Origin of the sequence: Bacillus sp. HY001 (assembly GCF_007558965.1) — a bacterium.
GTDB lineage: Bacteria > Bacillota > Bacilli > Bacillales > Bacillaceae_G > Bacillus_A > Bacillus_A mobilis.
The window spans coordinates 1-207,268 of record NZ_VLTE01000028.1; the positions used below are offsets into that span (position 1 = coordinate 1).

The 207,268-nt window shown below is 33.3% G+C and carries 197 protein-coding genes, 5 pseudogenes, 1 riboswitch and 2 other annotated features; of the genes and pseudogenes, 43 read left to right on the top strand and 159 right to left on the bottom strand.

The genetic code is table 11. The features are described 5' to 3' along the window. Nucleotides 1-183: 183 nt before the first annotated feature. Entirely contained in the window at nt 184-1,260 is a 1,077-nt protein-coding gene (locus FOT98_RS13740) for a helix-turn-helix domain-containing protein (protein ID WP_063262222.1), read from the bottom strand. A 193-nt stretch (nt 1,261-1,453) separates the two neighbouring features. On the opposite strand from FOT98_RS13740, the gene FOT98_RS13745 reads away from it, so the two are divergent. Continuing rightward, a complete protein-coding gene (locus FOT98_RS13745; protein ID WP_063262223.1) occupies nt 1,454-2,401 on the top strand; it encodes a phosphotransferase enzyme family protein in 948 nt (315 codons plus the stop codon). Between the two features lie 84 nt (nt 2,402-2,485). Here the strand turns inward: FOT98_RS13745 and FOT98_RS13750 are convergent, their stop codons facing one another. From FOT98_RS13750 to FOT98_RS13770, 5 genes are all read right to left on the bottom strand, one after another. Then, nucleotides 2,486-3,235 carry an aminoglycoside phosphotransferase family protein gene (locus FOT98_RS13750; protein WP_063262224.1) on the bottom strand — a complete coding sequence of 250 codons (750 nt, stop codon included), beginning with the start codon at nt 3,233-3,235 and terminating at the stop codon, nt 2,486-2,488. A gap of 116 nt (nt 3,236-3,351) precedes the next feature. Next, nucleotides 3,352-4,146, bottom strand: a complete 795-nt coding sequence (locus FOT98_RS13755) for a VOC family protein (protein WP_063262225.1) — start codon at nt 4,144-4,146, stop codon at nt 3,352-3,354. A 194-nt stretch (nt 4,147-4,340) separates the two neighbouring features. Further along, entirely contained in the window at nt 4,341-5,093 is a 753-nt protein-coding gene (locus FOT98_RS13760; RefSeq protein WP_063262226.1) for a class I SAM-dependent methyltransferase, read from the bottom strand. Between the two features lie 69 nt (nt 5,094-5,162). Beyond that, nucleotides 5,163-6,026 (bottom strand): serine/threonine protein kinase, encoded by an 864-nt coding sequence (locus tag FOT98_RS13765; protein ID WP_063262227.1) that lies wholly within the window; start codon nt 6,024-6,026, stop codon nt 5,163-5,165. Between the two features lie 237 nt (nt 6,027-6,263). After that, entirely contained in the window at nt 6,264-6,602 is a 339-nt protein-coding gene (locus FOT98_RS13770; protein ID WP_063262228.1) for a winged helix-turn-helix transcriptional regulator, read from the bottom strand. Between the two features lie 185 nt (nt 6,603-6,787). On the opposite strand from FOT98_RS13770, the gene FOT98_RS13775 reads away from it, so the two are divergent. Then, a complete protein-coding gene (locus FOT98_RS13775; RefSeq protein ID WP_063262229.1) occupies nt 6,788-7,504 on the top strand; it encodes an SDR family oxidoreductase in 717 nt (238 codons plus the stop codon). Between the two features lie 42 nt (nt 7,505-7,546). On the opposite strand, the gene FOT98_RS13780 is transcribed toward FOT98_RS13775, so the two are convergent. Further along, nucleotides 7,547-8,122 (bottom strand): hypothetical protein, encoded by a 576-nt coding sequence (locus FOT98_RS13780; RefSeq protein WP_063262230.1) that lies wholly within the window; start codon nt 8,120-8,122, stop codon nt 7,547-7,549. Between the two features lie 49 nt (nt 8,123-8,171). Further along, nucleotides 8,172-8,726: a D-glycero-alpha-D-manno-heptose-1,7-bisphosphate 7-phosphatase gene (locus FOT98_RS13785; protein WP_064774871.1), complete on the bottom strand. Its 555-nt coding sequence runs from the start codon at nt 8,724-8,726 to the stop codon at nt 8,172-8,174. A 134-nt stretch (nt 8,727-8,860) separates the two neighbouring features. On the opposite strand from FOT98_RS13785, the gene FOT98_RS13790 reads away from it, so the two are divergent. After that, on the top strand, nt 8,861-10,087 hold the full coding sequence (locus tag FOT98_RS13790) for an MFS transporter (RefSeq protein WP_063262231.1): 1,227 nt from the start codon (nt 8,861-8,863) through the stop codon (nt 10,085-10,087). A 17-nt stretch (nt 10,088-10,104) separates the two neighbouring features. Next, nucleotides 10,105-10,761: a hypothetical protein gene (locus FOT98_RS13795; protein ID WP_235608007.1), complete on the top strand. Its 657-nt coding sequence runs from the start codon at nt 10,105-10,107 to the stop codon at nt 10,759-10,761. A gap of 127 nt (nt 10,762-10,888) precedes the next feature. Here the strand turns inward: FOT98_RS13795 and FOT98_RS13800 are convergent, their stop codons facing one another. The 19 genes and pseudogenes from FOT98_RS13800 to yqeK all read right to left on the bottom strand — a co-directional run bounded on the left by FOT98_RS13800 (nt 10,889) and on the right by yqeK (nt 30,475). Then, nucleotides 10,889-11,521 carry a type 1 glutamine amidotransferase family protein gene (locus tag FOT98_RS13800; protein WP_063262233.1) on the bottom strand — a complete coding sequence of 211 codons (633 nt, stop codon included), beginning with the start codon at nt 11,519-11,521 and terminating at the stop codon, nt 10,889-10,891. Nucleotides 11,522-11,595: 74 nt separating this feature from the next. Beyond that, complete coding sequence (locus FOT98_RS13805; protein ID WP_061680376.1) at nt 11,596-12,558, bottom strand: helix-turn-helix transcriptional regulator; 963 nt, start codon at nt 12,556-12,558, stop codon at nt 11,596-11,598. Between the two features lie 63 nt (nt 12,559-12,621). Next, nucleotides 12,622-12,873: pseudogene (locus FOT98_RS13810) on the bottom strand (helix-turn-helix domain-containing protein); the annotation flags it as partial. A gap of 459 nt (nt 12,874-13,332) precedes the next feature. After that, nucleotides 13,333-14,264: pseudogene (locus FOT98_RS13815) on the bottom strand (acetyl-CoA carboxylase carboxyltransferase subunit alpha). A gap of 32 nt (nt 14,265-14,296) precedes the next feature. Beyond that, nucleotides 14,297-14,743: a MarR family winged helix-turn-helix transcriptional regulator gene (locus FOT98_RS13820; protein ID WP_063262234.1), complete on the bottom strand. Its 447-nt coding sequence runs from the start codon at nt 14,741-14,743 to the stop codon at nt 14,297-14,299. A gap of 369 nt (nt 14,744-15,112) precedes the next feature. Beyond that, the gene (locus tag FOT98_RS13825; protein WP_063262235.1) at nt 15,113-15,922 is read right to left on the bottom strand and encodes a MerR family transcriptional regulator; all 810 of its coding nucleotides are present in this window, start codon (nt 15,920-15,922) and stop codon (nt 15,113-15,115) included. Nucleotides 15,923-16,013: 91 nt separating this feature from the next. Further along, complete coding sequence (locus tag FOT98_RS13830; protein WP_061680379.1) at nt 16,014-17,489, bottom strand: serine hydrolase domain-containing protein; 1,476 nt, start codon at nt 17,487-17,489, stop codon at nt 16,014-16,016. Further along, nucleotides 17,489-18,001 carry a hypothetical protein gene (locus tag FOT98_RS13835; RefSeq protein ID WP_144291074.1) on the bottom strand — a complete coding sequence of 171 codons (513 nt, stop codon included), beginning with the start codon at nt 17,999-18,001 and terminating at the stop codon, nt 17,489-17,491. The genes FOT98_RS13830 and FOT98_RS13835 overlap by 1 nt, the downstream gene beginning before the upstream one ends. Continuing rightward, nucleotides 17,998-18,339 carry a PadR family transcriptional regulator gene (locus FOT98_RS13840; RefSeq protein ID WP_061680380.1) on the bottom strand — a complete coding sequence of 114 codons (342 nt, stop codon included), beginning with the start codon at nt 18,337-18,339 and terminating at the stop codon, nt 17,998-18,000. The genes FOT98_RS13835 and FOT98_RS13840 overlap by 4 nt, the downstream gene beginning before the upstream one ends. Before the next feature lie 394 nt (nt 18,340-18,733). Beyond that, nucleotides 18,734-21,904 (bottom strand): ATP-binding cassette domain-containing protein, encoded by a 3,171-nt coding sequence (locus FOT98_RS13845; RefSeq protein ID WP_063260999.1) that lies wholly within the window; start codon nt 21,902-21,904, stop codon nt 18,734-18,736. Between the two features lie 79 nt (nt 21,905-21,983). Further along, complete coding sequence (locus tag FOT98_RS13850) at nt 21,984-22,463, bottom strand: SRPBCC family protein (RefSeq protein WP_063261000.1); 480 nt, start codon at nt 22,461-22,463, stop codon at nt 21,984-21,986. Nucleotides 22,464-22,727: 264 nt separating this feature from the next. Continuing rightward, nucleotides 22,728-23,283, bottom strand: a pseudogene (locus FOT98_RS13855) (class I SAM-dependent methyltransferase). Between the two features lie 199 nt (nt 23,284-23,482). Further along, on the bottom strand, nt 23,483-26,149 hold the full coding sequence (locus tag FOT98_RS13860; RefSeq protein WP_063261001.1) for a M4 family metallopeptidase: 2,667 nt from the start codon (nt 26,147-26,149) through the stop codon (nt 23,483-23,485). 207 nt (nt 26,150-26,356) lie between these two features. After that, on the bottom strand, nt 26,357-26,731 hold the full coding sequence (locus FOT98_RS13865; protein ID WP_061680389.1) for a hypothetical protein: 375 nt from the start codon (nt 26,729-26,731) through the stop codon (nt 26,357-26,359). Between the two features lie 108 nt (nt 26,732-26,839). After that, nucleotides 26,840-27,688 carry a GNAT family N-acetyltransferase gene (locus FOT98_RS13870; RefSeq protein WP_063261002.1) on the bottom strand — a complete coding sequence of 283 codons (849 nt, stop codon included), beginning with the start codon at nt 27,686-27,688 and terminating at the stop codon, nt 26,840-26,842. Nucleotides 27,689-27,790: 102 nt separating this feature from the next. After that, on the bottom strand, nt 27,791-28,429 hold the full coding sequence (locus tag FOT98_RS13875) for an SDR family oxidoreductase (protein ID WP_063261003.1): 639 nt from the start codon (nt 28,427-28,429) through the stop codon (nt 27,791-27,793). Between the two features lie 12 nt (nt 28,430-28,441). Beyond that, nucleotides 28,442-29,179, bottom strand: a complete 738-nt coding sequence (locus tag FOT98_RS13880; RefSeq protein WP_081110443.1) for a phosphorylase family protein — start codon at nt 29,177-29,179, stop codon at nt 28,442-28,444. After that, nucleotides 29,179-29,853: a DUF3885 domain-containing protein gene (locus tag FOT98_RS13885; protein WP_063261140.1), complete on the bottom strand. Its 675-nt coding sequence runs from the start codon at nt 29,851-29,853 to the stop codon at nt 29,179-29,181. The genes FOT98_RS13880 and FOT98_RS13885 overlap by 1 nt, the downstream gene beginning before the upstream one ends. 13 nt (nt 29,854-29,866) lie before the next feature. Then, nucleotides 29,867-30,475 carry a bis(5'-nucleosyl)-tetraphosphatase (symmetrical) YqeK gene (yqeK, locus tag FOT98_RS13890; RefSeq protein WP_063261004.1) on the bottom strand — a complete coding sequence of 203 codons (609 nt, stop codon included), beginning with the start codon at nt 30,473-30,475 and terminating at the stop codon, nt 29,867-29,869. A 193-nt stretch (nt 30,476-30,668) separates the two neighbouring features. On the opposite strand from yqeK, the gene FOT98_RS13895 reads away from it, so the two are divergent. From FOT98_RS13895 to FOT98_RS13905, 3 genes are all read left to right on the top strand, one after another. After that, nucleotides 30,669-31,364 (top strand): response regulator transcription factor, encoded by a 696-nt coding sequence (locus FOT98_RS13895; RefSeq protein ID WP_063261005.1) that lies wholly within the window; start codon nt 30,669-30,671, stop codon nt 31,362-31,364. Further along, nucleotides 31,354-32,511: a sensor histidine kinase gene (locus FOT98_RS13900; protein WP_061680395.1), complete on the top strand. Its 1,158-nt coding sequence runs from the start codon at nt 31,354-31,356 to the stop codon at nt 32,509-32,511. The genes FOT98_RS13895 and FOT98_RS13900 overlap by 11 nt, the downstream gene beginning before the upstream one ends. 181 nt (nt 32,512-32,692) lie before the next feature. Further along, nucleotides 32,693-33,709 carry a D-alanyl-D-alanine carboxypeptidase family protein gene (locus FOT98_RS13905; protein WP_063261006.1) on the top strand — a complete coding sequence of 339 codons (1,017 nt, stop codon included), beginning with the start codon at nt 32,693-32,695 and terminating at the stop codon, nt 33,707-33,709. A 58-nt stretch (nt 33,710-33,767) separates the two neighbouring features. Here the strand turns inward: FOT98_RS13905 and FOT98_RS13910 are convergent, their stop codons facing one another. The 21 genes and pseudogenes from FOT98_RS13910 to FOT98_RS14010 form a co-directional block, all read right to left on the bottom strand. Beyond that, complete coding sequence (locus tag FOT98_RS13910) at nt 33,768-34,226, bottom strand: DinB family protein (RefSeq protein WP_063261007.1); 459 nt, start codon at nt 34,224-34,226, stop codon at nt 33,768-33,770. Nucleotides 34,227-34,239: 13 nt separating this feature from the next. Continuing rightward, nucleotides 34,240-34,353: pseudogene (locus FOT98_RS32925) on the bottom strand (alpha/beta hydrolase); the annotation flags it as partial. A 12-nt stretch (nt 34,354-34,365) separates the two neighbouring features. Beyond that, complete coding sequence (locus FOT98_RS13920) at nt 34,366-34,926, bottom strand: nucleoside/nucleotide kinase family protein (RefSeq protein ID WP_063261008.1); 561 nt, start codon at nt 34,924-34,926, stop codon at nt 34,366-34,368. A gap of 51 nt (nt 34,927-34,977) precedes the next feature. Continuing rightward, the gene (locus FOT98_RS13925) at nt 34,978-35,517 is read right to left on the bottom strand and encodes a GNAT family N-acetyltransferase (protein WP_063261009.1); all 540 of its coding nucleotides are present in this window, start codon (nt 35,515-35,517) and stop codon (nt 34,978-34,980) included. 114 nt (nt 35,518-35,631) lie between these two features. Then, nucleotides 35,632-35,943, bottom strand: a complete 312-nt coding sequence (gene exsK, locus FOT98_RS13930; protein WP_063261010.1) for an exosporium protein ExsK — start codon at nt 35,941-35,943, stop codon at nt 35,632-35,634. Nucleotides 35,944-36,210: 267 nt separating this feature from the next. Continuing rightward, entirely contained in the window at nt 36,211-38,151 is a 1,941-nt protein-coding gene (locus tag FOT98_RS13935) for an AMP-binding protein (RefSeq protein WP_063261011.1), read from the bottom strand. Between the two features lie 49 nt (nt 38,152-38,200). Then, nucleotides 38,201-39,742 (bottom strand): acyl-CoA carboxylase subunit beta, encoded by a 1,542-nt coding sequence (locus FOT98_RS13940; RefSeq protein ID WP_063261012.1) that lies wholly within the window; start codon nt 39,740-39,742, stop codon nt 38,201-38,203. A gap of 2 nt (nt 39,743-39,744) precedes the next feature. Continuing rightward, on the bottom strand, nt 39,745-40,533 hold the full coding sequence (locus tag FOT98_RS13945; RefSeq protein WP_061680407.1) for an enoyl-CoA hydratase: 789 nt from the start codon (nt 40,531-40,533) through the stop codon (nt 39,745-39,747). A gap of 4 nt (nt 40,534-40,537) precedes the next feature. After that, nucleotides 40,538-41,449 (bottom strand): hydroxymethylglutaryl-CoA lyase, encoded by a 912-nt coding sequence (gene mvaB / locus FOT98_RS13950; RefSeq protein ID WP_063261013.1) that lies wholly within the window; start codon nt 41,447-41,449, stop codon nt 40,538-40,540. A gap of 21 nt (nt 41,450-41,470) precedes the next feature. Beyond that, entirely contained in the window at nt 41,471-41,686 is a 216-nt protein-coding gene (locus tag FOT98_RS13955; RefSeq protein WP_001987345.1) for an acetyl-CoA carboxylase biotin carboxyl carrier protein subunit, read from the bottom strand. 26 nt (nt 41,687-41,712) lie between these two features. Further along, entirely contained in the window at nt 41,713-43,050 is a 1,338-nt protein-coding gene (locus tag FOT98_RS13960; protein WP_061680409.1) for an acetyl-CoA carboxylase biotin carboxylase subunit, read from the bottom strand. A 15-nt stretch (nt 43,051-43,065) separates the two neighbouring features. Continuing rightward, entirely contained in the window at nt 43,066-44,211 is a 1,146-nt protein-coding gene (locus tag FOT98_RS13965) for an acyl-CoA dehydrogenase (protein WP_061680410.1), read from the bottom strand. Between the two features lie 215 nt (nt 44,212-44,426). Next, complete coding sequence (locus FOT98_RS13970; RefSeq protein WP_063261014.1) at nt 44,427-45,395, bottom strand: YbgA family protein; 969 nt, start codon at nt 45,393-45,395, stop codon at nt 44,427-44,429. A 4-nt stretch (nt 45,396-45,399) separates the two neighbouring features. Continuing rightward, a complete protein-coding gene (locus FOT98_RS13975) occupies nt 45,400-46,053 on the bottom strand; it encodes a TetR/AcrR family transcriptional regulator (protein WP_063261015.1) in 654 nt (217 codons plus the stop codon). Nucleotides 46,054-46,077: 24 nt separating this feature from the next. Further along, nucleotides 46,078-47,097 (bottom strand): ABC transporter permease, encoded by a 1,020-nt coding sequence (locus FOT98_RS13980; RefSeq protein WP_063261016.1) that lies wholly within the window; start codon nt 47,095-47,097, stop codon nt 46,078-46,080. After that, nucleotides 47,094-47,819 (bottom strand): ABC transporter ATP-binding protein, encoded by a 726-nt coding sequence (locus tag FOT98_RS13985; RefSeq protein WP_063261017.1) that lies wholly within the window; start codon nt 47,817-47,819, stop codon nt 47,094-47,096. The genes FOT98_RS13980 and FOT98_RS13985 overlap by 4 nt, the downstream gene beginning before the upstream one ends. Before the next feature lie 179 nt (nt 47,820-47,998). Beyond that, nucleotides 47,999-48,250, bottom strand: a complete 252-nt coding sequence (locus FOT98_RS13990; RefSeq protein WP_000548621.1) for a hypothetical protein — start codon at nt 48,248-48,250, stop codon at nt 47,999-48,001. A 208-nt stretch (nt 48,251-48,458) separates the two neighbouring features. Next, a complete protein-coding gene (locus FOT98_RS13995) occupies nt 48,459-49,301 on the bottom strand; it encodes a metallophosphoesterase (protein WP_063261018.1) in 843 nt (280 codons plus the stop codon). 507 nt (nt 49,302-49,808) lie between these two features. Continuing rightward, nucleotides 49,809-50,681, bottom strand: a complete 873-nt coding sequence (locus FOT98_RS14000) for a YitT family protein (protein ID WP_063261019.1) — start codon at nt 50,679-50,681, stop codon at nt 49,809-49,811. A 982-nt stretch (nt 50,682-51,663) separates the two neighbouring features. After that, nucleotides 51,664-52,614: a class A beta-lactamase Bla1 gene (bla, locus tag FOT98_RS14005; RefSeq protein WP_390842304.1), complete on the bottom strand. Its 951-nt coding sequence runs from the start codon at nt 52,612-52,614 to the stop codon at nt 51,664-51,666. Nucleotides 52,615-52,814: 200 nt separating this feature from the next. Continuing rightward, on the bottom strand, nt 52,815-54,947 hold the full coding sequence (locus tag FOT98_RS14010; protein ID WP_063261020.1) for a peptidoglycan D,D-transpeptidase FtsI family protein: 2,133 nt from the start codon (nt 54,945-54,947) through the stop codon (nt 52,815-52,817). Nucleotides 54,948-55,296: 349 nt separating this feature from the next. On the opposite strand from FOT98_RS14010, the gene FOT98_RS14015 reads away from it, so the two are divergent. After that, nucleotides 55,297-57,018 (top strand): peptidoglycan D,D-transpeptidase FtsI family protein, encoded by a 1,722-nt coding sequence (locus tag FOT98_RS14015; RefSeq protein WP_063261021.1) that lies wholly within the window; start codon nt 55,297-55,299, stop codon nt 57,016-57,018. Nucleotides 57,019-57,064: 46 nt separating this feature from the next. On the opposite strand, the gene FOT98_RS14020 is transcribed toward FOT98_RS14015, so the two are convergent. From FOT98_RS14020 to FOT98_RS14045, 6 genes are all read right to left on the bottom strand, one after another. Next, nucleotides 57,065-57,892, bottom strand: coding sequence for a hypothetical protein (locus FOT98_RS14020; protein ID WP_063261022.1), 828 nt, complete (start codon nt 57,890-57,892; stop codon nt 57,065-57,067). Beyond that, nucleotides 57,882-58,415 carry an RNA polymerase sigma factor gene (locus FOT98_RS14025; protein ID WP_061680421.1) on the bottom strand — a complete coding sequence of 178 codons (534 nt, stop codon included), beginning with the start codon at nt 58,413-58,415 and terminating at the stop codon, nt 57,882-57,884. Before FOT98_RS14025 ends, FOT98_RS14020 begins: the two co-directional genes overlap by 11 nt. A gap of 593 nt (nt 58,416-59,008) precedes the next feature. Further along, a complete protein-coding gene (locus tag FOT98_RS14030; RefSeq protein ID WP_063261023.1) occupies nt 59,009-60,976 on the bottom strand; it encodes a penicillin-binding transpeptidase domain-containing protein in 1,968 nt (655 codons plus the stop codon). A gap of 421 nt (nt 60,977-61,397) precedes the next feature. Beyond that, nucleotides 61,398-61,991 (bottom strand): SGNH/GDSL hydrolase family protein, encoded by a 594-nt coding sequence (locus FOT98_RS14035; RefSeq protein WP_063261024.1) that lies wholly within the window; start codon nt 61,989-61,991, stop codon nt 61,398-61,400. Nucleotides 61,992-62,342: 351 nt separating this feature from the next. Next, entirely contained in the window at nt 62,343-63,656 is a 1,314-nt protein-coding gene (locus tag FOT98_RS14040) for a D-alanyl-D-alanine carboxypeptidase family protein (RefSeq protein WP_063261025.1), read from the bottom strand. Between the two features lie 473 nt (nt 63,657-64,129). Then, entirely contained in the window at nt 64,130-64,789 is a 660-nt protein-coding gene (locus FOT98_RS14045) for a CatB-related O-acetyltransferase (protein WP_063261026.1), read from the bottom strand. A gap of 454 nt (nt 64,790-65,243) precedes the next feature. On the opposite strand from FOT98_RS14045, the gene FOT98_RS14050 reads away from it, so the two are divergent. Then, nucleotides 65,244-65,714 carry a DUF5065 family protein gene (locus tag FOT98_RS14050; RefSeq protein ID WP_063261027.1) on the top strand — a complete coding sequence of 157 codons (471 nt, stop codon included), beginning with the start codon at nt 65,244-65,246 and terminating at the stop codon, nt 65,712-65,714. Nucleotides 65,715-66,278: 564 nt separating this feature from the next. Here FOT98_RS14050 and pepD read toward each other — a convergent pair. The 6 genes from pepD to FOT98_RS14075 form a co-directional block, all read right to left on the bottom strand. After that, nucleotides 66,279-67,748 carry a beta-Ala-His dipeptidase gene (gene pepD / locus FOT98_RS14055; protein ID WP_063261028.1) on the bottom strand — a complete coding sequence of 490 codons (1,470 nt, stop codon included), beginning with the start codon at nt 67,746-67,748 and terminating at the stop codon, nt 66,279-66,281. 139 nt (nt 67,749-67,887) lie between these two features. Further along, complete coding sequence (spoIISB, locus tag FOT98_RS32375) at nt 67,888-68,064, bottom strand: stage II sporulation protein SB (protein WP_063261029.1); 177 nt, start codon at nt 68,062-68,064, stop codon at nt 67,888-67,890. Between the two features lie 75 nt (nt 68,065-68,139). Beyond that, entirely contained in the window at nt 68,140-68,265 is a 126-nt protein-coding gene (locus tag FOT98_RS14060) for a hypothetical protein (protein ID WP_000588712.1), read from the bottom strand. Between the two features lie 112 nt (nt 68,266-68,377). Then, nucleotides 68,378-69,115 (bottom strand): type II toxin-antitoxin system SpoIISA family toxin, encoded by a 738-nt coding sequence (locus tag FOT98_RS14065; protein WP_144291081.1) that lies wholly within the window; start codon nt 69,113-69,115, stop codon nt 68,378-68,380. Nucleotides 69,116-69,303: 188 nt separating this feature from the next. Then, nucleotides 69,304-70,041, bottom strand: a complete 738-nt coding sequence (gpmA, locus tag FOT98_RS14070) for a 2,3-diphosphoglycerate-dependent phosphoglycerate mutase (protein ID WP_061680167.1) — start codon at nt 70,039-70,041, stop codon at nt 69,304-69,306. 167 nt (nt 70,042-70,208) lie between these two features. Continuing rightward, nucleotides 70,209-70,691: a MarR family winged helix-turn-helix transcriptional regulator gene (locus FOT98_RS14075; protein ID WP_063261031.1), complete on the bottom strand. Its 483-nt coding sequence runs from the start codon at nt 70,689-70,691 to the stop codon at nt 70,209-70,211. A 103-nt stretch (nt 70,692-70,794) separates the two neighbouring features. Between FOT98_RS14075 and FOT98_RS14080 the strand changes: the two genes are divergently transcribed. Continuing rightward, on the top strand, nt 70,795-72,480 hold the full coding sequence (locus FOT98_RS14080; protein WP_080467602.1) for an alpha-keto acid decarboxylase family protein: 1,686 nt from the start codon (nt 70,795-70,797) through the stop codon (nt 72,478-72,480). A 176-nt stretch (nt 72,481-72,656) separates the two neighbouring features. On the opposite strand, the gene FOT98_RS14085 is transcribed toward FOT98_RS14080, so the two are convergent. From FOT98_RS14085 to FOT98_RS14125, 9 genes are all read right to left on the bottom strand, one after another. Next, entirely contained in the window at nt 72,657-73,439 is a 783-nt protein-coding gene (locus tag FOT98_RS14085; protein WP_063261033.1) for a class I SAM-dependent methyltransferase, read from the bottom strand. Between the two features lie 299 nt (nt 73,440-73,738). Next, on the bottom strand, nt 73,739-74,146 hold the full coding sequence (locus tag FOT98_RS14090) for a VOC family protein (protein ID WP_063261034.1): 408 nt from the start codon (nt 74,144-74,146) through the stop codon (nt 73,739-73,741). Between the two features lie 119 nt (nt 74,147-74,265). Beyond that, nucleotides 74,266-74,976: a class I SAM-dependent methyltransferase gene (locus FOT98_RS14095; protein ID WP_063261035.1), complete on the bottom strand. Its 711-nt coding sequence runs from the start codon at nt 74,974-74,976 to the stop codon at nt 74,266-74,268. Nucleotides 74,977-75,074: 98 nt separating this feature from the next. Beyond that, a complete protein-coding gene (locus FOT98_RS14100) occupies nt 75,075-75,836 on the bottom strand; it encodes an ABC transporter ATP-binding protein (protein WP_063261036.1) in 762 nt (253 codons plus the stop codon). Between the two features lie 10 nt (nt 75,837-75,846). Further along, a complete protein-coding gene (locus FOT98_RS14105) occupies nt 75,847-78,186 on the bottom strand; it encodes an ABC transporter permease (protein WP_063261037.1) in 2,340 nt (779 codons plus the stop codon). 6 nt (nt 78,187-78,192) lie between these two features. After that, complete coding sequence (locus FOT98_RS14110; protein WP_080467603.1) at nt 78,193-79,443, bottom strand: MFS transporter; 1,251 nt, start codon at nt 79,441-79,443, stop codon at nt 78,193-78,195. Between the two features lie 58 nt (nt 79,444-79,501). After that, nucleotides 79,502-80,137, bottom strand: a complete 636-nt coding sequence (locus FOT98_RS14115) for a TetR/AcrR family transcriptional regulator (protein ID WP_063261038.1) — start codon at nt 80,135-80,137, stop codon at nt 79,502-79,504. A gap of 252 nt (nt 80,138-80,389) precedes the next feature. Continuing rightward, nucleotides 80,390-81,730 (bottom strand): DEAD/DEAH box helicase, encoded by a 1,341-nt coding sequence (locus tag FOT98_RS14120; RefSeq protein WP_063261039.1) that lies wholly within the window; start codon nt 81,728-81,730, stop codon nt 80,390-80,392. 73 nt (nt 81,731-81,803) lie between these two features. Further along, nucleotides 81,804-82,073 (bottom strand): hypothetical protein, encoded by a 270-nt coding sequence (locus FOT98_RS14125; protein ID WP_063261040.1) that lies wholly within the window; start codon nt 82,071-82,073, stop codon nt 81,804-81,806. A gap of 29 nt (nt 82,074-82,102) precedes the next feature. Between FOT98_RS14125 and FOT98_RS14130 the strand changes: the two genes are divergently transcribed. After that, nucleotides 82,103-82,894, top strand: coding sequence for a hypothetical protein (locus FOT98_RS14130; protein ID WP_063261041.1), 792 nt, complete (start codon nt 82,103-82,105; stop codon nt 82,892-82,894). Between the two features lie 109 nt (nt 82,895-83,003). Here the strand turns inward: FOT98_RS14130 and FOT98_RS32380 are convergent, their stop codons facing one another. The 3 genes from FOT98_RS32380 to FOT98_RS14140 form a co-directional block, all read right to left on the bottom strand. After that, a complete protein-coding gene (locus FOT98_RS32380) occupies nt 83,004-83,177 on the bottom strand; it encodes a hypothetical protein (RefSeq protein ID WP_161940838.1) in 174 nt (57 codons plus the stop codon). Between the two features lie 130 nt (nt 83,178-83,307). After that, nucleotides 83,308-83,994: an MBL fold metallo-hydrolase gene (locus FOT98_RS14135; protein ID WP_063261042.1), complete on the bottom strand. Its 687-nt coding sequence runs from the start codon at nt 83,992-83,994 to the stop codon at nt 83,308-83,310. A 172-nt stretch (nt 83,995-84,166) separates the two neighbouring features. Then, a complete protein-coding gene (locus tag FOT98_RS14140) occupies nt 84,167-84,427 on the bottom strand; it encodes a hypothetical protein (RefSeq protein WP_063261043.1) in 261 nt (86 codons plus the stop codon). A 122-nt stretch (nt 84,428-84,549) separates the two neighbouring features. Between FOT98_RS14140 and FOT98_RS33420 the strand changes: the two genes are divergently transcribed. Both FOT98_RS33420 and FOT98_RS14145 read left to right on the top strand, forming a co-directional pair. Beyond that, nucleotides 84,550-84,717 carry a hypothetical protein gene (locus FOT98_RS33420; protein WP_186292115.1) on the top strand — a complete coding sequence of 56 codons (168 nt, stop codon included), beginning with the start codon at nt 84,550-84,552 and terminating at the stop codon, nt 84,715-84,717. A gap of 305 nt (nt 84,718-85,022) precedes the next feature. Then, nucleotides 85,023-85,352, top strand: coding sequence for a YkvA family protein (locus FOT98_RS14145; protein WP_063261044.1), 330 nt, complete (start codon nt 85,023-85,025; stop codon nt 85,350-85,352). Nucleotides 85,353-85,573: 221 nt separating this feature from the next. Here the strand turns inward: FOT98_RS14145 and FOT98_RS14150 are convergent, their stop codons facing one another. The 10 genes from FOT98_RS14150 to FOT98_RS14195 form a co-directional block, all read right to left on the bottom strand. Further along, nucleotides 85,574-86,809 (bottom strand): MFS transporter, encoded by a 1,236-nt coding sequence (locus FOT98_RS14150; protein WP_063261045.1) that lies wholly within the window; start codon nt 86,807-86,809, stop codon nt 85,574-85,576. 156 nt (nt 86,810-86,965) lie between these two features. Continuing rightward, nucleotides 86,966-87,436: a MarR family transcriptional regulator gene (locus tag FOT98_RS14155; protein WP_063261046.1), complete on the bottom strand. Its 471-nt coding sequence runs from the start codon at nt 87,434-87,436 to the stop codon at nt 86,966-86,968. Nucleotides 87,437-87,677: 241 nt separating this feature from the next. Further along, entirely contained in the window at nt 87,678-88,679 is a 1,002-nt protein-coding gene (gene tdcB / locus FOT98_RS14160; RefSeq protein WP_063261047.1) for a bifunctional threonine ammonia-lyase/L-serine ammonia-lyase TdcB, read from the bottom strand. A 106-nt stretch (nt 88,680-88,785) separates the two neighbouring features. Further along, nucleotides 88,786-90,369, bottom strand: coding sequence for an aminotransferase class V-fold PLP-dependent enzyme (locus tag FOT98_RS14165; protein ID WP_063261048.1), 1,584 nt, complete (start codon nt 90,367-90,369; stop codon nt 88,786-88,788). A 69-nt stretch (nt 90,370-90,438) separates the two neighbouring features. After that, the gene (plsY, locus tag FOT98_RS14170) at nt 90,439-90,987 is read right to left on the bottom strand and encodes a glycerol-3-phosphate 1-O-acyltransferase PlsY (RefSeq protein ID WP_063261049.1); all 549 of its coding nucleotides are present in this window, start codon (nt 90,985-90,987) and stop codon (nt 90,439-90,441) included. Nucleotides 90,988-91,119: 132 nt separating this feature from the next. After that, the gene (locus FOT98_RS14175; protein ID WP_063261050.1) at nt 91,120-92,019 is read right to left on the bottom strand and encodes a BadF/BadG/BcrA/BcrD ATPase family protein; all 900 of its coding nucleotides are present in this window, start codon (nt 92,017-92,019) and stop codon (nt 91,120-91,122) included. 18 nt (nt 92,020-92,037) lie between these two features. Further along, complete coding sequence (gene anmK / locus FOT98_RS14180) at nt 92,038-93,189, bottom strand: anhydro-N-acetylmuramic acid kinase AnmK (RefSeq protein ID WP_063261143.1); 1,152 nt, start codon at nt 93,187-93,189, stop codon at nt 92,038-92,040. Between the two features lie 21 nt (nt 93,190-93,210). After that, a complete protein-coding gene (locus FOT98_RS14185) occupies nt 93,211-93,477 on the bottom strand; it encodes a hypothetical protein (protein ID WP_063261051.1) in 267 nt (88 codons plus the stop codon). An 80-nt stretch (nt 93,478-93,557) separates the two neighbouring features. Beyond that, entirely contained in the window at nt 93,558-94,841 is a 1,284-nt protein-coding gene (locus FOT98_RS14190; RefSeq protein WP_063261052.1) for a PTS sugar transporter subunit IIC, read from the bottom strand. Between the two features lie 11 nt (nt 94,842-94,852). After that, complete coding sequence (locus tag FOT98_RS14195) at nt 94,853-95,158, bottom strand: PTS sugar transporter subunit IIB (protein ID WP_063261053.1); 306 nt, start codon at nt 95,156-95,158, stop codon at nt 94,853-94,855. Between the two features lie 225 nt (nt 95,159-95,383). On the opposite strand from FOT98_RS14195, the gene FOT98_RS14200 reads away from it, so the two are divergent. Next, complete coding sequence (locus FOT98_RS14200) at nt 95,384-96,943, top strand: glycoside hydrolase family 10-like protein (protein ID WP_063261054.1); 1,560 nt, start codon at nt 95,384-95,386, stop codon at nt 96,941-96,943. A gap of 55 nt (nt 96,944-96,998) precedes the next feature. Here the strand turns inward: FOT98_RS14200 and FOT98_RS14205 are convergent, their stop codons facing one another. The 3 genes from FOT98_RS14205 to FOT98_RS14215 all read right to left on the bottom strand — a co-directional run bounded on the left by FOT98_RS14205 (nt 96,999) and on the right by FOT98_RS14215 (nt 99,866). Next, nucleotides 96,999-97,832 carry a DUF3974 domain-containing protein gene (locus tag FOT98_RS14205; protein ID WP_063261055.1) on the bottom strand — a complete coding sequence of 278 codons (834 nt, stop codon included), beginning with the start codon at nt 97,830-97,832 and terminating at the stop codon, nt 96,999-97,001. Between the two features lie 24 nt (nt 97,833-97,856). Beyond that, a complete protein-coding gene (locus FOT98_RS14210) occupies nt 97,857-98,969 on the bottom strand; it encodes a toxic anion resistance protein (protein ID WP_000137398.1) in 1,113 nt (370 codons plus the stop codon). A gap of 303 nt (nt 98,970-99,272) precedes the next feature. Beyond that, a complete protein-coding gene (locus FOT98_RS14215; RefSeq protein WP_063261056.1) occupies nt 99,273-99,866 on the bottom strand; it encodes an O-methyltransferase in 594 nt (197 codons plus the stop codon). Between the two features lie 303 nt (nt 99,867-100,169). Between FOT98_RS14215 and FOT98_RS32390 the strand changes: the two genes are divergently transcribed. Continuing rightward, complete coding sequence (locus FOT98_RS32390; protein ID WP_001100983.1) at nt 100,170-100,328, top strand: hypothetical protein; 159 nt, start codon at nt 100,170-100,172, stop codon at nt 100,326-100,328. A gap of 35 nt (nt 100,329-100,363) precedes the next feature. Here the strand turns inward: FOT98_RS32390 and FOT98_RS14220 are convergent, their stop codons facing one another. From FOT98_RS14220 to FOT98_RS14230, 3 genes are all read right to left on the bottom strand, one after another. Further along, complete coding sequence (locus FOT98_RS14220) at nt 100,364-101,233, bottom strand: sigma-70 family RNA polymerase sigma factor (RefSeq protein ID WP_063261057.1); 870 nt, start codon at nt 101,231-101,233, stop codon at nt 100,364-100,366. Continuing rightward, nucleotides 101,211-102,521, bottom strand: coding sequence for a phytoene desaturase family protein (locus FOT98_RS14225; protein ID WP_063261058.1), 1,311 nt, complete (start codon nt 102,519-102,521; stop codon nt 101,211-101,213). The genes FOT98_RS14220 and FOT98_RS14225 overlap by 23 nt, the downstream gene beginning before the upstream one ends. Nucleotides 102,522-102,604: 83 nt before the next feature. Then, a complete protein-coding gene (locus FOT98_RS14230) occupies nt 102,605-104,137 on the bottom strand; it encodes an SMI1/KNR4 family protein (RefSeq protein WP_063261059.1) in 1,533 nt (510 codons plus the stop codon). 221 nt (nt 104,138-104,358) lie between these two features. On the opposite strand from FOT98_RS14230, the gene FOT98_RS14235 reads away from it, so the two are divergent. Then, nucleotides 104,359-104,991 carry a cupin domain-containing protein gene (locus FOT98_RS14235; RefSeq protein ID WP_063261060.1) on the top strand — a complete coding sequence of 211 codons (633 nt, stop codon included), beginning with the start codon at nt 104,359-104,361 and terminating at the stop codon, nt 104,989-104,991. A 641-nt stretch (nt 104,992-105,632) separates the two neighbouring features. Here the strand turns inward: FOT98_RS14235 and FOT98_RS14240 are convergent. Further along, nucleotides 105,633-106,991 carry an exosporium glycoprotein BclB-related protein gene (locus FOT98_RS14240; protein WP_186292114.1) on the bottom strand — a complete coding sequence of 453 codons (1,359 nt, stop codon included), beginning with the start codon at nt 106,989-106,991 and terminating at the stop codon, nt 105,633-105,635. A 453-nt stretch (nt 106,992-107,444) separates the two neighbouring features. On the opposite strand from FOT98_RS14240, the gene FOT98_RS14245 reads away from it, so the two are divergent. Further along, nucleotides 107,445-107,735 (top strand): DUF4183 domain-containing protein, encoded by a 291-nt coding sequence (locus tag FOT98_RS14245; RefSeq protein ID WP_063261062.1) that lies wholly within the window; start codon nt 107,445-107,447, stop codon nt 107,733-107,735. Nucleotides 107,736-107,796: 61 nt separating this feature from the next. Here FOT98_RS14245 and FOT98_RS33555 read toward each other — a convergent pair whose 3' ends face one another. Together FOT98_RS33555 and FOT98_RS14255 are read right to left on the bottom strand one after the other, a co-directional pair. Continuing rightward, a complete protein-coding gene (locus FOT98_RS33555) occupies nt 107,797-108,618 on the bottom strand; it encodes a DUF4183 domain-containing protein (RefSeq protein ID WP_144291075.1) in 822 nt (273 codons plus the stop codon). Between the two features lie 737 nt (nt 108,619-109,355). Then, nucleotides 109,356-109,970 carry a helix-turn-helix domain-containing protein gene (locus FOT98_RS14255; protein ID WP_140384359.1) on the bottom strand — a complete coding sequence of 205 codons (615 nt, stop codon included), beginning with the start codon at nt 109,968-109,970 and terminating at the stop codon, nt 109,356-109,358. 57 nt (nt 109,971-110,027) lie between these two features. Here FOT98_RS14255 and FOT98_RS14260 point away from each other — a divergent pair, with 57 nt between their 5' ends. Next, the gene (locus tag FOT98_RS14260) at nt 110,028-110,612 is read left to right on the top strand and encodes a LysE family transporter (RefSeq protein WP_063261064.1); all 585 of its coding nucleotides are present in this window, start codon (nt 110,028-110,030) and stop codon (nt 110,610-110,612) included. Nucleotides 110,613-110,844: 232 nt separating this feature from the next. Here FOT98_RS14260 and FOT98_RS14265 read toward each other — a convergent pair whose 3' ends face one another. Further along, nucleotides 110,845-111,582, bottom strand: a complete 738-nt coding sequence (locus FOT98_RS14265; RefSeq protein WP_063261065.1) for an N-acetylmuramoyl-L-alanine amidase — start codon at nt 111,580-111,582, stop codon at nt 110,845-110,847. A gap of 276 nt (nt 111,583-111,858) precedes the next feature. On the opposite strand from FOT98_RS14265, the gene FOT98_RS14270 reads away from it, so the two are divergent. Next, nucleotides 111,859-112,119, top strand: coding sequence for a hypothetical protein (locus FOT98_RS14270; protein WP_063261066.1), 261 nt, complete (start codon nt 111,859-111,861; stop codon nt 112,117-112,119). 107 nt (nt 112,120-112,226) lie between these two features. Here FOT98_RS14270 and FOT98_RS14275 read toward each other — a convergent pair whose 3' ends face one another. The 4 genes from FOT98_RS14275 to FOT98_RS14290 all read right to left on the bottom strand — a co-directional run bounded on the left by FOT98_RS14275 (nt 112,227) and on the right by FOT98_RS14290 (nt 117,945). Then, the gene (locus tag FOT98_RS14275) at nt 112,227-114,023 is read right to left on the bottom strand and encodes an ABC transporter ATP-binding protein (protein WP_063261067.1); all 1,797 of its coding nucleotides are present in this window, start codon (nt 114,021-114,023) and stop codon (nt 112,227-112,229) included. Then, on the bottom strand, nt 114,016-115,770 hold the full coding sequence (locus tag FOT98_RS14280) for an ABC transporter ATP-binding protein (protein ID WP_063261068.1): 1,755 nt from the start codon (nt 115,768-115,770) through the stop codon (nt 114,016-114,018). The genes FOT98_RS14275 and FOT98_RS14280 overlap by 8 nt, the downstream gene beginning before the upstream one ends. 347 nt (nt 115,771-116,117) lie before the next feature. Next, nucleotides 116,118-117,002, bottom strand: a complete 885-nt coding sequence (locus FOT98_RS14285) for a GNAT family N-acetyltransferase (protein WP_063261069.1) — start codon at nt 117,000-117,002, stop codon at nt 116,118-116,120. Nucleotides 117,003-117,258: 256 nt separating this feature from the next. Beyond that, nucleotides 117,259-117,945 carry an MOSC domain-containing protein gene (locus FOT98_RS14290; RefSeq protein WP_063261070.1) on the bottom strand — a complete coding sequence of 229 codons (687 nt, stop codon included), beginning with the start codon at nt 117,943-117,945 and terminating at the stop codon, nt 117,259-117,261. 157 nt (nt 117,946-118,102) lie between these two features. On the opposite strand from FOT98_RS14290, the gene FOT98_RS14295 reads away from it, so the two are divergent. Beyond that, nucleotides 118,103-119,005 (top strand): LysR family transcriptional regulator, encoded by a 903-nt coding sequence (locus FOT98_RS14295; RefSeq protein WP_063261071.1) that lies wholly within the window; start codon nt 118,103-118,105, stop codon nt 119,003-119,005. 102 nt (nt 119,006-119,107) lie between these two features. Here the strand turns inward: FOT98_RS14295 and FOT98_RS14300 are convergent, their stop codons facing one another. Together FOT98_RS14300 and FOT98_RS14305 are read right to left on the bottom strand one after the other, a co-directional pair. After that, complete coding sequence (locus tag FOT98_RS14300) at nt 119,108-119,371, bottom strand: hypothetical protein (protein WP_063261072.1); 264 nt, start codon at nt 119,369-119,371, stop codon at nt 119,108-119,110. Between the two features lie 48 nt (nt 119,372-119,419). Next, on the bottom strand, nt 119,420-120,544 hold the full coding sequence (locus tag FOT98_RS14305) for a C45 family autoproteolytic acyltransferase/hydrolase (protein WP_063261073.1): 1,125 nt from the start codon (nt 120,542-120,544) through the stop codon (nt 119,420-119,422). A 256-nt stretch (nt 120,545-120,800) separates the two neighbouring features. Here FOT98_RS14305 and FOT98_RS14310 point away from each other — a divergent pair, with 256 nt between their 5' ends. Beyond that, nucleotides 120,801-121,232, top strand: coding sequence for a hypothetical protein (locus FOT98_RS14310; protein ID WP_063261074.1), 432 nt, complete (start codon nt 120,801-120,803; stop codon nt 121,230-121,232). A 63-nt stretch (nt 121,233-121,295) separates the two neighbouring features. On the opposite strand, the gene FOT98_RS14315 is transcribed toward FOT98_RS14310, so the two are convergent. Next, the gene (locus tag FOT98_RS14315) at nt 121,296-122,339 is read right to left on the bottom strand and encodes an aspartate-semialdehyde dehydrogenase (RefSeq protein ID WP_063261075.1); all 1,044 of its coding nucleotides are present in this window, start codon (nt 122,337-122,339) and stop codon (nt 121,296-121,298) included. 105 nt (nt 122,340-122,444) lie between these two features. On the opposite strand from FOT98_RS14315, the gene FOT98_RS14320 reads away from it, so the two are divergent. Then, the gene (locus FOT98_RS14320) at nt 122,445-123,335 is read left to right on the top strand and encodes a LysR family transcriptional regulator (protein WP_144291076.1); all 891 of its coding nucleotides are present in this window, start codon (nt 122,445-122,447) and stop codon (nt 123,333-123,335) included. Nucleotides 123,336-123,394: 59 nt separating this feature from the next. Here the strand turns inward: FOT98_RS14320 and FOT98_RS14325 are convergent, their stop codons facing one another. Together FOT98_RS14325 and FOT98_RS14330 are read right to left on the bottom strand one after the other, a co-directional pair. Further along, entirely contained in the window at nt 123,395-124,000 is a 606-nt protein-coding gene (locus tag FOT98_RS14325; protein WP_063261077.1) for a PRK06770 family protein, read from the bottom strand. A gap of 101 nt (nt 124,001-124,101) precedes the next feature. Beyond that, nucleotides 124,102-124,875 (bottom strand): Cof-type HAD-IIB family hydrolase, encoded by a 774-nt coding sequence (locus tag FOT98_RS14330; protein ID WP_063261078.1) that lies wholly within the window; start codon nt 124,873-124,875, stop codon nt 124,102-124,104. A 303-nt stretch (nt 124,876-125,178) separates the two neighbouring features. Between FOT98_RS14330 and FOT98_RS14335 the strand changes: the two genes are divergently transcribed. Then, the gene (locus FOT98_RS14335; RefSeq protein ID WP_063261079.1) at nt 125,179-125,940 is read left to right on the top strand and encodes an arginase family protein; all 762 of its coding nucleotides are present in this window, start codon (nt 125,179-125,181) and stop codon (nt 125,938-125,940) included. Nucleotides 125,941-125,975: 35 nt separating this feature from the next. Here FOT98_RS14335 and FOT98_RS14340 read toward each other — a convergent pair whose 3' ends face one another. Then, complete coding sequence (locus FOT98_RS14340) at nt 125,976-126,617, bottom strand: DEAD/DEAH box helicase family protein (protein ID WP_063261145.1); 642 nt, start codon at nt 126,615-126,617, stop codon at nt 125,976-125,978. Nucleotides 126,618-126,634: 17 nt separating this feature from the next. Further along, nucleotides 126,635-127,522, bottom strand: a complete 888-nt coding sequence (locus FOT98_RS14345) for a CPBP family intramembrane glutamic endopeptidase (protein ID WP_142332070.1) — start codon at nt 127,520-127,522, stop codon at nt 126,635-126,637. Between the two features lie 383 nt (nt 127,523-127,905). On the opposite strand from FOT98_RS14345, the gene cspD reads away from it, so the two are divergent. Both cspD and FOT98_RS14355 read left to right on the top strand, forming a co-directional pair. Beyond that, nucleotides 127,906-128,109 carry a cold-shock protein CspD gene (gene cspD / locus FOT98_RS14350; RefSeq protein WP_000176365.1) on the top strand — a complete coding sequence of 68 codons (204 nt, stop codon included), beginning with the start codon at nt 127,906-127,908 and terminating at the stop codon, nt 128,107-128,109. An 86-nt stretch (nt 128,110-128,195) separates the two neighbouring features. Next, nucleotides 128,196-128,381 carry a cold-shock protein gene (locus tag FOT98_RS14355; protein ID WP_061679056.1) on the top strand — a complete coding sequence of 62 codons (186 nt, stop codon included), beginning with the start codon at nt 128,196-128,198 and terminating at the stop codon, nt 128,379-128,381. Between the two features lie 38 nt (nt 128,382-128,419). Here the strand turns inward: FOT98_RS14355 and FOT98_RS14360 are convergent, their stop codons facing one another. Then, complete coding sequence (locus FOT98_RS14360) at nt 128,420-128,971, bottom strand: GNAT family N-acetyltransferase (RefSeq protein ID WP_063261080.1); 552 nt, start codon at nt 128,969-128,971, stop codon at nt 128,420-128,422. Between the two features lie 375 nt (nt 128,972-129,346). Here FOT98_RS14360 and FOT98_RS14365 point away from each other — a divergent pair, with 375 nt between their 5' ends. Beyond that, nucleotides 129,347-129,895, top strand: coding sequence for a hypothetical protein (locus FOT98_RS14365; protein ID WP_063261081.1), 549 nt, complete (start codon nt 129,347-129,349; stop codon nt 129,893-129,895). Between the two features lie 52 nt (nt 129,896-129,947). On the opposite strand, the gene FOT98_RS14370 is transcribed toward FOT98_RS14365, so the two are convergent. From FOT98_RS14370 to FOT98_RS14390, 5 genes are all read right to left on the bottom strand, one after another. Next, nucleotides 129,948-131,348, bottom strand: coding sequence for a protoporphyrinogen oxidase (locus FOT98_RS14370; RefSeq protein ID WP_063261082.1), 1,401 nt, complete (start codon nt 131,346-131,348; stop codon nt 129,948-129,950). 60 nt (nt 131,349-131,408) lie between these two features. Beyond that, nucleotides 131,409-132,137, bottom strand: coding sequence for an alpha/beta fold hydrolase (locus FOT98_RS14375; protein ID WP_063261083.1), 729 nt, complete (start codon nt 132,135-132,137; stop codon nt 131,409-131,411). A gap of 115 nt (nt 132,138-132,252) precedes the next feature. Continuing rightward, nucleotides 132,253-132,402 (bottom strand): aspartyl-phosphate phosphatase Spo0E family protein, encoded by a 150-nt coding sequence (locus FOT98_RS14380; protein WP_000424361.1) that lies wholly within the window; start codon nt 132,400-132,402, stop codon nt 132,253-132,255. Nucleotides 132,403-132,569: 167 nt separating this feature from the next. Beyond that, nucleotides 132,570-133,517, bottom strand: coding sequence for a hypothetical protein (locus tag FOT98_RS14385; protein WP_063261084.1), 948 nt, complete (start codon nt 133,515-133,517; stop codon nt 132,570-132,572). A 34-nt stretch (nt 133,518-133,551) separates the two neighbouring features. Then, complete coding sequence (locus tag FOT98_RS14390; RefSeq protein WP_063261085.1) at nt 133,552-134,112, bottom strand: helix-turn-helix domain-containing protein; 561 nt, start codon at nt 134,110-134,112, stop codon at nt 133,552-133,554. 171 nt (nt 134,113-134,283) lie between these two features. Here FOT98_RS14390 and FOT98_RS14395 point away from each other — a divergent pair, with 171 nt between their 5' ends. Continuing rightward, the gene (locus tag FOT98_RS14395; protein WP_063261086.1) at nt 134,284-135,171 is read left to right on the top strand and encodes a DMT family transporter; all 888 of its coding nucleotides are present in this window, start codon (nt 134,284-134,286) and stop codon (nt 135,169-135,171) included. A 35-nt stretch (nt 135,172-135,206) separates the two neighbouring features. Here FOT98_RS14395 and FOT98_RS14400 read toward each other — a convergent pair whose 3' ends face one another. The 4 genes from FOT98_RS14400 to catA all read right to left on the bottom strand — a co-directional run bounded on the left by FOT98_RS14400 (nt 135,207) and on the right by catA (nt 138,267). Then, nucleotides 135,207-135,719: a GNAT family N-acetyltransferase gene (locus FOT98_RS14400; protein WP_063261087.1), complete on the bottom strand. Its 513-nt coding sequence runs from the start codon at nt 135,717-135,719 to the stop codon at nt 135,207-135,209. Between the two features lie 152 nt (nt 135,720-135,871). Beyond that, nucleotides 135,872-136,798: a GNAT family N-acetyltransferase gene (locus FOT98_RS14405; protein WP_063261088.1), complete on the bottom strand. Its 927-nt coding sequence runs from the start codon at nt 136,796-136,798 to the stop codon at nt 135,872-135,874. Between the two features lie 51 nt (nt 136,799-136,849). Then, nucleotides 136,850-137,377 carry a GNAT family N-acetyltransferase gene (locus tag FOT98_RS14410; protein WP_063261089.1) on the bottom strand — a complete coding sequence of 176 codons (528 nt, stop codon included), beginning with the start codon at nt 137,375-137,377 and terminating at the stop codon, nt 136,850-136,852. A 239-nt stretch (nt 137,378-137,616) separates the two neighbouring features. Continuing rightward, nucleotides 137,617-138,267, bottom strand: coding sequence for a type A chloramphenicol O-acetyltransferase (gene catA, locus FOT98_RS14415; protein WP_063261090.1), 651 nt, complete (start codon nt 138,265-138,267; stop codon nt 137,617-137,619). A gap of 199 nt (nt 138,268-138,466) precedes the next feature. Here catA and FOT98_RS14420 point away from each other — a divergent pair, with 199 nt between their 5' ends. Then, nucleotides 138,467-138,649 (top strand): DUF4021 domain-containing protein, encoded by a 183-nt coding sequence (locus FOT98_RS14420; RefSeq protein ID WP_063261091.1) that lies wholly within the window; start codon nt 138,467-138,469, stop codon nt 138,647-138,649. A 47-nt stretch (nt 138,650-138,696) separates the two neighbouring features. Here FOT98_RS14420 and FOT98_RS14425 read toward each other — a convergent pair whose 3' ends face one another. Continuing rightward, nucleotides 138,697-140,928, bottom strand: coding sequence for an MMPL family transporter (locus FOT98_RS14425; protein ID WP_063261092.1), 2,232 nt, complete (start codon nt 140,926-140,928; stop codon nt 138,697-138,699). A 121-nt stretch (nt 140,929-141,049) separates the two neighbouring features. Between FOT98_RS14425 and FOT98_RS14430 the strand changes: the two genes are divergently transcribed. Continuing rightward, nucleotides 141,050-141,667 carry a TetR/AcrR family transcriptional regulator gene (locus FOT98_RS14430; protein ID WP_063261093.1) on the top strand — a complete coding sequence of 206 codons (618 nt, stop codon included), beginning with the start codon at nt 141,050-141,052 and terminating at the stop codon, nt 141,665-141,667. Between the two features lie 100 nt (nt 141,668-141,767). Here FOT98_RS14430 and FOT98_RS14435 read toward each other — a convergent pair whose 3' ends face one another. Then, complete coding sequence (locus tag FOT98_RS14435) at nt 141,768-142,175, bottom strand: GNAT family N-acetyltransferase (protein WP_063261094.1); 408 nt, start codon at nt 142,173-142,175, stop codon at nt 141,768-141,770. A gap of 527 nt (nt 142,176-142,702) precedes the next feature. Between FOT98_RS14435 and FOT98_RS14440 the strand changes: the two genes are divergently transcribed. Beyond that, complete coding sequence (locus FOT98_RS14440) at nt 142,703-143,143, top strand: MarR family winged helix-turn-helix transcriptional regulator (protein WP_063261095.1); 441 nt, start codon at nt 142,703-142,705, stop codon at nt 143,141-143,143. A 37-nt stretch (nt 143,144-143,180) separates the two neighbouring features. Continuing rightward, the gene (locus tag FOT98_RS14445; protein WP_063261096.1) at nt 143,181-144,005 is read left to right on the top strand and encodes a class I SAM-dependent methyltransferase; all 825 of its coding nucleotides are present in this window, start codon (nt 143,181-143,183) and stop codon (nt 144,003-144,005) included. A gap of 111 nt (nt 144,006-144,116) precedes the next feature. Here FOT98_RS14445 and FOT98_RS14450 read toward each other — a convergent pair whose 3' ends face one another. The 4 genes from FOT98_RS14450 to FOT98_RS14465 all read right to left on the bottom strand — a co-directional run bounded on the left by FOT98_RS14450 (nt 144,117) and on the right by FOT98_RS14465 (nt 146,404). Then, the gene (locus FOT98_RS14450; protein ID WP_063261097.1) at nt 144,117-144,587 is read right to left on the bottom strand and encodes a DMT family transporter; all 471 of its coding nucleotides are present in this window, start codon (nt 144,585-144,587) and stop codon (nt 144,117-144,119) included. A 16-nt stretch (nt 144,588-144,603) separates the two neighbouring features. Then, a complete protein-coding gene (locus FOT98_RS14455; RefSeq protein WP_063261098.1) occupies nt 144,604-145,299 on the bottom strand; it encodes a Crp/Fnr family transcriptional regulator in 696 nt (231 codons plus the stop codon). Nucleotides 145,300-145,318: 19 nt separating this feature from the next. Next, on the bottom strand, nt 145,319-145,744 hold the full coding sequence (locus FOT98_RS14460; RefSeq protein WP_063261099.1) for a DMT family transporter: 426 nt from the start codon (nt 145,742-145,744) through the stop codon (nt 145,319-145,321). 174 nt (nt 145,745-145,918) lie between these two features. Continuing rightward, the gene (locus tag FOT98_RS14465) at nt 145,919-146,404 is read right to left on the bottom strand and encodes a DUF2798 domain-containing protein (RefSeq protein WP_061679075.1); all 486 of its coding nucleotides are present in this window, start codon (nt 146,402-146,404) and stop codon (nt 145,919-145,921) included. A 216-nt stretch (nt 146,405-146,620) separates the two neighbouring features. On the opposite strand from FOT98_RS14465, the gene FOT98_RS14470 reads away from it, so the two are divergent. Continuing rightward, on the top strand, nt 146,621-147,223 hold the full coding sequence (locus FOT98_RS14470; protein ID WP_063261100.1) for a DUF2441 domain-containing protein: 603 nt from the start codon (nt 146,621-146,623) through the stop codon (nt 147,221-147,223). Between the two features lie 32 nt (nt 147,224-147,255). Further along, entirely contained in the window at nt 147,256-148,197 is a 942-nt protein-coding gene (locus FOT98_RS14475) for a nucleoside hydrolase (RefSeq protein WP_063261101.1), read from the top strand. 163 nt (nt 148,198-148,360) lie between these two features. On the opposite strand, the gene FOT98_RS14480 is transcribed toward FOT98_RS14475, so the two are convergent. The 4 genes from FOT98_RS14480 to FOT98_RS14495 all read right to left on the bottom strand — a co-directional run bounded on the left by FOT98_RS14480 (nt 148,361) and on the right by FOT98_RS14495 (nt 151,690). Continuing rightward, nucleotides 148,361-149,227 carry an MBL fold metallo-hydrolase gene (locus FOT98_RS14480; protein ID WP_063261102.1) on the bottom strand — a complete coding sequence of 289 codons (867 nt, stop codon included), beginning with the start codon at nt 149,225-149,227 and terminating at the stop codon, nt 148,361-148,363. A 119-nt stretch (nt 149,228-149,346) separates the two neighbouring features. After that, nucleotides 149,347-150,162, bottom strand: a complete 816-nt coding sequence (locus FOT98_RS14485; protein WP_063261103.1) for an Imm26 family immunity protein — start codon at nt 150,160-150,162, stop codon at nt 149,347-149,349. 61 nt (nt 150,163-150,223) lie between these two features. Next, a complete protein-coding gene (locus tag FOT98_RS14490) occupies nt 150,224-150,853 on the bottom strand; it encodes an immunity protein Imm33 domain-containing protein (protein ID WP_063261104.1) in 630 nt (209 codons plus the stop codon). A 48-nt stretch (nt 150,854-150,901) separates the two neighbouring features. After that, a complete protein-coding gene (locus tag FOT98_RS14495; protein ID WP_063261105.1) occupies nt 150,902-151,690 on the bottom strand; it encodes a class I SAM-dependent methyltransferase in 789 nt (262 codons plus the stop codon). A 135-nt stretch (nt 151,691-151,825) separates the two neighbouring features. Between FOT98_RS14495 and FOT98_RS14500 the strand changes: the two genes are divergently transcribed. Both FOT98_RS14500 and FOT98_RS14505 read left to right on the top strand, forming a co-directional pair. Further along, nucleotides 151,826-152,563, top strand: coding sequence for a ZIP family metal transporter (locus FOT98_RS14500; RefSeq protein ID WP_000440595.1), 738 nt, complete (start codon nt 151,826-151,828; stop codon nt 152,561-152,563). Nucleotides 152,564-152,645: 82 nt separating this feature from the next. Beyond that, on the top strand, nt 152,646-154,346 hold the full coding sequence (locus FOT98_RS14505) for a pyruvate oxidase (protein ID WP_063261106.1): 1,701 nt from the start codon (nt 152,646-152,648) through the stop codon (nt 154,344-154,346). Between the two features lie 43 nt (nt 154,347-154,389). On the opposite strand, the gene FOT98_RS14510 is transcribed toward FOT98_RS14505, so the two are convergent. From FOT98_RS14510 to FOT98_RS14555, 10 genes are all read right to left on the bottom strand, one after another. After that, complete coding sequence (locus FOT98_RS14510; RefSeq protein WP_063261107.1) at nt 154,390-155,394, bottom strand: ABC transporter permease subunit; 1,005 nt, start codon at nt 155,392-155,394, stop codon at nt 154,390-154,392. A gap of 1 nt (nt 155,395) precedes the next feature. Continuing rightward, complete coding sequence (locus FOT98_RS14515) at nt 155,396-156,262, bottom strand: ABC transporter permease subunit (RefSeq protein ID WP_063261108.1); 867 nt, start codon at nt 156,260-156,262, stop codon at nt 155,396-155,398. A gap of 54 nt (nt 156,263-156,316) precedes the next feature. Continuing rightward, a complete protein-coding gene (locus tag FOT98_RS14520) occupies nt 156,317-157,588 on the bottom strand; it encodes an MFS transporter (RefSeq protein WP_260851015.1) in 1,272 nt (423 codons plus the stop codon). Nucleotides 157,589-157,810: 222 nt separating this feature from the next. Next, a complete protein-coding gene (locus tag FOT98_RS14525; RefSeq protein WP_063261110.1) occupies nt 157,811-158,842 on the bottom strand; it encodes an alpha/beta hydrolase in 1,032 nt (343 codons plus the stop codon). 273 nt (nt 158,843-159,115) lie between these two features. Continuing rightward, the gene (locus FOT98_RS14530; protein WP_063261111.1) at nt 159,116-160,999 is read right to left on the bottom strand and encodes an FtsX-like permease family protein; all 1,884 of its coding nucleotides are present in this window, start codon (nt 160,997-160,999) and stop codon (nt 159,116-159,118) included. 14 nt (nt 161,000-161,013) lie between these two features. Next, nucleotides 161,014-161,781, bottom strand: coding sequence for an ABC transporter ATP-binding protein (locus FOT98_RS14535; protein WP_063261112.1), 768 nt, complete (start codon nt 161,779-161,781; stop codon nt 161,014-161,016). A gap of 252 nt (nt 161,782-162,033) precedes the next feature. After that, nucleotides 162,034-163,953 (bottom strand): threonine--tRNA ligase, encoded by a 1,920-nt coding sequence (gene thrS, locus FOT98_RS14540; protein WP_063261113.1) that lies wholly within the window; start codon nt 163,951-163,953, stop codon nt 162,034-162,036. Nucleotides 163,954-163,997: 44 nt separating this feature from the next. Further along, nucleotides 163,998-164,220: a binding site (T-box leader), on the bottom strand. A 37-nt stretch (nt 164,221-164,257) separates the two neighbouring features. Further along, nucleotides 164,258-164,481, bottom strand: a binding site (T-box leader). 125 nt (nt 164,482-164,606) lie between these two features. Further along, nucleotides 164,607-165,314, bottom strand: coding sequence for a pseudouridine synthase (locus FOT98_RS14545; protein WP_001222159.1), 708 nt, complete (start codon nt 165,312-165,314; stop codon nt 164,607-164,609). A gap of 186 nt (nt 165,315-165,500) precedes the next feature. After that, nucleotides 165,501-166,121 (bottom strand): YdbC family protein, encoded by a 621-nt coding sequence (locus FOT98_RS14550; RefSeq protein ID WP_063261114.1) that lies wholly within the window; start codon nt 166,119-166,121, stop codon nt 165,501-165,503. A gap of 194 nt (nt 166,122-166,315) precedes the next feature. Further along, nucleotides 166,316-166,690 carry a hypothetical protein gene (locus FOT98_RS14555; RefSeq protein WP_140384365.1) on the bottom strand — a complete coding sequence of 125 codons (375 nt, stop codon included), beginning with the start codon at nt 166,688-166,690 and terminating at the stop codon, nt 166,316-166,318. A gap of 127 nt (nt 166,691-166,817) precedes the next feature. On the opposite strand from FOT98_RS14555, the gene FOT98_RS14560 reads away from it, so the two are divergent. Both FOT98_RS14560 and FOT98_RS14565 read left to right on the top strand, forming a co-directional pair. Beyond that, a complete protein-coding gene (locus tag FOT98_RS14560) occupies nt 166,818-167,393 on the top strand; it encodes a hypothetical protein (RefSeq protein ID WP_063261116.1) in 576 nt (191 codons plus the stop codon). A gap of 208 nt (nt 167,394-167,601) precedes the next feature. Then, nucleotides 167,602-167,721: riboswitch (glycine riboswitch) on the top strand. A gap of 107 nt (nt 167,722-167,828) precedes the next feature. Then, a complete protein-coding gene (locus FOT98_RS14565) occupies nt 167,829-169,196 on the top strand; it encodes an alanine/glycine:cation symporter family protein (RefSeq protein ID WP_063261117.1) in 1,368 nt (455 codons plus the stop codon). Nucleotides 169,197-169,244: 48 nt separating this feature from the next. Here the strand turns inward: FOT98_RS14565 and FOT98_RS14570 are convergent, their stop codons facing one another. Both FOT98_RS14570 and FOT98_RS14575 read right to left on the bottom strand, forming a co-directional pair. Next, entirely contained in the window at nt 169,245-169,769 is a 525-nt protein-coding gene (locus tag FOT98_RS14570) for a DinB family protein (protein WP_063261118.1), read from the bottom strand. 14 nt (nt 169,770-169,783) lie between these two features. Next, complete coding sequence (locus FOT98_RS14575; protein ID WP_063261119.1) at nt 169,784-170,551, bottom strand: DUF3891 family protein; 768 nt, start codon at nt 170,549-170,551, stop codon at nt 169,784-169,786. Between the two features lie 204 nt (nt 170,552-170,755). On the opposite strand from FOT98_RS14575, the gene FOT98_RS14580 reads away from it, so the two are divergent. Continuing rightward, entirely contained in the window at nt 170,756-171,028 is a 273-nt protein-coding gene (locus FOT98_RS14580; protein WP_001043960.1) for an HU family DNA-binding protein, read from the top strand. A 42-nt stretch (nt 171,029-171,070) separates the two neighbouring features. On the opposite strand, the gene FOT98_RS14585 is transcribed toward FOT98_RS14580, so the two are convergent. The 10 genes from FOT98_RS14585 to FOT98_RS14630 all read right to left on the bottom strand — a co-directional run bounded on the left by FOT98_RS14585 (nt 171,071) and on the right by FOT98_RS14630 (nt 187,712). Next, entirely contained in the window at nt 171,071-171,610 is a 540-nt protein-coding gene (locus FOT98_RS14585) for a hypothetical protein (protein WP_063261120.1), read from the bottom strand. 35 nt (nt 171,611-171,645) lie between these two features. Then, nucleotides 171,646-172,395 carry a 4'-phosphopantetheinyl transferase Sfp gene (gene sfp / locus FOT98_RS14590; protein WP_063261121.1) on the bottom strand — a complete coding sequence of 250 codons (750 nt, stop codon included), beginning with the start codon at nt 172,393-172,395 and terminating at the stop codon, nt 171,646-171,648. 64 nt (nt 172,396-172,459) lie between these two features. Then, complete coding sequence (locus FOT98_RS14595) at nt 172,460-173,902, bottom strand: MDR family MFS transporter (RefSeq protein WP_063261122.1); 1,443 nt, start codon at nt 173,900-173,902, stop codon at nt 172,460-172,462. After that, nucleotides 173,902-174,126 carry an MbtH family protein gene (locus FOT98_RS14600; protein ID WP_063261123.1) on the bottom strand — a complete coding sequence of 75 codons (225 nt, stop codon included), beginning with the start codon at nt 174,124-174,126 and terminating at the stop codon, nt 173,902-173,904. Before FOT98_RS14600 ends, FOT98_RS14595 begins: the two co-directional genes overlap by 1 nt. Beyond that, a complete protein-coding gene (locus FOT98_RS14605; protein WP_144291078.1) occupies nt 174,123-181,280 on the bottom strand; it encodes an amino acid adenylation domain-containing protein in 7,158 nt (2,385 codons plus the stop codon). The genes FOT98_RS14600 and FOT98_RS14605 overlap by 4 nt, the downstream gene beginning before the upstream one ends. A 31-nt stretch (nt 181,281-181,311) precedes the next feature. Then, entirely contained in the window at nt 181,312-182,205 is an 894-nt protein-coding gene (locus FOT98_RS14610; RefSeq protein ID WP_063261125.1) for an isochorismatase family protein, read from the bottom strand. 30 nt (nt 182,206-182,235) lie between these two features. After that, the gene (locus FOT98_RS14615; RefSeq protein WP_063261126.1) at nt 182,236-183,852 is read right to left on the bottom strand and encodes a (2,3-dihydroxybenzoyl)adenylate synthase; all 1,617 of its coding nucleotides are present in this window, start codon (nt 183,850-183,852) and stop codon (nt 182,236-182,238) included. 12 nt (nt 183,853-183,864) lie between these two features. Further along, nucleotides 183,865-185,064 (bottom strand): isochorismate synthase DhbC, encoded by a 1,200-nt coding sequence (gene dhbC, locus FOT98_RS14620; protein WP_063261127.1) that lies wholly within the window; start codon nt 185,062-185,064, stop codon nt 183,865-183,867. 25 nt (nt 185,065-185,089) lie between these two features. Then, nucleotides 185,090-185,875 (bottom strand): 2,3-dihydro-2,3-dihydroxybenzoate dehydrogenase, encoded by a 786-nt coding sequence (dhbA, locus tag FOT98_RS14625; RefSeq protein ID WP_063261128.1) that lies wholly within the window; start codon nt 185,873-185,875, stop codon nt 185,090-185,092. Nucleotides 185,876-186,509: 634 nt separating this feature from the next. Beyond that, nucleotides 186,510-187,712 (bottom strand): L-lactate MFS transporter, encoded by a 1,203-nt coding sequence (locus tag FOT98_RS14630; protein WP_063261129.1) that lies wholly within the window; start codon nt 187,710-187,712, stop codon nt 186,510-186,512. Between the two features lie 480 nt (nt 187,713-188,192). Between FOT98_RS14630 and FOT98_RS14640 the strand changes: the two genes are divergently transcribed. Continuing rightward, nucleotides 188,193-188,378, top strand: coding sequence for a YkvS family protein (locus FOT98_RS14640; RefSeq protein WP_061679135.1), 186 nt, complete (start codon nt 188,193-188,195; stop codon nt 188,376-188,378). A 58-nt stretch (nt 188,379-188,436) separates the two neighbouring features. Here FOT98_RS14640 and FOT98_RS14645 read toward each other — a convergent pair whose 3' ends face one another. Beyond that, a complete protein-coding gene (locus FOT98_RS14645; protein ID WP_000214798.1) occupies nt 188,437-188,736 on the bottom strand; it encodes an ArsR/SmtB family transcription factor in 300 nt (99 codons plus the stop codon). Between the two features lie 330 nt (nt 188,737-189,066). Here FOT98_RS14645 and FOT98_RS32395 point away from each other — a divergent pair, with 330 nt between their 5' ends. After that, nucleotides 189,067-189,240: a hypothetical protein gene (locus FOT98_RS32395; protein WP_001142748.1), complete on the top strand. Its 174-nt coding sequence runs from the start codon at nt 189,067-189,069 to the stop codon at nt 189,238-189,240. Between the two features lie 117 nt (nt 189,241-189,357). On the opposite strand, the gene FOT98_RS14650 is transcribed toward FOT98_RS32395, so the two are convergent. From FOT98_RS14650 to FOT98_RS14665, 4 genes are all read right to left on the bottom strand, one after another. Then, on the bottom strand, nt 189,358-192,447 hold the full coding sequence (locus FOT98_RS14650; RefSeq protein WP_063261130.1) for an SbcC/MukB-like Walker B domain-containing protein: 3,090 nt from the start codon (nt 192,445-192,447) through the stop codon (nt 189,358-189,360). Beyond that, nucleotides 192,444-193,601, bottom strand: coding sequence for an exonuclease SbcCD subunit D (locus FOT98_RS14655; RefSeq protein WP_063261131.1), 1,158 nt, complete (start codon nt 193,599-193,601; stop codon nt 192,444-192,446). The genes FOT98_RS14650 and FOT98_RS14655 overlap by 4 nt, the downstream gene beginning before the upstream one ends. 15 nt (nt 193,602-193,616) lie before the next feature. Beyond that, nucleotides 193,617-193,856, bottom strand: a complete 240-nt coding sequence (locus FOT98_RS14660; RefSeq protein ID WP_000667347.1) for a DUF2584 family protein — start codon at nt 193,854-193,856, stop codon at nt 193,617-193,619. Nucleotides 193,857-194,040: 184 nt separating this feature from the next. Then, nucleotides 194,041-194,298, bottom strand: coding sequence for a hypothetical protein (locus FOT98_RS14665; protein WP_001119406.1), 258 nt, complete (start codon nt 194,296-194,298; stop codon nt 194,041-194,043). Between the two features lie 316 nt (nt 194,299-194,614). On the opposite strand from FOT98_RS14665, the gene FOT98_RS14670 reads away from it, so the two are divergent. Both FOT98_RS14670 and FOT98_RS14675 read left to right on the top strand, forming a co-directional pair. Continuing rightward, nucleotides 194,615-195,670, top strand: a complete 1,056-nt coding sequence (locus FOT98_RS14670) for an enoyl-CoA hydratase/isomerase family protein (RefSeq protein WP_063261132.1) — start codon at nt 194,615-194,617, stop codon at nt 195,668-195,670. A 172-nt stretch (nt 195,671-195,842) separates the two neighbouring features. Beyond that, nucleotides 195,843-196,475 carry a LysE family translocator gene (locus tag FOT98_RS14675; RefSeq protein WP_061679130.1) on the top strand — a complete coding sequence of 211 codons (633 nt, stop codon included), beginning with the start codon at nt 195,843-195,845 and terminating at the stop codon, nt 196,473-196,475. A gap of 70 nt (nt 196,476-196,545) precedes the next feature. On the opposite strand, the gene FOT98_RS14680 is transcribed toward FOT98_RS14675, so the two are convergent. The 8 genes and pseudogenes from FOT98_RS14680 to FOT98_RS14710 form a co-directional block, all read right to left on the bottom strand. Continuing rightward, nucleotides 196,546-198,006, bottom strand: a complete 1,461-nt coding sequence (locus tag FOT98_RS14680) for a CoA-acylating methylmalonate-semialdehyde dehydrogenase (protein WP_000633351.1) — start codon at nt 198,004-198,006, stop codon at nt 196,546-196,548. A gap of 36 nt (nt 198,007-198,042) precedes the next feature. Continuing rightward, the gene (locus FOT98_RS14685; protein ID WP_063261133.1) at nt 198,043-198,933 is read right to left on the bottom strand and encodes an NAD(P)-dependent oxidoreductase; all 891 of its coding nucleotides are present in this window, start codon (nt 198,931-198,933) and stop codon (nt 198,043-198,045) included. 16 nt (nt 198,934-198,949) lie between these two features. Then, the gene (locus FOT98_RS14690) at nt 198,950-200,659 is read right to left on the bottom strand and encodes an acyl-CoA dehydrogenase family protein (RefSeq protein ID WP_063261134.1); all 1,710 of its coding nucleotides are present in this window, start codon (nt 200,657-200,659) and stop codon (nt 198,950-198,952) included. A 154-nt stretch (nt 200,660-200,813) separates the two neighbouring features. Beyond that, the gene (gene prpB, locus FOT98_RS14695) at nt 200,814-201,722 is read right to left on the bottom strand and encodes a methylisocitrate lyase (protein ID WP_063261135.1); all 909 of its coding nucleotides are present in this window, start codon (nt 201,720-201,722) and stop codon (nt 200,814-200,816) included. A gap of 18 nt (nt 201,723-201,740) precedes the next feature. Then, complete coding sequence (gene prpD / locus FOT98_RS14700; protein WP_063261136.1) at nt 201,741-203,177, bottom strand: 2-methylcitrate dehydratase; 1,437 nt, start codon at nt 203,175-203,177, stop codon at nt 201,741-201,743. A gap of 98 nt (nt 203,178-203,275) precedes the next feature. Beyond that, on the bottom strand, nt 203,276-204,397 hold the full coding sequence (gene mmgD / locus FOT98_RS14705) for a citrate synthase (RefSeq protein WP_063261137.1): 1,122 nt from the start codon (nt 204,395-204,397) through the stop codon (nt 203,276-203,278). 414 nt (nt 204,398-204,811) lie between these two features. Then, nucleotides 204,812-205,037, bottom strand: a pseudogene (locus tag FOT98_RS32930) (HesB/YadR/YfhF family protein). A gap of 15 nt (nt 205,038-205,052) precedes the next feature. Further along, nucleotides 205,053-206,198 (bottom strand): MFS transporter, encoded by a 1,146-nt coding sequence (locus FOT98_RS14710; protein WP_063261138.1) that lies wholly within the window; start codon nt 206,196-206,198, stop codon nt 205,053-205,055. Between the two features lie 237 nt (nt 206,199-206,435). On the opposite strand from FOT98_RS14710, the gene FOT98_RS14715 reads away from it, so the two are divergent. Further along, nucleotides 206,436-206,717: a hypothetical protein gene (locus FOT98_RS14715; protein ID WP_063261139.1), complete on the top strand. Its 282-nt coding sequence runs from the start codon at nt 206,436-206,438 to the stop codon at nt 206,715-206,717. A 200-nt stretch (nt 206,718-206,917) separates the two neighbouring features. On the opposite strand, the gene FOT98_RS14720 is transcribed toward FOT98_RS14715, so the two are convergent. Further along, the coding region (locus tag FOT98_RS14720) for an RNA-guided endonuclease TnpB family protein (protein WP_144291079.1) at nt 206,918-207,268 on the bottom strand (351 nt) is incomplete at its 5' end.

Genomic DNA, 207,268 nt, shown 5'->3' on the forward strand with positions numbered 1-207,268 from the left:
ATAAGGAAGAACTGCTCTTTTTCGAAAGGGTGGTGCAAGTGGGAAAACGATAGTTCGTTGCCAGTACCAACCAAAAACATACTTGGGGTGTTACCATATGGTAGCATGAATGCTAGAGCGTCAAACTGTCTAGCGATAGACGAAAAGACCTAGTGTTCTAACTCAAGCCCCCACTGAAATGTTTTATCTCAGTGGGGGTAGTTGACTTATCAATTCTATGTACTGAGAATCACCGTATCCGATTGTTGGAAAAAGTTGAAACAACTTTATTAATAATTCATGATTTGATAAGCCTTGATTTTTAGAGATGAATTTCATTACGATATTATCTTCTTTTAGCATTTCTAAATATAAGTCTATAGCCTGATACATTACAGGTGGTACCTTACGGGAAGTCTTTTTATGGTTTACTAATACTTCATTGTATATAGATGAATAATTCCCCAATTCAAGTTCAATTTGATCTATTTTAAATTCATCCTCTCTGAAACTATTTAAGTATACCTTCCCTTTATAAGAAGACTGTTCAAGGTAAGAAAGCATGGTAAGTAGATTCATTTGGCAAAACATATCTTCCCCGAACCATAAAACAATACATTTATACGTTTTCGTAAATAGATTTTCTAACGGATCTATAACCTTTTTTGTATAACTTTCTATTGAACTGTTATGACCTTCTGCTTTTGTTTTAATAAACTCTTCATTAAAAACTTGTGTAGTAGCCAGGTTCACACACATTGCCTCATTAAATGGTGCATATTCAGAATCACCCATTAGCTTTTCACTTTTAAATTCTTCATACATCATTTGACCATTTAATATGTTTAGTACATCTTTATCAAACAGCTCTCTTTTCGCATTTCGTAACTGCTCAACCTCTAATTTTCTAGAAACGTTCATTTTAAACTCCCCTTCTATTTTTAGTTTAATAAATGACTGAATAGGCATTTTGTTAAGCTGGAATTCCCTTGGATTCATTCCAAAAACATTCTTAAAAGCTCTACTATAAGCCTCTTGAGAAGAATAATCGTAATCCAATGCAATATCTATTATCTTTCTATCATTCGTCAAATCCCCCGTAGATAAATACAATCTTCTCAAAAGAATATAGCGCCTAATACTATTGCCTGTTACTTGGTGAAATCTAAAAGAACAGTAATACGGAGAATAACCCATATAACGAGATAATTCATTTAATGAAAATTCTTCTTTTAAATTGCTCTCAATCCAATCAATCATCTTCTGTATATGTTCATTCATTTACTTCCCCCCTTATTAAGGCATTATAAAAGATGTTCATTACTTTCTTTTGATATTTCTTGTGTTTTATAACATGAGCCATTCATTACGTCATGCTTCATTTTAAAGGAAATCAAAAATAAAGCACGAATGTTGTAAATTAAGAATCATTAATTCTATGGTCAAAAAATTTCAGTTTAGAAAGGACGTTACAATGAACGATCGCGAAAAAGAAATACTTCTATTAATAAATGAACAATATTCGTTAAATTTTATTAACATGAAACCCATAACGAATGAAATGTATCAATGTCTTACAAAACAAGGTAATTACTTCATTAGAATTACAAACTATAAAACATATGAAGAACAGTTAGAAGAAGTTACATATACGAACTTTTTATATGAAAATGGTTTAGCAGTTCCTCCAATAATAACTTCTCTTAATGGGAATTTAGTAGAAAGGTTAACATTAGACAAGGAAATTTTTTCCGTATTATATAAAGCTGCGCCTGGTATACATTTACCAAGGTGCGAATGGAATTCTAATATATTTAAAAAGCTTGGTAAACAAATTGGAAAATTACATCGTATTTCTAAAAGCTTTGAAAAGACTAAACCGGTTAAACATATAAAAGATTGGTATGAAAATGAAGAATATAATTTTCTTAAGTATATTCCTAAAGTTGAAACTACTATAAGAGAAATTGCCTCTGACGTTTTAACTTCTATAAAGGGGCTTGAAAAATCCACTTCAAATTACGGCTTAATTCACGGTGATTTATGGCTAGAAAACATTTTAGTTGAAAACAATTCAAACTTAACAATGATTGATTTTCAAGACTGTGAAAAACATTTTTATATATTTGATTTAGCAGTTCCTATTTATAGTGCGATAGAATATTCATTTGTCGGAAATGGAAATATCGCAGACTATGAGCGTTCTATTACAAAAGCAATATTTGACGGATATCAAGAGGAAAATGAACTACCTAAAGAGATGATAGACAAGTTGCCTATGTTTATTAAATTAAAGGAGATTTTTGAATATAGCTTAATGCATATGTATTGGGACAAAGAAGAATTAACTGAGGAACAAGTACGGATAATGAACCTTTATAGGCTGAAGATCGAAACTAAATATACCTATATTAATGTTTAAAAATGCTGTTGTTTAACTACAAGGAAAATTTAGTTAAACAACAGCATTTACTAATTAGCTACTAGACAACCTTTGTTTCATTACTTATAAATACTGATTCAATAATCTGTTTAAATACAATTCATTTTGCGGAGATACCCTCTCAGCAAATCTAGCTGCAATAATAATAGGAGCCCATTGAAAAATTTCATCTCTTGTTAGATCGGTATTCCTGCAATATATTTGCAAATACATTTCCGCTAATTCTATATAAGACTGTGCATACACTAAATATGTCCGAAACACATCTGCACGAATGTCACCTGAACTAGCATCAACCCAATCTATAATATTCACACTCTTATTACTCAAAATTAGATTAAACGGATGAAAATCCCCATGACATAATCTTGGTTCAAATTTGATTGAATGTAGCTTATTCAATATATTTCCCTTTTGTTTTTCATCCAATTTATAAACAGATTTAATTTGTCGCTCTAATCTTTCTCTCATTGATTCTATTTCATCTGTGTTCATACGAATAGAATGAATCTTCTTTTGTTCATTCACACAAATATTTATGTAATGCTCTGCCTCATTTAGATTATTTAGCAGGAGATCACCAATACTATTTCCTTTTATGTATTCCATAATAATTGCCTGCCTATTTTGTATCTTTGTCACTTCAAATACGTTTGGAACTGGTAGCCCGCATGAATAAGCATATTTTTGTTTTTTTGCTTCATTTATAGACTCTGTATCTGGAAGATATTCTTTAAATAATTTTACAACCTTACTATCATAGAGATAGATTTCCGCTGTATTCCCTTTAGCTATCGGATTTCCTAAATTCAATTCATTTCTCTCCTTACTGTAAATTAAGCTGACACTTTATACTCCTATATAAATTCAGTGTAATTATGCGGAAACCCTTCTCTAAGAAAATATAAAAAACTTACCACTTTCTATCCTTAAATAGAAAGTGGTAAGTTTAATTTACTAGGAATATTGGAAGGAAAATGTGGTATATGCACAATTGAAAATGCATATCCTTGCTCAATAAATGATACTTCATTATGTTTACATTGAAATGGTACACAATTTCTCTTAAAGTTAATTTGGATTTGCTGTAAAAATGCAAGATCTGGTGTTCCGAAAGAAACATGCACTTTCGGTGGTAAAGCTTTCATCGCAATCGGAATCCAAGGTCGTTGCCACCATGTTGCAACAATATATGCTGTGCCCCCTATAACAAAGTTGAAAATATCCCCATCTTCCATCGTTTTCATATTTAGATTTGATTTCAACCATTCGCGAAATACGGGTACACTTTTAACAGGAAGACCAATTTCCCTTACGTATAAAATATTTAAAGGGGAATGTGGAACTAATACATCTTCTTTAATATAACTATGTGCGATAATTTCGAGTAGATTTCCATCCCCATCTTTAAAGTATACATTGAATAGACCATTCTCTTCACCAATTACATTTCCATTTTGCCATTTCACAATGAGTAATCCAGAATCTTTTAGCCATCTTGCTGTTTCATGGAATTTTGAATATGGAATCTCAAAAGCGAAATGTGCAGGTGCGATTGGTTCGTATACTTCTTGAAAACTAATGGTTGTATAAGGTGTTACTTCAAATTGAATAAATGATGCCGTTTCTTTTTTTATTGGAAAAGATAATATGTCCTTATATACTTGCTTTACCCCTTCTATCGAAACCGTTTGTAATTTTATATCTGATATATGTGTAATCACGTTACATTCCCCCTTGTTTCATATTATCTATTCGTATTGTATTACACTTATAAATAGATAAAATCAAACAGAAGGGTGGATTTTTCATATAAAAGCTACAACTTTAGTATGAATATTTAAATTTATCCTGCATTGTTTCCATACAAAAAAGCTGCCTTTCCTCAAACGAAAAGCAGCTTCTACAATAAAACACATTATGATTTTACAGCAATAATCATAAACCTTTTTGAATTCGTACGGATCCCTTTCTCAGAACTATTTGCATCAATGAACTTTTGTAAAATAGTAAAATCCTCATCCTCTTCTCCAAACCTAGAAATAATAGGCGTATGTTTTAATAAGAAAATGAGATCTTCAGCCGTACTGTAATAATCAGTAACATCATATTCACGTACTTGCACGAGTTCAAATCCTGCATTTATAAGTTCAGCCATACACTTTTCTTTTAAAGTTCCATCTCTTTCGCCTAAGCATTGTCCTCTTCCAAATGCTTCTTTTAGGTTCAATTTATCATGTTCGCTAACTTGTTGCGTTAAAAACAAAGCACCTTTTTTCATTACTTTTGCTAATTCGGATGCTATAAATGGCGCGTGACAACTAGAAGCAATATCAAAATGCGCATGTGGAAACGTTAAAGCTTCAGAATCCATTTGAAGAAACTCAACATTCTGTACATCTGATTTCTTTAAGTTAGAATGTGCTGTTTCAATCATGCCATTAGAATTATCTATTCCGATTAACAATTTAGCTGAAGATGATATATTAAGTACATTTTCTCCTCCACCTGTACCAACATCAAGTAAAATATGTGATGGCTTGCATCTTTCTTTTACCTCACTATAAAAATCCCATGTATCTCCTACAGTTTCACATTTTACTTTACTAAAATCCCATCCATTTATTCTTCCTACTTTATCATAAAAGTTTTTGTACTCTAATTCGTTCATTTTATGCTTTCCCCTTTGTTGATGCTTATATATTCCATAGCTTCTTAATGAAAATGAGCCATCAATTATTTATTCTATATACGCAAGCCAAGCTTCATAAAACGCTTGAACAGTACGGTACCTTTTACTTTTTTCTTTATGTAGCGCTTTTTTACATATATTATATAATTCTTGTGTACTTTCCCATTTTTCATAGCTTTTATCATTTTTCCCGCCGATAAAGGAAAAAGCAATTCCGGCTAACACATACACATTCGTTTCGCTTGTAATTTGTGCATGCAGTTCATATTCCTCCGGTGCTTTAAAGCGAGCTGTTCCCCAAAAACCCTCCCCAATTTCATTGAATACAGGTGTTTTTTGAAAGAAATCAATATCACAAATCGTCAGTTTTGATTGTTCAAAATTATATAAAATACTACCGTCATAAAAATCAACCATGACATAGCCTAGTGACTCCACATATGCTGCAAACTCAAAAATTTGTGTCAATATGTTAAGTCTCTTCGACACACATAATTTTCTTAACTTCACAAAAGGCGAATTTGGTGAATGGTGCTTTTCAAACGGTGTAAAGTTCCAATGATTGTGCATGCATTCCCCATCAATCCAATGAAACCTTAAACAAAATCCATTTTTCATTTGAATCGAATTAATATATGGAACTAGTAAAGGATGTTGAATTTGTTCATATACTTCCTTTGCTTTCATTAATCGTTGAATTGCATCCTCTACATTACCTTTATACTCTAAATTACGTGCACCAGCATACTTCAAAAAATAGCGTTGTCCATTCTCAATAATACCAAAGCTAATATTTCCTGAATCTTGCTGATCAAAAACAGTAAATACTTCTACACCCTTTAACCAATCAAAACTATGTTCCTCAGCTAATGTTATTGGGTATTGATTTTTTCCTATTGTAATATTTATCATGCGCTGCTCCTAGCTTTGAGCGAACGTAGTTTATAGAGGCATGATACGCATACTCAAATGATTTTTACCTCATACTTTACTTTCGTCTGTTTCTTCATAAAACATCACTCCTTTCAAATAAAGGTCCTTAATTTCATTCAATCACTACCGAAATATTCTTACTTTCTATTATATATTATAAAATACAAATTATAAGGAAAATATATTTCATGTGCACAGATAGTTTACATAATAATTTTATAGTTTATTTTTATTTATATAATCTAAATGTCTTCTTCCCCAACCACACATACTATCTAACACTGTACTTACTGTTTTTCCATGCTCTGATAAACTATATTCCACTTTAGGTGGTATTTCTTGATAAATCTCGCGTTCTATTAGTTGATCTTGCTCTAATTCCCGCAATTGCTTTGCTAACGTCCCTTGAGATATATCTGGTATTAATCGCTTTATTTCACCAAACCGTTTTGTTCCGTCTGTTAATAATATAAACAAAATGAGTGGTTTCCATTTCCCACCGATTATTTGTAATGTTGCTATTACTCCTTTTAACTTCGGTTCTTGTAAATCCATTTTTCACACCTCTCCTCTGACATCACAAATCTTTTTTCACATTGCATATCCGCATGAATAGTGATTAGTACGAAATATGCGACTATGTACATAAAAAGTGCGTACTTTTCACTTGCTATCTTTTAGCGAATAATAAAGGCATAACAACTTTATTTTAACGTTTTTATTAAAGGAGTGGCTTAAATATGTCTATTACTACATTAAAAGGTAGCCGAATCATTATCATTGGTGGGAGTTCTGGTATTGGGTTTGCAACAGCACAACAAGCAATTGAACAAGGCGCACATGTTATTATTGCAGGAAAATCCAAAGAAAAATTAATGATTGCTCAAGAAGTAATTAATAACAATCATCTTCAGACTTATGTATTGGATAACCAAGATAAAAACCAATTACAAGATTTTTTCAAAAGAGTTGGCAATTTTGATCATTTATTTACACCAGGTGCCTCCTACTCACTTGGACCAATAACCGCTACAGATAATATTGCTGAAAGCAGCTTTATCGGAAAGTTTTGGCCACAATATTACGCCGTGAAATATGCAATTCCTTTTCTTTCAAACTCTGGATCTATCGTATTAATGTCCGGTGCATTTAGTCAAAGGCCACTTAAAGGAGCACCTGCTTACGGAGCATGTAATGGTGCTATTGAAAGTTTAGGGAAAGCTTTAGCTGTTGAGCTAGCTCCAATTAGAGTTAATGTTGTTTCTCCCGGAACAATACAAAGAGAGAATGAACAAAATGAAAATAGACTAGCTGCTTATGAAACTTATAAATCTCTATCTCTTGTAAAACGCCCTGGGCACAATGATGAAATTGCGCATACTGTACTATATTTAATGCAAAATAGTTTTTCTACAGGTAATGTACTGTTTCCTGATGGAGGATACACTTACCATTAAATTATGTAAAACAAAAGCCACTTATAAAGGTGGCTTTTGTTGCTAATTTAGAATCTGCTGAAGCCATATAGGATCCTCTTTTAAAAGTTCCGCTAAAAACATAAGTTGCGGAAACGGTTGTAAGATTAAATCTTTATTTATTTTTTCTTTCAATATAGCCATTCCACCTTGTTTAATATAATCGTTTAGTGTTATTTCCTTACTACAAATTAGCTTAATATCACTTACTGAAAGCAATAATAACCCGTTTGTTTCAGAGGATGGAGTTGGTTCATATTCTGAATGTGCCATATACATAATAGATAAAGTTTCATCTGGGCTATCAATAATTAATATTGGATTGATTTCATTTTCTACTCTTATTTTCTTTGATTGTGCATTCCAATTCTCTTTATAATATGTACTTGGTGAACTGTATATTGCAATATCGATAGCAGCTTCTTCTTTCACTTTTCTTTTAGCAGTTTCTACTGCCGTTTCAACGGCTTCTTTATGTCCCCCCAGCCTTATTACACCTAATGTATCCCCTTTACTCGTTGGACCAACTTGAAAAACAAATAAATTTTTATACACTACATATGCACCAGCTGTTCGCACATTCTTATCTATTTGTATCAACATTTTCCCTCCTAACGACCTTTGAACAAAATAGTTTACTATAATTTTATTATGTATTTAAATTATCTTCAATCCAACACGCAGCATCAAGTAGGTTTTGCGCTATATAATCAGGTACTGTTTCTTTCCACGAATTTCTATACTTTATTAATGAGCTTTCCCCCCATCCTGTTCCCACTAAAATCTTTTTCATATTAGCCCTTTCAGCTGCAATCATATCTGTACTCCCTGTATCTCCAATAAGAAAACATTCTTTTAAGAATAGACCATGTTCTTCCGCTGCTTTCAAAAGTAAACCTATATTCGTTTTTTGGCAGTCGCAACTATTATTCATTTTATGTGGACAATAGTACATTCCATCTATATATACATCTTCATCTGTTAAAATTTGTTGCATCTTTTGAAATCCTTTAAGCAGTTCTTTTTCGGTGAAATATCCCCTTCCAATTCTAGTTTGATTTGTATATAAAAACACTTTTAATCCTAAGTTATTTAACTTTTGAATTGCTTTAGGTGCAAAATCAAATATTGTAAATTCATTCGGGTGAATACCTCTACCTGTCCCTCCAATTGTCCCACCTCTATCTAAAAATACTGCCTTCATTTTTATTTCCTCCTTTAGATTTTAAAATGCCCCTAAAAAGTAGGATTCATCTAAAAATTACAGAATTCTATACATAACAAATATTGGACGGATGATTTTAAAATTCCTCTATAATAAAGGTGGTTCAAACAGTTATGAAATTTATACTAGAACGCAAGGTTACCGTAAAGACAACTTTTTCGAAAGAATACAAGATATTTATTTTTGGTTTACTCATTTCACGAATCGGGGATTCACTGTATACTTTTGCGCTTCCTTGGATTGCCTATCAATTAACCGGTTCAGCTGTAATTATGAGTTCTTTATTTGCTATAAATGTATTGCCAATTGTTTTATTTGGCCCTTTAGTTGGTGCAATAATTGATAGATACGATCGAAAAAAGTTACTTTGGATAGCGGATATCACCAATATTATTTTAGTAAGTCTTGTTCCCATTCTACATACATTACATCTATTAGAAATCTGGCATTTATACATAATTACTTTTATCTTAGCAGTTATGTCTATGCTTTTTGATGTAACAACTGTTACAGTCATTCCACACATCGCAGGAGCATCATTAACGAAGGCTAATTCTTTCTATCAAATGATTAATCAATTGGCTAGTTTGTTTGGTCCAATGATAGCTGGGATTTTCATATCTTTTATTGGAGGCTTTCAAGTGCTTTGGATTAATGTTCTTTCATTTATTGCAACATTAGTTGCTGTGATGTTATTACCATCAATTAAAACTGTAAACAGCCAAAATAATGATAAAAATACACTTCAAAATATTCTATCGGATTTGTTTAATGGGTTTAAATGGCTCAAAAATGATCGCTTAAATATAGCTTTATCTTTTCAAGCTATGATTGGAAACTTTGGAGCAAGTGCGGTTTTAGGTGTATTCATGTATTATTTACTATCCACATTGCAACTTACCCCGGAACAAAGTGGCTTTAATTATTCATTAATTGGCATCGGTGGGATTTTAGGAAGCTTGATTGCAGTTCCTTTAGAAAAGAGATTGCAGCGCGGCCTCCTAATTCCTTTACTCCTATTCGCTGGAGCAATTGGCTTAACTTTCGCACTTTGGAGTACATATTGGTTTGCTCCTGGCATTGCTTTCGGTATTGCAATGACTTGCAATATTGCATGGAATATAATTGTAGCCACAGTTCGCCAGGAAACTGTTCCATCAAATATGCAAGGAAGGGTTTTAGGATTTTCACGTGTACTTACACGATTAGCCATGCCACTCGGGGCATTAGTAGGAGGTATTATTTCAGCCTATAATCCAGTACTTGTATTTGCTTTAGCTGCTTTCACGAAGCTACTTGAAGTTATTATTGCGTTATATAGTCCGATACGAAAACTATGATGGAAGGAAAGATAATTATGTATGATTGGTTAATTGAAATCGAAGAGCAAAAATATCCAGCACCTACTATAAATGAAGATTTTTATATAGAAAAGGCACCACCTGTATCTTCAAAGACTTCTCTCAGTCCAATTTGCCAACTTTTCAGTGGCATGGATTTCATACTTGAAGAGGACGTTTATACGTCCTTTCCCATTACAAATGACATTACTTTAAATATAGTTAAAAATGAATTAATCCCTCATTATAAAGATGTGAAACAAGTTTATATTAATAATGAATTACATGAAATTTTCATGATAGGTTTAAAGGAAGAATCAAAACAAACTTTAAAAGCACTTCTAACTAACGGTATATATCCTGTAGTGCCTGATTTATACCGAAGTTGTTCTTTTAATAGAATTGTCGGTAGAAGAACATTAAAATATTATTCTGTACTATTCGATTGTATTGATCCGATATTCTTAAAAGAAACTCAAGAAATAGCATATTTCCTCAAACATTCATTCTTTCAAAAAGAGGGTTGTATTTCTTTAGTACCAACAGGTTGGTTTTTAAAAGAGTCATTAAAGGATTCCATTACACTCCGCTCATTTTGTACATTTGCAAATGAAATTGTGCTAGTAGTTGACGAATCGAATCAAGAAGTAATTTCTCTTGATATTTACGGATAAATTGATAAATGGCTAGCGTCAGGAAAATGCGGATTTACAACGATAAGGAAAGTCTAAATTAAAAAGCTCATTATCTCTACAAATCGAAATAGAGAAAATGAGCTTTTCAGTTACTTCATTTATTTACTTATTTATTTATTGAATTCATTAACTGGAAGAAGTATTCAGGTTTATGAGTCTTATTTAGGTTATACCATGCATGTATTGTATCTGGTGTAAATACATCTATTTTTTTCAGTACCTCCACTGCGAATTCCAGAGGAGCTATTCCTGATGCAGTAACTAAATTCGCATCAGATACCGCAGATTCCAACTCATAGAACTTTTCTCCTTTATAGTTAGGACATACCATTTTAGTATATTCTAAGTTATTACTTGTATGCTTTCTAGTATTTAAGTATCCCATATTCGCGAGGCCCTCAGTTGCACCACAAATTGCAGCAACAATAGTACCAAGCTTTAAAGCTTGGCCAATTCTTTCCAAGATAGGTTGATGAATTTCTTCACTCCAAGTAGTCCCTCCTGGTAAAATTAAAAGATCTTTACTCTCAAGAGTACATTCATCAAGGGAAATATCTGGTTTTATGCTCAGTCCTCCCATAGTAGTAATCATTTCTTTATTAGCTCCTACTGTAATTACTTTTAAAGGTGCTAAATCTTTTTTGAAATATCTTCCTGAGTTTAATTCCGCAATTAAATATCCATATTCCCAGTCCGACATTGTATTAAATACATATAGAAATGCTTTTTTTGTTTGCATCCAATAACACTCCAATCACAATTTATATAGCTATTATAATATAACTTCCCTGACAGTTAACGTCAGGGAAGTTATCATACTTGATGAAATTTTATTAATTCCGAAAGAACTTCAATAAGTCTTTTCTTAAGACTTATTGGCTCAATAACTTTAATAGATTTATTGTACGGTAAAAGTAAATAAGGTACATATGTATGTAATATATCTTTTTCAAGAAGAAAAACTGCTTGATTTGAAGTCCGTTCTTGTAAATAATGTCCTAAAAACCAATGTTGGCAAATATCAGCCAATACACTTTTATCCCCATTAATAACCAAAGAAATAGTCCCTTCCTTATCTTCTATAGTTGGAAGAAGACCATTTATAAAAAAGTCACGTGCTGAAAAATTTTCTGGTCGTTTAAACTTATTTTCTGTTAGCATTAGACTTTCAATTCGATCTACTCTAAAACTACGGATATCATTCCTAAGATGACAAAATCCAATCACATACCACTTATTATTCCAATAGATAATTTTGTACGGATCGACCAATCTATAATTTAATTGCTTTTCGCCACTTTTATGGTAAAGAATTTTTACTGAGTAGCCGTCAGCTACGGCCTGCTCCAACTCCTTCAAAAAAGGTTCCATAGGGAGTGAACTTAATCGACTTATTACTTCAAGACTAGCTAAATGTTGGTTTATCTTTGTTTCCTGCTCTTGATTTGAGTATTTACTTAGTTTTGAAATGGCCCGATTTAGTGCTTCACCTCCATAATATCCGGCTTCTTCTGCAAAAACAGCAGCGTGAAATAGTGCAGTTTGCTCTTCAAAATCAAAAAAAAGAGGCGCCTCAATAAAATTGTTCAATAAAGTGTATCCACCGTTATGTCCTGGTTCTGAAATGATAGGTACGCCACTTGTTGAAATTGTATCTATATAACGATACACAGTCCTTATATTCATCTCTAACTTTTCTGAAATTTGTTTTGCAGTAATTTTTTCACCTGAACGAAGCATCCATAGAATCGCTAACATATTGTCAATTTTAGGCATATAATTCCACCTCAATATCAAATTTATTTTCTATTATGTATTTCCGATTTTCGGTATAATTCATCAACTGTTCCTTTCCCATAGCTTTCTATATATTGAAGCCCTAGACACATTTGTAATTTCACAAATTTGATTCACAGTCATATCTCCCTCTTTATAAAGCTTTACTGCATAATTCATTCTTGCATGATTTTTATAGTACTTCTTTAACCGACCTTTAAACTTTCCTTTTTTCTTAGCCAGTTCAATTCCTTCACGCTACCGCATACGGATAAGATCACGTTCTGATTGGTTTACACCCGCCATAACCATAATATTGCACCATATGTCACCTTTTTGCTGGGAACATATTAATTTGCTAGGAGAATACCATTTTAATTCGGAGAAAGTGATCTAATTAGATTCTTTAAGACCACTGAAACTTTCTTAACGTTGTTAAAAACGGGAGAATCGTCAGAAAAAAAGGCTTAGCATCATTGTAAATCCGTATTTCCCTGACGATACCCCATTGCCATCAACCTAAGCTTTTGAGATACCCCCCACAACGAAATTTCCATATTTTTACAGATATTCATGAGAATTCAGCTCATTTTTTCGTTTTGGGGAACAATCAATTTCTTGAGTTGATGGGTATGTGATAATGCTTCCATTTGAACAAATTTTCCTTTTCCATACCGATCACACATCTTTTGTAGAGTAATAGTATCAGCATATCCCAGTTTAAGAGGTTACTTACAAAATATTTGAAATTTTTTTGCGAGAATCTAAATATTTTCATTTATAATTCTCTATTTGTCTATACTTTTCATACCGCTGTTGTATAAGCTCTTCCGAGGATAATAGTATCAATTTTTTTAGAGATGATTCGATTACAGATTCAATCATTTTTGCCTGTGATTTTATATCATTTTGTGCTCCACCTTTAATTTCAGGAATGATTTCATCAATAATTCCTAAATGTTTTAAATCTTTTGCTGAAATTTTCATATGTTCAGCAGCTTCTGGAGCATACTTAGCGTCCTTCCATAGGATAGATGCTGCTCCTTCTGGCGAAATTACCGAGTACCATGAATACTCTAACATATGGATATGGTTACCGACACTAATGCCAAGAGCTCCACCACTTGATGCCTCTCCAATTACAATACAAACAATTGGCACTTTAAGTGTAGTCATTTCAAATAGATTTCGAGCTATCGCTTCAGAAATTCCACGTTCTTCAGACCCTACCCCTGGATAGGCGCCTATTGTATCAATAAATGTAATAATAGGGCGATTAAATTTATCAGCTTGTTTCATAAGTCTTAGCGCTTTTCTATAACCTTCTGGATGTGCCATTCCAAAATTTCTTTCTATACTTTCCTTTGTATTTCTACCTCTTTGATGACCAATAACCGTAACGGGCATTCCTTTAAATTTTGCAATACCACCTATCATTGCTTTATCATCACCATATAATCGATCACCATGAAGTTCGAGAAAGTTTGTAAACAATAAAGGTATATAGTCCAATGTCGTAGATCGGTTACGTAGCCTTGCAATTTGAACTCGTTGAAAAGGTGTAATATTAGAATAAATCTTATCTTGCATTTTATTTAAACGTTTTTCTAATTCATGAATTTCTGACGATAAATCTACATTATTTTCTTTAATTCATCAAATTTCTCTTTTAATTCAATAATAGGACGTTCAAAATGCAAACTCATTTTATCCTCCAAATGTTATGACTTACCTCACTCTAATCAAAAGACTTAGAAATAGAATCAATAAATAATTCAAAACCATCCACAACTATTTTTTGTTCTGATTCTGATAAATTATTGAGAATACTTTGATAAAATGTAATGGATTGCTCTCTTAAGCAATTAACAGTTATGTGACCTTTTTCTGTGAGGTGCAGAAAAAGTTCTCTTCTATTTTTTTCATTTACTTCACGATAAATAAGACCCTTTTTTACTAACTTATCTACCAATCTACTTACAGTTGAAGTCTCTAATCTAAGTTTATTGGATAGTTGCCAAACAGTTAATTTTTCTACCTCTAGTTCCTCTAACGCCATCATTTGAGAAGTTGGTAAAGGTTTTTCAAATGGTCCTTTGGGCAAATTTTGAGATTCAAAAACCCCAGTTATTATAATCATTTTCTTAATAACTGTTCTTAGTTTTAAGGCATCTTCTCTTTTCAAATAGGTCACCCTCCTACAACTAATGTATCATACATCAATTGTATTATACATGAATATGTTTTTTTCACAAGCTTAACGTAAGCCAATATTACAACATGGACGAGATATTTCTCCTTGTTAAAATGGGATAAGTGGATTGTTTTCTACAAATGGCAGAACATCAATTATGTATCAGGGGACTTTATGGGGTACCGCTCATCGCAATCAAGCTAAGAAAATAAAACTACCTAAAAAACGAAAATTTTGTGATAACTTGTAACAAAAAACTCATAATTTTTTTGGGGAAGTTCTAAATTCTTAAGTTGATGGGCATGTGACAATACCCCATAAAGAAAAAAGGCATTAATTATATGCCTTTTTTCTTTATCATCATTTAACTGGATAACAAACTTCTGTAACCCACTTATTAGGATCCGATTCCATCGCTGGGCTTACATGGTAAATATTAAACATCGGGCCTACTAATGCGTAACCTTCTGTCTCAATCCATTTTGCTGCAGCCTCATTTACAGCTGTCATCTGTTCATAACTTCCATTAACCGTTATGGAAGCTACATTAGTGGATTCAATTTTTTTAAATGTAACGTCTTTTGTATTTTCATGCCTACCTAAAATACTTAGCTGTATTTCTACATCTACATCATTTTCTTTATATTCACGATCATGGAAAACCGCAATACTATAACTCGGATGGGCAATACTAATACTTTTCATTTGAATTTCTTGCATTAATGTACCCCATAAATCCCCTTCGCGATTATATGATGGAATAATCTTTCTAACACTAGCTACTTCTCTTTCTGGAATTTCTTTTATTGAAACATGATAGGCCATCTCAACAACATCCTCTCTCATCGTTTTCATTGAGGCTTCGAGAAGACGTAATTGTTTTTGGAGGTCATCCATATCATCCTTTATTTGAGCACTACGATTTTCAAATTGTGATTTTATTACTTCCATATTATCGCTTGCTACTATTTCTTTAATAGTAGCAATATTAAACCCCATATCTTTTAACATTTGAATTTGATTTACTTTCTTTAATTGGGCCGCTGAATAGTATCGATATCTACTTTGTTCATCGATTTTTACTGGCTGTAGCAATTCTACTTTATCGTAGTGTCTCAACATACGAATACTAATGGAAGATAGTTTTGAAAAGTCACCTATTTTAAACATATTTTCCTCCCATAAATTACATCTACTTCGAAGCTCAACTTCACCTTAAACAATGACATCGTGTGAGAGTCAACTGTTTATAACACTTGAATTATATTTCTTTAATTATTTCCCCTTTTACTCTCTTCCGTCTTAAGGCTATAAAGATTGATATTAATCCGTTCACAACTAATAAAGTTACTATAATATTTGTAAGAAAGGCTACATCTGCCGCAAATATTTTAATTGTTTTCCATGGTGAGCTTGTACTATAAGTAAGAAGCGGGATGAAAATAATAGATAATAGTAGAAATAAATTTCCTACAAATAACCAAGTTAGTTTTTCAACATTTTTCTTATGCCTATACTTCTTAACAAACATAATTGGCGAAATGAAAAGCACGAGTATAACTATCGACATAACAATTTGTGTAAATGGTATGTTTCTAGGTGGATCAATTGGTTCTTTTCCATTCAAAATGCTAATAATCCCATTTTTCAACACTGATAACGCTGGCTCTTCTAATACATGATTTTTATTTGTTAAAATAACACCACCCCAGCCACTTTTATTTAAAATAAATATTTCTGCACGAGCATCGGGCGTGGATCCTGAATGCCAAATCATCGTTTCGCTTTCATTTATATTTGTTGTTCTTAATCCAAAACCATAACTTTTTTCTGAATTTATTTTATAAAGTGGTGAAAGATAAAGATCCATGTTTTCTTGCTTTAAAAATTGAGCATCCTCAGGCCGATTCAAAAACATAATATATTGAATCATATCTTCTAAATTTGCAGTAATATAGCCATACGGTGCCCCAGAATTATCATAGGACACTACACTTTTTCTTGGTATGCCAAACCAAGACTGATAACCTGTTAAATAACCCTTTTCATATGCAGTTTCTTTACTTGCTGCTGCACCATTCATATTTAACGGCTGAAAAACATGCTTTTCCATATATGATGAATACGTTTCATTTGTGACCTCTTCAATAAGAGCACCTAAAACAATATAATTCGCATTACTATATTGATATTTTTCTCCTGGTGAGGCATTTAATTTTACATTTAAAAGTTTCTTTACATTTTCTTTTAAAGCTGAAGAACTTTTGGATTGTATATCTGATAATGCCAAACCTTCGTATGTGTTTATTCCGCTTGTATGAGTTAGTAGGTTTCGAATTGTTATAGTGGAGGTTAATTGATTGTCTTTTAATTTAAACCAAGGAAGGTGTTGTTGAACTGAATCCTCTAATTTTATTTTTTTATCTTCAATTAATTTCAATATAGCTAAAGCTGTTAAAGATTTACTTATTGAGCCAATTGCGAATGGTGTTTTACTAGTTACCTTTTTTTCAGATTCTCCAGTAATTCCTATCGTTTTTGTGAAAAATACATCTTTTTTATGTACAATTGCAACAGAAGCTCCTGGAATATTCTGCTCTTTTATAAATTTTTCAATATACTTATCCAATGCAATTTTAATATTTTGCTGAGCGTAAACTTTTGGATCTGTAATACATAACATTAATACATTACAAAGAATATAAATTAGAGATATTTTATAGATTGCATTCTTCATTATGCTTTAGAGAGCTTTCTTTTTTTATAACTTACTAAACTAATGAATACTACTATAGAGAGCATAAAACTAATCATTATTAATAATGAATTCCACCATTGATTTTCTGAAATACGATATAGAAGATTATACTGAAATGTATTTTTACTATTAGTTGGATTTAATGATCTAGTTAAAAATATTGTAAATGTAGTTTGCGAGATGAGGTAAGTAATAACTGCGATGAATATGCCGCGTAAGAAAGATTTGTTTAATTTACCCTTTTCATTTTTAAGTTGTTTCATTTTAACTTGTAAATCAATTTCATTTATTTCTAAATAATCTTGAACAAATAATTGAGGTGTACCTAAATCATCTATACTATCTTCACCATGATCACGACATTCTTGAATATGTTCTAATATTTGTCGCTTAACATTTTCCATTTCTTCTAAACTAATATCGTATTGCTGTAATTCCTTAAGTACGTCTGTTAAAAATTGCTTTTCTTTACCTATTAATCTATTCCTCATTTCAGAAGGTCTCCTTTCGAGCCGTTTTTTAATAATGTTTGAATATCCGATTGCAATTCTAACCACTCATTAATTTTTTTCTCAAGACGTATTTTCCCGTTTTCATTAATTTCATAATAAATCCTAACTTTACCACTGTCTGTTACTTCTTGATAAGTATTAACCCACTCTTGATTTTTCAACTTAGTTAGAATAGGGTAAATACTTCCTACTCCTTTCAATTTTAAATTGTTTACTTCAAGTTCTTTCATAATCTCATAACCATAACTTTTCTTTTTCGACAAAATAGATAATACACACATTTCTAAATGACCTTTAATTAAACTTGTTCTATCCATAGGATAAATTTAACAGAAATATATACTTCATTCAAGTATATATTTCTGTTAAATTTAAAAAATCAGATAACAAAACAAAAAGATTACTAAACAAATATTATCACTCACGAACTTTTTTACCCCTATTTATCTCTTTTATAATATAATAATTACATAATATATCAATCATTTCACAATTTTATTTGTTTATCTCTCCTTCCCTTATACTTCTTTCCTTAGTGGAAAATATTGTATGCGGGACATAAAAAAACTAAAAGATCCAATTTCTTAATTGTGACATTAAGAAATTGGATCTTTTCATTACCTTGTAATAATTAAACTGCGTTATTATTAACATTATAAAGAATATACGTTTTATATAAGTTATGTTAATAACACCTTAACTAATAAAATTTTATTGATTACTCTCAAGACATTCATAAACCGCCATCATTTCTCGTTTATCCAATTCGCGAATGCGATTAAAAATTGGTATTTGCGAAACAGCTTCTGTTAATAAGCTCTCATCCACAACATCACTAACTTTTCCAGTTAACCATGTTTGTACATCCACGCCCTCAACAACTTCTTTTAACCCTTCGTCATTAATACCAGTTGCATTACATGTTACACATGGGATTGTTAATTTAAAGACACCATCATGTAAATTATCTTCAGTTATAACTTTCTTTCCTTTACAAAATGGACATGGGTTACTTTTTCTAATTTTATTGATTTGGGTAACTAACTTTTTGTATCCAAACGCTTCGTATACATACGTAAGCTTTTTATATTTACCATTTGTGAAATACTTATCTATAATGTTTTCTCTCGTTTCATAAACATTAGGGAAATCACATACAGTTACTTGATTATTAACACTAATGGATTCAATATTTCCTTTTATTTCATCCCAGAATGGTAAAACATTTTGTAACACCATTTCATAGTTTGAAAAGCTTGCCTGTTCTAATTCAAACATTTTCAGTGCAACTTGTGCTTTTCTTGGCAATAAAGAAACATCTTCTGTCAATCTCATATCGCCACCAACTATAGACTTTAATTTATGAAGTGCAGGTAAATCACCGACTATTTTCAACACTTCATCAACTGGTTGATTGATCATTTCACGAATATCAAAGTTACCAAATTTAAGGGGTTTATGATGCTTTAAAACCGTCCCCTCACAAATTGGACATGTCATCATTTCTTTAGAAGACTTAATTTCTTCTTTAATAGCTGCTTTAGAAATAACAATATATCCACCAATAATCGTATTAAATCCTACCCATGTTCTGCGTGTCTTTCCTTTTTTATCATAAAATGATTTTTCAAAATATCCGTACCAAAACGTGTGCTTTTCTTCTTCTGACATATCATTATAGCTCTTTGATAAATCGTGACCAAGCTCATTTTTTATTTCTTCAAATAGAAATTCTATTTTTTCATATTGATAAAATTTTAAGACTTTCATGATTTCCGGATCAAATAAACCGTCCCAAAATGGAACATTTTTATCTTGAATTGTAATCTCTTTATCGAAAACTTCAATTTGAAGACGTCCAGAACAAGATGGACAATGATTGTCCTGTGAATAGAAATCAAAACTTCTCGTATCTTTATTAGTTGGATGAGCAGCTACAATATGATTAATTAATCCACCAATTTCATATAAGAAACTATATTGACTATATAAATGTCTTTCAAGATCAATAGCAACAACAGGTGCAATTGTATCAGATTCATATTCACCATAAATTAAACGGGCCATTGATGATAAACTTTTTAAAATACCACCCTTATAAATGTTTTCGGCATTTTTAAAATAGTTAATATGATTTTCTTCTAAATAGTGAACGCCTTCTTTATGCTTAAGCGCTGAAGAAATATGTATTTGCTCAGCTTTATTCACACTGCTTTTTTGGCGATAATAATCTTCATGACTTACTACATCAAGATGCTTTATAGATTCAGGCTGTCTTTTCCCGAAATCTACAATATAATCAGAGCTTTCTAACATGTAACTATTATGTTCAATCATAATGATAGAGACTGATTCATCTTGCAATATAGCTCTAACACTATCTATAAATTGATTTAAAATATTTTGTGATAAACCTTTTGAAGGCTCATCAAAAATAAATAATGTATGTGGATTTCTAGTGTTCGCAAATAACTCCGAAACTAAATGAACACATTGAAATTCACCCGTTGATAATGTTTGTGTTTTTCGTTCTAACGTTAAATAACCAAGTCCTAATTTAATAAGTAGACTCAAGCGTTTATATGCAATATCTTCATTTGGAAGTTCATCTATAATATCCTCAATCGAACGCTCAAAAATATCATCAATTTCTTCGCTATACTTTGTTAGTTTCTTTTTAATATCTAGGAAAGTGGCTACAGTTGATCGACTTGTAATGGATTGATTTCGATCTTGTCCGACCATAACTAGTTTATCTTTTGGATATCGTTTCAAGAAATCTGTAGCTAAACATTCGTTAACAAGTGTAGATTTTCCGCATCCAGATTCTCCTGTAACCGTCACAAGCCTATTTTTAGGAATTTGAAACTCCGTCATTTGGATATTACGGCAATATAATTCTTGGAATGTATAATATTCTGTTGGTACTTCTTTATTTAGATCCGACAGTATTGGTTTTAGTCTTGGTGATTCTTTCACAATTTGTCCACCATATTTTCCGCTACCAGGCCCAAAGAACAATTGCTCATCTGTTGTATCCAGTACTGTATCTGAATGATCAATAAGCCAAATTTGATTTTTACACCCTAACTGCTTAATCTCTTCTAATATTTGTAATAATGTTTCATGATCAAGTCCAACTGAAATCTCATCAATAATAATGACAGCATTTTCACTTACTGCCATGAATTCAGCCAAATAAAGTCGTGTTAACTCTCCACCTGACAATGTACCCATAATTCGATTTAATGTTAAATAACCAATGTTCATATTAATTATATTTTGCAGTATATGTTGTTTTGCTTCACTAATATTTAACACTTCTGCTAACGAAAGAATAGATTCAACACTTAAATCATTAATATTTGAAATTGTATGTGGTTTAGCAAATAAATCTATCGTATGTTGTTCGATTTCTTCACTATAACGTTTTCCCTTACATTTTTTACACTCAATATTTTTAGTAGTGCCTCGGCCTTTACAACCAGTACACCAACCTAACTGATTATTAAACGAAAAAACCTCAGGGGAAAGATGAAATACTTCAGAAAGTTTTTCGCGAACTTCAGTAAACACACCAGTATGAGTACCTATCGTTGAACGTGGGTTAGAAGAAATCGATGATTTTCCTAGAAAAAGTACTAAAGGCATATCCTCCATCTTAATAGCACTAAAATTTGTTTCCATAATATTAGGAAATAAATATTGATATTCAGCCTTTGGCAATAAAGAAACTAATCGTTTTTTTGATTCTTCGCCAATCGTTTGACAAAAAGTTGTTTTACCTGATCCTGATAAACCAGCGATTCCAAACGACTTATTAAATGGGATAGCTGTATCTAATTTATTTATGTTATTAGCAATTAATTGATTTACTTTCATATTAACCTCTATTCTTATTTTTCATAAAAGACATTTTTATAATATAATAATTACATAATAAATATACTATATTACGTAATTACCCTCTTACTTCAAGAAACTTACCTTTATATATTTCAAACCACTGTTGCCATTCATCTTTAGAAAATTCTTTTTCTTCTCCTTCTAGAACGGAAGAAAAAAGATCTAAACAAATATGCCAACCTGCTATATCTTTCGGTGTATGATCTGTTAAATCATGAATGTATTCTTTAAGAAGTAAAAGAGTACCATTTTCCTCTTTATGTATTTCAAATCGGACACGATCTTTATCCCAAGTAAATTCAAGCACTGCGTTTACTTGACACTCTAAAATATCAATATTTATAAATGAACCGTCCATCAAGTCAAACTTTATTATTCCACCTGTTTTAAGGCTTTCAATTTGTAAATTAGACATCCATTTTTTAAGCTTACTGTTTTCTGTTAAAACAGACCAAACCTCCTCTATTGTATATAGAAATTCGCGTTCAAATTTTACAATATACCCATCAGTTACTTTTTCAATTTCAGCTATCATATTGATTACCCCCTGCACAGAATGTATGTTCTTACTTTATTTTACACGAATATAAATATAAAATAAATATTTATGTCACCGAAGTATTAATTTAAAGTTAATGGCGCTGAAAAACTTAAGTATTTTCTAAATCGAGTTCTATTTTATTAGGAATTAAATATCATATATGCCCATTTCCTTATTAAAAATAAACTTACGTATAAAAAAAGCCGCATTTGCGACTTCTGAAATGATAGAATTTACTCTTGTTTTTTGTTGAATGACTTACCGCTTAATCGCATCGACAATTAGCGATGGAAAACCAAGTTTATCGCCTTTATTTCTAGAATCATACTTTTTAGAACGGAAAATAACACCATCGTTTGCATCCCATTCGTTGTAATAAAACTGACCATTTTCATCACAATATTCAAGTAAAACTACCTCAAATCCAGCAGTTTCAAACATTTTCGTTAATGTTTTATAATTATGAACGATTTTATGACTTGCTGCTGGATGATCTTTCGGACCCGCCTATTTGAACTATATTTTGGTACGCTTCATCTTGGAAAAACGCATCAGGAACACCGCATCGAATGTGCCCTGCTGACTTTAAAAATTCATAACAAATTTCTGCTGCCCTTACACCTTCTTCAAATGTAAGGTGTTCCCATACATGTTCAGCTAAAATAGCTGAAATAGAATTGTATTCAAACCTTTCTTCCCACATAGCTTTATCTAGTAAATTAAGTTCATCTTTTTGCGTTTGTATCCAACCTGGATTATTATTAAACATTCCAGCTCCAACTACTACTTTAATTTCATCTTGTTTTATTGCCACTACTTTCACCTCGTAAACATATTAATTATTAATATATTCTATGTTTACTATTATTCTACCTTCTACTATACATTAAGAAAGAATCGTGATTGTTTTAACAAAAATGAGTTCTGGACAATTTCAAACTCAATCCCTAAAAATCCCCTAATACAATCATTTAACTAACTTAATGGAAACAGTTCATAATATATAATTATTTTTATAACTTTCTAAATTTACGAACGAAAGTAAGTACTGTACCTGCAATAACCATCCAAATGCCCATTGTTGTACTGTTAGTTGCACTGGCACCCGTGTTTGGAAGTTCTTTATATGTAGATTCTTTTTTATCGGAATTACTGTTGTTCGGGATACTATTGTTATTAGTAAGGCCATTAGCTTTGCTAATGTCTTTATCTTTCACCAATACTTTTTGCATTGTATGAACCTCATTACCTACGGAATCTTTGACACTATATATGATTTCAAAAGTACCAATTTTAGAGGTATCTACAGTTCCTTCATACGTTACGTTAGAAGTAACGTCACCATCCTCTTTATCAGTAGCTAATACTCCTACCATTGGATCAAATTTATCTCCCTCAGTAATTGTAGTTGTAGCAGGTACTTTAAGTATTGGTATTTCATTTTTAACTTCATCTCTAACTTTGACCGTTACAGTTTGTTTCGCAGTTACTTCATGACCTTTAGAATCTTTCACTATGTACGTTAATACGTAAGTACCAGCTTTAGAGGTATTTACTTCACCATTAACTTTTACTTTAGAAGTAAGATCGCCGTCTTCTTTATCAATAGCTAATACTTTTGCCATAGGATCGAATGAATCTCCTACATGAATTGTCGTTGCAGTAGGCACTGTTAATGTGGGGTTTAAATCTAATTTTTCTCCATTTCCCTCTACAATTACCGTCTGTGTAGCCGTTGTATTCCCGCCTTGAGAGTCAACGACCGAGTAGTCCACAATGTATGTACCTGGTTTAGAAGTATCTACATCGCCTTTATATTTTACTTTATTTGTTAAATCACCATCTTCTTTATCAACAGCTTTTACATTACTCATCGGGTCAAATGTATCACCAACACGCAGTGTAATTGTAAGAGGTACAGTTAATTCAGGGAGTTGGTTTTCTGCAGTTTTTTCGTTTTCTTTCACTGTTCCTTTAATTTTTGCTGCATCAAAAGCTTTTTGGACCGCTTCAACCTCAATTGAGTTCGCACCATATTTGTTTGTTGCAACTTTCAGACACGCTATTCTTAATTCAGAGAAATTAGAAGTCATGTTCAATTCATCTGTATTTGCATAATAGAAAATATCAAACATTTTATCTTCACCAATACCATTTACAGTTACACCATCCTGAGTTCCACCTTGTGCAATTAAATACGCGACTTTATTAATAATACTTGAGTTGAAATGGACGCCCTCATTATCTTCTCCGTTTAAATCACTGTATTTGCTATAATCATCTGGATACGGTAATCCATTAATAAATTTGACTGCAGATGGATTCTTCATATTACGAAGAACTGATCCAGTTTGCTCTCCTATTGTCCAATTAAATTCCCCATTATTTATGTATTTCTCAATAGCCGTTCCCATAATATCAGATAACGCCTCATTAATTGCCCCAGATTCTCCGGAAAATTCAAGATTAGATTCGCTAGATGTAACCGCATGTGTAAATTCATGGCCCGCTATGTCAAATGCTTTCACCATTGGATCACCATATATTAGCATACTAACATTGCTAATATTAGCACTAAATGCATTCTCCCAATTTTTAGGATCATCTGTTTCTCCAGAATCCCATGCATGTACAACTGATACTACTTTTTTCCCCTTATTATCAAAACTATTACGTTTATATTTATCTTTATAAAAATCATATACCTTTGTTGCTAAGAAATGAGCACTTACCGCCTTTGGATCATTAAATATGGTTGAAGTGCTAGTTGCTAATATACCAGGATAATATCTGTTTTCAAAAGTAATATCTCTATAATTTACATCATATGTCTCAATTCCTTGCCCTCTTGTGTAATCAGCAAGTGCATATTCCCCATTACTTTGTTCAGAAATACCAAATGTGCGAATTATACCTAAATCATCTTTACCTGTTCCGGTTAATGATTTGACATCACTTTTTTTACTCTCCTCAATAGATTTAACATGCTCTTCACTTATTTTTAAATCTGACTCTTGCACCATATTTTTCAACATATCTCCATAATTAGCATTCACTAAATAAGTTCCAGATACATAGTTTGGTGTTGCAGCCGTAAATGTAACTTGATATGCATTGCTAGCCTGTCCATTATTTTCATTTACAAAAATAACTTCCTTGACTTCTGGCTCAGAAATAAATGTAATATCGTTCCCGTACTTCGTATAAATAAATTGTTTTGCATCTTCTTTTGATAAATTAGTTGAATTCTTTAAATCTTCTTGTGTTAAATTTTGTGCACTTTCTCCTGAAACACTTTTAATAATACCCTTTTTATCTACATGAGCAGTCAATTGGTATCCATACACTTCTTTTCCTTCATATATTTGTTGCATACGAACAAGTGTAGTCCCATCATAAGCCCCACGTTTTTGAACAACCTTGTAATCTACCTCTTTTTCTCCACTAACTTGTTTTGGAGACAAAGCATGTTCCGTCTTTTCCTTAAGTGCATCTTTCACTACATTCTCAGGCGTCTTTTGTGATGGTTGTGTAAGTTCACCTGTACGAAACGAATCCTCTTGAATTTCAACTTGCATTTGATCCTTTCCCTCTGCATAACTTACTCCATACGGTATTACAGTTGTTAAGGCTAATCCTGTTGTTAATGCAACTATAGCTATTTCTTTTTTATTTTTCATGTTATTTTCCTCGTATAATTCCCTAAAATATGAAACTGCTTAAATGTATTCCTATCAAAAATAGAAGAATAAAAAGTACGACACATTACGCAAAACTGTATTATAAAAAGATGACTTCTGTAGCAAACAAAAGTCATCCGTTCAATATGTAATATCCCTAATATATTTTTAATGCATAATTTCTATATAAAAAGAAAAAAGCATTCATTAACGAGCGTTTTGCATTACTTTTATTAGGTCATTTATATTTTCAACTTTCTGCTGAAACTGATCAAATCTGCTATGTAGCAATGAAGGATTCTTATCTTCAGTTGAAATAACTTTTTTTAATTCCTCTTCTAATTTATCATATGTATCAAAGAAATTATCAAATTCTACACTTACAAGTTCTTCATTTTCACGATAAAATCTTTTTGATTCTATATAAGTCATATATGATTTATTTAAAAATCCTAATGAAATTAAATATTTAGAAGTGTTTTCTTGATAAATAGCAATATCACATGCTGTTTTAATATCAGAATAAGTTTTTTGAACGAAACAATGTAATTCAAAAATCTTAAACTTTAATCCATTATTCATTTCATCCCCTCCCATCCTATCTATTCTACATAAAAAAAGAATATTATACAAAGTAAAATATCAATATAGTACAAAAATAAAAAGCGTAAGAATAACTCCTTCCGCTTTTTATATCAAAACATACATTTCATATTGTGCTAAAGAATTCTTTTCAAATCCAGTTTTCTTTAAAAATCCTTCTAGTAAATTGTTGTTTGGAAACCCAATTGATAAACTTGTTACATTCAACTCATCTCTTGCTATTTGTAATAATTTTGATCCAATATTACGATTTCTATAGTCTTTGTCTACGAAAAGAAAACTGATTTTACCTTGTTCATTCACACATATAGCACCCTTTAAATCATTATCAACATATGCGCCGTAAAATGTATTATTTGTTTTTTCGATATAATCCATATCATTTTGCCAATTTATATGGAAGTGTAACCATTTCTGAACTTCAAGTTTAAAAGATGGAAAATCTAATTGTTTCACTTCAATTCCCTTGCAATCTTTATTTATTATTTCAGTCATATCTTTTAAATTATAATAAGATAGATCGTACACTTTTTCATAGCCTAATTTCGTATAAAAATGAATCGCTCGGTCATTGCCTACAATAACTTCAAGAAAAAGTTGCTTACACTCATTTTGAAGCGCCTCTTCTTTATGCAGTTCAAATAACTTTTGACTCACACCAATACCGCGATAATTAGGATGAACCGCTAATGTTCCACAGCGCATTGTTTTTATGTTTTCATAATCCTTTATCCCGCCAAGTATTACACCAACAGATTTATTATCGTCTAAAGCAAGAAAGGAATGTTTTAGTGAATTCCCTTCTGGTCCAAAAAATCTATTTATAAAATCTTCATTTGAAACTTCCATTTTAATAATGTAATCTGAAAATCCATCTTTAAAAGCTTCATACACTAAATCTATACTTACTTCACTGCATCTTTTGTATTGGATCATATAAAATTATCCCCCACTTACTCGTGTTAAATTTAACATTCAAATACATAAAATGTACTAGTTCCACTCTACCCATCATTCTTTAATTTTCAGTTCTACCATTTAATTTGAAATAAACGGGCATTTTCCTACATATCTCTCACTATTAATTTGTTTTATAACAAACGGTGCAATATCACTATTTTGAATTTTGATTCCTGGCATATCTACTAAACTCTCTTTTATATTTCCAATACCATTCCCTTCCATAACAAATGGTAATCTAACAATTGTCCAATCTACATCACTACCTTGAATAATTTGCAATTCTTTATATTTATCTTGCATCATCTTTGATAAAAATACTTTAAACAAGGTAGCTCCTATTTTATTTATAATTCCCTTTTGATCTCCTATAACATCTAAAGAACCTCCAGAAATCAGTATATATCTTTTTATTTCAAATTCTTTCATTGCTTCTAAAATATGCTTCGTTACTGTACTAAAAATATAAGATTCATTTTTTGGTTGACCAACCGCATTTATTACAACTCGACAACCTTTAAGTAATTTCCGTATTGAAGAAAAATCACGTGCACATCCATTAATAATCTCTAAATTTTCATTTGTTATTTTGATATTATTAGAATTTCTTGTTAATATTTTTACTTGATATCCCTTTTCTAACGCTTCGTTTACAAGGAATTTCCCGGCTTTTCCATTTGCGCCTAGAATAGCTATTCTATTTGTACTTTCCGATATTAACCCCTCTAACTATCTATTATTTACTACGTTAATCTCATACACTCGTAAAAAAGCAATTAAATGCTCGCAGGCTCGTTCACATGCTAACATTTTAAAGATTTTTTGTTCCTCTTTCGTTTTATCATTTGCTTGATCTGAAGCAGCTTTTAAACATAGAAAAGGCTTGTTATTGATTTGGCATACATAAGCGAATGCTGCTACCTCTTGATCAACCGCTAATGCTCCATATACAGTATGGAGTAAATATCTCATTTCTGAACTACGGATACGTTGATCTCCAGATAAAAATGTACCGAAATGAATCGGTTCATATGATCGCATCTTTTTTATTCTTCTTACAATTGACTTTGTTGTTTCAATAGGTGCTGTTCTACCATTATATAAATTAAAAACATCTTCCCCCGAACCAGCAGCAGTAACATCGTGTTGTATTGCATTAAGGGCTACTACAATATGACCATTTTTCACCTTATTTGATAAACTTCCGCATATCCCTGTCATAAACAACTCATCTGGCTGAAACTCACTAATTAATAATTGTACACAACTTGCACAACTTACTTTGCCAACTCCAGTTATAACGGAGATAACTTCCAAATTATTTATATAATGAAAATGAAATTCCCAAGCTGCTCTTTTTTCAATGCGCTCACTTGGATAAAATTGATGCAAATACGTAAGTTCTGGTTCCCATGCGGATACGATTGCAATACGTTTCATTACACGCTTCACTTCCCCTATTGTTATCATGTAAATAATTTATCTATACTTTCTCGTTCATAATCTGGAATCCACTCTTTATATTTCTCATATAAATTTCGTATTGTTTCTTTATTCTTCGCAATTACTTCACATCCTCTATCATCGTAAATAAACATGATAATATCTTTCGATACATTTACAAGAAATACATCTGGATAAAAAATTTCTTTTTTGCATCCAAAACGAGGATAAAGACCCGGAAAATCTTCATGATTTGCAGCTTGAATAAGTGGTTGGTATTTAATATCTTCCGCAAGGCATTTTAACGAAAATTGATATGTACAATATAAATCAGCTTCTTCATCTTCAAATAGAAAGGCTAACGTTTCTTGGTTTATTTGGAACTTTAAATCCCTCTTTTTAATAAATTTATTGTATACATTTATTTTCTGCGAATTTTTCATATCTTCCTTTTTAAATCGATACACATTTATTACTAAAAACACTTCATCTTCTTTTGAAAATACATCTTCAAACAAGTATTTATTATATGTATACAGTTGAGTGAAGTATTCCATATTTAAATCGTCAGTTCTTTCGACATTTGGACATTTCCCTTTCCAAAAATGAAAATGCAAATGATTTTCCCACTGAAAGTATATATGTGGTACTAATGTAACTCCAGGAAATATTTGATTCATATACTCTTTTAATTGCATCCCCATATCCTTTCTACTCTACAATTTCTTTTAACTGCCAATATGCTTCTTCTAGCCACGGGTGTACAACTTTCAACGTTTCTTTTCTATCCCACAAATATGAAATATATACGAAAGCAGCATGTTCTAAAGATTTTTCTAATCCTTTTTTTACTTCTACTAAATAAGGTGGTGTCCCATTATGATCCCATTCTATTTTATCCGCAACAAATAACACTAAATCCATCTTCGTTGCATGTTTACGTAGTGTAGTATGACAATTAATTGCATTTAAAATTTCTTCATCTTCCACTCTAAATATCTCTTTTGCAATTATTCTCGACAGTTTTTGATGAATAATCATCGGGAATTCTCGTTCTTCTTGTAATATCTCTATTCTAAATTGTTCAGCAACTGCAATCCGCTCTTCATTCGGAAAGATTGCACTAATATCATGTAAATATGCTGCAATCGCTGCCTTTTCTCCGTTTTCATGATACTTAATCGCAATTTTTCGAGCTTCATTTGCCACCCGAATTGAATGTTTATATGTAAGTTCTTTATTGTATTTTAATAGAAAAGCTTTTATATCATTTTCAATTTTTCCAGTTGGAGTAAATGAATAAATCTCTTTATATACCATAGCAAGTCCCCCCCTTATTCTTCACTTTCAGTATAATACATTATTTAAATATCTTTCTTCTTTGTATTCGTTATGAATGTTTTAATCCCTTTTTATACGTTACATGAAATTTTATGTGGAATCATTGCTACAAAATACATAAATGTTTGATATTATAGTAATGTTAATGATTTGTTAGGAAAGGAACTACATAATGAATAAAAATATAGTAATTATTGATGATGATAAAGAAATTGTTGAATTACTTGCTGTTTATTTGCGAAATGAAGGCTATAACATTTATAAAGCATATGATGGCGATGAGGCATTACAAATGATTTCTACATATGAAGTTGACCTTATGGTTCTGGATATAATGATGCCAAAACGAAACGGATTAGAAGTTTGCCAAGAAGTGCGTGAAAATAATACTGTACCTATTCTTATGCTTAGTGCAAAAGCAGAAGATATGGATAAAATATTAGGTCTTATGACAGGTGCAGATGATTATATGATTAAACCATTTAATCCATTAGAATTAGTAGCTAGAGTGAAAGCTTTATTACGAAGATCGTCTTTCCAAAATGCCACTTCCCCCAAGAATGAAGATGGTATTATTCGTATTCGTTCTGCTGAAATACACAAACATAATCATACTGTTAAAGTAAATGGAGAATATATTAAACTTACATCTATTGAATTTGATATTTTATATTTACTTGCGAGTAATACCGGAAGAGTATTTAGTTCCGAAGAAATTTTTGAACGCGTTTGGAATGAAGATGGTTATGGCTCAAATAAAACTGTAATGGTCCACATTAGTAATTTACGAGATAAACTTGAAACAGGAATGAATGGAGAGAAGTTTATCCATACTGTTTGGGGAGTAGGCTATAAAATTGAGAAATGAAGCATTTGATATATTAAAAGATATCCCAAAATGGAAGTTGATTTTTTGGTTTATGTTAGCTATTACACTTACTCCTATTACTGAATTAATTATATATCGCCTTGTTACAAGTGTAATTGAAAGTTCACTCACGTTAAGCGAGCTCGGAAAAGAATTCATTAGAATTTTTGGATATGAAAAATATAAAGGAATAAAGGAATCTCTATGGATGATGATTGTATCTTATTTGTTTTTATTTTCTATTTTCTCATCCTACCTATACATTTTTTATCGTCATGAAAGAAAGATTTACTATGAAACTTGTATTAAAAAAATGATAGAAGAAATTCGTTATATTGCAGATGGAAACTTCAATCATAAAGTGTCTATCGTAAATCATAATTATCTGGAAGAGTTAGCAACCGGAGTAAATCAGATTGTTGAACAATTAAAAGTCTCAATTGATGAAGAGAGACAGGCTGAACAAGCAAAAAGTGAACTTATTACAAATGTATCGCATGATTTACGTACTCCTCTTACCTCTATAGTTGGATACGTAAATTTAATCCATCATGATAATTATAGAGATGAAGTGGAATTACGCCATTATATACAAGTCATTTACGATAAAGTAACCCGTCTTAATGCATTAATGAATGACTTGTTTGAATATACACGTGTTCAAAATAAAGAGTTAAGTTTATATTCTGTTCCCATTGATATTGTAGAGCTACTTGGACAATTAACTGTTCAATTCCGCATACAAGTTCAAGAAGCTAATATAGAATGTCGCCCTTCTTTCCCATCTCAAAAACTCATGGTATTAGCTGATGGAGACAAATTAGTGCGTGTGTTTGAAAATCTTATTATAAACGCTATCGCTTATGGAAATGACGGTGGATATATCGACCTTGCTGCCTATGAAAGCAATAATATGATTACTATAGACATAACAAATTACGGCCAACCTATTCCTAGTACAGATTTACCTCATATTTTTGAACGTTTTTATCGCGTTGAAAAATCTCGCTCTACAAACACCGGTGGATCTGGGCTCGGATTAGCAATTGCAAAAAGTATTGTCGAATTGCACAAAGGATCAATTGAAGTATATAGTGATGATAAAAAAACAACTTTCACTGTAAAACTACAACCACATAAATGTTAATACAGCTTAATTTTAGGTCCAATTTCTTACCATATAAGAAATTGGACCTTTTATTTCCCATTAAAATCCAAAATTTAATAATCCTTTATAATTCTTTAGAAATTCTTTACCTTTTCTTTCTTCCTAATTAAGCATTCCTTTTTACAATAGTATTATTGATGTCATAGTAGGAGGATCGCTTATGCAATTCCTGAAAAAGTTCACAATTTTATTATTATCTTTTGTTATTACAGCGCTTATTGTTTTATATTTTTATCTTTATGTAAATGGTCCAATTATTCAAGCTAAATCAGCTATTTTAATAGATGCTAATTCAGGTGAAGTTATTTATAAAAAAAATGAGGAAATTCCTATACAATCAGCTACTTTATCTAAATTAATGACTGAATATATCGCAATGGAACAACTGAATGAAGGCAAAATACAGTTAGATGAGTTAGTAAAAATAAGTAACGAAGTTTTCCGAGCAGAAACGAGCCCTATACAAGTAACTTCTAAAGATCAAACGACAGTTCGTGATTTACTGCATGCATTGTTTTTGACAGGGAATAATCGTTCTGCACTTGCCCTTGCAGAACACATTGCTGGAAATGAAGATAACTTTACACTTCTAATGAATGAAAAAGCAACACAACTAAAGTTATCACAACAATCCCCATTTCTAAATGCTACTGGAATGAATAACGATACGAATAAACAATCAACTACAACAGCAATAGACGTTGTTAAACTAGCAACACAATTAGTAAAAGATTTTCCCGATGTATTGAATATTACGAAGCTAACCTCTTACCAATTTACCTTCAAGGATTCCAAAGTTTTCAACACAAATAAAATGATTTATTCCCTTAATAAAAACATTAAACTCCAAGGTGTTGACGGCTTACAAACTAGTTTTCTAACAAATGGTAATTATAGTTTTGTCAGTACAGCAAAACGAGGAGATACTAGACTTATTTCAGTAATTTTAGAGGCTGATGATGAAAACAGTACTTTTATTGAAACAAAAAAGTTACTACAGTACGGTTTTGATCCTTCCTCATACTCTGCGTTCCAAGCTTTTAAAGACGCTGTTACATCTTGGACAGTTTTGCTTCAGTTTCAAAATTTAATCATACAAACATTATTGATTTTCTTCATTATTACATTTTTAATGTTTTTACATATACGCCAGAAAAAATCCGAGGATTTCAACTAGGAAATCTTCTTATATATATAAAACGGCTTACACTATAAGTGTAAGCCGTTTTATACATCTATAGTCCTCTTCCGATTAAACTCGCTGAAACAGGCTGAAGATTTAACTCTCTCGCCCATATAGATAGCTGACCAATGTGATGAATTTCGTGTACAATTACATGTCTTAAAACTTCACCATATGTATATGTTTTATCTGTCCACGAAGCTTTTAATATCTTACATTCTAGGCTAGATGACCACAACTGCAAAAAAACTTCTAATTCTTGTTTATATAAATCAGATAACGCTTTCACTTTTTGGATGGATTGATAATCTTTAAATTTCGGTTCATTATCTTCTTTTCCTTGAAGTGCGCTAATCCAGCTGTATTCAACATCGACAATATGGAATAATGTTTCTAAAATACTCCCAACACCCCCGATACGCTTGCGGAGTAATTCTTCCTCTGAAAGTTGTTCACACCACTTAAACCAGTCGTCCCTTACTTGCCAATTGTATTGAAATAAAGTGTACATATTTATCTCTCCTCTACCCAATAATCCACTTAATAGCATCTTTCACATAATATGGCTCATATTTTTGAATATAGTGACCACTTTGTTCTGCAATTACAAATTTATTATTGCTTGATAGTCGTAATATTCCTCTATGCATTTAATCATTGACAATCACTTCTCTCAGGCCAAGTTCCTCTATAGCCTGATTCATTATTTCACTTACAGATAAAGATCCATCCAATACAATATCCGAATTCGACTTAACAGCATGAATTGCCTCTAAATAAGCTTTTCTCGCAAATGTCATGTAATGATTCAAATCATTATGTATTTCATCTATTGTACCTTCTTTAAAATCTCGCAAGATTCTTCTAGCCATCGCAATATCTAAAGGTGTGTCGATAAATATTGTTACATCAATGAATTGTCGCATTTCACTATTTAAGTATGCAAAAGGATAATCTACAATAATATAATCTACATTCCCCTCTCGTATAAGATGCTGAATATCATGAATTAATGGTGTAAGTACCCATTCATCATAATTTGCTCCATCATCAATCCATTTACAAATATCACTAGGACAGTTTTTAAAGTGATAGCTATCAAAATAAAGTGCTTTTGAATTTGTTAGCTTTTGAGTTAATTTTTCTGTAACAGTAGTTTTACCTCCTCCTGAAACAGCTCCAATTGTAATGATTTTCGTTTTATTATTCATAATTCCCCACCATACCCCATTTAATTAACATAATATAATTACAGATACCTATTATTTTTTATCGCTCCATTCATATTCTAACATACTCATTTCCCATAAATTCCAGTATGTTTCTCCTACTTTTTTTGACTCTCTTAATAAACCTTCTTTTACAAATCCTATTTTTTCATAACATGAGATAGCCGACGTATTAAAATCATAAACACCGAGAGTTACTCTATGTAGTTTTAATTCTTCAAATGCAATTTGTAGTGCTGCTTTCATCATATGTTTCCCTATAGAACGTCCTCTCATTTTCGTATCACCAACTAGCACTTTTCCAATCCTTGCAGATTTATTTATATTGTCTATTTGCCCAATTGAAATATGACCAACTACTTTCTTAGAATCTTCATCTATTACTTTAAATGCAAGGGTATTTGAGCTTTCTATATAATTTTCTAATTGTTGTTCATTTAGGGGATATGCAAATGCATTTCCCGACCATTGTATTAAAAACTCTTCGGAGTCAATCCAATCTATTAATTGCTTAAAATCAAATTTTTTAAAGGTTTCTAGTTTAATCACTTTTATACTCCTTTCGTACATCATACTTTATAGCCCCAAACTTATTTCTATACAAAAAATCTATTCTCCTTTATATGAAATTAAAATAAAGCCATTCTTAAGAATGGCTTTACAAAAAAGCGAAATTATTCTTTTTTCCTATGTCAATAACGGTACAATCGCTTCAATTTTACAAACAGATATTATTGTAACTACTCCAGCACTATTAGTAAGCCTTACAACATCACAAGTTACTGAAGATACAGTTCCAGCATACTCATTACTTCCTGTATTAATACGCACTGCTCTGTTTACTAACTTTTTAAGTTCATCTTTAATTCCTTGTACACAGCAACAATCGCATGCTTTATTTTGTTCTTCTTGTTCTTTTTTACATTCTTCAAAAGCATCCCAGCAATCATCCTGTTTACACGTACACTTCTTTTTAGAATTACTATAACGATACCCCATAATCTCACCCCCTAATCATTTCTATTAATATAGTATGTCTACTAGCTTTAAAGTGTACGAGGCAAAAACATAGAAAGGAAAAAACAATCACATGTACTAAATTAATCTATATACATAAAAAACAAGTGCATTACTGTATGAACTTCCATTGTATATACTTGGAATTCGTACATTGATAAATATCTTTTTCTATTCAGTGTAATGTAAAAAAAATAAAAATGACCTCTAACAATTAGAGGTCATTTCACATTATAAATACTTTAAATCCTATAATTTACTAGACTGTAACCCCTGAATAAACGGAACTACTTCAGGATTTACAAGTGATGATAAATCACCTAATTCTTTTCCTAAGTAAGCAGCTTTAATGACGCGGCGCATTACTTTTGAATTACGTGTTTTCGGTAAATCTTCTACAACGTGAATATCTTTTGGACATAATGCTTTTCCAATATGAGAGTTTACTAAACTCATTAATTCTTTCTTTAACTCTCCTGTGAATGTTACATTGTCCCTTAGTACTACAAAACAATGACAAACTTCACCTTTTACATCATCAGGTACACCAATTGCGGCAGCTTCTATGACATCATTATGCTTCACAAGAATAGATTCATATTCAGCAGGTCCAATACGTTTCCCAGCAATGTTTAACGTATCATCTGAGCGTCCTGTAATAATATATTGCTCACCATCATAAATCACCCAGTCACCATGAACCCATTTATTTTCAAAACGTGACCAATATGTGTTCACATAACGCTCATCGTCTTTCCAGAAACTTTTCGTCATACCAACCCAAGGCTTCTCTAAACATAATTCTCCAACTTCATCACGAATTGGATTACCTTGATCATCGAGCACAACCGCTGCCATTCCTGGTAAAGATGCATTAAAACTAATCGGTGCAATTGGTTTAATAAGGACGTTTCCGAAAATCCCACCAGAAATTTCAGTTCCGCCTGAATAGTTACAAATTGGTACATTACTTTTTCCAACTGTTTCAAATAGCCACATCCAAGGATCTGGATTCCAAGGTTCACCTGTTGATGCGAATACTTCTAAACTCTTGAGTGAATGTTTATTCACATATTCATCACCTTTTGCCATTAACGCACGAATTAATGTTGGTGATATACCCAGATGTGTAATTTCATATTTATCAACTGTCTCCCATAACCGATTTGCTTCCGGGAAATCTGGAACACCTTCGTACATAACCATCGTTGCCCCATTTATAAGAGAACCGAATAGTAAAAATGGTCCCATCATCCAGCCCATATCAGTTACCCATAATACACGGTCACCTTGCTTGATGTTCATTCCAAATCCTGCATCAAATGCAGCTTTCAAAGGAAAACCAGCATGTGTATGTACTGTTCCTTTCGGTTTTCCAGTTGTTCCAGAAGTATATATAAGCATTAATGGGTCATCACTGTTCATTTCTTCTGCATGTACAAATGGCTTTTCTTTTTCTAACGTACTCCATGAAAAATCATAATTATGCGGCGTAAAGTCATTTCCTGCATGACGCACGATAACGACTTTTTCAACAGTTGGACAATGTTCACAAGCTTTATCTACTTCGTCTTTTAATGAAACAACTTTACCTCGGCGTGAAAAACCATCTGCAGTAATGATCATTTTTGACCCTGCAGCTTGCACACGTGTCATGACTGCATCAGACGCAAAGCCTGAGAATATTGGTGAAATAATTGCACCGATTTTCATAACAGCTAGCATCGCAACAACTGTTTCTGGAATCATCGGCATATAAATTGTTACACGGTCGCCTTTTTCAATACCAGCATGTTTCAAACCGTTTGCAACGCGGCTTACCCAGTTGTCAAGTTCTTCATATGTAAATGATTTTGAGGTTCCATTTTCTCCCTCGTACTGAAGTGCTGGTTGTTTTCTTGTTTCATCATCTGCAAGCCAGCGGGATAAAACTGATTCTACAACGTTACATGTTCCGCCATTATACCACTGTGCAAACGGCGTACCATTCTCTAGGTCTAGCACGTCTGTATAAGGTTTCATCCATTGATAGCCTACCGCTTTCTCAGCTTTTCCCCAAAACCAAGCTGTTTCTTCGATTGACTTATTATAAAACGTTTCGTAATCTTCATATCCCAATGATTTCATCCAACCATATAAACGCGTTTTTTCTTTATACTCTTCTGTTGGAAACCAAACTGCTTGTTTCAATGTTTTCCCCTCCTTGACTTTTTGAGCAAGAAAGCCCTAAATAGGGCTTTTAAACTGGATAAACAGGATGTTTACGATCCGTAAATACTTGATATTTACTCATATACATTTCGAATCGTCCTTTTAACTCTTCTCTTAAATTGTTTGGATGAACAATACCATCAATGACCATCTCTGATGCCAAATGGTAAATATCAATATCTTTCTTATACTCTTCGCGTTTTTCAGCAATGAAGCTATCACGCTCTTCTTCTGGTAAAGCTGCAATCTTATTTGCATATACAGCATTGACCGCAGCTTCTGGGCCCATTACCGCAATAGAAGCTGTCGGTAAAGCAAGGCAGCAATCTGGTTCGAAGGCTGGACCTGCCATTGCATACAAACCAGCACCATATGCTTTACGAACAACGATAGAAATTTTCGGTACAGTTGCTTCACTCATTGCAGAAATCATTTTTGCACCGTGGCGAATAATGCCAGCACGCTCTACTTTTGTACCAATCATAAATCCAGGTACATCTGCAAGGAATAATAATGGAATATGATATGCATCGCATAAATTAATAAACTTCGCTGCTTTATCAGCTGAATCGTGGAATAATACGCCGCCTTTCATACGCGGTTGATTTGCAATAATACCAACTGGCTTACCATCAATACGCGCTAAGCCTGTAATTAGTTCTTGAGCAAATAATTTTTTTACTTCATAGAAAGAACCTTCATCAATAATTCTGTTAATGAGATCTTTCATATTGAAAGGAGCATTTTGATTTTCTGGAATGATTTGTTCTAATGTTTTTTCGAATTGTTTCGGTTCTTGAGGTGTAACCAATGGAGTCTTCTCTAAGTAGTTGTTTGGAAAATATGAAATGTATTGTCTTGCTTGTGTAATCGCATCTTCTTCGGTCTTACATAAAACATCTCCGCATCCTGATACTGAGCAATGCATACGAGCTCCGCCCATCTCTTCTAAAGTTACTTTCTCACCGATAACCATCTCAGCCATACGAGGAGATCCTAAATACATAGATGCATTTCCTTCTACCATCATTACAACGTCACAAAAGGCCGGAATATATGCGCCGCCAGCTGCCGAAGGTCCAAATAACAAACACACTTGCGGAACTTTACCTGATAATTTCACTTGATTGTAGAAGATTCTTCCTGCACCACGGCGCCCTGGGAACATTTCTACTTGATCAGTGATACGCGCTCCAGCAGAGTCAACTAAATAAAATAACGGAACACGTAATTTTTCTGCCGTTTCTTGAATACGTAAAATCTTTTCAACTGTACGTGCGCCCCATGATCCGGCCTTTACTGTTGAATCATTTGCCATTACGCATGCAGTACGACCATGTATTTTACCTGTTGCCGTAATAACACCATCAGCAGGTAATCCCGTTTGCTCACAATTTGCAAATAATGCATCTTCTACATATTCACCATTATCAAATAAAAGAGCTAAACGATCTCGAACGAATAGTTTTCCTTTTTCTTTATTTTGTTCATGATATTTTGGTGCGCCGCCTTGTTTAATCGTTTCAACTCGTCCTTCAAATGTATTCAATTCTTGTTTTTGATCTAACATATTTACTCCCCCTTATACATTGGTGTGCGTTTTTCCTTGAATGCCTGTAATCCTTCTATTCTATCTTTCGTATGGATTACACCCTCATACGCTTGTTTTTCCATTTGTAATCCGGTATGTAAATCAACTTGAATACCGTTTGAAATCGCTTCTTTTGCTAATCGAACAGCAATTGGACCATTACTAGCAATTCTTTCTGCCATTTCAATCGCTTTCTCTTCAAGTAAATGAGCTGGTACAACGAATTCTACTAGACCATATTCTTCCGCTTCTTGTGCCGAAATGCGTCTGCCTGTATAAATTAATTCTTTCGCTCTACCAACACCAATTAACCTTGGCAAACGCTGCGTACCACCTGCTCCAGGTATAATTGCAAGTGTAGTTTCAGTGAGACCAAGACTTGCAGTGTCTGAAGCAATTCTAAAATCACAAGCTAAACTTAATTCTGTACCACCACCAAGTGCGATCCCATTTATAGCAGCAATAACTGGCTGTGGTAATTGTTCAACCATTTCCATAGTAGAACGAATCATACTAACAGCATGACGAACTTGTTCTTCATTCATGCCGGCACGTTCTTTTAAATCAGCTCCAGCACAAAATGCTTTTTCACCAGCACCTGTTAGAATAACTACACGAGTATTTGACTCTTCATTTATTTGAGTTAATATGTTTTGTAACTCTTCTAATAACGCTAAAGATAATGAGTTTGCTTGTCTTTCACGATATAATGAAATCTTTACAACGTGTGGTGTTACATAATCAACTGAAATGTTTTGTAATTGTAGCATCTTCTCACCTACTTATCGTTTTATGTTGAAGCGCTCTATACACATGACTCGGTAATTGGATATTTAATTTACTTTGAATAAATTGACTTGCTCTCAATAACTTCTCTTCATCAATATTCGTTTGGACACCTAACTTATGGAGCATATGTACTAAGTCATCGGTTGCAACATTGCCTGATGCTCCTGGTGCATATGGACATCCCCCAAGACCACCACAAGAACTATCAAATGTTGTAATACCATATTCTAATGACTTAACTACATTTGCCAGAGCCATTCCATACGTATTATGGAAGTGCATTGCAAACTGAGAAGCATCATATTTCTTTAATAAATGTTCTAATACGCGCTCTACTTGTAACGGATTCGCTACACCGATCGTGTCACCAAGAGAGACTTCATAAATGCCATATGAGAATAGTTGATTACATAATTCGTCAACTGCTATGGCGCTTATGTCCCCTTCATAAGGGCAACCAAATACAGTAGAAACATAGCCTCTTACCTTTTTTCCTTCGAACATTGCCTGCTTTGTTATATCTTCAATGACAACTAATGCTTCTTTAATTGATTTATTAATATTACTTTTATTATGAGATTCACTTGCTGATAAAAAAACATTCACCTCATCTACATTTTGCAAAAAAGCTCGTTCCAAACCATTTTGATTTGGAACAAGCGCTGCATATGTAACATTTGGATCCCTTTTCAGCTCAGAAAACACATCATTTGCATCTGCTAATGCAGGAACCCATTTAGGGTGAACGAATGAGGAAACTTCAACGTACGATAATCCCGCCTCTGTAAGTAGTTGAATCCATTTTACTTTATCTTTTGTGCCAACAATCTTTTTTTCATTTTGTAAGCCATCACGTGGCCCGACTTCTTTAATGACAGCAAAATTAGGTAGTTTCAATTCGCTTCCCCCTATATCTCCCTATTCAATTTCTAGTAATACATCTCCTTCATTTACAAAGTCGCCTTCTTGCACATTAATTTTCATAACTGTGCCAGCTTCTTCTGAAATGATTGGAATTTCCATTTTCATAGATTCCAAAATGACGACATCCTGCTCTTCCTCTACTGTATCTCCTACTCCTACAACAATCTTCCATACATTTCCTGCCATCGATGCATATACTTTCGTCATCATTTTTTCCCCCTTAATATTGTTAAACCTTATTTTTTAACAAGTTGTTTCGTTACAAAACCCGTAGTATAAATACCACTTTTGAACACATCATCTTCCAGTACTTGAATTAGCATTGGTGTGTTCGTTTTAATACCTTCTACTTTTAATTCTTCTAAAGCATCATGTAATTTCGAAATTGCTTCTTCACGAGTTTCACCATGAGCAATGACTTTCGCAATCATTGGATCATAGAAAGGTGTAATCGTTACTTGATTCTCTAAAAAGTGATCAATACGAACATTTGTTGGCAGCGTTAAATTTGTAATTTTCCCAGGTGATGGGAAGAATGTTTTCGGATCTTCTGCATAAATACGTGCCTCGATGGCATGACCACTACGTTTTACATCATCTTGTGTAAACGATAACTTCTCACCACATGCAATTAGAAGTTGTTGTTCTACAAGATCTAAACCAGTAATTTCTTCTGTAACTGGATGCTCTACTTGTAATCTCGTATTCATCTCTAAGAAATAGAAATTTTTCTGATCATCAACTAGAAACTCAACTGTACCAGCATTTGTATATCCAAGAGCTTTGGCAGCTTGTACAGCGACTTCACCCATCGCTTTTCGTGTACCTTCATCTAAAAATGGTGAAGGTGCTTCTTCAATCACTTTCTGATTTCGGCGTTGTACTGAACATTCACGCTCCCATAAATACACTGTGTTACCATGTGTATCTGCTAAAAGCTGAATTTCAATATGGTGTGCATCTGCAATATAACGCTCTAAATACATTTCTCCGTTACCGAAGAAGTTTTGCGCTCTTGTTTTGTTACTTTCAAATGCTTTGGTGAGCGTTTGCTCAGTTTCCATCAACTGCATTCCAATGCCTCCGCCGCCTGCGGATGCCTTCAGCATTAATGGATAACCAATTTGTTTTGCAATTTCAATTGCTTCTTCAGCAGTTTCAATATTTGTAGTAATACCTGGAACTACTGGGACATCTGCAGCTTGCATTGCAATACGAGATTCGATTTTACTTCCCATCTTCGTAATGATTTCTTCTGATGGACCGATAAATACAATCCCTTCTTCTCTACAGCGAACCGGAAAAGACGGATTCTCTGATAATAATCCATATCCCGGATGGATTGCTTCAGCATTTGTCTTCTTAGCTATTTCAATAATTTTTTCAAGGTTTAAATAGCTTTCTTGGACACGCGGTCCACCTACTAAGTAAGCTTCATTTGCCATTTTCACATGAAGGGCATTTTCATCTGCCTCAGAATAAATAGCAACAGTGCGAATGCCAAGTTTTTGACAAGTTTTCATAATACGAACTGCGATTTCCCCGCGATTAGCAATTAATATTTTTTGAAACATAGTGATTCCTCCCTTTTATCTACATCCTAAATGTCTAGCAATTACGAGACGTTGAATTTCAGAAGTTCCTTCACCAATTTCTAATAGTTTCGCATCACGAATATGTCGTTCTACTTCATATTCACGCATATAGCCATATCCACCATGAATTTGTACTGCATGATTTGCAATACGGCTTGCCGCTTCAGATGCGAAAAGTTTTGCCATAGCCGCTTCTTTACCGAAAGGTTTATCGTTATCTTTTAACCAAGCTGCTTTATGTACTAAATTACGCGCTAGCTCTACTTCAGTCGCCATATCAGCTAATTTAAATTGAATCGCTTGGAAATTAGAGATTGATTTTCCGAATTGTTGACGTTCTTTCGCATATTGCAGTGCACGTTCAAATGCAGATTGTGCAATACCTACTGCTAATGCTGCGATTGAAATACGTCCTCCATCAAGTGTATATAAGAATTGTTTAAATCCTTTATTTACATCACCAAGAATATTTTCTTTCGGTACACGTACACCATCAAGTACGATTTCACATGTATTAGAAGCACGAACACCCATTTTATCGTAAGGACTTGTGATCGTTAATCCTTCACTTGTAGTCGGTACAATAAATGCCGAAATGCGTTTTCTACCATTGTCTTCAACGCCGTTGACAGCGGTTACAATAATTGTATTTGCATACTCTGCATTTGTAATCCAACACTTTTCACCACTAATTACATATTCATCACCATCTAATACAGCTTTCGTTTGTGTACCACCTGCATCAGATCCAGCGTTCGGCTCAGTTAATCCGAAAGCACCTAACGTTTTACCTGATGCCATTGGAATTAAATATTTCTGTTTTTGTTCTTCTGTACCGAAATAATAAATTGGTGAAGCACCTAATGAAATTGTTGCAGCGTAACTTAATCCTGTGCCACCACAAGCACGACCAATTTCTTCAACTGCTAACGCGTACGATACAGTATCGCCACCTGAACCTCCATACTCTTCAGGGAATGGGATGCCTAATAATCCTAGTTCGCCCATTTTTTGAAATGTTTCATATGGAAATTCCGCAGTTTTGTCATAATACACAGCTTTCGGTGCGATTTCCTTTTCAGCAAAGTCACGTACCATTTCTTTAATCATTTGTTTTTCGCGAGTTAGAGTAAATTCCATTCCGCTACACACCCCTTATCGAATATTGAGTTTCGACAGCGTGCGAGTTTCTACTACAATCGTTACTACTTAAAGACAAGAATATTAGTTAGATAATTGTTATAATTCTGTCATAACTTAATTTTAAAACAGATTCTGTACTAATGCACAAAAAAATTCCTACATTGTTCTACAACAACATAGGAGTTTTCTTGTCGAATTATGTAATTTATTGTTTAATAATCTCTACCTTTTCCCGAATCTGAAATCTCTACTAAAGCATCAGGGTATGGTTCGAAATATGTCTGTCTTAATAAATACTTTTCATCAAATCGAAGGGCCCATGATTTTAAAATTGCCAGTAGACTACTAAGCGGGATTTTCTTTTCTTTATATTTTTGTATCAAATCTAAAAAATGATCTTTTTCTTGTTTTTTTAATTTTGTTTTAAAATATCCGAAAATATGCTCACATACATTTACATTCGATGTATAGCGGGGTGTTCGCATAAATAATTCATATAGAGTCTTCTCATATTTATCAAATACAATTTCAATCTTTTCATTTTTTTGATTTGCAATAATGCGCCCTAATTCCTTTTGTTTTACCTGATTATATGCCATAAATAAATATTTATTGTCCGACTGAAACGATACAAGGTCTTTCATATTTTTATTATATTTAATCATTTTGTAATATGCGATTGTAAATAACCTTGTAAAGAAATGTTCTCTAATAATAAAATTCGACAATCTACCTTCTTCTTCAATTGGAAGATGTGGAAATTTTTTTATTACTGCTCCGCCAAATAAGCCCGATCCTTTTCCTTTTGCTGGCGCTTTTTCAAAACCAGAATAAATTTTCACATCACGCGTACCACAACTTGGCGAACGATTCTTTAATATAAAGCCATCTACATCAGATATCGTTTGTAAAAAGACATTTGAAAATCGCTCCATTTCTCCAGTTACATCTGCCCGCGTCGACGGTTGTACTAGTCTATTCACACCATTTTCTTCTATCATTCGTATCGTTTCACGAGGAGTGCCCAATCCGATCTCGACTTCTGGACAAACAGGTATAAATGTAACAAATGGCTGCAAATTTCGTATTGTTACATCTGGAATCATCTCGCCATTATAACGACATGCATCAAATTCTAAACATTTACTTACAACAATTTTCGGCTTAGCAAATTGGCGCATCACATTACCTCCGTGGGGTTAATCCGTACAATATAAATTGAATCGTGTTTTCAATTTCCAATTCATCATCCCATTTTTCTTCAGGCAATAATAAAAAACGTGTTAATAGTAATCCTAATACAGCTGATAAAGTTAGACGTAATACAGAAGATGGAGGCATTTCAATAATTTCCCCTTCTTCTTGAAACTTTACAATCAACTTTTTAAAATGTGAAAGTAACTCTGTTTCTACTAAATGTTGTATTTCATTTTTCAGTTCCGGTTGAAATGGCACTTCTTGAATTAATATTTTTATCATTGGAAAGTGCTTTTTTGCAAATTCAAAACGATTATGAATAACAACTCTTAGTAGCCCTTCATACGATTCATATTCCGATTTAAATATTTCCTTTGCGAAAGCTTGTACGAAAAATGGTGCAGCAAACTTTGTTAATGTCGGCATGACGACCGCTAACAATAAATCCTTTTTCGTTTTATAGTAGCGGAAGATTGTTCCTTCCGCTACACCAGCACGCTTTGCAATTTCACTTGTTGAAGTTGCAGCATATCCTTTCTCACCAAACATATCAACAGCCGCCTCTAATATACGCATTTGACGTTCATTTCGTTTATCCGTATTTGTTGCGGCTATTAATTCTTCTAGCCAATCCTTCTTCATTTATTATGCTCCTTTGTATCATCATTATATTTTTCGATGTTTCTTTAATGCAAATACATTTCCTATTGCAAATAACAAAGAAAAAAGTAGTAATACAGTAAGATCTAATGCAATTTCTGTAAACCCTTGATTTCGAATCATCACTTGTCTCATTGCGTCAGCGCCATATGTGAGCGGAAATAATTTTCCCAACATTTGGAGCCACTTATTCATAGATTCAATTGGAAACAAACCAGAAAAGAAAATTTGTGGCACAATAACAAGCGGTATAAACTGGATCATTTGAAATTCATTATTTGCGTATGCCGATAAAAACGTCCCTAAAGTTAATGCAGTTAAAGAAAGCATACATGTAATAAGTAGCGTTAGCCATATAGAGCCAGCTACATATAAGTCTAAAATATAAACTGAAAAACTTACGATTATAATGGATTGTATAAATGCAAAGATTCCAAAACCGATAATATATCCTACAACTATTTCCCATCTTCGTACCGGAGTTGATAATAACCTTTCTAGAGTACCACTTAAACGTTCTCTTACGAAAGACACTCCAGATAAAATGAACACAAAGAAAAATGTAAAGAAACCGATTAATACAGGACCAAGCCCATCAAACATTGTAAAATCTTTAGAACCATGTAAATAATTTACTTCAGGTTTCATAATCGATACATCGTTCTTCTCTGTACTCTTTTGTAAAACTTGAAGTACAGCACGATTTTTTGATGAATCACTACCTTCTAATACAACATGCATTTTTCCACTTTCTAAATGAATTACTGCATCTATCTTTTGTTTTTCCAACTCAGACAATGCCTTTTCTTTACTATATTCATAAATTGTCGCTTCCTGATTTTCCATCACTTTTACTACCTGAGCTGGCATATCAACAACTGCAATATGCGGAACATAGTCTTTTTGTGTAAACACTAGCGACAATAACCAAAGTAATAACATAGGTGCTCCAAACATCATCGCTAACGAACGCTTATCTCGAAAAAATTGGCGAATAATACGAATGATTACACCAGTAACTCTCATGATAGGGCCACCTCTTCCAGCAAAAAGACATCTTCAATCCGTCCTGATGATACCCGCTTTTTCAATTCTTCAGGCGTTCCAGTCGCAACTAGCTTTCCTTCTCTAATCAACCCTAGGCGCTCACAAAACTCAGCTTCATCCATAATGTGCGTTGTTACAATAATGGTAGTACCTTTCTTTTTAAGATCATAAAATTTTTCCCAGATCGTTTTTCTAAGCAGCGGATCTATCCCGACTGTCGGTTCATCTAAAATTAATATTTCAGGTTCATGAAGGAGTGCTATCGCTAATGATAAACGCTTCTTCATCCCACCTGAAAAATGCTGTACTTGTTTTTTCATATGTTGTGATAATTGAACAAGGTCAAAAACCTCTTGTATTCTTTCTTTTTTATGCTTTCCCTTTAATCCATACATTGTTGCAATAAAATCTGCATTTTCATATGCTGATAGTTCTTCGTATAACGCATCAGCCTGAGCCATATAACCAATTTTTTTCATTTCATTTAAATTAGGCATGTTCGTATTGTAAACAAACACTTCACCTTCTGTTGCTTCATTAATACCTGCAATCAATTTAATAAGAGTCGTTTTCCCTGAACCAGAAGGTCCAACTAAACCAAATATCTCTGCTTTTTCAACTTGCAACGAAAGATTGTGTAACACTTCTTTTTTCCCAAAACTTTTTGACACAGTTCGCAAAATAATGGAAGGTTGCTGCACGTTTTATTCCCCCTTTTCTAAAAATGAGTGAGTACTCACTTTTATTTTACTCTTGCGTAATTATATGTCAAACTTCATTGATTAGTATGTATTTTCAATCTTAAACAATGAAACAGAGTCGACATTAGAATATCATTTCTTAAAGTCGACTCTGTTTCATTTACATTATATATTTTACTTTACGTTTTTAAATTCATATACTTTCTAATTCTAGCAACATCTAAAGAATATTCGATAACTAACTGCTGTAACGGTAAAATAACTGTGTCAGGATATAAATGTGCATATTGTAATGTTTCTGCATATTTTTCTAACCTTTTTTCTAAATACTTTATAATTTGATCAGGATGACTAACTAATAAACATTTACAATAATAGTGTATTTGTTCCTCAATCGCCGTATATTCTTCAATCTCATATTCTTTATGCATGTGTACACCCCTTTAAGTTTTTTACGTGAATTACTTATCACAATTTTCACTCGACAAATTTTAAGTTTTTTGATTATTTACACTATAACAAACTCTCCGGGTCAAATTTTGTTACTTTATGTAACGTAGAAAATTTTTAACAAAATTGTAATGTAAACTTGTATAAGTTACATTTGGCTTATTTTTTCCGTACAAAAAATCGTACAGTTCAATTTAACTGTACGACTACAAGTTCTGGCCTATTGAAAATTCTTTGCGGAATGACACTATTGCCTAAACCTCTACTTACTACCATAGACGTATTTTGTTTTTCATATAAACCAGCTGTATATGTAGGGAAAATCCCTTGATTCGGAGCAACTAATCCTCCGATAAATGGCAATCTAACTTGTCCTCCATGAGCATGCCCCGATAACACTAAATCTATTTGTTCATCAGCATACTCTGTCAAAAATTCAGGCCTATGTGATAGTAATACATTAAATGTATCCGGCTGCATTTCAAATTTCACTTTTGAAATTTCATCTTTGACAACACTTCCTTCATCACGGTTTCCAATTACAAATTCCGGATCATCAATACCAAGTAAATTTATTTTTTGTTCCTCTTTTTGAATGGTTATATGTTCATTTCTTAAAACAGTAACATGGTGTTTCTTCAACTCTTTCTCCAAATCATTATATTTTCCTGACCATTTTTCATGGTTTCCTGTGACAAAATACATTGGATACTCCTTTACAAGTTCTCGTATTAATTCCATACTTACTTCTGCATCATATGATTTAATGTCAATTAGATCACCTGTAATAACAATAATATCCGGATTTTCACCTTTTACTTTTTGAATTAAAGTTTCTTGATTGTCGCCAAATTTTTTATTATGTAAATCTGAAATTTGTAGAATTTTAAAACCCTTAAAAGTAGAAGGAATTTTAGTAGATTTTATATTAACTTTAGTAATACTTATTATATTGTTCTGTACATATAAAAAAATACTCATACCAATTAAAGTAACAATAAATAATATGATTCTTTTAATCTTTTTGTTCATATTTCCTCCTAAAATCTTAATTAGTACTACAATTGTCACTAAACAATCCACTAGATTTTTTTAAAAGGGGTAACAATTTAGTTTTGGTAGTTACGGACAAGTTTCTAATTAATGAACTGAAGAACTTATATACTTCTGATGAAGTATACATGCCAGGTTCCATTTTAATCGTAACTTTATGATATAACATCAAAGCCGAAATTCCTATGTAAAGGAATTTCGGCTTTTTGAGTTCAAACAAATATATTAGTTTTAGTACTACTTACCTTGATTAATTAGAAACACATTAACATATTTGTTCATAAATTTATCGTTAAATGATCAAATATCACATGATATTCATTAAAATCCCATAATAATACTCAAGTATTCAGCAATCAAAAAACTACATTTATATCTTGCAGTTGTACCACTTAATACATACCAAATTTCTTTCTATATGTCGTGGTTGGTTTCGTCTCTTTCCATAATCAACTTTGTATAAAATATTTATCTTGGTGATTACTCCTAATGAATATCTTGCTTTTTAAAGTTTCCGCCTTTTACTTCCGCAACATCATATACAGTAACAAAGGCATTTTCATCAATTTCATGAATAAGTTCCTTCATTTTATTTTCTTCTAAACGACTGATAACACAGCTAACTTCTTTATAAGCATCTTTCGAAGAGCCTCCATAAATTTCACTATAGATTGCACTTCTTCCGAGACGTTCCCATATTGCGTCTATCATTAATTTAGGTTCTTTTGTAACAATTTTAAACGTTTTAGATCCACTTAACCCCACTTCAATGATATGAATGACTTTAGAAGCAATAAAGTAAGCTATCGCAGATAAAATTCCACCTTGAAGACCAAATACTGTTGACACAAAAATAAATACGAACATATTTAAAAACAAGATTAGATCACTTGTTCCAAACGGTAATCTTCTAGACAACAATACCGCTAGCATATCAATTCCATCTAACGCTCCGCCATTACGAAGAGCCAATCCCATACCAAATCCGATAATAACACCACCAACAACAGTAACTAACAATGTATCTCCTTCAATAATTGTAGGCACATTATGCATGACCACAGTACCTATTGCAAGTGATACAATACCAATAACTGAATACATTGCAAATCCTCTACCAATTTGTTTATAACCTAACCAAACAAATGGTATATTAATTAATCCAATTAAAATACCTAATGGTAACCCAAATAGCTGAGAGCTAACAATACTAATACCTGTTACACCACCATCTGAGACGTTATTAGGAATTAGTACAGCCTCTAATCCATACGCCGTTATTAATGCTCCAATAATAATCAAAATCGCTTGCGAAATTTTTTTAAATGTATTAACATTTTTCTTTTTTGTACTTTCCATCACAATTCCTCACTTCACACATTTTTCTCGTCATTTCATTATTACATCAGCTTCTTTATACTTAGTGTCGCACCTACTATGTAATTTCTCTCATGCTATAACTTCCTATACTTAATTAAAGTGTACGAATACGCTAAACAGTATGTGTATAAATTGTTATAACTAAAATCTAATCATAAGTTATCCTATTAATTTCTTCTTTACAAACCACAAACATAACAAATACTATAAAAATAATTGGTTAAATTCATATTTTCTGCCACCCAGTATAAAGATTTACACTTCTTTTTAAATCTACTGCTAATGTAAAGATATTTATCGAAATATCAATTTTCAATCGTTCCCCCTAACACGTAACCATTAAATTTCAAAATCTACTACAAAAATATTTCCTCCTAATCCGTTATCCTCTTTCCCATTTAAACACTATGAAATTATTGTTAATAGACCGCACACAGAAACTAATAGATATTTCACCTCGAACTGTTTATAGGATCCAAGTCATTATTAGTAGTCAATTCCTTTCAAACCCATAGTTAATGGAATCAATTCCATTAACGTGATGAGTATAGATTTACAATTTTAAAAATAGCACTAATTGACCGATATACTCATTCGGTCAATTATAATATACCTAAAACTAAGAAAATATTCCATTCGTTAATATTATTTCTTTCTATGTAATTCATAATCATAATGTACGATTATTTAAGTTTTTTGTGAAACTAAGTAAGCTATATAAAGCCTATCCTCCAAGGTTTTCATCATGTGAAAACTATTTTAAATTACATATCTATATAGAAGTATTTCTCTTAAATACTCCCCCTCATTTACTATATCGTAATAAATAGTCCATGAAATAATAATTTTCCACTTATATATGTACTATTTAAAAATACAAAAAGCGACTCTTTCACATTAAAAAGAATCGCTTTCCACATTCTTATTTTCAATTACATTACTTAAAAAAATTGAGAACCTATCACCTTAGAGCATTAATAACAACTTCAGCTGCCTCTGCAATGAGTTGATTATCATAGGTAGCCTCTTTCTCATCTTTACTGGATAAAATTGCGATAATAATTGGTGCTCTATTCGGCGGCCAAACGATAGCGATATCATTTCGTGTCCCATAACTTCCAGCTCCTGATTTATCTCCAACTATCCAGTCCTTTGGTACTCCCGCACGAATAAGTTTATCTCCTGTAGCATTTCCTCTCATCCAATCTGTCAGAATGTTACGCTTTTGATCTGGAAGCGCATTTCCGACTGTAAAATCCTTAAGGTTCGTAGCAATTGCTTTCGCCGTACTAGTGTCACGTTTGTCTCCTGGAATAGCCTCGTTTAATTCTGTTTCAAGGCGATCAGACTTAGTAACCCGATCCTCAATCTGTCTAAGCGCTTTTTCATATCCTTTCGGTCCGCCTATTTTATGAAATAAAATGTTCCCTGCAGTATTATCACTGTAACGAACAGCAGCCTCAGCAATTTCTCCTAGTGTCATTCCAGTATCTACATGTTTCTCAGTAACAGGTGAATAATCCACTAAGTCTTCTTTCGTATAAGTAACAACTTCATTTAATTTTTCAGTAGAGTTTTTCTGTAGTAATACCCCTGCTGCTAACGCCTTGTAGGTTGATGCAAAAGCAAACCTTTCGTTAGATCGATAAGAGATTGTTTGATTTGTACCAGTATCTATTGCATACACACCTAATCGAGCATCGAATTTTTTCTCAAGTTGAGAAAAGTCTTTATACGTCGCATGATTATTATGTTTAACTGGTTCTGTCTTTTCTTTCGCTTCAACTTGTGATGCCCCTCCTGTAAAAGCTTGTAGACTTGAAATACTTAAACCTAATATACCAACGCATATTCCTATCTTTAGCATCCTCTTGTTTTTCAAAATCATCATTCCTTTCAAGTTCTTAACCATTTTTTACTTACACATACTAGACAATCACCGAAACAATTTTGTTCCATAAACTTTTAAACATTTTTAACTAGTATGAGAGTCATTAACAAAATAAGAGATAGCAACAATGCTCGTCGCTATCTCTTATTTCAAATCTTATCTTTATTTATAAAGACCTTTATATAAACAGAATCTCTTTCGCTTAGAGAAGTGTACAAGTTTTACTGAATTTGATTCAGATTATCTGTATTAGTAGCTTCACCATGCATACGTTGCTTTTTCAAATCAAAATATACATCTAAAACTTCCTTTCCAATTATAGAATTAATTCCACTTTTATCGTTATGAAGCCATGGAACTACTACAGAAAAGGCTACTTCTGGATTATCATATGGAGCATACCCAACTAACGTTAAGTTGTAACATTCCATACGTTCCCCCTTCGCATTTCTACCAATTGGATCATCTCCACCATATACAGTTTGAGCGGTCCCCGTCTTTCCTGCTGGCTTGTATGGAGCATTTTTGAAATACTTCACACCAGTTCCATCACCTTCTTGGAATACCCATCTAAAGCCTTCTTTTATTCGATCAATATGTTCTGTCTTCATATCAATTCGATTTAATACGACAGGTTCTATAGAACGAATAACTTTGCCAACCTCTTCTTTTATTGATTGCTCTCGTATTTCTTGTACAATTTGAGGTTGCATTCTATAACCGCCATTAGCAATCGTTGAAATATATTGTGCTAATTGCAACGGCGTATACGTATCATACTGACCGATAGAAAAATCTAGTAAAAACCCAGGCTGACTATCTACTTTTCTAGTTTGGCCAATTATTTCATTCGGTAAATCTATTCCTGTTGGCACGCCTAATCCAAATTGTTTAAAATAATAGCGCATCGTATTAAATGCTTCTTGTTTTATATCCAATGAACCATTTGGTACGTAATTAACGCCCGCAATTTTTAAAGCTGTCTGGAACATGTATACATTCGAAGATACTTGTAGCGCCCGTAAATCATTAATATTACCAAATCCGGATACATTCCACGATTTCTTAGCTTGTGTACCTTTAAATTTCATCGGTGCATCATAAAATTGATCTCCTGGTTGTATTGCCCCAGTCTCATATCCAGTTAATAAAGTTGCACCTTTTACAGCTGACCCTAGTTCATACGACGTCGTCATATTACCTAATGCCAAATCCTCGATTTCCATTTTCCCTTCTTTTTCTACTATCCTTTTGCCTGCCATAGATAAAATCTGTCCGTTATTCGGATTCGTCATAACAACAAAAGCTCGGTCCAATAGTGGCTCTGAACTCTTAAAAGCTCTCAAATTTTTCTCTAAACTTTCTTCCACTTTCTTTTGTAATTCCATATCAATCGTTAATGTTAAACTATTACCACTTTTTCCTTTAGAAATTATTTCTGTGTTTATAATATTTCCTGATTTATCTGCAATGTTTTTCACTTCTGCTTTTGTGCCGTGTAGCACATCTTCATATCGTTGTTCAATATAACTTTTCCCTACACGATCATTACGGTTATATCCGCGTACTAAATAAGAATCTAAATTTTCTTTTGGCAGACCTTCTTCGCTACTCGTAATATTACCTAACACGGAACGAAATAAATTACCATTTACATAATTGCGCTCCCAATCAACCGTTGCATCTACCCCAGGAAACTCCGCAAGATTTTCACTGATTCGTGCATACTCTTGATCTGTTACATCTTTTTTTATAATTTGTGGTGTCAGTTGATAACCTGCGCTCATTTTACTTTTAATAGCTAACACCTTTAAATCTTGTGCTGTTAATTCTGCCAATTCTACTTCTGTAACGCGACTTCGTCTTAAGTCTTCAATTTTTTTATCTAACTCTTTTCCCTCTACTCCCTTTTCTTTAAACTTTTCTATATCTTTTTTCGTAATCATTGTCTCCGCACGTTTCGTATTCAACTGCATCCAAAAATCTTTTTTATCGATATCTTTTAATTTATTTATTTCTTGTTCAGGCATTTCAAGTACTTTTGCCAAGTCTTTTGCTGTTTTTAAAATATCTTCACTAGTAATTCCCTTTACCCTTGTATACGTAATCGTACGAAGGGATTTATTATTAACAACTGTTTTCCCTTCTCGATCTAGTATTTGTCCACGTGGAACTGGAATGCTAGTTGTTGCATTTTGACTGTTTTCCACTTGGTTCTTATAAGCCTCTCCTTCTACGATTTGTACTTTTCCTAGCTGCATAATAATAGCTGAAAATAATAAAAATATGCAAAGGAACATTATATTTAATCGTATAGATATATACGTCTTGTTCTTTCCTTTTTGTTTTTCCATAAATCCTCCATTTAATTCCTTATATGTTATATACCGTTGACCGATTATAAATATCGTTTCGACTTTTTTGCTAAATCCTTGTTAGCACCCATCCCTTTTCGTTTAGCTACGTAATTCATAACTCTCCTTTCCTGTTTTCTCTCTATTTTTTGTCGCTAGCATTAGAAATGCTAAACTATATACTGACCCATATAAAACTTACAAATAGATTTGCTAAAAACTTTTCATACTGATTATTCCTTTCTTCATGCTGTCATACTTAATAGACAACCTAAATAATAAAGTTGTTCCACATTTACAAAAAAAATAATTAACTATAAGATGAAATAAGCTAAAAAGGGAGGGTTTTATGTTACATACAAAAATAAAAAGATGGAGATTTATAGCGATTCTTTCTATTGTAGGTTTGATATTAATAATTTTGTTAAAAAGCCATTTCTTTTCAATTACTATCGAAACTTCTTCGGCCGAAAGAGGACAAATACTTGATCAAAATGGTGTAATACTAGCTACAAATAAGAAAGTTAAGTCTCTATATTGCACTTTTAATGATGAGAAGCTATCGAAACAAGATACAGCAAACACATTAGCTTTTTCCAATCAATTTTCAAGCGAGTTTCAACATGACATTTCTACAGAGGACATAAAATCTCAATTACAACAATCTTGTAAAAAGCAAACTATGAATGATATACCTTTATACTCTGATATAACTGAGAATGAACTTGCATTCATAAACAAAAACAAACCCAATAATGTAATAATAAAAGATGAAGTGATTCGATATTATCCTAAACGTGAAATTGGTTCACAGGTAATTGGGTATGTAAAAAATGACCTTAATGTACCCGTTGGAAAAAGCGGGATTGAGCTGCAATATGAAAATGATTTAAAAGGAAAACCCGGAAAAACTCTTATTTTTAAAATGAATAATAAAAAGTTCTTATGGAACATGCAAAAAGTACAAAAAGGAAAAGATATCCGGCTAGCTTTAGACTCTAAGTTGCAGCAAAAAACAGAGGAAGCATTAAGATCTCAAATCAAGAAAATAACTGATGTTAATACTGGTTATGTTGTGGTAACCGATGTGAAAACTGGCGCAATTTTAACTATGGCCAATTCAGCAGTGTTTGATCCAAATACATTATATGAACAAGTATCATCTAAAAAAGAAAACATCAAATCACTTTCGCAAAATAAAGCAATTCAAAAATTAAAGTATGGTGAATCTTATGTAAATATGGCCTCAACTATAAAGCCACTTACTATTTTAATTGGATTAAACGAAAAGCTTTTTCAACCTGAAGATACTTATTTAGATAAAGGTACTTTTCAATATGATAATCAAAATAACATTACGAATGCACCTGGAACGCCAACAGGTGAGATTACACCGAGGCAGGCCATCATTAATTCATCTAACACATTTATGACAGCAAAAGTAGCGCTACCCTTATTCAACCAAAATAATGGGAATATAGAAAAAGTTGCACATATATGGACAGAGTATTTAAAGCAATTCGGCCTTCGTTCTAAAACTGGGATTGATTTACCTTTTGAAGAAGACGGACAATATGAATTTCATCCAACAAACAAGTTTGAAAATGGTATCTCCGCCTTATTAAATGCCTCTTGGGGAGGAAATGAAGTACACACTCCTCTTCAACTTGCTCAATATGCAGCAACTTTAGCAAGTAAAGGTGATAAATATAAACCTCAAATCGTAAGTGCTATTATTGATCAAAATGGTAAGGAAACCAAAAAGTTTAAACCAATTTTAGAAAGTTCAAATCGTTACCCGGTGAAATTTTGGAGTGTCGTGCAAGGTGGGATGAGCCAAAATATAGAGGAAATTAAAAACTTACCCTTTCATGTCGCAGGTAAAACAGGCATAACAGGTGCTCCGAATGAGCAAGAAAGAATGATAAACCATTCTCTTTTCATTGCATATGCTCCTACCGAAGATCCACAAATTGCCGTTTCTGTCGTTATTCCTGGTAGTAATTCAGAAAAAAATATTGCTGCTCTCGTTACCTCAGAAATTTTAGAGTACTGGAATACTCTTCAATAAGAGAATAAAAACATAGAGGAAGGTTCATTAAAGTGAACCTTCCTCTTTACCATATAGAATCTATATTCGTTATTTTCCATTTACCTTCATGATCCTTTGCGAACATGAAAGAATATTTAATATCAGTTAAAACATACTCTTTTTGTACATATCCAGTATTACCGCTAATTGTCGATACTTTTATATATCCATTATTCTGCACTTTTTCTGGAATCCAAGCTTTTACCATTTCATTAGATACTTCGTATAAAACTTGTGATTCTCGCTTTGGTTCAGCTAAAATTTTCGTTTTATTTCCAGTAACAGTTGCATATATATAATGCGCTTGCTTTGGTTCGTTACTTTCTGTCAATCCACTTGGTACATTGTATGCTTGCTTTGTATCATTTGTAAATTCTCCCCCCATGGTAAGAGCAACTTGCAACTCATGAAAAATATCTTCATCAAATTTCAATTCATCCTTCTTATAACTCTTCCCTTTAAATAGAACTTCATCATTTAACGCTCTATACAAGTCATTTTCATTTTTTGAATTTGTACTTTGATATAATTCATTCATAAATTGTTTTAATGTTGGATCTTGAGCAGATTCATCTTTAGTTTTAGGCTTAATTTGTGTACTACTTTGGACCGGTGATTTATTATCATCAAGCCATGGTTGTTGAACGATAACAAATAACATTGTACAAACAAAAACAACTATAATAGGCAGAGCTTTTTTACGAAACGGTCTTTTATGTTTTACAAGATCCGCTTCATTATTTTCATATATAGACTGCTTTATTTTAAAAATAAACTCTTCTTCATCGTTACGATTCTCCATTGGGCCTTTTTTTAATTGTTTATACCAGTCAGGATTTTGTTTATTGTTCATCACTACTACCCTCCCCTATTAATTTTGAAACCTTACTTCTTGCTCGGCTTAATCTAGATTTTACAGTTCCAATGGATACTCCTAGTGTTTCAGCCATTTCTTCATAAGATAATTCATATTTTGCGTCTAAAATTATTATTTCACGGTGTTTTTTAGGTAGTTTTAATACAACCTCCCACACTTCATTCATTTCCTCTTGCTTAAAAAATTCACGTTCTGCCGATGGAGATTGCTTATCGTCACTAAAAAATCCTATTAAAGATATCCTTTTAAAATAAGAAGATTTCAAATAGTTTATTGCCGTATTTCTTGTAATTTTTAATATCCACGTTTTAATAGATGACTCCTTTCGAAATGAATTCCAGTTTTTAAATACCTTTATAAATACATCTTGCGTGATATCATCTGATAAGTGTGGATCTTTCGTAATAATAAATGAATAATTCCATACATCTTGCCAATAATCGTTTATAACATAGTCAAGCTCATCATGATTACATTTTTCAATAAACTTCTGTTCCATTTCCACACCTCGAACTTATTTGAATAAACATAAAACTACCCTCTCTTTTATTATGGTTTCAATATATAGACAAGATACAAGTTGTATTTGTTCCATTGTTTATCTTTTTTTGATAAAAAAATTCTCTTAAAAAGATATAGGTGTGCCATTACTTTCATAAAATAATCAGCTATATTTTCTCTTATATGACAGGCTCCTAAAAACAAGTAACGCATACAATGTTAAAAATACACTCATAAAAATCTGATTATTATTTTTGAATTTCACGCAACACTCTACTTGTACTATATTTTTTTAGAGCATACTTATTTGTATGCTCTATTTATGTTTTACTAAATAACTGGTTTTTTAGTTTAAAACTTGTCCATTTCAATTTGTTCACCTCTTCTATTTACTGTCAGCAATCTCACCCTTTCAAAAATGAAAATAAAGATGGGAATGGGGTATCAACTTTCTACACCCACAACAAAAAAGCATTCTCGATTAAGAAGAATGCTTTTTCGAAGCTTACTTATACTTTGTTTTGCATGATTTATACCTTTGTGTTAGGCAAACAATGAATACAGTAAAAGATTTTACTTTATAATTGATTATTATTTTTGGAAAATATGTTTTATTTTTTCAGCTGGTACGTTACTCCCCCCTCTTCCTTTTACATCTTCGATCATCATGGTAACGATCATGTCAGGCGCATTTGCATCAAAAGCTGCAAACCATCCAAGTTCTTTTCCGTCTGCTTCTTTCGACTCCTTCAGTTCTGCTGTACCGGTTTTACCAGCAAGAGTTATACCATCAACCTTAGCAATTCTCCCCGCGCCATCAGGGTCATTAATGACTTTTATTAATGCGCTCTTTAATATCTCTTGATTCTTTTTAGAAACCACATTTTCTTTCCAATTCCCCGCTACTTTTGCTTCTTTTAAAAGATGAGGCGACGGAATATTCCCTTCATTCACAATCGGTGCATACGTTAATGCTAAATGAAGTGGTGTCATTAATACTTGTCCTTGTCCATATCCCGTGTCTGCTAGTTGAATATCATTTTTTATCCCATCTCTTGCAATGATTGAAATAGGAAATTCATATTCGATTGGTAATTTTTCATGAAATCCGTATTTCTTAAATTCATTTACATACTGATCTTTTCCCATTTTCAAAGCTTGTTGAGCAAAATAAATATTATCAGAGTACTTCATTGCCTTATCAAAATCAATTGGACTAGCTTCCTTCACACGTGTTACATAATAATTTCCCCAAGATGAATCTTTTGCCCACTTTAATCCTTGAATTTTAAATTCTTCCTTAGGGTTTATAGTGTTTGTTTCCAAACCAATTGCACCAGTAATCGTTTTAAATACGGAACCTGGTACAAATGCTTGTGTGAAACGATTCATCATTGGTAGTTTCGAGTCGTTATTCCATGCTTCTCGTTGGGCTTTTGACGCGCCTCTAACTAATGTATTTGGATTATAAGCAGGGCTACTTACAAGTGCAATAGTTTCACCCGTTTTAGGATTGACCGCTGCACTAGATCCTGCCTCATTTTTCATCTCATTAAAGATTTTTTCTTGAATTGCAGCATCAATTGTTAACGTAACGTTTTCCCCTTCTTTTGCTTCTTTTTTCGCTACATTTTTAATCTCTTTTCCATTCTCATCTTCTATAAATACGCGTCCACCTTTTTCACCACGCAATTTATTCTCTAATACTTTCTCTAAACCTGCCTTACCTACTAAATCATCTGCTTGATACCCTTTTTTTTGAAGCGATTTTAACTCCTCTGCATTCACCTTTCCTATATAACCAGTTAAGTGTGCGGCCGCTTCTCCTAATGGATACGTCCGAATATTTACTGGGCGAGATGATACTCCTTCTAATTCAATATAATCATTCTGTCTAGTTCCTTCTTTTAAAATACCAATTGGTACAAAGGAGTCTGGTTTTATCCATTTCGCTGTAAGCTTCTGATCGACCTCTTCTATAGACATATCAAGTAATTGTGCTACTATTTCTTTTGTTTGCACTGCCGTTTCGCCTAGTTTCTCTGGAATAATTCCAACCTCAGTCGCTTTACCATTCGTTGCAAGAGCTTTCCCATTTCGATCATATATTTCTCCACGTTTTCCTTGTTCTATTTGCATACGTACTTTGTAATCTTTTTTCATAGCTGGAAAAATGAAGTCTGGTGTCCAATCTATTTTCCAAGATTCTTTTTCTTTCACAAGTTTTGCTTCATGGATAAATGAAGCTTTTCCTCCATCCGTATCCATCTTAACTTCAAAAAGAAAAACTTCTTTATCTTTAGCATTTTCTGCTTTCGTATTAACTTTTAAATTCTTAACGCCAATACCTTCATAAATTTTTTGATATTTCTCTGTGAATTCCTTTTTAGAAATTGCTTTTTGGGCATGTTTTGATAAATGATCATACATATTTGCAAATTTTCTATCATTCCATAAATTCACATATTCTTCAAATGCTTGTTTTGGCGATTCGTTTTTATTACATCCTACCAATATAACTGCAAAACAAAAGAAAAGCAGCATCCATAATTTTTTCAATTCAATCTTCTCCCTTAGTTAAAAATGTTTATTCCTTTCTTGATCTATTAAATAAAAAATGTTGTAACGCTTAATAGACAGTGTAAGTAATGAAATTGTTCCACATTTACAAAAAAAATTGATTTATGATCAAGTTACATTCGAAGGAGAAGATTTTAAGATTCTTACAAACAAAAGTAGCGGATCTATTTAACACTATTATTTAAAATATCTTTTTGTTTAGGTTCCCCGCTCTTATCCTTTTTGTAGATATTTAATACAAAAAAGGACCCTTATTCTAAGGGTCCTTCAACAAAAAATAACAAAGTGTATACAATATAAAAGAATTAATTAAAGTTTAATTTATAGACGCTGTATATCCTTCTATTTCGGATCAAAACCCCTGTGCTGTATGCGACTGGGGATTCATTCACTCTAAATCTTATTTAGAAGAGTCATGTACAGGTAAACTACTATGAATTAATTCAGCAACTTTTACATATCCTTTTGAGTTTGGATGAATTAAATCCGTAGACCAAAGCGAATTATCATTAACTAATGGATGATTCCAACAGTCAACATGATGAAGCTTATACTCTCTACTCAGTGAAAGTATAACTTCGTTAACCTCTAATAATTGTTCTTTTAACATTTGTTTTTTTTCAGAAGAAAATGGAAGCCGAACTGTAAAATCTGGAAGGTTTGCTATAATAATATCAGCATCTGTTTTACTTAATGTATCTATCATAAATTCCATATCGTTCTTATATTCTTGATGATTCCAACGTCCTTTTAAAACATCGTTTGCACCTGCAATTAGACTAACTAAATCTGGATTAAACGTTAATGCCTTTTCCAATTGCTGTGAGCGAATTTCTTTAGTTACTAACCCACGCTTTGCAAAATTAGCATATTCCATATCGTTTACACAAAGTTGAACAAAATGATCTACCCAGCTTTTTAATGCTATTCCCTCAACTTCATCCCCTATGCCCTCGGTAAAACTATCACCAATCGCTACAAATCGCTTCCACATATGTAATCCCCCTTTTTGTTATTCCTATCTACACTATATAATAGTTCACAGCGTATATCTATTTTCATTGCAATTTAATTGAATAATAAATCTTCTTTTATCCTATGTAAATTAAACTATCCTTGTACCTGAGTGCTATGAATCAAAAAATCAAAATAAACACCATCCTTTTTGTATATTTCTACAAAAAGAATAGCGCCTTTTGATTATATGGATACAAATTTATTTTAGCTTGATAGCAATTCAAATAGTTCCGAAGGACCAAATTTGAAAGTTAATGCCCGCTTCAATTCCAAGCCATCCACATAAAAATCTATAATAGTTTGAAACCTTTTGTTTCAAACTATAAAATTAGCTTTTTACTATATCAACCGCACTATCCCACATACCACTAAAAAAAGATCCGATGTTACGCATAAAACGTGTAAACCAATTTGCTTGTTCTATATCAGATTTTGTTACAAGGTCTACTTGTAATGATTTACCTAATAAGAACCCAGGATCTTTACTATCTTTAGGCGAGATAATCATTTTACTAATTGTTACACCTTTTTTAATAGGTGCTTCTTGTACTTCATTCAATACTTTAAATTCTTTTTTATATACATCTTTGTTGCTCTTTGGTATTGGAAGTGAAACAGCTTGCTTCGTTTGAACGACTACATCTTTGTCTTTTGCATTTGCTACTCGCACTGTTTCATGCCCGTTTACTACTGAATCTTTTCCATAAACTTTCTTCATTTCAAAATTCGCAAATCCATAATCATATAATTTCTTCGTTTCATCAAAACGTGCTGCATGGGAGTTTGCTTTTATCACTACAGAGATTAAACGCATGCCGTTTCTTTCTACTGTACCAGTGAAACAATCACCAGCTTCTGGGGTAGTTCCTGTTTTTAACCCATCTACACCTTCGTATTGCTTACTTAAACCTTTTAACATCCAGTTAAAGTTCGTCATATCAATTGGATATTTGCCACCTTGTTGGAATGTTTTTTTAGGGATTTTTGCTGTATCTAATATTTTCGGAAAATCTTGAATAAGACGTTGTGCTAAAATCGCACAATCTCTTGCGGACATTTTATTTTTCCCATCCGGAGTTGTCCCTTCTGGATGATGTCCTTTTAAATCATAGTTTGTTAAACCTGTTGAGTTTACCAATTTATAATTTTTCATTCCAAACTCTTCTGACTTATCATTCATCATTTTTACGAAATTAACTTCTTTTCCAGCAATCTCTTCAGCTAAAGCAATTGTTGCACCGTTCGCAGAGTAAATTGCCATTGCCTCATATAACTCTTTTACTGTATAAGAGCCACCATTTTCTAATGGAACGTTTGATAATGAGCGATCTTGCGAAATCTTATATGCATATTCAGAGATTTTAACTTTTTGATCCCATTTAAGTTTTCCTTTCTCCACCGCTTCATGAACTAAATATTCACTCATCATTTTTGTCATACTAGCAATTGCTAATGATTCATCTGCGTTTTTTTCATATAAAATTTTCCCGGAATTTGCTTCTACTAAAATTGCCGATCCTGCTTCTACGTCTATAGCAGAAACTGTTTCCGCTGTTGCTCTTCCAGATGTAACAACTATGCTACAAAATAGTGTAAGCACTGTTACTATTGCAATAAATCTCTTGCACAACATATCTTTCACTTCTGTTACCTCCAATATCTTTGTACTCAAAAAAACGTTATTACTGCATAATCCCTATAAAAAATAGACAGTTTTATCAAATTACATATAAGACGTTAGTATCGCTGTCATATAAACCCTCTTATCCCACACTATTAGGACACTGATACTTTGTATCCCCACACACGCCCCTATTTTTAATACCTTTTTATTTTTTTAAATGATTCATACTTTTATATTTTTTAGGATTACAATTAACAGACAACCTAAATAATACATTTGTTCCACATTTACAAAAATAAAACCAGTGTATCCCGATTAAATATCGAGACACACTGGTAGCCAAACATTCGTTTATTAGCTATCAAGGATTTTAATTATTTAATTCAGCTATTTGCTATACTCATACCTAAGATGAATTTTCCTTAGTCTAGACTATTAATTTTTTATAATAAAAAACTACATCCTATATAGAATGTAGTTTTTTCACAGACTTATCTATTTTTTACTTCCTTTTTATAAAAATCATATAATAGTCTAATAGATGAGCTAGATAATATAGGCATTGCCTTCTCAACTAATTCTCTATCCCAATCAAACCAACGCATCTCCATTAGCATATTCATTTCTGAATCAGTGAACCGCTTCTTTATTTCCTTAGCAGGATTTCCACCAACTATTGTATACGGCGGAACATCTCTACTTACGACAGATCCTGCTGCAACGATTGCACCTTCACCGATTGTAACGCCAGGCATTATTATAGCATTCATTCCAATCCACGCATCACTTTTAATGACTGTATCACCCTTCGGTTCATATGAATGTTCAATTTGCTCAGCGAATGGATAGACTGTAATCCATTCTGAGTGATGATTATGATTACCACCCATTAAAATGACTACTCCACTGGCAATACAAACATAATTCCCAATAATGAGTTTATCAAGATGCCATCCCATCTGTTCAATTGGGTTGAAAAGCGCTCGGGACTTAGCATCCCCCCACAAATACCTTACACAGCCATCTTCAAAATTTTGATGACCATAGTAACCTGAATAATAGGAGTACTCTCCTACCTCAATGAGTGGATTTGTTACTATATCTTTTAAATACTTCGTTTCTGACCAATGATTATATAATGGATGTTTCATTACTTTATTCCTCGCTTCTAAGTATTGTAGATCTTTGTAATTCACTTAGAAACTTAATACAACTGCTACATTTTTTAGCTTTCTCAAACGACGAATCATTATATTCAAGCCTTTCTTTTATAATAAAAAAATCATAACGTGATAAATTACATAAGTCAAATTGTAAAATTATGTTCTGAAACTTAAAGTATGAATTGAAATTTCAACATTAAAACAATCGAGTTTTCAAATAACAAATCCCAATTATATATAATCCAGATTTCTTAGCTATACAGCTAACTTTTTTCTTATATTAGCCTTAACTCCCTCGATATCGTTTTATTATTTATTGATTTGTCTGATAAATCAATAAATGTTAATATGATTATAGAATATATTATCATCCATTAGATTTCACAGCTAGTTTTTCACAAAAGCGATTTCTGAGTCTTTAAGTAAATAGGAGGTTTAGAACATGAAACTTTTAAAGCAATCAACAATTATTGGTGCATTAACTGTTGGAGGATTTTTATTTTCGAATACAATTGGTACACTCCCACCCGTGTCTGCTGAATCACAACTTACACAAAAAGAATCACTATTTTTAGATAATTGGCGTTGGCAAAACTATTTTTTATTACATCATAATGCAGATTTTTTAGAAGAGTTAGCAGTTGGTGACTTAAAGCATGGAGATACATTCGATGTTACTATATATACTGGTGGTAAAGATACTGGTATTGTAAAAATATATCAATTGAGCGGAAATGAAAATGATGACATAAACTTGCATAGATATAAAACCATTTATGACTCAGGTTTAAAACATGATTATGGTAGATTTGTAACCCCTATTACTAAGGCTTATAATCCTGGAACATATGTAGCTGTTATGAAGCTTGGAGAAAATTATTATTATGGGGGCAGCTTTAAAATCTCAAAATAATATATATTTATCTCACCAGCAAACAAAATCAAAAAAACTTCTCTATCTTATATAAGATAGAGAAGTTTTTTTGATTTTTCTCCCTTTTTAAGATTTAAAAAATCCTTACTTTCTTTATAAATTATAATTTTTATTCAATAATTGTTTCCACCTCTTTTAGTACCACAATTCAATATGCAATATTGCATATTTTATATGTTCACTCTTTAAAAATGCGATAATTTATTTATAAAAATATTTAAAAATAATATTGAAAGGAGAATATTACATGTCTTTCTATTCTTGGTCTCCTCTTATTTTCTTAATAGTTGTTGCAATTATCATTTCTATTCAAAAGGCTAAGAAACAATAATTTATTATTTGGAGGTGTAATAATGTCATTTGCAGCATGGGGTGCAATTTTTATGACTTTAATCGGAGCAATTTCTGGAGCAGCCTTTGGTACAATCTCCTCTAGAAATAAAAGTGAAAATTAAATACTAACGTAAAAATGAATTTCTAATACAACGCTATACAAAAAAGTAGCCTATAAAATTTTATAGGCTACTCTTCATTTTATGAATATTATTTAGCTAATTCTTTCGTACCCTTCATTACATCAACGAAGAATCCCCAGTTATTCACAACAGAAGAAATACTAATATGCTCATCTGGAGTGTGAACATTAAATATATCTGGACCGAATGATATTGCATCTAATTCAGGCATTTTTTGAACGAATGCACTACATTCAATACCTGCATGCACTGCAAAGATTTCAATCTCTTTATTGTATTTTTCTTGATGCACTTTTTCAAACAAATTACGAATTTGTGAATTCGGATTGTATGGCCATTCTGGATACTCTGACTCTATTTCAAATGTTGCACCAAGTAACTCGGCAATACATTTAATTTCATCTGCAACATGTTGTTTTAAACTACTCACAGAACTTCTCACTTCGTTACGTAATTTAATTTCATCTTGGAACGTTTCAATAACACCTAAATTTGTTGAACTTTCTACTAGACCTTTAATATCCAAGCTCATACTTTGAATACCGTTTGGAATTAAGAATAATGATGAAATAAGTTGCTTTTGTGTCTCTTTAGCAAATACTTTTTCTACTTTCTCATCCAATTTTGTAAGTGTAACGTGAACATCTGGATCAACAGCACGCATTTCTTCTTGTAATACTCTTGTCCAAGATACTAGTTTTTCTTCTACTTTCTCTACATCTTCTGTACTTAATATAATTGTAGCTACACTTTCACGCGGAATTGCGTTCGTTTTTAATCCGCCGTGAACTTCACTAATCTCAAATTGAACATTTGCTGATAAATCTCGTAATACTCGTCCTAATACTTTGTTCGCGTTACCACGTTGTTTATCAATTTCCATACCAGAATGTCCGCCTTTTAAGCCACCAACATATAGACGGTATGCATCTGTATTCGCAGGCGCTTCATCCCAAATTACTGGAATTGTTTCAACAGCTTTCGCACCACCTGCGCTACTTACAAGTAATTTATGATCTTCCTCAGAATCAATATTAATAAAAATCTTACCATCAAAGTGATTTGCATCAACAGCGAAAGCCCCGCCCATTGTTGTTTCTTCTTCAGTAGTAATAACTACTTCAAGTGCTGGATGCGGAATGTCGTTTGAATCTAATAAAGCCATCGCATACGCAACTGCAATACCATTATCAGCACCTAAAGTCGTTTGATTTGCATATAACATGTCCCCAATGATTCGTAATTCAATTGGATCTTTTTCAAAATCATGTACAGTTGCTTGATTTTTTTCACATACCATATCCATATGACCTTGAATAATAATAGCTGGTAGATTTTCATAACCAGTAGTTGCTTCTTTTTTAATAATGACATTTAACGCTTCATCTTGAATCACTTTTAAGTTACGCTCTTTTGCAAAACCAACTAAATAATCACTAATTTCCTTTTCATTACCCGATCCTCTAGGAATCTTTGAAATTTCTGCAAAATGATAAAATACAGGGTGCTTTGTTAATTGTTCTAAAGTAGAATACATTTTTAAGCTCCTCTCAAAATGACAAAATAATATGTAAGTCTTTTATCATTATACCATGATTCATTAGTTTCCTTTTCTATTTCATACTTTAAAATCCACTCGTGAAATATTTAATCATATAAAAAAGAAAGAAAATGCACTATACATTTTCTTTCTTTTTTTTTGCCCTCATATATTTTGAAGTACTATTATTCATTAAGTTCTCTAAACGATTTATATTTTCCGTTAATGCACCTTTCACAAGAGAGAAATCTGTATTTGGTTCTTCTTTTTTTTCTTTAAAAAATGAAGACTTTTGTACATTTATTTCAGCCATTTCTTCTCCCCCTATTCAAAAAGATACAATCTTCTATTTATATTATATCGCAAATGTAGACAGCGTGTACACGTATCATTTTCTTTTTAATTCTTCTTCTAATTCTTCTACTTGCTGTAATGTATCTCCTTTTATTAACGAGAAATCTGTTGTATCTTCATTATCTTCTTTAAAAAAATCATTGTCATAATCTTTTATCACTACAATCACCTCTACGTGCTAGTGTAGGAATGATTGTCCGATTTTATACAAGTTTGTCTAAATTTGCTTTACCTTTATGTATAAGTGAAAAGGACAGAAAAAAATCCTGTCCTTATTTACTAAAATAACTATGATGTATTGTTAAATTATATACATTTTCAAAATCTCGATCTTGCAGATTATTTTTCTTCCCATCAATAACGATGAAAACATCACTTACAATTTTTGCTGGTATAATTCCTACATTTTCTACTTGTAACGCTTTTTGCTCATTCAATTGCTCAATGTGTTCTAACGGAACGATAATACTAAATTGAGAGCGGATACCGCGAAAGTTTGTATTTAATTCCTTTGCCGCTTCAAATACAACAATTTTCGCCCCAATCTTTTCTCCATATGAATCTAAAAATGCGTTTAAGCTTTTTGTATATTCTTCTTCCGTATGCCATTCCATCGTACCAAACATTGCTGGATTGACATTTTGAATAATTGTTGTGTATATTTCTCCTCTTGCTTTAGAAGCAATTAATGACCGTTTTATCGATTGAACAGTTTTGCCGATATCGCTAAATTTCGCTCCCCATATTTCTGAAATATTAGGTGTTAAAATAAATGCGATATCAACGAAAATAACCATTGCAGTGAACATTAAAAGGTTTTTCCAGAGGGTTAAATCAATTCCTTTTATCATGAAATACACGGTGACTGATATTATAAACAACCCATACCAAGTCTTTCTAATACGTTGCTTTTTCTCCTCATACAATTCTTCGTTTCTCCAGTAAAAGAAAACAAGAACGAGAAAAACAATTGCTAAAATAAATAAGCCGATTCGAATGTTAGAGATCACCAATGACATCACCCTCCATTCAAAAACTACTCACGATATCATTACATGCACAAGCAGCTCTCTTTATGACAAAAGACGTGGACAAGCTTCTAAATTTAGCAATATCGCATATACATTAGAAGGTACCACGTCTTTTATCATGAATCTACATTGTATATGTAGACAAGCATGCGTTTCAAATTTTCATGTTAAAAAGAAATATGTTTCGGAATTTCCCCTTCAGGTACTTCTCCATCCATACTTAAGTAATAATGACGAATTGGACGTAAATCTTCGTCTAATTCATACACAAGCGGAATGCTCGTTGGAATATTTAATGAAACAACACCATCACTTGAAAGGTTATCTAAGAATTTCACTAGCGAACGAATCGTATTACCGTGCGATGAAATAATTACCTTCTCTCCATTTTTTAATGACGGCGCAATTTCTGAATGCCAATAATCAAGTACTCTTTTCTCCGTATCCACTAAACATTCTGTTAATGGAAACTCACCTTTTTTAAGTGCTTTATATCTTGGATCATTCATTTCATATCTAGGATCATCCTCAGTAAGAGCAGGTGGTCTTACATCAATACTTCTTCTCCAAATATGAACTTGCTCCTCACCATATTTTTTCGCAGTTTCATCTTTATTCAATCCTTGTAGTGCTCCGTAATGTCTTTCGTTTAATTTCCACGATTTATGTATAGGCACCCAAGTAAGATCCATCTCATGTAGAACTATCCACAGCGTCCGAATTGCTCGTTTTAATACCGATGTATAAGCAACGTCAAAAGTATATCCATTTTTCTTTAATATTGCTCCTGCTTCTCTCGCTTCACTTAACCCATTTTCTGATAAATCTACATCTGTCCATCCTGTAAATCGATTTTCAAGATTCCATAAACTTTGTCCGTGACGAATAAGTACAAGTTTTATCATAATAATTCCCCTCTCGGAAATGTGAATTTTATTGTTCCATTGCGTACACGTATAAAGTATCTAGTAATGTATCTTTTTATCCATTCACTCTATGATCAAACCATAGTTGCCAAATGTATGGATAAAATTTGTTCTTTTTCAAACTATAAAAACAGATATATTTCTTATTATTTTTGATCGATTACAACTTCTCGTTTTGATATCCAAGCATCAAAACCTGATCGACTATTTGCCATTTCATTCATAACTTGATGCCAATTTTCTTCACACGATTCACCAAATTTTGAAAAAATAGCACTCATTTGTTCTCTTTGAACATCGCTCAGTTTTTTCTCTAAATCTACACCTATTTCTGTTAAAGATAACTGTTTCACACGGCGATCATGTATAGCTTCATTACTCTCAATTAAACCCTTTTCCACAAGTTGTCGTAATGGTCCGTGAAGAGCTTGTTTACTTATTTCTAGCATTGATAATAACTCATTTACACTTATCCCTGGAAATCGTGCGATAAAAAATAAAATTCGGTGATGTACTCGTTGTATGCCATACTCTTTTATAATTTCATCTGGCTTTTCAGTAAATGTTTTATATGCAAAGTAAAATAATGCTAATGCTTCATTCATCTGTTCTTCTTTATGTTGTGTCATCTACTTTCCCCCTGTATGTAAATTATACCACAATCCGGTAATCAATATTTTAATGAACGCATTGGAACTTACTCTATTGAAATATTCATTGCAAAATTAGGAGATGATTCACTTGAAAACGCAATATACTGTAAGTACATATTTATTAGATCGACTAAGCGAATTAGGAATTGAACATATTTTTGGTGTCCCTGGTGATTATAATTTGGCTTTTTTAGATGATGTACTAGCACATGAAAAGCTAAAGTGGATTGGTAATTGTAATGAATTGAATGCGGCATATGCCGCAGATGGATACGCCCGTATAAAAGGAATCGCCGCCCTTATTACCACTTTCGGTGTTGGAGAATTAAGCGCACTTAACGGCGTTGCTGGGTCATACGCAGAAAACTTACCAGTTATAAAAATAACTGGTACGCCAACAACTAAATTAATGGAAAATGGAGCACTCGTTCATCATACGTTAGGTGATGGAAAGTTCGATCATTTTTCCAATATGTATCGAGAAATCACGGTGGCACAAGCAAAATTAACACCTGAGCATGCTGTTGAAGAAATTGACCGTGTGTTACGTGCATGTTGGATTGAGAAACGCCCTGTTCATATTCAATTACCGATTGATGTGTATAATAAACCAATCAATAAACCTACGGAACCAATTTTACATAAACCAGTTGTAAGTAATAAAGATGCGCTAGATAAAATGCTTCTACATGCAACTTCAAAAATAAGCAGTGCCAAAAAACCTGTTATTTTAGCTGATTTTGAAGTGGCTCGTTTTCATGCGGAAGAATATTTGCATCAATTCGTAGAAAAAACTGGATTTCCTATCGCAACGTTAAGTATGGGGAAAGGAGTCTTCCCTGAAAAACACCCTCAATTTATAGGCGTTTATACTGGTGATGTTAGTTCTCCATACTTACGAAAAAGAATTGATGAATCTGACTGTATTATTAGTATTGGCGTGAAATTAACTGATACTATTACTGGCGGCTTTACACAAGGCTTTACGAAAGAGCAAGTAATAGAAATCCATCCCTATACTGTAAAAATTATAGATAAAACATATGGACCAGTTGTAATGAAAGATGTTTTAGAACAATTAACTGATTTAATCGAACATCGCATAGAGGAAACACTTGAAATTAAGTCCTTTATTTCCGAATCACTATCGATTACTGAAGAGTTTAATCCAAAAGCACAAATGGTTACACAAAAACGTTTTTGGCAACAAATATACCATTTCTTACAAGAAAACGATGTTTTAATTGCAGAGCAAGGAACCCCTTTCTTCGGTAGTGCCACTATCCCTTTACCAAATAACACTACATATGTAACTCAACCATTATGGGGATCAATTGGTTATACATTACCTGCTCTACTCGGTACACAGCTCGCTGATTTATCGCGGCGTAACATTTTAATTATTGGTGATGGTTCTTTCCAAGTAACTGTTCAAGAGTTATCGACTATACTTCGTCAAAATTTAAAACCGATTATATTTTTAATTAATAACAATGGATACACCGTTGAACGTGCAATTCACGGCCAAAAGGAACCGTATAATGACATACAAATGTGGGATTACACAAAACTCGCAAACGTATTCGGATCAGAAGAAAAAAGTCTACCTTGTAAAGTGGAAAATGAAATAGAGTTAGCAGAAGTCTTAACGAATATAACTTTAAATAAGAATCAACTTATCTTTATTGAAGTTATAATGAGTCAAGGAGATCAGCCTGAATTGTTAGCTAAACTCGGTGAAAGATTCGGCAAGCAAAATTCTTAAAAAGAAAAGAGTAACCATAAATAATAACAAGTTCAACTAAAAGATATCAAACTTGTTTATATACTCAAAATACACAAGAAAAAGGATGGCAAGTGCCATCCTTTTTGACATACATTAAACTTCCCCTATTTTTAAGGCCATTCTTCAATTAACCCCAGTTTAACTGGAAAAAGTTTTTAATCCATCTTTATCTTTATAGCTTTTGTAGCGATAAAAGTTTTAATATGATTATCTAATATTCTAGTTCCACCAAAATCATCCTCATAAAAACCAGTTATAACTAAACCAGCTTCAATTTGACCTTGAATTTGGTCTTCAAGAGTATGTGCATATTCTATTGTTTGATTAGAATTTACATAATCTTGAACTTCATCCTCTGGTAAATAATCTAGTGTTGATGATGGTATTGAATGTTTAACATCAAGTATACCTTGTTGCTCTTGATTGTCATCAAAAATCCATAGTAATGGATTTGTAAATCCTGAAATAAGAATACCTCTATCCTTTAGTACCCTTGATACCTCATTCCATACTAGATGAACATCTTTTACAAACAAATTAGAAACAGGATTTACGACAATATCAAAATATTCATCTTCAAAATCACTAAGGTCTGACATATCTCCTTGCACTGTATTTAAAGTTAAACCATCCCGTTCCGCTACCTTTTTATCTTGTTCCAACTGCTTTTTTGATATATCCGTAACTGTTACATCTGCTCCAGCAGCAGCTAGTACTGGTGCTTGTTGCCCTCCACCTGATGCTAAGCACAGTATTTTTAATCCCTCTAATGACTTTGGAAACCAATCTCTAGGAACAGATTTTTCTGTGGTAACTGTGATTTCCCATTCACCTAATTTGCTTTTTTCAATAACCTCGCTACTCACTGGTTGCGTATATCTAGAACCTTCTTCAACTTTTTTATCCCATGCATTACTGTTTTGTTGAGTTGTATCCATTATAACTTTTCCCCCTAGCTATCTTGTTACATTTTAAGTGTAAGATCATTTACTATTTGTGCTTCCCTTTTTCTATTAACCTAACCAATAATTTATATATACTTTTCTATATTTATATTAACAGATAAAAAGTAGTAAGAAAAATAAAATATTCTAAATAGAAAAAATATAAATCCATTTAAATTAATCCATTACAAATAAAAAGGCATTCCAAACCTGTTGACGGTTGGAACACCTTTTTATTTGTAATTTAAATTTTCAACCTCTGAACTACACCCATTAAACAAATAAATTACAATTTATTCCGCAAGCGTTAACTGCCAAGACACACCATACTTATCATTTAACCAACCAAATTTTTTACTAAATGGATAAGAACCTAAAGGCATAAGAATAGCTCCATCCTGCGCTAGTTTATGAAAGACCGTTTCAACTTCTTCTTCTGTCTCACAAGTTACATAAAGAGACATAGCTGGAGTGAACGTAAAATTATGATTTACATAACTATCAATACACATAAACTCTTGGCCATTTAGCGTAAAAGTTGCATGAATTACTGTTCCCTCTTTACCAGGTCCATTTTCATCGTAGCGAGAGATATTTACAATTTCTGATTGATCGAATAGCGACGTGTAAAAATTCATCGCTTCCTCAGCTTTACCCTCGAACATTAAAAATGTAGTGATTTTTTGATTTGTATTATTCATATAGAGACCGCCCCTTGTTATGTATTTATACAAAACATACATCGGCCAACACAACCGAACGTATATTCTTATGAATATATTGTCTATAAAAACGATACGTTTGTCAATTATCTACTTTCTTATTCCTTCTTAAATAACGCTGTCCAAAGAAATGATTCTCCAAACATAGCATTTGGTTGTTTGATTTGCCTCATCTTTCGAATTTCAATTACTTCAAATTCTTTAAATACCTCTCTAAGTTTTTCTTCTGAATATGCAAGACCACCTTGTAAACTCCACCCTCTATATACGTCCCAATCTGTTATTTCTGATCCATTTCGCTCATCTAAATCGCCTGCTGCAAAACATGTTAATCCAAAATACCCACCCGGTTTCAATGAGTTTTTAATTAAATTCACATAACTTATTCTTCTATGTGGTGGAATATGATGTAAACAGCCCGAATCGTACACAAAATCAAAATCATTTTGAACCTCTAAATTAAAAATCGAATCGCAAATAAAATCAATTTCTACTCCTTTTGCTAATGTTCTCTCTTTCGCCCAATTAATGCCTTCTATAGATAAATCCACTGCTGTTACTTCAAATCCTTCATTCGCCAAATAAATTGCATTTCTTCCTGGACCACATCCAAGCTCCAACACTCTCCCTTTGGAAACCCATCCTGTTTTTATATATGAAACTAGATTTTCATCTGGAACATTTTCAAAAAACGGAACATCCTTTTCTCTATTCTCATAAAATTCATTCCAAAATGGTTCTGCTGGTCTTAATAATGAATCAAGCATTTTAATAATATCTTCTTGCGTGTGCAACGTTTCATTTTTCATTTGTACCCCTCCAAATTTCAATAATCAGAAAATTATTATATATCTTTTAAAGCTTTCATACAAAGAAAAACTCCTACATTCAATAGGAGTTTTTTTCTTTAAAATCCAAGTATAGCTAACCATTTTAACAACTTCTCTTCTCGTACTTTTAAATCATCGTTCCTAAGCTTACCTAACTGTATTTCACTAACAATTTCTCCGTCCGCCATAAAAAGAACTCTTTCTGTTTTCGCTGCTACTTTTACATCATGAGTCACTAACATAATGGTCGTTCCATCACGGTTAATGTTTAATAATATTTGCATTACCTCTTCTGTTGATTTTAAATTTAGAGCACCAGTTGGCTCATCAGCAAAAATAACATTTGGTTTATTGATAAGCGCTCTACAAATAGAAACTCTTTGTAATTGCCCTCCAGATGCTTCGGTTATATAATGAGACGCTATATCCCTTATCCCCATTTTCCTCATTAGCTCCAGAGCACATTGATTTACTGTTTCCTTACTCTCACATTTCGCTACATATGCTGACAAGATAATATTATCAAATAGATTCAAATTTCTAAGAAGGTTGCTCTGTTGAAAAATAAATCCTATTTCAGTAAGGCGCAATTTGGCTAGCTCTTCTTCTTTCATACATGATATTTCTTTACTATCAATTTTCACACTTCCTGATGACATTTTATCCATTCCACTAATATTATATAGTAACGTTGATTTCCCAGAACCAGAAGGGCCCATGACCGATACAAATTCTCCTTCATAAATCCCTAAATCTATATTTTTTAGCACATGATAATTTGCATTTCCATCTAATGAATATGTTTTGTTTAATTGCTTTACTTCTAAAATTTTCTTCACGTTACACCCCCTACTCCCCGTTTCGTTTTAAATCGTCTGTTTGTTTCATAGTAAAACTACTGAAAAGTGTTGTTGCAGTAACAGATATAAATAAAATAGCTGGACATATTACATAAGAAACGATAGGATTTACAACAAACTTTATATGAGCTGCTCCCATAAATGAGCCTAACCAACTTACTAACATTTCCCCAAACGTAGCAGCTAGTAATGTCCCTGTTACAATGCCTATTAATACAATGACAATAGAACGGCTTATATACTGTATTCGAATATCTTTGTAAGAAAAGCCGATATTTTTCATAATTAATATTTGCGAAGAATCTTTAGCTAATAACATTTTAAAAAACATCGCAGTAATTAAAACTGATATCAATATGGCAACTAAAATTGCCACTTGAGTCACGAATCTTAATTGTTTAATTGTCTCTCCTAAAGTTTGCGTTAAATAATCATCTGTATCTGTTATTTTTGCAGAACTAAAATTATGTTTATACTCCTTCACTTTTTCTTGTAAATTCATAGTAGGCTTTATATCTACATTTACTACATACCATAATATATTTTCGCTATTATAAGAGAAGCTCGCTTTAGCTGTTTTCCCGCCATTTGTTACATCTTGATATATCCCACTAATAGTTTGTACTCTTTCTTTTCCTTCTACAAATAGAACGATTTCATCCCCCACATTCTTTTTTAATTCATTTGCGTTCATATAAGAAAGAGCAATTTCATCTTCATTTTTTGGTGCCATACCTTGAATATAGTCTAATGGGAATTTAGAGAAGTCTCCTACTTCTACATGTAAGTTTTCATATGTCCCATCAGTATTCACCACTTTAAATGTACTCGTTACAAATGCTGCATACTTTTCAACTTCTTCATCGTTTCGTATATATGAAATTACTTCCTGAAATCGTTTCTCTATATTTTCAGATTGCTGTAAATCTATTCGAATATCACTTTTTCCTGTTCCCATATAATTTACAAACTTCGGTGACTGAATCGTATACAAAAAGTTAACAGGTACAACTATCATAAATACGGCTATGATTAAAACGATACTTAATACGCGATATAACTTAAATCGTTTTACTACATCTTGTATACCAATAAATATATTTACGTTTGTAATTTTAGTTTGAGAGAGAGAAAAAGTCCTTTTTCCCTTACTCTTTCCTAGATTATCTCTTGATCGTAAAGCATCTATTGCTGTAATTCTCCTGAAATTCCGCAAAATGATACGACAAAACAGGATAATAGTTAGAAATAACACACTTGTGACTATTAATGGTACAACAAAATGTAAAATACTTGTACTTGCTATTCCCATATAAAGTGATATATTAGCGGTGAAAATTTTTGTAACAAATAACGAAAGAATATATCCACATATACATCCGCTAGCAGCAATAACAACATATTTTGTTACATATAGCTTTTGAATCTCTTTACTTGTAATGCCGATAGCCTTCATTACACCTATTTCCCGATAATCTTCTTCCATAGAAGTCATAATCGTAAATCTAATACATAAACTTGCGATTAACATTAATAATGCACTTATTATAATAAGCACTGCAGCTATTATTCCATCTGTTAATGAATTGAGAGTTTTAAAGAGTGAATACGTAATAGAGGGACCTTTTTGAGGTAAGTTCGATGATTGGTATAGCGTTTCAAATTCATTTATTTTATTTACATCTGTTAGCTGGAATTCAATAAGATATTCGCTTTCTCCAAAATTCCCTTTTATTCTTTCGAAGTCTTCATCACTTATTACAAATCGTTTTGAACTCACGATTGATGGGTTCATTTGAACATCACGAACAAATGACGAAATAGTCAATGCTAGTTCATTATTATTTTTAACAACCCATATTTTATCTCCAATACGCAATTTATATTTTTGCATATAATAAATTGGTACACCTATTTCCCCTTTCCTTACATTGATCACTTCATTATTTAAATCTAATAAAAAGTCAAAATTACTATTTTGTTTAACGAAACTAATGTCCATTACACTATTATGTTCCGCTTCATTTTTCTTCTTTATAAAAATATTAGACCCAGCTATTCGAATCATTTCAGCCGTTTGCTGTTCTTTTACAAAAGGAGTTTTCGCTACAAATGAATCGATTGACTTTTGATTTATTTCTCCGGCATGCATTTGTACGAAGTGCGGTGCGTTTGATACTTTAAACAATTGATCAATCGAGTTCAATAAATTTATAACGTTACTTGAAGCACTAGCCATTAATAGACTTGATAACAAGATAAACATAAATAAAATGGTAATTATCATTTTATTTTGAGAGAAATCTCTTTTTAACATTCGCCTAATCATATGAAGCTAGTTCCCTTCATTCCATAATATTTTCTTCGTCACGATCGCCATTATTATCATTATGAAACTAATAGCTAAAATAGGTAAATAAATTTTCATATTGAATTCTTCAAACATAAAACCATAAATAACTTGCCCAATTGGCGCCATACATTGAGATACCGCTGTTATAATTGCCATTACTTTTCCTAGATTTTCATTTGGTGTTTTCTTTTGGACTACAGTAATTACATAGATGGATACAATTGTCATGATCATTGCAATTAGAATAGAAGAAAGTATAAAGAGGATAAATGGTGGATAGTATCCTAAATTAAGAATAAATGGCGTAACTGATAGTGACATTGGTACTACTAATAAAGCTATTAAAAGCATCCAGTAATGCAATGTTTTCATCTGTATCTTTTTCGCAATAAAACCTATTGATAATGCACCTAAAATAGTAGCAAAATCGATCAATCCCATTCCAATTCCGTATATCATGTCGCTACTTTTCATTGTTACTCGTATAATAATTGGAGCACCAACTACAAATAGCGGTGTCAGTATTAAATTTAGTAATGCAGCTAAAAGCATAGATTTCAAAATAAATGGTTGTTTTAAAACGTATATAAAGCCATCTTTCATATCCTTTACAATTGTCGGTATGATATGGCTTTCTTGTGCTCTTTTTATAAAAGGTATTGTAATAAACATTTCTAAAATCGCAGATAAAAAGAAAGCAAGACAGCTTATTATTACGAGCATTTTCAAACCAATTATGCCGTACAATATTCCTCCTAATACAGGAGCAACTATGTTAGATAATGCTTGCACGCCATTTACGATACCGTTCGCTTGTTCTAACTTTTTCTCTGGAACTAATTGCGGAATACTCGCCATTACAACTGGTGAGTACATTGCACTAATGACAGCTAGTAAAAACATAATTGTCCCAATCAGTGTAATAGATAACGATCCAGTAAATAATAAAACTAAAAAGCTTAATACAATCGCAGTGTTTATAAAATCAAAAATGACCATTAAATTACGGCGATTGAAACGATCAGCTATCGCTCCGCCAAGAGGGGCTAACAAAAACGGAATACTCGTAACCGCGTATAATCCTGCGAATATATCAGCACGCCCTGTTATATCTAGCACATATAACGACAGAGCAAAACGTAAAAGTGTTGATCCTAAAATAGTAATAATTTGCCCACTCACCATTAAGTGAAAATCTTTCATAGAAGATCTTATACTTGCTGGCATCCTCATCACACCCTTCTTTTAATTTAGACCGACTGTCGGTCTGTAATAATTAAACAGAAAATGATTATTTCTGTTTAATTAAAACCTCAACCATATAATCAAAGGATCCTTCTTTCGCCCCAACAGATACTTCCATCATTTTAATATAAGCTTTCACTCTCCTCATCATTTCTTCTGGTTTCCACTTGAATAACCCCTCATCAAATATAACTTGTGCTGAAGAGAGTAATAATTCAATCGTTTCTTGTGGGTATGGTGTAGAAAATACGCCTTCATCGATTCCTTGTTCTAAAATCTCTGCTAAAACAGGAGATAAATGAATAATGGATTGCACTATGCTTTTTTGATGCATTTCCGCATTATTTGGCTGATGAAATTGTTCAATCATTTTATCTTTCACATCTCCTGATTTTGGCGATTGCTCCATCAAGACTCGAAATAACTTTTCTAAAACGGGGATATTTGGGTTAGAGACGATTACTTTCGCTTTCGCAACATCTTCTTTAATGATCCTCATAATGATCTCATCCATTACTTCTTCTTTCGACTTAAAATAGTGATAAAACGTCCCCTTTGCTATCCCTATCTCTTTTAAAATGTCATTTACTGTTGTTTTCGTATAACCTTTCGTAATAAATAAACGTTCAGCAGTTTCTAAAATTTCCTTTCTACGCTCCTCATACTCCTTTACTATTCGCATTCACGTTCTCCTTCCCACCAGACCGACTGTCGGTCTATTTAAATTATATGTTTAGTTCGTAAAAAGTTTCCTATTATCGTACATATACAACACCCTACTTTCTATTTCCTTTATAAATTTTCTATTTTTTAATACGGTAAATGAAATTTTAAGAATTGCACCTTTTCATCACCTTTGTACTTATATCGACATCGTTGTATAAAAACAAAAAAGAGCCGCAACGATTTGCGACTCTTTTTGAATAATAACGATTTAACGGCCACGTCTTTGCTGACCTTGTTTTGTACTACCTTTTTTATTACTTGGCTTGTTAAATGATCGGTTGTTATCATTTCTCGAACTATTTCTTGAGCCACCTTTTGAACCACTTCTCGAACCTTCGCGGCTATCTCTTTGACGATATTGATCTGATTTCTTTGGAGCCGGCTTTGGTACCGGTTTTCCATTTTCATCTACACGTCTTATCTTCGGTTGTTCGATTATTTCTCTTTGCAATGGTGCACCGAGCGTTTTTTCAATTTCTTCTAAATGTTTTTCATCTTTCGCTGCAACGAACGTAATTGCTATACCTGATCCACCTGCACGTCCTGTTCGGCCAATGCGGTGAATATAACTTTCTACATCTTCAGGAATATCAAAGTTAAATACATGCGTTACACCATCTACATCAAGTCCACGAGCTGCTACATCAGTCGCAATTAAGTACTGAATTTTAGCTTCGCGGAAACTCTTCATGACTCTTTCACGTTTCGCTTGAGGTATATCACCATGAAGTTCAGCACAATTATAACCTAGCCCTTTTAAATTATCATAAAGCTTACTTGCTCTAACCTTTGTACGACAGAAAATAACTGCTAAAAATGGCTGATCACGATCCATAACAAAACGAAGTGCATCTGGCTTTGCACGATCTGTCGTCTCAATGACACGCTGCTCAATTGTATTTACCGTTACTTCTTCACTTTCTACTTGAATCATTTGTGGTTCATCCATATAACGCTTCGCCAATTTTTTAATATCTTTTGGCATCGTTGCAGAGAATAACATCGTTTGTTTACTACCAGGTGTCTCATCTAAAATATCTTCAATATCGTATAAGAAACCGAAATAAAGCATTTGATCCGCTTCATCTAATACAATCGTTGAAAGATTACTTAAATCAATTGTTTCACGACGTATATGATCTAATAATCGTCCTGGTGTCGCAACAACAATATGTGTATTGCCTTTTAATTTTCTCAATTGTTGCGCTACATCTTGCCCGCCATAAATCGCTAGTACATTGATATCTTCTCTTTGAACAAGCATTTTTTTAATTTCAGTTGTAATTTGCAGTGCTAGTTCCCTTGTTGGTGCAACAATTAAAGCCTGAACATCACTAGACGCTGGATCGATTTTTTCTAAAATCGGTAACACGAATGCTAACGTTTTACCCGTTCCTGTTTTCGCCTGCCCAATAATATCTTTACCTGACATAATAACAGGAATTGCCTGCTCTTGAATTGGTGTTGCTTCTGTAATTCCATTTTCACGTAATGTATGATTAAAAGTTTCACTAATTCCTAATTCTAAAAAGTTTTTCAAATAGACCACTTCTTTTCCTTATTTTTCACATTAGCTTTCATTGTACCATTTGTTTCGCCAAATATGAAAAATAAAAAAATTCTTATCTTCTTTTTTTATATTCATCGTGCACTAGTTGGACAAATTCTATTTGTTTTTTCTCGGAATTTATTAATGCTTCCATATTAGTCGTAGACAAAATTAACTTTTTAATTTTTCTATTACTCCAAATTAAACTTGTATACTTTGTATCTTCGTGTAGCCTTCGAAACCACTCGAATTCACTTAACTTTGCAATATGATGTTTTAATTTCATATCATTTCGAGGATAGAATGTAATTATAGCCATTATTACATCAAGCAGTAAACTCATCTTCTCCCCTCCTATACATATATATTTCAATGTTAAGGAAACATAGTTACAGGGTGATAAAATTGACCAATACATTCATAAAGATTTTTTGCGTATTTTTCTTACTATATTTTCAATCCACCACAATTATAATGGCGAAATCTCAAACAGATGTAATAAGTGAATTCAAACATGCTTTACTCAAAAATGATGAAAAATTAATGAGGTCATATGTAACAGATGGAGTTGAACTACCTACTTTCCAAACAAATAAACAAATTCATGAAATTAAAATAGTACCGTCTCCAAAAGAAGATACTACAATTCTTATTTCTTATTTCAAAGACACTGATGATAGATTTACTCTTGGTTACATTTTAGAAATAGTAACAAAAAATAATAAAATATCTCGAATTAATCAAATTTATGATGGAACGAATCCTCTTATGAAAGAAGCTACTATTGTAAAAAAATATGAAATAAAGTGTAAGGAACATATACTTACTCCTACAAAATTCCCGTTCGAGATTCACGAATTTCAAGGGTATATCTATAACAATTACTTAAACCTCCAATACTACAATGACGATATTAATGGGATTTTTAAAATCACTGTTTCTCCAGTTCAAAACAAATTAGGCTTCTATGTACTTAGGGGAGCTAAGTTCTTCACCTTAAAAAATAATATAAAAGCATTATATAATCCTCATTTTGATTCAGCATATGAGCTTATCTTTCAGCAGAATGGTTTTCAATATATAATTGCAATTGGCAACAAACGCTATATAAAAGGAACATATAACGTAAAGGATTTAATTCAAATTGCAGAATCTATGAATTAAAAAAACCGATCTTTTCGATATGGGAAAGATCGGTTTTTTAATATTTTATATAATCAATTTTCCTCCTAAAAATGTGCTAACACAAGTGAGGATATTTTTAATAGTATTCTTAATCAGCATTTTTATCTTTCTTATCACTATTATCATTTTTATATGTATACGATAATAGAATAATAACAATTAACCAAAAGACTGAGTTTTGTATCCATTCCGATATTACAGGAATTTGGAACGTTATAAATCCAAGTATAAGACTAAATACAATAATCACCAATTTATGCATATAATTCCCCTTTTTATCTAATTGTATTTTAAAAGTGATAGGAGAACAATAGACACAAATTCAATACTATTTTTTAATCATCTGTTTTATTTTTGAAATTACTTTATTATTCGTAAACAAATACTAATTTTTAGACAGTAAGTTTTCCTCCATGATAACAATAATATCTTGCTACTTTAAGGTTTTTAATTCTCTTTAAAGATTCTTCCGCTTTTTCTATATCTAAACAAAAATTCGGATTAGCTATTACTAATTCACAATTTTCTTGAACGACCGCATCCCCTGTGATTACACAGTTTGAATTCGGAAAATATAATGAAATATGCCCTGAAGTATGTCCTGGCGTCGCTATTATTTGACATTCATTATTCAAAATCATTTGACCATCACATACTTTTTCATCGACAGAAATATGTCTTATATTTTTTAATTGCTGTATAAACCACTCACCAAATTCTTTCTCTTCAATCGGCATACGTTGTAACATGACTTCAGCTTGAGCTAATCTCTCTGATTTTATATCACCATTAATGTATTGGGATTCAATTTCACTAGCAATAATATTAACGTGAGGATATTTCACTTTGAAATCATATAAAGATCCTATATGATCGTCATCATAATGAGTAATAATTATATTTTTTAAGTTTTTCATCTCATACCCCTGTTTTAAAATTGCCTCTTCAATTAAAGGTGAAAAATTGATATAACCTGTGTCTACTAAAGTTAATTCTTTGTTTACTATAATTAAGCTCGGATAAATACATTGTTTTGCCCCATTAAATTCAAATTCAATTGGTAGTTCTATTATCTTCATTTTTCTTCCCCCATACCTATTATTATATGTTTAATAATAACTAAATCATCCACATACATTTTACTATACATGTCACCAAATAATTTGCATCCAAATGTCCATTTTGTTCAATTTCACGTTTAATGTATAATTTTCATATAACAAAGAAAAAACATCCGTTATGGATGCTTCCTTATCTTACCTGCTCAACTACATAAATCAACTTTGGCCTATCCGAAACCTGATATGTATAGTCTTCATTTTTATGCATAAATGTTTCTATCCTATTTATCACTTTAAACATTCTGTCTGAATTCGCACTGAACCGAGATACTGAGTCACATAAAACTATTGACCCTTTCTTGTAAAAATTTATAATTTCATAAATATCTCGTTCTAAACAAACTTCTCCTACTTGCAAATCCTCTTTCGCTTCATAGTTATAGATTCCCATTCTCATTCCCCCAAAAAATTGTATTTTTCCTTACAACATCCCCTTGTTACATAAATAATAACACGATAAAATTCTAAAACTCAAACTCGTCGGATTTATCTGAGAAAATAAAAAAGCCATCAATGAAGCGACAACTTTCAAAAAGATGGGAGAAAAGTGAGGAAAAAATGGTTCAAAACAAAGTAGCACCTAAACTGCTAAATGAAGTGGACAAACGTGCAATTAATACCAGAATCACATTAGAAGCTTATGAATCATCAGCGAGTACAGGGGCTATTCAAGAATTATAAAAGTTCTAATTAATAGATGTACCCTTAGATTATTTAGAAGTAGTTCAACATTGTACGAATGCAGAGATTAATGTAAAAAATGAACTTTAATACGTATTACCACCAAACATTATCTACGTAGTACCTTTTCTTGGAACGAACACATACACTGTAAGTCGTTACAAAACCAACATTCTATTATTTTGAACAGGTAATTCATTATTTTTATGGAAATATACAATAAGAAAACCAATACAATTGATTATTTCCTCACTTCTTTGTCTATCCTTTTAAAAAATCTATGTTTTTGTAAAAGGAGTGTTTATATGGAGAAACAGACACTTTGGAAAAAATTCAAAAAAAGCTCAGCGAACCTCGGGAAATCAAGCGTTTATGAAAGTATTATTTTATACTACACAATGAGAAAGAAAGAGTTACCTACTAAAGCGAAATTCATAATATTAGCCGCTTTATCCTATTACGTGCTAACAATCGACTTCATTCCAGATATAGCTGCTATTATTGGGATTGGCTTATTAGATGATGTTTTAGCAATCGCTATAGCACATAAATTTGTAATGCGCCATGCAGACGCTGAAATTCGAGAGAAGAGTAGAATGAAAATGGAGTCATTATTTACTTCAGCTCAGGCGTGATTTAAAATAGTTAGTCATTTACCCTACCTTTTCTAGTTTCAACTACAACCAATCTTTAATTAAGGTAAACTCTATGCACCCCACTAAATATTATCCTGCATGAATTGCGCTTTTACAGGATAAATCGTGTCAGAAACTACAGAAATTCTCTTAACTCTTTAGCCTTAGCAAATTAGGGTGCCAGCACTTATTCTTAAGTTCCGACACCCTATCCTTCGTTTTTATGCAGTTACATGCGTCCCCCTATACAAAACTGCTATTGCCACTACTATAAGAATCATCCCCATAAAAGCAGGTGCAGCATGACCAAGTGATACATATATATGTCCTCCAATCATTGGACCAATCATTCTTGCCAAAGCTTGAATAGATTGGCTACCGCCTTGAATCCTTCCTTGTTCACTAGAATCGACAGACTTTGAAAGCATCCCATTGAATGAAGGCCCGAAAATTGAGTCACCAAAACCAAACAGTAACATCCCAACGATTAGAAGAGGATATAAGGAAAATAAAGCAGATGCTGCAATAAAACCGTAGCCAATAATTTCCGAAACCATCCCAAGTATTGCTATTTGTTTATCACTAAGCTTGATCAAAAGCTTTGGCATTATAAAAGCTTGTGAAATGATATCTTGAAAGCCCATAATTGAAAACATAATTCCAATTAGTGCAGGTTTCCAACTAAAAGTATCCATCGTAAATTGTGTAAAAATTGCTTGTAAAGATCCGTTAGGTATCCAAAGTAAAAACGCTGAGACAAGTAACCATTTTAAGTTTTTCATTGAAAGTATGTTTGCCAGCTGTGCAAAAGGATTTAACCTTACAAAAGTAATTTCTTTTAACCTATTATTTTTGTCAAGACTCTCAGGCATATATTTCATCCCATATAGAACATTTAATAAAGTTATAAGCGCTCCAAAATACAAAGGTACAGAATGACCAAACTTTGCAAGTAATCCCCCAAGAGTTGGTCCGATAATGGTTCCTGCACCTACCACTGCACTCACCCACCCAAAATACTTCGTTCTCTGTTCTGAGGGAATGATATCTGCAAAATATGCAAAAATTGTACTGATACTCCCGCCTGTTACACCTTCTATTACGCGTCCAGCAAATAGTACCCATAAAGCCCCTCCTATCCCAAAAACTAAGTACCCAATTGCAGAACCGAAAAGGCATATTAAAAGTAATGGACGACGGCCATATTTATCGCTCAAAGCTCCGAGTGCAGGAGCAGCGAAAAACACGCAGACCGCATAAACAGAGGTCAGTAGCGTAACAACTAGAGCCTGTTCTTCCGGACTACTTATATAAGGATGCACTAAGAATGGCACTACTGGCATGATGATACTGAAACCTATACCACAAAGAAATACAGAAATAAGGCCAAATATTAAAGCATGTTTATCTATGTTTTTTTCAGTTTCATTTTCATTTTGTGATCTAAATATAGACATTTAATTTCTCCTCTCAAAATATTTTGTTGCTATGTCAACAAAATAATAACTCCACTTTGTTGATTAGTCAACAAAAATTAAATAATAAAAAGGTAGCCTGTTCACGGGAAGGCTACCTTTTTATTATTTAAATATATCTGACATTAACAGGGAAATTTACGACTTAATATGTATACCCTGTTTCTTTATTTCTGCATCCAAATGCTTACTATACTTTTCCACGAAGTTAATAATACTGTCGAATTCTGCCTCGGTTACTTGCTCAAATACAGCTTTATCCCGCTGTTGAAACTCATTGTGCAACTCCTCGTGAATTATATATATTTCTTTCCCTTGTTCAGTAAGCCTAAAATAGATTTCTTTTTTATTCTCTGATTTCTGGTAACTTTCGATAAGGCCTTTGTTTATGAGCTTCTTAGTCATTCTACTTATTGCACCGCGAGTCACATAAAAAGCCTCTGCAAGTTGTGTCACGTTAGAATCGGCATTGTTTTCAATGTATTCAATACAATGTACTTCAGAAGACTTAAAACCTTTAAGACCTTCTTCCATTTTATCCTTATTAAGCCAAACCATCTTATTATATAATTCCCTGAAACCGTTCATGACCTGTTCTTCCTTGTTCATGGTCTATCCTCCTAACAGCTCATTCATACTTTAAAACCATTATATTAAATTTCTGTTTCTGTTTCGACAATATTGATATAATTATTTGAGCTATCTATGAAAGTAGACGATAAAATATAATAATTCACTATACGGAAAATAAAACATGTGTATTATAACATGCCCTACACGGTAGATAAAAAATAAGAGCTAAGATTAGTTGTCTTAGCTCTTATTCCATAAAATTTATGTTTTTCAAATACTATTTCACTTCATTTGCTACAAAAAATTGCTCACAAACACTGGAAATGCGCTGCAAGTCTACGTTTCCACCAGATATAACCGCGACTACCTTTTTCCCTTTAATATATGGATCCACTTTCCCTGCAAGTAGAGCAGCAGTAGCTAATGCGCCAGCCCCTTCTACAACAGCTTTACCGCGTTGTAATAAGTCTTTCATCGCTACTTCTAATTCACCTTCTGATACTGTTACAATATCATCTACTAATTCTTTTACTATTTCAAAAGTTAAATCGCCTGGTATTTTAACTGCGCAACCATCTGCTATAGTAGGTGCCTCATAATGTTCTACAATCGTACCTTTGTCATAAGATGCCTTCATCCCATGAACATTATCTGCTTGGACACCAATAATATTAATGGATGGATTAAAAGATTTTAATGCTACAGCAATTCCAGAAATAATTCCACCACCGCCAATTGGTACAATGACAGTATCAACATCCCACATATCATCAAGAATGTCCAAACCAATTGTACCTTGACCAGCCATTACCTCTACATCATCATATGGATGTAAGTATGTTTCGCCTGTTTCCCTAATAATCTCCTCACATTTCGCCTTCGCATCATCAAAAGTTTCACCATATAAAATCACTTCTGATCCATATCCTCTAGTTGCTTCAACTTTCGCCTGAGGGGCAGAAATCGGCATCACAATTTTACTCTTAATACCAAGTAAATGAGCAGATAAAGCGACTCCTTGCGCATGATTACCAGCGGAACAAGCGATTACGCCTCTCTCTTTTTCCTGATCTGTCAGCTGTGACATTTTATTAAATGCACCACGGAATTTAAAAGAACCTGTTAATTGCATATTTTCTAATTTCAAGTGAATTTCTCCGCCTGTTTTACTAGTCAAATAAAATGATTTTACTAGTGGCGTTTTACGAGCATTTCTGTCTAAAATGTTTTGAGCTTTTTTAATGTCTGCTATATGTAATGGTAGCTTTTCAGTTATCATACTAACACCTCTTCTAATGATTTATAATCTACTGTTTGTCTCATTCCTAAGTTTTCGTAAGTAATAACCCCATTATACGCAACCAACTACGTTAAAAAACCATTTCTCATATATGTACGTTATTCTTTAAAGTACACATATGCAAACAATTCAACATCCACTTCATATCACGTTCTTTATAATGATTCAGGCATGCAATTTGGATCCAGTTATTCATTTGTAAATACGCTGATTCATAATGGACGATATATCCTTGTAACGCCAACGCATCGCCTACATCTTTAGAAGACTGATCTTCTTTTAATTGAATGGTAAGTATGATTGGCGCAGCATGTTCTTTAGGTGAAACAAGTTTTAAACCCATAGTAGTTATAGTTTGTTCAATATATGCATACGTCTCTTTTATTTTTTCAAATGCCTTTTCATCATCAAATCTTTTTAAGGCTTCTTGCAATGCATACATTAAATTCCATGAATGAGAATATGGAATACTGTCATTTTCTTCGTACATGCCAATGTCCATATAGGCCGGTAATGCCTCATTTACTTTCACATTGTGATTATAAAAAACGAAAGATAATCCAGTAAACGATTTAATTGCCTTTCCACTAACACCACTTGCAAAATATACATCATTCAAATCTATCGGTATTGCTCCAATTGAGCTAATGCAATCTACACATAGTTTCACTTTATACTTTTTACATAAAACGTTTAGTTCGTCTAAATCATTTAACATTCCAGTTGATGTTTCATGGTGAACAAACCAAAGCCATTCATAATTGCCAGTTTCCATTATTTTTTCTAATTCGGTATAAATAAACGGTTCTCCCATTTCTTTTTTATACGTATCAAAATGTAATTGCGCGCGTGCTGCATGTCCAACTAATCTATTACCAAATTCCCCATTTGTTAATACTAGTCCTTTCCCTTTTAAAGAACGTAACTGTATAGCAATCGCATCATTTGCTAACGTCCCTGTTCCTAACAATATTTGCACACGTTTTGCTTTTGTCATTTGCAGTAAACGTTTTTTCACATTTTCCATTGTCACTTGAAATGACTTAGAACGATGCGAAATAGGCCTAGTAGAAAATGCCTTTCGAACATTTTCTTCAATATCTACTGGACCTGGTAAAAATGTATATTCCTTCGTCATTATCCCTCCAACACTCGACTCTTCAAACATAGCAGGTGTAACATACATTGGCTGAAAGGCTGCTTCTTCTGAACCAACTAACGTATGGAAAGACTTGAATCCCATTTGCTCATATAAAGGTAGTTCACGTGTTGTCGCAGAAATGAGTGCCAATTCATATCCATTTAGAAGCAAATAACGATGTAAAAAGCGAATTAAACCTAATAATGCTCTTCCATTTCGGTATTCACGTTCTACTGAAAGTAAACGAATTTCATATACATGTTCTCCATGTTCTTGCAAATACAAATCTAGATTTGTAATTTTATAGTCTAATGAGAATGGTCGTTTTCCTCGCAATGCAACCATACCTACTAACTTATCGTCATCTAAACAAATTAAATATGTATTTTCATCATGAAAACGATCAATACGAACACGCTCTTTCGTTTCTTCGTGTTGCGGAATTTCTTCTACAAATGTTTTATAATTCAATTTATGTATACGTTCAAATTCCCAATCTTGATCGGCAACTTTATATATTAACCCCATGCCTTCTCTCCTTTATGTATTTAATAAAAATTATAAGTGGAGATTTACTCCACTTATTAAATGTTCGTTTCATTCTCGATTTACATATAAAATAAGTACAATGATAAGAGCACTTAAAATAGTCGTAACAATTGAGTAAGAATATAAAATCATGCAAACTGGTAAACAAGCGATTGTAATTAACCCTGGCTTAGTAAATCCTTTAAAGATTAAATAAAATATAATAAAAACAGCAACAAGGGTAAGCGCTATCAAATAATCAAATGCGATTAACCCTCCAATAAATGTTGATATGCCTTTTCCGCCCTTGCCTTTAAATACAATTGGATAAATATGTCCAAGTAAAACAGCCATTAAAGCTAACATTACAAATGTAGAATCTCCAAAAAGGTATTTTGCAATAGAAACTACGATTGCCCCTTTAATTGCATCACCTAAAAATGTAGCGATGAAATATCCTTTTCCATATACGCGCCCCATATTTCTTGCACCAGGATTACCGCTTCCTTCATCCCGTATATCGACGTTATGTCTCCATTTCGTTACTATATAAGCGGTCAATATGTTTCCAAATAAATAAGAAACCACCAAATACAAAAATTGCATACTATTAATCATATAATCATTCACTTTCTACATGGGAATACATATACAATATTCAAGAACTATGTATATTGTACTTTTTTATCCACATCCCTTTATATATTTTAACATCATATATTTACAAATCATACAAAAATTCTCATGCAGCTATTTTTTGAAATATATATTCTTCATTAAATAATAGCATCCTTTCACTGCTGGTTCTGATTGTGATACAAACGTAACATCTCCTATACTTTTCTCGCAGCATTTCTTAAATTCAGCATATATTTCAGGAACGAAACGCAGTATGCTGCCACTTACTGCAATTGAAGCGGATAAATTAAACTGCATCTTATTGTAAATATTCACCGTAATTCTTGTTAATTCCTTAGCCGCTTGTAGAATAATTTTATGTGCATCATCATTCCCTTTTCTCGCTTCCTTAATAATTAGCGGTGCAATTGCTGCAACTTTATCTTTTGAAAAACTATATACTATTTGTTTTATATGAGACGATGTTAATAGTTGAAACTCGTCTTGAATCCTTAAGCTTAATGGACAAAGTGTAACTCCTTGATCAAATTGATTTGCCATTCTCTTTAAACCTTGTAACGCAATCCAATATCCGCTTCCTTCATCTCCTAAAATATATCCCCATCCACCACTATACTTGTACACTTCTCCTTTCTTTCCAATACAAATTGCACCTGTACCGCCAATCGTTAAAATTCCATCCTTCCCTTTTAAAGCAGCTGCATGTGCAATCATTGCATCATTTAAAACTTCAATTTTTGTTCCGTACTTCTTTTTTAAACGTACTGTTAATTCATCCGTATTTATTCCACTTACCCCCGCTAATCCTAAACAAATACAAACGCAATGCCCATTTAATAACCCTTTCTGGCATTGATCAATCACTTCTGTAATATGCACAAAAGCTCCTTCAAAATCTATTAATATATTCCCAAAACCACTTGTAGCTCTTACAAGTTCATTTCCGTCTTTATCAAATGCAATTGCTTCTGTCTTCGTTCCCCCGCCGTCTATTCCAATCATGTACTTCATATGTTCGCCTCATTTTCATCATCTTATTGGAGGGAATGTTATATTCCCTAAAACTACAGATTGCGTTGCACCTGTTGCGCTCGGCACATTACTCGGATTACGATGATATGTTTCATTTGCTAAAATAGCAAATGCGATTGCTTCTTTCGCTTCTGAAGAATAGCCTATATCCTCCTGAAGGAATAATGTACATTTTTCTTCTTTCAATCCATGCCGTATCATTTCTACAAGTGTATCATTATAACTTCCGCCACCACCTAGAATTACCTCATCAATTTCATAATACGGCAAAATAAACTCCTTATAATGATAAACGATTGAACTTGCAGTAAACATCGTGACAGTCGTCAATATATTTTCTTTACTATGCTTTTCAAACCGCTTCAACAATTCACTTACAAATTCTTCTCCAAACTGTTCTCTACCAGTTGATTTCGGTGGATTCATTTTCAAAAATGGATGACTCATACAATATGTCAAAATTTCTTCCACAACTACTCCTTGTTTTGCAATTTTACCATTTTGATCATATGGCAACTGAAATAACCTTTGACATACTTCATCCATTACCATATTACCTGGGCCTGTATCAAATGCTATTACGCTCTTATCACTTAGTTGACTTGGTATTACGGTAACATTACTGATCCCACCAATATTTTGTAGTAGTCTATTTTTAGTTCGGTGACGATACAAAATAATCTCTGAATATGGTACAAGTGGTGCACCTTGTCCCCCTGCTGCCATATCCATCGTTCGAAAATTAGAAATAACTGTCGTTTTCGTTTCATATGCAATTACTGCTGGTTCTCCAATTTGTAATGTGGAAGGAATCATAGTACCATCTTGCTTTGGCTGATGATAAATCGTTTGTCCGTGAGAACCAATTACATCTAATTGTCCCAAAGGAAATTTGGCCTCTTTACAAACTTCCTTTACAGCACCTGCGAAGCATAAACCGAGTTTGAAATTTAAACTGCATATAAGTTGTACATTTGAATTTTCTATTGATAATGCCTGCTGGATCTCATTTTTCATATCATTACAAAATGGCACAGTAGTAAAATGTATAGGTTTGACCTTAGACTCTACACCACTCCCTTCTATACGAACGAGTGCTACGTCTATTCCATCTAACGATGTACCGGACATTACCCCTGCAATATACATAACATGCATAACCTCCCCTTACTAAAAAACAATCATGTAAGTTACAAACGTACAACCAATTAAAAATATTATAAATCTAAAAAACAACTGAGGCTTTGATGCAAATGATCCATCAATAAAAGAAACAACTACTGTAAGCAAAATACTTGCCGCAATGCTTGTAACGAGCCATATACTATGCATTTGAGATAAATTTAGCATTCTTAATAAAGGTACAAATAGTAAATTCGCACATATCACTCCAAATAGTAATAAAAATACACCTTTATAACTAAATTTTATATTCATTCCATTTCACCCTCTCCCTGGACTACATGTGAAAGAAGTGATAGGCAAAATACCTATCACTCATAAAGACAGTTTAAAAATCACGGATTAACAGATTCTCCGTTTCCACTCTTTTCAATTTCAACCATATTTTTGTCGTACATTTTAAAGAATGGTAGATAAATAAGGAATGATATTGCTATATTTATTAAAACTAATACAACTGCACGCCAATCTCCTCCTGTAGCTAAATATGCACCAATTGGAGCTGGTAGTGTCCACGGCGGCATAATATGTGTTGGTGTTACAAATCCCATTGCAGTTGCAGAATATGCTATAGTAGCTGTTACTAGTGGTGTAATAACGAAAGGAATAATTAAGATTGGATTTAGGACAATTGGTAAACCAAAAATGACTGGTTCATTAATGTTAAAAATTCCAGGCACAATACAACTTCTCGATAATGCTTTCGAATATTTTGATCTACCAAAAACAATCATAGCTAATACAAGTCCTAGCGTTGCGCCCGAACCACCAATCCAAATAAACCATTGATAAAACGGCTCTGGTGCAATGAATGGAAAATGACTCGCGCCACTTGCTACAGCTTCACCGTTCTTCCCTAAATATACATCCCAAAGTGGTCTCGCCACAGTACCTACAACGGATACACCGTGTATCCCGAAAGACCAGAAAAATGTAATTAAAAATACTGGTATAATAACGCCAAAGTAACTATCACCAGCTTTAACTAATGGTGCTGCTAATTTATCCACAACGTAATGTACATCTACTTTAAAAACGACAGTAATAATGCTCATAATAATAATAACGAAAGCCGCAGGTATAAGTGCTTCAAACGAACGCGCTACTGACGGTGGTACTTGTTCTGGCATTTTGATCGTTACGTTTTTCTTCTTACAAAATCTTAAAATCTCAACTGATAAAATAGAAACAATCATCGTCACGAATAATCCATGACCTCCGAGATTTGTCATCGGAAGCATAAACCCTTTTTTATCAATTAATTCAGGCGTTAACGTTAATAGCAAGGAACATACTGCAAGCTGTGCCCCTGATAAAGCATCTAGCTTATAACTTTTCGCTAAATTATATCCTATTCCAAATGCTATATATAACGACATAATAAACATCGTTAAACGATATGGTATTAATATACTTGTTTGATTTTTTAATGCCCAAACGGATATGAAACTATCTTTCGGTAATGGTGGAAATGCTACGATTAAAAAGAAACTTCCTACTATAATAAATGGTAACGCTGAAATAACTCCATCACGGATTGCTTGTAAATGCCTCTGTTCAGAAAGCCTTGCCATCGGTCCAGATAAGTTTTTATCAAGAAACGTGACAAACTTATTCATAACGCTTCCCCCTAACTAATTAATTCATTTACAGTTTTTAATAAAGTCGGTCCGCCAAGCGGTGTATATGCTTGCGGCGGAATGATACCACACGGAATAGATTCCTCTTCTGCAAATTTTTTAACTGAATCGAATCGATGTCTTACTTGAGGTGCAACCATTACAACATCCCAGCCATTCTTCACTTCTTCTTCTACCTCATTTGTTCCAATCGCATGCACTTCCATGTTTACCCCTTTTTTCTCCGCTTCTTTTTTTAAAGCGTTTACAACAATCGCGCTGGACATCCCTCCAGAACAAACGAATAAGACCTTCATTTATTAATCCTCCTATACTTATATTTATCCCCTTCGAATGAAAGGAAGTTTCACTTTACTAACAAGCATATGAAGAAGTGAAAGAATTTAGTTATGATGAAAGTAAATTTCAGTAAAAATATTTTTCCTATTAAATTAATGTTTCAATATGTATTTTTCTCAATTGTAAGAACAACCTCACCTCGGATATCATATTAGTTAACCATATAATAAGGAGGCGTATAAATGATCATTAAACGTTTATTAATGATATGTTGTATCGTCATCTTTTTTATTCCTTTCTCTTTCCTTTCTCCTCACTCTACTTATGCTGAAGTAAATACTACGTATAAAAAACATGAATTACGTGCTGTATGGATTGCATCTGTTCTTAATATTGATTGGCCCTCAAAAACTGGCTTACCCATCGAAAAGCAGAAACAAGAGTTTATTAGATTATTAGATGATGTAAAAAACACTGGTATGAATACAGTTGTTGTACAAATAAAACCAACCGCTGATGCTTTTTACCCTTCCCATTACGGTCCTTGGTCTGAATACATTACAGGTACACAAGGCAAAGACCCTGGATACGACCCGCTCGCATTTATGATTGAAGAAGCACATAAAAAAAATATAGAATTCCACGCATGGATTAATCCATACCGAATAACAATGAATCACACTGATATAAATCGATTATCAGATAATCACCCTGCAAGACAACATCCGGATTGGGTTGTACCTTATGGCGGAAAATTATATTACAACCCTGGTATTCCAGAGGTGAAAAAATTTATAATAGACGGTGCTTTAGAAATCGTACAAAATTACGATATTGATGCTTTGCATATGGATGATTATTTTTATCCATATAAAGTAGCAGGTGAAGAATTCCCCGATCAAAAAACGTACGAAACATATAATAACGGTAGATTTACAAATATAGAAGATTGGCGACGTGACAATGTAAATGAACTTGTCAAAGATTTAAATACTGCTATAAAACAAGAAAAATCATATGTAAAGTTTGGTATAAGTCCGTTTGGCGTATGGCGAAATATAGCCGACGACCCAACTGGCTCTAACACTACCGCAGGTCAAAGAAACTATGATGACCTTTACGCTGATACACGTGAGTGGATACAAAAAGGATACATTGATTACATTACACCGCAAATATACTGGAATATTGGTTTCACACCAGCTGCATATGACATATTAGTAGATTGGTGGGTAAAAGAAACAAATAATAAACCGATTCACCTATACATCGGTCAGGCGGCTTATAAAATTAATAACAACTCTGTCCCCGCTTGGTCTGATCCAGAAGAATATCCAAGACAAATTGCATTAAACCGGTTATATCCTGAAATAAAAGGAAGTATGCATTTTAGCTTAAAAGATATTAATAACAATCCACTAGGGGTTAAGGATAGACTCGCAAAAGACATATATAAACATCCTGCACTAATTCCGCCTATGCCTTGGCTTGATCATGATCCACCAAAACAACCTACTTTAAAAGGGGCCATTCCAAGAGATGAAGGTATTGCTGTAGGTATCATTGATGATAGAGAGAATGACTCTGCTTATTACGCCATTTACCGTGTGAATGGCAAAAATGAAGTGGATATACAAAATCCAAAACATTTACTTACTACTGTAAGAAAAGCAAAACTTGGAGAAATTTATGTAGATAAAACAGCTATTTCTGGAGAAACGTACACGTATGTAGTAACTGCCGTTGATCGATTGCATAATGAAAGTATTGCATCTAGTCATACTACCGTTACAGCAAAATAACATCTAATAAAAAAGCGCCTTAAAAGCTAAGAACTATAGCTTTAAGGCGCTTTTATTATTTATTCTTAAACTTCTCAGTCGCTGCTCTCATCTTCACATTCAAATCGTGATCAATCGAATCACGAATATCTCGCTCGACTACTTCCATTTCTTTTTTGAAATTTTGCAAGTAGATTTTTAGTTCTTCTTCTTTTTCTGGTCGTTGTGAAGGTGGTAATTGTACGACTAGCGATAGCATAGCTGTTAAATCTTTCATTAAAAATGTTTCAAGTTTATGTTGTTGTTCAAACATACGCTGCTCCTGATAATACGGCAAGGCATTTAATACTGAAATTGTAATATCATCAACCGTTCGTTGTAATGAAGGATTTATTGAGCGTTTATACGCTTGAATTGTATTTAATGCATCTGGATAACGATCATAAAAATACAATTTATAAAACGATAAGTCTGTCGGTTTTACTGTTTGCTGCGTTTCTTGTCTTAAAAAATCTTTTACTTTCATCGCCGCTACATCAATATCTTCATTTGTGAGTTTTTTCGTTGTTTTTGCCATTACATGTACTTTTTTCTGTTTTTCTTTCGGTAACATTGAGAATACTTGCTCTCTCGTACGTTGACCCGATGCACAGAAAAGTGTGTTTAATGTATACTGTTCTTTCTTCCCTTCCGTACGAATCCAGCGATAAAAGAGCGGATGTTGTGTAAATTCTTGTAGAAACGGTAATGATTTATTCGATAACTTATCTAAAGAATCATGTGCTCTTTTATATGGTTTCGTCCATGAAAAATACAGTTTACGTCCGAAATATACAACTAAAACAACGACAGTAAATGCGATTAAAAGCAATGTGCCTAATAGTACTAATACGGTTTGAATGAAACTCATTTTTTCACCTCCTCTAAAAGTCTGTTATTTCCTTGGACGCTGAATGAGTTTTTGTTTCATTTCATCATTAAATGTATCTAGTTCAATAACAAACTTCTTACTTGACTCGATAATACGTTCTGATGATTTCTCAGAAGCTTCAATAGCAGCAAACACATTTTGGAATGATTCGCGTAATTTATCCATGCTAATTGCAGGATTTTCAAGAAGTTTTGTTGTTTCTTCTGTATTTTGTTTTAATGCTTGTGAGTTACTTAATACCATAGATTCAATTGCTTCATTTGTCGCATTCACTGCATCAATTGTTTTACGCTGATTTGTTAATGCTAGCTGAATAGCAGCTGAAACTGTTACGACGTTTTGCGTCATTGTAATGGCATTACGAATTGCCTCTGTTAACTTTTCATTATTTTTCTTAATAATGTCTACAGATGCGATAGATTGTAATAAAACACTTTTCGCTTGCTGCATATTACGTGTACGCACTAGAATCTTTTCTAATGCATCGTTAATTAATGGAATATCTCTTTGACGTTCTGGATTTTGTTTCTCAGCTTCCAGCATGCCAGCAAGTTTTCTCCCTAAGTATACTTGCTTATCAAGTGCGTGAATTTTATCGTGCGATTGCTCTTTAAGCATTTCAAGACCTACTGTATCTTCTTGTAAGTTGTCACGACCAATTAGAAGGGATCTTATAATCTCCTCAATTTGCTTATCTATAGATTGATATTTATGCACGTATGTTTCAAGTGGATTTTTCTTGAATACTTTAAACATAATTTTCTTCATACCACTTGCTTTTAATGAATTTGGATCAAGTTCTGATACCACTTTTCGTAATTCTAACAATGTATTTGGAATTTCTTCGTTCTTTCCATTCATCATCGCTGTTACAGGACGTTTTAATGCTGACAACGTTTGTCCTGCTGCTTGTTGTTCTTTATCTCCTAAATCTCCTAGCTGAGACAATACTTTTGATAAATCTGTATTTTGCTCGCTATTTAACTTTTGTACATAAAGATCAGCTTCTTTATTCAGTTCCTCTAATTCTGCATCTTTTATAACTGTATCAACCACTACTTCTACATTATTATCTTTCACAATCGATACAGGTTCTTTTTTCTCGAGTTCAGTCAACAAAATCGCTCCTTTATTTATATGTGCGAATTTATATGCACTATATTTCATCTCATTCATCGAATTTCACTTGTTTGAAACCGATTTTTCAAGAAATACCTGCATATGCAGTCATTCCCTGTTTCTTACTATAAGTATACCTGTTCTCAACATTATTTTCCTCAGACTTAAGACCTAGAGAACAACATGCTGAAGGCGGATTCTTCATATATTACGTATTTAAATTATGTTCTTCTTATCCTACTGTACGCAATCTTTTGACATACACCCTTTTTCAATGTGATAATTAAATTGCGCTCACTCCTATTTCTTCTTGCGCGCTACGAATGCTCCATTTTGAAATGCCAATAACACTGTTTCAAACATTTCATCTTCTTCAATCATGTTTATAAACTCGGCTAACTCACTCGCATGAGAAGTAGCATTATCAACAACAAGAAAACCCTTTGGTTGTAAAATGCGTTTTATATGCTCAAGCCACCACATGTATTGCGTACGCTCTGAATCTAGGAAAATAAAATCAAATGAATGATTTAGCTGTGAATCTAAAAATGCCCCTGCTTCTTGATTATGAACATCAATCCTTTGCAAAAGGTTTACCTTTTCAAAATTGACAAGTGCCTCTCCAACTCGTTCCGAAGAAAGCTCTACAGTCGTTACACTTCCATTTGTTTCTTCTACCGCGTTAGCTAACCACAATGTAGAATAGCCATTAGAAGTTCCAATTTCTAAAATGTTTTTTGCACTACATCCTTTTACTAAAATTGATAAAAATTGCCCCATTTCACGAGAAATATTTCGTAATTTTTCTTCCCGTGTTTTTTTATTTCGATCATGCTCTTCTCCATATTGTTCAAGTTGAAATAATAATGAATCTAACGTATCCATTTTTTTCATCGCCTTTCCAAAGCAATATGATGAAAAAGCTCTTGCTGCCCGTCTACTTTCATTATATGCGAAACGAAAATCTTTTTCTCGTTATACGATAAAGATTTAAATTTTTTTATAGCATATTGTTTCGTTTTTTGGTAAAGTTAATTTCTACGTGCAATTATTCCATTCATACTATTTTTAATTCAATTGCAGTTGTTAAATCATATAAACCCCAATTAAATGAATCGGTATTTCAAATTCAATTAAGCGCCCTTTCCGGACGCATTTTCTTTTGTTTATATATTTCTAGAAGAAAGGATGCTTACAATGAACGTGATTAGCTTAGATGCTGCTCGAAAACGAAAACAGCATAAAAAATTAATGATTACTATACCGATTATTTCACGTATTTATGAAGAAGATGGGGAAATTAAATTTGAGGTAGCCGGCGAAAAAGATGTACCTCTTGAAATGTTAGAGAAATAAAAAAAAGACGCACTTCTAAAGAAATGCGTCTTTTTTTATACTGTTACATTTAAGTGCATAAGTTTTTCAGGATTAACCATCATATAAATGTTTGAAATTTTTTCATTCTCAAATGAAAATGAAAGCACATAAGTCACTTTATTATTTACTTTAACAATAACGCCTGGGGCACCATTTACCATCTTATAATCAACATTGTACTCTTCCGGGAACTTCTTCCCAATTCCAAAGAATAAACGTATAATTCTATCCGCAGAATAGATTGGATGGATTGCAGTTGTAGCTTTACCACCACCATCAGCTCTTAATATCACATCTGTTTTTAATACTTCTAACATGCCTTGCGCATCCCCGCACTGCAATGATGATACAAATTTCTCCACATAAATAGCCATCTTCTTCGTACTTAATGTTGACTGCTTCGGCTTATCCAAAATACTTTTTCGTGCACGTTGAAAGATTTTTCGGCAGTTCACACTACTCTTATCAACAATTGAAGCGATTTCTTCGTAATCATAACTAAAAACCTCTCTTAATATGAAAACAACCCTCTCTACCTCAGTCAATTGTTGTAAAAGTAATAAATATGCTGTAGAAATTGATTCTTTCATTACAAATGACTCTGATGGATCATCAATCTCTTCCACAAATGGCTCTGGCAACCACATTCCGACATATACATTACGTTTATGTGCTGCCGAACGTAATTTATCAATTGAGCGGTTTGTTACCATTTTACATAAATAGGCTCTCATATTTTCTATAGATTGAATATCCTCCATATTATTAAGCGATATAAATACGTCATGGACGATATCTTCGGCATCCATAACACTCCCAAGGATTCGGTATGCTAACGAAAATAATAATGATTGATACGTTTCATATAATTGCTCCGCTTCCATGATGAACTGCCTCACTTTCAGATTGCTTTAAAATGTGTAACGCTGCACGTTTTCCGCTTGCTACCGCAGCATCAGCTAATATTTCATCATGCCCAGCCCAATCTCCTGCAACATAAACACCTGGCATTTCAGGAATATTAGGCCCAGGTTTTTCAACACGGTCAATATGAGGAAAATCATGTACTACCGTAATCTTCGGTAAATATTGCTGTGCAACAACTTCTCTTTTCCAATTCGGATGTAACAATTCCATTGTATTTTCTAACTGTTCTTTATCTTCTTGAATATGATTCAGCTCTAGCACAGGATTGTGATACTTAATTAGACTCACTGCAATTGATCCATCTTCACTTAATTTAGCTGCTCTCGATTGATTTGTGAAAAATATAGGTTGATCTAATCCCAATGCAAAATGATGCAAAGGATTCGGTAATTGTTTTAAACCGATATCTAACGCTGCCGCGGTCACTTGTATAGATTGTTCACTCCATTTTTGCAAACTTGTTCCTACTGCATCTTTTATGATTTTACAAGCCTCTTTCGGCGGAGTTGTTACAATGACTGCACCTGCTTCAAATACTTCATCGTCAAAACATTGTATTCTTTGTTTCCCTTCACAATGCTCTATTTTCAACACATGCTTTTTAGCCAAAAATTGCACACCACTAGTACTTGCAATATCCCTTAAATTTGTTATTATCGTCTCCCAACCACCATCTACATAAAGTACTCCTTCTTTTATAGAAAGCTGTATTTGCTTTAATACTGAAGATGCTAATTGTATTGCAGGAGCATACGTATATGTTGTCGTTCGGCATAATGCATAAAATATATTTCGAACCATTGGATCATTAATTTCATTTTCTGCCCATGTAGTTAGGCTCATTTTCGGAACTTTTCCTACATCTAATTTTCCTAAATGAATCATAAGACGAGAGAACTGTACTTTTGCAGACCATGAAAGTAACGGTGTTGATAAAATTGAGCGAAAATCTGTTGGGATGGTAAAAATATCGCCTTTCCATATTCCATGTGCTTTTGTAGATGGGATTCCACCTGCAATATTTACACCTAGCTCATTAAAAGTTATAAACGCTTCTCCACCTCTATATAAAGCATGTGCACCCAGATTCATACAAATGCCCTTTTTATTTATAGTCATCCCTCGACCACCGAAGTGACTGGACTTTTCTAATACAATAACTTTCCTTCCAGCTTTCGCTAAATATATAGATGCTGTTAATCCAGCAAGCCCACCACCAACAATTACTACATCTAAATTTTTCATAACAAAATCCCTCCTTATCCGTTCTACATACAAGACGAACGATTAACGAGGGATGTGACATTAAGTGATACATAATTTATTTTCTAATCCATTACATGCTGATGCCAAATTTCTCTTTCTTCTTCACTCATTCCTCCAATTATTTTTGAAAAATCTATTTTTCTATCAAATGAGTTTTTTAACATATAAAATTGTTCAAACGAACCTGTAAATATTTTTAATGAATGAGAACAACAAATCGTTTCAAGGTTATCAATTGTTGTGCCATCTAATTCTAATTCTATTAGTCCTTTCATTTTACCTAATGCGGCTCCATCCTTTACTTTTGTATCTGTCAACTTTATATTTTGAATTGACGAATTGTGTTTTAAGCAATTTAAATTAGCAATGATGCTATTTTCAAATTCAATTGTTATTAGTTTTTTTAACTTCTGCAAAACAAGCAAATCCAATTCACTAACATTCTCTAAACTTAAAATATATAAATGCTTTAAATTATCTACTTTCGAAATCGCATAGAGCTGCTCACAATTTGAAATATGTACAGAAAGCGATTCTAATTTTTGAAACTGCGGTAGCAACGAAAAATCTTGAATACTAGTATGTGAAATATCTAATTTTTTTAATGATGACATTTCTACAAGTGCTGATAAATTATTTATCTTCGTATTCTTTATATTCATTTCTTGTAAGTGTTGTAGATGTATGATTGGTATTAAATCTTGGACCGGATTATTAACTAAATATAACTTCTTTAAAGCATTCATTCGTTCTAATCCTGTTAAATCATGAATTTTATTTCCAGATAAAATTAGTTCTCTCACTTCTGTACACATCTGTAATGGACTAATATCTACTAACCCTTTTCCACTTAGATATAATCTCTTCTCCCTAATAAACCTTTCTGCTCGTTCAGATTCACCCACTATATTTCTCCAATTCTCATCTAAACTATCATACCAATCATGAATGTTATTTTCAGATTGAAATATGAAATGAGGATGTAAAACAGGTAATTCAATATTAAATAAAGCGTCTAAAAAATGTATATTATCGTTAGCGCCATAACTCCAATATAAATAGTCTTCTTCTTCGTGAATGGTGAAATTTTTATTTTTTAACGTTTGTAAAATAAATAGTAACAAGTCTGAAATTCTATTCGCAATTACATATTTTACTTCTTCATCTCGTCCAAAATTAATAACTTGTCCCACTTTCCCCTTTTGATCGGGGTCAACATCTATTCCTATATTGTTACCTCCATAATCTTTACTAATAGGTATCCAATTGTGATTCACATATCTTTCCTTAATACATTCTGTTGGTATTGAAAATGCATCAAAATTTAAAAAATCATCCTCCCCAATTCTTTTCCATATTCTCCACTCATCCAAAACTTGATCTAATGAGAGAAATGGCAAACCAAAAAACAACCCTGGTCCTGATTTATCCTCTCCGTTATGCGCAAGATAAAGATTACGTAATTCATCTGGAAACGCAATTCCCATTTCATTTTCAACATCTTGAATTTCTTCTATTGTTGCAGGTGCATTCAAAAACGGTTGAAAGTAATTTTTCAATTCAACTCCCAACTCTTTTAAAATAGTATGATTCATTTTCTGCACTCTCCTTATAATACAAATTAAAAAAGCGCTATCTTTTACATTAATTGTAATTAACAACACCTTTTTTCGCAATGAAACTATTGTAATTATATTGCACACAAACAATTTTATCACTTTACAAACCAAGAGCAGCAACGCTTTCACATTTCTGTAACTAGACTCATATCCTAAATTCAAATTGCATGAAAATATAAGAAAGGTGGTTAATACAAATGACTTCTAGTATCGACTACACTTCGCCCTCAACTAATTTCACCTATGATGTAAGTAAAAGTAATTTTTTTAAAAAAGATGCCCAAAATTATATAAACGTACTTGGTGTGAAACAATTAAATACGTTAGAAAATACTTCTTTATTAGATATTTATTTAAGTACAGGAAATGTTATAGAGCCGCATATTCATCAAAATGCAGCTGAACTTGTTTATTGTATTTCAGGATCTGCAGTTGTTTCTTTACTGAATCCTTTTACAAATCAAATATTAAACTTACCGATAAAACCAGGGCAAGTTGCCAACATTCCAAAAGCGTGGTGGCATTATGAAATTGCTACAGCAGATGGTACTCATTTATTAGCTATTTTCGATGCCCCAACACCAGAAGTTATTTTTGGTTCTGATATTTTAAGATTAACTCCCGCTAATATAATGGCTCATACTTACTGTCTCGATGAACAACAATGGAAACAAGCGGTAGCCCCTATTCAATCCACTACAGTAATTGGTCCTCCAGCAAACTGCAATCAAAACCGCGGAATGATAAACCCACCAACTCAGCCTCCTAGCCCACAACAAAATTTATATTACCAAGATTCATATTATTTCCCTCTCTACTGGGGATATTAATCTGTATCATGAAAAGAAAATCATTTATCTCCTCGGAAAATACGTAGGAGATTTTTTATTGTATACTCTCCATTCCTATTTTTATCGTAACAATTAATAGAGTACATACATATAATATTTATATATTTAATTGGAGGTGATAGTACTATGAGTAATTATAACTATCGAAAAAACTACTCTCATAATAAAAATAGTAGTTCATCAACATCCTCTCAGTCTTCGAACTCTCAATCTTCCAATTCCCAATCGCAAAGAGATTTAGCTGAGCAAGGATATGTAAAGAAAAAAGGATGTAACTGCAATAAAAACAAATAGTTTATTATTAATTTGAATAATAATATTTCAACACTCTCAATAAATAATTTCCTTCCCTTGTATACCGTTTATGTAATGGATGAATTCTATTTTTAATAGAATTCATCTTTTTTATTTATAGGTAATTTTTCAAACCATATAACTTATTTCATAAACAATAAAGTGTAAATCATACATTTTGATGTTCCTTTTACCCCAACTTAACAAAGAAGAATTCCTAAATTGATTTATCAACTATCTTCCCATAAAATATAGCCCACCCTAATAAAATTAGGGTGGGCTATATACAAATGCCAATTCAAACTTCAAACAGGCGTTGTAACAAATTAGACGATATTAATACCTGCACTTACAAATCCAGCTACTGCAGCTACTGGACTTGCTGCTGTTAACGAAACATACAGTAGTATTTTATCTCCCGCAGCTACCGGAATAGCTTCCGGTATAATACCTGATGCAGTGTCAAAAATAGCGATTGTAGCAAATGCTGGTGTTAATAATAGAGGCGCCCCTTGAACTGTAAACGTATTACTTGCTGCTGGTGCAATTAATATTTGCATCTGAACTTGAACAGGTGCTAATGGAGCTAATGCAGCTGTTGCACTAAAGAAACCAGCTAGTGACGTAATAGTTCCTGCACGTGGTGCTACAAATGCATAATCACCTACCGCTAACGATAATGTGATATCAGTTCCACCTGTTAATGCTGCGCCAGGTTGACTAAATCCAAATCCAAGAAGAGTTCCTGTATTAGCTATTAATGCGTTAACTAACGCTGCTGGTGTTGTACCTGAAGCGAATGGAATAATAGCTCCGCCACCAGCTGCACCAGTTGCTCCTGTTAAACCTGTTGCCCCTGTCAGGCCTGTTGCCCCTGTTGGTCCTGTGTCTCCTGTTGGACCTGTTGGGCCTGTTGCTCCTGTTGGACCTGTGTCCCCTGTCGGACCTGTTGCTCCTGCTAGACCTGTGTCTCCTGTCGGACCTGTTGGGCCTGTTGCTCCTGTTGGACCTGTGCCCCCTGTCGGACCTGTTGCTCCTGCTAGACCTGTGTCTCCTGTCGGACCTGTTGGGCCTGCTGCTCCTGTATCTCCTGTTGGACCCGTTGCTCCTGTCGCTCCTGTTGCTCCTGTTGCTCCTGTTGGACCTGTTGCTCCGCCACCACCAGTTCCAGCTGGACCTGTCGCTCCTGTCGCTCCTGTTGCTCCTGTTGCTCCCGTTGGGCCTGTTGCTCCACCTCCTGGAGTAACACCAATTAATTGAGTTAATAAATTTAATAGAAGTTGTAAACTTGCCGGATCAATTTTTAAAGAAAAGAAGAATGGTGCAAGAGCACTGTAAAATTGTTGCAATAATGAAAGTAATTGACTTAAATTCGGATTAGGAGATTGTAATAAATTGATTATACTTTGAATTAATTGTTTTAAGAAATTCCCTTCTGGAGAAGGTGCTAATTCATTTAGTAAATTCAATAGTTGCGTAAACAAATTGAGTAAAGCTAATCTGTTTGCATCACTTGGATTTGCAAAAAACGCTGCAATAGCCGAAATTAAAGAGTTTAATAAAGTGATTAATCTACCTAATTGCTCACTAGTAATGGGAACTGTTTGTGGATTATTACAACAATCTGGAGTGAAAACAATCGGATTATTGCAGTTGTTATGACCAAAACAATTATTATGTGACATTTATTTCCTCCTTACTTATTTTATATTTGAGTGTTTTCCTATTATAAGATCTATAAAATTGTGTATAGGTTTCATTCACTTAAAATAGGAAACATGAATAATAATTAAACTGAAAAAACGTTATTTAATTATGTTCATGACTCACATATTAATTATATGTTTTTAATAATTGACTGCTTAGATTAAACACCTAAACTTACGAGTTTATTTTATTTTTCCACGTTTATCTCTTAGGTCCAAAAGCACATTTTAATTTGAGTATAAAAACTAAGCATTAGCATACAACCAACAAGTACCAACACTAGCTTTTCAGATATGTAACAATAATAACTTTCCTAAAATTATGTTCTCTCAATAATCATGTAGCCGTCTCTATTATTGAAAACTCTCATACAATATATCGGACAAGTTATTCTATACTTCGTTCCCAAAAATTGAGGAGGTGAGAGTTAATTGCCAATCATCCAACCATTTATGGCATCTAGAAGATTTACATCTACACTAAGTGCCGGAACAGGTACAGGTGCAGCTTTTGCGATTGCTGCAACAGCTTGTTTAAATGATGCAGGTACTACCGCAACCACTTTTCCGACTTTTACGTATTACAACTTATATATAAATGGCATTCTTCAACCTAGTGTGAACTCCAGTGTTACTACTGGACCTACTGGTGCTATTACAATTCCTGGCGGAGATGCATTAGACGGCGGAATTCCAATTACAATCGAATTTATCGTCACTTAGTGTTATCTACTTTAAAGTAAAACAAAAAGACAGATTCTTTTTATTTAAGAATCTGTCTTTTTTAATTAATAATGATAAATTGCAAAATAATTGATGAACCTTGTGATGGTGGTTGATCATCCAATAAAGTTAACTGACCAGTACTAACCTGATAAAATGGTTGTGGTTGAAGTATTCCATTAATAAACAAATTAATATAGGAAACCTCATCAGGAGATAATATGTGAGTTGTACCATATTGAGCTATCCCATCCGAATCTGTATATATAAATTTTACTCCATCTGCAAAAGTGTAAAATAATAAATTAGTTGTTGTTATGGGACCAATAACTCCAGTTGGACCTGTTAGGCCTGTTGCTCCGGTAGTTCCTGTTAAACCCGTCGGTCCCGTTAATCCCGTTGCTCCTGTTAATCCGGGAGATCCTGTTAATCCCGTCGGTCCTGTTAATCCGGGAGATCCTGTTAATCCCGTTGCTCCTGTTAATCCCGTCGGTCCTGTTAATCCGGGAGATCCCGTTAAACCCGTCGGCCCTGTTAATCCCGTTGCTCCTGTTAATCCCGTCGGTCCTATTAATCCCGTCGGTCCTGTTAATCCGGGAGATCCCGTTAAACCCGTCGGCCCTGTTAATCCCGTTGCTCCTGTTAATCCCGTCGGTCCTGTTAATCCCGTTGCTCCTGTTAATCCCGTCGGTCCTGTTAATCCGGGAGATCCCGTTAAACCCGTCGGCCCTGTTAATCCCGTTGCTCCTGTTAATCCCGTCGGTCCTGTTAAACCGGTAGAGCCCGTTGGAATATAAATTGGTGGAAGAACCGGAAAGGTAGGTCCAATATTTTCAGGTCCTATCATACCTTTATTCAAGGATAATTTATCATTGTGGTTCACTTGAATACCTCATTCCACATGTTTTTTTATTCATTCAAATCATTAAAATCTATTATTAAAGAATAAATTAATAACTATCCTCTTTTTTCAAATGACTAGCCTATTAAACATGTTACCATTGTTATAACTACTACTAAAAACTCTCACTTCCCAGCTTTATTTTTTATTCCACAATATCCACTTCAAATTAATTAAATAAGTCCACTTCACTGGATCTCCCTCTAACAATTATACAAAACGATTAAAAAATGATTCATACTTTTTATAAGTCACTTTCTTACATACTTAAGTAATAAAGCGAAAGTTTTATCACTAGGAGTTTTATCCGCCCCCACTAATAATTAGTTAAACCAATCGGTCGTTTATGTGAAGCCCGCCCCCACCTAAGATCTTTGCTCCAGCTGAAATTTAAGGTGGGCGTTTTACTACCAGTTAATACCGGATAATAAATACATTACACTATATTCATAGTAGAAATTATCTATACTAAATTTTCCGTATATACATCATCAATTTACACTTCTCCCTGCGGATGTTACATTGAATAAGAAGACGTTTTCTCAAATGCGTACCATCTCAAAGCGTACTTGAGAAACATACTCAAATCCTATACGCGAGAGCAATACTATGTTGACACTCAAACGAGTGTCTTTTTTTATGAATTAATAAAATAAAACCATCTCTTATAGATGGTTTATCAACACACATTGCTTGATATCCTTGATGTAATTGCAAGTTTATGTAGCTGGATAATAAATGGTCATATTTAACCGAGTTAGCGCACGTCCAGAATTATGATAAGAGTGCTGTCTATCTGCCTTAAAGCGAATTGAATCTCCGCTATTTAATTTATATTGACAATCATTTATCTCCATCGTCAATTTCCCTTCAAACACCGTTATAAACTCTTCTGTACCTTCTTTATGACCTTCTGAAATTAATTTTCCTTCTGTTTCAATTTCAACAGTATAGATTTCAAAGTTCCTATCACCTTGAAAAGGAAAAGAAGGATACACTTTATACCTCCCATTGTCTTCTGATAATACTTGAACATCATTTCGTAACACAATTGTTGTATCCGGTTGCGGATTATTGATTAAAGAAGTAAAAGACACTTTCAAACCATTAGCGATTTTCCATATCGTTGTTAATGTCGGGCTTGACTCTCCTCTTTCAATTTGTCCAATCATCGTTTTACTCACACCTGTTAATTGAGAGACTTTTTCTAAACTCATTTTCTCTTTTTCACGTATTGTTTTTAAATTTTTTGCTAAAATAAGTTGAATTTCTTCCATAGGAAACACCCCTACACTATATACAATATAACGACCGTTATGTATAATAAAAAGCACACGTTATATTGTTCTTTTCGGTCATTATAACACACAAAATAAATAGGGGGTTTTGAAATGCCTATATTTTCTTTTTTATTATTTGTTTTTATAAGTAGCTTCACACCCGGACCTAACAATTTTTTAGCTATGACATATGCCAATCAACATGGTTTGAAAAGGAGTATGCAATTTTGCTTTGGGGTAGCTTTCGGATTTTTCATCCTCACTTCCTTATGTAGCTTCTTTAATATTGTACTAATTAATATCCTACCTATAATCGAATTCCCTTTAAAAATTTTAGGTGTAATATATATGCTATATTTAGCCTTTAAAATACTCACTAGTAAAACTAGTACAGATCCAGATGAAAAACATAATAAAAACTTATTTACAGTCGGGATTTTTCTTCAATTTGTTAATCCTAAAGGAATACTATTTGGGCTGACTGTAGTGTCAACTTTTATTCTCCCTTACTATAATTCATATTCAAGTTTTCTACTTTTCTCATTATTTCTAGGTATAGTTGGGTTAATGAGTACATTTAGTTGGAGCTTATTTGGTTCCATGTTCCAAAAACTTTTATTAAAACATACGAAATCATTTAACATCATTATGGCCGTTTTATTAGTTTTCAGTGCTATTTCAATTGTAGTCAATTAAATTCGAATTCTAAATTTCGTTCCTTTTTAAAAGTATGTTTTTAAAATTTTGCTAAGATGTCCAATTAATCTCCCACTTATATGCATTACTTATCAATTTTCAAGGCGGAAGTCACCTATACCTAATTATATTTATACGAAATAATATTATAAAAAGAGGATTACTCATAATAAGTAATCCTCTTTTCACGGCCTATTTTTTAAAAATATGCTGTTCTATTAAACTAATACCTTTACTTAACTTCGTACCACCAACCTTTACGATCAAGGTAATCCGTCATTCCTTTAAGTTGAGCGTCTGAAGTTGGTTCAGAAATAAAATATGTTAGACCATCCGATTGTAAGATAAAGTTAGCTGTCATTTTTAAGGACGTTAGCGCCCCCATAACATCAGGTGTTTCATACGGTGAAAAAGCTCCTGATTGAATGATATTTTGTTTAGCTGGTGGAGTTGTCCCACCAGATTGCCCAGTTAATGCATATACAATTGAATTAGCAATCTTATCTGGATCCCATTTTGCCATATCTGCTTCATTATCGATAAATCCAAGTTCAATTAGGATTGCAGGTGCTTTCGTATTCGATAACACATAAAGGTCTTTTCGTTCCTTCGCACCACGATTTGACCAACCAATATCTTTTGAAAGTTGTGCCGCTATCTTAGCTGATAAAGCTTGTTGGTCATAGTACAAAACTTCAACACCATTAGCTTTCGTATCATATGAGTTTAAGTGAAATGAAACTACTAAATCTACATCATGTGAGTTTGTTTTTGATACAATGTTATTTAAATTTTGTGCTTGTGTTGTCCCTACTTCATCGGTATCATCATAAACTGTATGTCCCAATGCTCTTAATTTAGCAACAACTGCATCCTTCACTTGGCGATCCATAATGTGTTCTTTCCGATTCCCATAATTCGCACCCTGTACAATACTATTGTGACCTCCATGTAAACTATATCTAGCCATTGTTCCACATCCCTTTTTTATTACTATATTCAAAGCTCGTCTTATTGTCCGGTCAAATATCCAGTACATCTCCAGCAAACAATAATTAGGGCACTAATCTAGTTTTTAAAATCTAAATTATTTATTTTCTAAAACAAAGGACTCATAAATAAAAATCATAACTCATATTTTTAAGTTGCGGTTTTTACGCATTTAAACTATTAATTTCAAAATCTTTTTATTATAATACAGAAAAATACGTTATAATATAAGCTACTGTTCTTTAGGAGGGGTTTAATGGCTGATAAATATAAATTTTTGATTCTCTTTGTTACAGCATTTTTTTCTTTCTTTTCCTTAATAAAAGATTTCCGTAACATTTCAAAAAGTTTCTTTTGGGGGAGCTTTGCAATCCTAACAAGCTTTATATTATTATTAACTCACGCTTTAGAGTTAACTCCAATACTTCTCTATTCAGCTCAGATGGCTCTTGAGATTATTACAATACCACGTAAATTACTTCTTCCATCTGGCACTGAAGTTGCTATTTTTTGCTAACAATTCATGTATCTTCAAAAATCCAACTCTATATTTCTAATTACCTTTATAAATATAAAAATGCGGTCTCTCCTTCCTGGAGAAACCGCACCATATTAACGTTTTTATTAGATTTTAAACTGACTCGTATACAGATCAAAGTAAAACCCTTTATCTTCCATAAGAGATTCGTGATTCCCTCTTTCAAAAATACTTCCATCTTTTATAACAAGGATTTGATCTGCTTTTTCAATCGTTTTCAGTCGATGAGCGATTACAAAACTTGTTCGACCTTTCATTAAATTATTTAGTCCTTCTTGAATTTGTAATTCTGTTCTCGTATCAATATTAGATGTTGCTTCATCAAGGATTAGTATATCTGCATCTGCTAAAATTGCTCGTGCAATCGCAAGAAGTTGTTTTTGCCCTTGACTTAAATTCGATCCTTCTGAAGCAATTTTTGTTTCATATTGATTCGGTAAATGCCTTATAAAAGAATGTGCAGATGCTGCCTTAGCTGCACTGATTACCTCTTCATCACTTGCATCTAGTCGACCATAACGGATATTATCCATAATCGTCCCAGCAAATAAATACGTATCTTGTAAAACTACTCCTATTTTACTTCGCAATGAATTCATATCATAATCTTTTATACTTTTTCCATCGATATGAATTTCCCCTTGCTGTATATCGTAAAAACGAGTTAACAAATTAATAATTGTTGTTTTGCCCGATCCAGTGGGACCAACTAAAGCAATTGTCTCCCCTGGCTGCGCCTTAAGACTCACTTCTTTTAAAATCGTTTTATTTCCCTCATAACCAAATGAAACATTCTCAAGTGCAACATGCCCTTGTAAATTTTGTACAACGAACGCATCTTTTTTATTTTGAATTTCCGGTACTTCATCCATAATTTCAAAGACACGCTCTCCACCAGCAACTGCCGCTTGAATCGTGTTCATTAAAGTTGCGAATTGACTGAGTGGTCTTGAGAATTGACGGGAATAATTAATAAAAGCCGCAATGACACCTACTGTTGTCATTCCATTTAAAACCATAATTGATCCAGTCCCAATTACAAGTCCCATACCTAAGTTATTAATAAAGTTCATACTCGGAAAAATAAAAGCTGAAAATGTATCCGCCTTCGTAGCTGAAATTCTTAGCTGTTCATTAATTTTATTGAAATTTTGTACGGTTTCCTTTTCTTTCCCGTATAACGTTGTAACATCCGCTCCGGTTATAGCTTCCTCAATAAAACCATTTAATTCTCCTAAATCTTTTTGGCGCTTTGCAAAGTTTTTACCACTATAAGCAACTAGTTTTTTTGTAACGAAAAACATAATAGGTACTGTAATTAAAGTAACAATCGCTAATATCCAATCTAATGCGAACATCGCAATCGTTACACCTATAAAGGTTAATGCTGATGAAATAATTTGTACAACACTTTGTGTCAACGCTTGATTCAAATTATCTATATCATTTGTCACACGACTCATTAAATCCCCTTGCGAACGTACATCAAAGAACCGTAAAGAAAGCGTTTGGATTTTCTCAAAAATATCTTGTCGTATTTTTTGTATCGTTTTTAATGCAACATTAACCATGACAAATGTTTGTAACCAAGTTAACAATACTGTTACACCGTAAATCGCGATAAGTAACAAACACATTCTTGCCGTACCGCTTAAATCTTTCGGTACAATATATTGATCTATAATTACTCCCATTAAATACGGACCTAACAGCCCAAGTAACGTCGTAACAAATACTAAAAATATAACGAACGTAAGAGCAGCCTTTTGGTACCCCATATAGTTCCATACTCTCATTACAGTTCCTTTCGTATTTTTAGCTTTACCCACCTTAGACGCGTTACGCCCACCTTTATTAGCAAATTGTCCTTGAAAATTACGCATGTTCTTTCCCACCTTTTTTATGTAAATTACCACCTTGGGAAAGATAAATTTCTTGATATACCTCACATTGTTCTAACAGTTCTTTATGTGTACCATCACCAACTAATTCACCGTTATCTAAAACGAGAATTTTATCAGCATCTATTATAGATGAGATTTTAGAGGCGATTAATAATGTTGTTGTTCCTTTATATTCTGTTCTTAATGCCGATTGAATGTTAGATTCTGATTTCGCATCAACTGCTGATGTAGAATCATCTAATATAAGAATGGATGGCTTTCTCACAAGTGCTCTTGCAATGGATACACGTTGTTTTTGTCCACCTGATAAATTCGTCGCACCTTGTGTTAAATGATGTTGATATGAATCTTCCAGCTTGTTAATAAATTCAGTCGCACAAGCTGATGAAGCTGCTACTTCCAGTTCGTCATTCGTTGCATCTTCTTTACCATAACGTAAGTTCTCTTCTATGCTACCTGAAAACAACAGTGCCTTTTGAGGTACAAACCCGATTGAAGCACGAAGTTTTTGTAAATCGTATGCTCTAACATTGATTCCATCAATGCATATTTCTCCTTGATCAACATCGTATAAACGCGGTAACAGTTTTGCTAAAGTAGATTTACCACTTCCTGTAGAACCGATAATCCCTACTTTTTCACCTTTACATATGTTAAATGAAATATCTTTTAAAACATATTCATTATTTTTTGTGTAACTATAACTAACATTTTTAAAGGCAATTTGTCCCTCGATTTGCTTAGGTGCAACCGCATTTGTTTCGGTCGTAATATCAACCTCAGTATTTAAAACCTGCTGTACACGATCCGCAGATGGAAATGCTCGCGCAATTTGCATAAATACCATACTTATAGACATAAGTGACATTAAAATAATATTCAAATAGTTTATAAACGCTAAAATAGCTCCTACTTGAAGCGTTCCATCAAATACTTTTTCTCCACCAATCCATAATGTTGCGACAATCCCGCCGCTTACCACTAACATAATGATTGGCATCATTATAGAAATAAGCTGCACTGCTCGAATATTTATCTTCGTTAAATTTGTATTCACTTTTCCAAACTGAGTGATTTCATATTTTTGTCTTACATACGCTTTAATAACACGTACTCCAGATAAATTTTCTTGTAGCTTTGTATTCACTTTATCTAATGCTTCTTGCACTTTTTTGAACGTTCCGCTCGCTTTACTTGCAATAAAAATAATCGCAAGTAATAAAATTGGAACAACTACGAGTAATATAGGAAATAACTCGCGTGCTGTTACAAAAACAATTATTATACTTCCGATAAATAACAAAGGACCACGAACAAGAACACGTAATGTCATCGTCATCGCCGCTTGAATAGAAGTAATATCATTTGTCACAATCGTTAATAACTTTCCAGTACCAAACGAATCACGATTTTCACTAGAAAATGTTTCTATTTTCGCAAACACATCTTTTCGTATGTCAGTAGCGAAATTAACAGCTGCTTTTGTAGAATACATCATACACCCAAGTCCTCCAACTAAACCGAGTGCTGCAGCTCCTATCATAAGAAGCCCCATTTTTATTACATAATTCAAATCCCGATTTGCTATCCCAACGTCAATAATATGTTGCATAATAGTCGGTTGTATTAAGTCCATCGCAACCTCAAGTACCATAAATAGCGGTCCAATTATAGCGAAGAACATGTATGGTTTTAAATACTGTAATAACTTACGAAATGATTTCATACATAATCTCCTTTTTCCATGAAATTACCACTGAATAATTCATATCCCTCCCTATTTAAGCGATGTAGTTTGTAATTTCTTTCTTATTCCTATTATATTATGTAAATTAATATTTAACATTATTAAATGATACGCATGAATGACTTCTCGGTCAATAAATGTGCTTTATATTACGCAATTAGAAAAACCGTATTCTTAAATTGAAAGAATACGGTTTTTCTCTATATGAGTTAAACTGCAAAATTTATTCTCAAATTCATTTTTCACAGGTGGACTTCACATATAAATACCTATTTAAATAGTATTTATACTTATATACTCCCCATCAAAAATATCTATATAAACAATTAGAACTCTGTTAATACTGGGAATTTATAACCTTTAAAATCTAACTCTTTATTACTTCGAACCATTAAATACTTACTAGACTGTAATTCTGTAAACTGTACATCCTCAATCCCTAATTGATCTGGAGAGAAGTAAAATTCGATTTCTGTAAATCTTTCAGAGATTTCCCCGCAAATTTCATCTAAAACTGGAAGTACAGGCGCAAACACTCCATATAATTTCAACTTTTCATTATCTATTTCATACACAATTAGAGCATCTAGCTTCTCTGAATAATACAGTTTCTCATTCCATTTCGCATCATACATATTTAAATAAAATGAAGACTGGAAGCTAGGTGTTGAAAATTTATTTGAAAGCCTTTGGCTACTATCGATCGTTTCTTGTATTAACAGTCTATTCTCTTCATTATAATAATTTAATTTTCTAAGTAGAAAATCGTTATCTTTATTTTTATCGTATGGTACAGTCATTAAATATTCTTGCACAACGTTAAATCCAAATGGTGCATATAATTCAGGGTTTTCAGTAAACAAAACTACACAATCACATTTTTTATCGATTTCTACTATCATCTTGTCTAGTAAATGTGTCATTAGTCCTTGTCTACGAAAATTAGGGTGCGTCATCACCGATTGAATCCCCATCGCATTTATTCTTTCACCATTGATTAGCAATGGTAACGAAAATGCACCGACATTTGCAATCACCTTATCATCTTGTAAAAATGATAAAGCCTTAAATGTATTATCCCAATATCCTTTCTCCGAAAAATCATTTAATGTTTGAGTTGTAATCCCAAACACTTCTTCAAATAAAGGAAATAACTGCTCCCGTTTTGGTTCTTCCATTAGAAGATCTACAATTTTTTCGACATTCCCCATGTTGTACCTCCATACGTCAATTCCATTAAATTATGTGTAGTTATATGACCTACTCATAGTAGGTCTTACACAACAATATACTAACATAAAAAACAAAAAAAATGTCTAATTTATTTTATGTTTTGACTATTCCAAAATAAGTCGAATAAAACAATATTAAGATTTCTGGATATTAATAAGTTTATTATATAAAAATAGTGCTTTCTAAGTCGTTTTTACTAATAGAAATGCACCATTTATAAAAAATATTTTTTCATTATTTTTTTCCTTCTAGTCTCTCCTGCGTGTTAATTTCTTCTCCCCTCATTCGCTTTTCAAATGTTTGTCTCCAACTTGTAGAAAGTGCATGAACATCTAAAATCCTTTTTAATCCTTCTATATTTTGTTTTTCCTTATGCATGATACGATTAGCAAATGCCACTGTTACACCTTTCGGATCAGACTTCAGTAACTTTAACGTATCAAAAGGTGATACCCGTCCTTCTTTTAATACGCGAAAATAAAATCCTGTATATCCTGTTTCTTGAAAGTACAGTGGTAACTTTGGAATATTGTATTTCTTAGCTAATTTAAAACAAGGTTGCCTTGGCTGTGTTACTTGTACAATTGCTTCTCCAATTTGAAATGTATCACCAATACAAACATCCTCTTCACGCATATCACTAATTGTTATATTTTCTCCGAATGCTCCATATACAAGATCTTGACTCAACTCTTTTTCCCAATATCCATAATGTTCTCCCGAATATACGCACACCGCTTTATCTACTCCGCCATGATGAACTAAGTCCGCCTGGCCATCCCCATTAAATTTTGCAAAGGATAAAAACACCGATTCCTTTACTTGTTTCTTATTTATACCTGTATGAATTACCTTTCCACCGTAAGTAACCTCTCTTGGTAACCCTATATTTAAAGATAATAATTGATATTCATTAGCCATTCTATTTCCTCCTTTAAAGGTGTTACATGAATTTGCTCACTCAATTTATATTCGCACTATCTCTGTTATATAAAGATGATTATAAAACCCGAAAAATTATTGTTCAATCCTATTATTTATATAATAATGATAGGTATAGCCTATCATTAAACTTGAGGTGATCCCAATCGAATTACGACAACTTGAATACTTTTTAGCTGTTTCAAAAGAATTACATTTCACAAAAGCAGCTGAGAAATTAAATATTTCACAGCCTTCTCTAAGTCAGCAAATACGTGCATTAGAACATGAAATAGGAATGCCGCTTTTTGATCGCATTGGTAAAAAAATATCTTTAACTGACGCAGGAAGGATTTTATTATTACATAGTAAAACCATTTTTCATGAAGTTGAACAAGCTCGTTCTGCTATACAAGATTTAAATGGATTACAGCAAGGTTCCTTAACAATAGGGTCTTTGTTAACCGTCATAAATTACTTACTACCACCAGCTATTTTTAATTTCAATCATTTATATCCAAATATAGAGCTTTCTGTATTAGGGCTTCGTACAGGCGATATTCGCGAAAAATTATTACAAAACGAACTAGATATTGGCATTACATTTCTCCCGGTGCAAGATAAAGAGATTATTTCTATCCCTCTATACAAAAGCGAACTTACATTAGTCGTACCAACCGGTCATCAATTAGCTGAATGTAATCATGTATCTATTGCTGAATTACAGAACTATCCTTTAATTCTTTTACCTAAAAATTTCTTTTTAACCGAACTAATTACATCTCATTGTCAAAAATTTAACTTTATACCAAAACCAATTTTAGAAATTAGTACGATGGAATCTTTAATCCAAATGGTTTCAAAAGGAATGGGAATTACCGTATTACCAAAACCGTATATAGACTTTTTACAAAATAAAAACATTCAAGCTATTAAAATAGAAAATCCTACTCCAACAATAGAAATAGGGCTTATTTATAGAAAAGATAAATATATGTGTGCTGCAACTCGAGAGTTTATTGAACAACTAAAAAGTACAGTACATTCTTTACAAAGCTAAACGAACAAAAGAGATTATCCTATAAAACCGTTTCACAACGACCTAATAGAATAATCTCTTTTCACCATATTATAAAACATAACATGTAAATTCATATAAACTTCAATGTACCTTTTTAGATATTGGAATATATTTCGTAAAATATGCCCCCACTAGCAATAAAACAATTGAAATTAACCAAATAAAAATCCCGCCAAAGTTAAACCAATATGCAAACAAATTCAAGATTGCTAGTGTAAAGAAACAAATTGAAGTTAACGCACTTTTCAATCCTTTTACCCCTGCTTTTTTTCTTTTTTCATAAGTAATATACATTGAAACGGCAATAAATAAGATAAGAACAATCGGTAACATAACTTTTAGCAATGGCAATCCCTCCCGTATATACACCTTTCTATTACCATTTTATCTCATTTATTCTTTTGGAATCAATTTATTATGCTCTTCTCTCCAAAAATCAGCATATGTTTTATTTTCAAATTTCACATTCACCTTAGAAAAAGGTAGACTATCTCCAACTTTCAATGAGTACCAGTCGTTTAAAATTGGAGATCCGAAGCAAATATTCATTGTACGATTATGCAAATCAAATAAGACAGAATGCAAAGTTCCAAACCATTCTTCATAATTATGTACTGTCAGCCCAGTAGGATACTCTTTTTCTACTAAATCTTTTAAAGATTCCATACTCACTTGTTCATTTTGGTTTAAATGATCATACAATGTGTGATATCTGTTTGTAGATTGTTCTAATCTTCTATTATTCAATTTTTGAATAGGCACACTAATCGCATGGTTTGTTGATACGATAAAATCATGACTTTCCTCCTCAATTGTGGTTATTGATTTATATCCGTCAAATATTTCAATACGCGCTGCGTCTAGAGGATCCGCTACAATTAGATTGACATTACTTGCAATTGGCATTTCATCTATTAGTAATTTCGCCTCCTGCACACTTTTACATTTCTCCAATAATACTCGAATTACCGCAAAACATTGTAAACCATTTAACACCGGCTTTCGTAAGCCTTCAATATTCCCTACTGGTTGACCACATGCTGAAAATGTAACAGCTAGCCCATGCTCATTAACACCTTCTGTTCGACCAAAATAAAAAGTAGAAAATCCACTATGAGCATATGTGCCTTCAACATGCGTTGAGCAAAAACGCATATCATCTATTTTTGGCGACAAATCATAGTTTCTTAATACATATGTGTGCTTTGAATCTGTCTTTTTAGGTAATACGACACAATGACTACATCCTGCTTTTAATAATGTTTGATAATAATACATCATATGTTTAGAAGGAATTTTCAACACTTCACAAAAACCTTCAATTTCTTCATTAATTCCAGGACAATATTGATTTAATATATTTCTAGATTCTGTCCAATAGTTATCTGATACTAAATGTTCTTGTTCTATAAATTGCGGAATAAGATACGGATAGTTTTTCACAAACTCTCCTTGTTGCTTTCCGATATCATAATGACTTCCTTTTAATGATGAAAAATACCCCTTTACTTCATACATCACATTTCCCCCTCTCATTGATTATATCCATATCATACCAAATGGATTTTAATCATTCTTGATGTTTTTTACTGTCCGCCTTAATGTCATCCTGTTTTAAAATCTCTACTAATAATTATTTGATAGAAAACTAAACCGCTGTTAATATTACCGTAATACCAAATGAGCGAAATTCTATATTGAATCCGCTTATAAACAATCAACTAATTTTTGAAATTAAGAAACTTATTTATCAGAATAACAGGAGAACATACCGATGAGCATTTGCAAACCAATTGATGAATTAACGATTGAGGACTTGAAACAAAACCCAATATGGGAATGGGCAATAGATGAAGAAGAAAACGAAGAGTATGATGAAACATGGGTAAAACCTGCATTAACCACTAATTTTACAGAAGAGTTAAATGGTTCAATAGTACTTGGCGAATTACTCTTACATAACGGCGAAAAATTCCCTATGATGTGTGAAATTGATATTGAAAATGATGAGGTATTAATTAGGTCTGTAGTTTACTATGCCGAAAAAGAAGACGAGTATCTTGCTATAGAAGATGTAGTAAAAAAACTTGAACTACCTTTAACAATTCATATCAATCTTACTATTAATGGGGATCATAAAACTTTAATATTTTCCGCGAATAAAGTAGACATTTATAAAAACGCCATAAAAACTAATTTATATTAAATCCTCACAAAAGTAAGAACTAGGAATCTATAGTTTCCTAGTTCTTACTTTTGTAATTCTATGCTAAATAATCCCTTCCTCCACCAACGTTTCTGCAATTTGAACCGAATTCCAAGCGGCACCTTTTAATAAATTATCGGCAACGATCCAAAGATGGAAACCATTTGGTGTATCAGGGTCTTTTCTAATTCTCCCGACAAATGTATCTATTTTTCCTTCTGCATATAATGGCATTGGATACAACTGTTCACTAGGGTTATCTTGTAATATAACACCTAATGCATCCCGCAACACTGCTCTTATTTCTGTAACAGTTGCTTCTTTTTCAAGTTCAATATAAACCGATTCTGAATGCCCTGAAACAACTGGAACACGCACACAAGTAGCTGCCATTTTTAAATTGGGATCTTCTAAAATTTTCTTCGTTTCTTGAATCATTTTTACTTCTTCAAATGTGAAATCATTATCTGTGAATATATCTACTTGTGGCAGTACATTAAATGCAATTGGATAATGTATGTTATCTTTTTTCACGGGCAGTATAGTACTTTCCACTTCTTCACCTGCAAGCATTGACTTAGCCTGTTCTGTCAATTCATGAATCGCGTGAACTCCTGAGCCTGATACAGCTTGATATGTTGAAACAATAATTCGCTCTATACCAAATGATTTTCGTATTGGCTGAAGAGCTGTCACCATCTGTAATGCTGAACAATTCGGAACTGCAATGATACCGTTATGTTCCTTTAAAGTGTGCGCATTTACTTCTGGAACAACGAGCGGTACATCGTGAGCCATTCGGTATTCACTCGTGTTGTCAATTACGATTGCACCACTAGACACTGCATGATTAACAAATCGTTTGGAGACTTCTCCTCCAGCGCTAAAAAAGGCAATATCTACCCCTTCAAAACTAGTTGTTTTTGCCTCTTGTATCATTATCTCTCGTCCTTGAAACTGCACTACCTTACCAGCGGATCGTTTTGACGAAAGCAATGTAACTTCAACTATATTAAATTTAGTTTCTTTCTCTAACAGTTCAATAATTTTCTGTCCAACTGCACCTGTAGCCCCCACAACAGCTACATGATAGCCCTTTTCAATCATCTTTTCTCCTCCAATACCACTTAAATAAATATTTCTACAATTTCATTTTATAAAGAATTTAACCATTTGGAAAATTGAAATACGTGATATAATCATTCACAAATCATGATAATAAAAGAGGGATCGCTTATGGAAATGAGACATGTTAAAACATTTTGTGCCATCGTTAAGTATGGTAGTTTTTCTAAAGCTGCTCAAGCGTTAAGGTATGCGCAATCTACTGTAACAGCACACATGAAAGCATTAGAGAACGATTTACATCTCCCTCTTTTTGATCGATTAGGGAAAAAAGTTCTTCTTACAAAAGCAGGCCATCAATTTCACCCTTATGCTCTAGAATTACTTGCTATTTATGAAAAAGCACAAGAAATCCCTCAAAATAGTGATAATTTAGAGGGAACATTAAGTATTACTTCTAACGAATCATTAGCAGTGTACCGATTACCACAATTATTACGTACTTACAAACAGGAAAATCCGAAAGTAAATATCGTACTGGAAACAAATACAAACGAACATGCAATGAATAAGCTACGTGAAGGAGAAACAGATGTTATTTTCATAATTGGAGAAAGTATGGAACATAATGATTTTATTACGCGTACTTTTTGTAATGAATCATTTGGATGGATTTTACCTCCCCAATACTCTACGCACTCTAATCCATTTTGCTTATTAAAGGATACCCAGTTTATTTTTACAGAACAAAACTGTGGCTATAGACCAATGGTAGATCGTTTTTTACATCAAAGCGGGAATATTCCAGCTAAAACATTTGAAACCTCCAACGTTGAAGTCATTAAACAATCTGTGATGTGTGAGTTAGGAATTTCAATTCTTCCTTACATCGTTGTACAAGAAAGTTGTGAAAAAGAGCAACTCTGTTTTCAGCCCATCGAAACGCCAGCAGTTATTCAAAGCCACGTAATCTATCATAAATCTAGATGGATTTCACCCGTTTTACAATCGTTTCTTTCCTTACTAGAGAAAGACTAAAAGGTGCACACAAAAAAGAGTAACTGCCTAATAAGCACTTACTCTCTTCCAATGTTATCTTATTTATTAGTCTGTCCCCCGCCTGCAATTAATTTACTGCCTGAATATGTACCTTTTTGCATAAACAATTGATTGATTAATTCTTTTTGTTCCGCTTCTGACAGTACTCCTTTCCCTTCGCCTAAATTCCCGCTTTGTAATTTCCAAATCTTATTGTGATCCGCGTCCATCTTTTCATATTTCCCTTGTTTCCATCTCTCTAAAATGTCTGCATATGTATTTCCTTGTACTAGATCATTACTCTTTACAATATCAAGTAAACTTTCAATACGTTCTTGTGTGATAAAAATATAACCCCACTTTTGATCAGCTTTCGTTTTTTGATGTGCCATTTCATGCAAAGCTGTCTGTATGTTCTCATCTGTCCACTTGAAATTTTTATTAAAGCCGCTATTTGGCAATGAATGATTGCCATTTTCTAAAAGCTTTGCATCTTCAGCTTTTACATTACTATCAGCTAGTACCTCTGCCGCTGGAGCAGCTGGTGATGCCTTTTTCGCAGCTGGTTTACTATTATTCAGATAATACAGCATGCCATATGTTACACCTACTCCGATTACCGCCATACCAGCTATTATACCTATTATTTTAAATAATGTTTTCATCTTGCTTGTTTCCTCCCACATATCTATCCCATTCATAATATCTATTTATCAACAACAGATTCAGCATCTCTTTTTTCGCTTCTTACTACATTTTTTTCTTACTAGTTAACATAAACATAACTTTTACTTTCTAGAAATGTAGCAACTCCATCCTCATCGTTACTTTTAGCAATAAATTTAGCGACTGCCTTTAATTCCTCAACAGCGTTGCTCATCGCTACACCAACCCCACACTTCTCTATCATTTCCATATCATTGTAGTCATCTCCAAAGGCAATAACTTCAGATACGTCTCTATTTAAGTGTTGTAGAACATATTGAATACTATTCCATTTTGAAACTTCTGCATGCATAATTTGACACAATGTCCCGTCATCTGTAATGACTGCCTTGCATTCATCAGGCAATTCGTTAATAAATTTCTGGTTTATTGAGCCTTTCGTACAAATAATTGCTTTAGAAGCTTTTTCAAAATCTAAATCTCTTACATCCATAATTTCACATGGTATATTACCGAAATAATCAGTAACATCAAAATTTGAATACAACTTATCACCTATTTCAAGACAAATCTCATGAAGATTATACTTGTTTGCTATTTCTATGATTTCTAAAATGTTATTTTTAGAAATCTTCATTTCATATAAAATATCATTCCCTTTAAGAACTAGAGCCCCGTTATAACAAATGATAATCTCACTCTTTAACGCGTCGGGAATATACTGTTTTATAGCTCTTGGCGGCCTTGCCGTAGCAAAAATCAATTCGTCTCCATTATTTTTACATTCTCTTAAAATATTAATAGATTTCTCTGAAATTGTTTTATCACTTTTTAATAAAGTCCCATCAAGATCTGAAATTATAATTTTTTTCATATTTACATTTATTCTCCTTTCACAAATAATAACTCGAAATATTGATTATTTGTTGAATCAACTGAGTTTTGGTAGGTAGTTAATCTTTATCTACTTTTTTTAAGTCTCATTTTCATTTATTACATAGTATCTATTTCCTAAACCACATATGTATTTCCTCATATTATATTTCTTTTCTTTATAAATTGAAAGATTATTCTGTAAAAATAACCCATCTATTTCAAATGCAAATCCACCTCTAAGCATTTCGTTTTAAATCAATAAAAAAATATGCTAGCCTACATATAATGGAGATGAATAAATATGAGTTTATTATATAGCGGTTTAACTTTTTTGAACTTTGATGATACCTATTCATTACAAAATAAACTTCATTCTTATTCACATGAAGATATTGATTTTAGTCATTTAGAGCACTCAAATCTGTATTGCGAGACTCCCTCTTTAATGCGAATAAAACGAGAGTTATATTGTAGAAAGCAAAAAGGAATCACTTTTATCGGTTCTGGAAATTATCATTATGTATCTTATTTACTACTAAAAGAAATAGATGAGCCATTTACCCTTATTTTATTTGATCATCACACTGACATGAACTTAAAAGAAGAAAATGAACATACTCCTATTTCTTGCGGGTCATGGGTATCATTCGCTCTTCAAAATAACCCGAAATTAAAGAAAGTAATTATTATTGGACCTTCTTCTTTAACAATACATTCTAATGATTATTCATGCGTAGAGGTGTTCCCGATAGATACGTCAAATGAAGTATCTACTCATACAATACTTTCGCATATTCATACAAACACCATATATATAAGCATTGATAAAGATGTTTTAGATTCAAAAGTAACTATTACAAATTGGGATCAAGGACATATGAAACTCTCTTCACTTTTAAAATATATTCATGCTCTAATTAGAGATAAAAATGTCTATGGTATTGATATTTGCGGTGAACTACCTGTTTATCCTTCTCAGCTCTTTCTAGCTACATATACAAATGCCATTAAGAAAAATGAAGAAGCAAACTTACAAATTTTAAAATCAATTTATAATACATAAAAAACAACGAGCACCTTATAAGGCACTCGTTGTTTTTATGCACGTTGTTCTTTTAACCACTTCGTAATCGTATCTAACCTCGAAATATCAAAACGGCTCTCTTCAGACACATTTAAATTGTTTAAACTTTTCACAATTGCTAATTCATTCGATTTTACACTTTTCGCATCAATCATTTTGCAATACCCGTCTGTAACAGCATTTAAATTTTCATAATAACGTTGAAACGATTTTGATATTTGTAAATGTTTTTCAAAGTTTCTTCTTCTTTTTGTCTCGTCAGATTCTTTCCGTTTTCTAAGTTCTTCATCATTCGTATATAAATAAAAATATTGATCAGGAAAACCAATTTCCCTATGTATCAGCTTTTCTTTATAAAAGTTTTCTATTAAAGATAACGGCTGATTAAATACATCAAAATGGAAACACCAATTATAACTAAGTGGCTGATAAATATCACCATCAAGTATTACTAATTCATACTGCTCTGACTTCTGCACTGCTATTTCCCAGCGCTCTACTTGTTTTTCAAAATACCAGGTTGTATGCTCATTTTTTGGTCTTTCAAATAAAAAATTCACTTCAGGTATAATATAAGCACCATAATTTTTTTCTAACTCACGACAAGTGCTGCTCTTACCAACTGCACTTGCTCCCTCAAACGCTATAATCCCCATTGTTTCTCCCACTTTCATTAACTTAAATCTCTTTGCTTCGCTTTTTTCCCCCATAACTGTCTCCATAATACAATTGAAGCTATAGAAAGCATGATTGTTGTTATGATACTCCCCTCAATTCCGAACGACCCTCCATGAAGGAATTCCGATCCGTTTGTTACAGGTTTAAAGAGTGGCGTAGAATACATCGTCATTCCACTTACTGCAAAGCCATAAATATTAAACTGTGCCCAATTCCACAACGAATGCCACGCGCATATCCCCCAAAGACTACTGTCCTTCAAAACATAAAAAGCTGCAAATACACCAACTAATATTATATTCGAAATTGAAAGAATTGTAATACCTGGATTTAGTAAATGAAGAAAGCCAAATAAAAAAGAAGTTACAACAACTCCGATCCATATACGGCTTCTAACAGAAAGGACTGGAAATAACCAACCTCGAACAACTATTTCTTCTGTTGCACCTTGTATTAAAAAAGCAACTAAAGACCCCACAATTCCAAATATGGCGGTTGGTGTAATTTGTTGCATTTGTAGTTGTACATTTCCTGTTAATAAAAGTAGCATGACTGGTATTGAAATGAAAACAAAACCTATTAATGCACCTCTCAAATATTTTCTCATCCACTCGTTTCTCCAAAAGCCAATGGATGAAATTGATCTTTTTTCTACGAATCTAATCCATAAAAAAACAAAAAATATAGCACCTCCAAACGTCAATACCATCTCAATATCGCTATAAATTGCCTTCATTAAAAGTGTTTCTGCTTTCGGTAAAAACAACATAAATAACATGAACAATTCACCTAAAGTTAAAAATACAATTGCAAGTATAACAGCGAATATTGGATGAACTTTTTTTCTTCCCTCTTTGGCTGCTTCAATTATTTTAAATTGCAATATTCTCGCCTCCTTAACAAATACATCAACACTATTCTTAATACTATATATCGTTTTCCTAACACAAATTTCCAATAAAAATATTCAATGTTTAGCATAAACCCAAATTTGGAATAATATATAAATAAAAGAGATGACTTTGTGCGTTTTACTATTATCACCAAGATTATTCACTGGTATTACCAGCACTTGCTATTTCCCACCATTTGTTGTAAGATAGTAATTAAGGTCAATTTAACACTATATTTTCTTTGCATATTATCAAGTATCAATCTGGAACATTTTGTACTCCTTATGGGTTTTTGATAATATGTGAACTTTTATTTTTCATTCAAATAAGGCCGATCATATTGTAATCTTTTTAAATTTTAGGAGGCATTACCATGACATTAACAGGTAAAGTAAAATGGTTTAACAGCGAAAAAGGTTTCGGTTTCATCGAAGTTGCAGACGGTAACGACGTATTCGTTCACTTCTCAGCTATCACTGGCGACGGTTTCAAATCTCTTGACGAAGGTCAAGAAGTTAGCTTCGAAGTTGAAGACGGTAACCGTGGACCTCAAGCTAAAAACGTTGTAAAGCTATAATTCAAACAATAAAAAGGTTGTTACCAGCTCGGTTAACAACCTTTTTAATATATAACTAAAATTTTTTACATAAAAGGAGTGGTTATATGTATCGCAATCGAAAGAACGATGTAGCAGAGGTACCACCAGAACAAACGCCTGTTTGGGAATGTGAAGCAGATGATTGTTTAGGATGGATGAGAAAGAACTTTTCATTTGAAGAAGAGCCTAAATGCCCTTTATGTAAAAGTAGCATGAAAAGCGGAGAACGTTTATTACCTAAATTAGGTTAATTTTTACTTAACCCCTCTTTTATAAGAGGGGTTTTTTATTATAAATTTATATTCTCTACATCCGTTCGGACTATAGAATACAATAGTGCATCATGTTGCTTATTTCCTTGATGAATGTATCCACGTAATAACCCTTCCTTATGAAAGCCTATTTTAGATAACATTTTACAAGAAGTAACATTTTCAGGATATGTAATAGCTCCAATTCTAAATAAGCCTAAATCTTGAAATCCATAATGAATAATTTCTCGAGCCGCTTCTGACGCATAACCATTCCCCCAATAACGAGGATGTAAGTCATAGCCAATTTCGGATCGTTTACTCCATAGCTGTAAATTATTTAATCCTATTGTACCTACTAAAGTATTTGTTTCTTTTAATACAATCCCCCATCGTATTGCCTTTTTCTCGAAGTAATTTTTTGAAAAAGATTCAATCATACGTGAAGCTTGTCCAAACTCTGTAAAAGAATTCATACCGTAATAACATGTTACTTCATCCAATGAAAAAATTTCATATATTTTTTGACAATAAGATTGTTCTATTTCAACTAAACGTAAACGTTCTGTTTCTAATATAGGAAATGCCACAGGATCACTCCTTTCTTTCTACACATTCATTATAGCAGAAAAAGTATTTATAATTAGGAAAGTCCTCAATGTCCCATTAATCAAATATTTCTAGAGAAACTTATCCTCTTAATTCAATACGAACTAAGAGTAACCCTTCTTACTTTTGCTTAAATAGAAAAAATAAAGAGATGATCAAAGCGCTATGATCATGTCTTTATTCTCTAGTTTTAAAATTAATTGTATCATTTTCATTTCCATCACTTCACTCAAAATAATATGTCTAATAATTTCGATTACATATTCACTTTTCCCTTCTAAAACAACACCCTCCTCCATACATTTATGGTAAAATATAGTTAACGTCATATTATATTGTGGAGGTGTAAATGTTCTATGTATATATTCATCGGCTTATCCCTCTTACTCATACTACTCATTTTTTTATTCGCAAAAAAGTTCGCTCCAAACTCATTTATGATGACTAGTTTTAAAGGCAATAGCTTTAAAACTTTTTCAATCGGCATTTTAATCGCAGCCACTCTTTCTCTTTCATATGGAATCTATCACGCAGCAACATATCAACCTAAACATTTAGATATCACACTACAAAATCAAAACTTTACTGTTTTCGGTAATGTTGGAGAGGTTGGATATTTCTCAGAAGAATTACTAAAAAAAGATACAGAAGTTGAACTATATTTCGCCTCTTGGAAACCAATGCAATTAAATAACCCAGAAATAATAGTAAATTATCCTTCCGGTAAACAGGAAACATGGAAACCGAACATAACATTTATTCCGGCCAATAAATTAAAAGAACAACATAATATAAAAGAACTCTATCAACTCTCATCATATTCATTTAAAGAATCCGGGAACATAACCTTAACAATTACTGAGAATAATACAACAAATAAAAAGGTCCCAATTCAAGTAAAATAAATAAAATGTCCCTCCAACATAACGGAGGGACATTTTATTTATATATGTATTATTAATTTGACGGTTCATGCAATGTTGCCATTATTTCATTTGCAGTTTTCTTTCCATTTCCAATACACGCACCAATTCCGACACCGTAATATGAAGCACCAGCTAAGTATACATTAGGATAAAGATCCGTCATTTTTTCTTGTAATGTTTCAACCGCTTGATTATGTTCTAAATGATATTTCGGCATTAAATCTTTCCAATTTGTAACTTCAACTACTTCTGGTTCACCTTTAATTCCGAGACTCTTTTCAATATCATATAAAGCGACTCTTACTAATTCTTCTTCACTATAGTTTTGAATCGTTTCATATACTGGATTGGTACTCTTATAAAACATTCTTACTAATAGCTTTTGTTTTCCAGATGTATGTTTCCACTTCCGGCTTGTCCATGTACAAGCATCACAATGTAAATCACTATTTTCCGTTACGATAAATCCTGTGCCGTCCGCCGGTAATTGTTCATCTAGTATGTCAAACCCTAAGTAAATACTTATAAGAGATGAGTTTTTAAATGTATGAAACTGCTCGTTTAACTCATTAGACTGTAATAAAGTTTCTGCAATATTATGCGGAGCTGCTACAACAACATAATCAGCTTGGATGGATTCGTGATTCGCAAAGGCGATTTCATAGCAATCACCTTGTTTCCTTACAGCTGTCGTTACAGCACCTTTCTTAACAACAGTCTCAGTCAGCACTTCTTCTAAACGATCAATAATCGTAGATAGTCCACCTTTAAATGATACGAACTTTTTGTTTCCGGCTGATTGAAACTGTTTTTTATTCTCTTCAAAACCTTTAATAATACTTCCATATTTATTTTTATAATCCAGTAAATACGGTAATGTCGATGCCATAGTAAGTTCATTCAATTTACCGGAATATACACCTGAAAGCACTGGGGCAATTTGTCTTTCCACTAATTCTTTCCCTAAAAAGCTTTCTAAAAATACAGCAAGTGAAGTATCTTTTGTAAACTCTTTATTTTTTGTTATGAAATCTTTTAAAGCAACAATTTTCCCTTTCGTTGATACTAGCGTACTGCTGAACAATGACTCGACACTCATCGGTATCCCAAATATAGTGTCAGAAGGAATTGGATGTAAAGTATTATCAGAATATATGTAAGAAATACCAGTTTCGTTATATACCATTTGTTCTTCTAAATTTAAATCTTTTACAAGTGGCATAACATGTTCATTACGAGCAACGATAGAATCTGCTCCTGATTCCATAATAAAATCTTTTTCTTCTACACTATGGATTTTACCGCCCAAATACTTTTCTTTTTCTACAAGGATTAAATTTAAATCAACATTATAATCCTTTTTTAATTTTTCTAAATAAAACATAGTAGAAAGTCCCGTTATACCTCCACCGATAACAACAACTGTTTTCATATGTGCTGCGCTCCTAACCGATACAATTAATAATTCCTTTATTATTATACCCAAAAGTCCTTATATTCGACTAGCAGCTTGTGCATTCTGTAAGAAATTAGACAATATATTTGAATAGATTTCCGGTTGATCATTATGCACTAAATGACCAGCAAACGGAATTACAGCAATATGTATATTGTGGTTTAATTGTTTGAACGTTGTAGCAGCTGCAACTTCATCTTCTGAATCTCCCCCAGCTATACACAGTGTAGGTACTTGAAGATTAGCTACTTCACCAGTTTCATCAAATGGATACCAATCTTTAACTTGCCACGACTCCAGCAATGCTTTCCAATCACTTTTTTCATGAATTTGATTCATATAATTTACAACTTCTTCATTTTCCATCAATTGCTGATGACACTTCGCTTCATACTCCTGAGACTCCTCCCATTTTTCTCTCTTAGCCGGAAAGATACCTGAAAAACTTAATGTCCTTACTCTATCTGGATAGTTTTTTGCAAATAATAAAGCGACTAATCCTCCTAAGGAAACACCAGCTATATGACATCTATCAATTTGTAAATGCACTAACGTATCATGTACATCCTTTACAGAACGTAAGAAATAATTCTCCAATGTCCCCCCTGACTTTCCATGCCCTCTTAAATCAGGACGAATGACTTGATAATTTTTTTCTTGAAAAAATGCTACCTGCTCTTCGAATTCTACTAAACCTGTCATACCTCCAGAATGTAAAAGCACAATTGGTTCTCCTTCACCTGAAATGTTCGTATGTAATATCATTCATGTCTCCCCCTTTCAAATTGAATATTCTATTAATTAACAGTATATAGAATTTATATCTGAATTTCCAAATAAAAAAGAACTAAAACATTTTCAAATCATGTCATAGTTCTTTTTATTTTAAAAACATAAAGTAATTAATTAATTTGTCTATTTCTTGACTTAATGCCAATACTTTTTCATGTTGAATACCGTAATCCGATACTAAATATAAAAGCTCTTCTTTCTTTATTTCAATGACTTTTTCCAATTTCACTAATTCCATGTCGTTTTACTTCTCTCTCCAATACTAAAATGTATGTATTTTAGTATAGCCTATTTACATAATTAGTAAAAGTAAAATACGCATGTAAAATCTTACAAATTCCAAAATAATATATTTTCAACAAAGAAATTTTAAATTTAGCCCTTTATACAGATTATTAGATTCCATTATGTATTAATAATAAATCGGAATTTCTCTAATGTTATATCTTTATATTTTGGAGCTCTCTTAATATGATCAAAATAACTATATGAGAATTTAAAGATATGCCCGAAATCCCAATCAAATGCACCATAGTCTTTTAGCCAAAATTGATTTTCTGTTGGCAATATATGAGCACGTTTAGATTCGACTAAAGGTAAACAATCTATTGGTGAGTGTAAAGTTATTTCACTATTTGACGTTAAGTTTTGACTAGCACGTAACACATATACTAGTTTTAACAGCGGACGTACCCCTCGTTGGAACATATCTCTATGACCTAAGTCGTACATAATATTAATTGCATGAGAAAAAGTAAGTAAATGACCTATTAAATCATGGTGTGCTTCCGCTCTATAAATAATATTAAATTGCGAAAGCTCTTTTAAAATAAACGTAGATAATTGCTCCGGATTTCTTAATTCACTTTCTATCTCTTCTTTTATACTTAATTGTTTTACTTCCTTTGTTGTAAATCCAATCCACGATCTACCAGGAATTGTTTTTCGAAACGAAAATATAAGGTTAGTAATCCCTTCAATCTCTTGATTATCGCCCCATTTTTGTAACTCTTTTATAGCTAATAGACTTAATGCTGCATAAATGACATTATGCCCCACCCAATGAAGTTCATCTATTGTTTGTTCCAATGATTTTATAATCATTCTTTCAGCACTTTGAAAATCAATTTCTTCTTTACTATCAATAATTTCACATATATTATGCTTGTTCAGCATCCTCTTTGTTTGGGAATACATATTACGAGTTATTTCTTTTTCCATATTATTATCTTTTATGAAAAAATAACTAGCAATTGCAGCTGCTCCGAAATGCGCATGCCAAATATCATTTGTTTGTCTTTTACATTGAGCAATAATTGAAAGGCCACCTTTTAAAACAGTTTTATTTTCCATCTTTTTATCCCCCGTAATAAAAATCACTTTATAATCATCCTAAAGATGGCGTCAATACAAATAAAATATGATTGGATTCATCACTTTTATTCAAAAAACGATGTTTCACATTTGGCGGAATACGTACAACATCGCCTTCTTCTAAAAAATATTCTTTTCCTTCTAACTCCACATACACTTCTCCTTTCATGACAACAGCAATCTCTTCCTTATCTTCATGTGAATAATGACTTTCCGTTGTTTTTGCTTGTTTATTTAAATCCATCATTAACATTTCAATACGAGCTTTCATAAAATCCGGTGTTAATACATCATATACAATGTGATCATTGTTTTCCCGATATACTTTTTTCCGATCTTTTTTCTTAGAAATAAGTGAATCTGTATCGATTTCATTAATAAAAAGTGTAAATAATGGTACATTTAATGCTTTCGCAATTAATTCCAATACACTTAAAGAAGGATTCGCATGTCCTCTTTCAATTTGACTAATTAGTGACGTACTAATCCCTGCATAATCAGCAAATTCACGAATTGTCATATTATTTTTCTTACGATAACTTAATACAGTTTGTCCGAGTCTATCATGGATCATAGTAAAAACTTCCTTTCGTCCATCATATTGCATCTTTCGCTGTCTTTGTGCTGACATAGTAAACAAAAGCAAATAATCCTTTCCTATCGTCTTAGGGACTTATATACTTACTTTTGTACATTATATCGTATTAAGTTTATTATAATAAACATTGTATCGGAGGAACAAACTTTGAAATCACCTATTCTTTCATATTGCATCTTATTTTTCGGCGTATTCGCCCTATCAACTTCAGCAATTTTTGTAAAATTAGCAGACGCTCCTGCGGCTATCGTTGCTTTTTATCGATTATTCTTTGCTGCACTGATTCTATTATCGTTATTACTATTTAATAAAAATAATCGAAACGAGATAAAAACAGTAACAAAAAGACAATGGGGATTCGGATTCATATCCGGGCTATTTTTAGCTGCACATTATGTACTATGGTTTGAATCATTACAATATACTTCTGTAGCAAGTTCTACAGTTATCGTAACGTTACAACCTTTATTTTCAATGGTTGGTGGTTACTTTCTATTTAAAGAGAGATTTACGAAAGGAGCGGTTACTGGTTGCCTCATCGCTATTTCAGGAAGTATCGTCATCGGATGGCAAGACTTCCAAATTAGCGGAGAAGCATTATACGGAGATATTTTAGCATTTATTGCGGCCGGAATTATTACCGCTTATTTTTTCATTAGCCAACATGTTCGTAAAGATTTATCACTTATACCGTATTCAGTAATTAGTTATGGAAGTAGCGCCTGTTTTCTTGGTATATTTGCTTACATGCAGCAAAAATCTTTCATCCATTACTCTACGCAAACTTGGGTATGCTTTATTGGCTTAGCTTTCATTGCAACGATTTTAGGTCAAACGATATTCAATTGGTTACTAAAATGGATGAGCGCTACTGTTATTTCTATGAGTATTTTAGGAGAAACGATTGGGACTTGTATACTAGCGTACTTTATATTAAATGAGACTATTTCTTTACAACAAGGACTAGGCATTGCAATTATTTTTATTGGTTTAGCATTATTTTTAATGCAACCAAAACTGCCGAATCGCAACTAACAAAAAAGCATGACAGTATAATGTCATGCTTTTCACTATTCGTTATGTACGATTAAACCATCAGGTCTAAAACGACTCATCATTATTTCATTAATAAATTTTCCGTGAGCCTTCAAATTCCCTATCTTTACTCCCTCTTCTACAAATCCGAATTTTTCATATAGTGACTTCGCTTTAAGATTCGTTTCTAAAACACCAAGCTCTACTCGCTCTAGCATTAACCAATTATCAGCTAAATCAAGCATTTTTGTAAGAAGTGCTTTTCCAATACCCTTATTATGATATTCACTATCTACCCCTATAAATAAATCACCCGAATGAGATCTACGTCCCGGACTTTGGGTTAACCCAACAAATCCAACAACTTCTCCATCATACTCTGCAACAAATTCAAATTGATTTGGCGCTAAATTTCGAATTCTATTTTCCATTGCATCTACACGCATGCTTGGTAAGAAAACCATATAAGGTAAAACATCATCTTGTATACATATACGATGAATAGCTCTAGCATCTTGTATTTCTACCGCTCTTACTTTGATCTCCATATTTTCTCCCCTCCATATTCATAACAATACATCTTCATTCTAGTTCCTCGCATGAAACCCCTTCTCTTCTTTATTTCTTTATGTTATTTTTACACAACTATTTCAGCATAATATTCAATTTACGAACAGCTTATCTATATTTTTTATACAGGTTAACTTTTTACTTTATTATATAACTCAAGCAGCTTTTCAATTGGAATACCATTTATTTTCATACCGGTTATATCACAATTTTCTATTTCAATATTTTTTAGATTACTATTACTTATCATACTACTTTCTAAATCACATTTATCGAATAAAATTGGTTTTTTATCATCTCCAAGACTTGTATTTTTGAATTGCACTCCACCTAATGTCACCAAATTAAATTTACCACCAGAAAGATTTAAATCTGCAAATAAAGAGCTTTTAAAATTTATATTTCTAAACTTAGATTGACTTACATTACAATTACTCATATTCATATGCATTATATTACTCCCAACAAATGAACTGTTTTTTGCATTCACTTGATAATACTCTGTATTTGCTAGATTACAGTTTTCGTATTGGCTATTTTTCATATCTTTATTCTTCATTAGGTTCCCTTCAACCGACTCTACAGTTATTCTTTTTACATAACAATACTCATCTTCAGATTTAAAAATTATTTCATAGCCCATTTTTTTATAAAAATGATGATTATTACGTTGTCTACTAGATGTTTCGAGATCCCAAATCCTTATACTTGGATATTCCTCTTCTATTAATTTAATAACTTTTGATCCAATTCCTTTCCCTTGATAAACAGGCTCTACAAAAATACGATCAATTCGGCCATATGACTTACCTGAGATCGTAACTATAATTCCCCCGATTATTTGTCCACCCATTATCACTTTGTAACAATCCAATTCTTCAATCGAATATTTCATCATTTCAACTGAAGAATAACCTGGTGGTTGGATGTTATAGTCAATTACATCACCTTGACCGCATAGCCATCGTTTTGCTTCTTCATCAAATGTTCTTACCATTATTTCTGTTAACTTTACAGTATCTAAAATTGTCGCTTTTTCTATACAAATTATCGCCATTTTATTTTCCCCTTCATTACTAAAAACCAATAACTTTTGTGAACGAAATAGTTATCCATTTACTTTTATTTTTAAATTTTTGCCCATTATTACATATGGAACATCATTTTTACTTGGATGAAATGGCTCTAATACATCCACCCAACCTAATCTTTCATATAACGAACGTGCCTTTTGATTGTTTATTTGTGTTGTTAAAATGCCCGTTCTATTTGAAATCCCTTCTAATAATTCATTATGTAATCTTGTTCCAAGTCCTTCATTTCGATATTTCGGGTCCACTGCTAACTCTACAAATTCAAAACAGTCTTGCAGCCAATGATTTACTTGCTCCAGATGTAACGCTTCTCTCATTAATTGATTATAGTACTGTCCTTCTAGTGAGCGATAACCATAAGTAAAACCAACGACTTCTTTTTCCTCATTAATTGCTACTATACCTTTAAAATTTGGATATTCTATATGTCTTTTAATTCGCTCAATCATTTCATTGAAATTAGTTTTCTCAAATGCTTTACAATATAACTGTCCCATATTATTGATTAAAACTTCATCCTTTTCAATAAGTAAAAATTTCATTCTACTTCCCCCTTCTATTAAAACCGATAAATTATGCAACATATATAGTTATTTAAAAATAGAGAAATTTTAAAATAATAATCTCTTTTCTATTAAACCACTAATATACCTATATTTTCCACCTGAAAATAGTATAAATGTAAAAAAGAAGAGCACCTGTAAATATACAGATGCTCTTCTTTTTTATTTTCTACTTTATCTATTAAATAACAAAACCTATTCTCATTAAAGAATAAAAATTACTTAAGCCACTCGTTACAACTATTACTTAACTTCTGTAAATCCTCTATAAATCGACTCGCATGATATCCATCACAAACCGAATGATGAACTTGCAATGAAACTGGTAGCATAACCTTATTCTCTTCATTAAAATATTTCCCACAAGTTATAATCGGTAATAGAAAATCACCATCATTATTAATATTTAGATTAAATCCAGTAAAACTAGCCCAAGGTATGCTAGAAATCGGAAAAACATTTGGCGGCATATTCTCTTTCGTGAAGAGACCATGCAAATTAGTATAGCATCTCATATCTTCTTCGTAATTTTTATAGAAAATGTGGAAATCACTAGAATAATCCGTCCATATACTTGAAAAAGACTTATCATCTTTATGGAAGATTGTATAACTTGGTATCATTTCCTCCCAATAGCCTAAAACTCCTTCATCGTTCAAACATGTTCGAAATTCTTTATGATTATTTATTACTCTAGAAATTAAATAAATAAAAACGGGATAAAATTTTATTCCCTTTTGATGTAATTCCTTTAATAACCTCGTAATATCAACATTCACAGTCACACTAAACGTACATTTCAACTTTAAATAATGTTCAAAATACTGCTCTCTATTCCAATTTTCTCTGTCAATTATATGAAACCTCATTTTAATAGCCTCCTAAAATTTCATTTTATTTTAGAAGGCTAACTTTCTTGTTCTCACCACAATTTTTCACTCCTTTCAATTTAAATTTATCCTCAAGTTTTTATTTAATTATATAACATCTGCAAAAATCCGTTCACATATTTCTAGAAATACATCCACATACTATAAATAAATCAAATGAAATTCGGAGGATGCCTACATGAATAACAAAAATGTAAATAAAAAAGAAACTGTTACCGAAAACGCTACACCTATTCAAAATGATAATACTGCAAATCTTAATATCGAAGAACAAGCAATGAACGGCTTATATGGAATGCCAGAAACTACTATTGAAGATGCTGATCACACTGAAACTGAAGATTTAAATTCAAAAAATTAATGGACTACATAGAAGAAAGCCAAGGAACATATCCTTGGCTTTCTTAACTATGCATCCACCTTTTGTACTTCTTCACTCTTTCTTGAAAGCTTTCCTGGCCAAAAAGCAAAGCGTCCTAGAACAACTGTAATTGCTGGTACAAGTAACGGTCTTACGATAAACGTATCTAGTAATACTCCAATTGCAGTTACAATACCAAATTGAACTAGAACTTGAATTGGCAGTGTACCTAATACTGCAAAAGTTCCTGCTAAAATTAAACCTGCGGATGTAATGACACTACCTGTTTGTATAACGCCATTTTTTACTGCATCCAGGTGATTTTGTGTCTTTCTGTTTTTCCATATTTCTGAAACCATAAAAATATTATAATCTTCACCTAAAGCAACTAAAAATACGAATGCATACAACGGTATCGCACCTTGAATAGCCGGCGCTCCCATACCGAAGTGAAGTAATATCCATCCTGCGCCTAATGCTGAGAAGAACGATAAAACAACAGTTACAATTAAATAAATCATCGCGACAATTGATCGTAAGTAAACAAGTAATAATAAAGCTATAATACTAATCATTACTGGAATGATAACTGCTTCATCACGTTCTGTAATTTGCTTTGTATCGTATAATGACGCCGTTTCTCCGCCAATCCACAATTGATCTTCAGCATTACTAATCTCTGCATTTTTTAATACTTTTTCTACACTGTTTTTCAATTTAGGGATTTGATCTAACGCTTCAATTGAGTATGGATTTTCAGCTAAAGAAACCTCATACATTTGTATTTGCTTATTTTCTTTACCCTCTTTTGGGTCTTTCACAGTTTTTACGAAAGAATATTTCTCTAGTTCTTCTTTAATAGGAAGCTCTTTTCCCTTCGAATCAACAACAACTTTTACTGGCGCTAGTTCACCCGCTGAGAAATGATCACTAATTAACGTAAATCCTTCGCGGGAAGGCATATCTTTAGGAAACGATTCTAGTAAGTCATATGTGTATTGAATACGTGGTACAAATGAAGCCAATCCACCTAATACAAATACAGTGAGCATAATTATTGTCCACGGTCTTCGTACTACAACATCTCCAAGTTTTTTACTAAAGGCACCTTTTGATTTTTTAACTTTTACTACTTTCTTTTTCTTTCTTGCCAATTCCTCATTCATCGAAGTTGTTCTCGGTATAAATGGGAAGAATGCAGCTCTACCGAAAATTAATAATAACGCTGGTAAAATTGTTAAAGCAGCAATTCCCATTATGAATACAGCAACACTAAATGGTACTGCAAATCGATGAAAGGCACCATAATGAGCAAGTAATAATGTTCCTAATCCAAGTACAACAGTTAACGCACTCATTATAATTGCTCCGCCAGAAGCTTTCATTGCGAGTTGCAGCGCCTTATATTTATTTTCTTCTTCTAACAAATACTCTCGATATCTCGAAATTAAAAATAGACAATAATCCGTTCCAGCACCAAACAATAATACTGTCATAATTGATATCGCTTGGGCATCTACTTTAATCCATCCGTGATCAGCTAAAAAACCAAGTGTAGGACTAATAATACCGTATGCAAAGCCAACAACAAGTAAAGGTAAAATTGCTAAAATTGGTGAACGGTACAGTAAAATTAATAGGACTAATACGAGTAATACAGTAGCAATTAATAATTTCACATCTGCTTGACTAAATAAACTAACTGCATCCGTTTGAATACCTACAGGTCCAGATAGTCTAACATGTAAACCAGAGTCACTTATTTTTCGTTTAAATGGATCTTCATCGACCTTACTATTCACTATGTTTCTTAAATCATCAAGATTTCCTTTTAATGTATCTGTTCCAGCCGACTTATTAAAGAATACTGGTGTAACAAATGATGTACCATCTTTTGATGCACTTTTTGATAATACTTGTTCCGGAATTGTATCAAATGGCGGTAATGTTGATTGTTCTTTTAAAGGACTAGCTTTTAACACTTTATAAACATCTTGTATGAGTTTATAATCCTGTGACTGTAATCCACCATCTCTATACCATACTACTAACAAAGGGTTTCCTGCATTATTCGGGAACTCTTTTTTCATAAGTGCTTCCGCTTGCTGCGACATAGCTGTTTCAGGTAAATTTTTCGGATTCGGTTCTTTCGTACTGTTTACTTGTGGTAACGTAAATGAAAGTACTAACGTAATAAGAATCCATACCGATAAAGTTATCCATTGTGTATTCTTCCCTGCTACAAGCCTCCCTAACATATGTAACGGGTGCTTTTTCATAAAAACCCACCTTCCTTTTTTCCTCCAATATTAATTATATATACTGGTCGGTTAATTAATCAAGAATGATTAAAAATTATGTTATAATTATTTCAACAATACATGTCAGGAGCGAATGGATTTGGAACAAAAACAACGTCCTCTCGGAAGGCCTCGTCAAAATAAAAATACAAAATCTAAAAAAGAAATGATTTTAGAAGTTGCAACTCGGTTATTTCTTACTCAAAATTATCAAGTTGTTTCTATGGATGAAGTTGCAAAAGTTTGTGGTGTGACGAAAGCAACCGTCTACTACTACTATTCAACAAAAGCTGCTTTATTTACCGCTACTATGCTTCAAATGATGATACGTATACGAGAGAATATGCACCAAATACTCTCTACAAATAAAAACTTGGAAGACAGATTATTGGACTTCGCTAAAGTCTACTTACACGCAACGATGGATATTGATATGAAGAATTTTATGAAAGATGCAAAACTATCATTATCTGAAGAGCAATTGAAAGAATTAAAAGACGCTGAAGATAGCATGTATGAAGTATTGGAAAAAGCACTTGATAATGCAATGAAAATTGGAGAAATCCCGAAAGGAAACGCTACATTTGCTGCTCATGCTTTCGTATCTTTATTATCAATTGGGGATTTTAAAGATGAAAATCACAATCCTATTCTTGCAAATATAGATGAATTAGCACAAGAAATTGTTTCTTTTTATCGAAACGGATTAGGTCATTAATATTAAACTAATTTACTTTAATAAAAGAGCATGTTTGAATTTTTTCAAACATGCTCTTTTATTAAAAAATATATAAATAAACCAAAAAGAAGAAGCCACACTATCTTATTATATGTTTTGTCATTCCAACAGAAAATGCGTCAAATCCTATAGATTCATAATAAGATTGCAATTTTTCCACACACATAAGTTGGGGAATAACCTTGTTTTGTTCACAGTGCCGGACTAATCGCTTTACTATTTCTTTTCCGATACCTATGGACTGATACTCTGGCAATACACAAACACCACAAATAACACCCGTAATTACACCATCTGATATAATACGCCCCATCCCTACTAATTTCTTATCATCAAAAGCATACATTGCATACCAACTTTGTTTACACATTTGTTCTAACTCGTTAACCGTTAATTGAAGCGAATTCCATCCTAAAGATTCATATAACGCTAATAATCCATTGAAATCTGTCGGGTGTTTCATTGTGTAATTTATACTATTATTCATGTGAATACTCCTTATTTTCTCGTTTGTACTGCATAAAATTAGCCTTAATATGAAATTAACTTAAACAAACTTCCATAAGAACAATATAATTCCTTCTTATCATAAAATAAAAAGAAGTTAACTTCACCTCAGTTAACTTCTTTTATATAAATCTATCATTATATTATTAACCAAAAATCATACAACTACAAACGATCAGGACAAACAAAACTAATAAACTGTTTGAGAAATAACCCATAGAATACTACCCCTTTATTTCATTATGTAAAAGATTTTAACATAAAATTATTTACAACATAATAACTGAAAAAGACATTGCATGCATTACTTATTTGTATTTAGTAATATTTCCTTTCCGGTCATACTCTCCTCTCCTAAAAGCATCGCTTCTGCTCTTCTATTTCAATTCGTATAGTTGAAAAACAAACTTTTAGTAAACTTTAATTTACTAAAAATAATTAAATCATTTGATTTATCATTAAAATAGTAATAAAATAATTACTAAATGCATAAAGGAAGCGAAAATGATGACCCAAAACGAATTATTAAACGAATACATGAATTTGTTATTAAATATGTCAGGTACTTTCAAATTATTATCGGAAAAATCATCTGAATTTACACATATAGAGCAACACGTAGTGGAATATATCGCACAACAAAAGGTGCCTGTAAATTTAAAAATGATTGCTAGTTATTTAAACATCCCTAAACAACAATTAAGCGTAACAGTTCGTAATTTAGAACTAAACGGATATATTATAAAAAAACAAGATACGGTAGACAAAAGAGCTGTACTCATTTCTCTGACAGAAAAAGCTGAAAAGGTACATTATGAGAGATGGAAACAAATATATAATAATTTCACTCATAATCTTGAGAAACTAAGCGAAGAAGAGCAACGTGATTTAACTTACGGATTGTATAAAACAAATAAACTGCTCTCAAAAATGCTAAATAACGATTAAAAATACAAATAATTTTTCATTACACGGAGGATGTTTCATGGTTAAAGAAATAGATATACATTCAGTACAAGGTACGATGCTTATTCCTCTTTGGGGACGGGCGTATGGCAGTGAGAGCAATAAAGATATTTTAGATGATCCAGAGGCTATTCGTATTATTAAAGAATGTGATTTTGACTTCTCAACAATAGCAAATACATTTGGTGAATACGGATGTATCACATACATTACTCGCGCACGAAAAATTGATGATACGATAAAAAAATTCATTATAAAACATCCAAATGCTACTATTGTAAATATCGGTTCTGGACTAGACACTACTTTTTCTAGAATTGATAATGGTACGATACATTGGTATAATCTTGATTTGCCCGATGCTATTTCATTTCGAAAAACATTAATTGAAGATACACCAAGAAACATGAGCGTCGCTAAATCATTTTTTGATACTTCTTGGTTTGACGATATAAAATATAATCCAAACGACGGTATTCTTTTTATATCAGCTGGCGTGTTTTATTACTTTAAAGAAGAGGATTTGAAGAAAATCATAGTCGCTATGTCAAAACGTTTCCCTGGAGGCGAATTATACTTTGACGCTGAATCAAAATTCGCACTGAATCTTTCAAATGCTACAGTCAAAAAATCAGGTAATAATGGCGCCCTAATGTATTTTTATATAAATAATCCAAAGACACTAGAAAAATGGTCTTCAAACATAAAAGTATTAAGCTGCTCTCCTTTCTTTAAAAATATACCTACAAATAAAGATTGGGATGGTAGTACGCGCATTATGATGCGAATTGTAAACTTAATAAAGATGTTGAAGTTTGTTCATGTGCGGTTCAATAGAAAATAAGTAAAGGAGACCTTAAGTTTTCAAGGTCTTCTTCACTTATTTTTCAACCGCTTTAGTTACTGACTTATAATTGTATTGTATAGATGTAAACTCTTCACAAAAATATATTCATTACTTCTTACCCTCCTTTATAAGAATAGCTTTTTTACTCGAAAATAGATTTTTAAAAATTCCTATCCCCATAATTAATAGACCTATCCCAACTAATTTATTTATTTGCAATGGAATGCTCTCCATTCCAAATAATCCGAATGTATCAATACATAACGCAACAACTAATTGAGTAATAAGGCTAATTAACACCGTATACGCTGGACCTAAACTCTTTATTGCACCCATGATACAAATAATTAACCCGATGCCAAACAATCCACTTACATAAAACAAATAATTTGTAGTATACACTTTAATGCTAATACTGTTTTCTGTAATGATATAAAATAGAATAGAACTTATGAGACCTATTCCAAGAACACATGCTGTTGTTAACCACTGCCCTACATTTTCATTTACCTTTGCATTAAAAACAGATTGTAAGCTAATGAATACGCCAGCTATTATAGCTAAACTAAATCCAATCATATTCCCTCTCCCCTATTCATTGCTCATATATATTATTTTTAGCAACTTCCTTCATTCTAAAAAAATCTTTAATTACAATAATTCCATTTTTCTTTTCAATTAATTTTTCTTTATAAAATTTTTGTAACACCCGAATTACGTGCCGATAACTTACTCCTATAAAATCCGCAATACTTGATACAGAAGTCGCATCCAAATCCTCTTTATACATATTCCCGTTACTGTCAGTGGAAATAGAAAGTAAATAACTAGCGACACGTACTTCTACTGGATAAAGTAAATTAAGAGCTGTAAAACGAGTCGATATTTTTAATGTGTTCGCAATGTTTGCAAGTAAGAAGTTCATAAATATAGGATCATGTAATAACTTGTTTCTAATAATCGTATGAGAAATGGAGATTGCTATAACCTCTGAACAAGTTTCAACAGCATTATGCGCTTTGCTATTTTGTATGAATTCAATATCACCAACAACCGCCAATGGATTGATAAAACGAAGGATCAGTTTCTTTCCCTCTGATGTAATCGTATAAACTTTTACTTTACCTTTAACAACAAAAAATAAATGATCCATTTCGTCATCTATATTGCAAAGAAGCTCGCCTTTTTCAAAATAATTCACTTGAAAATAAGCTGTATCTATTTCTGAAAAAATTTCAAGCATTTTATTAATTTCTAAATAATGTGTAATTAAATCTGATTTATTCTCCACTTTCATTTCCTCCTTTCATTTACATATTAAATACAACGATACCTATAATCATTACTATTGTTCCCACAATATGATATCTCTCCATCTGTATCTTTTTCATTTGAAATAATCCTTTCATCTCAATAAAAGTTGCTGTTAACAATTGAGCAACCATAAGTGTCCCAGCTGTTAATGTAACTCCCATTGAATGTATCGCTATTGTTTCTGCACAAATAATTAACCCGCCAAGTGCACCAGCTACTAAATATATTTTTTTCACATCCTTTAATTCCGCTATTTTCTCTTCTTTCTTTAACAAAAATATTGTTGTTGCAATAAGGAATCCAATAAAATGCGTAATAATACTCGTCGACCATATACCAATATGTGAACTAAGTTTCGCATTAAATGTGCCTTGAAGTGTAATAAATACGCCAGCTAAAACAGCAAATACAATACCTTTCAAAAAATCATCTCCTAACCTTCTATTTCTGACTTAATTAAACGCTATAATCCTATAAAGGCAAAAGGACAAATGTCACATCCATATGAAAATAATTGCGGATGAACATAAAAAAACACACCTCAAAATATTTGATGTGTGTTTTTTTATTAATATATATAATTTAAATAATTTTAACTACGCTACATTAACAGGTTTATTCTTCATAACAAACTTTCCAAATAAGAAACGCACAAGCGGCCCCATAATTATTAATTGTAATGGATACGCCATAATGAAATTTTTAATAAAAATTGAAAAATACATTGAAATAAACGAGTCTCCTTGTAGACCACCATGTAAATACATCATAGCCATTCCGTAAAAAGACATAAAGAAAACCATTCCAATTACCATAGCTGTCGCCATCGCAATAATAATATTTACTTTATTCGATTTATCAAACGGTAACGCAAATACAAGTTTTTTCGCACAAGGCCCAACGATACATATTTCAATTAATAGTGCAATAATGAATCCGATTAGTAGTTCTAATGCGATCTCCTTAATATGAATTGGTCCTCCTATTCCGTTCAGTATTAAATTATAAAACGTCATTACAATAACCATCCCAAGGCACATCATCATACCAAACTGGAGGTTTTCCTTTCTTGTAGTTGGCAATTTCTATCATCCTTTCTGTTTAAGTCTTTGTCATTATATCGATTGTGGAAACCTCTTCGTAAGTGAACATTTTGTGAACAAATTTAAAGCGTTATCATATTTTCTTTACTTACTGCTCAAATTCTTACTTTTATTTATGAAGGTTTTATATATCTCAATGTTGAATTATTAAATTTAACTTTGTAATACCTGATAGTTACTACTAGGAGGATAACCATGAATAAACAAGAGTTTTACGCATATCACATCGTAACAAGGAAAAAAATGAAGATGGGACAAATCATTCATTTCGAAAAAAATCAAACGAATACCCTCTTTCATTTCTTTTTTGAAAGAGAACATTTAAATTCTAACGGTCAAGATACTATGCAAATTTTAAAAGAACATTATACAAATGAAGGATTACTTATAAAGAATGAAAACGCTAAAGTAGTTATGAATTATATGGATCAAACAATTAGAGCGGTTAGAGAAACGATTGTAGAAATGGTAAGACTACAAGAATTCCCTGAATACCCTTCCCGATTATCTTGTTTATATGCTGCAAAGAGCTATGAAGATACTTTAAAATGGAAAGCATTATTTGATTCTTACAATCGAGAAGTTTTACAGATCGTTAAACTACGAGTAATTGGACATTGTTTTGAAGGTGACGGAAATCTTTTACCGAAAGAAGATGGTATTCCTTTTTCTCAAAAAATTGAACAAGCTAGAGGGTATTGGAGAGGAAACGTTAGTAATGAACTTCCTGAGTTACTGATCAATGGAAAAATTGAAGTGGTGGAAATTATTGATGATTTTTCTGCAATTCATATCTAATTCCAAACTAAACGTATAGGATGGAGATTATAATGGGGAAAAAAGTGTACTTCAATCATGATGGTGGTGTAGATGATTTAATTTCACTATTTTTATTACTCCAGATGGATAATGTCAAGCTTACAGGTGTTTCAGTTATCCCTGCAGATTGCTATTTAGAACCAGCAATGTCTGCAAGTCGCAAAATTATTGATCGCTTCGGCAAAGGAAATATTGAAGTAGCTGCATCAAATTCCCGTGCGAAAAATCCATTTCCAAAAGACTGGCGGATGCATGCATTTTATGTAGATGCTTTACCAATTTTAAATGAGTCTGGAAAAGTTGTAACACCTATAGCGGCAAAACCTGCACATCACCACTTAATTGAAACCCTACTACAAACTGAAGAGAAAACAACTTTATTATTTACAGGTCCGCTTACCGATTTAGCGCGTGCACTATATGAAGCACCTATAATCGAAGAAAAAATTGAGCGCCTTGTTTGGATGGGAGGAACATTTCGTACTGCCGGCAATGTACATGAACCAGAACATGATGGAACAGCTGAATGGAATTCGTTTTGGGACCCTGAAGCAGTAGCTCGTGTTTGGGGATCAAAAATTAAAATTAACTTAGTGACACTAGAAAGTACAAACCAAGTTCCGTTAACTATAGACATACGTGAACGTTGGGCAAAAGAGAGAAAATATATTGGTATTGATTTCCTTGGTCAATGTTATGCAATGGTTCCTCCCCTCGTTCATTTCTCAACTAACTCTACTTACTATTTGTGGGATGTATTAACTGCTGCCCTTGTCGGGAAATCTGACCTTGCAAAATCACAAACAATTAATAGTATTGTTCATACATATGGACCTAGCCAGGGGCGTACAGTGGAAACTGTTGATGGACGACCAGTAAATGTAGTATTCGATGTACACCACAATGCATTTTTTAGCTATATAACTGAATTAGCGAAGAAAGCTTCTACTTAAACCACTATCTATGCGAAAAATAAATAGAGTGACATCACTTCATACTTTGAACCCCATATTTAGAAATTGGTTGAAACCAGCTATTTAACCATTGAAAAGAGTATTGAATCAACTTTCAATACTCTTTTTATGCAGTTTAATTATATTTGATTTATATAGTGTCTTACTGATTATTCATTTCATAACCATTTACAAAAAACGTTATTGTTTCTAATTCATCTTCATTTAATTCTCTATCTATGTCTAGTTTATACGCTGCCTTTATTCTCTCTTCATCGCCTTTATGAATTTCTGTATAAGTTCCCACTGTTTTTAACAAATGCATTTCTTGTAAAAACTCAGCCCGACTTATAGCTGTCCCATGAGAAAGAATATAGGTTTCAGCATCAAATAGCTCCAACTCTTCGATTAATTTAAACGTTCGTTTCGTCGTATAGTTCCATTTTGAAGAAAAGATATCTGCATATATACAGTCTCCTAAAAATAATATCTTTTCTTCTTTCACGTAAATAACAACTGAATCATGCGCATGATCTCCGCCGACATGTTTTAACACGCATGTCACTTCACCAAGATCTAATTCAATTTGATCCTGAAATGTTAAGGCCGGAGGAATAATTTTAATATTTCTCGATTTTTCTTCAAACTCTTTTTTGATGCAATCCGCACAAAATGCAATTTCAGTACCCTCTTTTACGCGTGCGTCCAACGCTTCATCTGTCCATTCATAAGATACTAGTGACTGCATTTCTTTTTTCGTTTCAGTATGCGAAATAGACAGTGCATCTTGTAGTACAGACAATCCAAAAATATGATCCCAGTGCCAATGCGTTAATGCTACGAAGTCAGGGCTTGATACATTCTGTTCTTCTAGCATTTCTAAAAATAATTGTGCATGCTCTTCTGAATTCCCTGCATCAATCATTAAAGTTTTTTCTTGGCCAACGACCATTCCTAATATAGGTCTATCTGTTTCAGAAACAGGTGTCATATACCAAAATGAGTTTCCTATTTTTTTAATTTGCTGCATAATTAGCTCCTCCATTTATCGATAATCAGTTTAAACAAATATATGTATGCCACTCGATAGGTTGCTAGTGTTATTGCGAAAAACGGGATAATAATCAAAGGACAGAATAGATTATCGTTTTAGTTCCAATTTTTTTCGTTTCTATAATGTTCTCTTTCTATTCGTGATAATACTTTGGCAATGTTAGGTCGTTTGAATGGAGATAATAAAATTTCATCAAAATAATCTTCTTTATAATACACATTCCAAGGCATAAGTCCGTAATACGCATTTGCTAACTCAAGAAGTGTACCATCACTATAACTCATCGAGCCAGCAACACCAAGTCCGCTATGTTGCCAAGGGATTTCGTCTATATTAATCTTAATATCTATATTCCCTACTACCTTCCAATCACCCTTATCTAATGAACTTGAAAGCAATGTTAATACAGAGATAAAAGGATGATTTGAAATCTTTGCTACAGTTGGGATAGTCTCCGTATTCAAATTAAACAATCCACAAACTGGACTACCATATGACTTCCGTAATACCTGCCCAAATGCATATGTATCATCTCTAAGATTCAATAAAAATATGTCTCCCACGTTCCACTTTTGCTTTTTAGGACGTTTGTGAGAAAGAAGTTTATGTTCAGCTTCTGTAATTTCTACTTCTGAAATCGTTTCATTTATTAATCCATTAATAATTACAGCAATCTTTAGTATAGTAAATGCATTAGTTGTACGAATTACTACCTCACTAGAATCTTGACTAAAATCAATACGCTTGTATAAATCTTTTTCTATTTCATTCCTAAGTATTTTACGAAACTGTTTTAATGCATCATAGTTTTTTTCAACTTTTAATATCCCTGCCAAGTCCTCCGTAATAAAAAAGTATGAGGTTGTAGCATCTGGAAGAAAAATATTTATTTTACCTAATGAGACAATCATGTATAATTCACCCGCTCAAAAATAATAATTACTGATTTTCTTTAATACGTAGTACCTTCTCCTATCCATTTAAATATGCATCCCAATCATAGTCTTCAATTTTATAGAATCTACCTTCATCATTTCTTTCATATGCACATAAAGGTGGTTCCTCAAGAAAGTTTAAAATAGAATTATCTATATTCAAAATAACTCCAATTGAAATAATTTGAAAATTTTTAGGATCATTTACATAGTCATCACTTTCATAGCCACTTAAAATTGACCAACCTGGATCGTCCTCTGCTGTTGAATTATCTCTAAGCATAAAGTTAAATTCTCTTTTTTCAAGTACATCATCACTAACAATTACCTTCGTATCAAAATAGAAATCCCAATCACTTGAAGCTGGATCATCATATTCTGTATCACATATATTTTCGGTTCCAAATGAAATTGTATCACCTATTTTTAAATCTAAACAATACGGATCATTATCCAGTTCCCCTACAAACTTTTTCTCATTTCTTTCAGTGATTTCAACCCACATTCTTTCACCGTGAAACCCATCTTCTTCCTCATTTTTAGATACAAAAATTAGCTTTACCAAATCTCCCACCTTTAATTTCTCCAACACTTCTGGGCTAGGAAGATAGAATGTATAAGGCGCTTCTTTATTTATTTCATAAACATTATCTAAGTACCAAGTCATCTTTTTCTCTCCTCAAATGCTTTTCACACTCATATTATAAAAATAACACTATTTTTTCTTCCGGCAAACTACTACCATAGAATAGCAGTCTTCCCCTAACTCATTTCCTTCCCAATCATTATGTATATGTAATAATTCAAATCCATTCGCTGCTAATAATCTGTCTAACTCCTGCGGATATGTATAGCGAAGATCAATCGTTGTTTTCAGTTCTTCTACTTTCACATCATCCTCATAAAACCTTCTTGTTGTTATGTAGTGCTGTATTTGCTGAATTGAATCATATGTCATTTCAGTATATAAATCACATTTCCTTCCCTTTTCATCACTAATAGTTGTCCAATATTCTTCTGTAGAAGGTTGTATTAATTCTTCTTTTGAAGGAAAACGTGTATCGAATATAAATATACCATTATCAGCTAACACATGATGAATAGATATTAATAACTTATTTTGATCAGTATTCGTAAGAAAATGCTGAAATCCGTGGCCAACCATAAATGCTAACGGAATCGTTTCTTCAATCTTTAATTGTAAGCAATCTTGTTGTAGCCATTTTACTTTTTTACACTCCGTAGATTTTCTCTTCGCTTCAGCAAGCATACCTTCATGTATATCTACACCAATCATTTTATATCCGTTTTCTATAAATGGAATTGTAACCCTTCCTGTTCCGCAGGCAATATCTAGAATCCATTCATTTTGTATACTTAGTTTTTGTGCCCATGATAGTAAGAACGGAAAATCTGACAAACTTTTATTTTCTATATCATATCGTTTTGGATTTTCATATTCAGATAGACTCCATTTTGTATGCAAACGTATTCCCCATTTCATATTTCCACTTAAATCTAATATATAAATTATAAAGAATTATTAGTTTTTTCTCTATAATCCAACACAATTACTTGGACTAATCTAACTTTCCTTTTCGTAAGCTAAAAATAAGTGGAAGAATCGGAGTGTGATACGATGGAACGATTATGGATTCCTATGATAGTTACATTTTTTTCATTCGGTGGATTACTATTAGGCGGTGCTGTCGGCATTGCTACGCGCCAGCTAATTGAAGAAAAAATGCATCGTTTATATGCATTATGTGGCGGAATTTTGCTTGGGCTTTTATCCCTTGAAATTATTCCTGAAACATTTGCAAGCTATGAAATAATCGGCCCTATACTCGGTATAGCTATCGGTATTTTAGTTATGAGCCTATTAGATAACTATTGTCATCATCCAATGATACATAAAAAAGATCAACAAGCATGGCAAACTTTCCTTTTTCTTTCTTTTGCTATATTTATTCATAATTTGCCGAGTGGCTTTGCATTAGGCACAGCATTTATAAATCATAATGACTCTGCAATTCCTTTCTTACTTGCGATTGTTATTCACCATATTCCTGAAGGCTTAGCATTAATCATCCCCTTCCTATTTACAAAGCATAAATATATTTCATTTTTATTAACAACTTTATTACTTTCTCTTATCCTCGGTACAGGTACTGTTTTTGGCATTTTGATGGAAGGAAAGGCTCTACACTTACAAGGGCTCATTATGGGGAGCGCTATCGGTTCACTTGGCTATGTCACAATTCATGAAATGCTTTGGAAAGCAAAGAAACAACTCTCTTTCCTTTCATTTCTTACGTGGGCTACTAGTGGATTTTTACTTATAACAGTATTTACACTATTTACTGGTCATCATTAAAGATAATAATATTATCATTTGTATATTTTTCCTTTTTCTCCAAAACATAATAGTAACTACCTATTATAAGGAGGAAAAAATTATGTTTGAGAAAACAGCCGGTGAAGCACTAGTTGACCTATTAATTGACTGGGGAGTAGAACACATATACGGAATGCCTGGAGATTCTATCAATTCTATAATTGAAGCTTTAAGAAAAAAACAAGATAAAATCAAATTTATTCAAGTGCGCCATGAAGAAGCTGGTGCACTAGCAGCAGCTTCCTATGCTAAGTTAACAGGAAAACTCGGCGTTTGTATGGCAATCGCAGGACCTGGTGCTATTCATTTATTAAATGGTTTGTATGATGCAAAACTTGATAAAGCCCCTGTTCTAGCAATTTCAGGTCAAGTAGAGACAGATTTACTCGGGACAGATTTTTTCCAAGAAGTAAACTTAGAAAGATTGTTCGATGATGTCGCAGTTTATAACCAGCGCATTATGTCAGCAGAACAACTACCTGCTGTCGTGAATCAAGCGATTCGAATGGCTTATACGAAAAAAGGTGTATCTGTTCTTACAATTCCAGATGATGTTCCGAAATTCGAAGTAAAAAGTGGTGCTCGTGTTACAAATACTTCTTTTACATTACCTGAGTTATTTCCGCAAGAAGAGGATTTACACGCTGCAAAACTCGCGATAAATGAAGCGAAAAAGCCAGTTATTTTAGCTGGAAAAGGTGCGAAACATGCGAGAGAATCTTTACTTACTTTCGCAGAACACATTGGTGCTCCAATTGTACTTACATTACCAGCTAAAGGGATTATCCCTGATGAACATCCACTTTGCATCGGTGGATTAGGATTAATTGGAACGAAACCTTCTTATGATGCAATGAAACATGCAGATACTTTAATTATGGTTGGTACTTCTTATCCGTTCACTGGTTTCTTACCCGAAAAAGCAAAAACAATCCATATCGATACTGATCCTGCCCAAATCGGAAAACGTTACGTAACAGATATCGGCTTAGCTGGTGATGCTGATAAAACATTAAAATGGTTAATTGAAAATGTAGAAAAACACGAGGACCATTCCTTCTTAGAGCATCATCAAGAAATGATGAAAAAGTGGGAGGAAAAATTACACGATCAAGAAGACGATACTTCTACTCCAATTAAGCCACAACGTGTTATGCATGCACTGCAACAAGTAGCTCATGATGATGCAATATTATCAGTCGATGTCGGAAATGTAACCGTTTGGACAGCAAGGCACTTCCGTATGACAAATCAGCAATTTATTATTTCTAGCTGGCTCGCAACACTTGGCTGCGGTTTACCTGGTGCCCTTGCTGGAAAAATTGCTTTCCCGGATAAACAAGTATTTGCTATTTGTGGTGATGGTGGTTTCGGAATGACAATGAACGATTTCGTAACAGCTGTTAAATATAAACTGCCAATCGTTGTCGTCGTTTTAAATAATAATAAAATCGCCATGATTAAATTCGAACAAGAAGTGATGGGAAATATCGAATTTGGTACAGACTTAACAAACCCTGATTTTGCAAAATATGCAGAGGCGTGCGGAGGTATTGGATACCGTGTTGAGAATGTAGATGAACTACTTCCTGCTTTCGAAAATGCGGTAAAACAAAATAGACCGTGTATTATTGATGTTGTTGTTGATGCAAATGAAGCACCAATGCCAGCAAAAATCACCTTTGGTCAGGCCGCTGGTTATACGAAGCATATGATAAAAGAATTATTTGAAGAAGGTAAGATTGATTTACCACCACTATAAACAAAAAAGATAGCTGAAAACGATTTGTCTTCAGCTATCTCTTTTATTTTTGTATCTCTCTATAAAAAGAAAAATCATTTACATTAGTTTGTACTCGTTTTTCTTCCTTTACTTCTTTATCCTTTCTCTTAGGTATTTTTACATTTCCTAATTTAATCGCATCTTGCATACTATTACTAATTAGATTGCCTGACAAGATCGTCATACTATAGAAAGCAATTGGTATAAGTACTATCCATGTATGTGTAGTTAAATGGCGGAAGTTTTGACCAATTAGGCCCGTCCATTCCTTTGTTACACTATCTGGATCCATTCCACTGAAGGTTATTGTTCCACCAAAAAATAACTGCAACAAACCAAGGTGTAAAAGTAGTAATAAAGTACTTACAAATTGTTGGGCTACTAATAAAAGAAATGATGGTAACATATGCGGCCATATATGACGCTTCAACCTATGCCACTTACTTCCGCCGAGCACAGTAGCTGCCAACATAAATTCTTCTTTCTTAATACGCTTGACTTCTTGCGCTACATACAACATAACCGTTGGTACCGCAAGACATACAAGAACTATAATTTGAAATGCCACACGCAAATGTAACGGCACAACTTCCGCTCCACTATCAAACGTTAAAACTTCATTTAACATAAAATAAGAAATCATAACCATCGGTACAATACTAAAAGGATCAAAAAAGGATGAAATAACTGGAAAAGAACGTTTACCATACATACCAAGAAGTAAACCAATTCCCCCTCCAACTATAACTCGTAAAATCGCTATAATTATACTCGCTCCAACTGTCCATTTTGCACCTTCTATTATTAATTGAACAAGGTCACGACCTTTCACATCACTTCCAAACCAAAATTTACTTGATGGTGAAAATGGAGCTGCCTCTAGTTCCCCTTTTTCGTTATACATCATCGTAAGTTCACGAATATTCCCATCAAAAAACACCGTATATCCGATACTAACAATCATTAGTACACTCAAAAAAGTAATACCTATCCAAAATCTCACATCTTTTTTTACAACTTGCCACATGTTACACACGCTCCTTTATAACATTTTGTAAAAGCGTATGTAATATACGAAATAGTATAAAAAGCGGTACGTATAATATTACTAGACTCACTGCAAATATTTCTAATTTTGAATTTTCTTTTACAAAAACAAACATACCATATGTATTAAATATCCATTCAATAATATATAAATTGGAAAGCATAAATAAAATATTTGTTTTCGCATAATAAATTGTCGTCAATAAAACATTTCTTGAAATATGATGTGTCAAAATATGCCGTAAGCTTAACCCTTTACTCTTGGCAAACAAACTATATTCTATCTCTAATTCTTCTTTAAATCGTAATAACAATAGTTTAATAAACAATAATGTTGTTGGTATTGTAAGACATATAATCGGTAACAAACGTATTCTTTCTTCCCCTAATCCAGCCAGTTTGACCGGCATAAACCCTGTTTTTTGAAAAAGAATTACGACAAGAAGTTGTGATAATAATATAAGTAATATATCCGGTATACTCTCCAGCGTAAGAAAAACCCCGTTCCACAATTTTTGTTTCATATGAGAACGCTGCAATACCCAAACGACAAGTATATACGCTATAAGCAAAGATAGTAAAAACGCTGATAAAAATACAATCATCGTTTCAAAATAATGAATCCATATTTGCGGAAACAATTTTCTTGAGTCTCGAAATCCATATGTAATTTCACCCGGTTGAAGTATCTTCCCTCCAAGAAAGACAATCGTGTTCCAAAAACCGATTAAATCAATTTGCAATCCCTTAAATAAACGCGGTAGCGCGCCTAGACAGATTATACATAAAATGGCAGCTACTAATTGTAAACAAGTAACCCCACACCATTTAACAATTCGCATCAACATAACGATTTCCCCTTACCGTTAGATAGAATATTCAGAAATCAAAAACCACATATATTACATCCCTTCAGCTATACTTTGCACCCGTTTCTTCCCACTAGGTAAAATGGTTTGATATAAACACGTAACAAAAAATAATAAACCAAATAAAATAATAAACAACGTATCTGCACGAATCCATTTCGGGAACAACATCGCTATCGCACCGAGAGATAACAGCTGGAATCCTGTCGTTAATGGACTAAGTAAACTTTGAACACGTCCCATGAATGATTCTTCTACAATTTCATACATCCAGCCCATAATTGCAACATTAATAAACGGTAAAAAGAAAGTCGCAAAAGCGATACATACATAAAAAGACCATACGTGGTTTACAAAGTAACACATACCAAAAAAGACCCCTGATCCTGCCATACCAAAGACAATAATAGGCTTGGGTGCATATTTCTTCCCTACACTTGTTGCTACTATACTTCCAATTAGTAATGAAATCCCTCCAACTACACCGCCCACCATCGCTAAACTTTCATACGTTGCTGGTGCTAATTTATATTTTAATATGTAAGTTGTGGATACGCTTAAAATACCATTTAATAGTCCAAATACGATAAATCCTAAAAGTAATTTTTTTAAAGTGTCATTTTGATATATATACTTGATCCCTTCTTGAAATTCTGTTATTAACATTTTCAAATTAACTTCTTTCCATTTTGTTCTACCGTTTGGCAAACGCACTTTTTCTGGAATGGAGATCGTTTGAATCAAAATACCACTCATAATAAAAGTGAGCGTATTTACTAAAATACTACCGTATATTCCAAAAGTCCAGTACACCATCGTTGCAATTCCTACACCAAACAAGGCATACAAACTATTCACCATTTGATTCATGCCCGCTGCTGCACCGTATTGGTCTGATTCAACTACTCCCTGTATCATCGACTGTTCTGATGGAGAGAAAAATTGTATACATGCATTTTCCAAAAATAAAAATATAAAGACGAGTATAATCATCCCGTAATAAAGCGAAATTAGAATTCCGATATTACAGAGCGAACAACATATGTTACTTACCGTGCATATACGCTGTCTATCAAAACGATCCACTACTGTCCCTACTAATAGAAAAAAGATTAATGCAGGTAATGCCATCATAATTTGTGTCATCGTTGCGTAAACTGGTTGTTTTCCGTATTGATCTAGCAAATAAAACATTAAAGAAACTCCAGCAATCATAGAACCGAGTCGCTCTAAAATATTTGCTAGAAAAAAACGTGTATACACTTTGTTACGAAATAACTGTAGCATTTCTTTCATACTTAATATCCTTTCTCTCGACAAAATTTTATTAATCTAGTCATTTATTGGAAGTTATATTATATTTTTCGACTATTATCCAATCTTTTCCTTCTATATAGAGAACATTATAAAAAGACTCTTTTATAAAAGAGTCCTTTTATTTCACTTCGCTTCACGTAATGATATGTAGCTAAAACCTTTTACGTCTCGCTAACTATTTTAATTTTCTAAAGTTCGGATACACTTTATTTATTTTACGAATGTATCGCACATCCACTTGTAAAATTTTTCTTTCTCTTCAAATTGTGGATAATGAGCTGATTTCTCAAAAGTAATAAATTCTTTTTGATCTGCTTCAATCGTATCAAAATATGTTTTTGCTGCATGAAATGAAGTGTTATAGTCGTATTTCCCCATAAGGAAATACAGCGGTAATTTCATTTTAGTCACCTTAGTAGGCAATGGATTCTTTAAATCCTTTTCTAATAAGACCGTTTGAGAATATGATAATCCGACGTTATAACGAATTACGTCTAACAAGTTATATTCATTACTGAGTAACATTCCAATGTTATCACCATCTGGATTTTCAATGCCTCTTGATGTTCCACCATATTTCGCAACATAATTTCTCGGAGTGTATGTATCACCATTTTTAATTTTTTCAGTCAACCCATTTAAATAGGAAACCTCATCTGTATTTCCAGCATTTTGTGCCTGTTCAATCACATAGTTTAAACTATCCATTTCACTTTCTACTGTATCACTCATCTGCCCTATGCCAACATATGCTTCATATTTTTCAGGAGCTTTATTGGCAGCTTGCATTCCAATATATGTACCGTAAGAATGACTAACCAATATTACTTTTTCTTTACCAAGACGTTTTAAAACATAATCTGTCATAGCTAATACATCTTCTACAAGAAGATCTGATGTAAGATTCGAATAGTCTTCAAAGAAATGATACGACTTCCCGCTCGCTCTTTGATCGTAATTAACAACTGTGAATTTCTCTTCCAATAAGTCTTGGTATTTTTGAGCATATGGTATTTCTGAAGTACCTGGTCCACCATGTACAAAAATAATAACTGGATTGTTCCTATCTTTGCCGCGTATCATAATTTCATGACCACTTTCATTTATCTCTACTTGCTCTAATGTACTTATACTATTCTTCCCTTTTATTTGTGAGGTCCATGTAGGAAATATTAGTGCTACGATTAATAATAGTATAGAAATGCCTCCAATAAGTTTTATTAATTTTATTATCTTCTTCATACGTAGTTTCCTTTCTTTTAAATTTATAAAAACATCAATTTAATTCTGTAAAACTCCCTCAAAATAATATGAATATATAACAATTTCTCTCTCCAATTTCATCTTGCTCTTTTGCATACACTTAATATCCCATACACTTCTTAACTTTCCACTATATAAACTCTTAATATTTCCTTAATTTTCAATATATTTTTTTGTAGCAAGACTCGATCACAATGTATTACAAATATAGAAAAGAGCCCTTGTTTTCTAAACAAGGACTCTTTTCTAAAACTATTTCGCTACTTCTTCTTTCGGCATAACCATACCTTTATAAAGTTGGACAGTTATCCAGTAATAGATGAAATAAATGACTAAGAAAATCCCGATTGGCACCCATACTTTTACAAACGGGTCAACTAATATAAAGCTAAATAAGTTAAGCCCTACTAACACGTGGGAAATTCCAATAATCGCTGGGAAGATAAATAAATATGAAATTTCTTTATAAATACTTTTCGTTAACATACTACGTCTCACACCGATTTTTCGTAACATTTCATAACGGCGTACATCACGAGAAGCACCTGTTAATATTTTGAACATAAGCGAACTTGCCATCATTGCTAAAAAGGCAATCCCTAGGAAGAATCCCATAAACATTGTTCCACTCATGAAACTGTTCATAAACTGATAAATTGTCATTTTTGTAAATAAGTCTACTTTTGTACCTATTGTTTTTTCAATTTGTTCTTTTTGTCTCTTGTCTATTTCAATTAACAACGGTTTATATTTTTTCATATCATCTACTTTTGCTAATGTTACACTATGTTCCGTTCCTTGAACTGCTTTGTAGTGTTCTTCATCAGCAATTCTTACAGGTTTTCCGTTAAATTGATTATGTGTAATTTGTATTTCTCTTACAACTGCATCTTCCCAATCTTTTGGCATACGAGGAAGCTTATTCGCTGCTTCGGGAGCTTCCAAAGCAGAATAGACAGGTTCAGTTAAAGGTTCAGCCACTCGTTTTCGAACTGGCTCTTTTAAAGTTTTTGTATCAAAGTGATCGGAAACAAGTGGTGGTTTCTCAGTTAAGTCGTTACGTAAATAATAAACCGCTTCTCCATCTACTTTATACTTATATTTGCTTTCTTCCACAATTTCCATTTCTTTCAAGGCCGCTGTATCTTGATCATTTGGATCATGAATTACGACATCATATACACGAGAAAAGTCTGTCATAATACCTACATTTTTTTGGAACGCCATACCCGCCGTCATCGCACCTGCGCCTAATGCAATTAACATCGCTACAGTACCTAATACTCTTGATAAACTATTTACTCGAAATCGTAGCTGTGCATATGTAAAACTATTTAAACCCGTTTCATTTCGTTTTTTATTCCCTTTAATTTTCATCACAAAAAATGGAAGCAATGAACTAAAGATAAAATATGTTCCAAGTGTTGTAACGATTGTCGCTATTATAAAACCGATTTCAGCAAACATTTTTATATTTACCATAAAATAGTATCCTGTACTTACTAGCAATATACCGAGTACTGTCATTATAATAATGCGAGTTTTACTTTTTTTCACTTCATCTAGTGTTTCATCTTCACGTATTAATTCTAATTCTGTTTTACGTAATAAACGGATGCTATTCATTAAACCAGTAATAAAAAATAGTATTAAGAAGAAAATAGCTGTAACTAAGATTGCTGGTGTATATACAGATGAGTAACTACCTTTTGCTGAAATCTCCATGCCATTCATTAAAAAGTTTCCTGCTACACTTGCAAGTAACATCCCTACTAAAATCCCGATAATAATACTAACAATACCCATACCGAATGTTTCAATAAATAATAATTGCGCTACTTTTTTCTTTTTCGCACCGAGCATCATATACATACCGAGTTCTTTTCTTCTTAATGTGAGCAAGAAAGAATTGGCATATATAATATAAAATACAGTAATAAACGATAATAGAATGGCGCCTACCCAGAATACGAGTCTAATACTACTAATAAGACTATTATCCTTCGTAAATTCACTATTCATCGCCATCGTTTGAAACATGTAGAAAATACTAATACTAATAACGAGACCAATAAGTAAAACCATATAATCTTTTAACATCTTTTTCATACTATGACGTGATAATTTGAATAACATAGTCTCGCCCCCCCCTACTTAGACTCAGCAGCTGAGCCCATATGAGCGAGCACACCTAAAATATCTTGATAGAAATTTTCTCGCGTTCCTTGACGCATTAACTCTTTATATAGAAGGCCATCTTGAATAAATAAAATACGTTCACAATAACTCGCACTAAACGCATCGTGCGTTACCATTAAAATACTTACATTGTGATTTTCATGTAAATCTTGCATCGCTTCTAATAAGCTTTTTGCATTTTTACTATCAAGCGCTCCTGTCGGTTCATCTGCTAATACGATTGCTGGATTATGTACTAAAGCTCGAGCTGCCGCTGTTCTTTGCTTTTGTCCACCAGAAACAGCCGTTGGATATTTTGTTAAAATTTCAGTAATCCCTAACTTCTTCGCAACCTCATTTACCTTTCCAGTAATCTCACTTGAAGGTACGCCTTGCAAAGAAAGTGGTAAAGCGATATTTTCATAAATTGATAAGTTTTCTAGTAAGTTAAAATCTTGAAAAATGAACCCTAATTTTTGAGATCGAAAATCTGATAAAGCATTCCCCTTCATTGAGGTAATATTTGTGCCAGCTATTGTCACACTACCACCTGTCGCTTGATCCAGTGTACTAATCACATTAAGTAGTGTCGTTTTTCCAGACCCAGAAGGACCCATAATCCCGACGAATTCCCCTTCCTTAATATTTAATGATACGCCCCTTAACGCTTTTGACTGATTCTCATTTCTTTTCCCATACGTTTTTTCTACACTTTCTACAGTAACTACATTCATTGACATCTCTTTCACTCCATCCCTTTTGTATAAAATAAATTTCTCACATATTTCTTATCTTTTTCTCATGTAAATCCTTAAGAATTTTTTAATTTTTCAATCATTAAGAGTTACACGAGTTATCTAAACCTTTTTCCTATTTCATATTCTCACTTTTCTAAAACTCGTTCCTTCGATTTCGCTTACATTTACCTTACATTTTTGTAAGGTAAAAAAGAAAACACACCATTTTGAAGTGGTGTGTTTTCTTTTCAAACTCTATTTCCGATTATTTATTTCCTCTTTCATACTTTCCACAAATACACCTAATTCAATAACTTCTGATTTTTCTTCCCCATATTTACGTACATTTACAGCTCCGTTCTCCATTTCCTTATCCCCAATAACAAGAACATAAGGAACTTTTTGCATTTGTGCTTCTCTTATTTTATATCCTAATTTTTCTTCTCGCATATCTCGTTCTACACGAACACCAGCTTGTGCTAATTTATCTGCAACTTCATCTGCATATTGTACATGAACTGCATTTGAAACAGGAATGACTTTTACTTGAACTGGTGCTACCCATGCCGGGAATGCACCTCCAAAATGCTCAATTAATATAGCTAAGAAACGATCTAAAGATCCTAATACTGCCCGGTGAATAACAACTGGTCTTTTCTTTTCATTCTTCTCATCTATATAATTTAAATCAAACTTCTCTGGCATTTGGAAATCTAGCTGGATTGTTCCGCACTGATGACTTCTATTTAAAGCGTCTTTAATATGAAAATCGATTTTCGGTCCGTAAAATGCACCGTCACCTTCATTTAGTCTATATTTATAATTCAATGAATGTAATACATTTGCTAATGACGCCTCTGCTTGCTCCCATAACTTATCATCACCCATTGAATCTTCTGGACGAGTAGAAAGCTCTACTTCATATTCAAATCCGAAAGTTTTATAAACGTAATCGATTTGCGCCATTACGGATTTAATTTCATCTTCAATTTGTTCTGGAGTTACAAATAAATGAGCATCATCTTGGCAGAAAGTACGTACTCTTAATAATCCGTTTAATGCCCCGCTAAATTCGTGTCGGTGTACTTGACCGAACTCACACATACGAATCGGTAATTCACGATAAGAATGTAATTTATTTTTGAACATTAGCATATGTCCTGGACAGTTCATCGGTTTTAATGCGAAGCTTTTATTGTCTACCTCTGAGAAATACATGTTATCCTTGTAATGTCCCCAGTGTCCTGATTTCTCCCATAATTCTTGGTTCATCATAAACGGAGTACGTACTTCTTGATACTTATACTCTTTTTGAATTTCTCTTAAAAATGCTTCTAATTCATTTCGGATAATCTGGCCTTTCGGTAAATAAAATGGCATTCCCGGAGCCTCTTCTGAAAACATAAATAACTCTAGCTCACTACCTAACTTACGATGATTTCTCTTTGCGGCTTCTTCAACGAAATGTAAATACTCTTCTAATTCTTTTTGGGAAGAGAATGCAACGCCATATATACGCTGAAGCACTTGATTGTTACTATCCCCCCGCCAATATGCACCTGAAACGTGAGTTAATTGGAATGCTTTCAAATATCCTGTTGACGGTAAATGCGGTCCTCTACATAAATCTACAAATTCACCTTGTTTATATAGTGTTACACTTTCCCCACTAGGAATCGCTTCTAACAATTCTAATTTCAGGTGATCATTCATTTCTTGAAACAGTTTTGCTGCTTCTTCTCGAGAAACCTCAACTCGCTCTATTTTTACATTTTCATTTATAATCTTTTTCATTTCTTTTTCGATCTTCGGTAAATCTTCTACGTTCACACTACTCGGAAGGTCCATATCATAATAAAATCCATTTTCAATAACCGGTCCTACACCAAGGTTTACATTGCCATACATTCTCTTTACAGCTTGCGCTAAAATATGTGCCGCAGAGTGTCTTGCAATTTCTACCCCTTCATTTGAATCTATAGTAACGATTTCTACTTCCGCATTTTCTTCAATATTTCGGCGTAAATCATATAACTGATTATTTACTTTCCCCGCTACTGCTTTCTTTTTCAAACTACTGCTAATGGATCCAGCAATTTCTTCTAAAGTAATTCCTTTTGCAAATTCTTTAACACTACCATCTGGAAATTTAATTTCAATCATTTGTTCTTTCATTTTTCATCTCTCCATTTCATAATAAAAAGCACACTCATCCCTAAAATAGGGACGAGTGTGCTTATACCCGTGGTTCCACCCAGATTCCCATTGTAAACATACAATGGCTTCTTTTACGGTAACGTCGTTTACACGGCACTAGATACTTAATTTCCCCAGTGCAGCTCTAAGGTGGTAAGTTATTTTTCTGCGTTAGGAAGTTCTCAGCTTTCCTTCCTTCTCTGTATAACCGGGTAAAATAACTCGTGTCCTTTTCTTCGCTTATTATGAAATTGAATGCAAAAAAGCATATTCATCCCTAAAAATTAGGGACGAATATGCTTATATTCGTGGTTCCACCCAGATTCCCATCACAAAAAACATAATGGCTTCTTTTGCGATAACGTCGCTTACACGGCACTAGATACTTAATTTCCCTAGTGCAGCTCTAAGGTGGTAAGTTATTTTTCTGCGTTAGGAAGTTCTCAGCTTTCCTTCCCTCTCTGTATAACCGGGTAAAATAACTCGTGTCCTTTTCTTTGCTTTTATGAGTACATCCATTAATTGTTATTTACTATATCCTATTCATTTTATTATTGCAAGTGTTTAAAAAAGTTTTTTTATTTAATAAAAAAAGAAACCAAAAATAGATTCTTGGTTTCCCCTTCTCAATTTTACCAATCTTGTGGTTCGTAATTTAAGTCTGAAAATAGACGTCGTTTCTCTTTCTTCGATAAATCTCTCCACTGTCCAACAGGTAAATTATTCAATTCAATATTCATAATTCTCGTACGTTTTAACGTGTATACTTGATAACCTAAAGCCTCACACATACGACGAATTTGGCGATTTAGCCCTTGGGTTAAAATAATGTTGAACTCATATTTTGATAACTGTGTGATCTCACAAGGAAGTGTTTTCGTTCCTAAAATCTTCACACCAGCTGCCATTTTTTCTAAGAAATCAGGTGTAATTGGCTTATCTACTGAAACGATATATTCTTTCTCATGTTTGTTTTCAGCACGTAAAATTTCATTAACGATATCACCATCATTCGTTAACAAAATTAAACCGTCTGAGTCTTTATCAAGACGTCCAATATGACTAATTCGTAAAGGATGGTTCACTAAATCGATAATGTTACCTTTTACAGCTTTTTCACTCGTACATGTAATACCTACTGGTTTATTTAAAGCAATATATACGTGATCTCGAGCAATACGAAGTTGCTCTCCATTTACGCGCACATCATCACCTGGATTGACTTGGTCACCAATTTTTGCAACCTTACCGTTAATAATTACTCTTCTCTCATTAATTAATTTATCTGCTCCACGTCGAGACGCTTTTCCAGCTTCACTAATAAATTTATTGATACGCAAATTAGGCACATCCTTTTCTAAACAAAATTTCAAGCTCACACTGCTTCTACCGTACAATACAAAAGGGTAAGCCTTCTATTATAACTTAAATATATTAACATGAAAGGGTATATAACGTCTTCTATTAATTACTCGTTTATAAGAAAATATCTTTATTATACATTCATTTATGCACGTTTTGTACACTTAATATACAAGCCACTCTTCCTTACATATAGCTTGTTTACCTCTTATATCTTCTAAGTCATCATGAATATTAGCTAGTTTATACAACTCAGGGAAAATCTCTTCTACATAATTTCGATGTGCCATTTCATCTTTCCAATAAGTTAACACTATGTAACGATTTTCAGTTTTTAAAGACTTCCCAACAAATCCAGCTAACATCCCTTTTACTTTTTCCATTCCTGTATTCCAAATTGTTTCTTGTTTATGTAAAAAATACTTTTCCTTTCCAACCTTTACATCACATATAGCAACTCTTACAAATGACCCATCTGTAACAACGTCTTTCAAAGACATATCAGTTATATCATACAACGTTTGAAACAATTCAATTTCACATGAAAGAAACGTATCCTCTTGATTACTATTTACATAAATGGTATCGTGAGCACCATTCATAAATGATTGATATGCACCTCGATCTTCCCATAAAGTAAATACACATGCCTCATCTTTATTCCATCCACCAAATTGTCCATGAAATCCATCTAGGTGCTGTATATCACGCCATTTTTCTTGTGCGATTGAAAATAACTCTTTTTTCTCTTCTTCCACTTTACAGTAGATTATTTTTAGTAACATTTTTAATTCCCCCCTTAGGATATAATTTATCTTCCACCTACAATCTTTAGTTTACATAATAATTTTATGTTCCCTTCAATACTCCTTATCCACATACAGAACGAATCCTATTTATCACTACATCTATCAAACCATCTATTTGATTTTATTTCAAATAATTCAGAATCAAAAGAAAAGATGTAACCCGTAACGAATTACACCTTTTTCTTATCTCCCTTATTCATCTTTTGCTCAAATATAGAATACGTAATTTCTCCTGGATAATGTAATACAGTTACCTTCCTCTCCCCTTTTTTAAAACTAACAGTATGCCCGTTTTCCCCTAAGTTCTCCCATCCACTTGCCTTTGTAATAGGCATTACACTTATATATTTATAATCCTCTTCCTTATCATCGTTAATATGGATTGCTGACATTGGCACTGGAAAATCTTCAATTTTAGATTCTTTGTCTAAATATATAAGTGTAAATAAACCAACTAATAACACAGCCGTTGAAATATTTGAAACTAGTTTTCTTCTATTCATTTTCACTAAAAACCCTCTCTTCTCACATATAACTTTCATCATTTTACTAATATTAATTATTTATGTATAGAAAAAATATAATTAAAATCAATTCCAGACTATTTTCTCTACCATTAACAATATAATTATTATATATTAAAATTAAAAGATTTTTTGGAGGTATTACCCGTTGAAGAAATTATTTTTTAATAAATGGACAATAGCTATTTCTATTTTTATTATTACCTGTACGATTTTCTACGCAACTAAAGATAAAAATAATAACGCAAAAACTACCGTAGAAACAGTTGATACAAAAAGTTTTAAAACTAAATTACAACCAAAAATTGATGAATTAACAACAAATTATAATGACATCATCGAAAAAGATTGGTTGCCTGCCTGGGAAGAGATTAACACGAACGCAGATTCAGTAGACAGAGATAAACTATTAGTCACAATGACTGCTATTTCCAAGCAATACGAAAAAATTATAAACGAAATAGATACTTTGAAAATTAATGAAAATATATCGGAAGTACAAATACAAGAACAACTAGTTTATTTCACAACTGAATTTAAGACTGCTTCTAAATTTATGAAAAATGCAGCAGATTTAATCATAGACGGAGCAAATAACTCTACTCCATCAAATGAAACAATTGAAAATACTAAACATGCTTTAGGACTTGCGGATCAACATATTGTTCTCGCTTTATCTACGTTAAATGAAGTTGAAGTTAAGTTAAGACTTGCAAAAAAATAAAACTGTTTACTATTTTAAAATAAAAAAAGATTGCAATTCACATTTTGTCTGTCTATAATATTTTTATTGATTTACAATCAATGTTTTTATAAATTTTATAATTCGGATGAACCATTCAGGAGAAGGTCTATTGATCTACCGACGGGGCAAAAAGTTGCTGAACCAACTTTGAAACTCTCAGGTCTTGGTTACAAGTAGAACTGCATGGGGACGAATCTCTGGAGAGACTCCCTCTCGCTTTATATAGCGCGGAGGAAAACGAGCACCGAAGGAGCAAATCCGCTACTATAGCGGATAATCTCTCAGGTAAAAGGACAGAGACAAGCGAAAGAAAAAGCCGATTTGTATCGGTTTATTTTTCTATCCCTTGTTTCTCCAGAGACCATTTCATTTACTTGAAGTGGTTTTTATTTTTTCTAAAAAAGGAGAATACAGATGGAGACAGTAAGTACAGTATTAGAACAAATCAATCACTATGTGTGGGGATTACCAACGTTGTTGTTACTCGTTGGTACTGGTATCATTCTCACAGTGCGTTTAAAGGGTTTACAGTTTAGTAAACTATTATACGCACACAAACTAGCATTTAAAAAATCAGAAGATACATCTTCATCTGGAGATATTAGCCACTTCCAAGCACTTATGACAGCTATGGCGGCAACGATTGGTATGGGAAATATAGCCGGTGTTGCAACTGCTGTGACAATCGGTGGACCAGGTGCAATCTTTTGGATGTGGATTACTGCTTTGTTCGGTATGGCAACAAAATATGCCGAAGCAATTCTTGCGGTGAAATACCGTGTTAGCAATGGAAATGGTGAATATTCAGGTGGACCAATGTATTATTTAGAACGTGGTTTAGGTAAGAAATGGCTTGCCGTTTTATTTGCTATATTCGGTACAACTGCTTCTTTCGGTATCGGTAATATGGTGCAGTCTAACTCAGTAGCAGAGGCAATGCGAATTAATTTCTCTTTCCCTCCTTCTTTAACTGGTATATTCATGTCCTTTTTAATTGCTATTGTTATTTTAGGCGGTGTTAAAAAAATCGGGAAAGTAACAGGATATATCGTTCCTATTAAAGCTTTCTTTTATATCATTGCTGGTCTTATTATTATTTTCTATCACTACGATCAAATTCCAGAAGCATTCTCACTTATTTTTTCTGGTGCGTTTAATGGTACTGCAGCTGCTGGTGGTTTTATCGGTGCAACAGTTGCATCAGCTATTCAAATCGGAATGGCGCGCGGTGTATTTGCAAACGAAGCTGGTTTAGGTAGTGCGCCAATTGCCGCGGCTGCTGCAAAAACAGATTCACCTGCAAAGCAAGCTTTAGTTTCTATGACTGGTACTTTTCTAGATACGTTTATTGTATGTACCATTACAGGGCTAGTATTAATTACTACAGGTGCATGGAAGTCTGGTAAAACTGGCGTTGAAGCTACCACACTTGCGTTCCAATCTGTATTTGGCACTGCTGGTAGTATGATTCTCGGTATCGCGATTATATTATTCGCCTACTCTACTATTTTAGGCTGGTCGTATTACGGTGAAAAATGCGTGGCTTATTTATTTGGAGAAGGCGCTGTGAAATATTATAAAGCAATCTTTATCGTCATGATTGCTATTGGTGCGAATTTAAAATTAGGCATCGTATGGACATTTGCTGATATTGCAAATGGACTTATGGCGATTCCAAACTTAATTGGCCTGATTGGGTTAAGTGGTATTGTTGTAGCTGAAACGAATCGCTTTTTACAAGCAGAGAAATTGAAAGAAAGTCATAAAAAGCAGGCAGGTTAATCATAAAAAAAAGAATGGCTTATCAATAATAAGCCATTCTTTTTTTACCTATTTCACTTCCTTCTGCACCATATGTAAATACAGCACAAAATCCGTCATTGTCGATGAATGACCAAGTTGACGAATCATTGCTGTTATATTTCCTCTATGATATGTCCCATGATTTACGACATGTTGTACTAACTCTAAAATTGAAGTTTCTAATTTCCCTGCATACGGATTCTCGATAACAAACACAGCATTCGCGTCTTGTATAGTAATTAAAAAGTCTTTATATTGATTTGCCATGTTTTCAAACATTTTTTCTAATTCATGTAACGATTTAGTTTCAATTTGTTTTCGTAAATTTTCTCGGTCTTGTATTGCTTCATTCATACTTTTACCATGTAATATGTGTAACCACACTTGATCTGTAATATAAATATGTGCAAAAGTATCCTTAATTGATGGGAATACACTCTGTATCTGTTCAGTAAAAATCGTCTCATAGTTTGGTAATTCTTTTAGTCGCTCGAATAATCGTATATTAGCCCAAGCATGGTAATCCACCTGTTTTAACATGTACTCTTTCAATGGAAATCGCCTCCTTATTGTATGAACCGAATGGTTTGTTTCTTCATTTCTGATTCTCTATCGGTCTTTGCAATTCCTTTTTCTTCAATTTCTTGTTTATTTATAGTTTTATATTTTACATACGTATGAAATTCCGTTTGAAATGGAAACGGTGTGATCCGAATTGTTTCCTCGTCCACCCACTCCGCTTGAACAGTTTTCTCCTCCTTACTATTAAACATTTCTGTTCCTTCAAAACCATCTTTAAACAAATCAATTTCATCTTTCTTTTCTACACCAGGTTTATTCATACATACATATAAAGAAAGTTCATCGCAAAACTTTAATAATCTATAATGTTTATCGAACATCGCAAATTGTTCATTTGTTAACGTTTTCAAAATTCTTTTTTGTCGTTCCAATTCATGTTTATAAAAAGACATCATCTCTTCATCTTCCTCATTTAATGGAAATGATAAAAAATGTTTACTACAAAGTAATGCTCCGTATGGATTTGAATCTTCAATTTCATTCAAACCAATCGTATAAAATACAAAGCGTAACGAGCTAGGACAGTCCATAAATGTATACGGGATATTTTTAGCATCATTCAAAATTGGTACTTTATCAAGTTCTATCCATCCTCTATCATGCTCATATATTGCATCAATAGTCTCTTTTAAGTATGCGTTAACTTCAAAAAAATCTTTTTTTATATGCTTCGCAATTTCTCCAGCTAAAAAACCATGATCATGTTGACGAATTAATATACTTTCTTTCTCATCCTTTTCACGAAAAATCATCCGTATACTCCCCCTCATCCTCATGTTACAGTGTTTTCTATACATCAATTCTTAATTAATCCCTAATTATTAGCAGGGATTCAGTTTCTTGCAACGAAATTAACATAACTATATAGCATTCTTTCTAACAATATAAATAGCTTTCTCTATACTATCCATTATACTAAAACATTCATTCTAAAAAACTTTTTATGAGGTGAAAACATGAATAAAACAGAATTAGTTAAAAACGTGGCACAATCCGCTGATATTTCTCAAAAGGAAGCTTCTGCAGCGGTACAATCTGTTTTTGACACAATTGCTACTGCATTACAATCTGGCGATAAAGTTCAATTGATTGGCTTTGGAACTTTTGAAGTACGCGAAAGATCTGCTCGTACAGGACGTAACCCACAAACTGGCGAAGAAATTCAAATCGCTGCTGGTAAAGTGCCAGCATTTAAAGCGGGTAAAGAATTAAAAGAAGCTGTGAAATAAACAAGAAACCAGCCTATAAAATGGCTGGTTTTTGTTTTTTTATTAAAGCAGATTTTTTATATTCTCTGCATGATACACTTCACAAATATAAAAAATACATTTACAATTACTTACAATTTGATATTTTCTAGTTGGATACACATTCGCCCTAACAGAGCATCCATCAAACAATTCAATAATATTCCCAGATGGCTGATATCCTTCGTATAATACATTTCTTCTTACTTCCATCTTTTCTATAAGTTTTTCAACTGGAATGTTTCCACTCTCTAATTCACAATTAAGTGTATTTGGTAAAAACGAAGTGTCCGCAAAAATAAGATTTTCAGATAACACTTTTCCTTTATAACTAACTTGAGATACACGGTAAAGAAATGTTCCATTTTTATCAAAGAAATTCTTTGCTTCTTTCGGGATGTACTGTCTATCAAGTACCTCTTGTTCGAGAACATCGAACTGAACTGTATCATTCAAAAGCTTTTCTAAAGCATGAATAGATGATGTATCTCCAGAAAATAAAATATCTTTAATTGCTTGTACATTATAAGTGAATTCATTTTTTCTATTTTCCGCTACTAACATGAGGAACACCTCTTCTATAAAATATTTTATTAAACTTATTTATAATTTAAAAGCGCTACTGCATCTAACTGTGTGATTTCAGTTACTTCATTACTAAACATTGCAATGGAAGCCATATAATCTATACTTGGCTTTATATCTTCCATCCTTGTATTTTCTACTAATTCTTGTCTATCCTTAAAAACTAACAAATTTGGAGGATCATTAGGAGCTGATACAGTAATCTCTACTGGTGGAATCATTAGTCCTTCACCTGTCGCTTTTAACACTGCTTCTTTTCGAGTCCAATATGTTAAAAAACCTTCTATTTTCTGTTCATCTGGTAATTTCATAACTTGCGCGATTTCAAAATCTGTTAATACTCCCTCTGCCATTTTCATAACATCTACATTTGGATTCATTTGTTCAACATCCACTCCTACAGATGCAGACTTTGTAAATGCAACAACAACCCACTCACCCGAATGCGAAACAGATAACTGCGGCATTCCTTCTGGTAATTGTGGTCTGCCATGTTGTAACTTACATACTGGGCACATTCGATCAATTGGTACTTGAACTGGCGACATAGAAAGTATTTGCCCAAGAACTAACCTACTAATTACACAACCTATTATAAAACGTGCACGATCTGCCGAATGATGATATGAATTTGCTTTCTCTCGTTCTACATCATTTAGCAAATTGTAATGCCATGATTGTAAATCGGAAATTCTTGCCCACCATATTTGACAATCATTCTCACTAAGAGTTGGTACAGAATCTACAACTTTACTCTCTATCATGTAAACTCTCTCCTTCTAACAAACAATATCATTTTATTTCAAAAGAGTATTATTATTCTATAACTTATTCGTTTACAACTTCTTTCTCTTTTTGTAATACAGGTAACGGCTTTTTTTTCTTCTTTGACATTATCTCTTTATCAGAAATACGTAAAGAAAATAGTAATGCTACGAGTAAAAAGATTGCCGATCCAATTAATGCAGCTTGATAAGGAAAGAAATCTGCCTGTGCATTATTCTGTATTTTATTACTTCCAAACCCAGATAATATGCTAGCTAATACTGCAACTCCTATTGCTGAACCTAATCGATTTTGCACATTGAATATAGTCGTAGCTCTCCCCATAGAAGGTGGCGTTATATTGTTAAATGCAGAAAATTGAACTGCACCGACAGACTGACCTAAGAAAATACCGATACAAAACAATAATGCCCGTATTTGCCAAGGATTCGTATCGTGATTTACAAAGCTTAATAATACAAAGATAACTGCTGTACAAGCTAATCCAATAGAAATTACTTTGCGAGCTCCTAATCTCTTATAAGACCATGGCACAATCTGTGACGATATCATTAATCCAATCGCCTCTGGGAATGTCGTAAGACCTGATTCCAGTGCGGAAACTCCTATTACATTTTGATACATAAGCGGAAAAACAAATAGCATGCCTAGTAAACCGGCAGATGAAAACAATGAAATTAGACTCATTTTTCTAAAGACTGGTTCTTTTAATAAGCGTAAATCTAACATCGGTTGCTGTACTTTAAGTTCAACAATGATAAACAATGTAATGAATATAATCCCAGCTATTCCAGTACTTATAATCTCTGGAGAAACCCAGCCTTTTGATGGACCTTGGCTAAGTGCATAGATAAGCATCGCAAATCCTGGTGCTGAAAGAACAAAACCGAGAGAATCAAAGCGACCAGCTGATTTTTCAATATGCTCTTTTAAAAATAGTAGACCGAATAGTAACGCTACGATTCCAAACGGTACATTAATATAAAACGCCCAGCGCCAAGACATTTGATCTACAAAGAAACCACCAATAATTGGTCCTACTGCCGGTGCGACAGCAATTGGCAACACAATAAACCGTGAAATTTTCGGCCTTTCCTCTGGTGAAAATGTTCGGAATAACATCGCCATCCCCACTGGTGTTAAAAGCCCCCCACCAGCACCTTGTATGATACGAAAAATATTCAATGAAGTAATATCGTTCGCTACACCGCATAATGCAGACGCAGTTGTAAATACGAAAAGAGCGGTTAGAAATACTCTTTTCGTACCGAAGCGATCTCCTAACCAACCAGAAATAGGAAGGAAAACAGCTAAGCTAACTAAATACCCAACATTAACTGTCCCCATAGCAGATGGAGGAACTTGTAATTCTTTACTTATCGTTTGCAGTGCTACATTCACAATTGTTGCATCCATCGCAGCCATAAACATCGCTGTTATATATACGATACTTACAACTACTTTCGGATTTATTTTTTCCTTCATTATCGTTTTCCTACTAATATTTTTTCGCCAACTTCATTACTTTTTGGATTCAAATCTTCCCAGTTATTTTCAACATATTGTAAACAATCATTCCTACTAGCCTCTTCATGTACGACATTCCAACCAATAGGTACATCAAGAAAGACAGGCCAGAGAGAATACTGACCCTCCTCATTTTTTAATACTTTATATGTGTAATTATCATTTTCAAATGGATTCGTCATACTTTACTTACCCCTTTCTTTTCCTGCAAGTATTTCGCCAGTACTTGTCCGATTTCTGTAAGCGGACCCGGCTGACATAAATCTTTATGTCTACAATCAATATCGTGCTGCACAATTTCTCCGTCTAAATAATTTAACCACGTATTTGGAGAAATAGGATCAAACCAGTCTGGTATAACAGTAGATCTAAAGAATAATATATCTCCGTTATAAACTTTCGGTACATATTTCCCTAACAGTCCTACTGAATTTATATATGTTTCTTTCAAATTCAAAATCGTCTCTTCTTCAAGACTTGCTAATGCACTTCCATCTTTACGAAGTATTTCAACTGCACTTTCCATCGTAAGTGGTTTTCCATCCATGTTATCTGGATCATATCCACCTAAAGCAAGTAATGCGATTAATGCTTCTTCTTCAGTAGGTGCTTCCGTATTCGGTAAGAAGTGTCCAGGATAAGAATCCAGCATGACGAGTAATTCTACTTCTTCTCCTTCATTTTGTAGTTGCGCTGCCATTGCATGAACAACATTTCCTCCAAGTGACCAACCGAGTAACCGATATGGTCCGTGAGGCTGTACTTCACGAACGTGTTTTAAATAATCCGCCGCCATCTCCTCTAAACTTTTTGGAAGTTCTTCATTTTTAGCGATACCACGTGCTTGAACACCATAGATTGGATAATCTGTTCCTAAAGATTTCATAAGTCCTGCATAGCACCAACTTAATCCACCTGCTGGGTGTACACAAAATAGTGGTAATTGGTCTCCGCTTGCTCGTAATGGAAGCAACACATCAAGTGCACTTTGACCATTTCCCATTTCAAGTCTTTCCGCAAGCCCTGCAACAGTAGGTGCTGCAAATAAAGTTCCAATATTTAGTTCCACTCCAAGCGCTTCTTTAATTCGGCTCATAAGCTGCACTGCAAGAAGTGAATGACCACCAAGATCAAAGAATCCGTCATCAATTCCAATTTGAGGCACACTTAAAACTTCTGTAAACAAGTCACATAACATTTCTTCTTGCGGTGTTCTTGGTCCACGACTAGAAGATGATGCGATAAATTCTGGAGCTGGCAATGCCTTTCTATCTAATTTACCGTTTGGAGTTAAAGGTAACTCATTTACTACTACAAAAGCGTATGGAACCATGTAATCTGGTAAACTACCTCCAGAATATTGACGCATTTCATTCGTATCAATCATTTCATGATTAGATGCGACAATATATGAAACCAACCGTTTATCCCCTGGTTGATCTTCCCGTACAATAACGGCTACTTGCTCAACTTTAGGATGTTTCATTATGACCGCTTCTATTTCCCCTAATTCAATTCGGAATCCACGAATTTTTATTTGGTGATCTGCACGCCCTATATAATCTAGCGTCCCGTCTTTACGCCAACGCGCTAAGTCTCCTGTACGATACATTCTTGTACCTGACTTACCAAATGGATCTGCGATAAAGCGTTCTGCAGTTAAGCCCGCTCTTCCTAAATAACCACGAGCAAGCCCAGCACCTGCAACATACATTTCTCCCACTACTCCAGGTGGCACTGGTTGTAAATAGTTGTCTAATACGTATACTTTAAGGTCTGGTATACTGCAACCAATTAAACTATTCGCGCGTAAAGAAACAATATTCTCATCTAACTCAATATAACTAACATGTACTGTCGTCTCTGTAATACCGTACATATTAATAAGCTTTGGTGCGTTATGAGGATGTCGACTATACCAATCTTCTAATCGACTTAACTCAAGTGCTTCTCCTCCAAAAACAACATATCGTAAAGATAATGTTTGACCAATTTCTTCATTTTCACGATCCGCTTGCATCAATTGATAAAACGCTGATGGAGTTTGGTTTAATACAGTAACCTTTTCCTTAACAAGTAGTTGTAAAAATTCTTTCGGCGAACGACTTACAGTATGTGGTACAACGACTAGACGCCCTCCATATAATAAAGGTCCCCAAATTTCCCAAACGGAGAAATCAAAAGCGTATGAATGGAACATCGTCCACACATCATCTGCATCAAACTGGAACCAATGATCAGTTGCTCCTAAAAGTCTTACTACGTTTTGATGAGGTATCATAACGCCTTTCGGTCTACCTGTTGAGCCTGATGTATAAATAACGTAAGCAATATGTGAAGGCGATAGTGGCTTCATTCGCTCCATTTCATCAATATTATCTTCACTATATTTCACTATTTCTTTTATTACTTTTTCATCATCCACTAAAATTTTCAGTTCCTCATCACATTCAATTTCCACATCCGAATTTGTTAAAACACATGATGGTTTCGCATCGTGGAGCATAAATGAAATGCGTTCAGACGGGTAATCAGGATCTAATGGAAGATAACCTGCTCCTGCTTTAAGAACCGCGAGTAAACTCACAACCATATTTAAAGATCTCGGCATCGCTAATGCAACGAGTTGATCAGGACCGACTCCTTTTGCTATTAGCAATCGAGCTATTTTATTCGCTTTTTTATTCAATTCTTCATAAGTTAATTTTTCATCTTCAAAGACGACAGCAATAGAATTTGGATTTATATAAGCCTGTTTTTCAAATAATTGTGGTAATGTCATTTCTGGTACAATTTGAAAACCACCATTCCACTTTTCTAACACTGTATTTTTCTCTGCTAAAGTTAATATTTCTAATCTACCAATTGATTGATCCTGATTTTTCGCCGCATCGTCTAATAACAGAATGTATCTTTCTATTAATTTTTGAATCGTTTCACGTTTATATAAATCAGTACTAAACTCTAACAATCCGTGTAAGCCATTTGGAGTACCATCAACTCCGTTACTCTCGCTAATTTCAAATGTTAGATCAAATTTCGCAGAGCCGACGCTTTGAATTTCAAGGTTCGCTTCTATATCTGGAGCATCAAAGGTTGCTTCTGGCGTATTTTGGAAGGCTAACATAACTTGAAACAGCGGATGACTATTTCGAGTACGTACTGGGTTTAATACTTCAACAAGTCGTTCGAATGGAACATCTTGATTTTCATAAGCTGCAAGATTTACTTGCTTAACTCTATTCAATAGTTCTTTAAAACTTGGATCTCCTGATGTATTTGTACGTAACACTAATGTATTTACAAATAACCCAACTATATTTGATAGTGCATCGTCATTTCTTCCAGCAATCGGACTTCCAATTGGTATATCAGTACCTGCGCCTAATCTTGTAAATAGTGCACTAAGTCCTGCTTGTAACACCATAAACAAACTAACCCCGTTTTTCCGTGCAAGCTCTACTAACCTATTATGCATAACTGCATCTATTTGAAAATGAATTGTTTCTCCTCGGTAACTCGTTTCAATTGGACGCTGGTAATCTGTAGGTAATTCCAATTGATCTGGTAAACCCTTTAGCTCTTGTTTCCAAAAATCTAATTGTGTTGAAATGAGACTCTCTCGTGTAGCTTCATCACCTAGCAATTGCTGTTGCCAAAGTGCATAATCTGCGTATTGAACTGGAAGTGTCTCCAGCTGTACTTTGTCACCTTGACATCGAGCTTTATACGCCGCTGTAAAATCCCTCGTTAACGGTTGTAATGACCAACCATCCCCTACAATATGGTGCAATAATATGAGTAATACATGTTCGTTTTCATTCACTGTAAATAGTTGCAAACGAACTGCTGGTTCCATATCAAGATTAAAGCTATATCTTACCGCCTCTGCAAGCACACTTTCTAATTCATCTTTACACGTTCTTGTTATAATCATTTCTAAATTTAAACTTTCCATATCTAAAATTTTCTGATAGGAACTCCCTAATACGTTAGGGAAAATCGTTCTAAGCGTTTCATGTTTCTCAACTACATCGTAAAAGGCACCTTGCAATGCTTCTTCGTTCAACTTTCCAGATAAACGAATGACTAACGGAATATTATAAGTAGGGCTTGGACCTTCTAAACAATTTAAGAACCATAACCTACGCTGTGCAAATGAAAGTGGAACTTCATTTGGTCTACTTACTTTCTTAATAGCTGGTCTTGCACTTTTTGCTCGGTCTAATTGTTTCGCTAGTTCCGCAACAGTTGGCGATTCGAATAATTTTCCAATTCCTAATTCGACACTTAACGTTTCACGAATTCTTGCCATTAAACGAGATGCAAGAAGCGAATGGCCTCCCATTTCAAAGAAATTATCATCAATGCTAATACGAGAAACACCAAGTACTTCTGCAAATAAATCACATAATATTTCTTCTTTCGGATTTCTAGCAACTCTCTCCTTATTCATTTCATTAAAATCAGGAGCTGGTAATTTCTTTCTATCAACCTTTCCATTTGGTGTTAATGGTAATTCTTCTAACAACACAAACGCTGAAGGTACCATATAATTCGCTAAACTTTCTGAAACATAAGAACGAATTTCTGCAAAGTTAATTGTATCTTTCTGTTCAGCAACGATATACGCAATAATTCGTTTATCATTTGGGCGATTTTCTCGTACCATTACTACTGCTTGTTTAATATTTTCATGTCGTTGTAATACCATTTCAATTTCAGCTAATTCAATTCGGAAACCACGGATTTTTATTTGATGATCTGCTCGGCTCACGTATTCCAGCACACCATCGTTACGCCATTTCACAAGATCACTTGTGCGGTACATGCGCTTCCCTCGTTCTCCAAAAGGATTTGCAACAAATCGTTCAGCCGTTAACTCTGGTTTTCCTAAATAGCCGTTCGCAAGTCCTTCTCCAGCAATATATAGTTCGCCAATTACTCCAGGTGGTACTGGTTGTAATCCTGCATCTAATACATATACATCTGTACTCCAAATCGGTTTTCCAATAGGAGGTATACCCATTTCATTTTCATCGATGTTCTTGAAAGTAGACCAAATAGTCGTTTCAGTAGGTCCATATAAGTTTGTAATAGAGCAACCTAATTCTTTTAATGTATTTGCTAAATGAGCTGGAAGTGCTTCACCACCAACGAGCACTTTTAGCCCTTGTAGTCTATCTGGATATTCCATTACTAACGCCTGCCAAAGGGTCGGTGTAGCTTGCATAATTGTCGCTCTTTCTTCTTGCAACAATGCCGTTAACACAGCAGGTTCTTGAATTACTTCTTTTTGTGCGATTGTTAAACTTGCACCACTAATAAGAGGTAAATAAATTTCTAGTGCAGAAATATCAAACGCAAACGTTGTAACTGCTAATAAATGATCGTTTTCATGTAATGAAAACATATTGTCCATAGCCAATAAAAAGTTACTTAAAGCTCTCATAGGAACAATTACACCTTTTGGATTTCCGGTTGACCCTGAAGTATAAATTGTATACGCAGGCTTTAAAAGTGATTCATCATTTCTACATGGTAAATTCATATGAGAATATGCTCTTAATGCTATTTCTATTTCTTCACGATCTAATTCGATTTTTTTCATATCATTTTCTACAACTAAAGCAGATGAAACAGATGAATGTGTGATAATACAAACTGGTTTTGCATCATTTACTATATAATTGATTCGCTCAGCTGGATATTCTGGATCTATTGGTAAATACGCTGCACCAGCCTTTAAAACTGCTAGCATACTAACTACCATTTCTATTGATCTTGGAAATACTAAAGCTACAAACTGATTTGGTCCTATTCCTTCTTCTACTAAATAGTGCGCCAGTTTATTTGCTCGTTCATTTAGCTCATTATACGTAAAGTCTACTCCGTTACACGTAACCGCTATTTTACTTGGATTTTTTTGTACTTGTTTTTCAAATAATGTAGGTAAAGAGATTAACTCTTCAGCTTCTTTAGTTTCATTCCATTCCATTAGGACTTTATGATTTTCTTCAGGAAGAGTAATGTTTATGCTTCCAATCGACTCGTCCTTTGGATTATCATTTATCACTAATTCTAATAACTTCATAAATCTCTCTTTATGTAACGCTAGTTCAGCTTCATTATATACTTCCGGATTCGCATCAAAATGAATCATTAACTCATTTTCATCGAAACGTTTATAAACATTTATCGATAAATCATCGACAGGTCCTGCTGATAAATTATGTGTAATTCCACGATTTCCAGCAAAGTTAAGCCCATAATCAAAAGGCATAACATTCACTAACGGCCCGAACAACCTTTGATTTTCACCTAGTAACTTTAAGTCTCTTCTTAATTCCTCATGACGATATTTATGATGACGACGTACGTCTCGGATTTCTTTAGAAACTTGCTGTAATAATTCCGCAAGCGTTATATTTGGAGTTACAGTGAGACGAAGTGGCACTAAATTCATTACCATACTCGGTGTATAAATAGATGCAGAACCGAGACGCCCCATCATCGGTAAACCTAAAACAATATCATTTGCACCTGTTAATTTATGCATATAAATACTCGTTACAGCGACAATAAATTCTGGCCAACTTGTTAACGAAACATTAATATCTTCTAGTAAAGTTTTCGTGCTAGAACTAGATAAATAAGCTGTTTCTCGTAAAAACCCATTTGATGTTCTCGGCGCTCTTTCTGCTAAACTTACAACTTCTGGTTCATCTGCAAACTTCTCTAACCAAAAAGCACGATCTTCCTGAATTTGTTTAGAATCCTGATACTCAATATCTTCTTGTACAATTTTTGAAATAGAACCAAATGGCTTTTCATTCTTATTTGTTTCTTCTATAAGTGATGTATACTCTTTCGCTACCTTTTGGCTAAGAAGTGAAAATCCATAGCCATCCATCACAATGTGATGGATGCGCTGATACCAAAAGAAACGATTATTTTCAACTTGAATAAGTGCTTCAGTAAATAATGCATCTGATTTCAAATCGACTGGCATAGATAAATCATTTTTCATCCATACTTTAGCAGCTTTTTCAGGATTTTCTTCTTTACGAGCGTCAATAAAATGCATATGAAACTGTAATTCTTCAATAACTTGCCATGGGCCCATTTCATCCTCTTCGAAACGAACATGTAGTGCTTCTGCTTCTGTTACAACTTTACGTACTGCTAATTCGAAAATTTCTTGATTAACATTTCCGCTTATTTCAACATACTCCCCAGTATTATAAATCGGATTGAGCGGATCTAATTGCTGTGCAAACCACATACCAGTCTGCGCAGATGATAACGAATGACGAACCTTTTGACTATTAGGCATTCTTTACTACCCCTTTATTATGTAGTCTATATTAAAGTACATGTTCTGTTTGCGGAGATAATAAGCGGTACCAATCAACAACAGTTGGGCTCTCTGCTAAATCCGCAAAAGTGATTTCTTTTCCTTCACGACGCCACTTCTCTACTAAACTCATAATTCTGACCGAATCAAGTCCTCTATTTAATAAATCTTCATCAGTCTCAACACTTTCTACTGGTTCACGAAGTAATTGTGCAACTAGTTCATGCACTTCCTGTAAAGTGATTCCTTCACTCTTATCGCCTTTTACATTTTGTAAATCTTTTAGCAGTAAGTTGGTTGATGTCGTCACTGCACATCTATTAGATGCATACTGTAATGCTTGTTTATGATGCTCTAATGAAAAATCAGCAACTGCATCTGCTACAAAGAACGGCTCTATGCCATCCATAAACGCTTCACAAGCTGTTAAAAGGCAGCCAATATGCGCATAAATACCGCAAATAATAAGTTGATCTCTTCCTTGCTCATTTAAAATTTCTAATAGATTTGTCTTTTTAAATGCACTATATCTCCATTTGGTTAAGAATATATCATTCTCATCAGGAGTAAGTTCATCCACAATTTTCTTCTTATCTGGTCCAGCAGGAATACCATCACCCCAGAAGTCTTGTAATAACCCTCGTTGTTCTAACGTTTGTCCACCTGGCTGAGCTGTATAAACAACTGGGATACCAAGTTCCTTACATCTTTCTCTTATCACCCTAATATTTGAAATGAGTTCTACTTTCGGTGATTCTTTATCGCTATATGCATCAAGAAAATATTCTTGCATGTCATGGATTAGAAGAACCGCACGTTTTGGATCTGGCGTCCAATTCACTTTATTTTTTGGTAGTTCTGATTCAACTGGCATTTTGTATACTGAAATAGATGGGATAGCCATCTAATCACTTCCTTCCAATTTTTATATTCTTTATCGTTTTATCGTAATAAGTTTTTCAGCAATGACTTTACGTAACTCTTTTTTACTTACCTTTCCAACACCTGTTTGCGGGAATGATTCAATAAATTCAATTCGATCCGGAATCTTATAAGCTGCTATACCGCGTTCTCTTAAAAACATTTTTAATTCACTTACTGTCGGAGCTTGTCCGCGAGCTATAACGAATGCACAAGTACGTTCCCCTAAATAATCGTCAGGCATTGATACAATTGCTACATCATGTACTGCATCATGTGCTAATAGATGATTTTCAACTTCTTCCGCAGCAACTTTCTCACCACCACGGTTAATTTGATCTTTATCCCTACCTTCTACAATGATGTAACCTTGTTCATTTACTTTCACAAGATCTCCTGTACGATAAAATCCATCTTCAGTAAATGACCTTTCATTATGCTCTTCCGCTTTATAATAACCACGAATTGTATATGGTCCTCTTGTTAATAAACTTCCTACTTCACCAACTTTTACATCGTTATCATTTTCATCGACAACCCTTACTTCGTCGTATGTAGACATCGGTCTACCTTGTGTATGAATGATGATTTCTTCTGGATCATTTAATCTTGTGTAATTTACTAATCCTTCTGCCATACCGAACACTTGCTGTAACGTACATCCAAATGTAGGACGTATACGTTTCGCAACTTCGGCGCCAAATTTCGCACCACCAACTTGAATCACTTCTAGGCTCGATAAATCGTTATTACGAGAAGATGCAGCATCAAGCCAGATCATTGCTAATGGCGGAACGAGCGCGGTAATCGTGACTTTTTCTTTTTCTATTAGAGCAAACGCCTCATCTGGACTACCTCCAGTTGCTAGCACTACTTTTCCACCCGCATAGAAAGTTCCAAATGTCCCTGGAGAACTCATTGGGTAATTGTGCGCTACTGGAAGAACTGCCATATAGACACTATCCGTATTCAAATTACAAATTTCAGCGCTAACACGTAAACTATAAATATAGTCATCATGTGTTCTAGGAATTAATTTAGAAAGTCCTGTTGTCCCTCCTGACAATTGGAGAAACGCAACATCACTTGGCTGAACTTCTGGTAATGGAATAGAATCTACATACAGATCACTTATGTTCATAAACTCCTCTTCTTCTCCCACTACAATTACATGTTGTAAAGTTGACACTTTCTCTTTCACTTCTCTTGCTAGTTTTCGATAATCAAAGCCGAGAGCCTTATCTGAAATAACGTAAGCACTCGCCTCACCAAACTCACAAAAATAACTAATTTCACTGCTTCGATGTGAAGGTAGTGCAAAGACAGGAAGTGCTCCAATTCGAAATAGCGCAAAACACATTTCGAAAAACTCGATAACGTTAGGTAATTGGATTACAACTCGATCCTCTTGTTTTATTCCTAAATTCAGTAAACCTGACGCTAAGCGATCTACTTTTTTATCAAGCTCACTATACGTTACATGCGTATTACCACTTACAACCGCAATTTGATCTCCATATTTTTCAGCACGCTCTCTTAACACCCCGCCAAATGTTTCACCAAGCCAACACCCTTCTTCTCGATAGCGATTAGCAAATTCTTTTGGCCATTTTGTATAACCTGTCAACATTCTTTCTTCCCCCTATTTTTCATTCAATGAATTATCACTTAACCCTAGAGCCTTCAGCATTGTTTGGAACTTAGCTGATGTTTCTGCTAACTCATCTTCTGGTTTTGACTCAGCGACAACTCCCGCTCCTGCAAATAATCGAAGGGTTTTTTCTTGCACTTCAGCACAGCGAATTGTAACAATCCATTCACCATCTCCATTTAAATCGCTCCAACCTAGCATTCCTGTAAAAAATTCACGGTCAAATGGCTCAATTTTTTGAATCGCCTCTCTCGCTTCTTCCATAGGCGTCCCGCAAACTGCTGGCGTAGGATGAAGTGCAATTGCTAATTCCAAAGAAGTAGTATTCTGATCCTTTAGTTCACCTTTCACTTCAGTAGACAAATGCCACATCGCTTCACTATGAATAACGGATGGTTTTTCTGGAACATGTAATGTGTGACAGTATGGACGAAGCGCAGCAGCTACCGCTTCTACTACTACCGCATGTTCATGTAAATCTTTTGGAGAAGAAAGTAATTCCTCTGCTCTTCTTTTATCTTCAACTGGATCATCACTACGCGGTCTTGAACCAGCTAACGGATTAGAAATAACTTGCATACCATTACGTGAAACGAGTAACTCAGGACTTGCTCCAATTAAAGTCTTATTCTTCTCGTTTTCATCTTTCGGTACATTAACAGCAAATGTATAACCGTGCTTATTATGCTCTGCTAATTCTCGAAGAAGCTTTTGCTTATTAATCTTTTCGGAAGATTTAACATCTAATGATCTGGATAGAACGATTTTCTTTAAATCTCCGTCTTGTATTTTTTCAATTCCTTGCTTCACACCATTCATATACACTTCAGGATCTGGTACAGGTGTCATTTCAAATGTTAAGTTCTCATTTGTTTCAAGCTGATTTGTTGTATCTAATTGTAATCGTTCAGATATTCTGCTATATTCTGGTACGATAAGTTGAACTTCTTTTCTACGATCAAATGGCAAAGCACCAACAACGATTGGATTCGGATTTCCAGCTTGTTTTGCATTACGTAATACTGCCTGTACTAGTTCTGGAAAACTTTCAATTTCACGATGCTTTACTGTAGTAAACTCTCCTTCTGTCAATATTGTTCGAGTAGGTGAAGCGAAAAAGAATGAAGATTCAGTCTTATAATCTTCTAAAAGTTTTTCTGACAGTTCCTTTACAGCCGTAAGTTCATTCATAATATAATAGCCCCCTATTTTTTTATTAAACGCCTAATGTAGCTCCGCCATCGACACATAAATTGTGCATTGTAATGTGGCTTGCTTTATCTGACGCTAAAAACAATACCGCTTCGGCAACTTCTGAAGGCTGTGCAATTTTTTGTAATGGTATACCGAGTCTATATGTACTTTGAGAACCAGCAATGATATTTTTTGCTCCATTCTCATCAGCCCATAGTAACCTTTGCATTTCAGTTTCAGTTGAACCTGGGGAAACTAAGTTACAGCGAATGTTATATGCTGCAAGTTCTAATCCTAAACACTTCATAAACATCGTCGTTGCAGCTTTGGATGCCGCATACGCAGCCATATCCATTCTCGGGGTATTTGCTGCATTTGAACCAACTGTAACAATTGCCCCTGACTTTCTTTGCATCATACGTTTACTTACCGCTCGGGACATATAGAAAACTCCTGTAGAATTTACAGAGAATGTTTTATTCCAATCTTCATCACTTAAAGAGTGAATCGCTCCCATACGTAAAACCCCTGCAACATTAACTAATATATCTATCGATGCTATATCATTTTCAATACCGTTTACGATATCTTCAACTGCGGTACTATCACTCACATCTATACGAAACGTTTTCATGTGTGTTTCCTTTAATTCATTTTCATTTAAGAGGACATTTAACCCCTCTTCATTTTGATCAACCGCAATAACTGTAGCTCCTCTTTCTAAAAACATTTTGGCAACAACACTACCTATACCTTGGGCTGCACCTGTTACTAAAACCGTTTTCCCATCAAATTCCCCTAAGTTCATTTCCTCTATCCTTTCATTTAAAAATTAATCTAATTAAACAATTTTCGATAATGATTATCATTATCAATGTAAAAAATAATACACTTACTAAACTAATTGGTCAAGTGTACTTTTCATCAAAATATTATTCATTGATAATGTTTTTCATTTAATATTCTTACACCGAAATGATAATCTTTCTCAATATACTTGTCAACCTATTTTTATTTTTCAGACAAAACATTTTAGTGCTTCTCAATGCAATTACATCTAAAAGTATCAATAAGCACGTACATTAAACATTTAATTCCTACTCTTCTTTGTAAAATTAAAGAAGATAAACTGTAGATACCCTCATTTACAAAGCCTTACCAAAAAATCGAGTATATATTTTCTCAACATTTTTCTGAAAATATTGAGAAAATATATCTTGCAATTATTGATGTATGTCGTGTTTATAATTTAAGATTTAATAAGTAGTTCGAATATAATGTATCACTTTTTAATATTCCAATATAATCCAAATAGGTATGCCACTCATTTTTTGTCTCAAAAAATTCCAAAGATTATATAACCTATTTAAAATAACTCAAAAAAGCACCCTATTTAACAGGATGCTTTTTCGTAATCATAGTGTTATAGAAGATTTATATACTTATGCTACGCTGCGATACTCTTCTTCGTGTTCTTTTTTCTGTTTAGGCGCTTGAATTAATATTGCGATAATAAATGATACGACACATAATACGCCGATCACCATGAATGTTGGTTTGAATCCACCTAGAAGTGCACCGATAAAGGAACCTGCAAGCGCTCCAAATCCAAATCCTTGATACACAATTCCGTAGTTCTTACTATGGTTTTTCATACCGTAGAAATCACCAACGATAGCTGGAAAAATCGTGATATTTCCACCAAAGCAAAATGCTACACTTGCTACACATACGAAGTAGATACCGTAATTTAAATCTACGAAACTTAGAACTAATACTGAACTTGCCATAACAACAAAAGTACCAGTAACGATTTTTAAACGGCCGATTTTATCTGATAACGGTCCTAGAATAATACGACCTAATGTATTGAAGATTGCAACCATAGCCACCGCATTAGCTGCTGTTGCTGCGTTAAGTCCTACAAGTTGAACACCAATATCTTTTACCATACCAATTAAGTATAAGCCACTCATACATGATGTAAATAACATAATAAATAATAAGTATACTTGTTTTGTACCTAGCATTTCTTTCGTTGTATATTCGTGAGTTTTTGTCTCATGAACTGCACCTTGATCAGCAGCTTGATGGATTAAACAAGCTCCAAGGACAATCATAGCTGTAACAATTAAACCCCAGTATATAAACGCTTGTGATATACCAACTGATTCAATTAACTGTGCGTTAACGTATTTAAAGATTAAGCTACCTGAACCATATGCAGAGACAGAAATTCCAGCAATTAGACCTTTACGCTTTGGAAACCACTTTATTAAATTGGATAATGAAGTGATATATGCTGTACCATCTGCATAACCTACAACAACTCCTGCTAGTACATACAGCAATATTAACGAAGAAGCTTGTGAACTAAGTACTAATCCTAGTCCTAATGCTAGTCCAGCTATCATAATAAGTTTACGAAGTCCCCATTTTTCTTGTAATTTACTCGCAAATAAAGTTGAAAATGCTAAGGAAAGACTAGTAATTGAGAAAGTAATAGCAACTGCGTTAAGACTCCAACCGTATTTACTAACTAAAGGCTGATTGAATAAACTCCATGTATATATTGTTCCAAGCCCCATTTGTACGATGACTGTCCCAAGGACAACTAGCCATGGATTAACATTTGATTTTTTCATACCTTTCCGCCTCCTCTTTCTATTTCAATGCTGTTCGCTAAATTTACTTTTTTTATGTTCATATTGACCACCTCTTTTGATTTAACACCTTCATTGTATAAGATGTTACCCCTTATGTAAGCACTTACAAGATAGAGCGTCAAAAATATGGAATCAGTTACAGAAAACGAAGGACGAAATACAAAAAATGAATTATTAAATACGTAAATAGCTATTATCATGTTTTGCATCCATACGACTTACAGCTGTTTTATCATCTTTTTTTATAAAAATTATGTCTCAAGTTATATCATGGCTAGATTACAAAATTTTGATTTTCCTATACAACCAAAAAAACTATTTTTACACTACGATGCATTTTATTTTTTATAAAACAAAAAATTTTTTATTGATAAACAAAACTAAATATTCACTAATATATCTATACGTGGTTTAATATATATAATAAAAAAATAATTCTGTCTTTAATAAGGAGGTACTATGAAAGCAAACGTAGGGGATACTATACTTTTTCACCGAAATAATTTAAAGATTACAGGATCTGTACTAAAACTATATACTGAATCGGTCTTAGTTGAAATTACAGATGTAAGCGGTGGTACTTTTGAATTTGATCGAACAATTGTAAATCATAAAAACTATAAAATTTTAAATACGAATACATAAAACAACACAAAATAGCCCCTGCTTACCAGCAGCGGCTATTTTATATGAAAATATTTCATTAGTTTATATATCCTAAAACACTTACAATCTTACTCGCTTTTAAATTATTAATGTGATAATAAATTTCTAAGCCCCTTCTCTCAGCTCGTAACACTTTACCTTTCATTTTTGATAAATGTTGCGAAACAGTCGATTGTGGAATATTTAGTAATTCTGTTAATTGCGTTACATTACAAGTTTTTCTCGTACTTAATTCATTTACAATTTGTAATCGGATTGGGTGAGCCATAATTTTTAAAATATCTACATCTTCTTCTGAAACTAAACTTTTTCTCATTTCACTCGTATATGTTGTCATAAGACATTCCCCTTTTATGTGAATTTCTCTTATTTAGATCTATTTCCAAAATATTTAAAACTCCGACGAGAAACCTTTATATAAAAATAATAGAATTTTAAATTTTTAAAAACAGAACAAAATACAATTCACTTTATTTATTTGGTACATATACATAATACAATGTTAATATGTGCTCTATGTGAAGTTAGCATAAATTTATAATGAAGATTTTTCAAACAATTCACATGTAACTATATACTTCCTCATAATACTATCCAGTGATTTTAACATATTTTAGGCATTTGTATATACTATCTACAAAATAAATGTTGTTTAGGAGGAATTCAAATGCCAACAATGTTACAAGAAGAAGTTGAAGAAGCGCGCGAAACGTATGTCAGTCGTATCATTTTGGTCGGTGGATCTGCTTTATTTTTAGTCGGTGGTGTTATCTCGGCAATTTCGGCCTTTAAAACTTATAATAGATTGGAAAATACACCGCCTTCTACAGATAACTCGTAAGTGCATTATTTAATTTTGAATAACAAACAAATGCCACCTCAATAAAGAGATGGCATTTGTTTTATCATAAGTTCTTTACTAGAAAATCACAAACAATACTTTGAATCACACTTGAACTTACTTCACCACAAACCTCGTCTGACTACACCCATCCTTCTGCTTCGTTACTTCTAATACAGCTGGCATTGCGTTTTTCAGCTCTTGAACGTGTGAAATGACACCGATAAATCGGCCTGACTTTTGTAAGTCAATTAAGGCGTCTACCGCTTTTGTTAATGACTCCTCATCTAGTGAACCGAATCCTTCATCTATAAACATCGTTTCGATGGAAATACCACCTTCATACGATTGAATGACGTCTGCCATTCCAAGCGCTAAACAAAGTGATGCATTAAATTTCTCGCCGCCAGATAATGTTTTTACATCGCGTGTTTGGCCAGTATATGCGTCGTATACATCTAATCCTAATCCACTTTGACGATTTCTCTTTTCAACTCGTTCACTTCGTTTTAAATAAAATTGTCCATTTGATAATTTACGTAATCGTTCGTTTGCAATTTGAACAATTTGTTCTAAATACTCAATTAAGATGTAACGTTCAAATGATATACGGCTTTCGTTATCACCTTTCATTACTTCATATAAATCAACAAGTTCCTGGAAAGCTTTTTCTTCCTCATGAATTTGCTCATCAATACGTCTAATATTTTCATGTAAATCAGAAATATATGTTACTGCATTTTGCGCACGTTGACGTTTTTCTTTAATGATATCAAGATTAATTTCTAAATCTTTTATATGTTCACCTAACGCTGTAATATCCATATACTCTTTATCTTTTAATTCAGCACGTAACTCTTCAATTTGTTTTGCAAGTACCTCAAGAGATGAATAATAGCTTTGAATTTCTTTTTGTAATATCTCCATCTCGGCATCATTTAATTTAGCTTCTTTATACGTAGATTGATCTGTAAATCCGCTCTGTTCAAGCTCTTTCATAAAGCGCACGAAAGTCTCTTCTTTCTTCAATTTTGTACTTTCAAATTGATTAGAAGCACTTTCCTGTTCTGCTTGAATTCGTATATTTTCATTTTGCCAATGTTGATACGCTTCCTGCACTTTCTTCCATTCGTCTTCCATTAATTTGAGATCATGCATAGCTTGGTCAAACTGGACTTTCCAAGCTTGGACTGTTTGTAAGGTTTCAGGAATATTTTTCTTATCATGTTCAAATGACGTACGAAGCTGCATACACTCCATTTCAATTCGGTGCTGCTCTGTTTCTACTTCACGCTGTTGCTTCTGAAGTGCATCCATTTTTTCTTCTACGCTTTTTACATTCACAGCAGTTTGCTTACGCGTTTCTTCGCTTGCTTTTAACGTATTCACTTCAGTTACTAATTGTTTTCCCTTTTGAACAAGCGCACTATATGTTTCAGCTAATTCTTCCGAGCGATAGCCTCGCTTCTTAACCTCTTCTATTACTTGCTCATATTGAAGATGATAGAAATTCCATTTCTCCTCTAATTGTACATGTAATTTTTCAGCGGTATTCTTCTTGTCTCTTAAATCATTTAACTCTTTTTCATCGATCGCATTACTTTGCTCTGTAGCTTTTTTCGGATGGTTCGTACTCCCACATACTGGACAAGATTCGCCATCATGTAGATGAAGAGCTAATATTCCAGCTTGCTCACTTAACCAGCGGCGTTCCATATTTTCATATGCATTAACTGCCATTTGCATCTTATTGTATGCCGCTTCTTTTTCTTGCTCAAATTTTTGCTTTTCTTGCCAAACATCATATGCTTGCTTTAAAACTTTTGCATCTTCTCGCATATTCGTTAGTTCTTCTACTTTATCTACATATTGCTCAAGTGCTCGTTCTAATTGCTGCAATTCACCAGACATTAGCTGTTTTTGATTTGTATGCTCGTCTAATTGTCGCTCTAAGTTGTGCATACCTTCTTTTAATTTCCCAACTTGAATTTCTGCATTTTGTAAATTCAACTGTTTCTCAGCTAATGATGCAATAATCGGTTGTAACTCTTCTAATCTTTGAACAAGTTTTTTTGCATCTTCTCTCTCAGGTTCTTTATTCTTTATTGCTTCATATTTCTCCTGAGCTAGTTCAAAGCTATTCGTTATAACTTCTTTTTTGGCGATTATCTGTTTTAACAAATTTTCAGCCTTCTGCTCATTTTGTATTGCTTCTTCGTACCATTGTTCAAATGGTAATAAACGCTTCGCTTCTTCCGCACGTTTAAAAGATATTTCTTTCATTTCAATAACTGTACGGTTTTCTTGTAAAGTATTATATTTCTCATTCTTTTGTTGTAAATCTATAAATTTCTCATTTACAGATTTCGCTGCATGAAAACGTGTTTCAGCATCTTTTAATTGCTTCGTTTGAACTTCTTGTTCTACTTGTAATTGCTCAACTTCTGCCTTATACACATCTGTTTCTTGTTCTAATGCTTCTACTACTTGATGCGTATTTACATGTTCTTGTTCCACTAATGTCTCTAATAATGATCCATCTCGGATTGGTAATTTAAAAACATTACGGAAGTATAACTCTCGCTCTTTCTGTTTTTCTTGTAAGACGTCTTTCCATTGTTTTCGTTTTTGATCAAGTAATTCACGCATTAACTTATAACGATCCGTTTTAAAAATACGACGCAAAATTTCTTCTTTGTTTTCTGTCTCAGATGTTAATAGTTTTCGGAATTCCCCTTGCGGTAACATAACAATTTGGCTAAATTGATGTTTACTTAAACCAATTAAATCTTCCACTTTTTTATTTACATCCGTTACATGAAAACGATCAACGGCTGGAACCTTCTCTTCAACCATCACTTCATATAATTCTACTGCATGTCCCGTAATCGTCTTGTTCCCTTGTTTTTTATGTCCAAGTTGTCGTTTTATTTCATAACGTTTCCCTTTTAGCTGAAAGGTTAGTTCTACACTAGTATACATATTATCATCAGCAAATTGACTGCGTAGCATGCTCGTATCACTACGTTCTTCTCCACTTGCCTCACCATATAACACATAACAAATCGCATCAAAAATCGTTGTCTTTCCAGCTCCTGTATTCCCAGAAATGGCGAAAATACGATGATCTCCAAGATCGTTAAAATCGATTACTTCTTTCTGTTTATATGGTCCAAATGCTGTCATAATAAGCTGAATCGGTCTCATCCTCGTTCACCTTCCCGTTCTTGCACTGTTTGTAGTACCTCTACAAATAGACGTTCTTTCTCTTCTGATAAATCTAAGCCTTTCATTTCTTTATAAAAAGCCTTTAATAGCGATAAATCATCCGTTTTATGTCTTGAAACTGTTACTTCATTTGACTCTGTGAACTCTCGTCTTTGAATAGATCTTTCAACATGCATTGCATTTGGATATACAGAGCGTATTTTTTCCATTGGCTGCAAGACAGGATTTTCATCTAATAATTTTACAAATACGTAATCTTCACTTATTGGATGTTGTAACAATTCATCTATTTTTGCTTCTACTGTTCGCATTTTACGGCGTGGTGTAAGTAACCTTTTTTCAATTGTTACTTCACCTTGCTCGCCCAATTCTACAATATAATAGCCTTTTTTATGTTTTTCTTCAGAAATAGAATATGCAAGTGGCGAACCTGAATATCGAATTGTTTCATTACGTACGAAATGCGCTTGATGTAAATGTCCAAGCGCTGTGTAATGAAACTTATCAAAATAATGACTATTTACGTATTCAGCACCACCAATTGAAAGTGGTCGTTCTGCATCACTTGTATTCTCCTCTGCTTCTCCCGCAGAAGTTACAAATGCATGACCTACAAATACATGTCTAGCTTCTTTATCCATCGTTTCAGAAAGCTCATTCATAAAAATACGCATCGCATCATCATGTGAACGTACGTCTTCATTTTTCAATACGTGTCTAACTATGCTTGGATCAGCATATGGAACGAGATGGAAGTGAACCTCACCATGTTCATCATTTAATATAATTGGATCATATGGAAATTGAAATTGTCCCACAATAAATAATCCTTGTTTCTTCATTAAACTACTACCAAAATGAATACGATCAGGACTATCATGGTTACCTGCAACCGCAATAACTGGCGTTTGTAAATCAATCACTATTTTTTGTAACACATCATTTAATAAGTCTACTGCTTCTGTTGGTGGAATTGCGCGGTCATATAAATCGCCTGCAATAATTACAGCATCTGGTTTTTCTTCTTCAACAGCTTGTACAAACTGATCTAATACAATCTTTTGATCTTCAGTCATATACACGCCATGAACAAGCTTTCCTAAATGCCAATCCGCTGTATGAAATAACTTCATATTGTCCTGCTCCTTTTAATTTACTGATTTTAGTGATACGAGTTGATAGTTTATAGTAGTTTTTCCGTTCTCCCACTCTAACTTTTGTATCATTGCGCTACCAATTCTTTCTTCATTTGATTTATATAAAGGTAATATTTCTTGAACTGTAAATAAGTGATAACCATCCAATTTTAATTGAAATATGTTTTCTTCTATATGTAACCTTACTTCTTTTTCATTTGAAATAATTTTTGTGTGCATCTCAAATTTCATGATAGATACAACCCCTTTTTCTAATCTCTACACTATTAATAGTATATTGGCTATGCAAGATTGACAAGTAAATACACGGTAAAGTACATACTTTTCTATCGCTATATGCTTTTTATTTTTAACATATAATACGGTATGTGAAATTTTATTTGTTTCAAAAATAAAAATGTCTCATGGGACATCTTTATTTTTGTATAAAGTCTTTCATTACATAATATAAAACTGTAATTAAAACAATCGCTACAAAAAATGAAAATACAGCGACAATGTACCCATCCTTATTTAATAAAATACAAAAAGAAATAGATATGATAAAAATCGGAAATACGAGACGTACTTTATCCTTCACTTCCTCTGTCGTATCTGTATGATGAAAAAACTGAGTTATCCCTATCATTAAAGAAGACAAAATAATCACCGACAACAGTAAAGGTCCTGGCATTCCGATTTCTCCTTTCTCTATTTCTAATAAAAAGCAATATTTCTTTTATCATAATCATTTCAAATACCCTTTTTAAGGTGATTATGTACAATTTACACCTATATAATAGCGTGTTTATCATGATAACTTCAAATAATTACAATTACAGTAATGTTGTAATATTCATTGTCAACCTCCGAAATCCTGCAAATATAACTCGTCAAAATATGCATTTGGCAAATTAACATGTATCGCCAACTTTAGACAAAGTTTATAAAGGACATTTCAGTACGTATCAAGAATTAAGAATAAGAAGATATGTAAGGGAGGATGAATTATGACTGAACACGTTTTATTTTCTGTTAGTGAAAACGGAGTTGCATCAATTACTTTAAACCGCCCAAAAGCACTTAATTCTTTATCTTATGACATGTTACAACCAATTGGGCAAAAACTGAAAGAATGGGAAAATGACGAGCGAATTGCGCTTATCGTTTTAAAAGGAGCTGGCACAAAAGGTTTTTGTGCAGGCGGTGACATTAAAACTCTTTATGAAGCACGTTCAAATGAAGCTGCATTACAGCATGCGGAACGTTTTTTTGAAGAAGAGTATGAAATTGATACATATATTTATCAATATAAAAAACCAATCATCGCTTGTTTAGATGGAATTGTAATGGGCGGAGGTGTCGGTCTTACAAATGGTGCGAAATATCGAATTGTAACTGAGCGTACGAAATGGGCAATGCCCGAGATGAATATCGGCTTCTTCCCGGACGTTGGTGCTGCTTATTTCTTAAATAAAGCTCCAGGGTTTGCTGGCCGCTATGTTGCTTTAACGGCATCTATTTTAAAAGCTGCTGACGTTTTATTCATAAACGCTGCTGATTACTTTATGACATCTGATTCATTACCAAATTTCCTTACTGAACTGGAAAGTATAAATTGGCATAAAGAAGATGATGTACATACTAATTTAAAAGAAGTCATTCGTACATTTGCAACTGCTCCAAACTTAGAAAGCGAGCTTGCTCCTTCATTAGAAGAAATTACTTCACATTTTGCTTTCGATACAATTGAAGAGATCATCTATTCATTGGAGAAAGATCCAAGTGCCTTTGCTTTAGAAACGAAAGAAACGCTATTATCAAAATCACCTATTTCGTTAAAAGTAACATTAAAACAGTTTATTGATGGCCAAGATAAGTCGGTTGAAGAATGTTTCGCTACCGACCTTGTACTTGCTAAAAATTTCATGAGACATGCGGATTTCTTCGAAGGAGTACGCTCTGTTGTCGTTGATAAAGATCAAAATCCGAATTATAAATATAAGCAGTTAAGTGATGTTTCAGAAGAAGATGTAAATCGATTCTTTAACTTACTTAATGCATAAATCATCCCCGTATATACAGGATTAAACTGAGGCTATATAGTCGTGTCATTACGCGACTATATAGCCTCTTTCCTATTTAATAATTTTTAATAAAATTTAATTTTATTAAATCGAAATATGTGCTACACTATTTTTAATCAAATATTCTAAAAATAAAAAAGGAGGAGCGACTATGATTGAAAATTTTTTTCTTTTCATCATTATGTCTATTTGTCTTATTATTTTACCTGGTCCTGATACTGCAATGGCCACGAAAAACACATTAGTTGCCGGTAAGATGGGTGGAGTAAAAACCGTGTTCGGCACATGTATTGCACTTTTGATTCATACGTTAGCAGCAGTAATCGGACTATCCGCACTTATTGTAAAGTCAGCTCTTTTATTCTCTATTTTCAAGTACGTTGGAGCTCTATATTTAATTTATATTGGTATTAAAGCCCTTTTAGCAGTAAGAAACAAAGAAAGTGTCGATACGAACGATTTACCTTTGCATAACGAAAACGAACACACTTCTTGCTTTCGCCAAGGGTTTCTTACAAATTTATTAAACCCTAAAGTTGCAGTCTTCTTTTTAACCTTTTTACCGCAATTTTTAAATCCAAATCATAATACGTTTATCCAGCTTCTCGTAATGGGCCTTACTTACCTCGTTTTAACAGTTATTTGGTTCGCTTTTTATATATTTTTAATTGATAAAATTAGTGCTTTTATGAAAAAACCGAAGACGCAACGTTATATTCAAGGGTTAACGGGAATCGTCTTAATTGGTTTTGGTATTAAACTAGCTTTTGAAAAAAATAATTAACAAAATGAAAACCACCACTATTCCTAGTGGTGGTTTTCATTTAATAACTGATCTGGCTGTCTACTATTTATTAAAACCAGCGCTCAGTTACAACTTTTTTACGTGTATAGAATTGTACACCATCTGTACCATTTGTACCTAAATCTCCAAAGAATGAAGCTTTATTTCCTGCAAATGCGAAGAATGCCATTGGTGCTGGAACGTTTACGTTTACACCGATCATACCAGCATCGATGTTATCACGGAACGTTTGTGCATGCTTACCATTTGACGTATAAATAACCGCACCATTTGCAAATTTAGATTGATTTGTCAGTTTAATACCTTCTTCTAAATCTTTAACTCTTACAATGCTTAATACTGGAGCAAAGATTTCATCTTGCCAAATTTTCATTTCTTGATTTACACCATCAAAGATTGTCGCACCTACAAAGTAACCTTCTCCAACTTCTTCCTTAATTTTACGGCCATCTACTAATAAAGTTGCTCCATCTGCTACACCGCTATTAATATAGCCTAGTACACGCTCTTTATGAGATTCACGAATTAATGGTCCAACATAATTATCTTCGTGGAAACCATCACCTACTTTTAACTTCTTCGTCTCTGCTACTAGTACGTCGATGAATTCATCAGCAATTTCATCTACTACCGCTACTACTGAACATGCCATGCAGCGCTCTCCACTACTTGCGAATGCAGATCCAATTACACCTTGCACTGTTTTCTCAAGATTGCAATCTGGCATTACAATCGCATGGTTTTTCGCACCAGCTAACGCTTGTACACGTTTCCCGTGTTTCGTACCTGTTTCATATACGTAACGAGCTACCGGCTCAGATCCAACGAACGAAACAGCTTGAATATCTTTATTTTCTAAAATGCTATTTACAACATCTTTTCCGCCTTGTACTAAATTTAATACTCCTTTTGGAAAACCAGCTTCATAGAATAACTCTACAAGTCGCTCTGCTAAAAGTGGCGTTCTTTCAGATGTTTTTAATACGAACGTATTACCGCAAGCAATTGCAAGTGGGAACATCCATAATGGAATCATCATTGGGAAATTAAACGGTGTAATACCCGCAACAACTCCAATTGGATAACGCCAAATCGATCCATCAATGCCACTAGCAATATTCGGAAGAGCTTGTCCCATCATTAAATTTGGTGCTGATGTTGCAAGTTCTACCGCTTCAATACCACGCTGTACTTCACCAGTTGCATCCGTTAATGTTTTACCATTTTCTAGCGTAATGATTTTAGCAAGCTCTTCTTTGTTTTCTTGTAAAAGCTGTAAATATTTATACAATTGTCTTGAACGATTCGGAACTGGTACTTTAGACCATGTTTCGTATGCTGCTTTTGCCGCTTCAACAGCTTTTTCAACATCTTCTTTCGGAGATAGCGGAACGTAAGCGATAATTTTTCCAGTCGCCGGATTTGGAACTGCTTCTACTTCTGTACCAGTAGATTCTACCCACTCACCATTAATATGATTTTTTACTCGTTTAATTTCAGTTGTAATCATTATATTCTCTCCTTTTTTATGATGTATTTAAGTCTATTATTTTTGATTAGAAATTAACTGTTCACTTACTTTCTTATATAAAGCTGCCATATCATTTTCACCGTACCCAGCTTCACTTGCTGCTTCATATACATTTAATAGCATTTCGCTAACTGGTAAGTGAAGTTCGCTTTCTTTCGCTAAATCTACTGCAAATCCTAAATCTTTCTTTAATAAATTCACAGTAAAGCCTGGCTCGTAGTTTTCTGATGCAATGAAACTTTTATAATTGCGCTCATAAATTCTACTTTGACCGTAACTTACATTTAAAATATCAAACATTTTATCTAAATCCATATTATTCTTTTTCGCTAATGTTAAAGCTTCACTTACGCCAGCTGTATAAAAACCAATTAATAGGTTATTAATTAATTTAACAGTTGTACCACTATCAATCTGCTCACTGACATGGAAAATGTTCGCGCCTAGTACGCCCATGATAGATTCTGTTTTGTCATATACCTCTTTTGATCCACCAACCATAAACGTTAATGTACGGTTTTCAGCTCCAATTACCCCACCACTAACAGGTGCTGCTAAAAAGTCTACTTTCTTTTCCTTCGCAGCTTCCTCTAACTGTTTGTTTAACTGTGGAGATACAGTACTTGTATCAATTAAAACTACATTCGAGTGACTATTTTCAAATAATCCTTCTTCGCCAAAATATACCGCTTCAACAGCGCGAGGTGAAGGTAAACTTGTAAAAATCACATCGCATGTTTCTGCTAGTTTTGAAATTGATAAGCCAATAATTCCTCCTTCTTTTTCAAAGGAAGCTTCAGCCTCTTTATTTAAATCCACGCCATACACTGTGTAACTTGATTTAACTAAATTTTTAGACATCGGAAGACCCATGTTACCTAAACCGATAAAACCAATCTTTTTCATATCGCTTTCCTCCTATTTACACAATATACTTTCCGCGATTTATAATAGCTTTCGCAATTTCTCTCTTTTTTGTAAATACGTTCGTGTATAAAGGCACTAATAATTGACGAATTTCAGTTAAAATCACGTGTCTATCTTGTTCTTCTGTGACAGCCGCTGAAAGTATAGAAATCGCCGCTTCTTCTACTTTGCGATAGCCTTCTTCACAAATAACGTCAGTTATCATTTGTTTCGTACGCTCTTTCTCTTCACCATTTTTACTAACGGCTTTACTCGTACGTAAAAATGCTGATTCCATGACGTACACGTCCGTTAACATATTTGATAATACACGTGAATATTCTTGCTCTTGATCAATTTTTAATCCTGGAGTTTTAGAGAGCGTTTTCAAAGATTGTTTCAACAATTTTTTCGCTAATAAAATGTAACGATGGTTTCTTTCGACATTTGCTACATCAATCTCTACTTCTGTATCCTCAATTTGTTCCATTTGCTTCATTAACATTTTGGCAACTGTTAACCTATTAATTTCGTTCGTTCCTTCAAAAATACGACTAATTCTAGCATCACGATATAATCGTTCTACCTCGTACTCTTGCATATAACCGTAACCACCATGGATTTGTACAGCTTCATCTACGATATGGCCTAGTGTTTCAGAAGCATTTACTTTATTAAGTGCACATTCAATTGCAAATTGAGACATTTTCTTCATAAGATCTTCATCACTCTCATGAATTGCTTCATCAATTACACCCGCTGTACGATAAGCTGCACTTTCTGCACCATATGTAGCAATGATCATATTTGCAATTTTCTCTTGAATCATCGTAAAATCTACTAATTCCGTTTGGAACTGTTTTCGCTCTTTTCCATATTGAACCGACAAACCAATTGCTTGTTTTGCTGTTCCAATATTTCCAAAAGCAAGCTTAAGTCTAGCGAAGTTAAGAATATTAAGAGCTACATGATGCCCTTTCCCAACTTCCCCTAAAACATTTTCTGCAGGGATGACAACATCTTCTAAAATAAGAGTAGCGGTTGATGAGCCTTTAATCCCCATTTTCTTTTCTTCTAGTCCAATGGATACACCTTCACATGTTCTTTCGACAATAAACGCTGTCATTCCTTTATTTGTCTTCGCAAAAACAACGTATACATCTGCCATATGAGCATTTGTAATCCATTGCTTCTCACCATTCAACTTCCAAGCAGTACCATCGTCATTTAATACTGCACTCGTTTTTGCACTTAAAGCATCAGAACCAGCATTCGGCTCAGTTAGAGCATAAGCTCCAATCCATTCTCCTGATGCAATTTTCGGCAAATATTTTTCTTTTTGTTCTTTCGTTCCGTAATATATGTAAGGCAATGTACCTACACCTGCGTGTATATTAAATGAAACGCTAAATGCACCAGCGTATCCCATTTTTTCTGCTACAAGCCCTGAAACTGCCTTTCCTAACTCAAATCCACCGTACTCTTCTGGGACCTCGATACTTAATAACCCAAGTTCTCCAGCTTTCTCAAATAGTTGACGAGATACTTTATAGTTATGTTGTTCAATATTCTCCATTTGTGGAACAATTTCTTGTTTAACGAATTGTTCTGTCGTTTTTGCGATTAAATCTTCATCTCCTGAAAAATCTTCTGGCGTAAAGAAAGTATGATTCACATCTTTATTAAGTGAAAAAAATTCATCCCACGGTAACTTCGTTTTCTCCATCTGAATCCCCCTATCATTTCGGCTTTATTTTCTACTTCATATGCTCGTCTACGATGAGTGGAATATCTTATTTTTGAAAACAGAAGGCGATGAATTTTCACATCAAGCAGTTCGTTTTGCCAAAGATGTATTCTCATCGCCTTAGTTGTTTTATCTATTGATCCTCTGATAATACTGTTTTTGCAATTCCAGTATCTAATTCTTCAAAGTCATGATATGAAATTGTTTCATATAACTCACTTCTCGTTTGCATACTTGAAAGTGCATCTTTTTGAGAACCTGTTTCCTTAATTAAAGTAAACACATTCTCATATGCTTTCGCTGCAACGCGAAGTGAAGTTACAGGATAAATAACCATTTGGAAGCCCATATTTGCAAATTCCTCTGCACTATAATATGGCGTTTTTCCGAACTCAGTCATATTCGCAAGTAAAGGTGCATTTACTTTACTATTAAATAGACGGAACTCTTCTTCTGATTGAAGTGCTTCAGGGAATATCGCATCTGCACCTGCTTTTACATAGGCGTTCGCTCTATCGATTGCTTCATCTAAGCCTTCTACACCGCGAGCATCTGTACGTGCCACAATATATAAGCTTGGTGCAACTTCTTTAATCGCTTTAATCTTTTGAACTAATTCTTCTGTCGTAACAAGTTTCTTACCATTTAAATGTCCACATTTCTTTGGTAATTGTTGATCTTCAATTTGAACAGCTGCCACTTTCGCTTCTACCATTTCTACCGCTGTTCTCGCTACGTTTAGGACACCGCCAAATCCTGTATCAATATCAACAAGAACTGGTAAGTCTGTAGCTCTTACTAGATCTCTTGCTCGCTCTGCTACTTCAGTAGACGTCACGATTCCTAAATCAGGTAGTCCTTTACTTGCAGTATAAGCAGCTCCTGATAAATAAAGAGCTGAAAATCCTGTATTTCTCGCAACTAAAGCTGCCATTGCATCATGAGCACCTGGAATTTGCAAAATTTCATTTGCTTCTACTAAAGCTCGGAAGCGATTCGCAAGCTCCTCTTGTGTTGACTGTTTATTCACAACCCAAGCCATTCTAAATTCCCCCTATTATTAATTTAAGAATAGATCTACAAATTCGTTTACATTCATATTTTCTAGTTTCTCTTCATTTAAACAAGCTTCATGAATTTGTTCTTGTTGCTTACTAGAATAATGACCTGCCATATTTGCAGTGAATTTTTGAACAACTTTTGGAATTGCTTCGTCTCTACGGAAACGGTGACCAAGTGGATATTCACATTCCACGTTTTCTGTTACAGTGCCATCTTTGAAATGGACTTGAACAGCGTTGGCGATTGAGCGCTTGTTCGGGTCAAGGTAATCTAAACTGTACTGTTTGTTTTCAACAACAACCATCTTATTACGTAATTCATCTACACGTGGATCATTTGCTACTGCATCCTCATAATCGTCCGCAACGATATCTCCTTTTAATAAACCAATTGCCGTAATGTATTGTAAGCAATGATCACGATCAGCTGGGTTATTTAATGGACCTTCTTTATCAATAATACGGATTGCTGATTCATGAGTTGTAATTGTAATACGATCAATTTCTTCTAATCTTTCTTTAATTTCTGGATGTAATTTCACAGCACACTCTGCAGCCGTTTGTGCATGGAACTCTGCTGGATATGAAACTTTAAATAATACATTTTCCATTACATATGACTCTAATGGTCTCGCTAACTTTAATTCTTGTTTATTAAATAATACATCTTGGAATCCCCAGCCTGGTGCAGATAAAGCTGTTGGATAACCCATTTCACCTTTTAGAGCAGTCATCGCAAGATGAACACCGCGGCTTGTTGCATCACCTGCTGCCCATGATTTACGTGAGCCCGTATTTGGCGCATGACGATATGTACGAAGACTAGAATTATCAATCCATGCATGTGATAATGCATTAAAGATTTCTTCACGTGTTCCACCAAGCATTTTTGCAACTACAGCAGTTGTTGCTACTTTTACATATAATACGTGGTCAAGACCAACACGGTTTAAGCTGTTTTCTAAAGCAAGTACACCTTGAATTTCATGTGCTTTAATCATCATTTCTAATACTTCACGTACTTTTAATGGTTCTTTTCCTTCTGAGATACGAACACGGCTAATATAATCTGCAACTGCTAAAATTCCGCCTAAGTTATCAGATGGATGTCCCCACTCTGCTGCAAGCCAAGTATCGTTATAGTCTAACCAACGGATCATACATCCGATATTAAATGCACCTTTCACTGGATCAAGTACATATGACGTACCTGGTACACGTGTACCATTTGGCACGATTGTTCCTGGTACAACTGGTCCTAGTAATTTCGTACATTCTGGATATTGTAATGCTAAAATTCCGCATCCAAGCGTATCAAGTAAGACGTAACGAGCAGTACTGAATGCTTCTGCACTAGTTACCTCTTTATTTAATACATAATCCGCAATTTCTTCTAATAATGCATCTTTTTGTTTAATTTCATTTGTTTTAATCATGCTATTCTTCCCTTTCTGTCGAAAATTCGTTATTATTAATGATGGGTGTCGGTCAAACACCCATCTGGCGGGCGGCGCAAACAACTCCCCAGTTGTTCTTATTTACTAAGTACATGTCGTTCGCCAATATAATTTACACGTGGACGGAACAATCGATTGTTCGCATGTTGCTCAATTACGTGCGCACATAGTCCCACTGTTCTAGAGCTAAAGAAGATTGGTGTGTAAAGTTGAATTGGGATACCAAGCATCCAATATACTGGTGCTGCATAATAATCAAGATTTGGATAAATTCCTTTTTCCTTCTCCATAATCTTTTCTCCAGCTTCACACATTTCATATAGTGTATAATCACCTTTTACATCACATAATTGCTTTAAAGCTTCCTTCATCATCAGTGCTCTTGGATCCATCTTCTTCATATACACACGATGTCCAAAGCCCATAATTTTTTCTTTGTTATATAGTTTCTTCTGTAACAACTCTTCAAATTTCTCAACATTACCAGCTTCTAAAAGCATGTACATAACCGCTTCGTTTGCACCGCCGTGTAAGCTACCTTTTAAAGATGCAACTGCACCTGTTAAAGCACCATATAAGTCGGATTGCGTTGATGCAATAACGCGCGCTGTAAATGTAGAGTTTGGCATTTCATGTTCACTATATAAAACAAGGGAACGATCAAAGATCTTCTCCTCAAGTTCAGTTGGTTTTTTACCTGTTAACATATAGAAGAAATTCGCACTATATGATAATTCTTTAAGAGGTTCGATTGGGTCTTCATTATTTAAAATATGATAGCTATTCGCTACAATGTTTGGTACTTTACTCAATAATTTGTACCCGCGGCTTTTGTTTACCTCTAAAGAGCGGTTTTCGATATCATTATCGTAACCAGCTAATGCGGACACACCTGTACGCAATCCATCCATCGGGTGCGTTTCTTTCGGTAATGCTTTTAATACGTTGAATACACCTTCTGGTACCGCGTATTCTTCTTTTAATTTCTTTTCAAGTTTTACTTTTTCATCCTCATTTGGTAGATGTTCTTCCAATAAAAGGTGCACAATGTCTAAATACTCTTTTGTTTTTGAGAGTTCGATTAAATCATACCCTTGAATTACAATTTCACCTTTCACTGTGTCAAGAAACGAGATTTTCGTTTCCGCTGCCACTATACCATCTAATCCCGGGGAAAATTTTTCTTCAGCTTTCATCATTATTTCCTCCAATCCTAATAGATCTTCGTGCACATAACTGTAAGCCTTTACAATACTGTGGAACTACATTTCTATTTCAATGTATCAGAGTTTTTAGAAGATTTCAATTTATTTTATAATGATAAGTTTCCTATACTTTTACCGATGTAACAATACAATTTTTCAAAAATAATTTTCATATTTTATAAAGAAAGGACAGACTTCTTTGCGTGTCTTATTAAAATAAAATATAAAGATGACTCAGAAAATCCTACAGAATATATCATTCACCCGATTTTTTTAAGAAAATAAAAAAAACGAGTTGTATACATATACAACTCGTTTCTACATGAAATTTATTTCACTATCTCATCAATATAATTCTTATATAAAACTTATTTATTTTTAAAAAAGTTATTATTTTACATAATTAAATTAAATTTCTTTCGTTTCCTCATAGTAAGATTCAACTATATGATAGTTTTTAAAGTACTAAAGATTATAAACATCCCCTAAAATAGAATGTATTCTTTCTCAACTGATACGATTTCCCCATCTGATTTCTCAGAAACTATCTCTAAAGAATAGTCAGGCTGAATTGAACTATTAATATATTATCCTTTAACCATTGCAAATCGTTACGTTCAATTGAAATTTTCATCCTTGTTACTTCCGTTTACGCAAATTCTTTTTTACCTAATCGCTGTTTTACAAAAACAACAAAAATAATTAAAGCAAGTAACCCTGAAATTGCACTACCTGCAAATAAAATACGGTAACCAAACATTTGCGAAACAACTCCAAGTAAAATCGCACCAAGTCCAATCCCTAGATCAAATGCAGTAAAGAACGAAGCGTTAGCAACTCCTCTTTTACTCGGATCAACAATTGTAATCATCGCTGCTTGCAATGCCGGCTGTGCTGAACCGAATCCAACACCGTATAATACAGCGGCGATAATTACACCCATTAAACTATTTGAAAGTGTTAATACAACTATTGCGATAATAGTAATGCATAGTGCCGGGAGTATGATAAATACTTCACCATACTTATCTAATAGTTTTCCTGAAATTGGTCGTACAATTGTTAAAGCAACTGCATATACAAAAAAGAATGTCCCAGGATTCACATCAATTGACGATGCAAATAGCGGTAGAAATGTCGTAATCCCTCCATATGCAAATGATAAAAAGAAAACAACAATCGTAATTGTTAGAACTGATTTTTCAAACAACTGCATTTTCCCTTTTTCTTTTTGAGGTGTGAATGGCATTTTCGTCATGAACGATAATAGAACTGCCATAAAGGATAAAAGAGTCGCTAACAAGAATAGGCCGTGAAATGAATAATGTTGTACAACCGATAATCCAATCATTGGGCCGATTGCCATTGCAATTGTCATAGCCATCCCGTACCACCCCATCCCTTCACCACGGCGTGAATCTGGAATAATATCAGTTATCGCTGTTCCAACAGCTGTTGTAGAAACAGCCCATGTCACCCCATGAATAACCCGCAAAACAGCTAAAAGGACAATTGTCGACGCTAAATTATAAGAATACATCGTTATCCCAAAAAAGATGAGTCCGAAAATAATAAAAGATCTTCTACCATATTGATCTAACATTCCTCCGATAATCGGTCGTATTACAACTGCGGCTATTGTGAACATTCCCATCATGAGTCCAACTTGTGATTCATTGCCACCTATCTCTTTAATAAAGAGCGGGAGCGTTGGAACTAGTAAATAAAATCCTGTAAATAAAAATAACATTGCGAAAGTCATTTGAATAAATGATTTCGTCCATAATCGTTCCATTAAAATTCCTCCATAAATACGTATGTTCTTGCTATTAACACCTCCATTTTACATTTTCTTAATCCCTTTTCCCTCCGTAAATAGACGTATCTTTTTATAATAAATGGTCCACTACCCATTTCAATTGGTCTTACAACTTAATACGTATACCTTAGCCTAAAGTCCTATCTATATGTACCTTTATATGTGTGAAAAGAATATACTACTTTATTATCACAACTTAGGAGTGATTATTTTATGTGGGTATCTTCAAGAGTAACAGTCGTCGTTCCTTCGACTCCTGGGATACACGTTCCAGCCGTTCATACAGCTAGCTCCGATGTAGGAATTGAACTTCCCGCAACTTGGCAACAATATCAAATTCCCGGTCAGGCTACCCCATCATTTTGGCATCATGGCACACATCCAAGTAGTACCACCTTTCATAGCCAAAGTTATCCTCCACTACCTCAGGCTCAAATTTTTTATCATTTCCCTTCTATTTATTTTCAAAATTTCTATGGTACCTTTAACATCTAAATGCATCATTTTAGCGAAAATAATATGTCAATTTATTTTCATTATACAAAAAGTCGAATTCCTAGTAACTCGGAATTCGACTTTTTATGTAATCTATAAATATAAATACACTGTTATTGAACTACTCACCACTTAACGTCCTTACGGACTGTTTGAAGTGGGAGATTCCTAAATACAGAAGCCTAGTGGCTTCTAATTCATTAGGCTATCCCCGTAGTTCCTACGGTTAGAAGCCTTAAAGCTTCATTTTTAAGATTGATACTTGCGTTAATATCTCTGTCGTGATGACTATCGCACTCAGGACAATCCCATTCACGAAGATTTAGATTCTTAACGTCTTTATTTTGATACCCACAACAAGAACATAATTGGCTTGAAGAAAATGTTTTAGATACCGGAATGACTTGTTTTCCATACCATTTTGCCTTGTATTCTAGCAACGTTCTAAATTGCGACCAAGATACTTCACTAATCGCTTTTGCTAACTTATGATTTTTTAACATATTCGATACTTGCAAATCTTCTATACCGATAACATCGTGGTTTTTGAT

Bases quoted from the DNA above. Each gene is read 5' to 3' on its own strand.
- FOT98_RS14335 (WP_063261079.1), top strand. From the start codon at position 125,179: ATGAGTTTATTATATAGCGGTTTAACTTTTTTGAACTTTGATGATACC.
- FOT98_RS14690 (WP_063261134.1), bottom strand. From the start codon at position 200,659: ATGGAGAAAACGAAGTTACCGTGGGATGAATTTTTTTCACTTAATAAA.
- FOT98_RS14475 (WP_063261101.1), top strand. From the start codon at position 147,256: ATGGGGAAAAAAGTGTACTTCAATCATGATGGTGGTGTAGATGATTTA.
- plsY (WP_063261049.1), bottom strand. From the start codon at position 90,987: ATGATTAATAGTATGCAATTTTTGTATTTGGTGGTTTCTTATTTATTT.
- FOT98_RS14235 (WP_063261060.1), top strand. From the start codon at position 104,359: ATGACTTCTAGTATCGACTACACTTCGCCCTCAACTAATTTCACCTAT.
- FOT98_RS14380 (WP_000424361.1), bottom strand. From the start codon at position 132,402: ATGGAATTAGTGAAATTGGAAAAAGTCATTGAAATAAAGAAAGAAGAG.
- FOT98_RS14710 (WP_063261138.1), bottom strand. From the start codon at position 206,198: ATGGAACGATTATGGACGAAATCATTTATTCAAATGACTTTCGCAATG.
- FOT98_RS14050 (WP_063261027.1), top strand. From the start codon at position 65,244: ATGAAACTTTTAAAGCAATCAACAATTATTGGTGCATTAACTGTTGGA.
- FOT98_RS14320 (WP_144291076.1), top strand. From the start codon at position 122,445: ATGATAATAAAAGAGGGATCGCTTATGGAAATGAGACATGTTAAAACA.
- FOT98_RS14315 (WP_063261075.1), bottom strand. From the start codon at position 122,339: ATGATTGAAAAGGGCTATCATGTAGCTGTTGTGGGGGCTACAGGTGCA.
- FOT98_RS14650 (WP_063261130.1), bottom strand. From the start codon at position 192,447: ATGAGACCGATTCAGCTTATTATGACAGCATTTGGACCATATAAACAG.
- FOT98_RS13980 (WP_063261016.1), bottom strand. From the start codon at position 47,097: ATGAGAGTTACTGGTGTAATCATTCGTATTATTCGCCAATTTTTTCGA.
- FOT98_RS14480 (WP_063261102.1), bottom strand. From the start codon at position 149,227: ATGCAGCAAATTAAAAAAATAGGAAACTCATTTTGGTATATGACACCT.
- FOT98_RS14410 (WP_063261089.1), bottom strand. From the start codon at position 137,377: ATGAAATTTTTACTTATTGAAAAGGATGAAGTTTTAATCAATAATATG.
- FOT98_RS14525 (WP_063261110.1), bottom strand. From the start codon at position 158,842: ATGAAGAAGATAATAAAATTAATAAAACTTATTGGAGGCATTTCTATA.
- FOT98_RS14660 (WP_000667347.1), bottom strand. From the start codon at position 193,856: ATGAAATTTGAGATGCACACAAAAATTATTTCAAATGAAAAAGAAGTA.
- FOT98_RS14630 (WP_063261129.1), bottom strand. From the start codon at position 187,712: ATGAAAAAATCAAATGTTAATCCATGGCTAGTTGTCCTTGGGACAGTC.
- FOT98_RS14445 (WP_063261096.1), top strand. From the start codon at position 143,181: ATGGTTAAAGAAATAGATATACATTCAGTACAAGGTACGATGCTTATT.
- FOT98_RS32380 (WP_161940838.1), bottom strand. From the start codon at position 83,177: ATGCATAAATTGGTGATTATTGTATTTAGTCTTATACTTGGATTTATA.
- FOT98_RS13790 (WP_063262231.1), top strand. From the start codon at position 8,861: ATGAAATTTATACTAGAACGCAAGGTTACCGTAAAGACAACTTTTTCG.
- FOT98_RS14230 (WP_063261059.1), bottom strand. From the start codon at position 104,137: ATGAATCATACTATTTTAAAAGAGTTGGGAGTTGAATTGAAAAATTAC.
- bla (WP_390842304.1), bottom strand. From the start codon at position 52,614: ATGGTTAAGAACTTGAAAGGAATGATGATTTTGAAAAACAAGAGGATG.
- FOT98_RS14385 (WP_063261084.1), bottom strand. From the start codon at position 133,517: ATGGAAAATAAAACTGTTTTAAAAGGTGGCCTTTCAATTATTGCTCAA.
- dhbA (WP_063261128.1), bottom strand. From the start codon at position 185,875: ATGAACTTAGGGGAATTTGATGGGAAAACGGTTTTAGTAACAGGTGCA.
- FOT98_RS14225 (WP_063261058.1), bottom strand. From the start codon at position 102,521: ATGAAAAATTTAGATGTAGTAATTGTTGGTGGTGGGCTTGCTGGATTA.
- FOT98_RS14090 (WP_063261034.1), bottom strand. From the start codon at position 74,146: ATGAATAATACAAATCAAAAAATCACTACATTTTTAATGTTCGAGGGT.
- FOT98_RS14270 (WP_063261066.1), top strand. From the start codon at position 111,859: ATGGCTGATAAATATAAATTTTTGATTCTCTTTGTTACAGCATTTTTT.
- exsK (WP_063261010.1), bottom strand. From the start codon at position 35,943: ATGGGGTATCGTTATAGTAATTCTAAAAAGAAGTGTACGTGTAAACAG.
- FOT98_RS14645 (WP_000214798.1), bottom strand. From the start codon at position 188,736: ATGACAACATATACGAGTGAAATGAGAAAAAGTTTAGTTTCAGAAGAA.
- FOT98_RS14285 (WP_063261069.1), bottom strand. From the start codon at position 117,002: ATGGGGAATGTCGAAAAAATTGTAGATCTTCTAATGGAAGAACCAAAA.
- FOT98_RS14640 (WP_061679135.1), top strand. From the start codon at position 188,193: ATGAAAGCAAACGTAGGGGATACTATACTTTTTCACCGAAATAATTTA.
- FOT98_RS13960 (WP_061680409.1), bottom strand. From the start codon at position 43,050: ATGTTTCAAAAAATATTAATTGCTAATCGCGGGGAAATCGCAGTTCGT.
- FOT98_RS14310 (WP_063261074.1), top strand. From the start codon at position 120,801: ATGAGCATTTGCAAACCAATTGATGAATTAACGATTGAGGACTTGAAA.
- FOT98_RS14435 (WP_063261094.1), bottom strand. From the start codon at position 142,175: ATGAATAATAGTATAAATTACACAATGAAACACCCGACAGATTTCAAT.
- FOT98_RS14135 (WP_063261042.1), bottom strand. From the start codon at position 83,994: ATGAAGATAATAGAACTACCAATTGAATTTGAATTTAATGGGGCAAAA.
- FOT98_RS14565 (WP_063261117.1), top strand. From the start codon at position 167,829: ATGGAGACAGTAAGTACAGTATTAGAACAAATCAATCACTATGTGTGG.
- FOT98_RS14125 (WP_063261040.1), bottom strand. From the start codon at position 82,073: ATGAGTTTACTGCTTGATGTAATAATGGCTATAATTACATTCTATCCT.
- FOT98_RS14260 (WP_063261064.1), top strand. From the start codon at position 110,028: ATGCCTATATTTTCTTTTTTATTATTTGTTTTTATAAGTAGCTTCACA.
- FOT98_RS14555 (WP_140384365.1), bottom strand. From the start codon at position 166,690: ATGATGAAAGTTATATGTGAGAAGAGAGGGTTTTTAGTGAAAATGAAT.
- FOT98_RS14290 (WP_063261070.1), bottom strand. From the start codon at position 117,945: ATGGCTAATGAATATCAATTATTATCTTTAAATATAGGGTTACCAAGA.
- FOT98_RS14010 (WP_063261020.1), bottom strand. From the start codon at position 54,947: ATGGAAAAACAAAAAGGAAAGAACAAGACGTATATATCTATACGATTA.
- FOT98_RS14390 (WP_063261085.1), bottom strand. From the start codon at position 134,112: ATGATCCATGATAGACTCGGACAAACTGTATTAAGTTATCGTAAGAAA.
- FOT98_RS13885 (WP_063261140.1), bottom strand. From the start codon at position 29,853: ATGCAATTAAAAGAGTATATGAATCAAATATTTCCTGGAGTTACATTA.
- FOT98_RS13805 (WP_061680376.1), bottom strand. From the start codon at position 12,558: ATGCCTAAAATTGACAATATGTTAGCGATTCTATGGATGCTTCGTTCA.
- FOT98_RS14600 (WP_063261123.1), bottom strand. From the start codon at position 174,126: ATGACGAATCCATTTGAAAATGATAATTACACATATAAAGTATTAAAA.
- thrS (WP_063261113.1), bottom strand. From the start codon at position 163,953: ATGAAAGAACAAATGATTGAAATTAAATTTCCAGATGGTAGTGTTAAA.
- FOT98_RS14000 (WP_063261019.1), bottom strand. From the start codon at position 50,681: ATGGAAAGTACAAAAAAGAAAAATGTTAATACATTTAAAAAAATTTCG.
- FOT98_RS14400 (WP_063261087.1), bottom strand. From the start codon at position 135,719: ATGGAGATCAAAGTAAGAGCGGTAGAAATACAAGATGCTAGAGCTATT.
- FOT98_RS14025 (WP_061680421.1), bottom strand. From the start codon at position 58,415: ATGGAACAGAAGTTTATTGAAAAATGTAATCATGATGAGCTTGACTAT.
- FOT98_RS13800 (WP_063262233.1), bottom strand. From the start codon at position 11,521: ATGCAAACAAAAAAAGCATTTCTATATGTATTTAATACAATGTCGGAC.
- FOT98_RS14155 (WP_063261046.1), bottom strand. From the start codon at position 87,436: ATGAACAAGGAAGAACAGGTCATGAACGGTTTCAGGGAATTATATAAT.
- FOT98_RS14535 (WP_063261112.1), bottom strand. From the start codon at position 161,781: ATGTCAATGAATGTAGTTACTGTAGAAAGTGTAGAAAAAACGTATGGG.
- FOT98_RS14605 (WP_144291078.1), bottom strand. From the start codon at position 181,280: ATGCCTAATAGTCAAAAGGTTCGTCATTCGTTATCATCTGCGCAGACT.
- FOT98_RS14195 (WP_063261053.1), bottom strand. From the start codon at position 95,158: ATGAAGGTCTTATTCGTTTGTTCTGGAGGGATGTCCAGCGCGATTGTT.
- FOT98_RS14220 (WP_063261057.1), bottom strand. From the start codon at position 101,233: ATGGAAGCGGAGCAATTATATGAAACGTATCAATCATTATTATTTTCG.
- FOT98_RS14530 (WP_063261111.1), bottom strand. From the start codon at position 160,999: ATGTTATTCAAATTATCACGTCATAGTATGAAAAAGATGTTAAAAGAT.
- FOT98_RS13860 (WP_063261001.1), bottom strand. From the start codon at position 26,149: ATGAAAAATAAAAAAGAAATAGCTATAGTTGCATTAACAACAGGATTA.
- FOT98_RS14485 (WP_063261103.1), bottom strand. From the start codon at position 150,162: ATGATTGTCTCATTAGGTAAAATAAATATTTTTCTTCCAGATGCTACA.
- FOT98_RS13955 (WP_001987345.1), bottom strand. From the start codon at position 41,686: ATGATGACGAAAGTATATGCATCGATGGCAGGAAATGTATGGAAGATT.
- FOT98_RS13870 (WP_063261002.1), bottom strand. From the start codon at position 27,688: ATGATCCAATACAAAAGATGCAGTGAAGTAAGTATAGATTTAGTGTAT.
- FOT98_RS13785 (WP_064774871.1), bottom strand. From the start codon at position 8,726: ATGAAGGCAGTATTTTTAGATAGAGGTGGGACAATTGGAGGGACAGGT.
- FOT98_RS13825 (WP_063262235.1), bottom strand. From the start codon at position 15,922: ATGTTTAAAATAGGTGACTTTTCAAAACTATCTTCCATTAGTATTCGT.
- FOT98_RS14655 (WP_063261131.1), bottom strand. From the start codon at position 193,601: ATGAAGTTATTTCATACAGCGGATTGGCATTTAGGAAAGCTTGTTCAT.
- FOT98_RS14305 (WP_063261073.1), bottom strand. From the start codon at position 120,544: ATGTATGAAGTAAAGGGGTATTTTTCATCATTAAAAGGAAGTCATTAT.
- yqeK (WP_063261004.1), bottom strand. From the start codon at position 30,475: ATGGTATATAAAGAGATTTATTCATTTACTCCAACTGGAAAAATTGAA.
- FOT98_RS14200 (WP_063261054.1), top strand. From the start codon at position 95,384: ATGATCATTAAACGTTTATTAATGATATGTTGTATCGTCATCTTTTTT.
- tdcB (WP_063261047.1), bottom strand. From the start codon at position 88,679: ATGATAACTGAAAAGCTACCATTACATATAGCAGACATTAAAAAAGCT.
- FOT98_RS14495 (WP_063261105.1), bottom strand. From the start codon at position 151,690: ATGAAATGGGGAATACGTTTGCATACAAAATGGAGTCTATCTGAATAT.
- FOT98_RS13740 (WP_063262222.1), bottom strand. From the start codon at position 1,260: ATGAATGAACATATACAGAAGATGATTGATTGGATTGAGAGCAATTTA.
- FOT98_RS13765 (WP_063262227.1), bottom strand. From the start codon at position 6,026: ATGATAAATATTACAATAGGAAAAAATCAATACCCAATAACATTAGCT.
- FOT98_RS14575 (WP_063261119.1), bottom strand. From the start codon at position 170,551: ATGATTTTTCGTGAAAAGGATGAGAAAGAAAGTATATTAATTCGTCAA.
- FOT98_RS13845 (WP_063260999.1), bottom strand. From the start codon at position 21,904: ATGAAAGTAAATCAATTAATTGCTAATAACATAAATAAATTAGATACA.
- mmgD (WP_063261137.1), bottom strand. From the start codon at position 204,397: ATGATGAAAGCTGAAGAAAAATTTTCCCCGGGATTAGATGGTATAGTG.
- FOT98_RS14240 (WP_186292114.1), bottom strand. From the start codon at position 106,991: ATGTCACATAATAATTGTTTTGGTCATAACAACTGCAATAATCCGATT.
- FOT98_RS14175 (WP_063261050.1), bottom strand. From the start codon at position 92,019: ATGAAGTACATGATTGGAATAGACGGCGGGGGAACGAAGACAGAAGCA.
- FOT98_RS13920 (WP_063261008.1), bottom strand. From the start codon at position 34,926: ATGAATAATAAAACGAAAATCATTACAATTGGAGCTGTTTCAGGAGGA.
- FOT98_RS14075 (WP_063261031.1), bottom strand. From the start codon at position 70,691: ATGACACAACATAAAGAAGAACAGATGAATGAAGCATTAGCATTATTT.
- FOT98_RS14680 (WP_000633351.1), bottom strand. From the start codon at position 198,006: ATGATTACAACTGAAATTAAACGAGTAAAAAATCATATTAATGGTGAG.
- FOT98_RS13940 (WP_063261012.1), bottom strand. From the start codon at position 39,742: ATGTTAGATCAAAAACAAGAATTGAATACATTTGAAGGACGAGTTGAA.
- sfp (WP_063261121.1), bottom strand. From the start codon at position 172,395: ATGATAGAGAGTAAAGTTGTAGATTCTGTACCAACTCTTAGTGAGAAT.
- FOT98_RS13925 (WP_063261009.1), bottom strand. From the start codon at position 35,517: ATGATGTACGAAAGGAGTATAAAAGTGATTAAACTAGAAACCTTTAAA.
- FOT98_RS14615 (WP_063261126.1), bottom strand. From the start codon at position 183,852: ATGTTGACAGGTTATACAAAATGGCCAAAAGAATTTGCTAATCGCTAT.
- FOT98_RS14515 (WP_063261108.1), bottom strand. From the start codon at position 156,262: ATGTTGATGCGAATTGTTAAATGGTGTGGGGTTACTTGTTTACAATTA.
- FOT98_RS14550 (WP_063261114.1), bottom strand. From the start codon at position 166,121: ATGTTACTAAAAATAATCTACTGTAAAGTGGAAGAAGAGAAAAAAGAG.
- cspD (WP_000176365.1), top strand. From the start codon at position 127,906: ATGACATTAACAGGTAAAGTAAAATGGTTTAACAGCGAAAAAGGTTTC.
- FOT98_RS13905 (WP_063261006.1), top strand. From the start codon at position 32,693: ATGCAATTCCTGAAAAAGTTCACAATTTTATTATTATCTTTTGTTATT.
- FOT98_RS14715 (WP_063261139.1), top strand. From the start codon at position 206,436: ATGTGGGTATCTTCAAGAGTAACAGTCGTCGTTCCTTCGACTCCTGGG.
- FOT98_RS14610 (WP_063261125.1), bottom strand. From the start codon at position 182,205: ATGGCTATCCCATCTATTTCAGTATACAAAATGCCAGTTGAATCAGAA.
- FOT98_RS14145 (WP_063261044.1), top strand. From the start codon at position 85,023: ATGGAGAAACAGACACTTTGGAAAAAATTCAAAAAAAGCTCAGCGAAC.
- FOT98_RS14215 (WP_063261056.1), bottom strand. From the start codon at position 99,866: ATGAAAAAAATGGATACGTTAGATTCATTATTATTTCAACTTGAACAA.
- FOT98_RS13865 (WP_061680389.1), bottom strand. From the start codon at position 26,731: ATGAATAATGGATTAAAGTTTAAGATTTTTGAATTACATTGTTTCGTT.
- FOT98_RS13835 (WP_144291074.1), bottom strand. From the start codon at position 18,001: ATGAGGAATAGATTAATAGGTAAAGAAAAGCAATTTTTAACAGACGTA.
- FOT98_RS13770 (WP_063262228.1), bottom strand. From the start codon at position 6,602: ATGGATTTACAAGAACCGAAGTTAAAAGGAGTAATAGCAACATTACAA.
- FOT98_RS14490 (WP_063261104.1), bottom strand. From the start codon at position 150,853: ATGACTTGGTACTTAGATAATGTTTATGAAATAAATAAAGAAGCGCCT.
- FOT98_RS14280 (WP_063261068.1), bottom strand. From the start codon at position 115,770: ATGAAATCATTTCGTAAGTTATTACAGTATTTAAAACCATACATGTTC.
- FOT98_RS14585 (WP_063261120.1), bottom strand. From the start codon at position 171,610: ATGTTAGTAGCGGAAAATAGAAAAAATGAATTCACTTATAATGTACAA.
- FOT98_RS14095 (WP_063261035.1), bottom strand. From the start codon at position 74,976: ATGAAAAATGAAACGTTGCACACGCAAGAAGATATTATTAAAATGCTT.
- FOT98_RS33420 (WP_186292115.1), top strand. From the start codon at position 84,550: ATGAAGCGACAACTTTCAAAAAGATGGGAGAAAAGTGAGGAAAAAATG.
- FOT98_RS32390 (WP_001100983.1), top strand. From the start codon at position 100,170: ATGAACGTGATTAGCTTAGATGCTGCTCGAAAACGAAAACAGCATAAA.
- FOT98_RS13760 (WP_063262226.1), bottom strand. From the start codon at position 5,093: ATGAACGAATTAGAGTACAAAAACTTTTATGATAAAGTAGGAAGAATA.
- FOT98_RS14505 (WP_063261106.1), top strand. From the start codon at position 152,646: ATGTTTGAGAAAACAGCCGGTGAAGCACTAGTTGACCTATTAATTGAC.
- FOT98_RS14685 (WP_063261133.1), bottom strand. From the start codon at position 198,933: ATGAAAAAGATTGGTTTTATCGGTTTAGGTAACATGGGTCTTCCGATG.
- FOT98_RS13830 (WP_061680379.1), bottom strand. From the start codon at position 17,489: ATGAAGAATGCAATCTATAAAATATCTCTAATTTATATTCTTTGTAAT.
- FOT98_RS13745 (WP_063262223.1), top strand. From the start codon at position 1,454: ATGAACGATCGCGAAAAAGAAATACTTCTATTAATAAATGAACAATAT.
- FOT98_RS14325 (WP_063261077.1), bottom strand. From the start codon at position 124,000: ATGAAAACATTATTTAAAATAATAGGTATAATAGCTGGTATGGCGGTA.
- FOT98_RS14405 (WP_063261088.1), bottom strand. From the start codon at position 136,798: ATGGCGATAATTTGTATAGAAAAAGCGACAATTTTAGATACTGTAAAG.
- FOT98_RS14020 (WP_063261022.1), bottom strand. From the start codon at position 57,892: ATGAACAATAAACAAAATCCTGACTGGTATAAACAATTAAAAAAAGGC.
- FOT98_RS13840 (WP_061680380.1), bottom strand. From the start codon at position 18,339: ATGGATAGAACAAGTTTAATTAAAGGTCATTTAGAAATGTGTGTATTA.
- FOT98_RS14330 (WP_063261078.1), bottom strand. From the start codon at position 124,875: ATGAAAAAAATTATAATTTCAGATCTTGATGGGACTTTATTAAAAAGT.
- FOT98_RS13970 (WP_063261014.1), bottom strand. From the start codon at position 45,395: ATGCGCCAATTTGCTAAGCCGAAAATTGTTGTAAGTAAATGTTTAGAA.
- FOT98_RS13945 (WP_061680407.1), bottom strand. From the start codon at position 40,533: ATGCTACAATTACAAAACATTTCAGTTGATTATGTAACACCACACGTT.
- FOT98_RS14205 (WP_063261055.1), bottom strand. From the start codon at position 97,832: ATGAGTTTCATTCAAACCGTATTAGTACTATTAGGCACATTGCTTTTA.
- FOT98_RS13795 (WP_235608007.1), top strand. From the start codon at position 10,105: ATGTATGATTGGTTAATTGAAATCGAAGAGCAAAAATATCCAGCACCT.
- FOT98_RS14340 (WP_063261145.1), bottom strand. From the start codon at position 126,617: ATGGGGATTATAGCGTTTGAGGGAGCAAGTGCAGTTGGTAAGAGCAGC.
- pepD (WP_063261028.1), bottom strand. From the start codon at position 67,748: ATGTATTCTACTTTAGAACAATTAACAAAGCACCCTGTATTTTATCAT.
- FOT98_RS14115 (WP_063261038.1), bottom strand. From the start codon at position 80,137: ATGCGAATAGTAAAGGAGTATGAGGAGCGTAGAAAGGAAATTTTAGAA.
- FOT98_RS13995 (WP_063261018.1), bottom strand. From the start codon at position 49,301: ATGAACAAAAAGATTAAAAGAATCATATTATTTATTGTTACTTTAATT.
- FOT98_RS14140 (WP_063261043.1), bottom strand. From the start codon at position 84,427: ATGGGAATCTATAACTATGAAGCGAAAGAGGATTTGCAAGTAGGAGAA.
- FOT98_RS14470 (WP_063261100.1), top strand. From the start codon at position 146,621: ATGAATAAACAAGAGTTTTACGCATATCACATCGTAACAAGGAAAAAA.
- FOT98_RS14425 (WP_063261092.1), bottom strand. From the start codon at position 140,928: ATGAAAAAGCACCCGTTACATATGTTAGGGAGGCTTGTAGCAGGGAAG.
- gpmA (WP_061680167.1), bottom strand. From the start codon at position 70,041: ATGATAAAACTTGTACTTATTCGTCACGGACAAAGTTTATGGAATCTT.
- FOT98_RS14045 (WP_063261026.1), bottom strand. From the start codon at position 64,789: ATGAAACATCCATTATATAATCATTGGTCAGAAACGAAGTATTTAAAA.
- FOT98_RS13850 (WP_063261000.1), bottom strand. From the start codon at position 22,463: ATGATAGCTGAAATTGAAAAAGTAACTGATGGGTATATTGTAAAATTT.
- FOT98_RS14440 (WP_063261095.1), top strand. From the start codon at position 142,703: ATGACCCAAAACGAATTATTAAACGAATACATGAATTTGTTATTAAAT.
- FOT98_RS14665 (WP_001119406.1), bottom strand. From the start codon at position 194,298: ATGCCAGGACCTTTACTGTTGTCGGTGATTATTTTGTCTTCTTTAATG.
- FOT98_RS14500 (WP_000440595.1), top strand. From the start codon at position 151,826: ATGGAACGATTATGGATTCCTATGATAGTTACATTTTTTTCATTCGGT.
- FOT98_RS14450 (WP_063261097.1), bottom strand. From the start codon at position 144,587: ATGATTGGATTTAGTTTAGCTATAATAGCTGGCGTATTCATTAGCTTA.
- FOT98_RS14035 (WP_063261024.1), bottom strand. From the start codon at position 61,991: ATGTGGAAGCGATTTGTAGCGATTGGTGATAGTTTTACCGAGGGCATA.
- FOT98_RS14580 (WP_001043960.1), top strand. From the start codon at position 170,756: ATGAATAAAACAGAATTAGTTAAAAACGTGGCACAATCCGCTGATATT.
- FOT98_RS14015 (WP_063261021.1), top strand. From the start codon at position 55,297: ATGTTACATACAAAAATAAAAAGATGGAGATTTATAGCGATTCTTTCT.
- FOT98_RS14275 (WP_063261067.1), bottom strand. From the start codon at position 114,023: ATGCGTAATTTTCAAGGACAATTTGCTAATAAAGGTGGGCGTAACGCG.
- FOT98_RS14355 (WP_061679056.1), top strand. From the start codon at position 128,196: ATGTATCGCAATCGAAAGAACGATGTAGCAGAGGTACCACCAGAACAA.
- dhbC (WP_063261127.1), bottom strand. From the start codon at position 185,064: ATGAATGAACTTACGGCTGTAAAGGAACTGTCAGAAAAACTTTTAGAA.
- FOT98_RS14130 (WP_063261041.1), top strand. From the start codon at position 82,103: ATGTTAAGGAAACATAGTTACAGGGTGATAAAATTGACCAATACATTC.
- anmK (WP_063261143.1), bottom strand. From the start codon at position 93,189: ATGTATATTGCAGGGGTAATGTCCGGTACATCGTTAGATGGAATAGAC.
- FOT98_RS14080 (WP_080467602.1), top strand. From the start codon at position 70,795: ATGATTCACTTGAAAACGCAATATACTGTAAGTACATATTTATTAGAT.
- FOT98_RS13965 (WP_061680410.1), bottom strand. From the start codon at position 44,211: ATGGAATTTACTCTAACTCGCGAAAAACAAATGATTAAAGAAATGGTA.
- prpD (WP_063261136.1), bottom strand. From the start codon at position 203,177: ATGATTAAAACAAATGAAATTAAACAAAAAGATGCATTATTAGAAGAA.
- prpB (WP_063261135.1), bottom strand. From the start codon at position 201,722: ATGGCTTGGGTTGTGAATAAACAGTCAACACAAGAGGAGCTTGCGAAT.
- FOT98_RS13975 (WP_063261015.1), bottom strand. From the start codon at position 46,053: ATGAAGAAGGATTGGCTAGAAGAATTAATAGCCGCAACAAATACGGAT.
- FOT98_RS14165 (WP_063261048.1), bottom strand. From the start codon at position 90,369: ATGGGGTTAATATATAAAGTTGCCGATCAAGATTGGGAATTTGAACGT.
- catA (WP_063261090.1), bottom strand. From the start codon at position 138,267: ATGAGGTTTCATATAATTGACAGAGAAAATTGGAATAGAGAGCAGTAT.
- FOT98_RS14595 (WP_063261122.1), bottom strand. From the start codon at position 173,902: ATGAAGGAAAAAATAAATCCGAAAGTAGTTGTAAGTATCGTATATATA.
- FOT98_RS14150 (WP_063261045.1), bottom strand. From the start codon at position 86,809: ATGTCTATATTTAGATCACAAAATGAAAATGAAACTGAAAAAAACATA.
- FOT98_RS14185 (WP_063261051.1), bottom strand. From the start codon at position 93,477: ATGAATATAAAATTTAGTTATAAAGGTGTATTTTTATTACTATTTGGA.
- FOT98_RS14105 (WP_063261037.1), bottom strand. From the start codon at position 78,186: ATGATTAGGCGAATGTTAAAAAGAGATTTCTCTCAAAATAAAATGATA.
- FOT98_RS14510 (WP_063261107.1), bottom strand. From the start codon at position 155,394: ATGTGGCAAGTTGTAAAAAAAGATGTGAGATTTTGGATAGGTATTACT.
- FOT98_RS14110 (WP_080467603.1), bottom strand. From the start codon at position 79,443: ATGAGGATGCCAGCAAGTATAAGATCTTCTATGAAAGATTTTCACTTA.
- FOT98_RS14670 (WP_063261132.1), top strand. From the start codon at position 194,615: ATGACTGAACACGTTTTATTTTCTGTTAGTGAAAACGGAGTTGCATCA.
- FOT98_RS13910 (WP_063261007.1), bottom strand. From the start codon at position 34,226: ATGTACACTTTATTTCAATACAATTGGCAAGTAAGGGACGACTGGTTT.
- FOT98_RS14365 (WP_063261081.1), top strand. From the start codon at position 129,347: ATGTATATATTCATCGGCTTATCCCTCTTACTCATACTACTCATTTTT.
- spoIISB (WP_063261029.1), bottom strand. From the start codon at position 68,064: ATGGCTGAAATAAATGTACAAAAGTCTTCATTTTTTAAAGAAAAAAAA.
- FOT98_RS13990 (WP_000548621.1), bottom strand. From the start codon at position 48,250: ATGCATAAAGAATATGAGATTGAAGAATATACGGCGATTGAGGAACAA.
- FOT98_RS14375 (WP_063261083.1), bottom strand. From the start codon at position 132,137: ATGATATTACATACGAACATTTCAGGTGAAGGAGAACCAATTGTGCTT.
- FOT98_RS14420 (WP_063261091.1), top strand. From the start codon at position 138,467: ATGAATAACAAAAATGTAAATAAAAAAGAAACTGTTACCGAAAACGCT.
- FOT98_RS14675 (WP_061679130.1), top strand. From the start codon at position 195,843: ATGATTGAAAATTTTTTTCTTTTCATCATTATGTCTATTTGTCTTATT.
- FOT98_RS14370 (WP_063261082.1), bottom strand. From the start codon at position 131,348: ATGAAAACAGTTGTTGTTATCGGTGGAGGTATAACGGGACTTTCTACT.
- FOT98_RS14265 (WP_063261065.1), bottom strand. From the start codon at position 111,582: ATGGCTAGATATAGTTTACATGGAGGTCACAATAGTATTGTACAGGGT.
- FOT98_RS14190 (WP_063261052.1), bottom strand. From the start codon at position 94,841: ATGAATAAGTTTGTCACGTTTCTTGATAAAAACTTATCTGGACCGATG.
- FOT98_RS32395 (WP_001142748.1), top strand. From the start codon at position 189,067: ATGCCAACAATGTTACAAGAAGAAGTTGAAGAAGCGCGCGAAACGTAT.
- FOT98_RS13775 (WP_063262229.1), top strand. From the start codon at position 6,788: ATGTCTATTACTACATTAAAAGGTAGCCGAATCATTATCATTGGTGGG.
- FOT98_RS14085 (WP_063261033.1), bottom strand. From the start codon at position 73,439: ATGGATACAACTCAACAAAACAGTAATGCATGGGATAAAAAAGTTGAA.
- FOT98_RS13895 (WP_063261005.1), top strand. From the start codon at position 30,669: ATGAATAAAAATATAGTAATTATTGATGATGATAAAGAAATTGTTGAA.